Origin of the sequence: Mycolicibacter heraklionensis (assembly GCF_001021505.1) — a bacterium.
Taxonomy (GTDB): domain Bacteria; phylum Actinomycetota; class Actinomycetes; order Mycobacteriales; family Mycobacteriaceae; genus Mycobacterium; species Mycobacterium heraklionense.
Genome location: NZ_LDPO01000001.1, coordinates 452628 through 680460, shown reverse-complemented (window position 1 = coordinate 680460; position 227833 = coordinate 452628). Strand labels below are relative to the sequence as shown.

The 227833-nt window shown below is 67.7% G+C and carries 211 protein-coding genes, 5 tRNA genes, 4 pseudogenes and 1 riboswitch (1 of these 221 running past the window's edge); of the genes and pseudogenes, 144 read left to right on the top strand and 76 right to left on the bottom strand.

Annotated features, from left to right (window positions below):
• Positions 1-166: 166 nt before the first annotated feature.
• The 5 genes from ABW16_RS03365 to ABW16_RS03345 all read right to left on the bottom strand — a co-directional run bounded on the left by ABW16_RS03365 (position 167) and on the right by ABW16_RS03345 (position 5204).
• Positions 167-1057 carry a cyclopropane mycolic acid synthase family methyltransferase gene (locus ABW16_RS03365; RefSeq protein WP_047317753.1) on the bottom strand — a complete coding sequence of 297 codons (891 nt, stop codon included), beginning with the start codon at positions 1055-1057 and terminating at the stop codon, positions 167-169.
• Between the two features lie 157 nt (positions 1058-1214).
• Positions 1215-2078: a cyclopropane mycolic acid synthase family methyltransferase gene (locus tag ABW16_RS03360; RefSeq protein ID WP_047317617.1), complete on the bottom strand. Its 864-nt coding sequence runs from the start codon at positions 2076-2078 to the stop codon at positions 1215-1217.
• A gap of 128 nt (positions 2079-2206) precedes the next feature.
• Positions 2207-3115, bottom strand: a complete 909-nt coding sequence (locus tag ABW16_RS03355) for an alpha/beta fold hydrolase (RefSeq protein ID WP_327083210.1) — start codon at positions 3113-3115, stop codon at positions 2207-2209.
• A gap of 2 nt (positions 3116-3117) precedes the next feature.
• Positions 3118-4473, bottom strand: a complete 1356-nt coding sequence (locus ABW16_RS03350; protein ID WP_109519466.1) for an ABC1 kinase family protein — start codon at positions 4471-4473, stop codon at positions 3118-3120.
• 209 nt (positions 4474-4682) lie between these two features.
• Positions 4683-5204 carry a DinB family protein gene (locus tag ABW16_RS03345; RefSeq protein WP_047317750.1) on the bottom strand — a complete coding sequence of 174 codons (522 nt, stop codon included), beginning with the start codon at positions 5202-5204 and terminating at the stop codon, positions 4683-4685.
• A gap of 73 nt (positions 5205-5277) precedes the next feature.
• Here ABW16_RS03345 and ABW16_RS03340 point away from each other — a divergent pair, with 73 nt between their 5' ends.
• Positions 5278-9438: a glycoside hydrolase family 38 N-terminal domain-containing protein gene (locus tag ABW16_RS03340; RefSeq protein WP_047317616.1), complete on the top strand. Its 4161-nt coding sequence runs from the start codon at positions 5278-5280 to the stop codon at positions 9436-9438.
• Positions 9438-10352 (top strand): ROK family protein, encoded by a 915-nt coding sequence (locus ABW16_RS03335; RefSeq protein ID WP_047317749.1) that lies wholly within the window; start codon positions 9438-9440, stop codon positions 10350-10352. The genes ABW16_RS03340 and ABW16_RS03335 overlap by 1 nt, the downstream gene beginning before the upstream one ends.
• A 51-nt stretch (positions 10353-10403) precedes the next feature.
• On the opposite strand, the gene ABW16_RS03330 is transcribed toward ABW16_RS03335, so the two are convergent.
• A complete protein-coding gene (locus ABW16_RS03330; RefSeq protein ID WP_047317748.1) occupies positions 10404-10727 on the bottom strand; it encodes a winged helix-turn-helix transcriptional regulator in 324 nt (107 codons plus the stop codon).
• 71 nt (positions 10728-10798) lie between these two features.
• Between ABW16_RS03330 and ABW16_RS03325 the strand changes: the two genes are divergently transcribed.
• From ABW16_RS03325 to ABW16_RS03260, 15 genes and pseudogenes are all read left to right on the top strand, one after another.
• Complete coding sequence (locus ABW16_RS03325) at positions 10799-11239, top strand: DUF1772 domain-containing protein (protein ID WP_047317615.1); 441 nt, start codon at positions 10799-10801, stop codon at positions 11237-11239.
• Between the two features lie 257 nt (positions 11240-11496).
• Entirely contained in the window at positions 11497-12105 is a 609-nt protein-coding gene (gene rplJ, locus ABW16_RS03320) for a 50S ribosomal protein L10 (RefSeq protein WP_047317614.1), read from the top strand.
• Between the two features lie 54 nt (positions 12106-12159).
• Positions 12160-12549, top strand: a complete 390-nt coding sequence (gene rplL, locus ABW16_RS03315) for a 50S ribosomal protein L7/L12 (protein ID WP_047317613.1) — start codon at positions 12160-12162, stop codon at positions 12547-12549.
• Positions 12550-12647: 98 nt separating this feature from the next.
• Positions 12648-12803: pseudogene (locus ABW16_RS25235) on the top strand (carotenoid oxygenase family protein); the annotation flags it as partial.
• A gap of 95 nt (positions 12804-12898) precedes the next feature.
• Positions 12899-13951: an ABC transporter ATP-binding protein gene (locus tag ABW16_RS03310; protein WP_047317612.1), complete on the top strand. Its 1053-nt coding sequence runs from the start codon at positions 12899-12901 to the stop codon at positions 13949-13951.
• Between the two features lie 369 nt (positions 13952-14320).
• Positions 14321-17869: a DNA-directed RNA polymerase subunit beta gene (gene rpoB, locus ABW16_RS03305; protein WP_082133919.1), complete on the top strand. Its 3549-nt coding sequence runs from the start codon at positions 14321-14323 to the stop codon at positions 17867-17869.
• Positions 17870-17907: 38 nt separating this feature from the next.
• Entirely contained in the window at positions 17908-21858 is a 3951-nt protein-coding gene (locus ABW16_RS03300) for a DNA-directed RNA polymerase subunit beta' (RefSeq protein ID WP_047317610.1), read from the top strand.
• 182 nt (positions 21859-22040) lie between these two features.
• Positions 22041-22481: pseudogene (locus tag ABW16_RS03295) on the top strand (type IV toxin-antitoxin system AbiEi family antitoxin domain-containing protein); the annotation flags it as partial.
• A gap of 240 nt (positions 22482-22721) precedes the next feature.
• Complete coding sequence (locus ABW16_RS03290) at positions 22722-24215, top strand: glutamate--cysteine ligase family protein (RefSeq protein ID WP_047317609.1); 1494 nt, start codon at positions 22722-22724, stop codon at positions 24213-24215.
• Between the two features lie 10 nt (positions 24216-24225).
• Entirely contained in the window at positions 24226-24984 is a 759-nt protein-coding gene (locus ABW16_RS03285; protein ID WP_047317608.1) for a deoxyribonuclease IV, read from the top strand.
• A gap of 1 nt (position 24985) precedes the next feature.
• Positions 24986-25819, top strand: a complete 834-nt coding sequence (locus ABW16_RS03280) for a CE1 family esterase (protein WP_047317607.1) — start codon at positions 24986-24988, stop codon at positions 25817-25819.
• Between the two features lie 309 nt (positions 25820-26128).
• Positions 26129-27775 carry an acyl-CoA dehydrogenase family protein gene (locus tag ABW16_RS03275; protein WP_047317606.1) on the top strand — a complete coding sequence of 549 codons (1647 nt, stop codon included), beginning with the start codon at positions 26129-26131 and terminating at the stop codon, positions 27773-27775.
• Between the two features lie 12 nt (positions 27776-27787).
• Complete coding sequence (locus ABW16_RS03270; RefSeq protein WP_047317605.1) at positions 27788-28723, top strand: crotonase/enoyl-CoA hydratase family protein; 936 nt, start codon at positions 27788-27790, stop codon at positions 28721-28723.
• Between the two features lie 11 nt (positions 28724-28734).
• On the top strand, positions 28735-29469 hold the full coding sequence (locus ABW16_RS03265; RefSeq protein WP_047317604.1) for a PaaX family transcriptional regulator C-terminal domain-containing protein: 735 nt from the start codon (positions 28735-28737) through the stop codon (positions 29467-29469).
• On the top strand, positions 29466-30230 hold the full coding sequence (locus ABW16_RS03260) for a crotonase/enoyl-CoA hydratase family protein (protein WP_047317603.1): 765 nt from the start codon (positions 29466-29468) through the stop codon (positions 30228-30230). The genes ABW16_RS03265 and ABW16_RS03260 overlap by 4 nt, the downstream gene beginning before the upstream one ends.
• A 62-nt stretch (positions 30231-30292) precedes the next feature.
• Here the strand turns inward: ABW16_RS03260 and ABW16_RS03255 are convergent, their stop codons facing one another.
• A complete protein-coding gene (locus ABW16_RS03255) occupies positions 30293-30703 on the bottom strand; it encodes a DUF3060 domain-containing protein (RefSeq protein ID WP_233424680.1) in 411 nt (136 codons plus the stop codon).
• On the bottom strand, positions 30700-31065 hold the full coding sequence (locus ABW16_RS03250; RefSeq protein ID WP_047317602.1) for a DUF3060 domain-containing protein: 366 nt from the start codon (positions 31063-31065) through the stop codon (positions 30700-30702). The genes ABW16_RS03255 and ABW16_RS03250 overlap by 4 nt, the downstream gene beginning before the upstream one ends.
• A 140-nt stretch (positions 31066-31205) precedes the next feature.
• Here ABW16_RS03250 and ABW16_RS03245 point away from each other — a divergent pair, with 140 nt between their 5' ends.
• The 13 genes from ABW16_RS03245 (at position 31206) to ABW16_RS03185 (ending at position 44261) form a co-directional block, all read left to right on the top strand.
• Positions 31206-31835 (top strand): TetR/AcrR family transcriptional regulator, encoded by a 630-nt coding sequence (locus tag ABW16_RS03245; RefSeq protein WP_047317745.1) that lies wholly within the window; start codon positions 31206-31208, stop codon positions 31833-31835.
• A 265-nt stretch (positions 31836-32100) separates the two neighbouring features.
• The gene (gene rpsL, locus ABW16_RS03240) at positions 32101-32475 is read left to right on the top strand and encodes a 30S ribosomal protein S12 (RefSeq protein ID WP_007767794.1); all 375 of its coding nucleotides are present in this window, start codon (positions 32101-32103) and stop codon (positions 32473-32475) included.
• Positions 32475-32945, top strand: a complete 471-nt coding sequence (gene rpsG, locus ABW16_RS03235; protein ID WP_024441009.1) for a 30S ribosomal protein S7 — start codon at positions 32475-32477, stop codon at positions 32943-32945. The genes rpsL and rpsG overlap by 1 nt, the downstream gene beginning before the upstream one ends.
• A gap of 74 nt (positions 32946-33019) precedes the next feature.
• Positions 33020-35122 carry an elongation factor G gene (gene fusA / locus ABW16_RS03230; RefSeq protein WP_047317601.1) on the top strand — a complete coding sequence of 701 codons (2103 nt, stop codon included), beginning with the start codon at positions 33020-33022 and terminating at the stop codon, positions 35120-35122.
• Positions 35123-35219: 97 nt separating this feature from the next.
• Positions 35220-36410: an elongation factor Tu gene (tuf, locus tag ABW16_RS03225; protein ID WP_047317600.1), complete on the top strand. Its 1191-nt coding sequence runs from the start codon at positions 35220-35222 to the stop codon at positions 36408-36410.
• A gap of 93 nt (positions 36411-36503) precedes the next feature.
• Complete coding sequence (locus ABW16_RS03220; protein ID WP_047317744.1) at positions 36504-37316, top strand: SHOCT domain-containing protein; 813 nt, start codon at positions 36504-36506, stop codon at positions 37314-37316.
• Positions 37317-37363: 47 nt separating this feature from the next.
• The gene (locus ABW16_RS03215) at positions 37364-38194 is read left to right on the top strand and encodes a mycofactocin-coupled SDR family oxidoreductase (protein ID WP_082133918.1); all 831 of its coding nucleotides are present in this window, start codon (positions 37364-37366) and stop codon (positions 38192-38194) included.
• A gap of 30 nt (positions 38195-38224) precedes the next feature.
• The gene (locus ABW16_RS03210; RefSeq protein WP_109519446.1) at positions 38225-39406 is read left to right on the top strand and encodes an NAD(P)/FAD-dependent oxidoreductase; all 1182 of its coding nucleotides are present in this window, start codon (positions 38225-38227) and stop codon (positions 39404-39406) included.
• A 168-nt stretch (positions 39407-39574) separates the two neighbouring features.
• On the top strand, positions 39575-40612 hold the full coding sequence (locus ABW16_RS03205; protein WP_047317742.1) for a phosphotransferase family protein: 1038 nt from the start codon (positions 39575-39577) through the stop codon (positions 40610-40612).
• Position 40613: 1 nt separating this feature from the next.
• Positions 40614-41375, top strand: a complete 762-nt coding sequence (locus tag ABW16_RS03200) for an SDR family NAD(P)-dependent oxidoreductase (protein ID WP_047317598.1) — start codon at positions 40614-40616, stop codon at positions 41373-41375.
• A gap of 23 nt (positions 41376-41398) precedes the next feature.
• Positions 41399-42697, top strand: a complete 1299-nt coding sequence (locus ABW16_RS03195) for an acyl-CoA dehydrogenase family protein (protein WP_047317597.1) — start codon at positions 41399-41401, stop codon at positions 42695-42697.
• A complete protein-coding gene (locus ABW16_RS03190) occupies positions 42694-43293 on the top strand; it encodes a TetR/AcrR family transcriptional regulator (RefSeq protein WP_047317596.1) in 600 nt (199 codons plus the stop codon). Before ABW16_RS03195 ends, ABW16_RS03190 begins: the two co-directional genes overlap by 4 nt.
• Positions 43293-44261 (top strand): NADPH:quinone oxidoreductase family protein, encoded by a 969-nt coding sequence (locus ABW16_RS03185; RefSeq protein WP_047317595.1) that lies wholly within the window; start codon positions 43293-43295, stop codon positions 44259-44261. Before ABW16_RS03190 ends, ABW16_RS03185 begins: the two co-directional genes overlap by 1 nt.
• Here ABW16_RS03185 and ABW16_RS03180 read toward each other — a convergent pair.
• Positions 44248-44694: a lipocalin-like domain-containing protein gene (locus ABW16_RS03180; RefSeq protein WP_047317594.1), complete on the bottom strand. Its 447-nt coding sequence runs from the start codon at positions 44692-44694 to the stop codon at positions 44248-44250. The genes ABW16_RS03185 and ABW16_RS03180 overlap by 14 nt on opposite strands.
• Positions 44694-46190 carry an acyl-CoA carboxylase subunit beta gene (locus tag ABW16_RS03175; protein WP_047317593.1) on the bottom strand — a complete coding sequence of 499 codons (1497 nt, stop codon included), beginning with the start codon at positions 46188-46190 and terminating at the stop codon, positions 44694-44696. Before ABW16_RS03175 ends, ABW16_RS03180 begins: the two co-directional genes overlap by 1 nt.
• Positions 46191-46310: 120 nt before the next feature.
• On the opposite strand from ABW16_RS03175, the gene ABW16_RS03170 reads away from it, so the two are divergent.
• The 8 genes from ABW16_RS03170 to ABW16_RS03135 all read left to right on the top strand — a co-directional run bounded on the left by ABW16_RS03170 (position 46311) and on the right by ABW16_RS03135 (position 54099).
• Entirely contained in the window at positions 46311-47399 is a 1089-nt protein-coding gene (locus ABW16_RS03170) for a phosphotransferase family protein (RefSeq protein WP_047317592.1), read from the top strand.
• 38 nt (positions 47400-47437) lie between these two features.
• The gene (locus tag ABW16_RS03165; RefSeq protein ID WP_047317591.1) at positions 47438-48262 is read left to right on the top strand and encodes an enoyl-CoA hydratase/isomerase family protein; all 825 of its coding nucleotides are present in this window, start codon (positions 47438-47440) and stop codon (positions 48260-48262) included.
• A 130-nt stretch (positions 48263-48392) separates the two neighbouring features.
• A complete protein-coding gene (locus tag ABW16_RS03160; RefSeq protein ID WP_047317590.1) occupies positions 48393-49193 on the top strand; it encodes an MlaE family ABC transporter permease in 801 nt (266 codons plus the stop codon).
• A 72-nt stretch (positions 49194-49265) separates the two neighbouring features.
• Complete coding sequence (locus ABW16_RS03155) at positions 49266-50051, top strand: ABC transporter permease (protein ID WP_174549759.1); 786 nt, start codon at positions 49266-49268, stop codon at positions 50049-50051.
• Between the two features lie 70 nt (positions 50052-50121).
• A complete protein-coding gene (locus tag ABW16_RS03150) occupies positions 50122-51699 on the top strand; it encodes a methylmalonyl-CoA mutase family protein (protein ID WP_047317588.1) in 1578 nt (525 codons plus the stop codon).
• Positions 51699-52118, top strand: a complete 420-nt coding sequence (locus tag ABW16_RS03145) for a cobalamin B12-binding domain-containing protein (RefSeq protein ID WP_047317587.1) — start codon at positions 51699-51701, stop codon at positions 52116-52118. The genes ABW16_RS03150 and ABW16_RS03145 overlap by 1 nt, the downstream gene beginning before the upstream one ends.
• A 1-nt stretch (position 52119) precedes the next feature.
• Entirely contained in the window at positions 52120-53073 is a 954-nt protein-coding gene (locus ABW16_RS03140; protein WP_047317586.1) for an LLM class F420-dependent oxidoreductase, read from the top strand.
• A complete protein-coding gene (locus ABW16_RS03135; protein ID WP_082133916.1) occupies positions 53074-54099 on the top strand; it encodes a CaiB/BaiF CoA transferase family protein in 1026 nt (341 codons plus the stop codon).
• A gap of 53 nt (positions 54100-54152) precedes the next feature.
• Here ABW16_RS03135 and ABW16_RS03130 read toward each other — a convergent pair whose 3' ends face one another.
• The 5 genes from ABW16_RS03130 to ABW16_RS03110 form a co-directional block, all read right to left on the bottom strand.
• Complete coding sequence (locus tag ABW16_RS03130) at positions 54153-54560, bottom strand: type II toxin-antitoxin system VapC family toxin (RefSeq protein ID WP_047317585.1); 408 nt, start codon at positions 54558-54560, stop codon at positions 54153-54155.
• A 10-nt stretch (positions 54561-54570) separates the two neighbouring features.
• On the bottom strand, positions 54571-54801 hold the full coding sequence (locus ABW16_RS03125) for a FitA-like ribbon-helix-helix domain-containing protein (protein WP_047317740.1): 231 nt from the start codon (positions 54799-54801) through the stop codon (positions 54571-54573).
• A gap of 65 nt (positions 54802-54866) precedes the next feature.
• Positions 54867-56021 (bottom strand): thiolase family protein, encoded by a 1155-nt coding sequence (locus ABW16_RS03120; protein ID WP_047317584.1) that lies wholly within the window; start codon positions 56019-56021, stop codon positions 54867-54869.
• Between the two features lie 13 nt (positions 56022-56034).
• On the bottom strand, positions 56035-56451 hold the full coding sequence (locus ABW16_RS03115; protein WP_047317739.1) for a Zn-ribbon domain-containing OB-fold protein: 417 nt from the start codon (positions 56449-56451) through the stop codon (positions 56035-56037).
• A 215-nt stretch (positions 56452-56666) separates the two neighbouring features.
• Positions 56667-57317 (bottom strand): TetR/AcrR family transcriptional regulator, encoded by a 651-nt coding sequence (locus tag ABW16_RS03110; protein ID WP_233424679.1) that lies wholly within the window; start codon positions 57315-57317, stop codon positions 56667-56669.
• Positions 57318-57549: 232 nt separating this feature from the next.
• Between ABW16_RS03110 and ABW16_RS03105 the strand changes: the two genes are divergently transcribed.
• Positions 57550-58332 (top strand): enoyl-CoA hydratase, encoded by a 783-nt coding sequence (locus ABW16_RS03105; protein ID WP_047317583.1) that lies wholly within the window; start codon positions 57550-57552, stop codon positions 58330-58332.
• Positions 58333-58457: 125 nt separating this feature from the next.
• Entirely contained in the window at positions 58458-59822 is a 1365-nt protein-coding gene (locus ABW16_RS03100) for a cytochrome P450 (protein ID WP_047317582.1), read from the top strand.
• On the opposite strand, the gene ABW16_RS03095 is transcribed toward ABW16_RS03100, so the two are convergent.
• The 5 genes from ABW16_RS03095 to ABW16_RS03075 are packed head-to-tail and all read right to left on the bottom strand — an operon-like array spanning position 59791 to position 65930.
• A complete protein-coding gene (locus ABW16_RS03095; protein WP_047317581.1) occupies positions 59791-61257 on the bottom strand; it encodes an AMP-binding protein in 1467 nt (488 codons plus the stop codon). The two genes, ABW16_RS03100 and ABW16_RS03095, sit on opposite strands and share 32 nt — an antisense overlap.
• The gene (locus ABW16_RS03090) at positions 61254-62039 is read right to left on the bottom strand and encodes an SDR family NAD(P)-dependent oxidoreductase (RefSeq protein WP_047317580.1); all 786 of its coding nucleotides are present in this window, start codon (positions 62037-62039) and stop codon (positions 61254-61256) included. The genes ABW16_RS03095 and ABW16_RS03090 overlap by 4 nt, the downstream gene beginning before the upstream one ends.
• 2 nt (positions 62040-62041) lie before the next feature.
• A complete protein-coding gene (locus tag ABW16_RS03085; protein ID WP_047317737.1) occupies positions 62042-63574 on the bottom strand; it encodes an AMP-binding protein in 1533 nt (510 codons plus the stop codon).
• A complete protein-coding gene (locus ABW16_RS03080; RefSeq protein ID WP_047317579.1) occupies positions 63574-64311 on the bottom strand; it encodes a GntR family transcriptional regulator in 738 nt (245 codons plus the stop codon). The genes ABW16_RS03085 and ABW16_RS03080 overlap by 1 nt, the downstream gene beginning before the upstream one ends.
• Entirely contained in the window at positions 64308-65930 is a 1623-nt protein-coding gene (locus tag ABW16_RS03075; protein ID WP_047317578.1) for an SMP-30/gluconolactonase/LRE family protein, read from the bottom strand. Before ABW16_RS03075 ends, ABW16_RS03080 begins: the two co-directional genes overlap by 4 nt.
• A gap of 185 nt (positions 65931-66115) precedes the next feature.
• Here ABW16_RS03075 and ABW16_RS03070 point away from each other — a divergent pair, with 185 nt between their 5' ends.
• The 16 genes from ABW16_RS03070 to ABW16_RS02995 all read left to right on the top strand — a co-directional run bounded on the left by ABW16_RS03070 (position 66116) and on the right by ABW16_RS02995 (position 82297).
• A complete protein-coding gene (locus ABW16_RS03070) occupies positions 66116-67252 on the top strand; it encodes a CaiB/BaiF CoA transferase family protein (RefSeq protein ID WP_047317736.1) in 1137 nt (378 codons plus the stop codon).
• Positions 67249-68418, top strand: a complete 1170-nt coding sequence (locus ABW16_RS03065) for an acyl-CoA dehydrogenase family protein (RefSeq protein ID WP_047317577.1) — start codon at positions 67249-67251, stop codon at positions 68416-68418. Before ABW16_RS03070 ends, ABW16_RS03065 begins: the two co-directional genes overlap by 4 nt.
• The gene (locus ABW16_RS03060) at positions 68415-69332 is read left to right on the top strand and encodes an acyl-CoA dehydrogenase family protein (RefSeq protein ID WP_047317576.1); all 918 of its coding nucleotides are present in this window, start codon (positions 68415-68417) and stop codon (positions 69330-69332) included. Before ABW16_RS03065 ends, ABW16_RS03060 begins: the two co-directional genes overlap by 4 nt.
• Positions 69329-70111, top strand: a complete 783-nt coding sequence (locus tag ABW16_RS03055; protein ID WP_047317575.1) for an enoyl-CoA hydratase/isomerase family protein — start codon at positions 69329-69331, stop codon at positions 70109-70111. Before ABW16_RS03060 ends, ABW16_RS03055 begins: the two co-directional genes overlap by 4 nt.
• Complete coding sequence (locus tag ABW16_RS03050; RefSeq protein WP_047317574.1) at positions 70108-71265, top strand: acyl-CoA dehydrogenase family protein; 1158 nt, start codon at positions 70108-70110, stop codon at positions 71263-71265. Before ABW16_RS03055 ends, ABW16_RS03050 begins: the two co-directional genes overlap by 4 nt.
• Complete coding sequence (locus ABW16_RS03045) at positions 71262-72269, top strand: acyl-CoA dehydrogenase family protein (protein ID WP_047317573.1); 1008 nt, start codon at positions 71262-71264, stop codon at positions 72267-72269. Before ABW16_RS03050 ends, ABW16_RS03045 begins: the two co-directional genes overlap by 4 nt.
• Before the next feature lie 25 nt (positions 72270-72294).
• A complete protein-coding gene (locus ABW16_RS03040) occupies positions 72295-74001 on the top strand; it encodes a thiamine pyrophosphate-binding protein (protein ID WP_047317572.1) in 1707 nt (568 codons plus the stop codon).
• A gap of 62 nt (positions 74002-74063) precedes the next feature.
• Positions 74064-75266 (top strand): acyl-CoA dehydrogenase family protein, encoded by a 1203-nt coding sequence (locus tag ABW16_RS03035; RefSeq protein ID WP_047317571.1) that lies wholly within the window; start codon positions 74064-74066, stop codon positions 75264-75266.
• On the top strand, positions 75266-76024 hold the full coding sequence (locus ABW16_RS03030; protein WP_047317570.1) for an SDR family NAD(P)-dependent oxidoreductase: 759 nt from the start codon (positions 75266-75268) through the stop codon (positions 76022-76024). Before ABW16_RS03035 ends, ABW16_RS03030 begins: the two co-directional genes overlap by 1 nt.
• Positions 76024-77247 carry a CaiB/BaiF CoA transferase family protein gene (locus tag ABW16_RS03025; RefSeq protein ID WP_047317569.1) on the top strand — a complete coding sequence of 408 codons (1224 nt, stop codon included), beginning with the start codon at positions 76024-76026 and terminating at the stop codon, positions 77245-77247. Before ABW16_RS03030 ends, ABW16_RS03025 begins: the two co-directional genes overlap by 1 nt.
• Positions 77247-78053 (top strand): enoyl-CoA hydratase/isomerase family protein, encoded by an 807-nt coding sequence (locus ABW16_RS03020; protein WP_047317568.1) that lies wholly within the window; start codon positions 77247-77249, stop codon positions 78051-78053. The genes ABW16_RS03025 and ABW16_RS03020 overlap by 1 nt, the downstream gene beginning before the upstream one ends.
• Positions 78054-78057: 4 nt before the next feature.
• Positions 78058-79203 (top strand): thiolase family protein, encoded by a 1146-nt coding sequence (locus tag ABW16_RS03015; RefSeq protein ID WP_047317567.1) that lies wholly within the window; start codon positions 78058-78060, stop codon positions 79201-79203.
• A 12-nt stretch (positions 79204-79215) separates the two neighbouring features.
• Positions 79216-80364, top strand: a complete 1149-nt coding sequence (locus ABW16_RS03010; protein ID WP_047317566.1) for an acyl-CoA dehydrogenase family protein — start codon at positions 79216-79218, stop codon at positions 80362-80364.
• 94 nt (positions 80365-80458) lie between these two features.
• Positions 80459-81073, top strand: a complete 615-nt coding sequence (locus ABW16_RS03005) for a TetR/AcrR family transcriptional regulator (RefSeq protein WP_047317565.1) — start codon at positions 80459-80461, stop codon at positions 81071-81073.
• A gap of 20 nt (positions 81074-81093) precedes the next feature.
• Positions 81094-81618, top strand: coding sequence for a hypothetical protein (locus tag ABW16_RS03000; RefSeq protein WP_047317735.1), 525 nt, complete (start codon positions 81094-81096; stop codon positions 81616-81618).
• Positions 81619-81646: 28 nt separating this feature from the next.
• Entirely contained in the window at positions 81647-82297 is a 651-nt protein-coding gene (locus ABW16_RS02995; protein WP_047317734.1) for a hypothetical protein, read from the top strand.
• A 4-nt stretch (positions 82298-82301) separates the two neighbouring features.
• Here the strand turns inward: ABW16_RS02995 and ABW16_RS02990 are convergent, their stop codons facing one another.
• Both ABW16_RS02990 and ABW16_RS02985 read right to left on the bottom strand, forming a co-directional pair.
• Positions 82302-82604 carry a hypothetical protein gene (locus ABW16_RS02990; protein WP_047317564.1) on the bottom strand — a complete coding sequence of 101 codons (303 nt, stop codon included), beginning with the start codon at positions 82602-82604 and terminating at the stop codon, positions 82302-82304.
• The gene (locus tag ABW16_RS02985; RefSeq protein ID WP_047317563.1) at positions 82601-84112 is read right to left on the bottom strand and encodes a class I adenylate-forming enzyme family protein; all 1512 of its coding nucleotides are present in this window, start codon (positions 84110-84112) and stop codon (positions 82601-82603) included. The genes ABW16_RS02990 and ABW16_RS02985 overlap by 4 nt, the downstream gene beginning before the upstream one ends.
• Before the next feature lie 105 nt (positions 84113-84217).
• On the opposite strand from ABW16_RS02985, the gene ABW16_RS02980 reads away from it, so the two are divergent.
• The 4 genes from ABW16_RS02980 to ABW16_RS02965 are packed head-to-tail and all read left to right on the top strand — an operon-like array spanning position 84218 to position 88606.
• Entirely contained in the window at positions 84218-85162 is a 945-nt protein-coding gene (locus ABW16_RS02980) for an enoyl-CoA hydratase/isomerase family protein (RefSeq protein WP_047317562.1), read from the top strand.
• Positions 85159-86337, top strand: a complete 1179-nt coding sequence (locus ABW16_RS02975) for a CoA transferase (protein ID WP_109519445.1) — start codon at positions 85159-85161, stop codon at positions 86335-86337. Before ABW16_RS02980 ends, ABW16_RS02975 begins: the two co-directional genes overlap by 4 nt.
• Positions 86331-87662 (top strand): amidohydrolase family protein, encoded by a 1332-nt coding sequence (locus tag ABW16_RS02970; RefSeq protein WP_047317561.1) that lies wholly within the window; start codon positions 86331-86333, stop codon positions 87660-87662. The genes ABW16_RS02975 and ABW16_RS02970 overlap by 7 nt, the downstream gene beginning before the upstream one ends.
• A 38-nt stretch (positions 87663-87700) precedes the next feature.
• Positions 87701-88606, top strand: coding sequence for a class I SAM-dependent methyltransferase (locus ABW16_RS02965; RefSeq protein ID WP_047317560.1), 906 nt, complete (start codon positions 87701-87703; stop codon positions 88604-88606).
• A 17-nt stretch (positions 88607-88623) separates the two neighbouring features.
• On the opposite strand, the gene gjpA is transcribed toward ABW16_RS02965, so the two are convergent.
• Both gjpA and ABW16_RS02955 read right to left on the bottom strand, forming a co-directional pair.
• Positions 88624-89610, bottom strand: a complete 987-nt coding sequence (gene gjpA, locus ABW16_RS02960; RefSeq protein WP_047317559.1) for an outer membrane porin GjpA — start codon at positions 89608-89610, stop codon at positions 88624-88626.
• A 254-nt stretch (positions 89611-89864) separates the two neighbouring features.
• Positions 89865-89940 (bottom strand) — tRNA-Lys (locus ABW16_RS02955).
• 134 nt (positions 89941-90074) lie between these two features.
• Here ABW16_RS02955 and ABW16_RS02950 point away from each other — a divergent pair.
• The 3 genes from ABW16_RS02950 to ABW16_RS02940 all read left to right on the top strand — a co-directional run bounded on the left by ABW16_RS02950 (position 90075) and on the right by ABW16_RS02940 (position 90366).
• Positions 90075-90147, top strand: a tRNA-Glu gene (locus ABW16_RS02950).
• 42 nt (positions 90148-90189) lie between these two features.
• A tRNA-Asp gene (locus ABW16_RS02945) sits at positions 90190-90263 on the top strand.
• A 29-nt stretch (positions 90264-90292) separates the two neighbouring features.
• Positions 90293-90366, top strand: a tRNA-Phe gene (locus ABW16_RS02940).
• A gap of 69 nt (positions 90367-90435) precedes the next feature.
• On the opposite strand, the gene ABW16_RS02935 is transcribed toward ABW16_RS02940, so the two are convergent.
• Positions 90436-90870, bottom strand: coding sequence for a DUF5994 family protein (locus ABW16_RS02935; protein WP_052956777.1), 435 nt, complete (start codon positions 90868-90870; stop codon positions 90436-90438).
• 411 nt (positions 90871-91281) lie between these two features.
• Between ABW16_RS02935 and ABW16_RS02930 the strand changes: the two genes are divergently transcribed.
• Positions 91282-91956, top strand: coding sequence for a chymotrypsin family serine protease (locus tag ABW16_RS02930; protein WP_047317557.1), 675 nt, complete (start codon positions 91282-91284; stop codon positions 91954-91956).
• 41 nt (positions 91957-91997) lie between these two features.
• On the opposite strand, the gene ABW16_RS02925 is transcribed toward ABW16_RS02930, so the two are convergent.
• Positions 91998-92474, bottom strand: a complete 477-nt coding sequence (locus ABW16_RS02925) for a DUF5078 domain-containing protein (RefSeq protein ID WP_082133914.1) — start codon at positions 92472-92474, stop codon at positions 91998-92000.
• Between the two features lie 95 nt (positions 92475-92569).
• Positions 92570-92902 carry a DUF732 domain-containing protein gene (locus ABW16_RS02920; RefSeq protein WP_233424678.1) on the bottom strand — a complete coding sequence of 111 codons (333 nt, stop codon included), beginning with the start codon at positions 92900-92902 and terminating at the stop codon, positions 92570-92572.
• 94 nt (positions 92903-92996) lie between these two features.
• Between ABW16_RS02920 and ABW16_RS02915 the strand changes: the two genes are divergently transcribed.
• Together ABW16_RS02915 and ABW16_RS02910 are read left to right on the top strand one after the other, a co-directional pair.
• Positions 92997-93440, top strand: a complete 444-nt coding sequence (locus tag ABW16_RS02915; protein ID WP_047317554.1) for an SRPBCC family protein — start codon at positions 92997-92999, stop codon at positions 93438-93440.
• 54 nt (positions 93441-93494) lie between these two features.
• Positions 93495-93947, top strand: a complete 453-nt coding sequence (locus tag ABW16_RS02910) for an SRPBCC family protein (protein ID WP_047317553.1) — start codon at positions 93495-93497, stop codon at positions 93945-93947.
• Here the strand turns inward: ABW16_RS02910 and ABW16_RS02905 are convergent.
• Positions 93934-95124 (bottom strand): pyridoxal phosphate-dependent aminotransferase, encoded by a 1191-nt coding sequence (locus ABW16_RS02905; RefSeq protein WP_047317732.1) that lies wholly within the window; start codon positions 95122-95124, stop codon positions 93934-93936. The two genes, ABW16_RS02910 and ABW16_RS02905, sit on opposite strands and share 14 nt — an antisense overlap.
• Before the next feature lie 190 nt (positions 95125-95314).
• Between ABW16_RS02905 and ABW16_RS02900 the strand changes: the two genes are divergently transcribed.
• The 3 genes from ABW16_RS02900 to ABW16_RS02890 are packed head-to-tail and all read left to right on the top strand — an operon-like array spanning position 95315 to position 98985.
• Positions 95315-96526, top strand: coding sequence for an acetyl-CoA C-acetyltransferase (locus ABW16_RS02900; protein WP_047317552.1), 1212 nt, complete (start codon positions 95315-95317; stop codon positions 96524-96526).
• Between the two features lie 14 nt (positions 96527-96540).
• Entirely contained in the window at positions 96541-98688 is a 2148-nt protein-coding gene (locus ABW16_RS02895; protein WP_047317551.1) for a 3-hydroxyacyl-CoA dehydrogenase NAD-binding domain-containing protein, read from the top strand.
• Between the two features lie 12 nt (positions 98689-98700).
• Positions 98701-98985 carry a hypothetical protein gene (locus ABW16_RS02890; RefSeq protein WP_052956765.1) on the top strand — a complete coding sequence of 95 codons (285 nt, stop codon included), beginning with the start codon at positions 98701-98703 and terminating at the stop codon, positions 98983-98985.
• Between the two features lie 15 nt (positions 98986-99000).
• Here the strand turns inward: ABW16_RS02890 and ABW16_RS02885 are convergent, their stop codons facing one another.
• From ABW16_RS02885 to ABW16_RS02870, 4 genes are all read right to left on the bottom strand, one after another.
• Positions 99001-99426, bottom strand: a complete 426-nt coding sequence (locus ABW16_RS02885; protein WP_047317550.1) for a pyridoxamine 5'-phosphate oxidase family protein — start codon at positions 99424-99426, stop codon at positions 99001-99003.
• Positions 99427-99512: 86 nt separating this feature from the next.
• A complete protein-coding gene (locus ABW16_RS02880; RefSeq protein WP_047317549.1) occupies positions 99513-100715 on the bottom strand; it encodes an FAD-dependent monooxygenase in 1203 nt (400 codons plus the stop codon).
• A 57-nt stretch (positions 100716-100772) separates the two neighbouring features.
• On the bottom strand, positions 100773-102425 hold the full coding sequence (locus ABW16_RS02875) for a DNA repair helicase XPB (RefSeq protein ID WP_047317548.1): 1653 nt from the start codon (positions 102423-102425) through the stop codon (positions 100773-100775).
• A gap of 34 nt (positions 102426-102459) precedes the next feature.
• The gene (locus tag ABW16_RS02870) at positions 102460-104778 is read right to left on the bottom strand and encodes a helicase-associated domain-containing protein (protein WP_047317547.1); all 2319 of its coding nucleotides are present in this window, start codon (positions 104776-104778) and stop codon (positions 102460-102462) included.
• Between the two features lie 62 nt (positions 104779-104840).
• Here ABW16_RS02870 and ABW16_RS02865 point away from each other — a divergent pair, with 62 nt between their 5' ends.
• From ABW16_RS02865 to ABW16_RS02850, 4 genes are read left to right on the top strand one after another with little or no spacing between them, the layout of a single operon-like run.
• Complete coding sequence (locus ABW16_RS02865) at positions 104841-105029, top strand: hypothetical protein (protein WP_047317546.1); 189 nt, start codon at positions 104841-104843, stop codon at positions 105027-105029.
• A gap of 11 nt (positions 105030-105040) precedes the next feature.
• Positions 105041-105514: a cyclic pyranopterin monophosphate synthase MoaC gene (moaC, locus tag ABW16_RS02860; RefSeq protein WP_047317545.1), complete on the top strand. Its 474-nt coding sequence runs from the start codon at positions 105041-105043 to the stop codon at positions 105512-105514.
• Positions 105511-105990 (top strand): MogA/MoaB family molybdenum cofactor biosynthesis protein, encoded by a 480-nt coding sequence (locus tag ABW16_RS02855; protein WP_047317544.1) that lies wholly within the window; start codon positions 105511-105513, stop codon positions 105988-105990. Before moaC ends, ABW16_RS02855 begins: the two co-directional genes overlap by 4 nt.
• A complete protein-coding gene (locus tag ABW16_RS02850; RefSeq protein ID WP_047317543.1) occupies positions 105987-106424 on the top strand; it encodes a molybdenum cofactor biosynthesis protein MoaE in 438 nt (145 codons plus the stop codon). Before ABW16_RS02855 ends, ABW16_RS02850 begins: the two co-directional genes overlap by 4 nt.
• 62 nt (positions 106425-106486) lie before the next feature.
• Here the strand turns inward: ABW16_RS02850 and ABW16_RS02845 are convergent, their stop codons facing one another.
• The 3 genes from ABW16_RS02845 to moaA form a co-directional block, all read right to left on the bottom strand.
• Positions 106487-107332 (bottom strand): transglycosylase family protein, encoded by an 846-nt coding sequence (locus tag ABW16_RS02845; protein WP_047317542.1) that lies wholly within the window; start codon positions 107330-107332, stop codon positions 106487-106489.
• A gap of 9 nt (positions 107333-107341) precedes the next feature.
• Positions 107342-107518, bottom strand: a riboswitch (cyclic di-AMP (ydaO/yuaA leader).
• A gap of 302 nt (positions 107519-107820) precedes the next feature.
• Entirely contained in the window at positions 107821-108102 is a 282-nt protein-coding gene (locus tag ABW16_RS02840) for a MoaD/ThiS family protein (protein ID WP_047317541.1), read from the bottom strand.
• 3 nt (positions 108103-108105) lie between these two features.
• A complete protein-coding gene (gene moaA, locus ABW16_RS02835) occupies positions 108106-109119 on the bottom strand; it encodes a GTP 3',8-cyclase MoaA (protein WP_233424694.1) in 1014 nt (337 codons plus the stop codon).
• A gap of 339 nt (positions 109120-109458) precedes the next feature.
• Here moaA and ABW16_RS02830 point away from each other — a divergent pair, with 339 nt between their 5' ends.
• The 5 genes from ABW16_RS02830 (at position 109459) to ABW16_RS02810 (ending at position 114464) form a co-directional block, all read left to right on the top strand.
• On the top strand, positions 109459-109872 hold the full coding sequence (locus ABW16_RS02830; RefSeq protein WP_046188082.1) for a cold-shock protein: 414 nt from the start codon (positions 109459-109461) through the stop codon (positions 109870-109872).
• A 140-nt stretch (positions 109873-110012) separates the two neighbouring features.
• Positions 110013-110735, top strand: coding sequence for a FadR/GntR family transcriptional regulator (locus tag ABW16_RS02825; protein ID WP_047317540.1), 723 nt, complete (start codon positions 110013-110015; stop codon positions 110733-110735).
• Positions 110732-111385 carry a sterol desaturase family protein gene (locus ABW16_RS02820; protein WP_047317539.1) on the top strand — a complete coding sequence of 218 codons (654 nt, stop codon included), beginning with the start codon at positions 110732-110734 and terminating at the stop codon, positions 111383-111385. Before ABW16_RS02825 ends, ABW16_RS02820 begins: the two co-directional genes overlap by 4 nt.
• Before the next feature lie 101 nt (positions 111386-111486).
• Positions 111487-113454 carry an acyl-CoA dehydrogenase family protein gene (locus tag ABW16_RS02815; RefSeq protein WP_047317538.1) on the top strand — a complete coding sequence of 656 codons (1968 nt, stop codon included), beginning with the start codon at positions 111487-111489 and terminating at the stop codon, positions 113452-113454.
• 2 nt (positions 113455-113456) lie between these two features.
• Complete coding sequence (locus ABW16_RS02810; protein ID WP_047317537.1) at positions 113457-114464, top strand: glutathione S-transferase family protein; 1008 nt, start codon at positions 113457-113459, stop codon at positions 114462-114464.
• A gap of 16 nt (positions 114465-114480) precedes the next feature.
• Here the strand turns inward: ABW16_RS02810 and ABW16_RS02805 are convergent, their stop codons facing one another.
• Both ABW16_RS02805 and ABW16_RS02800 read right to left on the bottom strand, forming a co-directional pair.
• Positions 114481-114993, bottom strand: a complete 513-nt coding sequence (locus ABW16_RS02805; RefSeq protein WP_047317536.1) for a DUF2771 domain-containing protein — start codon at positions 114991-114993, stop codon at positions 114481-114483.
• A 7-nt stretch (positions 114994-115000) separates the two neighbouring features.
• Complete coding sequence (locus tag ABW16_RS02800) at positions 115001-116587, bottom strand: MFS transporter (protein WP_047317535.1); 1587 nt, start codon at positions 116585-116587, stop codon at positions 115001-115003.
• A 223-nt stretch (positions 116588-116810) separates the two neighbouring features.
• On the opposite strand from ABW16_RS02800, the gene ABW16_RS02795 reads away from it, so the two are divergent.
• On the top strand, positions 116811-117794 hold the full coding sequence (locus ABW16_RS02795) for a DUF3027 domain-containing protein (protein WP_047317534.1): 984 nt from the start codon (positions 116811-116813) through the stop codon (positions 117792-117794).
• 33 nt (positions 117795-117827) lie between these two features.
• On the opposite strand, the gene ABW16_RS02790 is transcribed toward ABW16_RS02795, so the two are convergent.
• Positions 117828-118280 (bottom strand): hypothetical protein, encoded by a 453-nt coding sequence (locus ABW16_RS02790; protein WP_047317533.1) that lies wholly within the window; start codon positions 118278-118280, stop codon positions 117828-117830.
• Positions 118270-119442, bottom strand: a complete 1173-nt coding sequence (locus tag ABW16_RS24150) for a hemerythrin domain-containing protein (protein WP_082133912.1) — start codon at positions 119440-119442, stop codon at positions 118270-118272. Before ABW16_RS24150 ends, ABW16_RS02790 begins: the two co-directional genes overlap by 11 nt.
• Before the next feature lie 162 nt (positions 119443-119604).
• On the opposite strand from ABW16_RS24150, the gene ABW16_RS02775 reads away from it, so the two are divergent.
• On the top strand, positions 119605-120255 hold the full coding sequence (locus ABW16_RS02775; RefSeq protein ID WP_052956764.1) for a TetR/AcrR family transcriptional regulator: 651 nt from the start codon (positions 119605-119607) through the stop codon (positions 120253-120255).
• Between the two features lie 25 nt (positions 120256-120280).
• Here ABW16_RS02775 and ABW16_RS02770 read toward each other — a convergent pair whose 3' ends face one another.
• From ABW16_RS02770 to ABW16_RS02760, 3 genes are read right to left on the bottom strand one after another with little or no spacing between them, the layout of a single operon-like run.
• The gene (locus ABW16_RS02770) at positions 120281-120856 is read right to left on the bottom strand and encodes a hypothetical protein (protein ID WP_047317532.1); all 576 of its coding nucleotides are present in this window, start codon (positions 120854-120856) and stop codon (positions 120281-120283) included.
• A 58-nt stretch (positions 120857-120914) separates the two neighbouring features.
• Positions 120915-121373, bottom strand: coding sequence for an SRPBCC family protein (locus ABW16_RS02765; protein ID WP_047317531.1), 459 nt, complete (start codon positions 121371-121373; stop codon positions 120915-120917).
• Between the two features lie 32 nt (positions 121374-121405).
• The gene (locus tag ABW16_RS02760; protein ID WP_047317530.1) at positions 121406-121675 is read right to left on the bottom strand and encodes a DUF2530 domain-containing protein; all 270 of its coding nucleotides are present in this window, start codon (positions 121673-121675) and stop codon (positions 121406-121408) included.
• A 39-nt stretch (positions 121676-121714) separates the two neighbouring features.
• Between ABW16_RS02760 and ABW16_RS02755 the strand changes: the two genes are divergently transcribed.
• The gene (locus ABW16_RS02755; RefSeq protein ID WP_047317529.1) at positions 121715-122548 is read left to right on the top strand and encodes a TrmH family RNA methyltransferase; all 834 of its coding nucleotides are present in this window, start codon (positions 121715-121717) and stop codon (positions 122546-122548) included.
• A complete protein-coding gene (locus ABW16_RS02750) occupies positions 122545-122820 on the top strand; it encodes a DUF2537 domain-containing protein (RefSeq protein ID WP_047317528.1) in 276 nt (91 codons plus the stop codon). The genes ABW16_RS02755 and ABW16_RS02750 overlap by 4 nt, the downstream gene beginning before the upstream one ends.
• On the opposite strand, the gene sepH is transcribed toward ABW16_RS02750, so the two are convergent.
• On the bottom strand, positions 122811-123587 hold the full coding sequence (gene sepH / locus ABW16_RS02745; protein WP_047317527.1) for a septation protein SepH: 777 nt from the start codon (positions 123585-123587) through the stop codon (positions 122811-122813). The genes ABW16_RS02750 and sepH overlap by 10 nt on opposite strands.
• Before the next feature lie 148 nt (positions 123588-123735).
• On the bottom strand, positions 123736-124854 hold the full coding sequence (gene serC / locus ABW16_RS02740; RefSeq protein WP_047317526.1) for a phosphoserine transaminase: 1119 nt from the start codon (positions 124852-124854) through the stop codon (positions 123736-123738).
• A 186-nt stretch (positions 124855-125040) separates the two neighbouring features.
• Between serC and ABW16_RS02735 the strand changes: the two genes are divergently transcribed.
• Both ABW16_RS02735 and ABW16_RS02730 read left to right on the top strand, forming a co-directional pair.
• Complete coding sequence (locus ABW16_RS02735) at positions 125041-126081, top strand: AurF N-oxygenase family protein (RefSeq protein WP_047317726.1); 1041 nt, start codon at positions 125041-125043, stop codon at positions 126079-126081.
• Between the two features lie 14 nt (positions 126082-126095).
• Positions 126096-127787 carry an FAD-dependent oxidoreductase gene (locus tag ABW16_RS02730; protein WP_047317525.1) on the top strand — a complete coding sequence of 564 codons (1692 nt, stop codon included), beginning with the start codon at positions 126096-126098 and terminating at the stop codon, positions 127785-127787.
• A gap of 97 nt (positions 127788-127884) precedes the next feature.
• Here ABW16_RS02730 and ABW16_RS02725 read toward each other — a convergent pair whose 3' ends face one another.
• Positions 127885-129000, bottom strand: coding sequence for a citrate synthase 2 (locus tag ABW16_RS02725; RefSeq protein ID WP_047317524.1), 1116 nt, complete (start codon positions 128998-129000; stop codon positions 127885-127887).
• A gap of 85 nt (positions 129001-129085) precedes the next feature.
• Here ABW16_RS02725 and pdxH point away from each other — a divergent pair, with 85 nt between their 5' ends.
• The 12 genes from pdxH (at position 129086) to ABW16_RS02660 (ending at position 139064) form a co-directional block, all read left to right on the top strand.
• Positions 129086-129745 carry a pyridoxamine 5'-phosphate oxidase gene (gene pdxH, locus ABW16_RS02720; protein ID WP_267878345.1) on the top strand — a complete coding sequence of 220 codons (660 nt, stop codon included), beginning with the start codon at positions 129086-129088 and terminating at the stop codon, positions 129743-129745.
• 16 nt (positions 129746-129761) lie between these two features.
• Positions 129762-131054 carry an MFS transporter gene (locus ABW16_RS02715; RefSeq protein WP_047317523.1) on the top strand — a complete coding sequence of 431 codons (1293 nt, stop codon included), beginning with the start codon at positions 129762-129764 and terminating at the stop codon, positions 131052-131054.
• A 108-nt stretch (positions 131055-131162) separates the two neighbouring features.
• Positions 131163-132461 (top strand): citrate synthase, encoded by a 1299-nt coding sequence (locus ABW16_RS02710; RefSeq protein ID WP_047317522.1) that lies wholly within the window; start codon positions 131163-131165, stop codon positions 132459-132461.
• Positions 132462-132466: 5 nt separating this feature from the next.
• Positions 132467-132835, top strand: coding sequence for an FKBP-type peptidyl-prolyl cis-trans isomerase (locus ABW16_RS02705; RefSeq protein WP_047317521.1), 369 nt, complete (start codon positions 132467-132469; stop codon positions 132833-132835).
• The gene (arfA, locus tag ABW16_RS02700) at positions 132836-133342 is read left to right on the top strand and encodes a channel-forming protein ArfA/OmpATb (protein WP_047317520.1); all 507 of its coding nucleotides are present in this window, start codon (positions 132836-132838) and stop codon (positions 133340-133342) included.
• An 81-nt stretch (positions 133343-133423) separates the two neighbouring features.
• Positions 133424-134503 (top strand): channel-forming protein ArfA/OmpATb, encoded by a 1080-nt coding sequence (gene arfA, locus ABW16_RS02695; RefSeq protein ID WP_047317519.1) that lies wholly within the window; start codon positions 133424-133426, stop codon positions 134501-134503.
• Positions 134504-134515: 12 nt separating this feature from the next.
• Positions 134516-134668 (top strand): channel accessory protein ArfB, encoded by a 153-nt coding sequence (gene arfB / locus ABW16_RS26715; protein ID WP_047317518.1) that lies wholly within the window; start codon positions 134516-134518, stop codon positions 134666-134668.
• Positions 134668-135387, top strand: a complete 720-nt coding sequence (gene arfC / locus ABW16_RS27075) for a channel accessory protein ArfC, sunset domain variant (protein ID WP_230987402.1) — start codon at positions 134668-134670, stop codon at positions 135385-135387. Before arfB ends, arfC begins: the two co-directional genes overlap by 1 nt.
• A 207-nt stretch (positions 135388-135594) precedes the next feature.
• On the top strand, positions 135595-136491 hold the full coding sequence (locus ABW16_RS02675) for a metal-dependent hydrolase (protein ID WP_047317517.1): 897 nt from the start codon (positions 135595-135597) through the stop codon (positions 136489-136491).
• 31 nt (positions 136492-136522) lie between these two features.
• Positions 136523-137419: a metal-dependent hydrolase gene (locus tag ABW16_RS02670; protein ID WP_047317516.1), complete on the top strand. Its 897-nt coding sequence runs from the start codon at positions 136523-136525 to the stop codon at positions 137417-137419.
• A complete protein-coding gene (locus tag ABW16_RS02665) occupies positions 137416-138321 on the top strand; it encodes an SDR family NAD(P)-dependent oxidoreductase (protein ID WP_047317515.1) in 906 nt (301 codons plus the stop codon). The genes ABW16_RS02670 and ABW16_RS02665 overlap by 4 nt, the downstream gene beginning before the upstream one ends.
• 44 nt (positions 138322-138365) lie before the next feature.
• Positions 138366-139064, top strand: coding sequence for a TetR/AcrR family transcriptional regulator (locus ABW16_RS02660; RefSeq protein ID WP_082133935.1), 699 nt, complete (start codon positions 138366-138368; stop codon positions 139062-139064).
• On the opposite strand, the gene ABW16_RS02655 is transcribed toward ABW16_RS02660, so the two are convergent.
• Positions 139061-140395: a sensor histidine kinase gene (locus ABW16_RS02655; protein ID WP_047317721.1), complete on the bottom strand. Its 1335-nt coding sequence runs from the start codon at positions 140393-140395 to the stop codon at positions 139061-139063. The two genes, ABW16_RS02660 and ABW16_RS02655, sit on opposite strands and share 4 nt — an antisense overlap.
• 17 nt (positions 140396-140412) lie before the next feature.
• Positions 140413-141114 carry a response regulator transcription factor gene (locus tag ABW16_RS02650; RefSeq protein WP_109413587.1) on the bottom strand — a complete coding sequence of 234 codons (702 nt, stop codon included), beginning with the start codon at positions 141112-141114 and terminating at the stop codon, positions 140413-140415.
• A 147-nt stretch (positions 141115-141261) separates the two neighbouring features.
• On the opposite strand from ABW16_RS02650, the gene ABW16_RS02645 reads away from it, so the two are divergent.
• The 3 genes from ABW16_RS02645 to ABW16_RS02635 all read left to right on the top strand — a co-directional run bounded on the left by ABW16_RS02645 (position 141262) and on the right by ABW16_RS02635 (position 145786).
• Positions 141262-142977: an ABC transporter ATP-binding protein gene (locus ABW16_RS02645; RefSeq protein ID WP_233424693.1), complete on the top strand. Its 1716-nt coding sequence runs from the start codon at positions 141262-141264 to the stop codon at positions 142975-142977.
• Complete coding sequence (locus tag ABW16_RS02640; RefSeq protein WP_233424676.1) at positions 142974-144743, top strand: ABC transporter ATP-binding protein; 1770 nt, start codon at positions 142974-142976, stop codon at positions 144741-144743. The genes ABW16_RS02645 and ABW16_RS02640 overlap by 4 nt, the downstream gene beginning before the upstream one ends.
• Before the next feature lie 188 nt (positions 144744-144931).
• Positions 144932-145786, top strand: coding sequence for a DMT family transporter (locus tag ABW16_RS02635; protein WP_047317511.1), 855 nt, complete (start codon positions 144932-144934; stop codon positions 145784-145786).
• 155 nt (positions 145787-145941) lie between these two features.
• Here ABW16_RS02635 and ABW16_RS02630 read toward each other — a convergent pair whose 3' ends face one another.
• Positions 145942-147420: a carboxyl transferase domain-containing protein gene (locus tag ABW16_RS02630; RefSeq protein ID WP_047317720.1), complete on the bottom strand. Its 1479-nt coding sequence runs from the start codon at positions 147418-147420 to the stop codon at positions 145942-145944.
• A 28-nt stretch (positions 147421-147448) separates the two neighbouring features.
• Here ABW16_RS02630 and ABW16_RS02625 point away from each other — a divergent pair, with 28 nt between their 5' ends.
• The 6 genes from ABW16_RS02625 (at position 147449) to ABW16_RS02600 (ending at position 154532) form a co-directional block, all read left to right on the top strand.
• Positions 147449-148180 (top strand): enoyl-CoA hydratase, encoded by a 732-nt coding sequence (locus ABW16_RS02625; RefSeq protein ID WP_047317510.1) that lies wholly within the window; start codon positions 147449-147451, stop codon positions 148178-148180.
• Between the two features lie 67 nt (positions 148181-148247).
• Positions 148248-149360, top strand: a complete 1113-nt coding sequence (locus tag ABW16_RS02620; protein ID WP_047317509.1) for an MBL fold metallo-hydrolase — start codon at positions 148248-148250, stop codon at positions 149358-149360.
• 93 nt (positions 149361-149453) lie between these two features.
• Positions 149454-151868, top strand: coding sequence for a cation-translocating P-type ATPase (locus ABW16_RS02615; protein ID WP_047317508.1), 2415 nt, complete (start codon positions 149454-149456; stop codon positions 151866-151868).
• Between the two features lie 26 nt (positions 151869-151894).
• Entirely contained in the window at positions 151895-152332 is a 438-nt protein-coding gene (locus ABW16_RS02610) for a type II toxin-antitoxin system Rv0910 family toxin (protein ID WP_047317507.1), read from the top strand.
• A 187-nt stretch (positions 152333-152519) separates the two neighbouring features.
• A complete protein-coding gene (locus ABW16_RS02605) occupies positions 152520-154106 on the top strand; it encodes an ABC-F family ATP-binding cassette domain-containing protein (protein WP_047317506.1) in 1587 nt (528 codons plus the stop codon).
• Positions 154107-154115: 9 nt separating this feature from the next.
• The gene (locus ABW16_RS02600; protein WP_047317505.1) at positions 154116-154532 is read left to right on the top strand and encodes a hypothetical protein; all 417 of its coding nucleotides are present in this window, start codon (positions 154116-154118) and stop codon (positions 154530-154532) included.
• On the opposite strand, the gene ABW16_RS02595 is transcribed toward ABW16_RS02600, so the two are convergent.
• Both ABW16_RS02595 and ABW16_RS02590 read right to left on the bottom strand, forming a co-directional pair.
• Positions 154513-155331, bottom strand: a complete 819-nt coding sequence (locus tag ABW16_RS02595; protein WP_047317504.1) for an LLM class F420-dependent oxidoreductase — start codon at positions 155329-155331, stop codon at positions 154513-154515. The genes ABW16_RS02600 and ABW16_RS02595 overlap by 20 nt on opposite strands.
• Positions 155332-155374: 43 nt before the next feature.
• Positions 155375-156397, bottom strand: a complete 1023-nt coding sequence (locus ABW16_RS02590; protein ID WP_047317719.1) for a DUF1214 domain-containing protein — start codon at positions 156395-156397, stop codon at positions 155375-155377.
• A gap of 285 nt (positions 156398-156682) precedes the next feature.
• Between ABW16_RS02590 and ABW16_RS02585 the strand changes: the two genes are divergently transcribed.
• Together ABW16_RS02585 and ABW16_RS02580 are read left to right on the top strand one after the other, a co-directional pair.
• On the top strand, positions 156683-158698 hold the full coding sequence (locus tag ABW16_RS02585) for a hypothetical protein (protein WP_233424675.1): 2016 nt from the start codon (positions 156683-156685) through the stop codon (positions 158696-158698).
• A 100-nt stretch (positions 158699-158798) separates the two neighbouring features.
• Complete coding sequence (locus ABW16_RS02580) at positions 158799-160589, top strand: alkaline phosphatase family protein (protein WP_082133911.1); 1791 nt, start codon at positions 158799-158801, stop codon at positions 160587-160589.
• Positions 160590-160694: 105 nt separating this feature from the next.
• Here the strand turns inward: ABW16_RS02580 and ABW16_RS02575 are convergent, their stop codons facing one another.
• Positions 160695-161891, bottom strand: coding sequence for an IS481 family transposase (locus ABW16_RS02575; RefSeq protein WP_047317503.1), 1197 nt, complete (start codon positions 161889-161891; stop codon positions 160695-160697).
• A gap of 111 nt (positions 161892-162002) precedes the next feature.
• A tRNA-Arg gene (locus ABW16_RS02570) sits at positions 162003-162078 on the bottom strand.
• Positions 162079-162241: 163 nt separating this feature from the next.
• Between ABW16_RS02570 and ABW16_RS02565 the strand changes: the two genes are divergently transcribed.
• From ABW16_RS02565 to ABW16_RS02550, 4 genes are read left to right on the top strand one after another with little or no spacing between them, the layout of a single operon-like run.
• Positions 162242-162994, top strand: a complete 753-nt coding sequence (locus tag ABW16_RS02565) for an SDR family oxidoreductase (protein ID WP_047317502.1) — start codon at positions 162242-162244, stop codon at positions 162992-162994.
• A gap of 44 nt (positions 162995-163038) precedes the next feature.
• Positions 163039-163446, top strand: coding sequence for a hypothetical protein (locus ABW16_RS02560; RefSeq protein WP_082133910.1), 408 nt, complete (start codon positions 163039-163041; stop codon positions 163444-163446).
• A gap of 55 nt (positions 163447-163501) precedes the next feature.
• A complete protein-coding gene (locus ABW16_RS02555; RefSeq protein WP_047317500.1) occupies positions 163502-165178 on the top strand; it encodes a GMC oxidoreductase in 1677 nt (558 codons plus the stop codon).
• Positions 165179-165196: 18 nt separating this feature from the next.
• Positions 165197-166540, top strand: a complete 1344-nt coding sequence (locus ABW16_RS02550; protein WP_047317499.1) for a cryptochrome/photolyase family protein — start codon at positions 165197-165199, stop codon at positions 166538-166540.
• Here the strand turns inward: ABW16_RS02550 and ABW16_RS02545 are convergent.
• Genes ABW16_RS02545 through ABW16_RS02535 form a run of 3 tightly spaced genes read right to left on the bottom strand, consistent with a single transcriptional unit; the run spans position 166530 to position 170230 of the window.
• Positions 166530-167897 carry a TIGR01777 family oxidoreductase gene (locus ABW16_RS02545; RefSeq protein WP_047317498.1) on the bottom strand — a complete coding sequence of 456 codons (1368 nt, stop codon included), beginning with the start codon at positions 167895-167897 and terminating at the stop codon, positions 166530-166532. The two genes, ABW16_RS02550 and ABW16_RS02545, sit on opposite strands and share 11 nt — an antisense overlap.
• A gap of 39 nt (positions 167898-167936) precedes the next feature.
• The gene (gene fadD5 / locus ABW16_RS02540; RefSeq protein ID WP_047317497.1) at positions 167937-169457 is read right to left on the bottom strand and encodes a fatty-acid--CoA ligase FadD5; all 1521 of its coding nucleotides are present in this window, start codon (positions 169455-169457) and stop codon (positions 167937-167939) included.
• Positions 169454-170230, bottom strand: coding sequence for an enoyl-CoA hydratase (locus ABW16_RS02535; protein ID WP_047317496.1), 777 nt, complete (start codon positions 170228-170230; stop codon positions 169454-169456). Before ABW16_RS02535 ends, fadD5 begins: the two co-directional genes overlap by 4 nt.
• A 129-nt stretch (positions 170231-170359) precedes the next feature.
• Between ABW16_RS02535 and ABW16_RS02530 the strand changes: the two genes are divergently transcribed.
• Genes ABW16_RS02530 through ABW16_RS02515 form a run of 4 tightly spaced genes read left to right on the top strand, consistent with a single transcriptional unit; the run spans position 170360 to position 174010 of the window.
• Complete coding sequence (locus ABW16_RS02530) at positions 170360-171559, top strand: TetR/AcrR family transcriptional regulator (protein WP_233424674.1); 1200 nt, start codon at positions 170360-170362, stop codon at positions 171557-171559.
• 32 nt (positions 171560-171591) lie between these two features.
• A complete protein-coding gene (locus ABW16_RS02525) occupies positions 171592-171978 on the top strand; it encodes a DoxX family protein (protein WP_047317494.1) in 387 nt (128 codons plus the stop codon).
• 28 nt (positions 171979-172006) lie between these two features.
• Complete coding sequence (locus tag ABW16_RS02520) at positions 172007-172630, top strand: TetR/AcrR family transcriptional regulator (RefSeq protein WP_047317493.1); 624 nt, start codon at positions 172007-172009, stop codon at positions 172628-172630.
• Positions 172631-172669: 39 nt separating this feature from the next.
• Entirely contained in the window at positions 172670-174010 is a 1341-nt protein-coding gene (locus ABW16_RS02515) for a flavin monoamine oxidase family protein (protein ID WP_109519443.1), read from the top strand.
• Positions 174011-174028: 18 nt separating this feature from the next.
• Here ABW16_RS02515 and ABW16_RS02510 read toward each other — a convergent pair whose 3' ends face one another.
• Together ABW16_RS02510 and mrf are read right to left on the bottom strand one after the other, a co-directional pair.
• Positions 174029-174283, bottom strand: a complete 255-nt coding sequence (locus tag ABW16_RS02510; RefSeq protein ID WP_047317492.1) for a type B 50S ribosomal protein L31 — start codon at positions 174281-174283, stop codon at positions 174029-174031.
• Entirely contained in the window at positions 174280-175470 is a 1191-nt protein-coding gene (mrf, locus tag ABW16_RS02505; protein WP_047317491.1) for a ribosome hibernation factor-recruiting GTPase MRF, read from the bottom strand. Before mrf ends, ABW16_RS02510 begins: the two co-directional genes overlap by 4 nt.
• A 104-nt stretch (positions 175471-175574) precedes the next feature.
• On the opposite strand from mrf, the gene rpmB reads away from it, so the two are divergent.
• Genes rpmB through rpsR form a run of 4 tightly spaced genes read left to right on the top strand, consistent with a single transcriptional unit; the run spans position 175575 to position 176548 of the window.
• On the top strand, positions 175575-175811 hold the full coding sequence (gene rpmB, locus ABW16_RS02500; RefSeq protein ID WP_047317490.1) for a 50S ribosomal protein L28: 237 nt from the start codon (positions 175575-175577) through the stop codon (positions 175809-175811).
• Complete coding sequence (rpmG, locus tag ABW16_RS02495; RefSeq protein WP_024441797.1) at positions 175811-175975, top strand: 50S ribosomal protein L33; 165 nt, start codon at positions 175811-175813, stop codon at positions 175973-175975. The genes rpmB and rpmG overlap by 1 nt, the downstream gene beginning before the upstream one ends.
• A gap of 3 nt (positions 175976-175978) precedes the next feature.
• A complete protein-coding gene (gene rpsN / locus ABW16_RS02490; protein ID WP_047317489.1) occupies positions 175979-176284 on the top strand; it encodes a 30S ribosomal protein S14 in 306 nt (101 codons plus the stop codon).
• Positions 176285-176548 carry a 30S ribosomal protein S18 gene (gene rpsR / locus ABW16_RS02485; protein WP_047317488.1) on the top strand — a complete coding sequence of 88 codons (264 nt, stop codon included), beginning with the start codon at positions 176285-176287 and terminating at the stop codon, positions 176546-176548.
• A gap of 250 nt (positions 176549-176798) precedes the next feature.
• On the opposite strand, the gene ABW16_RS02480 is transcribed toward rpsR, so the two are convergent.
• Complete coding sequence (locus ABW16_RS02480) at positions 176799-177245, bottom strand: ArsR/SmtB family transcription factor (protein WP_233424672.1); 447 nt, start codon at positions 177243-177245, stop codon at positions 176799-176801.
• Positions 177246-177333: 88 nt separating this feature from the next.
• On the opposite strand from ABW16_RS02480, the gene ABW16_RS02475 reads away from it, so the two are divergent.
• The 6 genes from ABW16_RS02475 to ABW16_RS02450 all read left to right on the top strand — a co-directional run bounded on the left by ABW16_RS02475 (position 177334) and on the right by ABW16_RS02450 (position 184546).
• Positions 177334-181656: an HAD-IC family P-type ATPase gene (locus ABW16_RS02475; RefSeq protein ID WP_233424671.1), complete on the top strand. Its 4323-nt coding sequence runs from the start codon at positions 177334-177336 to the stop codon at positions 181654-181656.
• A 16-nt stretch (positions 181657-181672) separates the two neighbouring features.
• A complete protein-coding gene (locus tag ABW16_RS02470) occupies positions 181673-182089 on the top strand; it encodes a nuclear transport factor 2 family protein (protein WP_047317487.1) in 417 nt (138 codons plus the stop codon).
• 25 nt (positions 182090-182114) lie between these two features.
• Positions 182115-182516: a fluoride efflux transporter CrcB gene (gene crcB / locus ABW16_RS02465; RefSeq protein WP_047317486.1), complete on the top strand. Its 402-nt coding sequence runs from the start codon at positions 182115-182117 to the stop codon at positions 182514-182516.
• Positions 182513-182863 carry a DUF190 domain-containing protein gene (locus tag ABW16_RS02460; protein ID WP_047317485.1) on the top strand — a complete coding sequence of 117 codons (351 nt, stop codon included), beginning with the start codon at positions 182513-182515 and terminating at the stop codon, positions 182861-182863. The genes crcB (ABW16_RS02465) and ABW16_RS02460 overlap by 4 nt, the downstream gene beginning before the upstream one ends.
• The gene (crcB, locus tag ABW16_RS02455; protein ID WP_047317484.1) at positions 182860-183228 is read left to right on the top strand and encodes a fluoride efflux transporter CrcB; all 369 of its coding nucleotides are present in this window, start codon (positions 182860-182862) and stop codon (positions 183226-183228) included. The genes ABW16_RS02460 and crcB (ABW16_RS02455) overlap by 4 nt, the downstream gene beginning before the upstream one ends.
• A 106-nt stretch (positions 183229-183334) precedes the next feature.
• On the top strand, positions 183335-184546 hold the full coding sequence (locus tag ABW16_RS02450) for an acyl-CoA dehydrogenase family protein (protein WP_047317483.1): 1212 nt from the start codon (positions 183335-183337) through the stop codon (positions 184544-184546).
• A gap of 47 nt (positions 184547-184593) precedes the next feature.
• On the opposite strand, the gene ABW16_RS02445 is transcribed toward ABW16_RS02450, so the two are convergent.
• Entirely contained in the window at positions 184594-185100 is a 507-nt protein-coding gene (locus ABW16_RS02445) for a pyridoxamine 5'-phosphate oxidase family protein (protein WP_047317482.1), read from the bottom strand.
• A gap of 54 nt (positions 185101-185154) precedes the next feature.
• Positions 185155-185895: an SDR family NAD(P)-dependent oxidoreductase gene (locus ABW16_RS02440; RefSeq protein WP_047317481.1), complete on the bottom strand. Its 741-nt coding sequence runs from the start codon at positions 185893-185895 to the stop codon at positions 185155-185157.
• 60 nt (positions 185896-185955) lie between these two features.
• On the opposite strand from ABW16_RS02440, the gene ABW16_RS02435 reads away from it, so the two are divergent.
• From ABW16_RS02435 to ABW16_RS02425, 3 genes are all read left to right on the top strand, one after another.
• Positions 185956-186795 carry an SDR family oxidoreductase gene (locus tag ABW16_RS02435; RefSeq protein WP_047317480.1) on the top strand — a complete coding sequence of 280 codons (840 nt, stop codon included), beginning with the start codon at positions 185956-185958 and terminating at the stop codon, positions 186793-186795.
• Between the two features lie 27 nt (positions 186796-186822).
• Complete coding sequence (locus ABW16_RS02430; protein ID WP_047317479.1) at positions 186823-187248, top strand: SRPBCC family protein; 426 nt, start codon at positions 186823-186825, stop codon at positions 187246-187248.
• Positions 187249-187424: 176 nt separating this feature from the next.
• On the top strand, positions 187425-188342 hold the full coding sequence (locus ABW16_RS02425; RefSeq protein WP_047317478.1) for an acyl-ACP desaturase: 918 nt from the start codon (positions 187425-187427) through the stop codon (positions 188340-188342).
• A gap of 4 nt (positions 188343-188346) precedes the next feature.
• Here the strand turns inward: ABW16_RS02425 and ABW16_RS02420 are convergent, their stop codons facing one another.
• From ABW16_RS02420 to ABW16_RS02400, 5 genes are all read right to left on the bottom strand, one after another.
• Positions 188347-189276, bottom strand: coding sequence for a class I SAM-dependent methyltransferase (locus ABW16_RS02420; protein ID WP_047317477.1), 930 nt, complete (start codon positions 189274-189276; stop codon positions 188347-188349).
• A gap of 70 nt (positions 189277-189346) precedes the next feature.
• A complete protein-coding gene (locus tag ABW16_RS02415) occupies positions 189347-190708 on the bottom strand; it encodes a PPE family protein (protein ID WP_047317476.1) in 1362 nt (453 codons plus the stop codon).
• A 123-nt stretch (positions 190709-190831) separates the two neighbouring features.
• Entirely contained in the window at positions 190832-192070 is a 1239-nt protein-coding gene (locus tag ABW16_RS02410; RefSeq protein ID WP_047317475.1) for an Nramp family divalent metal transporter, read from the bottom strand.
• A 72-nt stretch (positions 192071-192142) separates the two neighbouring features.
• The gene (locus tag ABW16_RS02405) at positions 192143-193219 is read right to left on the bottom strand and encodes an NAD(P)H-dependent amine dehydrogenase family protein (RefSeq protein WP_047317474.1); all 1077 of its coding nucleotides are present in this window, start codon (positions 193217-193219) and stop codon (positions 192143-192145) included.
• 14 nt (positions 193220-193233) lie between these two features.
• Positions 193234-194025, bottom strand: a complete 792-nt coding sequence (locus ABW16_RS02400) for an SDR family oxidoreductase (RefSeq protein WP_047317473.1) — start codon at positions 194023-194025, stop codon at positions 193234-193236.
• 102 nt (positions 194026-194127) lie between these two features.
• Between ABW16_RS02400 and ABW16_RS02395 the strand changes: the two genes are divergently transcribed.
• The 5 genes and pseudogenes from ABW16_RS02395 to ABW16_RS02375 all read left to right on the top strand — a co-directional run bounded on the left by ABW16_RS02395 (position 194128) and on the right by ABW16_RS02375 (position 198794).
• On the top strand, positions 194128-194733 hold the full coding sequence (locus ABW16_RS02395) for a TetR/AcrR family transcriptional regulator (protein WP_047317472.1): 606 nt from the start codon (positions 194128-194130) through the stop codon (positions 194731-194733).
• Positions 194734-194877: 144 nt separating this feature from the next.
• Complete coding sequence (locus ABW16_RS02390) at positions 194878-195282, top strand: MmpS family transport accessory protein (RefSeq protein ID WP_047317471.1); 405 nt, start codon at positions 194878-194880, stop codon at positions 195280-195282.
• Positions 195279-198101, top strand: a pseudogene (locus tag ABW16_RS02385) (MMPL/RND family transporter). Before ABW16_RS02390 ends, ABW16_RS02385 begins: the two are co-directional and overlap by 4 nt.
• A gap of 46 nt (positions 198102-198147) precedes the next feature.
• Positions 198148-198393, top strand: coding sequence for an AbrB/MazE/SpoVT family DNA-binding domain-containing protein (locus ABW16_RS02380; protein WP_047317470.1), 246 nt, complete (start codon positions 198148-198150; stop codon positions 198391-198393).
• On the top strand, positions 198390-198794 hold the full coding sequence (locus ABW16_RS02375; protein ID WP_047317469.1) for a type II toxin-antitoxin system VapC family toxin: 405 nt from the start codon (positions 198390-198392) through the stop codon (positions 198792-198794). Before ABW16_RS02380 ends, ABW16_RS02375 begins: the two co-directional genes overlap by 4 nt.
• Here ABW16_RS02375 and ABW16_RS28080 read toward each other — a convergent pair whose 3' ends face one another.
• Positions 198795-199013, bottom strand: a complete 219-nt coding sequence (locus ABW16_RS28080; protein WP_047317468.1) for an alpha/beta fold hydrolase — start codon at positions 199011-199013, stop codon at positions 198795-198797.
• A 113-nt stretch (positions 199014-199126) separates the two neighbouring features.
• On the bottom strand, positions 199127-200002 hold the full coding sequence (gene ku / locus ABW16_RS02365; RefSeq protein WP_047317467.1) for a non-homologous end joining protein Ku: 876 nt from the start codon (positions 200000-200002) through the stop codon (positions 199127-199129).
• A 62-nt stretch (positions 200003-200064) separates the two neighbouring features.
• On the opposite strand from ku, the gene ABW16_RS02360 reads away from it, so the two are divergent.
• Together ABW16_RS02360 and ABW16_RS02355 are read left to right on the top strand one after the other, a co-directional pair.
• The gene (locus ABW16_RS02360; RefSeq protein WP_047317466.1) at positions 200065-202347 is read left to right on the top strand and encodes an ATP-dependent DNA ligase; all 2283 of its coding nucleotides are present in this window, start codon (positions 200065-200067) and stop codon (positions 202345-202347) included.
• A 3-nt stretch (positions 202348-202350) separates the two neighbouring features.
• Positions 202351-203298: pseudogene (locus ABW16_RS02355) on the top strand (fumarylacetoacetate hydrolase family protein); the annotation flags it as partial.
• A gap of 19 nt (positions 203299-203317) precedes the next feature.
• Here ABW16_RS02355 and ABW16_RS02350 read toward each other — a convergent pair.
• The 5 genes from ABW16_RS02350 to ABW16_RS02330 all read right to left on the bottom strand — a co-directional run bounded on the left by ABW16_RS02350 (position 203318) and on the right by ABW16_RS02330 (position 210797).
• Complete coding sequence (locus tag ABW16_RS02350) at positions 203318-205441, bottom strand: cellulase family glycosylhydrolase (protein ID WP_233424668.1); 2124 nt, start codon at positions 205439-205441, stop codon at positions 203318-203320.
• A gap of 112 nt (positions 205442-205553) precedes the next feature.
• Positions 205554-207674, bottom strand: a complete 2121-nt coding sequence (locus ABW16_RS02345; protein ID WP_233424667.1) for a cellulase family glycosylhydrolase — start codon at positions 207672-207674, stop codon at positions 205554-205556.
• A 550-nt stretch (positions 207675-208224) separates the two neighbouring features.
• Complete coding sequence (locus tag ABW16_RS02340) at positions 208225-209097, bottom strand: TIGR03619 family F420-dependent LLM class oxidoreductase (RefSeq protein ID WP_047317462.1); 873 nt, start codon at positions 209095-209097, stop codon at positions 208225-208227.
• Positions 209098-209181: 84 nt separating this feature from the next.
• Positions 209182-209898, bottom strand: coding sequence for a DUF4873 domain-containing protein (locus tag ABW16_RS02335; protein WP_047317713.1), 717 nt, complete (start codon positions 209896-209898; stop codon positions 209182-209184).
• Positions 209895-210797 carry an AurF N-oxygenase family protein gene (locus tag ABW16_RS02330; protein WP_047317461.1) on the bottom strand — a complete coding sequence of 301 codons (903 nt, stop codon included), beginning with the start codon at positions 210795-210797 and terminating at the stop codon, positions 209895-209897. The genes ABW16_RS02335 and ABW16_RS02330 overlap by 4 nt, the downstream gene beginning before the upstream one ends.
• A gap of 151 nt (positions 210798-210948) precedes the next feature.
• On the opposite strand from ABW16_RS02330, the gene ABW16_RS02325 reads away from it, so the two are divergent.
• From ABW16_RS02325 to ABW16_RS02305, 5 genes are all read left to right on the top strand, one after another.
• A complete protein-coding gene (locus tag ABW16_RS02325; RefSeq protein WP_082133909.1) occupies positions 210949-213693 on the top strand; it encodes a helix-turn-helix transcriptional regulator in 2745 nt (914 codons plus the stop codon).
• Between the two features lie 90 nt (positions 213694-213783).
• Complete coding sequence (locus ABW16_RS02320; protein ID WP_052956758.1) at positions 213784-216522, top strand: AAA family ATPase; 2739 nt, start codon at positions 213784-213786, stop codon at positions 216520-216522.
• Positions 216523-216576: 54 nt separating this feature from the next.
• Positions 216577-216858: a hypothetical protein gene (locus ABW16_RS02315; protein ID WP_047317459.1), complete on the top strand. Its 282-nt coding sequence runs from the start codon at positions 216577-216579 to the stop codon at positions 216856-216858.
• Positions 216859-217073: 215 nt separating this feature from the next.
• A complete protein-coding gene (locus tag ABW16_RS02310; RefSeq protein ID WP_047317458.1) occupies positions 217074-217460 on the top strand; it encodes a hypothetical protein in 387 nt (128 codons plus the stop codon).
• Positions 217461-217485: 25 nt separating this feature from the next.
• Positions 217486-217887: a phage holin family protein gene (locus ABW16_RS02305; RefSeq protein WP_047317457.1), complete on the top strand. Its 402-nt coding sequence runs from the start codon at positions 217486-217488 to the stop codon at positions 217885-217887.
• A gap of 1 nt (position 217888) precedes the next feature.
• On the opposite strand, the gene ABW16_RS02300 is transcribed toward ABW16_RS02305, so the two are convergent.
• Complete coding sequence (locus tag ABW16_RS02300; RefSeq protein ID WP_047317456.1) at positions 217889-220666, bottom strand: ATP-binding protein; 2778 nt, start codon at positions 220664-220666, stop codon at positions 217889-217891.
• A gap of 110 nt (positions 220667-220776) precedes the next feature.
• Between ABW16_RS02300 and ABW16_RS23780 the strand changes: the two genes are divergently transcribed.
• The 3 genes from ABW16_RS23780 (at position 220777) to ABW16_RS02285 (ending at position 224800) form a co-directional block, all read left to right on the top strand.
• Positions 220777-223074: a cellulase family glycosylhydrolase gene (locus ABW16_RS23780; protein WP_233424666.1), complete on the top strand. Its 2298-nt coding sequence runs from the start codon at positions 220777-220779 to the stop codon at positions 223072-223074.
• Positions 223075-223138: 64 nt separating this feature from the next.
• Positions 223139-224002 carry an Fpg/Nei family DNA glycosylase gene (locus tag ABW16_RS27970; RefSeq protein ID WP_047317455.1) on the top strand — a complete coding sequence of 288 codons (864 nt, stop codon included), beginning with the start codon at positions 223139-223141 and terminating at the stop codon, positions 224000-224002.
• 48 nt (positions 224003-224050) lie between these two features.
• A complete protein-coding gene (locus ABW16_RS02285) occupies positions 224051-224800 on the top strand; it encodes an SDR family oxidoreductase (RefSeq protein WP_047317454.1) in 750 nt (249 codons plus the stop codon).
• A gap of 17 nt (positions 224801-224817) precedes the next feature.
• Here ABW16_RS02285 and cysW read toward each other — a convergent pair whose 3' ends face one another.
• Entirely contained in the window at positions 224818-225648 is an 831-nt protein-coding gene (cysW, locus tag ABW16_RS02280) for a sulfate ABC transporter permease subunit CysW (protein ID WP_047317453.1), read from the bottom strand.
• On the bottom strand, positions 225645-226529 hold the full coding sequence (gene cysT / locus ABW16_RS02275; RefSeq protein WP_082133932.1) for a sulfate ABC transporter permease subunit CysT: 885 nt from the start codon (positions 226527-226529) through the stop codon (positions 225645-225647). Before cysT ends, cysW begins: the two co-directional genes overlap by 4 nt.
• Positions 226530-226620: 91 nt before the next feature.
• Between cysT and ABW16_RS27710 the strand changes: the two genes are divergently transcribed.
• The gene (locus tag ABW16_RS27710; RefSeq protein WP_268768016.1) at positions 226621-226743 is read left to right on the top strand and encodes a hypothetical protein; all 123 of its coding nucleotides are present in this window, start codon (positions 226621-226623) and stop codon (positions 226741-226743) included.
• Positions 226744-227153: 410 nt separating this feature from the next.
• Here ABW16_RS27710 and pgi read toward each other — a convergent pair whose 3' ends face one another.
• On the bottom strand, positions 227154-227833 hold the end of the coding sequence (pgi, locus tag ABW16_RS02270; RefSeq protein ID WP_047317451.1) for a glucose-6-phosphate isomerase. The gene runs 985 nt beyond the window's last position; the window shows 680 of its 1665 coding nt (coding positions 986-1665); the start codon falls outside the window, past its right edge — the gene reads right to left on this strand; the stop codon is at positions 227154-227156.

Genomic DNA, 227833 nt, shown 5'->3' with positions numbered 1-227833 from the left:
TTCACCGGCACCCCAGCGTCAACCAGCCTCGCCAGCTGATCACCGAACCGAGCACAGTCCTCCGAAAACGACATGGTCGTCGCAACCTCTCAATCGAGAGTGTTGCGACGACCATGTGAACCCGCCTAGCGCGTGACGGGGGCTTTTCTGTGGCCGTGGCCTTGGGTCAGGCGGCTTGCTTGACGTAGGTGACCAGACTGACGTCCAGGCTCTCGTCGGTGAAGTAGTACTCGCAGCCGCGCAGGTACTTCATGTAACGCTCGTAGACCTCCTCGGACTGGATCGCGACGGCCTCGTCGTGGTGAGCTTCCAGGGCGTCGCCCCAGATCTTGAGGGTCTTGATGTAGTGCGGCCGCAGCGAAAGCGCTTCGGGCACAGTGAAACCGGCCTTCTCACCGTGGTCGACCATCATCTGGGTGGTCGGCAGTCGGCCGCCCGGGAAGATCTCGGTGAGGATGAACTTGATGAACCGCGCGGTCTCGAACGTCAGCTTCTTGCCGCGCGCGTTGAGCTCATAGGGGTGGAAGCTGACGCTGCTCTGGATGGCCATCCGGCCGTCGGCCGGCATGATCTCGTAGCAGTTCTTGAAGAAGTCGTCGTAGTTCTCGAAGCCGAAGTGCTCGAAAGCCTCGATCGAGACGATCCGGTCCACCGGCTCGTGAAACTCTTCCCAGCCCTGCAGCAGGACCCGCCGTGACCGGTCGGTGTCGATGGCATCCAGCAGCTCCTGGGAGTAGGCGTGCTGGTTCTTCGACAAGGTCAGGCCGATCACGTTCACGTCGTACTTCTCAACGGCGCGCTTCATGGTCGCGCCCCAGCCGCAACCGATGTCCAGCAGAGTCATCCCCGGCCGCAGGTCCAGCTTGTCCAGGTTCAGGTCGAGCTTGGCGACCTGGGCCTCCTCCAGACTGATGTCCGGCGGCTCGAAGTACGCACAGCTGTACGTCCGGCTGGGGTCCTGGAACAGTGCGAAGAAGTCATCGGACAGGTCGTAGTGGGCCTGGATATTCTCGAATTTCGGACGCATCCCCGAGGTGCGTGTCGCTTTGTCCACCATCTGTGACTGATTGCCTTCCTGATGAAACCCGCTGCGACCGGACATGTGGTCTGGGGCGTCGCACGTGCCGGTCAACTGTTGCAGCTTAGCGGGTCGGGGGTGAATCGGTTGACGTGAAATGTAGCCAAGCCGGAACCCGCGGCAGGCCCGTTCTCCACTATTTCTGCAGCGTGTACTGGTGAACGCTGGTGTTGCCGTTGCGGAACAGCTCCACGCAGCCGTTGAGGTACTTGTCGAAACGGTCGTATGCCTCTTGGCCCTGCACCTCGATCGCCCGCTCCTTATTGGCCGCCAACATCGCCGCCCAGTCCTGAAGGGTGCGTGCGTAGTGCGGCCCGATCTCGTCGTCGCGGGTCACGGTGAAACCGGCGTCGGCGGCGTACTTGCGGGGCAACCACGCCGAGGGAAGCTGCCCGCCGGGGAAGATCTCCCGCATGATGAACAGCGTGAACTTGGCCAGCGACATCGTCATCGGAATGCCCTTGGCCTGCGCCTCGTCCTGCCCGCTGATCGCGGTGATGGTGTGCAGCAGCATCCGACCGTCGTCGGGCAGTGCGTTGTAGGTGATGTCGAAGAAGTCCGCCCAGCGGTCGCGGCCGAAGTGCTCGAACGCGCCGATCGACACGATCCGGTCCACCTTGTCGGTGAACTCCTCCCACCCCTGCAGCCGCACCTCGACGTTGCGGTTGGTGTCCACCTTCGACAGCTTGTCGATGGCGTACTGGCGCTGCTCACCACTGAGGGTGAGCCCGATGACGTTGACGTCGTACTTCTCCAGCGCGCGCTGCATGCAGGCACCCCAACCGCAGCCGATGTCCAGCAGCGTCATGCCGGGCTCCAGGCCCAGCTTGCCCAGCGCCAAGTCGAACTTGGCGATCTGCGCCTCGTCGCAGGTGGTGTCCTTGTCCGGGTAGAACCCGCAGGTGTAGCCCATTGTCGGACCTAGGAACAGCTCGTAGAACTCGTTGGAGATGTCGTAGATCGACTGCAGTTCCTCGTACTTCGGTTCCAGCTTGGGCATGGCTCAGTTCACTCGCGATCTTCTCTAAATTGGGGGGAGAGTGTGCACAGACTACCGTTGCCGGTCTGTTATGAGCACTTCGGTGTGGCTTAGGCCACCGAGCGGCCCCGACCGGCCAGCGCGAGTGGTTATCTCGCGGCGGCAAACGTCGTGGTCAGCTCGCTGATCACCGGGTCCCACAGCTCTTCGGGCAGGTCGTGGCCCATACCTTCGAACAGCACCAGGCGGGCGCGATCGATGGCATCGGCCACCGCCCGTCCCCCTGAGGGGCGCATCAGCTTGTCGGCCAAGCCGTGGATGACCACGGTCGGTGCGGTGATCAGCCGGTTGTATTCGGCCAGGCTGCCGCTGGCCAGGATGGCGCCGAACTGCCGGGCGATGCCCCAGGGGTAGTAGCTGCGCTCGTAGGCCTCGACGATGTTGGCCCGTAGCTGGTCTTCCGGCGCCGGGTAGCGGGGGCTGCCGATGATCCGGCTGGCCCGCACCGCGTTGTCGATGATCACCTCGCGCGGGGAGTCCGGTGACGGTCCGGTCAGCAGCGCCATCAGCGCCCGCGGGGCCGGCGGCGGAAGGAAACGCCGGTTGTTGCTGGAGAAGATGACGCCCAGCGAACGGGTCCGAGCCGCGAACCGCGCGGCGAACACCTGCGCGATCATGCCGCCCATCGAAGCGCCGACCACGTGCGCCTGCTCGATTCCCAGGTGATCCAGCAGGGCGGCAGCGTCGTCGGCCATGTCCTCCAGGGTGTAGACGGCCGGGCTGGGCTTACCCAGCCAGAACCGCGCCATGCGCGGGACCAGGGCGCCGCGGGAGTGGTCGCGGCCCAGCTTGCTGGACAAGCCGACGTCCCGGTTGTCGTACCGGATCACCCGCAGGCCCTGAGCGACCAGCTTCTCGCAGAACCCGGTGCGCCACAGCAGCAGCTGGGCGCCCAGTCCCATCACCAGCAGCACCGGGGGATCCTCGGGACTTCCCAGGTCTTCGTAGAAGATCTCCAGGTCGCCCGAGCGGGCGGTGCCACTGCGTATCTCCACCACGGTCATACTCCCGGGTTGTCGTCGTTGTCTTTGTGCTCGCGGCTGACGTCGACCATGAAGTTGGCGAAGTAGCCGGTCAGCTGCGGATCGGACATCATCTGCCAGCGCGGTGCCAGCAGTTTCATGTAGCGCTCCACGTAGAGGAACTGCTTGCCGATGAGCACCAGCTCGCGCGGCAGCTTGACGTCATAGGCATCGGCCAGCGCCCCGAGCTGCTTGCCGATCTCGGCATACGACATGTCGCCCAGCGACTTCATGGTCAGCGGGGTGGCGAAAGCCTCGAGGTCCATGGCGGCCTGGCCCTCGGGTTTGACGGTGCCCACCGCACCCATCAGCACCACGATCTTGCCGGCCGCGGCGTGGTCCTTCTTGACCAGCAGCGCGTAGACCAGCTCGCGCAGCAGCCAACGGGTGCGCGGGTCGATGCGGCCCATGATGCCGAAGTCCAGGAACACCACCCGGCCCTCGTCGTCCACCAGCAGATTGCCGGCGTGCAGGTCGCCGTGGAACAACCCGTGCCGCAGTCCGCCCTCGAAGGTGGAGAACAGCAACGCCTTGACCAGCTCCACGCCGTCGAAACCGGCTTTGCGGATGGCGGGGGCGTCGTCGATGCGAATGCCGGACACGCGCTCCATCGTCAGCACCCGCTCGCTGGTGAAGTCCCAGTGCACGTCGGGCACCTTGATGTTGCGGCCCAGCGGCGAGGCGTGCAGGTGTGACACCCAGGTCTGCATCGACTGGCCCTCGATGCGGAAGTCCAGCTCCTCGGCGAGGTTGTCGGCGAAGTCGGCGACCACGTCGCCGGCCGACAGCCGGCGGCCCAGCTTGGCCAGCTCGACGAGCTGCGCGAACCGTTTGAGGATCTGCAGGTCGGCCGCGACCCGGCGGCGGATGCCCGGCCGCTGGATCTTGACCACGACCTCCTCGCCGCTGTGCAGGGTGGCGAAGTGCACCTGGGCGATCGAAGCGGACGCGATGGGGGTCTCGTCGAACTTCGCGAACAGCTCCTGCGGTGCGGCGCCCAGTTCCTCGACGAACAGTTCGTGCACGGCGTCCGGGTCGGCCGGCGGGACGGAGTCGAGCAGGCCGCGGAATTCCCGGGACAGCGGTTCGCCGAACGCGCCGGGGCTCGAGGCGATGATCTGGCCGAATTTGACGTAGGTGGGGCCCAGGTCGGCGAACGTCTGCGGCAGCTCGCGGATCACCTTCTGCTGGATCGGCCCCGGCCCGAGCAGCCGGGTGAAGACTCGGGTGGCGGCGCGGGTGAGCTGCCAGCCGGTCGCGCCGACGCGGGCCGCCTCAACCGGCAACGGCACCCGGTCCAGCTGGGCCACCTGGCGGGGTGGGGTCGAACTCATTGCTGCAGTCTGCCAAATCAGCGGCGGAAGTTCTCCGTCAGCGCCTCGGTAGCCGGCGTCGACCAGCAGGGCGCAGAACCCGTCCGGCCACATCGGCAGCTGCGCCCCCAGCCCCATGATCAGCAAGACGGCCGGGTCGTCGGGGCTTCCCAAATCCTCGTAGAAGATCTGCACGCCGCCGGCGTCGGCACGCCCCGTTCGGGTCTGCCCTAGGCCGGGCCGGCTTGGTGGGCGTACAGGTCGCGGATACAGCCGATTTCGGCTCCGTGGTGAATGGCTTCGCGGTTGATGTGCAGGATGAGCTCGGCCATGGTGTGCTCGGCCCACGGACCCTCGGCCGGTCCGATCGGCCGGGCCAGAGCAGCGTCGTCCAGGCCGCGCACCCCGGCGATCCAGCGCGTATAGGCATCGTCGAGTTGGCGCAGCGCGGTGGCGGCGTCCAGGGCGTACGGCCAGCTCTGGTAGTCGGCCGGCGGCCCGCCGAAGTGGTGCTGGTTGCGCATCGCGAACACGCCGACGATGACGTGCGTCATCCGCCAGGCGATGGTGGTGAACGGCGCCGGCTCCGGCGCCGGAAACGCGAAGTCGATTCCGTCCCGGCGCACGCTCCAGCAGTCCGGCACCGGCTCCCACAGGTACTCGTCGTCGCTCAGACCGTCCAGCCGTGGCCGCAGCAGGTGCTGCCAATGCCAGTCGAGTTGGTCGGCCAGTACCTCACTGGAGACGGGCATGACCCGAGCCTGCCAGGCACGGCCGGTCGCCGAAAGGCTCCGCGCGGCGGGCGCGCATCCGTAGGTTTGTGCCATGCGGATCCTCGACGTCGAATCGACCGAGAAGTTCGTCGGGCCGGCCGACGCGCCCCTGCAGCTGGTTCGGGTCGACTACCGTGACGCCGACGTGGCGACACTGCTGCGTATCGACGGCGATGGTCTGGCCGGGGAAGCCGTCGCCGAGCCCGGCGCCGGCGTCGTCGAGGTGCCGGTGACCGTCGAGAACCCGGTGCCGGGCCAGCAGTGGGCCGCGCGGGTCAACGGCACCGGCTTCACGTTCACCGTGGCCGAACCCGGCTGGACCATGTTCATGGTCGGCCACTTCCACTACGACCCGGTGTGGTGGAACACCCAGGCCAACTACACCAGCGCCTGGACCGAGCACCCGCTCGGCGCGTGCCGGCAGACCAACGGCTTCGATCTGGTGCGCGGTCACCTGGACTGGGCCCGCGAGCACCCCGAGTACAAGTTCGTCTTGGCCGAGGTGGACTACCTCAAGCCGTATTGGGACACCCACCCGCAGGACCGTGCCGAGCTCCGGCGGCTGATGGCGCAGGGCCGGGTGGAGGTGATGGGCGGCACCTACAACGAGCCGTCGACCAACCTCACCGATGCGGAGACCACGATCCGCAACCTGGTGGCCGGCATGGGCTTTCAGCGCGACATCATGGGTGCTGACCCGGCGACAGCCTGGCAGCTCGACGTTTTCGGGCATGACCCGCAGTTCCCTGGGCTGGTCGCCGACGCCGGGCTGTCCTCCAGCGCCTGGGCCCGCGGGCCGTTTCACCAGTGGGGCCCGATGGCCGATAGCGGCGATCCGCGCCGGATGCAGTTCCCATCCGAGTTCGAATGGATCGCGCCGTCCGGGCGCGGTCTGCTGACCCATTACATGCCGGCGCACTACGCGGCCGGCTGGTGGATGGACGCGAATGCGACCCTGGGCGCCGCCGAAGACGACGTCTACCGGTTGTTCACCGAGATGAAGAAGGTCGCCGCCACCCGCAACGTGCTGCTGCCGGTGGGCACCGACTTCACCCCGCCGAACCGCTGGATCACCGAGATCCACCGGGACTGGAACACCCGCTACACCTGGCCGAAGTTCGTCTGCGCGCTGCCGAGTGAGTTCTTCGCCGCGGTGCGCGCCGAACTCGAGCAGCGCGGTGCGGCTCCCTCCCCGCAGACCCGCGATATGAACCCGATCTACACCGGCTGCCACGTCTCCTATATCGACACCAAGCAGGCCAACCGGGCCGCCGAACAGGCGATCCTGGGCGCGGAGCGCTTTGCGGTGTTCGCCGCGGCGCTGACCGGGGTGGACTACCCGGAGGCGGCGCTGACCAAAGCGTGGGCGCAACTGTCCTACGGCGCCCACCATGACGCCATCACCGGCTCGGAGGCCGACCAGGTGTACCTGGACCTGCTGACCGGCTGGCGCGACGCCTGGCAGCTGGGCACCGACGCCCGCGACACCGCGCTGGCGGTGCTGTCGGGCTTGGTGGGAGCCGACGAAGGTGCCGTGGTGTGGAACCCGGTGGCCACCGATCGCACCGACGTCGTCACGCTGCGGCTGGAGACGCCGCTGGCCGGCGGCGCGCGCGTGATCGACACCGACGGCGCCGAGCTGCCCGCACATGTCGAGCACGGCGGCTCCACGGTCAGCTGGCTGGCCCGCGGCGTACCGTCGCTGGGCTGGCGGGCCTACCGGCTGATTCCCACCGCGGACGTCCACGACTGGCAACCGCTGGCCGGTACCCGGATCAGCAACGAGCACCACCAGCTGACCGCGGACCCGGACCGCGGCGGCGGCATCACCTCGTGGCTCCACCACGGCCGCGAAATGATCATCGAGGGAGGCCTGGGCAACCAGCTCGCCGTCTACGACGAGTACCCCAAACACCCGCAATCCGGTGAGGGCCCATGGCATTTGGTGCCCAGCGGCAACCTGTTCACCTCCGCGGTGGCCCGTGACGTCACGGTGCAGGCCTACCGCGGACCGCTGGGGGAGCGGCTGGTGGTCTCCGGGCGGATCCGCACGGTGCTGGCCTACACCCAGACACTGACGCTGTGGCACGGCGTGGACCGGGTGGACTGCTCCACCACCATCGAGGGGTTCACCGGCACCGACCACCTGCTGCGACTGCGCTGGCCCTGCCCGGTTCCCGGCGCCCTGCCGGTCGCCGAGGTGGCCGACGCCGTGATCGGCCGCGGCTTCGGCCTGCTGCACGAGCCCAGCGGACGCTCGGTGGACACCGCGCAGTACCCCCGGACGCTCGACACCCCCGCCAACCGCTGGTTCGGGCTGTCCGCGACGGCCCGGGTCAGCGTCGGCGACGGCAGCCGGGCGGTGTCGGTGGCCGAAGTAGTCACCGATGGCTCGCCGGTCCGGGAGTTGATGGTCGCGCTGGTGCGCGCCGGGGTCACCGCCACCTGTTCGGACGCCGACGGGCCCCGCTACGGCAACCTCGACGTCGACTCCAACCTGCCGGACACCCGTATCGCGTTGGGCGGGCCGGACCGCAACGCCTTCACCCGGGCCGTGCTGGACGCCGCCCACCCGGCCTACGCCGCCGAGCTGCAGCGCCAGCTCGACCGGCGCGGCCGGGCGCGGGTGTGGGTGCCGGCGGCCAAACCGCTCACCGAGGTCTGGGTTCCCGGCGCCGACCTGACCGGTCCGCGCGCCCTGCCGGTGCTGGTGATCGCCGGTCGCGACGACGACGGCTTGGAGGCCGAGATCGCGCGGGTGGCCGACGACCTGTCCGACGCCGAGATCGTGGTGGACCAGGACGTCGACGCGGAGATGGAGCCCTTCGAGGCGCGCACCGTCGCGCTGATCAACCGCGGGGTGCCCAGTTTCGCCGTGGATTCCGCGGGAACCTTGCACACCGCGCTGCTGCGCTCCTGCAGCAGCTGGCCGTCGGCCGCCTGGACCGACGATCCGCGTCGCACCGCCCCGGACGGCAGCGCCTTCCAACTGCAGCACTGGACGCACACCTTCGACTACGCGCTGGTGGCCGGCGACGGCGACTGGCGCCGGGCGGCGATCCCCGAGCGCAGCGCGGAATTCGCCGACCCGCTGCGGGCCGTGGCGGTGACCGGGGGTGACGGTCCGCTGCCGTCACACGGCTCGCTGCTGCGGATCGACCCAGCCGGCGGTGTGGGCCTAGGGGCGCTCAAGGCGGCGGGCAACCCGATGGCGCGCGGCAGCGCACAGCCCGTCGACTCGAACACCGTCACGCTGCGGTTGGTGGAGACCCACGGGACCGACGCCGCCGTCACGCTGCGCAGCGACCTGGCCCCGGTGACCGTGGTGGGCCGCGCCGATCTGCTGGAACAGCCCCGCGAGCACCCGGACCCGGACCGGCTGCACGGCTACGAGATCGCCACCGTCACCGCCCGGCTCGGCATCGAGCGGGTGGGCGCCGGTAGTCCCTTGGCGCCCGACGCGGAGGCGGCGCAACCGCTCTACGCCCGCTACTGGCTGCACAATCGCGGCCCGGCACCCCTCGGCGGCCTGCCGGCGATCCCGGCGGTGCATCCGCACCGGGCCGAGGCGGATCCGGGCGCACGCCTGACGCTGGATCTGACCGTGGCCAGCGACTGCGTCGACGCGACCTTGGCCGGTGCGGTGACGTGGCAGTGCCCGGCCGGCTGGGCGATCACGCCGGCCGAACAACCGGTGCGATTAGCGGCCGGGGAACACACACGTATCCCGGTGGCGGTGACGGTTCCGGCCGCTGCCGCCCCGGGGCTTTATCCGCTGCGGGCCCGGCTCGACCTGTCCGGCGACGTGCCGACGGCATGGCGTCAACCGGTCGAAGACGTCACGGTGGTGCGCGTCGGCGATCCCGGTTCCGACCGGCTGCTCTATGTAGACGACCCGTCCGCGGTTGAGGTCACCGCCGGACGCTCCGCCCGGCTGACCGTCACGGTCGGCACCGACGCACACGCCGACTTGGCGGTCGAGGCGCATCTGATCAGCCCCTGGGGTACCTGGGACTGGGCCGGGCCGCCGGCGGTGGGTGCGGTCGTGCCGGCGCGTGGCCAGCGGGAGCTGAGCTTCGACATCGCCCCGCCGGTATGGGCGCGGCCGGGCACCTGGTGGGCGCTGGTCCGGGTCGGCGGGGCGGGTGCGCTGGCCTATTCGACGGCGGTGCGAATGGCGGTGCTGGCGCCCGTCACGGTGGGGGTGGACTGATGGCGGCCATCCTCGCGCTGGATGTCGGCGGCACCAAGATCGCCGTCGGGCTGGCCGACGCCGACGGATCCCTGACCTACACCGCCACTCTGCCGACCCGGGCCGATCAGGGCACCGAGGTGGTGTGGTCGGTGGTGGCCGAGCTGATCGACGGCGCCCTGGAACGGGCGGGTGGACAGGTGGACGCGGTCGGCATCGGCTCGGCCGGGCCCATCGACGTCAACGCCGGAACCGTCAGCCCGGTCAACATTGCGGGCTGGCGCGGGTTCGCCCTACGTGACCGGGTGGCCGCCGCAGTGCCCGGGGTTCCGGTCCGCTTGAGCGGCGACGGCGTCTGCATGGCGCTCGGCGAATACCGGCACGGCGCCGGGCGCGGCACCCGGTCCATGCTGGGCATGGTGGTCTCGACCGGCGTGGGAGGCGGACTGGTGGTCGATGGCGCGCCGTTGCACGGCCGGACCGGCAACGCGGGCCACGTCGGGCACGTGGTCGTCGACCCCGATGGGGAGCGGTGCCGCTGCGGTGGCCGGGGCTGCGTGGAGACCATCGCCTCCGGGCCGGCGATGGTGCGCTGGGCGCTCGCCAACGGATGGACACCGGAAGCGTCTTTGGCCGATGCCAAGGCGCTCGCCTCGGCCGCCGAAGCCGGTGACCCGGTGGCGCTGCGGGCTTTTCGGCGCGGCACCGACGCGCTGGCGGTGATGCTCACCTCGGTGGGAGCGGTGTGCGACCTGGATCTGGTGGTGATCGGCGGGGGAGTGGCCCGCTCCGGTGCCTTGTTGTTCGGCCCGCTGCGGACCGCCCTGGCCGAGCGTGCCGGGCTGGACTTCCTGGTCGGTCTGCGGGTGGTGCCCGCCGAACTCGGCGGCGACGCCGGATTGGTGGGGGCGGCCGTGCTGGCCACCTTGCGTTGACTCTGCGCTGGTGGCGACAAAGTGCGAGAAGACCCCGCCCTGGGCGCAGAGTCAACGCGAAAGGTGCAGACGGCCCCAATCGCACAGCTGAGCCAGCACCGGGGTCAGCGTCCTCCCGTACTCGGAGATCGAATAGTGCACGCACGGCGGCACCGTCCCGGCGTCGTGGCGGTCGATGATGCCGTCGGCCACGAGCTCGTGCAGATGACGGATGAGCATCCGTTCGGTGATGCCCGGGATGCTGCGCCGCAGCTCGGCGGTGCGCATCGGCCCGTCGGCCAGGCGCCACAAGATGGTGCCCTTCCAGCGACCGCTGATGACCGACAGTGCGGCGTCGATCGGGCAGTCGGTGACACCGTTTTTCGATGCCGCCACCACACCTCCTCATACTGACTAATTTGTCAGTACCTTGTTTTTTGTCAGCATAGCGTTCATAGTCGACTGCCGTGAAGCAATGTGTGGAGATTCTCGCGATATTGGTGGTCGGGACCCTGGTGGGCGCGGAGTTCGCGGTGGCCGCGTTCGTGCGCCCGATCCTCGGGCGACTGTCCGACGACGCGTTCTGGGCCGCCCGAGCTGATGGCGCCCGGCTCCTCGGGCGGGTGATGCCGTTCTGGTACCTGACCTCGTTCGCGCTGCTGGTGGGGGCCGCCGCCGTAGCGGGTGCGCAGCGGTGGCTCATCGGTGCCGGGGCGGGCCTGATGGTGGTCGTCGTGCTGATGTCGGTGCTGGTATTGGTGCCGATCAACAACCGCATCGCGGCCTGGCGCGGCACCGAGGAGGTGTCCCGCGAGCTGGCGGCCCGCTGGGACGGGCTGCACTGGGTGCGGGTGGCGCTGCTGGCGGTGACCTTCGCGGTGCTGGTGACCGGCGTGCTGAACGCCTGAGCGGCGGACGCCGTTTTGGCTGATCGGCCCTCGTCACGCTATGGTGTGTGGCGATCCACCGAAGACCGTCGGTCACCGAGCAATCGGTTGAAGGTCCGGGAACATCCCGGCGGCCCACGCAGGAGGACGAGGCACCGGCCCCGCCGGCACACACTGTGACGCCCCGACCGCATCCTGCGTCGGGGCGTTCGTTATTTCCCGGGTGGGTCACCGAGACAAGTACGAGAACAAGTACAAGCGACACCGAGGAGGTATGCATGGCGCGGGCTGACAAGACCGCCGCCGTCGCGGACATCGTCGAGCAGTTCAACGACTCGACCGCCACCGTGATCACCGAGTACCGCGGTCTGACGGTTGCGAACCTGGCGGAGCTGCGGCGTTCGCTCAGCGGCTCGGCCACCTACACGGTGGCGAAGAACACGCTGGTCAAGCTGGCCGCGGCCGAGGCCGGAGTCGAGGGGCTCGACGAGCTCTTCGCGGGCCCGACGGCCATCGCGTTCGTCCAGGGCGAGCCGGTCGACGCCGCCAAGGCCATCAAGAAGTTCGCCAAGGACCACAAGGCGCTGGTCATCAAGGGCGGCTACATGGACGGTCGCGCGCTGACCGTCGCCGAGGTGGAGCGCATCGCCGACCTGGAGTCGCGCGAGGTGCTGCTGGCCAAGATGGCTGGCGCCATGAAGGCCAACCTGTCCAAGGCCGCCGGCCTGTTCGCCGCCCCGGCTTCGCAGATGGCCCGCCTGGCAGCCGCACTGCAGGAGAAGAAGCCCGCCGAGGCAGCACCTGCTGCCGCGGCCCCGGCCGAGGCTCCCGCGGAGGCCGAGGCTGCGGCCGAGACCGCCGAGGCTCCGGCCGAAGCCGCCGAATAACTAGGCACAACCCCAACCCAACTTCCCTAACCGGAATCAGAAAGGACCGAAATCATGGCCAAAATTTCCACCGAAGAGCTGCTCGACGTCTTCAAAGAGATGACCCTGCTCGAGCTGTCTGAGTTCGTGAAGCAGTTCGAGGAGACCTTCGACGTCACCGCTGCGGCTCCGGTCGCCGTGGCCGCCGCCGCGGGTGCTGCCCCCGCCGCCGCTGAGGCCGGCGAGGAGCAGAGCGAGTTCGACGTCATCCTGGAGTCGGCTGGCGAGAAGAAGATCGGCGTCATCAAGGTGGTCCGCGAGGTCGTGTCCGGCCTGGGCCTCAAGGAAGCCAAGGACCTGGTCGACAGCGCTCCCAAGCCGCTGCTGGAGAAGGTCGCCAAGGAGGCTGCCGAGGACGCCAAGGCCAAGCTCGAGGCGGCTGGCGCCACCGTCACCGTCAAGTAGTTCGTTCTACGGTCGAAGCCCCCGGGACCCGCGAGGTCCCGGGGGCTTCTGCTGTTTCAGGGCCGGGCAGCCGCCGTACTCGTGGGGCTGCCGACGAGGACGGCCGCAGTCTGATCGGAATGGGCCGCCATCACGGCGAAAACGGGGGACAATGGGTGATAATCGACGCCGCGACCGGTGCGTCGGTGGCCACCGTGCACCTGCCCCAACGGGTCCCGACGGGCTTCCATGGCAATTGGACACCTGTCGACTGAGGCGGACCGCCGATAAGGGTCGCACCTGTGCGCTACAGTGGCCCAAGCCACAAGCCAGTCGTGGCACGAACAGACGTTGCGGAAGGACCTCACTAATGGGTGTCGCCATCGAGGTACAAGGGCTTACCAAGTCCTTCGGATCGGCCCGGATTTGGGAAGACGTCTCCATGACGATTCCCGAGGGAGAGGTCAGCGTCCTGCTCGGGCCCTCCGGCACCGGCAAGTCCGTGTTCTTGAAGTCGCTGATCGGCCTGTTGCGCCCCGAGCGCGGTTCGATCGTCATCGACGGCACCGACATCCTGCAGTGTTCCGCCAAGGAGCTCTACGAGATCCGCACGCTGTTCGGCGTGCTGTTCCAGGACGGCGCGCTGTTCGGGTCGATGAACATCTACGACAACACCGCCTTCCCGCTGCGGGAGCACACCAAGAAATCCGAGAAGGAAATCCGTGACATCGTCATGGAGAAGCTCGAGATGGTCGGTATGCCCAACGACGGCTACAAGTTCCCGGGTGAGATCTCCGGTGGTATGCGCAAGCGTGCCGGCCTGGCCCGCGCCCTGGTGCTCGACCCGCAGATCATCCTCTGCGACGAGCCGGACTCCGGCCTGGACCCGGTCCGCACGGCGTACCTGAGCCAACTGCTGATCGACATCAACGCCCAGATCGACGCCACCATCCTGATCGTTACGCACAACATCAACATCGCGCGCACCGTGCCGGACAACATCGGGATGCTGTTCCGCAAGGAGCTGGTGATGTTCGGCCCCCGCGAGGTGCTGTTGACCTCCGACGAGCCGGTGGTGCGCCAGTTCCTCAACGGCCGCCGGATCGGTCCGATCGGCATGTCCGAGGAGAAAGACCAGGCGACCGCCGCAGCCGAGGAAGCGATGATCGCGGCCGGGCAGAGTGACGGCGGCGTCGAGGAAATCGAGGGCGTGCCGCCGCAGCTGAGCGCGACCCCCGGCCTGCCGGACCGCAAGGGTGTGGCGCGGCGCCAGGCCCGGGTGCGCGAGATCCTGCACACCCTTCCGCCCAACGCTCAGGCGGCCATCCGGGACGAGCTCGAGGGCACCCACAAGTACGCCGTACACGAGTTCCCGGCAGACGAAGAGGCTCCCACGGCGTCGATCCCGACCCCGCCGGGCTGAGACTCTGCAGGCTCACGCCGTGTCAGCTCTTGACGGACGGACCTAAACGGTCCAATCTTGTCACCAGCACACGTGCGGGGAGCCCGGCGGAGGTCAGCCAGCACCGATAGGGTCCCGGAGCATCGCAGTTGAGGATTGCGTCAGCCTGCGCTATTGTTGGACGTTGCGCTGGCTTCCTCCTGCCCATCCCTTACCCGCACCCGAACACCGCAGTACCAGCCTGAGTCAGGTGTATTGACTCGTTTCAGGCCTGTTACCTCGTGGTTTGGCTGTGCGTGAGACCGGACAGAACGTTCGCCAGCCGAACCAACGGTCGATATTCGCAGCGAACGGGGTCCGGTGAGAACCGGGATCCGCTGGCCGCATTAGGTGCTGGAAGGACGCATCTTGGCAGTCTCCCGCCAGAGCAAGAAGAACGCTTCAGGTACTACCACCCAGAATTCTCCCAATAGTTCCGTGCCCGGGGCCCCGAACCGGGTCTCCTTCGCCAAGCTGCGCGAACCCCTCGAGGTTCCGGGTCTGCTCGACGTGCAGACCGACTCGTTCCAGTGGCTGATCGGGGCGTCGGAGTGGCGCGAGAAGATGGCCCAGCAGACCGGTGCCGCGCCCAAGGGTGGCCTCGAAGAGGTTCTCGAAGAGCTGTCCCCGATTGAGGACTTCTCCGGCTCGATGTCTCTGTCGTTCTCCGACCCGCGGTTCGACGAGGTCAAGGCCCCCGTCGAGGAATGCCGCGACAAGGACATGACGTATGCGGCCCCGCTGTTCGTCACCGCGGAGTTCATCAACAACAACACCGGCGAGATCAAGAGCCAGACGGTGTTCATGGGTGACTTCCCGATGATGACCGAGAAGGGCACCTTCATCATCAACGGCACCGAGCGTGTCGTCGTCTCCCAGCTGGTGCGTTCGCCGGGCGTGTACTTCGACGCCAACATCGACAAGTCCACCGAGAAGACGCTGCACTCGGTGAAGGTGATCCCGGGCCGCGGCGCCTGGCTGGAGTTCGACGTCGACAAGCGCGACCTGGTCGGCGTTCGTATCGACCGCAAGCGCCGCCAGCCGGTCACCGTGCTGCTCAAGGCGCTGGGCTGGACTTCTGAGCAGATCCGCGAGCGCTTCGGCTTCTCCGAGATCATGATGTCGACGCTGGAGAAGGACAACGCCGCCAACTCCGACGAGGCGCTGCTGGACATCTACCGCAAGCTGCGTCCGGGCGAGCCCCCCACCAAGGAGTCCGCGCAGACTCTGCTGGAGAACCTGTTCTTCAAGGAGAAGCGCTACGACCTGGCGCGGGTGGGTCGCTACAAGATCAACAAGAAGCTGGGCCTGACCGCCAACCCGGGCGAGTCGCAGCCGACCACGCTGACCGAAGAGGACATCGTGGCCACCATCGAGTACCTGGTGCGCCTGCACCAGGCCGCTCAGGAAGGCGTGTCCGCCACCATGACGGTGCCGGGCGGCGTGGAGGTTCCCGTCGAGGTCGACGACATCGACCACTTCGGCAACCGGCGGCTGCGCACCGTGGGTGAGCTGATCCAGAACCAGATCCGGGTCGGGCTGTCCCGGATGGAGCGCGTGGTCCGCGAGCGGATGACCACCCAGGACGTCGAGGCCATCACGCCGCAGACCCTGATCAACATCCGCCCGGTGGTCGCCGCGATCAAGGAGTTCTTCGGCACCAGCCAGCTCTCCCAGTTCATGGACCAGAACAACCCGCTGTCGGGTCTGACCCACAAGCGCCGCCTGTCGGCGCTGGGGCCGGGTGGTCTGTCGCGTGAGCGGGCCGGCCTGGAAGTTCGTGACGTGCACCCGTCCCACTACGGCCGGATGTGCCCGATCGAGACCCCGGAAGGCCCGAACATCGGTCTGATCGGATCGCTGTCGGTGTACGCGCGGGTCAACCCGTTCGGCTTCATCGAGACCCCGTACCGCAAGGTTGTGGACGGCGTCGTCACCGACGAGATCCACTACCTGACCGCCGACGAGGAGGACCGCCACGTTGTGGCGCAGGCCAACTCGCCGCTGGAGGACGACGGCCGCTTCGCCGAGGACCGTATTCTGGTCCGCCGTAAGGGTGGCGAGGTCGAGTACGTGTCGTCGGCCGAGGTCGACTACATGGACGTCTCGCCGCGCCAGATGGTGTCGGTGGCCACGGCCATGATCCCGTTCCTCGAGCACGACGACGCCAACCGTGCCCTGATGGGTGCCAACATGCAGCGCCAGGCGGTTCCGCTGGTGCGCAGCGAGGCCCCGCTGGTGGGCACCGGCATGGAGCTGCGGGCCGCGATCGACGCCGGCGACGTGATCGTCGCCGACAAGACCGGTGTCATCGAGGAGGTGTCCGCCGACTACGTCACGGTGATGGCCGATGACGGCACCCGGCAGACCTACCGGATGCGCAAGTTCAACCGGTCCAACCACGGCACCTGCGCCAACCAGCGTCCGATCGTCGACGCCGGCCAGCGTGTCGAGGCCGGCCAGGTGATTGCGGACGGTCCCTGCACCGACAACGGCGAGATGGCCCTGGGCAAGAACCTGCTCGTGGCGATCATGCCGTGGGAGGGGCACAACTACGAGGACGCGATCATCCTGTCCAACAGGCTGGTCGAGGAGGACACGCTGACCTCGATCCACATCGAGGAGCACGAGATCGACGCCCGCGACACCAAGCTGGGCGCCGAGGAGATCACCCGGGACATCCCGAACGTCTCCGACGAGGTGCTGGCTGACCTCGACGAGCGCGGCATCGTCCGCATCGGCGCCGAGGTCCGCGACGGCGACATCCTGGTCGGCAAGGTCACCCCCAAGGGTGAGACCGAGCTGACGCCCGAGGAGCGGCTGCTGCGTGCGATCTTCGGCGAGAAGGCCCGCGAGGTCCGCGACACCTCGCTGAAGGTGCCGCACGGCGAGTCCGGCAAGGTCATCGGAATCCGGGTGTTCTCCCGCGAGGACGACGACGAGCTGCCCGCCGGGGTCAACGAGCTGGTGCGCGTCTACGTCGCGCAGAAGCGCAAGATCTCCGACGGTGACAAGCTGGCCGGTCGCCACGGCAACAAGGGCGTCATCGGCAAGATCCTGCCGGCCGAGGACATGCCGTTCCTGCCGGACGGCACCCCGGTCGACATCATCTTGAACACCCACGGTGTGCCGCGACGGATGAACATCGGTCAGATCCTGGAGACCCACCTGGGCTGGATTGCCAAGACCGGCTGGAACATCGATGTGGCGGCCGGCGTGCCGGACTGGGCGGACAAGCTCCCCGAGGAGCTGTACTCCGCCGGCCCGGACACCCGCACCGCGACCCCGGTGTTCGACGGTGCGCAGGAAGCCGAGCTGCAGGGCCTGCTGTCCTCGACCCTGGCCAACCGCGACGGCGAGGTCATGGTCAACGGTGACGGTAAGGCGATGCTGTTCGACGGCCGCTCCGGTGAGCCGTTCCCGTACCCGGTGACCGTCGGCTACATGTACATCATGAAGCTGCACCACCTGGTGGACGACAAGATCCACGCGCGTTCCACGGGTCCGTACTCGATGATCACCCAGCAGCCGCTGGGCGGTAAGGCGCAGTTCGGTGGCCAGCGGTTCGGTGAGATGGAGTGCTGGGCCATGCAGGCCTACGGTGCGGCGTACACGCTGCAGGAGCTGCTGACGATCAAGTCCGACGACACCGTCGGCCGCGTCAAGGTCTACGAGGCGATCGTCAAGGGCGAGAACATCCCCGAGCCGGGCATCCCGGAGTCCTTCAAGGTGCTGCTCAAAGAGCTGCAGTCGCTGTGCCTCAACGTTGAGGTGCTGGCGAAGGACGGTGCGGCGATCGAGCTGCGCGAAGGCGAGGACGAGGACCTGGAGCGGGCAGCCGCCAACCTGGGAATCAACCTGTCCCGCAACGAATCCGCCTCGGTTGAGGACCTGGCTTAATTACTCGCTACTAAACCCGCAAGGGGAAAGGGAGTTACGTGCTCGACGTCAACTTCTTCGATGAGCTCCGCATCGGCCTGGCGACCGCGGAGGACATCCGGCAATGGTCCTACGGTGAGGTCAAGAAGCCGGAAACGATCAACTACCGCACCCTCAAGCCCGAGAAGGACGGCCTGTTCTGCGAGAAGATCTTCGGACCGACTCGCGACTGGGAGTGCTACTGCGGCAAGTACAAGCGGGTGCGCTTCAAGGGCATCATCTGTGAGCGCTGTGGCGTTGAGGTGACTCGCGCCAAGGTGCGTCGTGAGCGGATGGGCCACATCGAACTGGCCGCCCCGGTCACCCACATCTGGTACTTCAAGGGCGTGCCGTCGCGCTTGGGCTACCTGCTGGACCTGGCGCCCAAGGATCTCGAAAAGATCATCTACTTCGCGGCCTACGTCATCACCAGCGTCGACACCGAGATGCGCCACAACGAGCTGTCCACTTTGGAAGCCGAGATGGTCGTCGAGAAGAAGGCCGTCGAAGACCAGCGCGACGCCGACCTGGAGGCCCGCGCCCAGAAGCTGGAGGCCGACCTGGCCGAGCTGGAGGCCGAGGGCGCGAAAGCCGATGTGCGCCGCAAGGTTCGCGACGGCGGCGAGCGCGAGATGCGTCAGCTGCGCGACCGTGCCCAGCGTGAGCTGGACCGCCTCGATAACATCTGGGACACCTTCGTCAAGCTGGCTCCCAAGCAGCTGATCGTCGACGAGACCGTCTACCGCGAGCTGGTGGACCGCTACGGCGAGTACTTCACCGGTGCGATGGGTGCCGAGTCGATCCAGAAGCTGATCGAGACCTTCGACATCGACGCCGAGGCCGAGCTGCTGCGCGACATCATCAAGAACGGCAAGGGGCAGAAGAAGCTTCGTGCTCTCAAGCGCCTCAAGGTGGTCGCCGCATTCCAGCAGTCGGGTAACTCCCCGATGGGCATGGTGCTCGACGCGGTGCCGGTGATCCCGCCGGAGCTGCGTCCGATGGTGCAGCTCGACGGTGGCCGGTTCGCCACCAGCGACCTCAACGACCTGTACCGCCGGGTCATCAACCGCAACAACCGCCTCAAGCGACTGATCGACCTCGGCGCGCCCGAGATCATCGTCAACAACGAGAAGCGGATGCTGCAGGAGTCCGTCGACGCGCTGTTCGACAACGGCCGTCGCGGCCGCCCGGTCACCGGACCGGGCAACCGTCCGCTGAAGTCGTTGAGCGACCTGCTCAAGGGCAAGCAGGGCCGGTTCCGTCAGAACCTGCTCGGTAAGCGTGTCGACTACTCGGGCCGTTCGGTGATCGTGGTCGGTCCGCAGCTCAAGCTGCACCAGTGTGGTCTGCCCAAGCTGATGGCACTCGAGCTGTTCAAGCCGTTCGTGATGAAGCGACTGGTCGACCTGAACCACGCGCAGAACATCAAGAGCGCCAAGCGAATGGTGGAGCGGCAGCGCCCCCAGGTGTGGGACGTCCTGGAAGAGGTCATCGCCGAGCACCCGGTGCTGCTCAACCGTGCACCCACGCTGCACCGCCTGGGCATCCAGGCCTTCGAGCCGCAGCTGGTGGAGGGCAAGGCCATTCAGCTGCACCCGCTGGTGTGTGAGGCCTTCAACGCCGACTTCGACGGTGACCAGATGGCCGTGCACCTGCCGCTGAGTGCCGAGGCGCAGGCCGAGGCCCGCATCCTGATGCTGTCGAGCAACAACATCCTGTCGCCGGCCTCGGGTCGTCCGCTGGCCATGCCGCGACTGGACATGGTTACCGGGTTGTACTACCTGACCACCGAGATCGAGGGTGAGACAGGCGAATACACCCCGGCTGCCAAGGACCGTCCGGAGGCCGGCGTGTACTCCTCGCCGGCCGAGGCGATCATGGCCGTCGACCGTGGTGCGTTGAGCGTGCGGGCCAAGATCAAGGTGCGTCTGGACCAGCTGCGGCCGCCGGCCGAAGTGGAGACCGAGCTGTTCGGCGAGAACGGCTGGCGTCCGGGCGGTGCGTGGATCGCCGAGACCACGCTGGGCCGGGTGCTGTTCAACGAGCTGCTGCCGACCGGATACCCGTTCGTGAACAAGCAGATGCACAAGAAGGTCCAGGCCGTCATCATCAACGACCTGGCCGAGCGCTACCCGATGATCGTGGTCGCCCAGACCGTCGACAAGCTCAAGGACGCCGGCTTCTACTGGGCCACGCGTTCGGGGGTCACGGTCTCGATGGCCGACGTGCTGGTGCCGCCGCGCAAGAAGGAGATCCTCGACTCCTACGAAGCGCGTGCCGACAAGGTCGAAAAGCAGTTCCAGCGTGGTGCTCTCAACCACGACGAGCGCAACGAGGCGCTGGTGGAGATCTGGAAGGAAGCCACCGAGGAAGTGGGTCAGGCGCTGCGTGACCACTACCCGGCCGACAACCCGATCATCACGATCGTCGACTCCGGTGCGACGGGTAACTTCACCCAGACCCGGACGCTGGCCGGCATGAAGGGTCTGGTGACCAACCCCAAGGGTGAGTTCATCCCGCGGCCGATCAAGTCCTCCTTCCGTGAGGGACTGACGGTGCTGGAGTACTTCATCAACACCCACGGCGCCCGAAAGGGCTTGGCGGACACCGCGTTGCGTACCGCTGACTCGGGTTACCTGACTCGCCGTCTGGTGGACGTGTCCCAGGACGTGATCGTGCGCGAGCACGACTGCGGCACCGAGCGCGGCATCATCGTCGACTTGGCCGAGCCTCAGGCGGACGGGTCGCTGATCCGCAACCCGTTCATCGAGACCTCGGCGTACGCCCGCACCTTGGCCATGGACGCTGCCGACAGCAACGGCAACGTCGTTGTCGAGCGGGGCCACGACCTGGGCGACCCGTCGATCGAGGCGCTGCTGGCGGCCGGTATCTCGCAGGTGAAGGTCCGCTCGGTCTTGACCTGCACCACCGGAACCGGGGTGTGTGCCACCTGCTACGGCCGGTCCATGGCCACCGGCAAGCTGGTCGACATCGGTGAGGCGGTCGGCATCGTCGCTGCTCAGTCCATCGGTGAGCCCGGTACTCAGCTGACCATGCGTACCTTCCACCAGGGTGGTGTCGGTGAGGACATCACCGGTGGTCTGCCGCGTGTGCAGGAGCTGTTCGAGGCCCGGATCCCGCGTGGCAAGGCGCCCATCGCCGATGTCGCCGGACGGGTGCAGCTCGAAGAGGGCGAGAAGTTCTACAAGATCACGATCGTGCCGGACGACGGTGGCGAGGAAGTGGTCTACGACAAGCTGCCCAAGCGTCAGCGGCTGCGCGTGTTCAAGCACGAGGACGGCTCGGAGCGGTTGCTGTCCGACGGCGACCACGTCGAGGTCGGCCAGCAGCTCATGGAGGGCTCGGCCGACCCGCACGAGGTGCTGCGGGTGCAGGGCCCCCGTGAGGTGCAGATCCACCTGGTCAACGAGGTCCAGCAGGTCTACCGGGCCCAGGGTGTGTCGATCCACGACAAGCACATCGAGGTGATCGTCCGGCAGATGCTGCGCCGCGTCACCATCATCGACTCGGGCGCCACGGAGTTCCTGCCCGGTTCGCTGACCGAGCGGGCCGAGTTCGAGACCGAGAACCGTCGCGTGGTGGCCGAGGGCGGCGAGCCCGCGGCTGGGCGTCCGGTGCTGATGGGTATCACCAAGGCGTCGCTGGCCACCGACTCGTGGCTGTCGGCGGCCTCCTTCCAGGAGACCACCCGCGTGCTGACCGATGCGGCGATCAACTGCCGCAGCGACAAGCTGCAGGGCCTGAAGGAGAACGTGATCATCGGCAAGCTGATCCCGGCCGGCACCGGCATCAACCGGTACCGCAACATCACCGTGCAGCCCACCGAAGAGGCCCGGGCCGCTGCGTACACGATCCCGTCCTACGAGGATCAGTACTACAGCCCGGACTTCGGCGCCGCCACCGGTGCCGCGGTTCCGCTGGACGACTACGGGTACAGCGACTACCGGTAGATCCTTCTTCTGCGCGAGCAGTCCCCCGCAAGCGGGAGGTGCCCCCAGCGAAAGCCCCCATTTCGGGTTCGAAATGGGGGCTTTCGCGTCTGCTCGCGGGTGGGCGACCAGTTGTCCACAGGGGTGACTTTCCCGCCGGACAGGTCTGCGCGAACCCCGGCCGATGTCGCCCGACGAGATTTTTCGCCGCCAACGGTGGGTTGGCCACCACACGGCAACTCCTTGACGTGATCAGCCGGAAGGCTCTCGCGTGTCACGTGCGCGCGGGTCGGGTGGTGCGGTTGCGCCGCGGTGTTTATGCCGCTGTCCAACCTGACGTGTTAGGTCAGCTCGCGGCGCTGGACCTTGCTGCGGGCGTGCGGATCGTCGCCTGTCTGGGCACCGCAGCAGCCCTCTACGGCTTTGACACCGAAGCGGATTCCCGGTTGCACGTCCTGGGCCCCGGCATTCGCCTGCGTCCCTCGGACGATCTCATGGTCCATCAGCGCCTTGGTGCGCCGCTGCGCAGGGTTGCGGGGCGGCTCGTCACCGCGCCGGCGTGGACAGCGGTCGAGGTGGCCCGCACGCTATGGCGGCCGCGCGCTCTCGCGACGCTCGACACCGCGGTCCGCATCGGCGCATGCAAGGAGTGCGGCTGACTATCGGTTCCGATGACGGTGAGCGACGTTCGCGGCGATTCGCCCGGACTGGTCGCGCGTATCAAAATGCACTTCGATCAGCGTCTGACCGGGTGATCCCTTCGACCGAGCAGACATGAAGGCCCCTTTTCGTAGCCGGAATCGGGGACTTTCATGTCTGCTCGCGGGTTTGGGGCGGGGCCTGCCAGGTTGCGGCCCGCCAGCAGACCGGGTTGCATCGTTGAGATGGGGGACGAAGTCAACCGCACCGCCTACTCCCGCGTCCAGCGCCGGCAGTACCGGCACAAGATTCAGCAGTGCCTGGATGTTTTCGAGACGATGCTGGCACAGTCCAGCTTCGAATGTGAACCGCCGCTGACCGGCATGGAGATCGAGGGCAACCTGATCGGTGAGGACTATCGGCCGGCCATGTCGAACGCCGGCGTGTTGTCGTCGATCGACGATCCGGCGTTTCAACGCGAATTGGGTTCCTACAACATCGAATTCAACGTGCCGCCCCGTCAGCTCACGGCGCTGTCGGCGCTTGATCTGGAAGCCGAGGTACGCGCCAGTCTCAATGCCGCCCAGGCCAAAGCCCGTGCACACGACGCGGGCATCGTCATGATCGGCATCTTGCCGACCCTGATGCCTGAGCACCTGGCCGGTGACTGGATGAGTGACTCGGCACGGTATGCGGCACTCAACGACTCGATCTTCGCCGCGCGCGGTGAGGACATCGGCATCGACATCGATGGCCCGGAACCGCTGAGCCTGCATGTCGAGGACATCGCGCCGGAATCGGCGTGCACCAGCATGCAGTTGCACCTGCAGGTCTCGCCGGCCCACTTCGCCAACCACTGGAACGCCGCCCAGGTGCTGGCCGGACCACAACTGGCGATCGGCGCCAACTCGCCCTACTTCTTCGGCCACCGACTGTGGGCGGAGACCCGGGTCGAGCTGTTCGCCCAGTCCACCGACACCCGCCCCGATGAGCTGAAAAACCAGGGGGTGCGGCCCAGGGTGTGGTTCGGCGAGCGGTGGATCACGTCGATCTTCGACCTCTTCGAGGAGAACGTGCGGTACTTCCCGTCGCTGCTGCCCGAGGTCTCCGAGGAGGACCCGGCCGGCGAACTCGCGCAGGGACGTACCCCGCAACTGGCGGAGCTACGCCTGCACAACGGCACCGTGTACCGCTGGAATCGCCCGGTTTACGACGTCGTCGACGGAAGACCGCACCTACGGGTGGAGAACCGGGTCCTGCCCTCGGGCCCGACGGTCGCCGACATGGTGGCCAATGCGGTCTTCTACTACGGCCTGCTGCGCAGACTGGCCCGCGAGCAGCGTCCGCTGTGGACGCAGATGAGTTTTGCGGTGGCGCACGACAACTTCCGCCGGGCCGCGCGTCACGGCATGGAGGCCCGGCTGTTCTGGCCGGAGCTGGGTGAGGTGAGCGTGGCGGAACTGACGCGGCGCGAGCTGCTGCCGCTGGCCCGCCAGGGCCTGGACGAGTGGGGGGTGGCCGCCGAGGTGAGCGACCGGTTCCTCGGCATCATCGCCGATCGGGTGGCAACGGGGCGCAACGGCGCCACCTGGCAGGTGTCGACGGTCCGCGCGTTGCAGGCCCAGGGCTTGAGCCGGCCGGCCGCGCTGGCCGAGATGCTGCGCCGCTACTGCACGCACATGCATACCAACCAGCCGGTGCACACCTGGCCGATCGAATCCGCATCGTCGCCGGACTAAGCTGGCCGCCGTGTTGATCGGATCCCATGTGCGCCCACAGAATCCGTTGGCCGCCGCCGAAGCCGAGGGCGCCGAGGTGGTGCAGATCTTCCTCGGCAACCCGCAGAGCTGGAAGCCGCCCAAACCCCGCGAGGACGCGGCGCAACTTCGCGCGGCGGCGCTGCCGATCTATGTGCACGCGCCGTACCTGATCAACGTCGCCTCGCCGAACAACCGGGTGCGCATCCCGTCGCGCACCATCCTGCAGCAGACCTGCGACGCTGCCGCCGATATCGGCGGGGCCGCGGTGATCGTGCACGGTGGCCACGTGACCGCCGATGACGACGACCCGCAAGCCGGGTTCGCTCGCTGGCGCAAGGCGCTGGACCGCCTGGAGACGACGGTCCCGGTGTACCTGGAGAACACCGCCGGCGGTGACCACGCGATGACCCGGCGCTTCGACACCATCGCCAAGCTGTGGGACCACATCGGCGACACCGGCGTCGGATTCTGCCTGGACACCTGCCACACCTGGGCGGCCGGGGAATCCCTGCCCGATGCCGTGGAGCGCATCAAGGCCATCACCGGACGCATCGATCTGGTGCACTGCAACGACTCCAAGGACGCGGCCGGCTCCGGGCGGGACCGGCACGCCAACGTCGGTGCCGGCCAGATCGACCCCGACCTGTTGGTCGCAGTGGTCAAGGCCGCCGGCGCCCCGGTGATCTGCGAGACCGCGGAGGAGGGCCGCAAGGCCGACATAGCGTTCCTGCGGGATCGGCTGAGCTGACATGCGGCGCTGGGTGGTGCTGCTCGGCGCCGCGCTGATCATCAGCGGCTGTGTCGCGCCTGGGGTGGCGCAGCCGGCGCCCGACGGCACCAGCGTGCACACCCTGACAGTCGGCGGGCTGCAGCGCTCCTACCGGGTGTATCGGCCGGCCGGTCTGCCGGCGGCGGCGCCGCTGGTGGTCATGCTGCACGGTGGCTTCGGTAGCGCGGCCAACGCTGAACGGCGTTACGGCTGGGACGAATTGGCCGATACGGCGAAATTTGTGGTCGCCTATCCCGACGGTGTGTCGCGGGCGTGGAACACCGGCGGCAACTGCTGCGGGCGTGCTGCCGCCGAGGGCGTCGATGACGTCGGCTTCATCGCAGCGGTGGTGGGCGACGTCGGCCGTGCCGTGGCCATCGACCCGGCGCGGGTCTACGTCACCGGCATGAGCAACGGCGGCATCATGGCCTACACGCTGGCCTGCGCCACCGGGCTGTTCGCCGCTATCGGACCGGTCGCGGCCACCCAGCTCGGGCCCTGCCCGTCCCCGCACCCCACCTCGGTGTTGCACATCCATGGCGCCGCGGACCCCAATATCCGCTACGACGGCGGCCCCGGCGCCGGGGTAGCGCAGATCGACGGTCCGTCGGTCCCGGAGGTGGACGCGTTCTGGCGCACCGTCGATGACTGTGCACCGCCCGTGAGCACCACCGATGGTGCGGTTACCTCCGCGATTGCCGACTGCCCGTCGGGCCGTAGCGTGCAGCTGACCACGATCGCCGGCGGCGGCCACCAGTGGCCGGACTCGGCGACGGCCACCTTGTGGCAGTTCTTCACCGCGCACCCCCGCTGACAAAAAACATCCGTTTTGACTGATTAATCCCCTAGAGGGCGACATCTGGTCGGTTCTGTGCTACAACTTTGCTCAGGCGCCGTGACCACGGCAGCTGCGCACACATCTCAGGACTGGAGGGGGTCCAAATGCCTGAGCGGCACCAGCACGGTGCGGGGGGAGTGCGCAGCGCCTAGTCCGGCGCCCCAAAACGACGGCGGTCACAGCCCGGAACCTCCCGACCCCGGGCTGTGACCGCCGTTTTGTTTGCCGAGCACCAATTTGATTACAGCCCATTGTGCATGCGTGCAAAAACTGTAATATTCGGCTATGGCCGACACGCATATCGTCACCAACCAGGTCCTTCCGCTGGAGGGCTACAACCCGGCGTCGTCCCCGGTCCTCATCGAGGCCCTGATCCGCGAGGGCGGCCAATGGGGCGTCGACGAGGTCACCGACCTGGGGGCGCTGTCCGGGTCCAAACAGGTGCAACGCTGGGGCGAGCTGGCTGACCGCCACCGGCCGGTGCTGCACACCCACGACGTCGTCGGCAACCGGATCGACGAAGTGGAATACGACCCGGCCTACCACGAGTTGATGCGCACTGCGATCGCGCACGGCCTGCACGCTGCGCCGTGGGCCGACCCCCGACCCGGCGCGCACGTCGTCCGCGCCGCCCAAACCGGGGTCTGGACCTCCGAGCCCGGCCACATGTGCCCGATCTCGATGACGTACGCGATCGTGCCCGCGCTGCGAAACAACGCCGAACTCGCCAAGACCTACGAGCCCCTGCTGACCAGCCGGGTCTACGACCCCGAACTGAAGGTGCCGGCCACCAAGGCCGGTATCACCGCGGGCATGTCGATGACCGAAAAGCAGGGCGGCTCCGACGTGCGCGCCGGAACCACCCAGGCGGTGCCGAACGCCGACGGCAGCTACACCCTGACCGGGCACAAGTGGTTCACCTCCGCGCCGATGTGCGACGTGTTCCTGGTGCTCGCGCAGGCGCCCGGAGGCCTGAGCTGCTTCTTCCTGCCCCGGATCCTGCCGGACGGCACCCGCAACCGGATGCGGCTGCAGCGGCTCAAGGACAAGCTCGGCAACCACGCCAACGCCTCCAGTGAGGTCGAGTACGACGGCGCCACCGCCTGGCTGGTGGGTGAGGAGGGCCGCGGGGTCTCGGTCATCATCGAGATGGTCAACCTCACCCGGCTGGACTGTGCGCTGGGCAGCGCCACCAGCATGCGGATGGGACTGGCCCGTGCCACCTACCACGCTCAGCACCGTAAGGCGTTCGGCGCCTACCTGATCGACCAACCGCTGATGCGCAACGTGCTGGCCGATCTGGCCGTCGAGGCCGAGGCCGCGACCATGGTGGCGATGCGGATGGCCGGTGCTACGGACAAGGCGGTCCGCGGCGACGAACGAGAGGGGCTGCTGCGCAGGATCGGGCTGGCGGCCACCAAGTACTGGGTATGCAAGCGCGCCACCCCGCATGCGGCCGAGGCGATGGAGTGCCTGGGCGGCAACGGCTACATCGAGGACACCCTGATGCCGCGGCTGTACCGGGAGGCGCCGCTGATGGGCATCTGGGAGGGGTCGGGCAACGTCAGCGCACTGGACACGCTGCGCGCCCTGGCCACCCAGCCCCAGTCGGCGGCCGTGCTCTTCGACGAGCTGGCCGGCACCACCGGGCAGGACCGCCGGCTTGACGCCCACATCGAGGCGCTGAAGGCCCAATTGGCCAGCCTCACCGACGGCCGCGATCTTGACGCCGCTCAGCACCAGGCCCGCAAGATCGCCGAGGACATCTGCCTGGCGCTGCAGGGTTCGCTGCTGGTGCGCCACGGACACCCGGCTGTGGCCGAGGCGTTCTTGGCGACCCGACTCGACGGGCAGTGGGGCGGGGCGTTCGGTACCCTTCCGGCGAGCCTGGACCTGGGGCCGATCATCGAGCGTGCCTTGGTCAAAGGCTGAGGCCGGCTGTCCATGCGGCACCACATCGCCCCGGTTGAATTCGACAACCTGCGGACGATGACCTACGAGGTCACCGACCGCATCGCCCGGATCACCTTCAACCGCCCGGAGCACGGCAACGCGATCACCGCTGACACCCCGCTGGAACTGTCGGCGCTGGTGGAGCGGGCCGATCTGGATCCGAACGTGCACGTGATCCTCGTGTCGGGACGCGGCGAGGGATTCTGCGCCGGTTTCGACCTCGGTGCCTACGCCGAGGGTTCGTCGTCGGCGGGCGGCGAAAACTACCGGGGCAGTGTGCTCGACGGCAAGACGCAGGCGACCAACCATCGCCCGGATCAGCCGTGGGACCCGATGATCGACTATCAGATGATGAGCCGTTTCGTCCGCGGGTTCGCCTCGCTGATGCACGCCGACAAACCCACTGTGGTCAAGATCCACGGCTACTGCGTAGCCGGCGGCACCGATATCGCACTGCATGCCGACCAAGTGATCGCAGCATCCGACGCCAAGATCGGTTACCCCCCGATGCGGGTATGGGGGGTGCCGGCGGCCGGGCTGTGGGCGCACCGGCTCGGCGACCAGCGCGCCAAGCGACTGCTGCTGACTGGAGACTGCATCACCGGAGCGCAGGCCGCCGAGTGGGGTCTGGCGATCGAGGCCCCCGACCCAGCCGATCTCGACGAGCGCACCGAACGCCTGGTGGCCCGTATCGCCGCGATGCCGGTCAACCAGCTGATCATGGCCAAGCTCGCGCTCAACACCGCACTGCTGCAGCAGGGTGTGGCCACCAGCCGGATGGTCAGCACCGTGTTCGACGGGGTGGCGCGGCACACCCCGGAGGGGCACGCATTCGTGGCCGACGCGGTGGCGCACGGGTTCCGCGACGCGGTCCGGCACCGCGACGAGCCGTTCGGGGACTACGGCCGAAAGGCCTCCGGGGTCTAGGGTGGCACACGATGCCCACCACGCCAGCACGGATGACGGCGCGCTCCGTGGTGCTGTCGGTGCTGTTGGGGGCCCACCCCGCTTCGGCGACCCCGGCTGAATTGCTCAGATTCACCGCGGATTTCGGTATCAAGGAAACCGCCATGCGGGTGGCGCTGACCCGACTGGTCGCTGCGGGGGACCTGGTCCGCTCCGTCGACGGCTACGGGCTGTCCGAGCGGCTGTTGGAGCGGCAGCGTAGGCAGGACGCGGCGCTTGATCCGCAGACCAAGCGCTGGAGCGGGGACTGGCTGGCAGTGGTGATCACGAGCATCGGCTGCGACGCGCGGACCAGGGCCGCCCTGCGTGCTGGGCTGTCCGACCGGAGGTTCGCCGAACTGCGCGAAGGGTTTTGGATGCGCCCGGACAACCTCGATGTCGAGTTGGGCGATCGCCTCAGCAGCTACACCAGGCTGCTCATCGCACGCGACGAGCAGCCGGCCGAGCTGGCTGCCAAGCTGTGGGATCTGGACGGTTGGGCGCGCACCGGACACGAGTTGCTCACGGCGATGGCCGACGCCGAAGACGTACCCGCCCGCTTCGTCGTTGCCGCGGCCATGGTCCGCCACCTTCGCGGCGACCCGGTGTTGCCGCCGGAACTGCTTCCGCCGGACTGGCCGGGGGCACGGATCCGCAGTCGCTACGCGGAGTTTGCCCAAGAACTGGCTTCACGACGTGACGCAGGCCAACGAGCGGAGGTGCTATGAGTAACGCAGTGCGGGTGGAGCGCAGCGGCCCCGTCACCACGGTGATCCTGGACCGGCCGCATGCGCGCAACGCCGTCGACGGCCCGACCGCCGCCGCGCTGTATCAGGCCTTCGACGAATTCGACCGCGACCAGACCGCGTCGGTGGCCGTGCTGTGGGGAGACCACGGAACCTTTTGCGCGGGAGCCGACCTCAAAGCCTTGGGTACGCCGAACGCCAATCAGACCCATCGCAGCGGGCCGGGGCCGATGGGTCCGACCCGAATGATGTTGTCCAAACCGGTGATTGCGGCGGTCAGCGGTTACGCGGTGGCCGGTGGCCTGGAGTTGGCGCTGTGGTGCGACATGCGGGTGGTGGAGGCCGACGCGACTTTCGGCGTCTTCTGCCGGCGCTGGGGGGTGCCGCTCATCGACGGCGGCACCGTGCGGCTGCCCAGACTGATCGGCCACAGTCGCGCCATGGACATGATCCTCACCGGCCGTGCGGTGAACGCCGAGGAGGCGCTGGCGATCGGGTTGGCCAATCGGGTTGTCCCCACCGGCGAGGCTCGTTCGGCAGCCGAGCAGCTGGCCCTCGAACTGGCCGAGCTGCCGCAGGGCTGCCTGCGCTCGGACCGGTTGTCGGCGCTGCGGCAGTGGGGCATGGCCGAGTCCCATGCGATGGATCAGGAATTCGAGAGCATCGAGCGGGTGGCCGACGAGGCGCTGCGCGGGGCGGGCCGGTTCGCCGGCGGGGCCGGCCGCCACGGCGCTAAAGCCTGACGCCGGTGGCCCGCTTCGCCCGGCTCCGCCGCGCTTGCGACCACCGGGAAGCCTGACGCCGCTCAGCGCTTGTCGGCGATGGTGTTACCCGACCCGCGGTTGTCGACCTTCGGATCGCCCCCGCGGTAGGTGATGGAATTGTTGAGCCCGGTGATCGTCAGCGTCTTGTCGATGCGCTCGATGGTGATGCGGTTGTCGGCGCCGGCTACGTTCACCACCTCGCAGCGGCCCCGGACCGTCAGCTTGTTGTTCGAACCGGCCACATTCAGCGATTTGCCGTCGGCGCAGTCCACCGCCGATGTGGCGCCGAACGACTCATAGCTGATCGTGTTGGAGAACCGCCCGTCGTAGTTCTTGGTGATCCGAGCGGACCTGGGCGGCGCCTCCGACTCGCAGCCGGTGAGCGCGACCGCAAGCAGCGCCAGTGCGCCGGCCAGCAGCGAGCAGGGGTTGATGCGGAGAACGTGGGTCACGCCGGTACGCGTTGGAGCCGGTTCGTCATCCCCAGCTCGCGTCCGCGGTCGAACAGCAGCGGGTCGCCGTTGTGGTAGTACACGGTCGTGTCGTTGCCGTAGACGGTGACGTCGTTGACGATGGTGTCGGCGATCACGGTGTTCTGTGAGCCCTGTGTGGTCACCGCCCAGCAGGTTCCCATCGCGTGGATGGTGAGGTTGACGCCGTTGATGAACAGCGTCCCGCCGTTGCAGTCCAGGGTGTGGGTCTCGTGCACACCGTAGATGTGGATGTCGCCGGGCACGGCTTGCGCGCCCGCGGCACCCCCCAGTGAACCGGCGGCCAGACCCAGCAGCGCACCAGCCAGCGCGGTCCATTTCATCTCCGAGCCCCTCTCGCCGGACGCAATCTCGGCAAAGCTTACGTCGCACCAGCTGGCGCGTACTCGGGTTCCCCTACTAATCGGTCGATTAGAGTTCTGTGCTGATCTCCTCCTTCCGCACGATCCGAAGGGCCTACGCCATGTCAGCTCGACCAGACCCGCCCACAGCGGGGGGTCGCTCGCGCGCCAACGGCAAATCGGGGGCGCGCCCGGTCAAGCTGAGCCGCGACGTCATCGTCAACGCCGCCCTGAACTTCCTGGACCGTGAGGGCTGGGACGCGCTGACCATCAACGCGTTGGCCACCCAGCTGGGCACCAAGGGTCCGTCGCTGTACAACCACGTGCACAGCCTCAATGACCTGCGCCGCGCCATGCGCATGCGGGTCATCGACGACATTCTGGAGATGCTGACCCAGGTCGGCCAGGGTCGCGCCCGCGACGACGCGGTGCTGGTGATGGCCGGGGCCTACCGCAGCTATGCCCACCATCACCCGGGCCGGTATTCGGCGTTCACCCGGATGCCCCTGGGCGGCGACGACCCGGAGTACACCGCCGCGGCCACCCGGGCCGCCGCCCCGGTCATCGAGGTGTTGGCGTCCTACGGACTCGAAGGGGACCGGGCGTTTCACGCGGCGCTGGAGTTCTGGGCGGCGATGCACGGATTTGTCCTGTTGGAGATGACCGGCGTGATGGATGACGTGGACACCGACGCCGTCTTCGCCGACATGGTGCGCAGGCTGGCTTCGGCGATGGACAGCCGCACCGAGTAGCCGCTGAGCGGGACTAGTGGGGTCAGAGGGGCCGGTTGGTCGCGCTTTGACCTGCCGGAGTGCTGCCGGGTATTGTGGTAGCTCGTGCCTGGCCACCGAGGCGCGTTTGGTGACATAACGCGCGCGCCTGGCCCAATTCGCATGTCCATTATGCAGCGGAGGAATCCGCAGCGGCCCATGCGACACGCCCGACCGCGGGGTAGCGGTGGGGCACAGACCTGCAGGATTTACGACAGTTTTGAACAGCGATATAGGAAGCCGGTAGATGCCAACCATTCAGCAGCTGGTCCGTAAGGGTCGCCGCGACAAGGTCGCCAAGGTGAAGACCGCGGCCCTCAAGGGCAGCCCGCAGCGTCGAGGCGTGTGCACCCGCGTGTACACCACCACCCCGAAGAAGCCGAACTCGGCGCTTCGCAAGGTGGCGCGCGTGAAGCTGACCAGCCAGGTGGAGGTGACCGCCTACATCCCGGGTGAGGGCCACAACCTGCAGGAGCACTCGATGGTGCTGGTGCGTGGTGGTCGTGTGAAGGACCTGCCGGGTGTGCGCTACAAGATCATCCGCGGCTCGCTGGACACCCAGGGAGTCAAGAACCGCAAGCAGGCCCGCAGCCGCTACGGCGCGAAGAAGGAGAAGAGCTGATGCCGCGCAAGGGCCCCGCACCCAAGCGTCCGCTGGTCAACGACCCCGTCTACGGGTCCCAGCTGGTCACCCAGCTGGTCAACAAGGTGCTGCTGGACGGCAAGAAGTCGCTGGCTGAGCGCATCGTCTACGGCGCTCTCGAGCAGGCTCGGGACAAGACCGGCACCGACCCGGTCGTGACGCTCAAGCGCGCGATGGACAACGTCAAGCCGGCCCTTGAGGTTCGCAGCCGCCGCGTCGGTGGTGCCACCTACCAGGTTCCGGTCGAGGTGCGCGCCGAGCGCTCCACCACGCTGGCGCTGCGCTGGCTGGTGAGCTTCTCGCGGGCTCGCCGGGAGAAGACCATGATCGAGCGCCTGGCCAACGAGATCCTCGACGCCAGCAACGGCCTGGGTGCTGCCGTCAAGCGGCGTGAAGACACCCACAAGATGGCCGAGGCCAACCGGGCGTTCGCGCACTACCGCTGGTGATCACGTCGGCCTCAGCGGCCGACGCACCTGCGACAACAAGCAATTGAAGTAACCGAAAGAGTGGGAAGACTGCTGTGGCACAGGATGTGCTGACTGACCTGAACAAGGTCCGCAATATCGGCATCATGGCGCACATCGATGCGGGTAAGACGACGACGACCGAGCGGATCCTGTACTACACCGGCGTCAACTACAAGATCGGTGAGACGCACGACGGCGCCTCCACGACCGACTGGATGGAGCAGGAGCAGGAGCGCGGCATCACCATCACCTCCGCCGCGGTGACCTGCTTCTGGAACAAGAACCAGATCAACATCATCGACACCCCGGGCCACGTCGACTTCACCGTCGAGGTGGAGCGGTCCCTGCGTGTCCTTGATGGCGCCGTTGCCGTGTTCGACGGCAAGGAGGGCGTGGAGCCGCAGTCCGAGCAGGTGTGGCGGCAGGCCGACAAGTACGACGTGCCCCGGATCTGCTTCGTCAACAAGATGGACAAGCTCGGTGCGGACTTCTACTTCACCGTGCGCACCATCGAGGAGCGCCTCGGTGCCCGTCCGCTGGTGATCCAGCTGCCGATCGGCGCGGAGAACGACTTCGAGGGCATCGTCGACCTGGTCGAGATGAACGCCAAGGTGTGGCGCGGCGAGACCAAGCTCGGTGAGACCTACGAGACCATCGAGATCCCGGCCGACCTGGCCGACAAGGCCGAGGAGTACCGCACTGCGCTGATCGAGGCGGTCGCCGAGACCGACGAGGCGCTGCTGGAGAAGTACCTCGGCGGCGAGGAGCTCTCGATCGAGGAGATCAAGGGCGGCATCCGCAAGCTGACGGTCTCTTCGGAGCTGTACCCGGTGCTGTGCGGCAGCGCGTTCAAGAACAAGGGTGTCCAGCCGATGCTGGACGCGGTGATCGACTACCTGCCGTCACCGCTGGACGTCGAGTCGGTGCAGGGCCACGTGCCCGGCAAGGAAGACGAGATCATCAGCCGCAAGCCCAGCATCGACGAGCCGTTCTCGGCGCTGGCGTTCAAGATCGCGGTGCACCCGTTCTTCGGCAAGCTCACCTACGTCCGGGTGTACTCGGGCAAGGTGGAGTCCGGCGCTCAGGTGGTCAACTCGACCAAGGGCAAGAAGGAGCGGCTGGGCAAGCTGTTCCAGATGCACTCCAACAAGGAGAACCCGGTCGAATCGGTTTCTGCCGGCCACATCTACGCGGTGATCGGCCTCAAGGACACCACCACCGGCGACACGCTCTGCGACCCGGCCAACCAGATCGTGCTGGAGTCGATGACGTTCCCGGCTCCGGTCATCGAGGTGGCCATCGAGCCCAAGACCAAGAGCGACCAGGAGAAGCTGAGCCTGGCGATCCAGAAGCTGGCCGAAGAGGACCCGACCTTCAAGGTGCACCTCGACCAGGAGACCGGCCAGACCGTGATCGGCGGCATGGGCGAACTGCACCTGGACATCCTGGTGGACCGCATGCGCCGCGAGTTCAAGGTCGAGGCCAACGTCGGCAAGCCGCAGGTGGCCTACAAGGAGACCATCCGCCGCAAGGTCGAGAAGGTCGAATACACCCACAAGAAGCAGACGGGTGGTTCGGGCCAGTTCGCGAAGGTCCTCATCGACGTCGAGCCCTTCACCGGCGAAGACGGCGCGACCTACGAGTTCGAGAACAAGGTCACCGGCGGGCGCGTGCCTCGCGAGTACATCCCCGCGGTGGACGCCGGGGCCCAGGACGCCATGCAGTACGGCGTGCTGGCCGGCTACCCGCTGGTCAACATCAAGGTCACCCTGATCGACGGTCAGTACCACGACGTCGATTCCTCCGAGATGGCCTTCAAGGTGGCCGGCTCGCAGGCGCTGAAGAAGGCTGCCGCTGCCGCGCAGCCGGTGATCCTGGAACCGATCATGGCCGTTGAGGTCACCACGCCCGAGGACTACATGGGCGACGTGATCGGCGACCTGAACTCCCGCCGTGGCCAGATCCAGGCCATGGAGGAGCGCAGCGGTGCGCGCGTCGTCAAGGCGCAGGTGCCGCTGTCAGAGATGTTCGGCTACGTCGGAGACCTGCGGTCGAAGACCCAGGGCCGGGCGAACTACTCCATGGTTTTCGACTCCTACGCTGAAGTGCCGGCGCAGGTGGCGAAGGAGATCATCGCGAAGGCAACGGGCGAGTAAGTAGCTGCCCGCCCGTGCCGCTACGGTGGCACAAACACAAACCCAAAAAGTTCAATCCTGCTGTAACCCAGCACCAACAAGTCCAGGAGGACAAGAAGTGGCGAAGGCGAAGTTCGAGCGGACGAAGCCGCACGTCAACATCGGGACCATCGGTCACGTTGACCACGGCAAGACCACGCTGACCGCGGCTATCACCAAGGTTCTGCACGACAAGTACCCGGACCTGAACGAGTCGCGTGCGTTCGACCAGATCGACAACGCTCCCGAAGAGCGTCAGCGCGGTATCACGATCAACATCTCCCACGTGGAGTACCAGACCGAGAAGCGGCACTACGCCCACGTCGACGCGCCGGGCCACGCCGACTACATCAAGAACATGATCACCGGTGCCGCCCAGATGGACGGCGCGATCCTGGTGGTCGCGGCCACCGACGGCCCGATGCCGCAGACCCGCGAGCACGTGCTGCTGGCCCGTCAGGTCGGTGTGCCCTACATCCTGGTGGCGCTGAACAAGTCCGACATGGTCGACGACGAGGAGCTCCTCGAGCTCGTCGAGATGGAGGTCCGCGAGCTGCTGGGTGCCCAGGAGTTCGACGAGGAGGCCCCGGTGGTTCGGGTGTCGGCTCTGAAGGCGCTCGAGGGCGACGCGAAGTGGGTCAAGTCCGTCGAGGATCTGATGGACGCCGTCGACGAGTCCATCCCGGACCCGGTCCGCGAGACCGACAAGCCGTTCCTGATGCCGGTTGAGGACGTGTTCACGATCACCGGTCGTGGCACCGTGGTCACCGGTCGTGTCGAGCGTGGCGTGATCAACGTGAACGAGGAAGTCGAGATCGTCGGCATCCGTCCGGACACCACCAAGACCACCGTCACCGGTGTGGAGATGTTCCGCAAGCTGCTGGACCAGGGTCAGGCTGGTGACAACGTCGGTCTGCTGATCCGTGGTATCAAGCGTGAGGACGTCGAGCGTGGCCAGGTTGTGGTCAAGCCCGGCACCACCACCCCGCACACCGAGTTCGAGGGTCAGGCCTACATCCTGTCCAAGGACGAGGGTGGTCGCCACACGCCGTTCTTCAACAACTACCGTCCGCAGTTCTACTTCCGCACCACCGACGTGACCGGTGTGGTGAGCCTGCCGGAGGGTACCGAGATGGTGATGCCCGGTGACAACACCGAGATGACCGTCAAGCTGATCCAGCCCGTCGCCATGGACGAGGGTCTGCGGTTCGCCATCCGTGAGGGTGGTCGTACCGTCGGCGCCGGCCGGGTCACCAAGATCATCAAGTAGTTCCTGCACGACCAGACGCAAAATCCCCCTTTTCCTCCGAGGAAAAGGGGGATTTTGCGTCTGCTCGGCACGCGAGTGTTGGACGCTGGTCACGTGTTGTGGCGATACGTGAAGGCACAGTTGCTCGTGCTGTTGTGCGGAGGCATGGTCGGGCCCATCTTCCTGATCGCCTACTACGCCCTCGGCGAATACGAGATGACGCGGTGGATGTACTACAGCGGTATCGCGATCACGGTGGCCGATGTGCTGGTGGCCATTGCGCTGGCGTATTTCGGGGCGAGATCGGCGAGCAATGCCGCCCTGCTGGAACGCGACGGGGTGTTGGCGCTCGCGCAGATCAACGGCATCACCGAGACCGGCACCCGGATCAACGACCAGCCGCTGGTCAAGTTGCAGTTGCACATCGCCGGGCCGGGTCTGACGCCGATGGACACCGAGGACCGGGTCATCGCCAGCGTCAGCCGATTGGGGAACATCACCGCCCGCAAGCTGGTGGTCCAGGTCGACCCGGTCAGCGGCAAGCACCTGATCGACTGGGAACGCAGCGCTGTGGTCAATGGGCTGGTGCCTGCGCAGTTCACCGTCGCCGAAGACGGCCAGACCTACGACTTGAGCGGGCAGTCCGGTCCGCTGATGGAGATCCTGCAGCTGCTCAAGTCCCACGGCGTGGGTCTGAACCAGATGGTCGACGTGCGGACGAACCCCGCACTGCGACAGCAGATCAGCGCGGTGGTGCGCCGAGCGGTCGCTCAGCAGTCGGCGGCCGGCGAGCCCGCAGCTGCGCCGGTCGTCGAGCAGGCGTCCGTCGGCGAGCGGTTGCAGGAGCTGTCGGCACTGCACGCGGCGGGAACGGTGACCGATGAAGAGTACGCACAGAAACGGGCCCAGATCATCGCCGACCTCTGAGGCACCGAATTAGAACACGTTCCATAAACAGCTGCTAGCCTCGTCGGGTGAGCGAGAGCCAGAACCACAATCTGCAGGGCAAGGTGGCCTTTGTTACCGGCGCGGCGCGCGGCCAAGGTCGTTCGCACGCGGTCCGGCTGGCGGCCGCCGGTGCCGACATCATCGCCGCCGACATCTGCGCCCCGGCGTCGGACTGCATCACCTACCCGGCGGCCACGCCCGAGGAATTCGCCGAGATGGTCAGCGCGGTCGAGGCCCAGGGCCGCAAGGTGCTGGCCCGCCCGGTCGACGTCCGCGACGACGAAGCGCTGCGCAACTTGGTCAACGACGGAGTCGAGCAGTTCGGCCGCCTCGACGTGGTGGTGGCCAACGCCGGTGTGCTGAGCTGGGGCCGGCTGTGGGAGCTCACCGACGAGCAGTGGAACACCGTCATCGACGTGAACCTGACCGGCACCTGGCGCACCATCCGGGCGGCGGTGCCGGCGATGATCGAGGCCGGCAACGGCGGTTCGATCGTGATCGTCAGCTCGTCGGCCGGGCTGAAGGCCACGCCCGGCAACGGCCACTACGCGGCGAGCAAGCACGCCCTGGTGGCTCTCACCAACACGCTGGCCCTCGAGGTAGGGGCGTACCGGATCCGGGTCAACTCGATTCACCCCTACTCGGTGGACACCCCGATGATCGAGCCGCAGGTAATGGCCGAGATCTTCCGCGAACGCCCCGACTACCTCCACGCCTTCCCCCCGATGCCGCTGCACCCGCCATCGTTCATGACCTCTGACCAGGTCTCCGACGTGGTGGTTTGGTTGGCCGGTGATGGCTCTGGAATCCTGACGGGAGTCCAGATCCCGGTCGACAAGGGCGCGCTCAAGTACTGATCGCCCCGGGCCGGAAGAAACAGGGGGATCGTGGTGCCCGACAACGGGATCGTTATCGTCGGCGGCGGCCTGGCGGCCGTTCGCACGGCCGAGGAATTGCGGCGCGAAGAATACGCGGGGCCGATCACCATCGTCTCCGATGAGACTCGCCCGCCCTATGACCGGCCGCCGCTGACCAAGGAGGTGCTGCGCGGCGAGCGCGACGACACCACGCTGGAGTCGCCGGAGTTCTACGCCTCCCGCGACATCGGCCTGCGGCTGGGCTGCGGTGCGCGCAGCGTGGACACCGCGGCGCAATCGGTGACGCTGGCCGACGGCACCGTGCTGGGCTACGACCAACTCGTGATCGCCACCGGTCTGGTGCCGCGGCGTATCCCGAGCTTCGGCGACCTGGACGGCATCCGGGTGGTCCGGTCTTTCGAGGACAGTCTGGCGCTGCGCGACGACGCGGCCGGCGCCAGCCGGGCGGTGGTGATCGGCGCGGGATTCATCGGCTGTGAGGCGGCGGCCAGCCTGCGTAAGCTGGGCGTGGACGTGGTGCTGGTCGAGCCGCAGCCCACCCCGCTGGCGGCCGTGCTCGGTGAGCAGATCGGCGAACTGGTGGCGCGGCTGCACCGGACCAACGGCGTCGACGTCCGCGGCGGCGTCGGCGTCGCCGAGGTTCGCGGCACGGGCCGCGTCGAGACCGTCGTGCTCACCGACGGCACCGAACTGGCTGCCGACGTGGTGGTGCTCGGCGTCGGTTCGCGGCCGGCGACCCAGTGGCTGGACGGCTGCGGGATCGACCTCGACAACGGGGTGGTGTGCGACGCGACCGGGCGCACCAGTGTGCCGAACGTGTGGGCCGTCGGCGATGTGGCGTTCTGGCGGGGCCGCGACGGGCATCAGGTGCGCGTCGAGCACTGGAGCAATGTCGTCACCCAGGTGCGGGTGATGGTCCCGACCATGCTGGGCCGGGAGTCGCTGCACGACGTGGCGGTGCCCGCGTACTTCTGGAGCGACCAGTACGACGTGAAGATCCAGTGCCTGGGTGAGCCGGAGGCCACCGACACCGTGCACCTGGTCGAGGACGACGGCCACAAGTTCCTGGCCTACTACGAGCGCAACGGTGTGTTGTCCGGTGTGGTCGGCGCGGGCCGGCCCGGCAAGGTGATGGGTGCGCGGGCCAAGATCGCCGCGGGCGCCCCGATCTCCGAGGTGCTCAGCGCGTAGCGATCTTTACTTGGCGCGAGCGCCATTTGCGCGAGCGGGCGTGTTTGCTCGGCGACACGCGGTGTTGGGCGTACAAGCATGCACTCTCGCGGACCAGAAAATCCACAAAGCCCTTCCCTTTTCGCCGGAGAACGATATTCTCCATACGGAGATCGGGAGGTGCAGGCGATGGCTGAATCACAGCTCGATGCTGCGGCGTTGGGGCGATGGCTCGACGCTCATGGCGCCCCCGGGGACGGCGAACCGACCGTCCTGGAACCGCTGACCGGCGGCTCGCAGAACACCCTCTACCGGCTCCGCCGGGGCGAGGCCACGATGGTGCTGCGAATGCCGGGCGCCCGGGCGGACGCCGCCCGCATCGACGGGTTGCGGCGCGAGATCCGACTGGTGCGGGCGCTGTCGGGCACTGATGTCCCGCATGCGGAGTTGGTCGCCGCCGACGACACCGGCGACCTGCTGGGCGCACCGTTCTACGTGATGGCCGAGGTGCGCGGCTGGAACTCCACCGGAAACGCCTGGCCGGCGCCGTTCGACACCGACCTGACCGCCCGCCGCGGGCTGGCCTTCGAGCTGGTCGAGGGCGCCGCCCGCCTCGGCCGAGTGGACTGGCGGGCGCAGGGCCTCGAGGGATTCGGACGCCCGGACGGATTCCACGAACGCCAGGTCGATCGCTGGCTGGCGTTCCTGGACAGCTACCGGGTGCGCGACCTGCCGGGCCTGGACGAGGCCGCGGACTGGCTGCGCCGCAACCGGCCGGCGCACTACACGCCGGGAATCATGCACGGCGACTATCAGTTCGCCAATGTGATGTACGCCCACGGCGCGCCCGCGAAACTGGTCGCGATCATCGACTGGGAGATGACGACCATCGGCGACCCACTGCTGGACCTGGCCTGGGCTCTACTCGGCTACGACGGCGAAAACCCGCGCACCCAAGGGTATTACGCCGACCTGGCCGGAATGCCGACCCGCAGTGAGCTGCTGGCTCATTATGAGAGGGTGAGCGGGTTGTCGACGGAGAACATCGACTACTACCTGGTGCTGGCCAACTGGAAGCTGGGCATCGTGCTGGAGAAGACCTACGCCGCCTCGGTCACCGGTGACCGGGTGGACCCGAAGATCGCCGCCGCCATGGGGCCGATGATCCCGCAGTTGATCTCCAAGGCGGCCGAACTGGCCGCTTCGCTGCCCGCAAGGCGTGCCTGACATGGGTTATGCGGATTCGCTCTTCGACCTGACCGGTCGGGTGGTGCTGGTCACCGGCGGCAGCCGCGGTCTGGGGCGCGAGATGGCGCTGGCGGCCGCCCGCTGCGGCGCCGACGTGCTGATCGCCAGCCGCAAACTCGAGGCGTGCCAGGCCACCGCCGCCGAGATCGAGGCCGAGACGGGGCGCACCGCAATGCCGTATGCGGTGCACGTCGGGCGCTGGGATCAGCTCGACGGCTTGGTCGACGCGGCCTATGAGCGGTTCGGCCGGGTCGATGTGCTGGTCAACAACGCGGGTATGTCACCGGTCTACGACAAGCAGACCGACGTCACCGAGAAGATGTTCGACGCCGTGGTCAACCTGAATCTCAAAGGGCCGTTTCGGTTGTCGGCGTTGATCGGTGAACGGATGGTGGCCGCGGGCCGGGGATCGATCATCAACGTCAGCACCCACGGATCGATTCGCCCACACCCGTCGTTCATCCCCTACGCCGCGTCCAAGGCCGGGCTCAACGTCATGACCGAAGCGCTGGCCCAGGCGTTCGGCCCCACGGTCCGGGTCAACACCTTGATGCCCGGCCCGTTTCTGACCGACATCTCCAAGGCGTGGAATTTCGGGGAAGCCGATAACCCGTTTGGCGCCGCCGCATTGCAGCGCGCCGGGAATCCGCCCGAGATCGTCGGCGCAGCACTGTTTTTGATGTCGGACGCCTCCAGCTTCACCACCGGCTCGATCGTGCGGGCCGACGGCGGCAGTGTCTGATTCACCCCTGATAAGGAGCAAAGATGGCGTGGGATTTCTCCACCGAACCGGAGTTCGAGGCGAAGCTCGACTGGATCCGGACCTTCGTGCACGACGAGGTGGAACCACTCGAGGTGCTGTTTCCGGGCTGCGAATACCTGCCGCTGACCGAGGAACGCCGCCGGATCGTCGACCCACTCAAGGACCGAGTGCGTGAACAAGGCCTATGGGCTCCGCATCTGGGCCCGGAACTGGGCGGCCAGGGGTTCGGCGCGGTCAAGCTGACCCTGATCAACGAGATCCTGGGCCGGTCCAGCTGGGCGCCGATCGTGTTCGGCACCCAGGCCCCCGACACCGGCAACGCCGAAATCCTGGCCCGGTTCGGCACCCAAGAGCAAAAGGACAGCTATCTGGCCGGGCTGCTGTCGGGGGAGATCTTCTCCTGCTTCTCCATGACCGAACCGCAGGGCGGCGCGGACCCGCGGGTGTTCACCACCCGAGCCGTTCGCGACGGCGATGATTGGGTGATCACCGGGCGAAAGTACTTCTCCTCCAACGCCTCGGTGGCGTCGTTCTTCATCGTGGTGGCGATCACCGACCCGGACGTTCCGGTGCACCGCGGCGCGTCGACCTTTCTGATCCCCGCCGGAACCCCGGGGCTGGTCATCGAAGCCACCCACCACCTGGTGGGATCGCATCCGCACGAGGCCGGGCATTCCCTGGTGCGCTACGACAATGTGCGGGTCCCGGCCGACGCCATCCTGGGGGAGCCCGGTCAAGGCTTTCTGATCCTGCAGAGTCGGCTGGCCGGCGGACGGCTGCACCACGCCATGCGCTCGATCGGAGTGGCCCAGCGTGCCATCGACATGATGGCCCGCCGCGCCAAAAGCCGCTTCACTCAGGGCAGTTCGTTGGCCGACAAGCAGCTGGTGCAGGCGTTCATCGCCGACTCCTACGCCGAGCTGATCCCGTTTCGGCTGACGGTGCTGCACGCGGCCTGGCTGATCGACTCCGGTGACGAGAAGGCGGCCCGTGCCGAGATCGGAGTCTGCAAGATCCTGGCGTCGCAGGTACTCAAGTCGATCGGATTGCGCGCGATTCAGGTGCACGGCGCGATGGGCCTGACCGAGCAGTTGCCGCTGACCAATGTGCTGTTGGGCGGGGTGGCGCTGGGCCTGGCCGACGGGCCCACCGAGGCGCACAAGGTCAACCTGGCAAGGCTGCTGCTCAAGGACTACGACGCCGAAGATCCGGAGTGGCCCAGCGAATTCCTGGACAACCGTATCGAGGCCGCCCGCGCGAAGTACGGGGATCTGGTCGACCGGATTCCAGCGGTGCCATGAGCAGAGTCGACGCCGCCGTCCACCGGGCGCTCGATGACCGCCAGCAGCAGGCCACCGCCGAGGTGGAGCGCATCCTCGCGGCGGCCGTCACGGTGCTGGAACGGGTCGCGCCCGAGGAGCCTCGGGTCAGCGACATCGTCGCCGAAGCCGGCTCATCGAATAAGGCGTTCTACCGTTATTTCGCCGGTAAGGAGGAACTTTTCCAGGCGGTGATGGAACGCGGCGTCGCGATCGTCGTGTCGTATCTGCGCCACCAGTTGGCCAAGGAGTCGACGCCCGCCGGCCAGGTGGCTGCCTGGATACGAGGTACGGTGGCGCAGGTGTCCGATCCCCACCTGTTGAGCCTGAGCCGCGCGGCCAGCACCCAACTGACGGCCGCCGGGGTCTCCGACGACGAGATCCTGCGGCCACTGCGCGATTTGCTTATCCAACCTGTCGCGGCGCTCGGCGGCCGTAACCCTCGCCGGGACGCCGACATGGTCTTCACCTGCACGCTGGCCACCATGCGCTGCTACTTGGGCGGCACCGCCCAGCCCAAGCGCGCCGATGTGGATCACCTGGTGTCGTTCTGTCTTCGTGGGCTGGGGGCGGCCTGATGCGCGCGATCGTCTGTGAGCACTACGGCCCGCCGGAAGATCTGGTGCTCAAGGAGCTGCCTGACCCCACGCCCAGCCCCGGCACGATGGTGGTGCGCGTGCGGGCCGCGGCGGTCAACTTCCCCGACGTGCTGTTGATCGACGGCAAGTATCAGCTCAAGATCCCGGCACCGTTCACGCCCGGCAGCGAGCTGGCCGGTGATGTGATCGCGGTCGGTGACGGGGTGCCGTTCGCGGTCGGGGACCGGGTGGCCGGCGCGTCGTTCGTCGGCGGGTTCGCTGAGCAGGCGCTGGTGCCCGCCGCGGCGGTGAGTGCCATTCCCGACGGCATCGATTACGCGGCCGCGGCCGGATTCGGCGTCACCTATCGCACGGCGTATCACGCACTGCGCTCGGTTGCCCAAGTGGCAGAAGGCGATTGGGTGGTGGTGCTGGGCGCCGCCGGCGGGGTCGGGCTGGCCGCCGTCGACCTGGCCGTGGCGATGGGCGCGAAAGTGCTTGCCGCGGCTTCCAGCCCGGAGAAGCTAGAGGTGTGTCGCCAGCGCGGTGCGGCCGCGACGGTCGACTACGACCGGGAGGACCTGAAGACGCGGATCCGCGAGATCACCGGCGACGGCGCGCAGGCCGTGCTCGACCCGGTCGGCGGTTCCTACGCCGAGCCGGCGTTGCGCAGCCTGGCCCGCGGCGGGCGGTTCATCACCTTGGGCTACGCCGCCGGTTCGATTCCGGCGATTCCGCTGAATCTGGTGATGCTCAAGGGCATCACGGTGCAGGGCATGGAGATCCGGACGTTCGCCACCGACTTTCCGGCGGAGAACGAGCGCGACCTCGCCGAACTGAACCGGCTGTTCGCCGAGGGAAAGGTCAGCCCCTACATCGGCGCCCGCTTCCCGCTCGCCGAGACCGCAACCGGGCTGCGCTACGTCGCCGACCGCAAAGCGATCGGCAAGGTCATCATCGACGTCTGACCCAGACCAAGGTGTTGAGCGTCGTCACACCGTCGTTGGTGGTCGTCGCCGACAGCGTCAGCCGGTCGCCGTCCACGCGTGCCTGCCGCAGCTGCGGCGCCACCAGCAGCTCCGGCAGCATCGAGACGGTCACTTCGTGATGCACGGTCGCGGTGTCCTCGTCGACGCGGAATCGGCCACCGTAGGCGATGTAGGCCGGTAGCGCCGCGTCGCCGCTGCCGGTCAGTTGCGCCGACATATACCCGTCGGCGGTGTAGAGGATCAGACCCCGCGGCGCCGTGCCCAACGGGTGTGACACCGTGCCGGTGCCGGCGTCGACGGGCTCATGCCGCGGTCCCAGCTTCGCCTCTCCTGCGTCGAGCCTCGCTGAACCGCGGGACTCGAACGACGACAGCTCCCAGCCGCCCAGCAGCGCGTCACGCAAAGTGCCCATCAGGGCATGATGACGGTTCGGCTCACCGGCTCCGCAGCGGCCTGGCGGCTGCGCAACCCGCGCTGCAGGGCCCCCAGCAGCGCGTCGCGGGTCTCCCGGGGGTCAATCAGCTCGTCGAACCCGAGCTGCTGCGCGGAGTGATACGACGCCTGCAGTTCGGTGTCACGCAGCTTGGCGGCCAGATCCTCCCCGGCGTGCGAGGCCGCGCTGAGCGCGGCCGCACTCATCGCCCCCATCGTCGCCCCGGGGTAGGCGAACGTCGCCACCTGGGAGTCGAACCCCAGCAGCGACATCACCATCGAGCCGAAGCCGTAGGCCTTGCGCAGCGTCAGGTGCAGCTTCACCGTGGTGGCCGCGGTCTGGGCGGCGAACATCCGGGCGCCGGCGCGCAACACCCCGGCACGCTCGGAGCGGCTACCGGGCAGCATGCCGGGGTTGTCGGCCAAAAACACGATCGGCAGGTGGAACGAATCGGCAACCATGATGAAGTGCGCCGCCTTGTCCGCGGCGTCGGTGTCGATCGAGCCGGCCAGCACCTGCGGCTGGTTGGCCACCACCGCGACCGGGTGGCCACCCAGATGGGCCAGCGCGCAGATGATCGCCCGACCGAACCGCGGCTGCACTTCGAACCAGTCGGGCCGGTCGAAGACGACGTCGAGCACCGAGCGCATGTCGTAGACCCGGCGGTTGTCCCGCGACACGATGTCGAGCAGCTCGGGAGTGGGCCGCGACTGTGCGGCCGGGTCCGGCGGCAGCGCCGTGGGGTAAGACCATGCGCTGGACGGGAAGTAGGACAGATACCGGCGGATGTCGTCGAGCACCGTCTCGTCGTCGGCGCCGAAGTTGTGCACCACACCGCTGTTCAACGCGACCTCGGGACCGCCCAGGTCCTCCTTGGAGATGTCTTCGCCGGTGGACTCTTTGACCACCGGGGGGCCGGCGGTGAAGATCGCGCCGTGCGGGCTCATGATCCGGAAGTCGCAGACCGGGCCGACCAGGGCGCCGTGTCCGGCCGAGGGGCCCATTACCGCGGCGACGGTCGGTACCTTGCCCGAGCACTGTGCCTGGGCCAGCAGGTCGGTCGGGGTACGCCCGTAATGCTCACCGGTGGGACGGAATCCGGCGCCCTCCAGCAGCATCACCAGCGGGATCTTGTCGCGTAGCGCCAGCTCGGCGATCCGGTAGCGCTTGGCGTTGCCGCCGGGCCCGATGCTGCCGGCCAGCGTGGTGAAATCCTCCGCACCCACCATCACCGGGGAGCCGTTGATCAGACCCGAGCCGACCACGATGCCGTCGGCGGCGATCTGCCCGCCGACCATGGTGCCCAGTTCGCGGAAGCTGCCCGGGTCCAGCAGGTGCCCGATTCGGGCTCGCGCATCGAGCTTGCCCTTGCCACGGTGTTTGGCCACCCGCTCGGTGCCGCCCATGGCCCACGTGTGCTGCCGCCGCCGGTCCAGATCCTCCAGCGTCTCCTGCCAGTCCTGGGCGTTCGTCATCTGCGGGGTCCTCTTTCGTTGACCATACTGAAATTCTTACTGTAGCGTCTTCCAGCATGGCTGGAAGCCGCTGCCCGTGCGGGTTTTGAGTATGAGTTCCCTTGCGCCGGAGTGCGACCGATGACTTCCGTGCGACAGATACCGCGTCACCCGCACGACGTGACCAGCCAGTGGCTGTCGGCGGTGTTGAGCGCCCGGGGCGAACCGGTCGAGGTGGCCTCGGTCGACGTCGTCCCGGTCGGCACCGGCCAGACCGGGGCCACGTATCGGGTGGCGGCCCGCTACGCCGACAACCCGGCCGACCTGCCGGCCAGCTTCGTGATCAAGCTGCCGGCCGGCGACGACGCCGTCCGCGATCGCGTCGTCCTGGGCTATCGCAGTGAGTGCGCCTTCTATCGCGACGTCGCCGACGGCGTCAAGATTCCGATACCGCAGTGCTTCCACTGCGAAATCACTGATGACGCAACCGAGTACGCACTGCTGCTCTCCGATCGGGCGCCCGCGGTCCAGGGTGATCAGATCGCGGGTTGCGGTGAACGCCAGGCCCGGTTGGCGGTGACCGCACTGGCCGGGCTGCACGCGCCCACCTGGTGCGACCAACGATGGCTGACCTTTCCCGGCCTGGCCATGACCCAGCTGGACGAGGCCGGCGCCAAGGGCATGGGTGACATCGCCCGGATGTGCGCCGGGGCATGCGTTGAGCGTCTCGGCGCCCAACTCGGTGACGCGGACTGCGCGACGTTGACCGCTGCGCTGGACCTCATCACCCCGTGGGTGTCGGCGCCGCTGGGCCGGTTCGCGTTGATCCATGGCGACTACCGGCTGGACAACATGCTGTTCAGTCCCGACGGGGACCAGATCTGGGTGGTCGACTGGCAGACGCTGGGTGTTGGGCTGCCGGCCCGGGACCTGGCGTTCTTCACCGGCACCAGCTTGGCGTCCGAGCTGCGCAGAGAGATCGAAGCTGACCTGGTCACCGACTATCACCGCGCGCTGCTGGGCCACGGCGTCACCGATTACGACCGGGAAACCTGTTGGCAGGACTACCGGTTCGGCGCGCTGCAGGTACCGCTGATCTGCGCGCTCGGGCTGGTGTTCGCGACCGACACGGACCGCGGCGACGACATGTTCGTCACGATGCTGCAGCGCGGCTGCCAGGCCATCCGCGATCTGGGCACGCTGGAGCTGGTGGGCGAGCTGGCCGGCTGAGCCCGCGTACACGCCGAAGAAGGAGAGGTCGGGGTCTGATGGATGCTCAATCGCAGGGGCCGCGCCCGCCCGAGGGGGACTGGCTGGGAACGCCGTACCTGTCGTTTCGGCGGGAGGGACCGATCGCGGTCTGCACCCTGGATCGCCCCGAAGCCCGCAATGCGATGACGCCGGCCATGTACTTCGGCCTGCGGTATGCGGTGGGCCGGGTCAATCAGGATCCGGAGCTGGCCGGGCTGTTGATCACCGGCACCGCAGACGTATTCGCCCCCGGCGGGGACATGGGCGGTGGCGGGGCGGACGACTGGCTCACGTTCGGGGCCGCGCTGGGCATGGACATCACCCCGTTCGACACCCTGCGCAGTTCGGTCAAGCCGGTGGTCTCCGCGGTCAACGGGCTGTGCCAGGGCGGTGGGCTGCAGATCGCGCTCTGCAGTGACATGGCCGTGGTCAGCGACCGCGCTACCTTCCGGGTGCCCGAGCTGTTCCGCGGCATCGCCGACACCTACTACAGCCAGATGCTGGCGCGAGTGATCGGACCGGTCCGAACCCGCGACCTGATGTTCACCGGACGCACCTTCGGTGCGCAGGAAGCCCTCGACTGGGGCATGGTGGCACGTGTGGTGCCGCACGAGGAACTGGCCGACGCCGCACGCGACGTGCTGGCGCAGTGCTGCCGCACCGCGCCGGCCGCGCGTGCCGTGGTGAAGGCCAGCCTGGACTCCTACCTCGGCCTGTTCGACCGGATCGGGATGAACACGAGTTTGGGTGCGCCGGAGGCCGTCGAAGGGTTCCGTGCCTTCAAAGAGCGCAGGTCACCGGCGTGGGTGCATCCCGACCTGCGGGTCGACGGCCGGCTTTGAAGACGGCACTTTGGGGCGTTTGCGCCAGATGAGAATGAGTGTGCACAAAAATCAGAATCGAGTATCGCAGAATCCACGAATCGGATAGGATTCACGCGCACTGTCTCGGGAGGAGCCTGTCTTTATGGGGATGAAGGACCTGATCCGCTGGTCCCCGGAATCGGCGAGGGTTCGTCTGGCGGGGCCGATGGAGGCGGTCGGCGGGCTTTTCGCCATGTCGGTGGACGCCGTCAGGTTCTTGTTCAAACGTCCGTTCCAGGCCCGGGAATTCATCGAACAGTCCTGGTTCGTCGCGCGCGTCTCGCTCGCGCCGACGTTGCTGGTGGCCATTCCGTTCACGGTCCTGGTCAGCTTCATCCTCAACATCCTGCTGCGCGAGCTCGGTGCGGCGGACCTGTCCGGTGCCGGCGCGGCGTTCGGCGCGGTCACCCAGGTCGGCCCGATGGTGACGGTGTTGATCGTGGCGGGGGCCGGTGCCACCGCGATGTGTGCTGACTTGGGGTCACGCACGATTCGCGAAGAGATCGACGCCATGGAGGTCTTGGGCATCAACCCGGTGCAACGGCTGGTGACACCGCGGATGCTCGCCGCCGGGCTGGTGGCGCTGCTGCTCAACAGCCTCGTGGTGATCATCGGCATCCTTGGCGGCTACGTCTTCTCGGTCTTCGTGCAAGACGTCAACCCGGGCGCGTTCGCGGCCGGGATCACCCTGCTGACCGGAGTTCCCGAGCTGGTCATCTCCTGCGTCAAGGCAGCGCTGTTCGGGCTGATCGCCGGAATGGTCGCCTGCTACCGCGGCCTGACGATCTCCGGCGGCGGCGCCAAAGCCGTCGGCAACGCGGTGAACGAAACCGTGGTGTACGCCTTCATGTCCCTGTTCGTGGTCAACGTGGTGGTCACCGCGATCGGCATCAAGATGACGGCGCGCTGAGCCGTGGCGCTTCGTGCTCTGGCGGCCGTCTATCCCGGTGTCACCCGGCAGCTCCGGCGACCGATCGCCGCGATGGGTCGCATCGGCGACCACACGCTGTTCTACGGCAAGGCGATCGCCACCACACCGTTCGCGTTCGCCCACTACCGTCGCGAGGTCATCCGGCTGATCGCCGAAATCAGCATGGGCACCGGCACCCTGGCGATGATCGGCGGCACGGTGGTGATCGTCGGCTTCCTGACCCTGGCGGCCGGCGGCACCCTGGCGGTGCAGGGCTACAGCTCGCTGGGCAACATCGGCATCGAGGCCCTGACCGGATTCCTGGCGGCATTCATCAACGTGCGCATCTCGGCCCCGGTGGTCGCGGGGATCGGCCTGGCCGCCACCTTCGGCGCCGGGGTCACCGCGCAACTGGGGGCCATGCGGATCAACGAGGAGATCGACGCGCTGGAATCGATGGCCATCCGCCCGATCGCCTACCTGGTCAGCACCCGCATCGTCGCCGGGCTGGTCGCGATCGTTCCGCTGTACGCCATCGCGGTGATCCTGTCGTTCGTGGCCAGTCGCTTCACCACGGTGTTCTTGTTCGGGCAGTCGGCCGGCCTCTACGACCACTATTTCCGCACGTTCCTCAACCCCATCGACCTGTTGTGGTCGTTCCTGCAGGCCTTCTTGATGGCGATCACCATCTTGTTGATCCATACCTATTTCGGCTATTTCGCCGCCGGTGGTCCGGCCGGCGTCGGCGTCGCGGTGGGCAACGCGGTGCGGACCTCGCTGATCGTCGTCGTCTCGGTGACGCTGTTGGTCTCGCTGTCGGTCTACGGGGCCAGCGGCAACTTCAACCTGGCCGGATAGCTACCGGCATTCGCGCACGTCGCGGTAGTGGTATTGGCATTCTCATTTTTTGCAAGTACCGTATCCATCGATGAGCGACCCAGTGCAGACCTCCTCAGGGATTCCGCTGAAACCGGTATACGGCCCGGACGACCGGCGCGAAGAGCCGCCGGCTCCCGGGACGTATCCCTTCACTCGCGGAAACTTCGAGTCCGGCTACCGCGGACGGCTGTGGACGTTTCGTCAGTACTCCGGCTTCGGCACCGCCGAGGAGTCCAACCGGCGCTACCAATACCTACTGAGCCAGGGCGGAACCGGGCTGTCGGTGGCCCTGGACCTACCCACCCAGTGCGGGTACGACTCCGACGACCCGGAGGTCGGTGAAGAAGTCGGCCGGGTTGGGGTGGCGGTAGACACCCTGGCCGACGCCGAGATCCTGTTCGACTCCATCCCGCTGGACAAGATCAGCACCAGCTTCACCATCAACGGCACCGCCGCCATCCTGCTGGCCTTCTACGTGGCCGCCGCCGAGCGGTCCGGGGTGCCACGCGCCAAGCTCACCGGCACCATCCAGAACGACATCCTCAAGGAGTACGCGTCGCGCGGCACCTGGATCTGGCCGCCCGAACCGTCGCTGCGGCTGATCGCCGACACCATCGAGTTCTGCGCGGCCGAAGTACCGCGGTTCAACGCGATCTCGGTGGCCGGCGCGCACTTCCGCGACGCGGGCGCCAACGCCGTGCAGGAAATGGCATTCACCCTCGCCGACGGCGTCACCTACTGCGACACCGTCGTGGAGCGCGGCCGGATGAGCATCGAGCAGTTCGCCCCCCAGGTCTCGTTCTTCTTCTACACCCACGGCGACTTCTTCGAGGAGGTCGCCAAATACCGGGCCGGCCGGCGGCGGTGGGCCACGATCGTGCGGGAACGTTACGGTGCGTCCAGCGACAAGGCGTCGATGTTCCGGTTCGGCTGCGTGGCCGGCGGCGCGTCGCTGTTCGCGCCGCAGGCCCAGAACAACCTGGTGCGGGTGGCGTACGAGGCGATGGCGGCGGTGCTCGGCGGGGTTCAGTCGATGTTCACCGCGGCCTGGGATGAGCCGTTCGCGCTGCCCAGCGAGGAGTCCGCGACCCTGGCGCTGCGCACTCAGCAGATCCTGGCGTATGAGACCGGGGTGACCCGGGTGGCCGATCCGCTCGGCGGCTCCTATTTCGTCGAGGCGCTCACCGACGCCACCGAAGAGCGCATCATCGAGATCATGGCCGACCTGGAGAACCACGGCGGCATGGTCCGCGCCATCGAGGACGGCTACCTGCAGGGTCTCATCGCCGACGAGGCGTTCAAGATCCATCACGAGATCGAGTCGGGCACAAGGCCCGTCGTCGGCGTCAACAAGTTCACGTCCGACGAGCCACCACCGGAGATCGCCACCTACGAACTGGACGCCGAAGGCCGCGACGTTCAGCTCAAGCGGCTGGCGCGGGTCAAGGCCGAACGCAACGCCGACGACGTCGCCGCCAAACTCGCGGCGTTGTCACGCGCGGCCGAGGGCGACGCCAACCTCATGCATCCCCTGATCGACTGCGCCAACGCCTACTGCACGGTGGGCGAGATGGTCTCGGCGCTCAAGGCGGTCTGGGGCGAGTTCCAGCAACCGGTGGTGTACTGATGACTTCTCCATTGACTTCCCCCGTACGGGTCCTGGTTGCCAAGCCCGGTCTGGACGGCCACGATCGGGGGGCCAAGATCGTCGCCCGCACCCTGCGGGACGCCGGGTTCGAGGTCATCTACACCGGCATCCGGCAACGCGTCGAGGACATCGTCGCGACCGCTCTGCAGGAGGACGTGGCGGTGGTGGGCTTGAGCATTCTCTCCGGTGCGCATGTGGCACTGACCGGTCGCATCGTCGAGGCGCTGCGAGCCGCCGACGGTGGCGACATCGCGGTCGTTGTCGGCGGCACCATCCCGCAGGGCGATGTGCCCAAACTGCTGGCCGCCGGGGCTACGGCGGTCTTTCCCACCGGAACCACACTGGACGATCTGGTGACCGGGGTCCGGCAGGTGGTCGAGAAGGCGGGGGCACACTGACATGCGCCTTGGCGTGATGATCGGAGCCGAGCGCGGTGACATGTCGCGCAAGGTCAAGAAACTGATCTCCGATATCGAATGGGCCGACTCGGCGGGCCTGTCCACCGCGTGGATGCCGCAGGTGCCCGACGACTTCGATCTGTTGACCATGGTGGCGCTGATGGCCTCGCACAGCACCCGGATCGAGCTCGGGACCGCCGTGGTGCCGCTGCAGGCCCAGCACCCGATTGCACTTGCCCGCCAAGCGCTTTCGGTGCACGCCATTTCGGGTGGGCGACTGGCGCTGGGCGTCGGGCCGTCGCACCACTGGATCATCCGGGACATGCTCGGCCTGCCCTACGACAAACCCGCCGCCTACACCCGGGACTACCTGCAGGTGCTCAACGCCGCACTGTCGGGACCCGGCCCTGTTGACGTGGAGAACGACCACTTCACCGTGCACAACCCGACCGCGCTCAGCGCCGAGACCAAGATGCCGGTGCTGGTGGCCGCGCTCGGCCCGGTGATGCTGCAGATCGCCGGCGAGCACGCCGACGGCACGTCGCTGTGGATGGCGGACGAGAAGGCCATCGCCGAGCACATCGCGCCCAAGATCAACAAGGCCGCGGCGCAAGCGGGCAGGCCCGCACCGCGCATCGTCGCCGGTATCCCGGTCACACTGTGCGCCAACTCCGAGATCGAAGCCGCCAAGGAACGCGCCAACCGGATCTTGGCCGAGGCCGAGACCTCGCCCAACTATCAGCGGCTCCTCGACCGTGGTGAGGCCCGTAGTGTCGGCGACCTGTGCGCGGCCGGCGACGAAGAGTCGATCCTGAAGCGGTTCAAGCAGTTCGCCGACGCCGGGGTGACCGACCTGTCAGTTCGGCTGCTGCCGATCGGCGACACCCGCGACGAACTGGTCGCCTCCAAGTACCGCACCCGAGAGGTGATCGCCGAACTCGCCAAGGCCGTCTAGGTGAGCGGACCGCTCGCCGGGATCCGCATCCTCGAAGTGGGGGTGATGCTGGCCGGCCCGTACGCCACCATGCTGCTGGCCGACCTCGGTGCCGAGGTCATCAAGATCGAACCGCCGGGCGGCGAGATCTCCCGCCAGGTGGGCCCGAGCTACTTCGCCAGCCTCAACCGCAACAAGCGCAGCATCCAGTTGGATCTGACGTCGGAGGCCGGGCAGGCCGCACTGGGCGAGCTGGTTGCCGAATCCCATGCGCTGCTGGTGAATATGAAGCCGTCGGTGATCCGCCGGCTGGGACTGACGTATGAGTCGTTGCGGCGGTTCAATCCGCGGATCGTCTGCGTCGCGCTGACCGGGTTCGGCCTGGACGGCGGCGATCAACCGGCCTTCGACTACGTGATCCAGGCCGCCACCGGGATCGCCGCGATGACCGGGGACCCGGACGCGCCGCCGACCCTGCCGGGATACTCCTCGGCGGACAACTCCACCGGCCTGACGGCGGCGTTGGGCCTACTGGCGCAGATCGTCAGCGGCCGCGGCGGGCAGGTGGAAGTGTCGCTGCTGGATGTGATGCTCTCGCAACTGAACTACCGCGCGGCGGCCTACCTCAACGACGGCATCGAACCCCAACGGCACCCACACGGAGCGCATTCGTATTACGTTCCCGCGCAGCTCTTCCCGACCGCCGAGGGATATCTGGCGTTGTTCGTCACCCATGACGGGTTCTGGAAGACGTTCGCCGCGGAGGCCGGCGTAGATGGCTTCGCGACGATGGCTGAGCGCGCGGCCCGCCGCGATGAGGTGCTTGCGGTGGTCGCCGCCGCGCTGGCCTCTGACACCGCGGCCGGCTGGGAGGCGCGACTGCGTCCTCTGGGCATCCCGGCGGCGGCGGTGCGCACGCTGCCCGAAGCCCTCAAGGAGCATCCGGAAATAGTCGTCACCGCAGGCGATTTCCGGCTGGTGGGCAGCCCGATCCGGATCGCCGGGTATGAACCGGACTACCGGCCACCGCCGACGCTGGACGACTGACGGGGGCGGCTACACCTTGAACGCAGCTCGGCGCGGCACGATCTGCTGCTGCGCTATTGGAGCAGGTTGATTGCGACGGGGATACCGAGCTGGTCAGCAGCATCGGCCAAGCGGCTGTCGACAGTGACTACGGCGGCGGAACGTTCCACCGCGACAGCGACATACAGGCCATCGTAGATCGAGATGTTGTGCCGCCAGGACCAGGCGGTGCGCAGAAGCAGTGCATCAGGAAGCACGTATTCGATAGCCAGTGCGGTAGCCGTCTCGGCAGCGGCCTCGGCGTCCTCGAACTCCAATTGCTTGCGCAGCACGGCTTTGTGCAGGGTGCGTAGCACCTCGCCCGGCATGTGTGCCGGTGCAAGCCAGGCGTCATCGCCGTTCAGGGCTGTGCGTGCCGCGTTGCCTTGCGGAGTGCCGCTCGTGAGCGCCAACACCAGGACACCAGCGTCCACCACGATCATCGGCGGAAACTCATCCGTCGCGGTCGGCGCGGATGACGGCCGTCACTTCCTCGGCTGTCATGCTAAGGCTGCGATGACCGGCCAAGGTCTCCAAGAGCTGCCGGTTGCGCCCCGCCTGGTACTCCCGTTCCAACAGCGATCGCAGGTACGTCTGCGTGGACTGGCCGCGCGCTTCGGCGCGGGCGGCCAGCGCGTCGCGAACTTCTTCAGGGACATCTTTGATCTGAATCGCAACCGCCATCCTCACAACATAGCACATGCGCATGGCATGCGCATGCAGTTAGTGAGTGCTTTCGTTTCAGACGCTCAGACCATGACGATCGATGCCGACGCCGTACCCGGCGCGCCGTAGACCTGGGCGAACCCCACCTTCGGGCCTCCGGGCACTTGGCGGTCACCGGCCTGGCCACGCAGCTGGAGCACCAGCTCGTGGATCTGGCGCAGTCCCGACGCGCCGATCGGCTCGCCGTTGGCGATCAGCCCGCCGTCGGTGTTGACCGGCAGCGACCCGCTGATCTCGGTCGCCCCGTCGGCGAGCAGCTTCTCCTGGTCACCGTCGGCGCAAAAGCCGCACTCGGCCATGTGGATGATCTCGGCGCCGGCGTCGGTGTCCTGCAACTGGACCACATCGACGTCTTCCGGTGTCACGCCAGCCTTCTCAAAGGCGGCGCGTGCGGCATAGACCGTGGGCGCCACGTCCTCTTCGATCGGGGCGGAGGTGGCGTGCACTTCGTAGGCGCCGTAGCGGCGGGTGCGGATCTCGGTGGCCTGCAGGTAGACCGGCTTACCGCTGAAGCGGTGCGCGATGTCGGCGCGGCACATGATCACCGCCGCCGCGCCTTCATCGGGCGCGCAGAACATGTACTGGGTCAGCGGGTAGTTCAGCACCGTCGAGTCGAGGATGGCATCTTCAGACATCGGCTTGCGCCGAAATGCGTTGGGGTTCAATGCTCCGTTGCGGAAGTTCTTGGCGGCGACCTTGGCCAGTGTCCGCTGGGAGATGCCGTGATCGTGCAGGTAACGGTTGGCCTTCATACCGAAGAACTTGGTGGTGACAAACTGCCCGTTCTCGGCATACCAGGCCGGCAGGGCCAGCTTGGCCGGGTCATCGGTGAACGCGCCGCGGGGGTGCTTGTCCATCCCGATCGCGATGCCGATGTCGTACTTACCCGACCGGATGTTGTCGGCGCAGACCTGGGTGGCCGTGGCCGCGGTGGCGCAGGCGTTGAACACGTTGGTGAACGGGATGCCGGTGAGACCGACCAGCCGCGTCACCGCGTCCGGGTTGGAGATCTCATAGCTGCCGCCCACCCCGAACTGGATGTCCTTCCATTGCGCCCCGGCGTCGGCCAGGGCGAGGTGGATGGCCTCGGCGCCCATCTGCATCGCGGACTTGTCGAACCGGCCGAACGGGTGCAGTCCGACACCGATGATCGCCACATCGTTGTTCGCTATCGTCATTTTCCAGGTCTCCTTAGACGGGCTGGAATGCCCAGGTGAGAATCTCGGTCCCGTCGTCGTCGACGTAGAACGGCACCATGGTCAGTTCGACGTCCATGCCGAATTTCAGCTTGGCGGGATCGGATTCGGTCAGGCGAGCCTCGACCTGGACCACGTCGCCGAGTCGGACCAGCCCGACCCCGTACGGGGTGAAGCCCTCGGCGGTCTCGCCGCCGGCGTAGGGCAGCTTCGGGACGAAGCCCTGGGTGGTCCAGGCCTCCAAAGTGCCTTGGCGGGGCAGCAGCAGGTCCTGCATCTGCGGGCCGCTGCATCGCGGGCAGTGATCCTGGCGGGGCCACACCGTGGCTTGGCAATCGGCGCATTGGCTGCCGATCAGGGCCACGTTCTCGTCGGGCCAGTTGGTGACGTCCGGGTCGAGGGGTTTACGCATCGGCGCCACCGGTCTTCCAGGCAGGCACGCAGAAAGTGGAAATCACATTCTCGATTAGAGCATACGTGCCTACGGCTGGGGAAGCCCGGACGACCGGTCCGGGATATGGGACGGCGGCGCTACGCGGGCGAGGGTGCGCAGAATGCCAATTTCGCGCGGCGTGTCGCGTGCAGACGCGCACGCTCGCGCAAGAAAGCCAAGAAAGCAGGGGAGGGCTACTTGGCGAGCCCGTGGGCGCAGAAGTCCCACAGCTCGTCGGCGGTGATGGGGTGGGCCGCCGGATCGTCGGACTCGGCACTGGACTGCGCGACGAACATGACGGTCTGCATGACCATGGCCGCCATGCGCCGGGCGTTGACGCCCTTGCGTAGCTCGCCGGCCGCGTCGGCGGCTTCCATCAGTTCGGTGAGCAGCGCCAACAGCGGGGTGAAGGCAACCCGCACTTCCGTGGGGTGCGAGACCAGCAGGCGCGGCGCGAAGTCGGTGAACAGCGGCCGTTTCGCTGAGGGGTCGGGTCGAGAGAGCTCGAAGAGCAGCTCGATCGCCACTTTCAGCCGCTCCAGCGGCTTGGTCTGGCCGTCGGTTGCGGCACGGATCTGGTCGGACGTGCGCACCAGCGCGTCTTCGAACAGTGCCAGCAGCAACTCGTGCTTGCCGTTGAACTGCAGGTAGAAGCTGCGCAGCGACTGTCGGGAGCGCTCGACGACCTCTTGGACGGTGAAGTCGGTGCTGCCCTTTTCGATGATGATGGCTTGGGCTGCGTCCAAGAAGCGCTGTACGCGCTGGGCGGCCCGCAACCGTGCGGTCTTGATCGACCGCTCGACCGCCCGCTGCTTCCAGACGGGCTCTTCTTCCGGGTTACTCACCACCGGCTCCAACGGTTGCCTTTTTGGGAGAACACGAATGCACCCTACCGGAGAACAGCCTCGGATCGGCGCCAGGCTGTCGCGACGCTGCCATCCCAGTCGCGAAGATGGTAACTTTCCTGTGATGAGAAGGCCCTTCTCCGCGATGTGTCGGCACGGCCGCAGACCGTGGCGCCCGGGAGTCCGCTCGGCCTGATCCGCCGCTGATTCCCGCAACTGATTAAGGACGCGCATGTACATCGACTACGAGGTCGCCGAGAAGATCGCAACGATCACCCTGAACCGGCCCGACGCCGCCAACGCTCAGAACACCGAGCTGCTCGACGAGCTCGACGCGGCTTGGACACGCGCCGCCGACGACGATGACGTCGCCGTCATCGTGTTGCGCGCCAACGGCAAACACTTCTCGGCCGGCCACGACATCAAGGGCGGCAGCCCGGTGCCGGACAAGGTCACCCTGGAGTTCATCTACAAACACGAATGTAAGCGCTACCTGGAGTACACGCTGCGGTGGCGCAACGTGCCCAAGCCGTCGATCGCCGCGGTGCAGGGGCGCTGCATCTCCGGTGGGCTGATGCTGTGCTGGCCGTGCGATCTGATCATCGCCGCCGACGACGCTCAGTTCTCTGACCCGGTGGTGTTGATGGGCATCGGTGGCGTCGAATACCACGGGCACACTTGGGAATTGGGTCCGCGCAAGGCCAAAGAGATGCTGTTCACCGGCCGCGCCATGACCGCGCAGGAAGCCGCGCAGACCGGCATGGTCAATCGGGTGGTTCCCCGTGAGCAGCTGGACTCCGAGACCCGCCAACTCGCCGAGCACATCGCCACCATGCCGTCGTTCGCGCTGCGCCAGGCCAAACGTGCGGTCAACCAGACCCTCGACGTGCAGGGCTTCCATTCGGCGATCCAGTCCGCGTTCGACATCCACGAGACCGGTCACGGCAACGCGCTGTCGGTGTGCGGATGGCCGATTCTGGTGAACCTTGACGAGATGAAGTCTCAGGTCAAATAGCTACTCAGCCGCGACCGCCGCATGAGCCTGGCGGTTCGGTTCTCGGGGAATCTAACGATTGAGGTGAGCGGCTCACTCATGGCACCGTGGTACCCACATGTACCGACTGTTGGGAAGGTGTTGGAGTGGCTGAGAAGACGACCGATCCGGTGCGGCTCCCGCCGGTAGCGCCGATTCCGAAGCCGCTGGCGGCCCTGCTGTTTCTGACCGCTCGCAAGACCGCGATGCGGGCATTGGGGAAACGCTACGGCGGCGCGTTTTCGCTGCGGCTGCCGATCGTCGGTCATGCGGTGGTGCTCAGCGATCCGGTGTTGGTCAAGAACCTGTTCACGACCCATAGCGACCTGGTGGGCCGGCCCGGCAATCTGGGCGCGGTCTTGGGGCCGGGTTCGACGTTCAGCCTGAACGGCAACCCGCATCTTCGCCGTCGCAAACTGTTGGTGCCGCCGTTCCACGGCAAGCGGATGAGCGGATATGAATCCATCGTCGAAGCGGAGGTGCTGCGCGAGATCGCGACGTGGCCCGAAGGCCGCGAGTTCGCCACCCAGCCGTCGATGATGCGCATCACGCTCAACGTGATCTTGCGCGCCGTATTCGGTGCTCAAGGAGCCGAATTCGATGAACTGCGCGAGGTGTTGCCAACACTGGTGGCGTCGGGGTCCCGGCTGGCGGTGCTGCCACCGCGGGCGCGACGCGACTTCGGCCGACTGAGCCCGGGCGGGCGCTTCCACGACTATCGGCGACGCTACGACGCCTTGATTGCGAAACTGATCGACACTGCGCGCAACTCACCCGACTTTGCCGAACGAACCGACGTCCTGGCTTTGCTGCTGACGGCCCGCTACGACGACGGGCAGCCGATCAGTGACGTGCACATCGCCGATGAGCTGCTGACGTTGTTGGCTGCCGGTCACGAGACGACGGCGACCACGCTGGCGTGGGCGGTCGAACGGCTTCGTCGCCACCCGGATCTGTTGCACCGCTTGGTCGACGAAGTCGATGCCGGTGGATCGGAACTGCTACAGGCGGTGATATGGGAAGTGCAGCGGACCCGATCTGTTGTCGAAGGGACCGGCCGCATCACTCGTACGCGGATCAAATTGGGTCCGTGGGTTATTCCGGAGAACCACGCGGTGGTGGTTGCCTTCCGGTTGATGCACTTCTCCGAGGACAACTTCGCCGACCCCGACGTCTTCGACCCGGATCGCTTCGTGGGCAATCCGCCCGATACGGCACTGTGGGTGCCTTACGGCGGCGGGGTGAACCGTTGCGTGGGGGCCGCGTTCGCCAACATGGAAATGCTGGTCACCCTGCGTACGCTGTTGCGCCACTACGAACTGGTTCCGACCACGGCCAAGGGCGAGCGTCACCATTCCCGAGGTGTCACTACAGCCGCGGGACGCGGCGGCCTGGCGGTGGTGCACCGGCGCGAAACCGGCCGGCCGGCGGCCGCCGACCTCACCGCAGCTGGGAACGCAGCTGGCGTTTGAGCACCTTGCCGTAGCTGTTCTTGGGCAGCGCGTCGACGAACTCGTAGCGCTTGGGGCGCTTGAACCGCGCGATGCGTTCCAGCAGATGACTGTCCAACTGGGCAACTGAGGCGTCGCCCACGATGAAGGCGACCACGATCTCGCCCCACTCGGCGTCGGGTGCGCCCACCACTGAAGCCTCGATGACGCCGGGATGACTCACCAGTGCCTCTTCGACTTCGCGGGGATAGATGTTGCTGCCCCCGCTGATCACCACGTCCTTCGAGCGGTCGCGCAGGGTGAGAAATCCGCGGGTGTCGAACGATCCCTTGTCGCCGGTGAACAGCCAGCCGTCCCGGACGGCCTCGGCGGTGGCGTCCGGGTTGTTCCAGTAGCCGGCCATGACGACGTCGCCGCGGCAGACGATCTCGCCGACTTCGCCGGCGGGCGCTCGGGTGCCGTCGTCGCGCAGCACAGCGACCTCGACGCCGGTCCGCGGCCAGCCGACCGAGCCCAGGACTGGGTCGTCGGCCAGGTGGTCGGCGCGGCTGAGGCCGGTGATCGTCATGGGGGCTTCGCCCTGGCCGTAGAGCTGGGCGAACACCGGCCCGAACGCGGTCATCGCCCGCTTCAAGTCCCCGAGATACATCGGACCGCCGCCGTAGACGATGGTACGTAGGTTGGCCGGGCGCCCGCGGCCGGTGGCTACCAGTCGGCCCACCATCGTCGGCGCCAAAAAGGCGGTGGCGCCCGGGTGATGCCCACACAGGTCGAGGAATTCGGTCGCGTCGAACGAGCCCGATGCCGGTACCACCTGACGGGCTCCGCGCAGGACGTAGGGCGCGATGTAGAGCCCCGATCCGTGCGACATCGGTGCGCCGTGGATCAGGCTGCAGTCGGCGTCGGGGTCATCGAGGTCGGCCAGATGTGCCAGCGTCATCGCCATCAGGTTGCGGTGGGTCAGCATGGCGCCCTTCGAGCGCCCGGTGGTTCCGCTGGTGTAGAACAGCCATGCCAGTCGGGACGGATCCGGGTTGACCTCGTCAATGGGAGGGCAGGCGAACCGGGCCAGATACGCTGTGCCGCCAATGGTCTCGATGGGCGCATCGACGTGGTCGATCAACTCCGGTGCCAGCTTCGGGGACGCGAAGACCAGCGCCGCACCGGCGTCGCGGATGATCTGCGCCATCTCCCGCGGGTGCAGCTTGTAATTGAGTGGAACGACGGCGCATTCGGCCGCCCAGGTGGCGAACATCAGCTCGATGATCTCCGGACGGTTCTCGCTGGCGATCGCGATCCGTGCGCCGGCTCCCGCCGCCCGGCTCAGCGACGTCGCCAGTCGTCGTGCGCGATCGGCCAGCTCGCTCCAGGTGTGCAGCCGCCGCTCGCCCTGATACACTGCACCCCGCTCGCCGAACCGGGCCGCCGCCTGGTCCAGCAAGGTGAACAGATTCACGGCTGCACCCAGTCGGAGTCGAGGCCGAAGTCGGACAGATACTTGGTCGAACTCCAGCCGCCGTCGACGACGATGGTCTGGCCGTTGATGAAGGAGCCGGACTCCGAGCACAGGAATGCCACGGTGCCCGCGATGTCGTCCACCCGGCCCAGTCGCGGATATGGCGTCATCTCGGCATTGAGCTTGCGGAACCGGTTGTCGGACAGGCGTTGTTCGACCATCGGGGTCACGGTGACACCGGGGGCCACCGCATTGCAGCGGATGCCCTGGGCGCCGTACTGGCAGGCGATGTGGGTGGTCAGTGCGGTCAGCCCGCCCTTGGCGGCTGAGTACGCCCCGCCGCGCAGTCCGCCCACCACGGCGAAGGTGGAGGTGATGTTGATGATCGCCGATCCGGGCCGCAGGTGCGGCAGTACGTCGCGTGCCAGCCGAAACGGTGCCCGCAGCATCAGGCTCAGGAAATGGTCCAAGGTCTCGTCATCGGTTTCGTGCAGCGGCTTGGGGCTGCCGACACCGGCGTTGTTGATCAGATAGTCCACCCGGCCCCACCGGGACAGGGCGGCATCGAGGATCTGCTGTGGCGCCTGCGCAGTGGTCAGGTCGACCGCCACGGTGGCGATCCGGTCGGGATCGATTCCGGACTCCTGTAGCGTCGCCGCCAAACCTGCCAAGCGTCCGGCGTCGCGGCCGGTTGCCAGCACCGCCATCCCGGCCTCGGCAAGCTTTGCCGCGCAGCCGAACCCGATTCCGCTGCTGGCCCCGGTCACGATCGCCACCTGCATGGTCATTTACCTCCGATCAGAGCCGCCCGTATCTGCTGCTTGACAACCTTGCCGGCGTCGTTCTTGGGAAGTTCATCCCAGATCGCCACCTGCTCAGGGGCTTTGAACAGCGCGACACCGTGGGCGGTCAGCATCGCCCGCAGATCCGCGACGTCGGGAGCGTCGTCGCCGGCCGGCACGATCACCGCGCAGGCGCGCTCGCCGGTGCGGACATCGGGGATCCCGACCACGGCGACCTCGGAGATGCCGGGATGGCCGATCAAGATGTCCTCCACCTCGCGCGCGGAGATGTTCTCGCCGTTGCGGATGATCACGTCCTTGAGTCGTCCGGTGACGAGGAGATAGTGCTCGTCGACCCACCGGCCGAGATCGCCGGTAGCGAAGTAGCCCTGGTCGTCGAAGCAGTCGCGCTCGTCCTCGGGGCGCAGGTAGCCGAGCAGCATCTGGGGGCCGCGGACATAGATCTCGCCTTCGCCGGGTGAACCGCCGGGGCGGGCCACCAGCTTGATGTCGGCGATCCCGGCCCGGCCATCGGTGTCCGCGGCGTGAGAAAGTTCGTGGGGGCCTATCGATCCGACCGTGGTCACCGGAACCTCGCTGGACCCGTACACCCGGGTGACGACGGCGCTACCGAAGTAGCCGGCCGCCTCGCGGATCAACGATGACGGGACGGACGCGCCGCCGCAGACGAAGAGCTTGAGATCAGGTAGGCGGGTGCCGGCCTCACGGGCGGCGGCGAGCAACTGCGCCAGAAACGGCGTTGCCCCTGCCACGTGGGTGCAGTGTTCGGAAAGCATGAGCGCTATCGCGGTATCGGGGTTCCAGGTGTCCATCAGCACGGCGGTGGTGCCGAGCATCAGCGGCGCCTCGAACGCATAGACCGATCCCCCGATGTGGGCGATGGGGGACGGGACCAGGAACCGGTCACCGGGTTCGATCATCCAGTGCCGGACCAGCTGGTGAATCAGGGCATTAATCGAATTATGACTATGCAGAACACCTTTCGGATTGCCAGTGGTACCGGAGGTGTACAGCAGTAGCCGGACCGCGTCGGGATCCAACGTCGGCAGCGCGGCTTCGGGGGATCCGCCGAGCAGGGCTGCGTAGCCGGCCGAGCGACCGCGCACCAGCGCCACCTCGGGCGGGTCGGCGAGGGCACCGGTGACGCGGGTCAGCATCGCCGCGTAGTCGTGACCACGGAACTGCTCTGGCGCGAACAGCATTCGGGTTCCCGAGTCGGCCAGGATGAACGTCAGCTCCGCGTCACGCAGCGACGGCAGGATCGGGTTCACCACCATCCCGGCCAGCGTCGCGGCCAGATAGACCACGGCGGCCTCGTGCCAGTTCGGCAACATGAACGACACCACGCTGCCCGTCGGCATCTTCTCCAACATCGCCCCGGCCAGTGCGGTCGCCTGGTTGTGCAGCTCTCGGCAGGTCAGCCGGGTGGCGCCGTCGACCAGTAGGACCCGCTGCGGGGTCTGCGCGGCGGCGTCGGCCAGAGCGTGGGCCAGTGTGCCGGCAAAGCGGGCCATCACAGTGCGCCCGGTCCGGGTACCCGGTGCAGCGTCATCGAGTAGCGATAGTCGTCGCCGGCATGGGTGTTCACCGTCACCTGGGCGATCTCACCCTCGGAGGTGATGTAGCTACGCTGCATCTGCAGCCCGGCGGTGCCAGGCTCCACGGCCAGCGCAGTCGCGAGCTCGGGGGTGATGATCACCGCGCGGATGTGTTGGCGGACTTCGACGATGCTGACTCCGAACACATCCTCGATCAGCGGGAAGATCGGGCCGGAGTGCCGCTGCAGCAGCCGGCCGACTCCGGCGAACGCACGGTTGATGTAGTACTCGGTCCGGCAGATCGGCGCGGTTTGACCCTCCCTCCGGCGGTTGCCGCGCACCGCCAGCCATTCGGTGCCCACCGGCAGACCGGTGCGCGCGGCGGCATCCGCGTCGAGGGTGACCATGGCGTTGGAGTCGATCTCGAACTCGGCGCCGGCCGCGAACGCCACCAGGTCATCGATCGACACCACGTCTTGGGCGTAGCAGTTGGTCGCGGCGCGGGGGATCACCACGGTGCCCGCGCGGGGACGGGAGACGACGAGGTTGTCCTCCCGCAGTCGTCGCAGCGCCTCGCGGACCGTGTAGCGGCTGACGTTGAACCGTTCGCACAGTTCGTGTTCGGTGGGCAGCTGCGAGCCGATCGGATAGACGCCGTCGGCGATCTCCTTGCGCAGCGTCCGGGCGACCTTCAGGTAGCGGTGGTCGGTCACGGGCCGACCGGGTGCAGTGCCAGCACGCTGCCGTCGCCGTCGGCCGAGACGAACAGGGTGCCGTCGCGGCCGCGCGCGATACCGGCGAACGGACCTTGGGGACCGGAGAACGGCGGCATTCCGTTGAGCGGTTTGGGGGTCACCCCCGGCGGCGGCCCGATCGGCAGCCCGTCGGCGATCACCTGCCGCGCCCGGGTGTCGAGGTCGACGGCGAGCACCTGCCGGGTTCCGGCGTCGACGACGTACAGCGTGCGGTCCGCCAGCGTAATCCCCTGCGGCCGAACGAGTCCGTCGACCACCGTCTGGATCCCCGAGCCGCTGACTCGCACCACCCGCCCCGCGCCGGATTCGGCCACCAGGTAGGTCCCTTGATCGGTGTGGCCGGCGACCTCGACCTCAATCCCGACCGGACCCGCCAGGTCGCGGGCCAGCACCTCCACCGAGCCGGCGCGCACCCCCAGCACCCGGCCGGTACCGAACTCGGTGACCGCGACACCGGCGGGCCCTACCGCCACCCCGTAGAGCTGGTCGAAGCCGTCGGCGAGCACCTCGCTGGACGACTGCGCCGGCACGTAGCGCGCGACCTGCCCGCCGGAGGTGGTGACGACGAACTCGCCGGGCCCGACGGCGACCACGCCCCGTACGAAGCCGGGATAACCGGGGCTGAACAGCATGCCGAGGGTTTCCAGCCGGCCGCCCTCGCCAACGGCGTAGAAGTAGGTGCCGTCGGCGACGTAGAGCCTGCCGGAGCCGTCCACGGTGAGATCCAGCGGCCAGTTCAGACCGCCCGGCAGTACCGTCGATGTCTGGCCCCCGCCGGCGATTTCGGTGATCTCGCCGGTGAAGTTGGAGACGAAAAGCCGCCCGTCGACGAAGGTGCAGTTGTCCAGTCCGGGATGCAGTTGCGCCAGTACGGTGGCCTCGCCGGTGCGCGGATCGATGCGCAGCACCTGTCCGCTGGCGGCCTGGGTGGAGACGATGCACCCGTCGGCGTCGAACTTCACCGAGTCCGGTACGCCCAGATCGCCGGCGACCCGCTGCGGGATGGCATCGGTGGCGAAGGGATCGATTCGCCAGATCTCGTTGGCGGTCATCACCGGGAAGTACAGCAGCCCGTCGGGCCCCACCTCCATGGCGTTGGGCGACGGCAGGTTCTCGGCCAGGATGCGCCTGCCGCCGGTGGCCCGGTCGAGTTCCATCAGGCGTCCGCCCTCGCGGCATTCGCCGACGAACAGCCGGCCTTGGTGCACGGTGATGCCGTTGGCGCAGGGCAGATCGTCGCGCAGTACCCGGCTGCGGCCGGAGGCATCGAGCGCACTGACCCGGGCATCCATCACCTCGGTGGCGTACAAGGTGCCGCGCTCGTCGAAGGCGACATCGTCGGGAGCGACGACGTCGCCGCCGCGCGCGCTCACGACTGCCAACTCGCCGGTGGTCACATCCAGTGCACTGATCTGGCTGCCGGTCACCTGCGCGATGTATACCCGGCCGTCCGGGCCGGTTCGCAGCCCGTTGGCGCCGAACAGTCGGCTCGGTTCGGTGACCCGCTCCAGCCGCCAGCCCGGCGCCGCGGAGGGGGCACCGGCCAGCTCGCGAGGGAGTGGCGGGGAGGCAGTCATGACTCCGGACGTTATCAAGCCCAGTTAGTCCAGACAATAGTCCGCGGCGACCGGGCAACCCGGCCTTGACGCACGAATAACCGCTGCGGAATAGTGTTCTGCATTACGCAGAACGGAGTATTTTGTCCGAACAAATAACGGCTGGCGCCAACGGGGCGGATGGCGAGTCGCCGGCGCACGGGCCGCTGAGCGGCGTGCGAGTGGTGGATCTGACGACCATGGTGATGGGGCCGTACTGCACGCAGATCATGGCCGACATGGGTGCCGACGTCATCAAAGTCGAGCCCCCGGAGGGCGACGCCACCCGCTACATTTCGGCTGGCCCCGCACCCGACATGAGCGGGGTGTTCGTCAACGTCAACCGGGGCAAACGCAGCGTCGTGCTGGATCTGCGCACCGAGGCCGGACGGACCGCGATTGCCGCACTGATCGGCCGGGCCGACGTGTTCATTCACTCGATGCGGGCCAAGGCGATGGCCAAGCTGGGCCTGGGTTATGCCGAAGTGGCCGTGCTCAACCCGGCGATCGTCTACACCAACTGCTACGGCTACGGGCGCCGCGGCCCGGCCGCCGACCGCCCGGCCTACGACGACACCATTCAGGCCGAATGCGGGCTGCCCGCGGTGCAAGAGCAACTCACCGGGCGGGCCGACTACGTGGGCACCATCATGGCCGACAAGATCGCCGGACTGACCGCCCTCTACGCCACGATGATGGCGTTGTTCCACCGCGAACGAACCGGGCAGGGGCAGGAAGTCGAAGTCGCCATGTTCGAGACCATGGCCTCGTTCATGCTCGTCGAGCACGCCAACGGTGCGATGTTCGACCCGCCGCTGGGTCCGGCCGTCTACCCGCGCACGGTGGCGCCCAACCGGCGGCCCTATGCCACCAGCGACGGCCAGATCGCCGCGCTGATCTACAACGACAAGCACTGGAACGCCTTCATCGGTGCGGTGCAGCCGCCGTGGGCTTGCGAGCGGTACGCCACCCTGGCGCAGCGGGCCCGACAGATCGACACCATCTATGGGTTGGTGGCGCAGACCATGAAAGAGCGCACCACCGCCCAGTGGCTGGCGCTGTTCGAGGAGCTGGAAATCCCAGCGGCCCCGCTGAACTCGCCCGGGGCGCTGTTCGACGATGCGCACCTCAACGCGGTGGGGCTGTTCGAGACCGTGGACACCCCGAACGGCCCGGTTCGCTTCCCCGGGGTGCCCACCTGGCTGTCGCGGACCCCCGGACGGGTTGCCGGCGCGGCGCCGGAACTCGGCGCGCACACCGCGGCGGTCTTCGCCGAACTCGGACTCGAGCGGGGCACCGCATGACGCTGGACTTCGACTTGGGGACGCGCGCCGGCGAACTACGGGCCCAGTTGCGTGACCTGATCGAACGGGAGCTGCCCGACCGGTTCCCGGGTGCGTTCACCGAAGACCCCGCTGATTTTGCTGCAGCACAACGGTTCTGCCGGGTGCTGGCGGAGCAGGATCTGCTGTGTCTGTCCTGGCCGGAGGAGTTCGGCGGGGCGGGCGCCTCGGTGTGGGAGCAGACCGTGGTGCGCGAGGAGATGTGGGCGCATCATGAGCCGCGCGGGGCGCAGTACATGGGGGTGAACTGGGTCGGTCCGATCATCATGCGGCACGGCACTCCCGAGCAGCAGCGCCGCCACCTGCCGCCGATCGCGTCCGGTGAGGTGATCTGGTGCCAGGGCTTCTCCGAACCCGAAGCCGGCTCAGACTTGGCTTCGCTGCGCACTCACGCCCGCCGCGATGGTGACGGTTGGCTGATCAACGGCCAGAAGATCTGGACCTCGTATGCGACCATGGCGCAGTGGTGCTTCCTGTTGGTGCGCACCACCCGGGTCGGTGAAGGGGCAGTCACCAAGAAGCAGCAGGGCCTGACGGTGTTCCTGGTCCCGATGGACGACCCCACCATCACCGTCCGACCGCTGGGCACCATGATGGGTCCGCACCATCTCAACGAGGTGTTCTTCGACGACCTGCGCGTCACCGACGCCGACGTTCTCGGCGAAATCGACGCGGGTTGGTCGATCGTGGCCGACGTGATGGCTTTTGAGCGAGTGGGCATCGCCCGCTACGCGCGCTGCGAACGGCTGCTCGCCGCGGCGCCGCACGCACTCGGGGAGCGATGGGAGACCCTGCCCGGCGAGCTGATCGCCCGATGGGTGCGCATGCTCACGCACTGCCGGCGTGCCCGGCTGATGGCCTACCGGGTGGTGTCGTTGCAGGCCAGTGGCCGCATAGCGCCCGGTGACGCAGCTGCCTACCGGATCGCGGTCACCCGGCTGGACCAGGAGAGCGCGGAGGTGCTGATGGAGATCGCCGCCGAAGCGCCCGACAACCCGCAGGCTCAGTGGTATCGCCAGGAGGTCGAAGACCACTGGCGCTACTCGCAAGCGGCCACGGTGTCCTCGGGCAGCATCGAGATGCAGCGCATCCTGCTGTCGCGCGCGCTGCTGGCGGAGGCGCGATGAAGCTCGAACTCGGCGCGGATGCACAACAATTCGGGCGCGCGGCGCGCAGCGCCTTCGAAGCGGCCGGCGGCGACGACCTGGTGGTGCGCGCTGACGCCGACCCGGGTTCCCGCGAGCAAGTGGTCGGGCCGATCCTGCGGGGGCTGGGAGCCAACGAGCTGAAGCCCCGCGCCGACGCCGACGAACTCGAGGCCGCCGCCGCGCTGTGCCGCGCTGCCGGGTACTGGGCGCTGCCGTACCCGGTGGCCGAATGCCTGTCCGCGCCGGACGATCTCGATGTCGACGGGCTGATCGTGGTCGCCGGCCATGCCCCCGCCGGTGGGGTGGCGGGACTGTCGAAGCGCTGGGCCGCGGTCACGCTGGCAGGGATGCGCAGCACCGTGGTGGGGCAGTCGGAGGCCGGGCCGGCTCTGGTGGCGGAGCTGAGCCTGGCGCGGCTTGACGACGCCGGCGTCGGGGATGTCGCGCTGGCGCTGATGCTGCCCTGCTGGACGCTGCTGGGGATGCTCGACCGGGCAATGGATCTGACGATCGCCCACGTGCGGCTGCGCGAACAGTTCGGCCAGGCGCTGTCGGCGTTTCAGGGCGTGCAGTTCCAGCTCACCGACGCCGAGGTCGAGCGCGCCGGGGTGGACATGCTGGCCAAATACGCGCTGTGGAGCATCGCGACCGGGCGACCCGAAGCCACCGATGACGCGCTGGCGCTGCGATCGGCGGCGCTGGAAGCCGCCGAAGTGGTGTTCCGCGTCTGCCACCAACTGCACGGCGCCGTCGGGTTCTGCGATGAGACCGCCCTGTCGTGGCTGTCGCGCTACAGCCAGCCGCTGCGCCGCCTGCCGTGGGGGTTGTCGGCCACCCGCGACCGGCTGGCCCGCCGTACCCAGCACACCGGACTGACGGGACTCTACGCATGAAATACGATCTGCCCCAAGAAATCACCGTGACCGGCGACGGCCCGGTCCGCACCGTCACGATCAACCGGCCCGACGAGCTGAACAGTGTCAACGCCAACCTGCACTGGGGCCTGGCCAACGTGTGGCGCCAACTGGCCGCCGACAAGGCGGTCCGGGTCGTGGTGCTGACCGGCGCCGGGCGGGCGTTCTCCGCGGGCGGCGATCTGAACTGGATCACCACCTTCCTCGACGACGAAGCCGCCCGGGACGAGAGCATCCGCGAAGGAGCGCAGATCGTCGAAGAGATGCTGCGGTTCCCGCTGCCGATCATCGCGGCCGTCAACGGCCCCGCCGTCGGACTGGGCTGCAGCGTGGCGGTGCTCTGCGACATCGTGTTGATCTCACAGAGCGCCTACCTCGCTGATCCGCACGTGGCGGTCGGGTTGGTCGCCGGTGACGGGGGAGCGGCCCTGTGGCCGCTGATCACCCCGATCCTGCGGTCCCGCGAATACCTCTACACCGGCGATCGGATCGACGCCGCCACCGCCGTCGAGCTCGGACTGGCCAGCCGCACCGTGGCGCACGAAGAGCTGCTGCCGCAAGCACATCAGCTGGCCGACCGCCTGGCGGCGCAGCCACCCGAGGCGCTGCAGGGCACCAAGCGAGTGGTCAACATGTACCTGTCGCAGATGCTGGCCGGGCCGCTGCAAGCCGGGTTCGCCGCCGAGGTGACGACCATGAAGTCCGACGAACACCGGCAGCGTTTGCTGGCCTTCGCAGAGCGGGCGAGCAGGCGATGATCCCCGATTTCCGTGCGCGCGTGGGCCAGTGGTGCCGCGACAACATCCCCGCGGACTGGCGCCGCGCCCAGACCGGGGTGAGTCAGCAGGAGTTCGTCGACTTCCAACGCAGCTGGTTCGCCACTCTGCACAGCGCCGGGTTCGCGGTCCCGCACTGGCCACGCGAGTGGGGCGGCGGGATGTCCGTGGCCGATCAGGCCGTGCTGTACCAGGAGCTCGCCGCCCACGACGCGCCCCGGCTGGTGCTGGCCTTCGTCGGCATCCATCACGCCGCGGCGACCCTGTTGGCCGCCGGCACCGAGGAACAGCGGCGCCGACATCTGCCGGCGATCCTCGACGGCGAGATCTGGGTGCAGGGCTTCTCCGAACCGGAGGCCGGCTCGGATCTGGCATCGCTGCGCACCACCGCGCGTCGGGTGGGCGATGACTATGTGGTGAACGGCCAGAAGTTGTGGGCCAGCGGCGCCAGCCACGCGCAGTGGTGTCTGCTGCTGGCGCGCACCGACCCGGGCGCCCCCAAACGCAAAGGCATCTCGTACTTCCTGCTGGACATGGCCACCCCCGGCGTACAGGTGCGGCCGATCCGCAATGCCGTCGGCGACCAGCACTTCTGCGAGATCTTCCTCGACGACGTGGTCATCCCGGCGACCAATCTGATCGGCGCGGAGAACACCGGCTGGCAGGTGGCGCAGGCGACCCTGGGCGCCGAGCGCGGGATGACCATGCTCGAGCTCGCCGAACGACTGGGCTGCGCCGGATTTCGCTGGCTGGTGCAGGCCGCCCCCACCGATGACCCGGTGGTGGCCGACCGGCTGGCGCAATTGGAAACCGAGATCGCCGGGCTGCGCGGCATGTGCCGCCAACTGGTGCACGACGCCGAAGCCGGCACCGCCGGACCGGCCGACGCCTCGATCGTGAAGCTCTTCTACAGCGAGGTGCTGCAGCGGCTCACCGACTTCGGCGCCGATATCGGTGGGCTGGACGCTCACACGGTGCTGGGCAAACCGCTGTCCAGCGGCTGGGAATCGGGGTCGTGGGTGCTGGACTTCATCGGCTCCTGGGAATGGACCATCCCCGGCGGCTCCAGCGAGATTCAGCGCACCATCATCGGCGAACGCGGCCTCGGCCTGCCGAGAGAACCGAGCATGCCGTGACCACAACCGATTTCGCCGAACTTCATGACGAACTGCGCGCGGTCGCCGCCGACGTGCTGGCCCGCGGCCGTGTCGTCGACTGGTCCACGATGGTCGCCGCCGGTTGGGTCGGGCTGGAGATCCCCGATGGATTCGGCGGGGCCGGCGCGACGTTCGCCGAAACCGCGGTGATCTGCCAGCAACTGGGCCGCGCCGCTGCGGCAACGCACTATCTGGGCAGTGTGGTGCTGACGGTCAGCCTGCTGAACAGCCTGCAGGACAGCGAGGTTCGTGACACGCTGCTGGCCGACGTCGCTGCCGGACGGACCCGGGTTGCCGCGGTGATCGGGGGATCGTTCGCTCTCGATGCCGAGCGGCGGTTGACCGGCCGTGCCGACTTCGTGCCGGACGCCCACGGTGCCGACCGGCTGCTGGTGGTGGCAACCGATGCGTCCGGGGCGGACGTCGTGGCAACCGTCGAGGGTCTGACCGTCACCGGCCAGCCGGTGCTCGACGAAACCCGCCACGTCGCCACCGTCACCGCCGACGGGGTCGAGGTGCCCGAGCCTTTGCCGCTCGCCGGGAGCGCGCAGTCCGTCCTCAATCGGGCGGCGGTCGCCGTGGCGTGCGACAGCCTCGGTCTGGCCGAGGCCATGCTCGACGCCACGGTGTCCTACGCACGGACCCGCGAGCAGTTCGGGCGCCCCATCGGCTCCTTCCAGGCCGTCAAACATGCGTGCGCCGACATGCTGGTGAAAATCTCGGCGGCCCGGAGCTTAGTGCGCGAGGCCGTCGACACCCTGGTGGCCAACGAAACCCACGAACCCGACGTGGCGGCGGCCATGGCGAAGTCCTACACCTGTGCTGCCGCCGTCGAGGTGGTCGGCAAGGCGCTGCAACTGCACGGCGGCATCGGCTACACGTGGGAGAGCGGCATCCACGTCTACCTGAAACGCGCCACGTTCAACCGGTCGCTGTTCGGATCCCCGGCAGCGCACCGTCGTTGTCTCGCTCAACGGTATTAACAAGTCAAGCAAGGAGTTTCGAGAAGTGGGTGTGCCCGTCTATCGCCGGATCCTGGAACTGTTCGAGGCCGAAGGCGTCAACACGCTGTTCGGCATTCCCGACCCCAACTTCGTGCACATGTTCGTCGAGGCCGAACAACGCGGCTGGTCCGTGGTGGCGCCGCACCACGAGGAGAGCGCCGGATTCATGGCCGAGGCGGCCTCGCGGATGACCGGCCGGCCTGGCCTGTGCATCGGCACCCTGGGGCCGGGGGTGGCGAACATCGCCGGCGCCATGATGTGCGCGCGGGTGGAGAACTCCCCGGTGGTGTTCCTCGGCGGCCAGCGTGCTCGCATCACCGAGCGCCGGGTGCGGCGTGGTCGTATCCAATTCGTGCGCCAGGAAGAGCTTTTCACGCCATCGGTGAAGTACAGCGCGTCGATCGAATACGCCGATCAGACCGACGAGATCGTGCACGAGGCCATCCGCCGCGCCATGTCCGGCACCCCCGGACCGGCCTATATCGAATACCCGTCGCACGTCATCCTCGAAGAGCTCGACGTCGCCGATCCACCCGAGCCGCACCGCTACCGGCTGGTGAACCAGCGGGCCGGAGCGCCCGAGGTCGCGCAAGCCGCCGAGATCATCCGTAACGCGTCCAGCCCCATCCTGCTGGTGGGACACGGGGTACACACCTCGCGCAGTGCGGCCGCAGTCCGCGACCTGGCCGAGCTGATGGCCTGCCCGGTGATCCAGACGTCCGGCGGCACGGCGTTCATCCCGGGCTTGGAAGAACGCACCTTCCCCTACGGTTTCTCCACCGCGGCCGTCGAGGCCGTCGCCGGGTCGGACGTCTGCGTGGCGCTGGGCACCGAGCTGGGGGAGCCGGTGCACTACGGCACCACCCGGCACTGGGCCGACAAGAACGGCGAGCGCAAGTGGATCTACGTCGAACAGGACCCGCTGGCGATCGGGGTGAACCGGCCGGTGGACGTGGCGCTGGTGGGTGATCTGCGGGGCATCGTTCCGCAGTTGGTCGAGGAGTTCAAGGGCAATCCCCGCGTCCCTTCCGCGGATCTGGACCGGTGGATCAAACAGGACGCCAACCAGCTCGCCGAACTGGCCGAAACCGCTCCGGCTGGTCGTTCCCCGGTGCATCCGGCGCGCTTCGTGGTCGAGGCCACCAAAGCATTCCCGGCCGAGGGCATCATGGTCCGCGACGGCGGCGCCACGGTCATCTTCCAATGGACCTATTCGCAGGCCAAGCCGCACGACGTGATGTGGAATCAGAACTTCGGGCACCTGGGCACTGGGTTGCCCTATGCCGTGGGCGCCTCGGTCGCTGAGGGCGGCAAGCGACCGGTGATGCTGTTGACCAGCGACTCGGCCTTCTTGTTCCACATCGCCGAGCTGGAGACCGCGGCCCGGCTGGGCCTGCCGCTGGTCTGCGTCGTGGGTGTGGACCACCAATGGGGCCTGGAAGTCGGCGTCTACAAGCGCACTTTCACCCAGCCCTCGCCGCAGCCTGGCGTGCACTGGGGCAAGAACGTCCGGTTCGACACGATCGCGCAGGGAATGGGTGCTCGCGGGGAGTTCGTCGACGACGAAACGCAGATCGGGCCGGCCATCGAGCGTGCCTTCGCCGCCGGCGGGACCGCGGTGATCCACGTCTGCATCGACCCCAAGGCCAACTCCGAAGAGATGCCCAACTACGCCGAGTTCCGTACCTGGTACGCCGAAGGAACCCAGTAAGCGAGAATGCTATTCTCGTTTCCGGCTAACAACGTGCACGCGCTGATGGGCTGGAGGAAACCATGTCCGGCGGAATGAGCTTCGAACTGACCGAGGATCAGCAGCTGATCCGGCAGTCGGTCGCCGAACTCGCGGCGAAGTTCGACGACCACTACTGGATGACCAAGGACCAGGCGCACGAATTCCCGCAGGAGTTCTACGACGCCATCGCCGGCGGCGGCTGGCTGGGCATGACCATCCCCGAGGAATACGGTGGCCACGGTCTGGGCATCACCGAGGCCACCATCCTGGCCGAGGAAGTGGCGCGTTCCGGCGGTGGGATGAACGCCGCCAGCGCGATCCACCTATCGATCTTCGGCATGCAGCCGGTCGTGGTCTTCGGCTCGGATGAGATGAAGGCCGAAACCCTGCCCCGCATCGCCCACGGCGACCTGCACGTGTGCTTCGGCGTCACCGAACCGACCGCGGGCCTCGACACGTCGCGTATCACCACCTTCGCCAAGCGCGGGCGGGACGCCTATGGCGAACACTACCGAGTCAACGGCCGCAAGGTGTGGATCTCCAAAGCCCTTGAGTCCGAAAAGATCCTGTTGCTGACCCGCACCGAGTCCCGCGACGACGTAGAAAAGCGAGGGGGCAAACCCACCGACGGTCTCACGCTGTTCCTCACCGACATCGACCGCGACCACGTCGACATCCGGCCCATCACCAAAATGGGCCGCAACGCGGTGTCGTCCAACGAGGTGTTCATCGACGACCTGCGAATCCCGGCCGCACACCGGATCGGCGAAGAGGGCAAAGGCTTTTCCTACATCCTGCATGGGCTCAACCCGGAGCGGATGCTGATCGCCGCCGAGGCCCTGGGCATCGGCCGAGTCGCGCTGGACCGTGCAGTCAAGTACGCCAACGAACGCGTGGTGTTCGACCGGCCGATCGGCATGAACCAGGGCATCCAGTTCCCGCTCGCCGACTCACTGGCCCGCCTGGACGCCGCCGAATTGATCCTGCGCAAGGCCACCTGGCTCTACGACAACGGCAAGTCCTGCGGCCGTGAGGCGAACATGGCCAAATATCTCTGTGCCGATGCCGGTTTCGCGGCCGCTGACCGCGCTTTGCAGACCCACGGCGGGATGGGCTACTCGGAGGAATACAACATCTCCCGGTTCTTCCGGGAGTCCCGTCTGATGAAGATCGCCCCGGTCAGCCAGGAGATGATCCTGAACTTCCTCGGTTCGCACGTGCTCGGCCTGCCGAGGAGCTACTGATGGCCGGCTACTTCGACCTGACCGGCCGAAGCGCGGTGGTCACCGGGGCGGCCGGCGGCATCGGCTCGGCGGTCGCGGCCGCACTGGCGCAGGCCGGGGCCGCGGTGCTGGTCACCGACGTCGATGGGGACGCGGCAGCCGCGGTGGCCGAACAGATTTCGGCATCGGGTGGCCGGGCCGACTCCGCGGCGCTCGACGTCACGGACCGCGACTCGGCCGACGCGGCCGCCGCCAAGGCCGCTGCACTGGCCGACGGAAAGATCCACATCCTGATCAACAACGCCGGGGTGACCCGCCCGGCGATGTTCGACAAACTCACCGCCGAGTCGATGCGACTGCTGCTCGACGTGCACACCGTCGGCGCCTTCAACTGCACCCAGGCGGTGCTGCCCTACATTCCCACCGACGGCACCGGTCGCATCGTCAACGTGACGTCGGCGGCGGGCCTGACCGGCACCCTCGGGCAGGTCAACTACTCGGCCGCCAAGGCGGCGCTGATCGGCTTCACCAAGTCGCTGGCCCGGGAACTGGCCACCAGGAGGATCTGCGTCAACGCGCTGGCGCCGCTGGCGGCGACCCCGATGACCGAAACCATCCGCACCAATGAGAAGTTTGCGGCCAACATGATGAACCGCATCCCGATGAAGCGCTGGGCCGAGCCCAGCGAGGTCGCCGGCGCGTTCGTTTTCATGGCTTCTGATGCCGCCTCCTACGTCACCGGGCAGGTATTGCCGGTCGACGGCGGCATGGTGATGTGATGCCGGAGCCGTCAAATGCACCGCTCGCCGGCATCACCGTGGTGGCGCTGGAACAGGCGGTGTCGGCGCCGATGTGCACCCGCGCCCTGGCCGACTTCGGCGCGCGGGTCATCAAGGTGGAAAACCCCGACGGCGGCGATTTCGCCCGCTACTACGACGACGTCGTCAACGGCCAGGCGGCGCACTTCGTCTGGGTCAACCGGGGCAAAGAGTCTTTGACCCTGGACCTGAAAAGCGAAGCGGGACGCGATGTCCTGCACCGGCTGTTGGACCGCGCCGACGTGCTGGTGTCCAACCTCGCGCCGGGCGCCACCGCACGGCTGGGTCTGTCGCCCGAGCAGATGGCGCAGCGGCACCCCAACGTGATCGCCGTCGAGATCGACGGCTACGGCACCGGCGGACCGCTGTCGCACAAGCGGGCCTACGACCTGCTGGTGCAGGCCGAGTCCGGAGTCTGCTCGGTGACCGGCAACCCGGGCGCCCCGGCCAAACCGGGCCCGCCGGTCGCCGACGTCACCACCGGCCTGTACGCGGCGCTGTCGATCATGGCCCTGCTGGTCGGCCGCAAAGGAGCAGTCGCCCAACCTGATTCGCCGGCGCCGTCGGTCAGCGTGAGCCTGTTCGACACCATGGCCGAGATGATGGGCTACCACCTGACCTACGCGCGGCACTCCGGGATCGACCAGCAGCCACTGGGTATGAGCTCACCGGCCGTGGCGCCCTACGGCGCGTACCCGACCGCCGACGGGCACACCGTGGTGCTGGGCACCACCAACGACCGAGAATGGCAGCGCCTGGCCCGGGAACTGCTGGGCCGCAACGACCTCGCCGATGACCCGCGCTTTGCCGGCAACGCCGACCGGGTCGCAAACCGCGCAGTCCTGGACGAGGCGATCGCCGCGTGGTGCGCTGCGAACACGTTGGCGCACATCCAGGACGCTGCCGATGCCGCCGGGATCGGCAACGCCCGCTACAACGCGCCCAGCGACGTGCTGGCGCACCCGCAACTGGCCGAACGCGACCGCTGGCACACCATCGACACCCCGGCCGGCCCGATCCCGTCGCTGCTGCCGCCGCCGGTGATCGCCGGCTACCGCCCGCCGATGGGGGCGGTGCCGGGACTGGGCGAACACACCGGCGCCGTGCTGGACGAGCTGGGTCTGACCGGCGAGGAGATCGCCGCTCTACGCGCCCACGGTGCGATAGGGCAGGCTGGGCGCTGATGGCTTCCGACACTGCGCCCGTACTGCTGCGCGCCGACCGCGACGGCGTGCGGACCCTGACCCTGAACCGGCCCGCCCGCAAGAACGCGATCAACCCGGAGCTGTGGCGTGCGCTGCGCGACGCGCTGCGCGACGCCGCCGACGACCCCGACCTGCGTGCCCTGGTGATCACCGGCGCCGGTGGCGCGTTCTGCTCGGGCGCCGACATCGGCACCCCCGACGACGCCCACCCGGTGGAGAAGCTGCGCCGGCTGTCCGACGTCGCACTGGCCTTGCACGAGCTCACGATCCCCACGATCGCGAAAGTGACCGGCGTAGCGGTCGGGGCCGGCTGGAACCTGGCCCTAGGCTGCGACCTGGTGGTGGCGACACCGGAATCGACGTTCTGCCAGATCTTCTCGAAGCGCGGGCTCTCGATCGATCTGGGCGGATCGTGGCTGCTGCCCAAGATCGTCGGCCTGCAACAGGCCAAGCGGCTGGCGCTGCTGGCCGAGACCATCGACGCCGGCGAGGCGCAGGCGTTGAACCTGGTGACCTGGGTGGTGGGTGCCGGCGAGATCGACGACTTCGTGGACGACCTCGCCGACCGACTGGCCGCCGGCCCGCCGCGGGCGCTGGCCCAGACCAAGGCTCTGCTCAAGCAGGGCGCCGACGCCACCCTGCCCGAGGCCCTGGCCAATGAGGCGCGGGCCCAGATCGTGAACTTCGCGGGCACCGATGCCGCGGAAGCCTATGCGGCGTTCGCCGAGAAACGTCCGCCGCGCTTCACCGGCGGGTGGCCGCCGAAGTCAACGAGATCGGAGTAGTCAGATGCGACCCACGGTGATCGTCGGAGCGGTACGCACCCCCGTCGGAAAGCGCAACGGCGGGCTGGCCGGCACTCATGCCGCGGACCTGTCCGCGATCGTGCTGGGCGAACTGATGGAGCGCACCGGAACCGACCCCGGCACCGTCGACGACGTGGTGTGGGGCTGCGTGTCGCAGGTGGGCGACCAGTCCTCCAACATCGGCCGGTACGCGGTGCTGGCCGCGGGCTGGCCCGAACACGTCCCGGCAACCACCGTCAACCGGGCCTGCGGCTCCAGCCAGCAGGCGCTGGACTTCGCCGTGCAGGCCGTGATGTCGGGCCAACAGGACATCGTGGTCGCCGGCGGCGTCGAGGTGATGAGTCGGGTCCCACTCGGCGCCGCCCGTGCCACCGGCGAACCCTTCGGCCCGAAAGCGCTTGCCCGCTATGACGGATTTCAGTTCAACCAGGGCATCGGCGCCGAGATGATCTGCCAGAAGTGGGGCTTTGACCGCGCCCAGGTCGATGAATATTCGGCGCGCTCACACGAGTTGGCCGCCGCCGCGCAGGACACCGGTGCGTTCCGCGACCAGATCGTCCCGGTCGCGACCGACAGCGGCGTGGTGGACGCCGATGAGGGCATCCGCCGCGGCACCACCGCCGAAAAGCTGGCCGGACTCAAGCCCGCCTTCCGCGAAGACGGATTGATCCACGCCGGCAACTCGTCGCAGATCTCCGACGGCGCCGCAGCGCTTTTGGTGATGAGCGAGCAAGAGGCCGCTCGGCGCGGGCTGACCCCGCTGGTGCGCTACACCGCCGGCGCGGTGACCGGAGCCGACCCGGTACTGATGCTCACCGGTCCCATCCCCGCCACCGCGAAGGTGCTCAAGAGGGCCGGACTGGGCATCGACGAGATCGGCGTATTCGAAGTCAACGAGGCCTTCGCCCCGGTGCCCATGGCATGGCTGGCCGACACCGGCGCCGACGCCACGCGCCTCAACCCGGTGGGCGGGGCGATCGCCCTCGGCCACCCGCTCGGGGCATCCGGCGCCGTCTTGATGACCCGGATGATTCACCACATGCGCGACAACGGGATTCGCTACGGCCTGCAGACCATGTGCGAAGGCGGCGGCACCGCCAACGCCACCATCGTCGAGCTGGTCGGTTAGGGAGAGACATTCATGCGGCGCGACCTGTTCACCCAAGACCACGAGGCGTTCCGGGCGCTGGCCCGCGACTTCGTCGAAAAGCACGTCGTGCCGGAATACCCCAACTGGGAGAAGGCCGGCCGGATGCCCCGCGAGGTGTTCGAACACCTGGGCTCGCTGGGGATGCTCGGCGTGGCCATCCCTGAGGAGTACGGCGGCGCGGGCATCGACGACTACCGCTACAACGTGGTGCTGCAAGAGGAAGCGGCGCGCGCCCTGGTCACGCTGTCCACGGTGCGCACCCAACTCGAGGTGATCCTGCCCTACTTCCTGCACTACACGAACGACGAACAGCGGGCCCGCTGGTTCCCCGGGATGGCGGCCGGCAAGCTGCTCACCGCGATCGCGATGACCGAGCCGGGCACCGGGTCGGACCTGGCCGGAATGCGCACCACCGCCGTGCGAGACGGCGAGGACTACATCCTCAACGGAGCCAAGACCTTCATCACCGGCGGCATCCAGGCCGACCTGGTGATCGTGGTGGCCCGGACCTCCACCGATCCCGACAACCGTCGCGCAGGCCTGACCCTGCTGGTGGTCGAGGACGGCATGCCGGGCTTCGAGCGGGGCCGCGAACTGGACAAGATGGGCTGCAAGGTCCAAGACACCGCCGAGCTGTCCTTCACCGACGTACGGGTTCCGGCGGCCAACCGGCTGGGGGCCGACGGCGAGGCCTTCGGCTACCTGGGCCACAACCTCGCCCAGGAGCGGCTCACCGTGGCGGTCGGTTCGGTCGCGCAGGCCCGCTCCGCGCTGGCCGCGACCATCGACTACGTCCAGAACCGCAACGTATTCGGCTCCCCGGTCGCGTCGTTCCAGAACACCAAGTTCGAACTGGCCGCGGTCTCCACCGAGATCGAGGCCGCCCAGTGCATGCTCGACCGGGCGGTCGCCGACCACGTCGAGGGTGTCCTGTCGGGCGCCGACGCCGCGCGCACCAAACTGTTCTGCACCGAGGTGCAGGCCCGGGTCATCGACCGCTGCCTGCAGCTGTTCGGCGGCTACGGCTACATGATGGAGTACCCGATCGCCCGGCTCTACACCGATGCGCGGGTGGCCCGGATCTATGCCGGGACCAGCGAGGTGATGAAGATGATCGTCGCCAAGTCGCTGGGGTTGTGAACTCCTAGCCAAAATTTCTTCGATGAGACCCTTGTCACAACCGCCCTAACCAACCTACTGTGTGTTCACTTGGTTGGTTGATCGAAGGAGACCGGTGACGTCACCCCGGCCGTACGCCACACTTCTCGCCAAAGGCGAGGACCGCAGGCAGCGGATTCTGTTGGCGGCCGAACACCTGCTGGCGCGCAACGGCTGGCGCAACACCTCGCTGGCGCAGATCGCCCGCAACGCCGGCGTCAGCGCGGCCGGCCTGTTGCACCACTTCGCGTCCAAAGAACAGCTGCTGCACGCGGTGCTCGACGCCCGCGACGCCGACGACGATTCGCACGCCGACCGAACCGGAGACCTGATCGAGGAGATCCAGCGGGTGGCCGAGCGATTCACCCGGGCGCCCGAACTGGTCGGCACCTTCACCGTGCTGCTCGCCGAAAACGTCCTGCCGGAGGCGCCGCTGCACGACCGGATGCTGCACCGCTACCGCAGCGCGCTGGAGATCGTCGCCGAGCTGATCCAGCGCGGCATGGACGACGGCCGCTACCGCACAGACCTCAACGCGACCGCCAAGGCCGCGGAGATTATCGCCTTTATCAACGGAATGGAGATGTCATGGCTGCTGGATCCATCAATACCCCTGACCGAGGTGTTCACGGGGTACGCGGAAACGCTGGCCCGCGATTTCGCTCCGCAGGAAAAGGGCGCCCAGCTGTGACCGGGGCCGGTGACCCGGACATGCGCTACCGCTTCGACATCGTGGGCCGCAGCGTCGTCGACGTCGTCATGGCTGCCGGCGGCTGGCTGTATGACCGCGCGACGGCCGGCTGGGACGTCACGGTAATGATCCTGGACGCCCCCGAAAACACTGACACCCGCCCGCTGCAGATTCTCGGGGCCAAGGTGCTGGACTTGGCGTCGGTGCTCACCCAGTGGGAGCACTGGCCGCACCCGCAGACCATCGCGGTGTGCGCCGAGATGTTCGACGGACACGCCCGGGTGCGGCAGGGTGTGATCGACGCCCTGGAGCACAGCAGCACCGAGGTGACGCTGTGGGGAGATGTGCCGGCCGAGTTGGACAGCGACGTCGACGCCCGCCAGCACCGGCTCAGCGCGGCGGCTCGCGCTTTCAAGGCGCAGGCGCTGCGCGCGGCCGGGATCGACCCGGCGGCTTCGGCGGCCTGGGACGCCCACATCGAGACGTTCCGCTGCGGGCCGGCAGCGTGTACCTCGGTCGCGGCGGACCTGAGCCCAGCCAGTTGAGGGGCGCGGGCGGCGCGCGACCGACATGATGCCTGACCCACTGGCACGCTCCCTGGTGCTGGTGACGGACTATCGGGTGCCCGATCCGGCCAAGGTCTGGCCGCTGATGCAGCGACACCGCGACAACCTCGCCCACTTAGGCGCCCATCACGTGCTCGTCTACACCTCGGCGGTGGATCCAGGCCGGGTGCTGGCGGTGATGGCGCTCCACGCCGCGCAGCCGGTAGTCGACCTGCTGCGTGATGAGGCCTTCATGGCCTGGTTCGACGCCGTCGGCGTCAGCGACATCCCGGCGGTGTTCGCCGGATCATTGGTGGAGCGCATCGACCTCACCGACCCGCAGCTCGAACCGCCGGGTGTAGTGGTTGCTGCCGTCGCCGAAGTCGGCGACACCCAGGCGTTGATCTCCCACGTTCATGCCACCGAAAAGCACTTCACCGCGGCCGGTATCCGAAAGATCTTGATATTCCAGGCCTTCGACAACCCGCGCGAGATCTTCATGCTGCAGGAAGCAGACGACGAGCTCGGTGCCGGCCAATGGATCGACGAACCGGAGTTCGCCTCCGAGTGGATCACCCGAGCCGGCGTCGGGATCTATCCGCCGGTGTTCGTCGGCCGCCTGGCGCACCTGATGCGCGTCGGCGACGAATCCGAAACGGCCGACGAGCCGGCCAGCTGAGCGCTTAGTCGCTGGCCGGCAGCGGCTTGGCTTCCTTGATGCTCAGCGGCACGGTACCGATGCTCAAGGTTCCGGCGCCGGCTTTGGTCACCAGCACCTCGGCGCCGGCCTCGTCGACATAGCGCTTGCCCATCACCGCACCGCCGGAGAAGTCCGGATCCAGTGCTGCCGCACCGGAAGCGGTGTCATCCAGCGGCACCATCGGGGCGCCGCCGGCGCGCAGGTCATCGAGACTGTCGGCGGTCTTGACGACGATGACCTGGGTGTCGCAGACCTGACTCTTCAGGCGGGTACCGGACTTGATCATTGCGCCCCTTCGGCATTGGCGTGCAGTGCTTCGATTTCAGCGACGAGTTCCCGGCGCAACACCTTGCCGGTCGGGGTGGTCGGCAACTCCGACCGGAAGACGATCCGGTCCGGGGTGCGGGATCCTCGCAGCTGCAATCGAACATACTCGCGCAGTGCATCGGGATCCGGTGACGTACCCGGCGCCGGCACCACGCACGCGACGATGATCTGTCCCCACTCCGGGTCGGGCGCACCGACCACCGCGACGTCGCGGACCTCGGGATGCTCGACCAGTACGTCCTCGATCTCGGCGGGCGCGATGTTCTCCCCGCCCCGGATTATGGTGTCGTCGGAGCGCCCGACGATGAACAGATAGCCGTCCTCGTCGAGCACGGCCAGGTCGCGGGTGGGGAACCAGCCCTCGGCGTCGAGCACCGATCCGATACCGGTGTATTTGCCCGAAACCTGTTCGCCACGCACGTACAGCTCGCCGGGCTGTCCGGGTTGCAGCACCCGGCCCTCGTCGTCGCGGATGACGGCCTCGATCCCGGGCACCGCGCGGCCGACCGATCCCAACCGCTTGCGGACGGCTTCCTCGGTGGACCTGTAGGCAGTCCGGTGGTCTTCGGGGGTCAGCACCGCGACCGTCGAACTGGTCTCGGTCAGGCCGTACGCGTTGACGAAGCCCACTTCGGGCAGCAAATCCAGTGCCCGGCGCACCAGCGGCAGGGCCACCTTGGAGCCGCCATAGGCGAGGTTGCGCAGGGTGGCCAAGGGGGTGGGGCGGGCTTCCAGCTCGGAGACGATGCGCTCCAACATGGTCGGGACCACGGTCGCGGTGGTCACCGCCTCGGTGTTGACCAGCCGGATCCACTCCGACGCGCTGAACCGGCGCAGATAGACCGCTTTGCGGCCGGCGTAGAGGTTGCTCAGCGCCGCGCCGACGCCGGCGATGTGGTACGGCGGAACGCAGATCAGCGCGGCATCGCGCGCGTCCGCGGAGCCGAACTCCACCGTGCCGGTCACGTAGCTGGTCAGGTTGTTGTGCGTCAGCTCAACGGCTTTGGGCTTCGAGGTAGTCCCCGAGGTGAACAGCACCACCGCCACGTCGTCCGGGTCGGGCCACTGCACCGTGGGCGTGGCGGTCTCGGCGCGGGCGCAAAAGGTGGCTGAATCCATGACCGCGACACCGACATCGCCGATGATGTCGCGGTATTCCTTGTCGACCACGACCAGTGGCTGTGGCAGTCGCTCGATCAGCTCCCGCAGCGCCTGGCCGCTGAGCCGGTAGTTCAGCGGCGCAAAGGGCCGCCCGGAGCGCGCCGCGGAGAACAGCAGCAGCGGCAGCATGTCGCCACCCATCCCGACGTAAGCCACGCTGCCGGCACCGGTCTCCTCGATCACTCCCGCACCCGCGTCGGCGAGGGCGTTGAGCTCTGCGGTGGTGTAGCGGGCGGTCTCGGAGACGACGGCAATCCGGTCCGGCTCGGCCGACACCGCCATCTCCAGGAGCAGCGAAATGCTCACCGTTCGGCCCTCGTTACCGCCATGAGAACGACATTATCATTTTTCGGCAGTTTCGAAATCACGCGAGATCCAGCCACAACGAGGCTCGGTACGCTGACGTGCGACATGATCCGCACGGTCGATCTCGACGCCCCTGTGCCCGACGCTGTTCCCGGCGCCGGGATCATCATCGCTACGGGCTCCCGATTCGACACCGCGCACGCCGAACACTGGCTGCAGCACGCCACCTGCACCCTCTCGGAGACCGAGACGGCGGATCGGCGGGTGATCAGAGTCGCCTCGGTGCCCGAGGCGCTTGCCGAGATCACCGACCGCTGCGCGCGCTGGCCGCAAGCCGCGGCGATCTGCGACGACGTGCTGCGCGCGGTGGACCCGGCGGCACCCGCCCTGTCCGGCCTGATCACCGAATCGCTGGCCTACTCGGTGCTGCAGGCCGGCCCGGAGTTCGCCGACTGGCTGGCGGCGCGCGGCCCGGCCACCGTGCCCGACACCGCCGACCCCATGCTGCTCGACCGCGACGGCGACACCTTGCGGCTGCGCTTCAACCGGCCGCAACGCCACAACGCCTTCGACAACGCGACGCGCGCCGTCCTGCTCGACGGGCTGGCCGTCGCCGCCGCCGACCCCGCGATCGACGAGGTGGTGCTCAGCGGCGTCGGGCCGTCGTTCTGCAGCGGAGGCGACCTCGCCGAGTTCGGCGGGTTCACCGATGTGCCCAGCGCCCACCTGGCGCGCACCCGGCACAGCCCGGCGCTGGCGCTGGACGAGCTGACCGCTCGGCTGGGCGCGCGCTGCCGCGCCGAGATCCACGGCCAAGTTCTGGGCAGCGGTCTGGAGATGGCCGCCTTCTGCGGCTGGGTGCAGGCGCACCCCGACGCGGTGCTGGGCCTACCGGAGTTGCGCCTGGGGCTGATTCCGGGCGCCGGCGGCACGGTCAGCGTGACCCGCCGCATCGGTCGGTGGCGCACCGCCTATCTGATCTTGTCCGGCCGCACCATCGACGTGGCGACCGCGCTGAGCTGGGGCCTGGTCGACGGGATCGCGTCGTGACCGCCGAGGAAGACTGGGGTGCGTCGGGGCTGGCCTGGCTGACCGGAGCGCCTGACGGTCAGGGTGACTTCTCCCGTGCGGCCGTGCTTGAGCGCGCCACGCAGGCGCTGGGCCGCTTCACCGCCGCGACCGGTGTCGAGGCCGATGCCGCGGAGCTGCTGGCCGGCCGGGCCGCGCTGCTGGGCTGGACGCGTGCCGGGCGGATCTCGGCCGGGGGAGCCTCACGGCTGCTGGCCGCCGCGGACGGGTGGTGGGCGCTCACGCTCTCCCGTGCCGACGACCTCGAGGCGGTGCCCGCCCTGATCGAATCCGAATGCCGCGAGCCGTGGGCGGCGATCGCCGGATGGGCGGCCGAGCGCCCGGTCACCGCGGTGGTCGAGCGGGCGCGGCTGTTGGATCTGCCCGCCGCCGTACTGGGCGAGACCGCCCCCGCGGCGCCGGTGGTTCGCCGAGTCGGTCCGACGGGCCCGGGCTGCGGCCTGCGTGGCGCCCTCGTGGTCGACTTGACCTCACTGTGGGCCGGACCGCTGTGCGGGCGCCTGCTTGCGCAAGCCGGAGCAACGGTGATCAAGGTGGAAAGTCCGTCGCGCCCGGACGGCACCCGCGCCGGATCCACCGCGTTCTTCGACTGGATGAACGGCGGAAAGCTTTCCTGCGCACTGCGGTTCGACCACGATGCCGCGGTCCTGGCCCAACTGCTGGCCGCCGCCGACGTGGTATTGGAAAGCTCGCGTCCAGCGGCGCTGGCCCGCCGTGGCCTGGGCCCATTCGACGTGGCCGGCCGGCCCGGGCGAGTGTGGCTGCAGATCACCGCGCACGGCACCGAGAGCGGCTACGCCGGATTCGGCGACGACGCCGCGGTCGCCGGGGGACTGGTGGGTTGTGACGGCAATGCTGGTCCGGTGTTCTGCGCCGACGCCATCGCCGACCCGCTGACCGGCATCGAAGCCGCTGCGGCCGTGGCCGATTCGTTGGCCCGCGGCGGCGGTGAGGTAATCACCTTCTCGCTGGCCGCGGTCGCCGCCGGCTACGCCGCCCTGCCCAACTGTGTTCCGGTCGGCGAGGTTCCCGCGCTGCCGCCACAGTCACCGTGGATCGAGGCTGCCGGGCCGGCGCTGGGAGCCGACAACGGCCGGATCGGCGAACTCCTCGCGCGGGCGGGGGCGCGGTGCTGATCCAGCGAGCGGCGCTGCTGGACGGGTCGAGGGTCGATATCCGGCTCGACGACACCATCGAACGGGTCGCACCGGCGTTGACCGCGCAGCGCGGCGAAGATGTCTTCGACGCGCGCCACGCCACGGTGATTCCCGGGCTGCACGACCACCACGTGCACCTTCGGTCGGCCGCGGCGGCGCTGGAATCGGTGTGCCTGGGCCCACCGCAGGTGCGCACCCTCGACGAGCTGGCCGCCGCACTACGGGCCGCTCCAGCCGATTCCGACGGCTGGGTGCGCGGCTACGGCTACCACGAGTCGGTCGCCGGAGAACTCAACGCCGCACTCCTGGACAGCATCTCGCCGCGGCTGCCGGTACGGGTGGCGCACCGCAGCGGCGCCCTATGGGTGCTGAACTCCGCCGGCCTCGCCCGTGCCGCGATTACCGAGCACCCCGATGGGCGGCTGCTGCGCGCTCACGCCGATCCCGCACCCCGGCTCCCGCACCGCGAACCCTCGCTGGCCCGGTTGAGCAGGGCGCTGGCGGCCTACGGCGTCACCGGGATCACCGACGCCACTCCGGGACATCGCGACGCCGACATCGCCGTGTTCGCCGCGGCTCGCAGCGCCGGCGAGCTGCTGCAGCGGCTGCACTGCCTGGCGCCCGCCGAGACCGGCGCGGCGCCGGGGATCACCCTCGGCCCAACCAAGATCATCCTCGACGACGACCGCCTGAATCTGGATGCGCTGATAAAGACGTTGTCGGACAACCACGCTCGGGGCCACGGTGTGGCGCTGCACTGCGTCACCGACGCCCAGCTGACCGTCGCGATCGCCGCATGGCAGGCCGTCGGTACACATGCCGAGGATCGCATCGAACACGCGGCGGTCGTGCCCGAAGACCGGCTGGCCGACCTCGCCGCGCTTGGGATCACCGTCGTCACCCAGCCCAACTTCGTCGCCGAACGCGGGGACGACTACCTGGCCGAAATCGAACCCGAGCGTCACCACGAGCTGTGGCGGGTCGCGTCGTTGCAGCGCAACGGAATTCCGGTGGCGCTCTCCACCGACACGCCCTTCGGTGACGGCGACCCCTGGGGGGCCATGCGCGCCGCTGTCCACCGGGTTACACCCAGCGGCGCCGTGTTGGGGACGGGGGAGCGGATCTCGGCCCGCGCCGCCCTGCAGGGTTTCGCCGGCCGGGCCGATCAGCCCGCCACACCGCGTCGAATCGCCGTGGGTGAACCCGGTGACCTGTGCGTGCTGGGCGGTGATCCGGATGCCCTCGACGCCGGCTTGGTCGAGGCGACGATCGTCGCCGGTGTCGTGGTGCACGATATTCGGTAGCCTGGCTAGGTAGTTTGAGGAATCGGAGAGGCATCGCGATGGCGCGTACGGACAGTGACAGCTGGGACTTGGCTACCAGTGTGGGGGCGACCGCGACCATGGTGGCGGCGCAGCGCGCCCTGGCCACCTCGGGACCGGACCAACTGATCAACGACCCGTGGGCGGCACCGCTGGTGCGGGCGGTGGGCATCGACTTCTTTACCCGGCTGGTGGACGGTGAGGTGGTGTTTCCCGAAAGCGCCGAGTTCGACCCGGTCCGGATGGGACACGGCATGGGCGTGCGGACCCGATTCTTCGACGAGCACTTTCTGTCGGCGACGCGCAGCGGCATCCGTCAGGCGGTGATCCTCGCCGCCGGACTGGACTCCCGCGCCTACCGGTTGGACTGGCCGGCCGGCACCGTGGTCTATGAGGTCGACCTGCCAGAGGTGATCGACTTCAAGACCACGACCCTGGCCGACCTGGGCGCCGAACCCACCGCCGAGCGCCGCACCGTCGCCATCGACCTGCGCGACGACTGGCCGGCCGCGCTACGTGCCGCCGGGTTCGACCCGCAGGCCCCCACTGTGTGGAGCGCCGAGGGTCTACTGGTCTACCTGCAGCCCGACGCTCAGGATGCCCTGTTCGACACCATCAAGTCTTTGAGCGCACCGGGCAGCCGACTGGCCTGTGAGTTCATCGGCGACACCTCGGTGTTCGCCAGCCCGGCCTGGCGTGAGCACCGGGAGAAGATGTCGGCGCTGGGCTTGGAAGTGGAGATCGGGGACCTGATCTACCACGGCGAACGCAATCACATCGTCGAGTACCTGACCGGTGCCGGCTGGACGGTGACGGGCAGCCGGGTCCGAGACCTCTACGCCCAGTGCGGCCTGGAGTACGGGGACGACGAGCTGGCGGTGGCGTTCGACGACATGACCTACTTGAGTGCGGTTCTGCCGGAGTAATCGCCCGGCGCAAGGGCTCAGAGGCCCAAGACAGCCCAGGCATCGGCGGAGCCGCTCGCATCCGTCACGTCGTTGAGCAGCGCGTCGATCGGGTTGCCCGTACCGTCCCAGCCCAGTGCCTGCGCGATGGTGTGGGATATCTCGATCAGCGAACCCAACGGCCCCGAGCCGAGTCCGGTGATCGGGAACGGCGGGACCGAGACGCAACCCACTATCGGCAACGTCGTGCAGACGTCCGCACCGATGTTGCCGAACAGTGGCCCGCCGGGACTGAGCAGCCCGCCCAGGTCGATGCTCACCGACCGGATCGTGCCGACCGGCAAGTCGGGCAGCAACGGAACGAGCAGGTCCGTGAGGTCGACAGTGCCATACCCGTTGAGCCCGCCGTCGATCATGTGGGCCGGAATGTCGATCAGGTCGTTCCATGCTCCCGACCAGTCACGGTCGCCGATCGCGCCGATCATCGAGCTGATGCTGTCGCGCAGCTCCAGCCACGGGCTGACGAGGGTCCCCAGCGCGCCGGCGAGCAAGCCGCTCACCGGCCACGCGGAGAAGTCCACCAGCCAGGCCGCTAGCTTGTCGTCCGGCGAGAGAAGGCTCGAAAGAGTCGCGAACACGACCCGGTGGGCAGGGTCGAGAAGGTTGGGGTCGGCTTCGAATGGGGCGGTGACGCCGGCGACCAGGTTGGACCACATCTGGCCGACGATGTTGAAGATGTCGCCCGGGTTGTCGAGGAAGTCCTGCAGGAAGCCGACCTGGTTCGCCACCACCTGCTGCACGATCGGCAGCGGCGGCGTCACCCATTCGGTGCCGAGTGCGGTGATATTGGTGAACGCGCGGTCCAGGACGTCGGCCCACAGCGTGAAGAAGTCGGTGTCGGCGACGAGCTGCACGGCGGGCGACTGGCTGTCCGGCAGCGTCGGGGCTGGCGGGGCGGTGGTGATCAGACCGGCTCCGATCGCCGCGACTCCGGCGGCGATGAGCGGACGAGTGGTGAGTTCCATGGCTCCCCCTAACCGGATGCAACATCCTGTGATGGACGTCACGAATTAGTGAATCTTAGCTGGGAGGGGGCCTAGAGAACGATGATTTCGCTGGTCCCGCTGCAAGCTTTATGTTGTGGCGGCAGCGGTTGATCGCCGACGAGGCGACGTGGTGGTCCGCGATGGAAGTGATTCGCATCACGCGCTCGGCGGCGCCCCGGCCCGTCGGGCAGCGCCGTACGCGATGGATAACCGGTTCGGCCTGACGGCCGTTGTGGTGCCCCCAGCAGGGCTCGAACCTGCGACCTGCGGATTAAAAGTCCGTAGCTCTACCAACTGAGCTATAGGGGCCGTGCCGCATCAGAATACTGCCCGCCCGATTGCGCTCCGCTTCGGACCGGTTTGAGGATTGGGGCCACCGTGCCCTAAGCTAGCGAAGCTCCCAGCGTGAAACGTTGTGAGTGCCTCGGAGAGATTCGGTTCTGGCCCCCATCGTCTAGTGGCCTAGGACGCCGCCCTTTCACGGCGGTAGCACGGGTTCGAATCCCGTTGGGGGTACTCGCAAACGGCGGAAACGCCGGGGGTGAGCAGTACAAGCAAGGCCCTGTGGCGCAGTTGGTTAGCGCGCCGCCCTGTCACGGCGGAGGTCGCGGGTTCAAGTCCCGTCAGGGTCGCTTTACGCGGCGAGGCACATGTGCCTTCCGGCCAGGTAGCTCAGTTGGTACGAGCGTCCGCCTGAAAAGCGGAAGGTCGCCGGTTCGATCCCGGCCCTGGCCACTCAGTCTGATCCGCGCCGATGCGTGGGCCCACCCAATGGCGGCCGGCTCCCGATCTCAGCCCCGCCTATTAACCGCAAACAGAGTCACGTTGTCGTCGGGCGTACCGCAGGATCGAGCCCGCGGTCAGGCATGCGGGTTTGTCACGGTCGGCTGCCTCGATGGGCAGGTTCGCGGCGCAGCGCATCACCATCAAAGCGAGTGCGCTGCGGGTCGCATACGAGATGACCAGCAGATTGGCGTGAGCCAGCCTGCCGCTGAGGGACATGACGTGTTGGCGTTTGCCCTCCCACCCCGGCCAGTTGAGGTCGGGTGGTCGTTGGAGCGGTGACCAATTGACGTTGATGGTGGTGATGTCGCCGAGCAGGGGAGTCAGCATCGAGACCAGGTCCGGCAATTCAGCGGTGATGTGGTCTGCACGCGGCCACCACGCGCCGTCGATGCCGTGGCCCAGCTCGCGGGCTACCGAAAGCCGGATAGGGCGGGCGCGGCGGATGCTTCCCATCGGAGCGATCATCGCAGCTGCTCCCGCGGATGCTGAGATGGTCCGCTGATCGCGGTGCCAGGTTTGCGATGTCGAAACGTCGAACTCGGTATGTCTAAGTGTCGCATCATATTTCACAATCCACTGCAGTTCCCTCACGGTCGGATTCGTCTGGCCCGCGGTTGCGGCTAGGCGGAGGAATCACAATTGCCCGTGGGGGGCCGCCCTAGGGATGAGAGTGGGTGGACCACCGCTGACAATGAAGCGGCTCACATCCGACCGTACGCCGTCGGCATCGTTTCGGGGACAGTTCGGTAAAAGCCTGATGTGCGAGGTGTTATCCGGGTTGCGGTGCCGATCCTGTCCCTAGACTGAGCCGCTGTGCACCCTGCCTCGACTCGGCGAGCTTCAGCCCTCGTCGTCGCAGCCCTGATGGCCTCTGTCGGGCTGCCGGCCGCCGCCGCGGCTGACGACAAGATTCTGCTGGGGGGCGGCGCTGCGATCGTGCTGCACGACGACGCGCTGTGCACGCTGACCACCATCGGCCGTGACGGTGAAGGCAAGCTGGTCGGCTTCACGGCCGCGCACTGTGGCGGGCCGGGCTCGCCCGTACTGGTTGAGGGTGCCGAAGACCACGGCACCGTGGGCACGGTGGTGGCCGCTGACGAAGGCCTGGACTACGCGGTGATCGAGTTCGACCCGGTCAAGGTGGCCTCCATCGCCGACTACGAAGGCTTCGGGATCTACGGCATCGGCTCGGCCGATCCCGCCGAACCTGCCGCCACCGAACCCGACAGTCCAGAACCACCGGGCGACGTGGAGCACGTCACCGTGCGCCACGCCTGCAAACTTGGTCGCGGCACCGGCCTCAACTGCTTCGACATCGGGCCCGCCGGAGTGGATCTCGCCGGCGAAGAGTGGTGGCAACCGGGCGATGACGGGGCGCCCGTCACTGTCGATGACCTCCTGGTCGGCATGGTCCGCGATGGCACCGTCCCGGGCGGTCCGCTCACCCAGCCGGGACCCGGGATCGTGCTATTCCAAGCGATCCTCGACGACGTGGACGCCAAGGGCGGCCCGGGCGCGGGGTTCGGCCGCCGCTCCTAGCCTCGGCTTCGAGCGAAATCGCCTGACCGGCCGACCCCGGTTCAGGTAGCGGCCGGAACCGCCTCGTCTTGTGCGGGAGCGGACTGCTCGGTCGAAGGCTTCCACACCGAGGGGTCGTTTGCCGGCAGGGTGCTGCACTGTTGGGCAATGCCTTCGGCGGCGGACTCCTGCGTCCGGAAAAGGGCCGCGTAATGGGGGAACAGGACTCCGAACTGATCCACCTCGGTCTGCCGGCTGGCGGGATCCTTGGCGAGCAGGTTGTTCATCCGCGAGATGATCTGCTCCTGCATCCACGGCGGCTCTTGGTTGTACTTCGTCACAAGCGCGTCGTAGGCCGCCGGGTCAACGACCTTGGTCGCGCCCATCAACTGGTCGACCGAACACTGCGTGGTCAGTATGGGCTCGGGAACCGCGTTCGGGTCCTCGGCGGCGGCCACGCCCGCGCCGGAGGCCAGAAGGGCCGCACCAACTGCTACCAGCCCGGCGGCACGCACCGGCCAACTCACCGTAGATGTCATGCGGCCGGACGTTACCAGTTTCGGATTTGTGGAAAGCCGCTTTCGGTCCAACGCTTGACCGGCGAAGGCGCGCTGCCCAAGACGGACCGAGAGAGCTAGGGGCGCAACGTCTCCGGGCACAGTTCCGCCTGCGCCGCCTGAATCTGGACGTCGGCGGCTTCGGGGCTGTAGTAGAAGGTGTTGGTCAGCTGGCGCACCAGGTCACCCGGCGAGATGCCGGAGCGGTAAGTCCCGGTGTGGCCGTACATCCGCAACTCAGCGCAGATGTAGTGCCCCGAGGTCACTTTGACGTGATCGGCGACCGGGATCGCCACCGGGGCGGCGTTGACCCGCGCCAGATAGCTGGCGTCATCGGCGTGGGCGGCCGGGGCGGCGGTCAGTGCCGCGGCGACCAGCAGGGGTGCGGCAATCCGGACGGTCACATGCATGACCTCCATGGTGCCACCGCCACCTGGTCGATGGGGCGACTCTCGGGCGGCCAAATCCCCACACATCACCGCGCGCCTGGTTAGGGTGCCAGCCATGGCAGTCAAGGATTCCCGCGAGGTGGTTATCGAAGCGAGCGCGGAGGAGATCTTCGACGTCCTCGCCGACGTCGAGTCTGTTCCGTCCTGGTCGCCGCAGTACCAGAGCGCTGAGGTGCTCGACACTTACGACAACGGCCGGCCGCGCCGGGTGCGGATGAAGATCAAGGCCGCGGGCCTGACCGACGAGCAGGTGGTCGAGTACAGCTGGACCGACGACAGTGTCGGCTGGACCCTGGTGTCGGCCGGCCAACTCAAGGCCCAGGACGCCAAGTACACGCTGACCCCCCAGGGCGACAAAACCAAGGTCCGATTCGACATGGACGTCGACCCGTCGATCCCGATCCCGGGGTTCCTACTCAAGAGCACCCTCAAGGGCGGCATGAAGACCGCCACCGACGGCCTGCGCACCCAGGTGCTCAAGATCAAGAAGGGGGGCTGATTTCGGTGCGATGAAATCCCGCCGCCGGCAGGGCTCGGCGCTAGGCTCGAACCAGTGGCTGTTCGAGCATCGCGGGAAATTGTGATTGACGCGCCGCCGGAGACAATCCTCGACGCGCTCGCCGATGTGTCCGACTTGGCATCGTGGTCGCCGGTGCACAAGCGGATCGAAGTCCTCGACGAATATGAGGACGGCCGCCCCCACCACGTACTGGCCACCATCAAGATTCTGGGCTTGGTGGACAAGGAGATCCTGGAATACCACTGGGGTCCGGACTGGATGGTCTGGGATGCCAAGGCGACGGCCCAGCAGCGCGCCCAGCACGTCGAATACACCCTGACCCGCGAAGGTCCCGACAGCACCCGGGTGCGCTTCGACATCACCGTCGAACCATCCGGGCCGATCCCGGAGTTCATCGTCCGGCGCGCCAGCAAGCTGGTGCTGAGCATCGCCACCGAACGGCTGCGTCAGCGAATCACGGGCGAAGACACCGCTACCGAGCGGTAGCGGGCCCGTCGCGTAGCGTCTCCAGTCGCCGGATCGCCTCGTCGATGGTGTCCTCACGCTTGACGAAAGTGAACCGCACCAAGTGATTCCAGACATCGGGGGCGGTCGCTTCCGCGCCGGGCACGCAGAACGCCGACAGCGGGATGGCCGCGACCCCGGCCCGGTGTGGCAGCTCGGCGCAGAACGCCGTGCTGTCGTCGTAACCCAGCGGGCGGGGATCGGCGCAGAGAAAATAGGTGCCGAAACTGTCGTGCACCTCAAAGCCGACGCCTCGCAGGCCGTCGGTCAACCGGTCCCGGCGGGCTTGCATGGTCGCGCACAGCGCCGCCACCCAGGTGTCCTCGGTGTTCAACGCCAGCGCCACCGCCGGTTGAAACGGCGCCCCGCCGACATAGGTCAGGTACTGCTTGGCGGCCCGCACCCCGGCCAAGAGTTCCGCCGGTCCGCACGCCCAACCGATCTTCCAGCCGGTGCAGTTGAACATCTTCGCCGCACTCGAGATGGTGACGGTGCGCTGCGCCATCCCCTCGAAGCCGGCCAGCGGGCGATGAGTCCGTCCGGCGAAGACCAGGTGTTCGTAGACCTCGTCGGCGATCACCAGCAGATCGGCCTCCACGGCGATGCGGGCGATCTCGGCCAGCTCGGACTCGGTGAACACCGTTCCGGTCGGGTTGTGCGGAGAGTTGACGATCAGCGCCCGGGTCGCCGGGGTGATGGCCCGCCGTAGAGCGTCGGCGTCCAAGGCGAACCCGTGTCCGTCGGGCACCAGCGACACGCTGACCCGTCGCGCCCCGGCCATGGCGACCATCGGCGAGTACGAGTCGTAGAACGGCTCGAGCAGCAGCACCTCTGCGCCCGGCTCCACCAGGCCGAGCACCGCCGCCGCGATGGCTTCGGTAGCCCCTACCGTCACCAGGACTTCGGTGTCGGGGTCGTAGTCGATCCCGAACTTCCGCGCGCGCTGCCCGGCGATGGCTTCCCGCAGGGCGGGGATGCCGGGCCCAGGCGGGTATTGGTTGACGCCGTCGGTGATGGCGGCCCGGGCCGCCTCGAGCATGGCCGACGGTCCGTCCTCGTCGGGGAAGCCCTGGCCGAGGTTGACCGCGCCGATTCGTGCGGCCAGCGCCGACATCTCGGCGAAGATCGTGGTGGCATAGGGCTCCAGCCGTGAGACCATCCGCGCCGTCATGGGATCCGAGCCTAAAGCGCAGGCGACGAGGCCGAAGGAGCGGCCGGGAGCGGGCGCCCAGACGGCCCAACCATCCGGTTGATAGGCCACCCTGTTAGGGTTGAAATCCGGGGACTACGCTCCGACCCAGACGCAATCGAAGAATCCGCATCGAACACCCATTGAAGAGGAATCAGCCATGTCCGAAGAAGCCTTCATCTACGAGGCCATTCGCACCCCGCGCGGCAAGCAGCGCAACGGGGCGCTGAACGAGGTCAAGCCGATCAGCCTGGTTGTCGGCCTGATCGAGGAACTGCGCACCCGCCACCCCGACCTGGACGAGAGCCTGATCAGCGACGTCGTCCTGGGCTGCGTCTCGCCCGTGGGCGACCAGGGCGGCGACATCGCCCGCACCGCGGTGCTGGCCGCGGGCCTGCCCGACACCGTCGGCGGCGTGCAGCTCAACCGCTTCTGCGCCTCCGGGCTCGAGGCCGTCAACGTCGCCTCGCAGAAGGTGCGCTCCGGCTGGGACGACCTGGTGCTGGCCGGTGGTGTGGAGTCGATGAGCCGGGTGCCGATGGGCTCCGACGGCGGCGCGATGTTCTCCGACGTGCCCTTCACCTACGACAACTACATCGCCCCGCAGGGCATCGGTGCCGACCTGATCGCCACCATCGAGGGCTTCTCCCGCGAGGACGTCGACAACTACGCGCTGCAGAGCCAGCAGCGGGCGGCCGCAGCCTGGTCGGGCGGCTACTTCGCCAAGTCCGTCATCCCGGTGCGCGACCAGAACGGTCTGCTCATCCTGGACCACGACGAGCACATGCGTCCCGACACCACCCTGGAGGGCTTGGGCAAGCTGCGCACGGCGTTCGACGGGATCGGCGCGATGGGCGGCTTCGACGACGTGGCCCTGCAGAAGTACCACTGGGTCGAGGGCATCAACCACGTCCACACCGGCGGTAACAGCTCCGGGATCGTCGACGGCGCCGCGCTGCTGCTGATCGGCAGCGAGAAGGCGGGCGCGTCGCAGGGTCTGACCCCGCGGGCCCGGGTTGTGGCCACCGCCACCACCGGCGCCGACGCGACCATCATGCTCACCGGCCCCACCCCGGCCACCGTCAAGGCACTCGACCGGGCCGGGCTGACCGTCGATGACATCGACCTGTTCGAGCTCAACGAGGCATTCGCCTCGGTGGTGCTGAAGTTCCAGAAGGACCTCAACATCCCCAACGAGAAGCTCAACGTCAACGGTGGCGCCATCGCGATGGGTCACCCGCTGGGCGCCACCGGCGCCATGATCACCGGAACCATGGTCGACGAACTCGAGCGTCGCGGTGCCAAGCGTGCGCTGATCACGCTGTGCATCGGCGGCGGCATGGGCGTGGCCACCATCATCGAGCGCGTCTGAGAGGGCTTGTAAAAATGGCAGAGAACACCATCAAGTGGGACAAGGATGCCGACGGCATCGTCACGCTGACCCTGGATGACCCGACCGGGTCGGCCAACGTGATGAACGACCACTACCGCGAGTCGATGCACAACGCGGTGCAGCGCCTGACCGAGGAGAAGGATTCGGTCACCGGTGTCGTCATCACCAGCGCGAAGAAGACCTTCTTCGCCGGCGGTGACCTCAAGGCGATGATCCACGTCGGACCCGACGACGCCCAGGCCGTCTTCGAGCAGTGCGAGGGCATCAAGGCCGACCTGCGCGCCCTGGAGACCCTGGGCAAGCCGGTCGTGGCCGCCATCAACGGCGCCGCTCTCGGCGGTGGCCTGGAGATCGCGCTGGCCTGTCACAGGAGGATCGCCGCCGACGTCAAGGGCAGCCAGCTCGGCCTGCCCGAGGTCACCCTGGGCCTGCTGCCCGGCGGTGGCGGTGTCGCCCGCACGGTGCGCATGCTCGGCATCCAGAACGCGTTCATGAACGTGCTGGCCCAGGGCACCCGCTTCAGCCCGGCCAAGGCCAAGGCCGCGGGCCTGGTCGACGAGGTGCTGCCGACTGTCGAGGAACTGGTGCCGAGGGCGAAGGCTTGGATTAAAGAGGAGCTCAAGGCCAACCCGGACGGTGCTGCCGTCCAGCCGTGGGATGCCAAGGGGTACAAGATGCCCGGAGGCACCCCCTCCAGCCCGGCGCTGGCGGCCATCCTGCCGTCGTTCCCGGCCCTGCTGCGCAAGCAGGTCAAGGGGGCTAACATGCCCGCGCCGCGGGCCATCCTGGCCGCCGCGATCGAGGGTGCGCAGGTGGACTTCGACACCGCCACCCGCATCGAGAGCCGGTACTTCGTCTCGCTGGTCACCGGCAACGTCGCCAAGAACATGATCCAGGCGTTCTTCTTCGACCTGCAGCACATCAACGGCGGCGGCAGCCGGCCCGAGGGCATCGCGAAGACCCCGATCCGCAAGATCGGTGTGCTCGGTGCCGGGATGATGGGCGCCGGTATCGCCTACGTGTCGGCCAAGGCCGGCTACGACGTGGTGCTCAAGGACGTCTCCCTCGAGGCGGCCCAGCGCGGCAAGGGCTACTCGGAGAAGCTGGAAGCCAAGGCGCTGGAGCGCGGTCGCACCACCGCCGAGAAGTCGCAGGCGCTGCTGGACAAGATCACCCCGACTGCTGACCCGCAGGACCTGGCCGGCGTCGACTTCGTGATCGAGGCCGTGTTCGAGAGCCAGGACCTCAAGCACAAGGTCTTCCAGGAGATCGAGGACATCGTCGAGCCCAACGCGCTGCTGGGGTCGAACACCTCCACGCTGCCGATCACCGGTCTGGCGACCGGTGTGAAGCGCCAGGAGGACTTCATCGGGATCCACTTCTTCTCGCCGGTCGACAAGATGCCGCTGGTGGAGATCATCAAGGGCGAGAAGACCTCCGACGAGGCGCTGGCCCGGGTGTTCGACTACGTGCTGGCCATCAAGAAGACCCCGATCGTGGTCAACGACAGCCGCGGCTTCTACACCTCCCGGGTCATCGGCACCTTCGTCAACGAGGCGCTGATGATGCTGGGCGAGGGTGTGGAACCGGCCAGCATCGAGCAGGCCGGTCTGCAGGCCGGCTACCCGGCGGCTCCGCTGCAGCTCTGCGACGAGCTCAACCTGGAGCTGATGCAGAAGATCGCCACCGCCACCCGCGAGGGTGTCGAGGCGGCCGGCGGCACGCTGCCGAAGCAGCTGAACGAAGAGGTCGTCGACAAGATGATCGAGCTCGGTCGCCCGTCGCGTCTGAAGGGCGCGGGCTTCTACGAGTACGTCGACGGCAAGCGCACCGGCCTGTGGCCGGGCCTGCGTGAGACGTTCAAGTCCGGCAGCTCCACCCCGCCGCTGCAGGACATGATCGACCGGATGCTGTTCGCCGAGGTGCTGGAAACCCAGAAGTGCTTCGACGAGGGCGTGCTGACCTCGACCGCCGACGCCAACATCGGCGCGATCATGGGCATCGGGTTCCCGCCGTGGACCGGCGGCACCGCGCAGTTCATCACCGGCTACCCGGGCGGCAAGGCCGCCTTCGTGGCGCGGTCCAAGGAACTGGCCGCCAAGTACGGCGACCGGTTCAACCCGCCGCAGTCGCTGCTGTAGTTAGGTGTAGACGTGGAATCCCCCGAAGCCTCGTGGTTTCGGGGGATTCTGCGTTTTCTCGACCGCCAGGTGAGCGTCGGGGCACTGATCGAGGCGGCGCTGTGGTTCGGCCTTGCCTACGTGATCGCCGGAGTGGTGTGGCTGTTCCTGCACCCCGACGGTGTCGAACGGCTCCAAGCTCAGGCCGAGCGGCAGTACGGCATACCCCCGGCGAGTGTCTACGAGGTGGCGACGGTGACCTCGGTGGCGCTGTGGCCGGTGATGCTGCTGCTGCCCGCCGACGTTTGCGTGCGCTGAGGCGCGCGGTCAGGCCTAGACCGCCCCCAGGTCCGCTGAAAGCCAGTGCTGGGGACGCAGGTAGATGACTACCTGCTCGCCCAGTTCGGCCAGTGCGAACTGAAGGAACTTCTCGGCCCGTTCGGGGGGTAGGTAACGGTGGGCCAGCTCGGCGTGGAGGTCTTCGGTGCCGGGCTCGATGCGGCTGACGGTGCCGTCCACGGCGACGTAACGCAGCGTCGGCTCCGTGCGCTCCACCATCAGTGAGAAGCTCCCGGCCGCCTCGATGAGCTTCGCTTTGCGCGACCCGGCCCCGGTCAGCACCCAGGGCTCGCCGCCGGGTGCGTACTGGTACCAGATCGGCACCGTCAGGGGACCGCGGCCGGGGCCGGCGTTCACCGACAGCGCCGCGATGTGCGGTTCGGCCAGAAACTGCTCACGTTCGTCCTTGGACAGGGCCATGTTTCAAGGCTAACCGCGATGCGATTGCCGTGCTGGCGGGTCGCCCGATTAAGAGACGGTCTACGCGTCGCGCCTGCTCGGGGCTCTCACGGCAGTCCGGCGTAATCGGGTACGGGTATCGAGTCATGCAAGCGCACGCCGCGGGTGTTCAGCTTCGCCGCTGCGCGAGTGATCGACGCGGGCAACAATGACACCAGCTGCGCACCTCGGGTCAGCGCCCAGACCGCGGTCCGAGAGCCGGGCACAATGGTTTTCGCCGCGCCACGGGCGAACGCGCGGCTGCGACGCACCGGCTCGCGCATCTGTTGCTCGTAGGCAGCGAACGCGCGGCTCGGCTCGCCGTGTGCCCGTGCCAACTCCCCGGCCAACACATAGGCACCCACCACCGCCAGGCTGGTGCTGCCACCCACCGCGGGCCCGGGACAATATCCGGCGTCGCCGACCAGACTCACTCGGCCGCGCGACCAGGTATCGAGTTGAAGCTGGGTGATGGAGTCGAAATAAAATGTCGGCGCCTCGTCGAGCTGTCCGAGCCAACGGTCCACCCGCGAATCCATCCCGGTGAACGTCCGGCGCACTATGTCCTTCTGCTGCAGCGTATCCCGATGGTTGTAGGACAGTTCGGAGCTGCGAAACAAGAACACCAGGCGCGCATCGTCCAGGTGCTGGGCGGTATAGAGCGCCGTGCCCCGCCCGATCCCGACGTGGCATATCATTTCCCGCTCCAGGGAAATCGTTTTCGGCACCGACGCCACGGCCAGGTATGCGCCGAGAAACCGGGTGAACTGCTTCTCGTCGCCGAAGATCAACCGGCGAACGTTGGAATGCAGCCCGTCAGCCCCTACCACTGCGTCGAACCGGCGTGCTGCACCGTGTTCGAACCCGACTTCGCCGTCGGGGGAGATGCTCGTTATCGAGTCGCCGAACAGGTACTCGACGTCGTCTCGAGCGGCTTCGTAGTAGATCTCACTGAGGTCGTCACGCATGATCTCGACGTGCCGGTCCGAGGAAGCTTGGTAGATCTTGCCGAGATCAACGCGGATAGGCCGTTGGTGGCCTTCGCGGGAGATGATCAGCCGGGTGGTTCCGGTGGCGAGCGCCTCGATCTGGGGCAGCACACCCATCCGAGCCGAGATCTCCATAGCCGGCCTGAACAAGTCGACGGCGTGGCCACCGGTTTTGCGCAGGGCGGCTGCTCGTTCGACGATGGTGACCTCAAAGCCGTAGCGGGACAGCCAGTATGCCAGGACGGGCCCGGCGATGCTGGCGCCGGAGACGAGGACTCGCATGACGCTTCTCTCCTTACCCGCCTTCAGTTCCCCCGATGGCAGCGCTGGGGGCGGCGCCTAGATCGCCGGGCCGAGTAGGTCGTCGGCGTCGCGGATGATGTAGCCGTAGCCCTGCTCGGCCAAAAACCGCTGCCGGTGTGCGGCGTACTCGGCGTCCAGGCTGTCGCGGGCGACCACCGAGTAGAAAACCGCGCCGCCGCCGTCGGCCTTGGGGCGCAACAGCCGGCCCAGCCGCTGGGCCTCCTCCTGCCGGGAGCCGAAGGTGCCCGAGACCTGCACGGCCACCGATGCTTCCGGCAAGTCGATGGAGAAGTTGGCGACCTTGGACACCACCAGAGTGGAGATCTCGCCCCGGCGGAACGCGTCGAACAGCTTCTCGCGCTCGGCGGTCCGCGTCGACCCCTGGATTACCGGGGCGTTCAATTGCTCACCCAGTTCGTCCAGTTGGTCGAGATAGGCGCCGATCACCAGGGTCTGCTCGCCGGGATGCTGTTCGAGGATCGAGCGCACCACCGCGATCTTGGAGTGCACCGTCGAGCACAACTTGTAGCGCTCCTCGGGTTCGGCGACGGCGTAGGACATCCGTTCGCTCTCGGTCATGGTGACCCGCACCTCGATGCACTCGGCCGGCGCGATCCAGCCTTGGGCCTCGATGTCCTTCCACGGTGCGTCGTAACGCTTGGGCCCGATCAGGGAGAACACGTCACCCTCGCGGCCGTCTTCGCGGATCAGCGTGGCGGTCAGCCCGAGGCGACGGCGCGACTGTAGATCGGCCGTCATCCGGAACACCGGCGCGGGCAGCAGATGTACCTCGTCGTAGATGATCAGCCCCCAGTCGCGGCTGTCGAACAGCTCCAGGTGCCGGTACTCACCCTTGGTGCGGCGGGTGATCACCTGATAGGTGGCGATGGTGACCGGCCGGATCTCCTTGCGCTCCCCGGAGTACTCGCCGATCTCCTCCTCGGTCAGTGAGGTGCGGGCGATCAGTTCGCGTTTCCACTGTCGGCCCGCGACGGTGTTGGTGACCAGAATCAGCGTGGTGGCCTTCGCCTTGGCCATCGCCGCGGCGCCGACCAGCGTCTTGCCGGCACCGCACGGCAACACCACCACCCCGGAGCCACCCGACCAGAACGACTCCGCGGCCATCTCCTGATAGTCGCGTAGCTGCCAGCCGTCCTGGGCCAGCTCAATCGGATGGGCCTCGCCGTCGACGTAACCCGCCAGATCCTCGGCGGGCCAACCGATTTTGAGCAGCATCTGTTTGACCCGGCCGCGCTCACTGGGATGCACCACGACGGTGTCGTCGTCGATGCGGGCACCGAGCATCGGAGCGATCTTCTTGTTGCGCAGCACCTCCTCGAGCACCGCACGATCCAGGCTGACCAGGGTCAGGCCGTGGACCGGGCTCTTCACCAGCTGCAGGCGCCCGTAGCGCGCCATGGTGTCGACGATGTCGACCAGCAGCGGCTGCGGCACCGCGTACCGGGAGTGGCTGACCAGCGCGTCGACCACCTGCTCGGCGTCGTGGCCCGCCGCTCGGGCGTTCCACAACGCCAGTGGGGTGATGCGGTAGGTGTGGATGTGCTCCGGGGCGCGCTCGAGCTCGGCGAACGGCGCGATGGCGGCGCGCGCCGAACCGGCCTGTTCGTGATCGACCTCGAGCAGCACGGTCTTGTCGGATTGGACGATCAACGGCCCATCGGTGCTCATGGGCCCATTATCCGGGCTGCCCCGACATGCGTCGCTAGTGCGCGGAATCCTCGGCGGCTGACGACACCGACGTGATGCGGTGGATCGCGAAATCTCGCATCTGTCCCGACGTCGAATCGAACGCCACCAGCCGACCGCCCAGAACCTGGGTGGGGGCCACCTCGCGTTGGGTGGCCACGCCGGCAGCATCGACGTAGCCGATCAGCACCGTCGCCCGCTCCAGCGCCGCGCGCTTGAGCACGATCATCGCGGTCACCGGATCCAGCCGGATGTTGTCGAAGGGCGCCGACGTCACCGTGCGCAGCACCCGGACCAGCGCAGTCAGGCTGTCGTCACCGGGACCGGAGTGCGGCCGGTGCCCGCGACGCTCCGCGGGGGTGTGCACCCGCATCCCGCGGGGCCGGATATCGACGATCGTTCCGGTGGCATCCTCGGCGGCCGGGGCGAAACCCGCGCCGCGCAGCGCGGCGAGCACGTCGGCGAGCGGAGCCTGCGCCACCGCCACGGTCGGGGCCAGCATCCGCAGGCCCAGCGCCTCGGCAGCCGGAACGGCGACCGCCTGGGCCAGCAGTGCGGGGTCCTCGCAGCGCACGAAGGAGGCCGCCAACCCGATCCGCAACTGCCCGTGCCGACGCGCGACATCGTCGATCAGATAGCTGAGCCCTTGCGGCACCGGGGTTTTCGAGTGCTTCTCGAAGAACGCACGCACCCCCGCGCCGGTACGGCCGACGTCCAGTGCGGTCCGGATGGTCTGTTCAGAGACCCGGTAGACCATCGCCGCGCCTGCCGACTCCACGGTGGCGACGACGGCCAACTCCTCGGCGAGTTCCCGTTTCAGCGGCCCCGGCACCACCACCGTCAGATCGGCCTGCACCAGGAAGTGGTCGATCGGCTCGGGCAACGCCTTGGCCATCGCGGCCACCGCGGCGGCGCCGTCGGCGTCGGTGGCAGCGCCGTCGGCGCCGTCGGCCAGCAGAATCCGTCCCGGGGAGCTGAGCGCGCCGCGGCCCAGCACGCCCAGGGCGTGCGCCTCGTCGAGCAGTTCGCCCACCGGACCGGGCTGTAGCCGGTTGGCCCAGCGTGGCCGGCGCCAGACCAGCGCCTGCGATGCGGTCACGGCGTCGACCCCGGCACCGACGGGCAGCTCGGCGAGCATGCCCAGTAACAGCCGGCGATCCAGCGGGGCGGCGGTGGAGAACAGCGGCGTGGACAGCGCCGCCCGGGGTTTGCCGTCGGCGCCGCGGCTGCCGATCAGACCCGGCCGGGCGGCCAGATCCAGCCAGGTAGCGGCCAGCAGGTGCCAGCGCTCGGCGGTGGGTTGCTCGGCGAACCGGTCCGCGAGCACCGTCGGCGCCCAGTACGGGCTGTCGGCGTCGGGCCAGTCCCGTTGATCGACGGTCGCCGGGTCGGGAAAATCGGCCGCGATCAGCCGGGCGGTCGCCGCGACCTCGAGCAGCAGGCCCAGCCGGGTCTCGTCGACACCGGTGGTCTTGGCCAGTCGCTTGACCTCGCGCACGCCCAGGCCGCCGCTGCGCAGCTCCGGTACTGGCGTTTCGGCCAGACTGGCCAGGATCACGTCGAGTTCGCGCAGCACGTCGATCACCGCGCCGGCGGCGGCCGCGTCGACATCGGCCGCGGTGGTCTGCGACACCACCGGGTCGGGCGCGTGCAACGCGATCGGGCCCGGCTGCTCGCCCCGCAGCACCTGCCCGACAAGCCGCGGCAGGATCACCGTCTCATCGTCGATGCGGCGCAGCAGTGCCGCCGCCAGCAGCGTGGGGACCGGACGCTCCGGGGGTGCGTCGGGGGCGGCATCGCGGGTCCGTCCGATCGGGGAGCCGGTCAGCAGCTTGTCCAACAGGTCACGCTGCGGTGCGTCGAGATCGGCGATGGCGGCGATGATCCGTTCGGCGCCCAGTGCTGAATCCTCCCGGGTGACCTGGCCCGGATGCCACGGCAGGCCGGCACCGGCCTCGGCGACGATCCGCAGCACTCCGTTCGGTTCTGTCGAGCCCCAACACAACGCCCGCTCGATCAGGTCGGTCAACGCTTCGGTCACCGCGTCGGGGGGGACGCGCTCGCCGAGCAGGGCCAGCAGATCGGCGACCGGCACACCGGTGGAGTCGGCATGCAATTCCAGCAGGGCGTCCAGGACGGCGAGCCGCAAGAAGTCCAGCTCGTCGGTGGCGGCCCGGACCGACTGGCGGGCCTGGGCCCGCGCCGCCAGGGCGGCGATGCTGCCCGGCGGTGGCTGGGCGAGGTCGGGCCGTAGCTTCAGTAGCCGGATCAGATCCTCATCGGGCAGGTCGGCCAGCCACGACCCCAGTGGGACACCCCGGGCGCGTTCGGTCATCGACGACCAGCGTAAGGCCCAACCGGTGAACGCCGCCGATCGCGACCTGTCAGAATGGATCCGTGGCTGGAAACCAGGACAACAAGAACCGGTACGTCGACAACGGTTGGCCGCAGACCGACGGCGAACCCGCTGTCAGCGAGCTGCGCACCGATCGGACTGGCGCACTGTCGCCGTTCGGGGACCTCGTGTTCCCGCTACCGTCCGACGAGCTGCCCTACCTGCATCCGGTCACCGTCGTCAACCGGTAGGCGATGACGCCATGACCGGGCCGCTCTCACACCTCGACGAACGGGGTGCGGCCCACATGGTCGACGTCAGCGCAAAGGCGACCACCAAGCGTGTTGCGGTCGCCGGCGGTGTGCTGCACACCACCGCCGAAGTGGTACAGCTGATCTCGGCCGGCGGCCTGCCCAAGGGTGACGCGCTGGCCACCGCCCGGGTGGCCGGCATCATGGCCGCCAAACGCACCAGCGATCTGATCCCGCTCTGCCACCAACTGGCTCTTACCGGCGTCGACGTGGACTTCACCATCGGCGAATCCCAGATCGACATCACCGCCTCCGTCCGCACCACTGACCGCACCGGGGTCGAGATGGAGGCGCTGACCGCGGTCAGCGTGGCGGCCCTGACCCTCTACGACATGATCAAGGCCGTCGACCGCGCCGCGGTCATCGACAACATCCGGGTGCTGAGCAAGGACGGTGGCCGTACCGGGGCCTGGGAGCGCTCGTGAGCGCCAGGACCGCCCGCGTCATCATCGCGTCCACCCGAGCCTCGTCCGGGGTGTACACCGACCGCACCGGGCCGATCATCGCCGACTGGCTGGCCCAGCGCGGCTTCGCTCCGGTGCAGCCGGACGTCGTGCCCGACGGCGAGCCGGTCGGCGCCGCCCTACGCGCCGCGGTGGCTGCCGGGCCGGAGCTGATCATCACCTCCGGCGGAACCGGTATCTCGCCGACCGACGACACCCCGGCCCAGACGCTCACGGTGCTCGACTACCAGATCCCCGGCCTGGCCGATGCCATCCGCCGGTCCGGCCTGCCGAAGGTGCCGACCTCGGTGCTGTCGCGTGGGGTGTGCGGGGTCGCCGGCCGCAGCCTGGTCGTCAACCTGCCCGGGTCGTCCGGCGGGGTGCGCGACGGGCTGGGCGTGCTTGCCGACGTCCTCGATCACGCCTTGGACCAACTCGCCGGCGGAGACCACCAGTGACGGCCCCCGGGACGCTGGTACTGCGGGCCGCGATCACCGAGCAGCCCATCGTGCTGGCCGAACACGAGGAGCTGGTCGGCCACCGGGCGGCGGGGGCGATTGTGGGATTCGTCGGCATGATCCGCGACCACGACCACGGCAGACGGGTGACCCGATTGGAGTACTCCGCGCACCCGTCGGCACCGCAGGTGATGGCCGACGTGCTGTCCGAGGTTGCCGAGCAGGCCGTCGGGGTCCGCGCGCTGGCGGCCAGCCACCGGATTGGGGTGCTGCACATCGGTGACGCCGCGTTGGTGGCGGCCGTGGCGGCCGATCACCGCCGGGAGGCCTTCGAAGCCTGCGCGCTGCTCGTCGACACCATCAAGGCGCGGCTGCCGGTGTGGAAGCACCAGTTCTTCGCCGACGACACCGAGGAGTGGGTCGGCTCGGCGTAGCGGAGCCGACATCAATAAAAAAGCGGGGCCGGCAAGAAGCCGGCCCCGCTTTTTTGGGCTGTCTACATAACCCGGCTGGGCTGCAGCGCGAACGCGTCCAGCGCGTCGTTGCCGCTGATGTTCTCCGACCGGACGGCCTGCCACAGCTGCTGGTGGAAGCCGACCGAGACCGCTTCCTGCCGGTTGCCGTCCTGAGCGGGAGCCGGAGCCGGAGCCACCTCGTCGCCGGGCGCCGGGGCCTCGGGTGCCGGAGCCTCCGGGTTCCACCAAGGCGCGGGGGCCTCGGGGGCCGGCGGCGGGACATCCTCGGCGATCGGGGCCGGGGCCTCGGGAGCCGGAGCCTCGGGGAACCAGCCGGCGGGAGCCGCCGGTGCGGCGCCTTCGGCGGGAGCCGGGCCCTCGGGGGCCGGGGGAGCCCACCAGGGTGCGGGCTCGGGCGCGGGCGGGGGAGCCATCGGGTTGTCCATGGCCACGGTCTCGCCGTTGACGTCCGGGTTGTCGATCGGGGCGTCGGCCGGCGGCGTCGCCGGAACCTCACGGTGCGATGCGCTGGACAGCCCGCGGCCGCAGACCGGCCAGGCGCCACGGCCTTGGGTTGCCAGCACGTGCTCAGCGATCGCGATCTGCTGCTCGCGGCTGGCCAGGTGTGCCGACGGGGCGTACTTGCCGCCACCGTGCGCGCTCCAGGTGCTCGGCGAGAACTGCAGCCCGCCCTGGTAGCCGTTACCGGTGTTGATGCCCCAGTTGTTGCCGGACTCGCACCGGGCTACGTGGTCCCATTCGTCATCGGTAGCCGCGGCTGCGGTTCCGGCGAGGGCCAGGCTGCCGCCACCGATCACAGCTCCGGTGAAAGCGATTTTGGCGATGTTGACGTTCGATTGGGTGGGCTTGCGATGCCGTCCACTCATACGGTGGTGAGTTCCTCTCTGTCTACGCCTGCGAGGTCAGCGTCGGGTTCGGACAGGGGGGACTGTCCGGCCTTGATGCACACGGTGCGTCGTCGGCTTCACCCCGAGAGACCGGTCATGGCCTCAGGGCCGCTCTCGGCGGACCCGGTGGGTCCCCCGCCTCCATCCATCAGGTATTTGTGGTTTTCCTCGCCCGTTGGATGGAGCTCGGCGCTACGGGTGAGGAAAGGCGGATCGAACGGAAAATTTTTCGATACACCCGGAGATGTACCGTAACCGGTCTTACCCGCCGCGTCACCCTTCACGCTCCCGGGTGTTTTCATCGCTGGTTCTTCTCAAACCACCAGGAACCGCCAGCATTTGCGCAGCTCAGAGGCCACTCCACCAAGCTGTTGTCGGCCCGTGATCAATTCGTTATGTGACGTAGATCATGCTATCCGCCGGGTCTGATTCGGCGGTCCAGCTTCGTCTCTCCTTCGTCGAGCCAGCTAACCGCCGGCGAACGGAGGCAGGATGTCGACCGTTTCGCCGGGCTGCAAAGGCGCCTCGTGGTCGCGCACCGCGACACCGTCGCGAAGGTAGGAGCATCGGCCCAGCACCGCCGCCAGCCGCTCATTGCGGCTGGCGAGGGTCTGCGCCAAGGCGGCCACTCCCGCCCCGCGCGGCACGCTGACGTTCTCTGATTCGGTCCCCGCCGCCGCCCGTGCCGCGGCGAAATAGCGGACCGCCACTGCGACGCTGTCATCAGTGCCGCCGGTCTGATGGGTCATGGATCAGCCGCCGATCGCGCTCATCGGACGGTCCGGCTGGATGAAATCCGGATCGTTGATGCCATGGCCGGCCTTCTTGGTCCACATCGCGGCCCGCCACGCCTGCTCGATGGCGTCGTCATCGGAACCGTCTCGCAGTAGGGCGCGCAGGTCGTACTCCGCGGTGGCGAACAAGCAGTTGCGGATCTGACCGTCGGCGGTGAGTCGAGTCCGGTCGCAGTCTCCGCAGAACGGCCGCGATACCGAAGCGATGATCCCGAACGTGCCTGCCGGGTGGTCCGGGCCCTCGTCCACCAGCCACACTTCGGCCGGCGCGGATCCGCGCGGCTTCGGATCGGGCCGCAGGGTGAACTGTGCCTGGACCGTCTCCAGCAGTTGTTCGACGCTGAGCCCGGCGTCGCGGTTCCAGTTGTGGTCGGCGTCCAACGGCATCATCTCGATCACCCGCAGGTGGTAGCCCTGGAGTAGGCAGAAGCGCAGCAGGTTGATGATGTCGTCGCCGGTGATCTTGGGATCGAGCACGGCATTGACCTTGATCGGCCGCATCCCGGCCTTAGCGGCCGCGTCGAGGCCGGCGAGCACGTCGGGTAGTCGGTCGCGCCGGGTGATCTCGGCGAAGTGGGCGCGGTCGACGGTGTCCAGCGAGACGTTGATGCGGTCCAGCCCGGCGGCCACCAGGGCGCCGGCCCGGCGTGCCAGCCCCAGGCCGTTGGTGGTCAAGGCGATCTCGGGGCGAGGGCGCAGGGCTGCGGCTCCGGACACCACGCTTTCGAGATGGCGGGCCAGCAGCGGCTCACCGCCGGTGAACCGGATGTCGGTGATGCCCAGCCGGGTGACGCCGATCCGCATCAGCCGGACCAGCTCGTCGTCGCTCAGCAGGTGCTGGCTGGGAAGCCAGTCCAGTCCCTCTGCCGGCATGCAATAGGTGCAGCGCAGGTTGCAGCGGTCGGTCAGGGAGATCCGCAGATCGGTGTGGACCCGCCCAAAGGTGTCCACCAGCGGCCCGCTGGTCGGCATCTGCGCGGCGACGGCCCGCTCCACGGCTTCGTGGAAGGCGGCCTTCCGGGCGGCCTCCCGGTGGTCCGCGTCGGCAGCATCCGCGTGCGTTGGCGGTGTGCGCAGACCCGCTTGCCTCAACGTCATGTCCGTATCCGATTCGGTCGGCCGGGGAGCGACCGAATCGATTTCGGTGTCCGGTCCAGATCTCCTCCAGCGGCTTGTCCAGCCTACCGAGGAAACCTGGGTGTTTTGTGGGTCTGTCTCCGAGTAAGATCTGCTGCTGACGCGTCCTGCGCAGGCGGGACGCTTCCTTTATGTCCTCGAGTACGTGATCAGCGAGACGAGCAGGTGAGACCAGTGCCGACCGGCAAGGTGAAGTGGTACGACGCCGCGAAGGGCTTCGGCTTCCTGTCCCAGGAAGAAGGTGAGGACGTCTACGTCCGCGCCTCGGCCCTGCCGGACGGTGTGGAGGGTCTCAAGGCAGGCCAGCGGGTCGAGTTCGGCGTCGCCGCCGGACGTCGCGGGCCGCAGGCGTTGACGGTGAAGTTGATCGACCCGCCGCCGAGCTTGTCGCGGACCCGCCGCGAGGCGGCGCCGGCTGTCGAGCACCGGCACACTCCCGATGAGCTGCACGGCATGGTCGAGGACATGATCACGCTGCTGGAAGGTACTGTGCAGCCGGAGCTGCGCAAGGGGCGTTACCCGGACCGCAAGACCGCTCGGCAGATCTCCGAGGTGGTCAAGGCCGTGGCGCGCGAGCTCGACGCCTGAGCCCAGCCAGTGCTGGCGATCCCACTGCGAGTGGCGATCGTCGCTGACTGACTACTGAAATGACAGCTTCGGTCCCGTGCGACTGTGGCACTGGTCTGACCACCAGACCTCCGGCCATTTTTCGTGCTAGGGTTCCGATCATGACCCTGCGCCCGATCACTCGTCAGTCGATACCCGACGAGATCTTCGCCCAGCTCGCCGGCCAGGTGCTCTCGGGTGACCGGACGCCCGGCGACACCCTGCCGAGCGAGCGAACCCTGTCCGAGGCCCTCGGGGTGTCGCGTGCCGCTGTCCGGGAGGCGCTGGGCCGGCTGGACCGTGCCCGCCTCATTCAGATCCGCCAGGGCGGGTCCACGGTGGTCCGCGACTTCCGTGCCGAGGCCGGGTTCGACGTGTTGCCGCTGCTGCTCGTGCACGGCGGCGACGTCGACGGCGCCACGTTGGCCAGCGTGATCGAGGCCCGCGCCATCATCGGGCCACAGGTGGCCGCACTGGCGGCGGCCCGCGCCAACGACGACGCCCGCGCTCGACTGCGTGCCATGGTGGACGAACTGGAAGCCGAATCTGAACCCGTGCAACGGATGTGGCGTGCCCTGGGGTTTTGGGAACTCATCGTGGACACTGCCGAGTCCATCGCGTTTCGGCTGCTGTTCAACACGCTGAACCAGGCATACGTGCCCGTCCTCGACGCGCTCGTCAACGTGATGGCTGCCGAGGTCAACGACATCGAGCACTATCGGTCGCTTGCCGAAGCCATCACCGCCGGGGATGAGGATTCCGCCCGGCTGGCCGCAGCGGAGCTGCTCGAACTGGGCAGCGCCGCCTTCGCCGCGCTCGCCAACCAGTTGGAGGGTCTGCAATGAGCCGTAAACAGCAGACGCTGCGTGGGGCGTTCGCCGAATTCATCCGACACCCCAGTCCCTGGATGCTCGTCACGTGGGTGGGCGCGCTGTGGGCGGCACGCTTGGCGGTGGGTGGCTGGTCAATCGGTGACGCAGTGATCGCGGTTGCGCTCGTGGGCTTTTCGCCCCTGGGTGAGTGGTTGATCCATACCGGCATCCTGCATTGGCGACCGCGCACCGTGGCGGGCGTCACGATCGACTCACGCCTGGCCCGTGATCATCGTCTCCATCACCGCGACCCGCGCGACATTCCGCTGATCTTCATCCCGTGGCCCAGCCTGATCGTGATCATCCTCGGCCTGACGCCCTTGGCGCCGCTCGCCTTCCGTGGCATCGGAAAAGGGCTGACGTTCGTGCTCACCATCGCGACATTCCTGGTGTTCTACGAATGGATTCACTACCTCGTCCACACCGATTACAAACCCCGCCATGCGATCTACCGCGCAGTGTGGCGCAACCACCGGTATCACCACTTCAAGAACGAGAAGTACTGGTTCACCGTGACCAGCTCCGGTACCGCCGACCGACTCCTGGGTACCTACCCGGATCCACGCACGGTGGAATCGTCGCGGACGGTGCGAAACCTGCACGCGCCCACACCAACCGGTTGACCCACCGCGGCCGCGGCGTCATGACGGCGTTTGGTTTGACACCAACTGGTTAATCCCCGAAGCAGCGGTTCTTCGGCGGAGGCTGGTTCAGGAGGTGTCCGATGACGCAGCAGATGCAGGTCAGCGAGGAGCAAGCACGAGCCGTTGCCGAGGAGTCTCGCGAAAGCGGCTGGGAAAAACCTTCTTTCGCCAAGGGGCTGTTCCTCGGGCGGTTTCCCTTACCGCTCATCCACCCGTTTCCGCGGCCGTCCGATGACCCGGATGGTCAAGCCGCGCGCACCGAGGATTTTCTGGGCAGGCTGCGGGAGTTTCTGGAGACCGTCGACGGCACGGTTATCGAGCGTGACGCGCAAATCCCCGACGAGTACCTCAAAGGGCTGGCCGAGCTCGGCTGTTTTGGGCTGAAGGTCCCGGCCGAGTATGGCGGGCTGGGCATGTCGCAGGTCGCCTATAACCGGGCCCTGATGCTGGTGTCGAGCGTGCATCCCAGCCTCGGGGCGCTGCTGAGCGCGCATCAGTCGATCGGGGTGCCCGAACCGCTCAAGCTGGCCGGCACCGACCAACAGAAGCAGATGTTCCTGCCACGCTGCGCGGCCGGGGCGATCTCGGCATTTCTGCTGACCGAGCCCGATGTGGGCTCAGATCCCGCTCGGCTGGCGTCGACCGCGAGACCGATCGAGGACGGTGCGGCCTACGAGCTGGACGGGGTGAAACTGTGGACCACCAACGGCGTGGTGGCGCAGCTGCTGGTGGTGATGGCGCGGGTGCCCAAAGGCGACGGACACCGGGGAGGGATCAGTGCCTTCGTCGTGGAAGCCGATACGGCCGGGATCACCGTCGAACGCCGAAACAAGTTCATGGGGCTGCGCGGCATCGAGAACGGCGTGACCCGCCTGCACAAGGTTCGGGTGCCCGCGCAGAACCTGGTAGGGCGCGAGGGCGACGGCCTGAAGATCGCGCTGACTACTCTCAACGCCGGTCGCTTGGCCATTCCGGCAATGGCGACCGGATCGGCGAAATGGTCATTGAAGATCGCCCGGGAATGGTCCCGGGAGCGGGTCCAGTGGGGCCGGCCGGTCGGCGAGCACGAGGCCGTCGCCAAGAAGATCGCGTTCATCGCCGCCACCACTTACGCGCTGGAAGCGGTCCTGGAGCTGTCCGGTCAGATGGCCGACGAGGGCCGCAACGACATCCGGATCGAAGCGGCGCTCGCCAAATTGTGGTCCAGCGAGATGGGGTGCGTCATCGCCGATGAGCTGTTGCAGATTCGCGGTGGCCGCGGCTACGAGACCGCCGAGTCGCTTGCGGCGCGCGGAGAGCGTGCGGTGCCGGTGGAGCAACTGGTTCGGGATCTGCGAATCAACCGGATCTTCGAAGGCTCCAGCGAGATCATGCGGCTGCTGATCGCGCGGGAGGCGGTGGATGCCCACTTGGGCGCTGCGGGAGACCTCGCCAATCCCAAGGCTGGGCTCGGTCAGAAGGCCAAGTCCGCCGCCGGGGCCAGCGGGTTCTACGCAAAGTGGTTGCCGCAACTGGTATTCGGGGAAGGTCAACGCCCCACGGCCTATCGCGAGTTCGGCAGGTTGGCAATGCATCTGCGGTTCGTCGAACGCCATTCACGCAAGCTGGCGCGCAACACGTTCTACGGGATGGCCCGGTGGCAGGCCGGCCTGGAGAAAAGGCAGGGGTTCCTGGGGCGCGTGGTGGATATCGGGGCGGAGCTGTTCGCGATGGCCGCGGTGTGCGTGCACGCTGAATCGCAGCGAGTGGCCGACGGAACCGAAGGTCAGCAGGCCTACCAGCTGGCCGACGCGTTCTGCGAGCAGTCGCGGCTGCGGGTCGGGGCGTTGTTCGCCGCGTTGTGGACCAACAGCGACCGCACCGACACTCAGTTGGCCCACGCGGTGCTGCAGGACGGCTGCGTCTGGCTGGAGGACGGCGTCCTCGATCCGTCCGAGGCCACCGGTCCATGGATTGCCCACTGGGAGCCGGGGGCCTCGACCGAACCCGATCTGGCTCGGCGCTTCGTTGCCGATCGCCCGAAGTCGGCCGGTGGTGCACCCTGGTAGTCATGGCAAGCTACCGCGCGGGGGGCGACTACAAGCGCGACACCAACTACATCTCCACCCGGATCACCGCCGATGGCCGAGACGGTTATCCCGTCGAACCGGGCCGGTACCGGCTGGTCGTCGCGCGGGCCTGCCCGTGGGCCAATCGCGCGATCATCGTGCGGCGGCTGCTCGGGCTGGAAAAGGTTATCTCCATAGGCTTTTGCGGTCCCACCCACGATCAGCGCAGCTGGACCTTTGACCTGGACCCCGGTGGCGTCGACCCGGTGCTGCAGATCCCGCGGCTGCAAGACGCCTACTTCAAGCGCATTCCGGACTATCCCAAGGGCATCACCGTTCCGGCGATGGTCGATGTGCCCACCGGTGCGGTGGTCACCAACGACTTCGCCCAGATGACCCTGGACTTCTCCACCGAGTGGACGGCCTATCACCGCGACGGGGCTCCGCAGCTGTATCCCGAGCAGCTGCGCGACGAGATCGACGAGGTGGCCCGGCGCATCTACACCGAGATCAACAACGGGGTGTACCGGTGTGGCTTCGCCGGCACCCAGCAGGCCTACGACGCTGCCTACGACCGGTTGTTCACCGCGCTGGACTGGGTCAGCGAGCGCCTCGCCGATCAGCGATACCTGGTGGGGGACAGCATCACCGAGGCCGACGTCCGACTGTTCACCACCCTGGCCCGGTTCGACCCGGTCTATCACGGACATTTCAAATGCAACCGGCAGAAGCTGTCCGAGATGCCGGTGCTGTGGGCCTACGCTCGGGATCTGTTCCAGACACCCGGATTCGGTGACACGGTGGATTTCGTACAGATCAAACAGCACTACTACATCGTGCACGCCGACATCAATCCGTCCCAGATCGTTCCCGACGGCCCGGATCTGACGAATTGGCTTTCACCGCACGGACGAGAAGCGCTGGGCGGCAAGCCGTTCGGGGACGGCACCCCGCCGGGGCCGGTGCCGGCCGGCGAGCGGGTGCCGGCGGGCCATGGAGCTCAGTCCTAGCCGCGGGCCGCTGCCATCAGCCCGCAGTCACCTGACGGCCCCAGCGCATGCCCACCGCCCACTCGGCGTGCGGTACCGCGAACTGCTCGCCGGTGCTGGTGTCGACGACCAGGGTGAGCAGCTGCACCACCAGCCCGCGCAGCTGACCGCGTTGCGGGTCCACGGTGGGGACGGTGACCGCCAGGGTGCTGCCCGGCGGATAGATCTTGCCGGTGGAATCGGCGGGGTCGTCGTAAAGCCGCAGTAGTCGCCACGGCGCTTGACCAATGGTGTTGTCCACCGCCAGCTGCACCGGATGACGCGCGTCGACCGCCAGCGTGCCGCGCGCTTCGGTGAGCAGGCATTCATCGAGGTCGAGCACGCTGCAGTACAGATACGGCCCGGCGTGGGTGAGGTGCCCGTTGGAGTACACGCTGATCTGCGGCGGCGTCGGCTCCTCGGTTCGGCTGAACCACCAGGTGCCGAATCCGGCGAACGCCGCGGTCACCACCGCCAGCACCGCCACCAGCGCGGCCGTCGAGCGTTTCACCTACACATCACCCCTGTCTTGCCGGATCGAGGCGGGCGCCGTCCTGCTCGATCAGCACCGGCCGGTTGCCACCCAGGCCGGGAATCAACGAGTCGCCGTGGAACGACAGGATGGTCTGGGCCAGACCCGGGATCAGCAGAGCGGTGATCGCGGTGAAGCCCACCCACAGGTCGGTGTATACCAGCACCCCCAGCGCACCTCCCAATACCCAGGCCAGTTGCAGGGTGGACTCGGTGCGTCCGAACGCCGACGCCCGCGACTCCTCGGGAAGGTCGTCTTGCAGGGCGGCGTCCAGCGATGCTTTCGAGATCGCACTGGCCCCCGATGTCACCAGCGCGGCGATCGCCGCCATCACCAGGGTGCCGGCCACCGCCGCCGCCAGCGCGACGGCGGTCACCGCCATGGTGCAGCGCACCACCAGCACCGCGGGGCGGCCCAGTTGCAGCCGGGCAGCCGTGAAGTTGCCGGCGAAATTGCCCAACCCGGCGGCCGCCCCGATCAGGCCGAGAATGCCCAGCTGCACCCACCCGCCGGCGTCGTGCTGCTTGGCCACGAACGCCGGGTACAGGAACAAGAACCCGACCATGGCCTTGATGGTGCAATTGCCCCACAGTGCGGCGATGATGTTGCGGCCCAGCGGTTGCCGCAGAGGTTGGCTCAGTGCCCCGCCGGCCCGCCGAACCTGCTCGGGCCAGCTGCGGCGCCGTTCGTTGAAGCGGTAGCTCAGGGTGGTCGGAATCTCGCCGGTGGTCACTTCCACCCATCGCGGGATCCGCATCGACAGGACCGCGCCGGCCACCGAGACCGCGACGAGCACCAGCAGTGCTCCCGGTAACTGCAGCAGCCGGGTGAAGACGTACTCGGCCCCCGCGGCGACCCCGCCGCCGACGATCGTTCCGCCGAGCAGGCCGAACATCGTCAGGCGGGAATTGACCCGCACCAGATCGATCGACGGCGGCATGACCCGTGGCGTCACCGCGCTGCGCAACACCGTGAAGGACTTCGACAGCGCCATCATCGCCAACGCGCACGGGTAGAGCACCCAGGAGCCGAAGGTGCCCGCGACACCGTCGTAATTGGCGATCAGCACCAGGGCCAGTCCGGTGCGCAGCGAGAACGACATGGCCAGCGCGGCGCGCCGGCCGTGCTGGAGGCGGTCCAGGGCGGGGCCGATCAGCGGTGCGACCACCGCGAACGGCGCGATGGTCACCAGCAGATACAGCGCCACTCGGCCCTTGCTCTCCCCGGCGGCCGCGGCGAAGAACAAGGTGTTGGCCAGCGCCACGGCCATCGCCGCGTCCACCGCGAAGTTGGCCACCACCGGCCAGGTCAATGCGGTGAGTCCGGATTTGTCGGCGCCGTCGGCGGTGGCGGCCCGTTGCACCAGCCCGTACATCCGGGAGCCCATTTCGCGACTGCGCGCCGCGGCGGCTCGGGTGACCGTGACACGGTCGCTGGCTCCCGAACCGCCCGGAGGCTCGGGGCGGCGAGGGGTGTCGGTGTGTTCGCGTAGCGGGGGCAGGTACCGGTTGTTGCTGGGCATGGGCTTGCGCTGCCGCTGGTCACCCGCGTTGTTGCTGGGGTAGCTGGCCATGCCGGGATGTTGTCCGGCCGAGCCGTTACGCGCACCGCGGCCGGTGGCCGGAGGCGGACGGCGGCGCCGGCCCGGTTCGGGGAGATCGCGACGCCGTGCAGACACACCGCGATTCTTCCCTATGTCCGCCGTACGACCGCGTAGGCCGTGATCGTGCCTGCATGTGGCTGACAGAGCCGCGCTGCGGCAGTATGAGGGACGTCATTGAACGGAAGGGACCCGCGTGACCGGACCCAGCGCAGAATCAGCCACTGCGACCATCGCCGTGCCCACGGTGCTGGCCGCAGCCGTCGAGCAGGCCCGCTCGGCCGTCGCCGAGTTCAGCGGTGCCGAGACTGTCGGCGAGCACCTGGGAGTCGACTACGAGGACCCGACCGCCGCCACTCACCGGTTCGGTGCGTTGCTGCCCGGTTATCAGGGCTGGCAGTGGGCTGTCGTCGTCGCTGCCGTCCCGGGCGCCACGGAGCCCACGGTCAGCGAGGTCGTGCTGGTGCCCGGCCCCACTGCCCTGTTGGCTCCGGAGTGGGTGCCGTGGGATCAGCGGGTCCGGCCCGGCGACCTGGGGCCGGGGGACCTGCTGGCGCCACCCGCCGACGATCCGCGCCTGGTACCCGGGTACACCTCGAGCGGCGACCCGCAGCTTGACGAGGTAGCCGGTGAGATCGGCCTGGGACGACGCTGGCTGATGAGTCCGGTGGGCCGCGCCGAGGCGGCGCAGCGCTGGCACGACGGCGAGTACGGCCCGGATTCGGCGATGGCGCGGTCCACCAAGCGGGTCTGCCGCGACTGCGGCTTCTATTTGCCGCTCGCCGGTGAACTGGGCACGGTATTCGGCGTCTGCGGCAACGAAATGTCCGCCGACGGGCACGTGGTCGACAACCGCTACGGCTGCGGCGCGCACAGTGACACTCCGGTGCCCGCGGGCACCGGTTCCCCGGTATACGAGCCCTACGACGACGGCGTGCTGGAGATCGTCGATGTCACGACGGTTCCCGCAGCCCCACCGGTTGACGAGGTCAGCGAGCCGGTTGACGAGCCGGCTGGGCCGGTGGCTGATGAGGCGACCGAAGCGACCATGGAGACCGAGGCGGCGCCGGAATCGATGGTGGAGCCCGAACCACCCGAACCAGTAGCAACAGAGTCAGATGCCGCCGGTGAAACGGTCGCCGATATCCCCGCCGAGCCGGGGGACCCGGAGGCAACCTGACGTGCACCGCGGTTTTCGGGGTCGGCTCTACCGTCAGCGCTGCTGCCCGAGTCGTGCGCGACGGTGAATCGCCTTGACTTCGGTCCAATTCACCTGCGGCCGAACGAGTCCCCGCCTGGCCAAGTAGCGGTTTCCCGCCGCGCGGTTACTTCTGGCGGCGCGCCACAACACCACTGCCATGCGTGCCGGTGGCGTGAACGCGGAACCGACGAAGATCCAATCGCCCCCGCGGCGCTCCAGGCTTCCCTGGATGCGCAGGGCTTTCAGGTGCCAGAGCTTTTCGTCATGCGAGTGGCAGAGTAGGTTGGCCGGGCCCTCGACGACGTCGAGGCCTTTCGGCCACACAACGACCATCTCGCCCGTGGCGGCGTCCAAGGGTAGGGAGGTCTGTCGGACGCTGACCGGATATCCGTAGGAATCGGCCGCCGTCACAACGCCGCCGATTTCCGAGAACGCCGCCAGCGCCCTGGCCGCGTCAGTCCACATGACTGAGCTCTTCGAAGTCGAATCGACGCGGGTTTTGGCTGAAATCTCTGGTAGGCCAATGCAATATCCGGTATGGCGTCACCTGTATCGCGAGGCGTACGTAGTAGAAGGGAAACAGTCGCCGACCGAGCCAACTGCTCATGAAGGCACTTGCCGGCTGTCGTGCGCAGACCTGCTCGAACAACCGGCGCAAGTCGCGATTCTCCCTGAGATCGGCGATGATGCGATCCTCGGCGATGGCGTCGCCCTGGACCAGGACGGCGCCTGGATTATCGAAGCCTGAGCCGGTGGGCTCGGAAAACAGCATGCTCACCTTCGGGTTGCGACGGATGTTGAATGCCTTCTGGGGCAAGCCGATGCTGGTACAGATCAGGAAGCGTCCATCGGGGAGCAAAAGCGGACAGATCGGCCAGGTCTGTGGCGAGCCGTCTCGAGACATCGTGGTCAACTCACAAGTGCGGAAGTTCTCGATGATCTGGAGGGCAGAGGGTTCCGGGCTCATCGCGGCAGTTCGTGAGCCCTCGAGAGCGGCGCGGTACCTCATCAGGGTGCGTCGCGCGAATACCCGGATCAGGATGCGTTGCAGTCGCGGGATGTGGCTCAGCAGTCGTCGGGCCTCATCCGCCGATGATGCGTCGAAAGTCAAGCCGCCCAACATAAGACCGAGTCGGAAGTTCTTCCGCGAGATGAATTCGGAGCCGCGGGCGGCGCATTGCTGCCATTCCTCGGCGGTGATGTGTTGGTTGATGAGCGGGACGATGTTGCGCTCTTCATCGGCAAGGTGCTCGTCCACCCGAGCTGACAGATCCGCCACGGCCGAGAGGAGTTGCGCAGCGAGCCGGGCATCGGCGGTGCGTGCCCAGGACGGCAGAACTGACTTGACCTTGGCGTCAGCGACGGCGATCGCGCGGTGAGCTTGTTCCATACGCGTGACGGCCTCGGCGAATTCGGGTGCTCGGCAGTGCAGTTTCGGCCAGATCAACTCGTCTTCAGCTGCATGGTGGTGGTGTAGTGCGGCCATGATCAGCTCGATGTGAGAGCCGACGACAGCAGATCGCGCGGTGTCGCCGGCCGTGACGCCCCGAATCAAGGCGGGAACGTCGTGCAATTCGCTGCGGAACACTTTGTGAACGATTGCCATGTCGAACGCGTCCGTCGGCATGAGGGCCTCCTTCGCCGTCTCGGGCCGTGGGAAGGCCTTTGTGTCGGCGTAGAACCCGTGTCGCGCGCAGCTTGTGCGACGCGATCACGAGATGATGGACTGCCAGGATGGATATATTTAGTTGAGGTGGTCATGTAATGAATACAGTGGAACTGTACTAAAATGGCTGAGGAAGTCAAGCCTCGACGGCAATATCGCTCCGCTGCGCGCACCCGGCAGCGTGAGGCGACACGTGCAGCGGTAGTCGACGCCGCGACAGCCGGGTTCATCGAGAACGGCTACGCGACCACCACGATCGCGCAGATCGCTGCGCGGGCACAGGTATCGCCGGAGACCGTGTACGCCGTGTTCGGAACCAAGCGAGACGTACTGCGCGCCGTGGTCGAACAGGCTTCGGCCGGAGCGCCCAGCACCGACGCCTGGCGTACCGGGGACTGGCTTACCCGGGTGAAGGCGGAGCCCGACCAGCGGCGCCGCCTCGAGCTGATCACCGATGCGACCCGCGATGTTCTGCGCCGGGTGGCTCCGATCGACGAGATCGTGCGCTCAGTGGCAGCCTCCGACCCGGAGATCGCCGAGCTGCAGAGCGAACTCGAACGCCGTCGTCGTAACGATCTTCGCGGGCTGGTGCAACTGCTTGCCGAGGCCGGGCCGCTGCGGGTATCAGTCGACCATGCGGTGGACCTGTGGTGGGCGCTGGGCCACAGCACCGGTCCCTACCGCTCGCTCACCGTTGACCGGGGTTGGAGCCACCGACGGGCTCGGGCCGCGATCATCGATGTCGTGGCCCGCGCTCTGCTCGCCGATGCCTAAGTCGACATCGGTCGCCACGCAGTGCCTAACCGAAGTTGAACAGGTACTCGCCCGGGAGCACGAAGATCATGTTGAAGGCGGTGTTGACCACCGCTCCCGGTAGGCCGAGCACATAGTTGACGATGTCCAGCGGGATGGTGGCCGCCTGGCTGAAGGCCATCCCGAAGTCGAGGTTGATCAGGCTGGTGACCACGTTCGAGATGTCGTCGTACAACGTAAACGGCAGGCTGATAAAGCGGTTGAACAGTCCTACCGCGGCCGCCACTTCCGCGTTGAACAGGCCGACGATGTCGAATGCAGCGGCGGCGCCGGGCACGTCCAACGCGTCGGCGGCGCCGGGCAGGACGTCGAACACGTCGGCGGTGCCGGGGACGTTGAGTTCCTCGGCGATGCTGGACATGTCGAAAGGCGCGAGCCCGGCGAGGGTGTCGAAGCTGTCGACGACCGCGCTGGCGGCCAGCGCCACCTCCGCCGACACCGCGGCCACGGCGCGCGTGCTGATTTCGGGTGACGCCGCCACCGGGGCCAGGCCGGCGGCCACCAGCGCGGTCGCTGCGACGGCGACGATCGGCAGTCGCACTGCGGATTTCGCGGTTTCCATGGATTCCTCCCAGTATCCTGCCCGTTTCAGGGGACGTTACTCCGCCGCCACAGGGGCGTCAGGCGTTCTCTGCGGCGGCCTTGATCTTGCTCAGCGAAGCGTTCATGCCCTCGACCAGCTCGCGTTCGAAGGTGGGCGTCCCGCCCATGAACTTGCCCACCAGAAACGCCGAGACCGCCGTGGTGTTGCCGTTTTCGACGTGCCGACTCTCGATGACCCGAGTGCCGGTGGCGGTCGGCTCGAGCTCATAGCTCCACACGCTGTGGTTCTCGGTGACGCGGAACGCGAGCTTGCGCTCCGGGATGTATTCGGTGATGACGGAGCTGGTGGGCCAGAACATCCGGCCGCGCCGGTTGACGTTGATCGTGCGGGTGCCCTGACGCACCGCACCCAGCGGCTTCATCCACCGGCACTGCGGGCTCCACTCGGGCATCCGCCGGAAGTCGGAGACCAGCGCCCACACCTTGGCCACCGGTGCGTTGATGTCGATCTGTGCCGTCAACAGCGGGGCTGCCATGGCGTTCCTCCTCGAATCGTCGGTTCGTAACTCTATTCGTTTTCGAGCCCGGTTTGGGCTCCGCGCGCGCCGCGTCGTGCCGCCCTGCGTTGCACCAGAAAGATAGTGGTGCCCACCATCCCGACGCCGAGCCCCGCCACGCTTACCGGCCGCCACCCCTCCAGCGCGGGCACCGTGAACGCGGCGATGGTCGCGCAGCAGAAGCCGGCGACCCCGGCGCGGATTACCGGCCAGACCCGCAGCAGGGCGGTCGGCAGCGGTGGCGGCTCGGGGGCGTGCTCCGGGGAGTGCTGAGGGGTCATCGCCGTTGACGTTAGCGCCTCGCCGGTAAAGTTCCCGCAGTGGCCAGGGTCGTCGATGTCGTCGATATCGATGACCCCCGCGATTCCCGGCTGGATGATTTCCGCGACCTGAACAGCATCGACCGTCGCCCAGACCTGCCCACCGGAAAAGGATTGGTGATCGCCGAAGGGGTGCTGGTGGTGCAGCGGATGCTGGCATCGCGGTTCACCCCGCGGGCGCTGCTGGGCACCGATCGGCGGCTGACCGAGTTGACGCCCGACCTGACCGCACCTGACGCCCCCGACGTCCCGTATTACCGGGTCTCCGCGGAGGTGATGGCCGACGTGGTGGGGTTTCACCTCAACCGAGGCGTGCTGGCCGCCGCGTCGCGGGTGCCCGAGCCGCCGGTGGCCGACCTGGTCGCCGGGGCCCGCACGATCGCGGTGCTCGAGGGCGTCAACGACCACGAAAACCTGGGTTCGATCTTTCGCAACGGTGCCGGGTTGGGCGTGGACGCGGTGGTGTTCGGCAGCGGCTGCGCCGACCCGCTCTACCGGCGCTCGGTGCGGGTCTCGATGGGGCACGCACTGCTGGTGCCGTTCGCCCGTTCGGCGGACTGGCCCGGCGATCTGGCGATGCTGCGCGAGCAGGGCTTTCGGCTGCTGGCGATGACTCCGGACCCGCGGGCCGAGGTGTTGTCGAGTGCGATGGCGAAGGTGCGCGACGAACCGGTGGCGGTGCTGGTCGGCGCGGAGGGGCCGGGCCTGTCGGAGAAGGCGATGCGCGCCAGTGACATTCGGGTCCGCATCCCGATGTCGCGGGGAACGGACTCGCTCAACGTCGCCACCGCAGCCGCGCTGGCGTTCTACGAGCGCATTAGGCTGCCGGAATGACCTCCACCCCCCGTACGCCGTGGGGGACGGGTTTGACGGTGGCGGGGTTCGTCGCGGCGGTGACGGGGACCGCGATCACGGTGTTGAGCCTGGGGCTGCTGCGCGTGCATCCCGCGGTGGCGGTGGTGCTCAATCTGATTGCGGTGGGAGGGCTGGCTCCCACGGTATGGGGCTGGCGGCGCACTCCGGTGCTGCGATGGTTGGCCTTGGGCGCCGGGATCGGCGTGGCGGGCGCGTGGCTGGTGCTGCTGGCGCTGGCCGCTCAGCGCTGACCGGTCGAACGCACCCCGAGCAGGACGTCCTCCCACCCCGGGACTTCCGGCTTGCTGCGGCGGGCGCGGCTCCCCGCGCGCTGCTGCACCGGCACCTCTTCGACCACCGCGGGGGCGGCCGGAGCCTCGAAGTCCAACTCGGCCACCGCGGCAACCGGCCGCAGCGGACGGCCGAAGCCGGGGTCGATCAGCTCCATGGCCGCGTCGTCGACCGCGGTCACCGTCCCGCCGTGCGCGCCCGGAGCGAACCGGAAGTGGGCGACGTTGTCCGAACGCCCGGCCTTCCAGGCCAGCTGCACCGTCCAGCGCCCGTCGTCGTTGCGCCACGCGTCCCAGCTGCTGCTGTCGGAGCTCAAGCCCCGCGACACCAGCGCGGAGGTGACGACCTCCAGCAGGGTTGGCACCGCTGGGCCGTCGGCCAGCACCGGGTGGGCGGCGGTCGCCAGCTCCGCGGCCCGGGACCGCTCCAGCAGCACCGGGTGGGCGAAGCGTTCCACCCGGGCGACGTCCACACCGGCTGCCGCGGCCACCTGTTCGACCGACGCCCCGGCGCGGATGCGCGCTTGGATGTCCTTGGGGCGCAGCATGCTGCTGCCCGCGTCGGCCGGATTCTGACCTACGCGGTGGCCCTCGCCGCGGACTGCGCCGCGCAGCCGGTCGTCGATGCGCACCCGAAACATCTCGGTGTGGTCTTCGCCGTCGCCGGTGCTCTCGCAGATGATGTGTTTGCCGTCGACGTCGAGGCCTATGGCCCTCAGTTCCCGCATGACTTCTCCTTGCGAACGCCCGGTTACCTGCGGACTCTAGTCCAGTCGACAGCCCGCCCCGTCGTGACACGCGGGCGTTATAACGATCCGATTACGGGCGCTGGGACCAAGCAAGCCCGCTGAGCTCAAAGCCCTGGCAGAGCCGCGCTCAGAGCCGTTCTACCACCCAGTCCACGCACTGGGTCAGAGCGCTCACGTCGTCGGGCTCCACCGCCGGGAACATCGCGACCCGCAGCTGGTTGCGGCCCAGCTTGCGGTAGGGCTCGGTGTCGACGATGCCGTTGGCCCGAAGCACCTTGGCCACCGCGGCCGCGTCCACTTCGTCGACGAAGTCGATGGTGCCCACCACCTGCGAGCGTAACGCCGGGTCGGCGACGAACGGCGTGGTGAAAGGCCGCTCCTCGGCCCATGAGTACAGCCGGTGCGACGAGTCCGCGGTGCGCTTGACCGCCCAGTCCAGCCCGCCGTTGCCCAGCATCCAGTCCAGCTGCTCGGCCAGCAGCACCAGGGTGGCGATCGCCGGAGTGTTGTAGGTCTGGTTCTTGGTGCTGTTGTCCACCGCGATCGGCAGCGACAGGAACTCCGGCACCCACCGGCCGGACGCAGCGATCGCCTCGATGCGGGCCAGCGCGGCCGGGCTCATGATGGACAGCCACAGCCCACCGTCGGAGGCGAAGTTCTTCTGCGGGGCGAAGTAGTAGGCATCGACCTCGGTGATGTCGACCGGCAGTCCGCCGGCGCCGGACGTCGCGTCGATCACGACCAGGGCGTCACCCGAGCCGCTGGGCCGGCACACCGGCACCGCCACCCCGGTCGAGGTCTCGTTGTGCGCCCAGGCGATCACATCGACCGACGGGTCGGACTGCGGCTCGGGGGCGCTGCCCGCGTCGGCCTTGATGACGATCGGGTCGCCGACGAAGGGGTTCTTGGCCACCGCGGAGGCGAACTTCGCGCTGAACTCGCCGTAGGTCAGGTGCAGCGACCGCTTGTCGACCAGCCCGAACGCCGCGGCGTCCCAGAACGCCGTGGAGCCGCCGTTGCCCAGGACCACTTCGTAGCCGTCGGGCACCGAGAACAGTTCGCGCAACCCGGAGCGGACGCGGCCGACCAAGTCTTTGACCGGCGCCTGACGGTGGGAGGTGCCGAACAGCGGCGCCGCCGTGGTGACTAGCGCGTTCAACTGCTCAGGGCGGACCTTCGACGGCCCACAGCCGAACCGTCCGTCAGCGGGCTTGATGGTGTCCGGGATCGTGAGCTGCTCAGCCATGGCCTCTAGCGTAGACAGCGGCCGGCGGGCGTCCGCAGGCCAGGTTTATTGTGATGTGGATCACCCGGAGCGCTCGACACCTGTCACGCCCACAGTGTTGATCCGGAGTCTGGACGGGTACCCAGTACCTGCGGTACCGTTGTACATAAGCCTGGTAAATGTAAACGACTGGTGGAGGTGTCTCCGATGGCTCAGAAAGCCGCTCGAACCCGCATCGTGCGCCGGTGGCGAGCCAACATGGAAGTGACCGACGACGCGAACTACGTCGAGATCCTCAACACCTTGTCGGAAGGTTCGGTGCGCCGGAACTTCAATCCGTACACCGACATCGACTGGGACACCCCCGAGTTCAAGGTCACCGAAAACGACCCGTGCTGGATCCTGCCGGGCACCGACCCGATCGGCCGGCACTGGTGGTACCAGTCGCAGCCCGAGGACGTCCAGATCAAGATCGGCATGTGGCGCCAGGCCAACGTCGCCAAGGTCGGGCTGCACTTCGAGTCCATCCTGATCCGAGGCCTCATGGAGTACGCGTTCTGGGTGCCCAACGGCTCACCGGAGTACCGCTACTGCCTGCACGAGGCGGTGGAAGAGTGCAACCACACCATGATGTTCCAAGAGATGGTGAACCACATCGGCGCCGACGTGCCCGGCATGCCGCGGTTGCTGAAGTGGGTGCAGCCGTTCATCCCGCTGGTCGCCGGACCGCTGCCGATCCCGTTCTGGTTCGGCATCCTGGCCGGCGAGGAGCCCATCGACCACATCCAGAAGGCCATCCTTCGGGAGGGCAAGACCCTGCACCCGATCATGGAGCGGGTGATGGCCATTCACGTGGCCGAGGAAGCGCGGCACATCTCGTTCGCGCACGAATACCTGCACAAGCGCATTCCGAACCTGCCGCGTCGCAAGCGGTTCTGGCTGTCGCTGTACGTTCCGATCGTCATGCGGATCCTGTGTTCGGCGATCGTGGTGCCGCCCAAGGCGTTCTGGACCGAGTTCGACATTCCCCACGAGGTCCGCAAGGACATCTTCTTCCGCTCGGCAGAAGCTCGTCAGATGCTGCAGGACATGTTCGGTGACGTCCGGATGCTGTGCCACGACACCGGTTTGATGAACCCGGTCGCCAAGCTGGTGTGGCGGATCTGCCGGATCCACGGCGCTCCGTCCCGGTTCCGCAGCCAGCCGCAGCGCGCGCACCTCACGCCCGTTGCCGCTTCGGTCGCGTAGCGCGCGCTCAAGTCATGCCGCACGTTATCACCCAGGCGTGTTGTAACGACGCCTCGTGTGTGTTCGCCTGCCCGGTCAACTGCATTCACCCCACGCCGGACGAGCCCGACTTCGCCACGTCGGAGATGCTCTACATCGACCCCGACGCGTGTGTGGACTGCGGTGCCTGCGTGCGGGCCTGCCCGGTCGACGCGATCGTCCCGCATACCAAGGCGCTGGCCGAACAGTTGCCGTTCGTGGAGATCAACAGGTCGTTCTACCCGGAACGACCTGAAGGGGTGAAGCTGCCGCCGACCTCCAAGCTGGCGCCCATCCTGCCGGCCGCCGAGCTGCACCAGCGCGGCAAATATCCGCTGACCGTGGCTATCGTCGGCTCCGGCCCGGCGGCCATGTACGCGGCCGACGAGCTGCTGACTCAGCAGGGCGTGCTGGTGAATATGTTCGAGAAGCTGCCCACCCCTTACGGTTTGGTGCGTGCCGGCGTCGCCCCGGATCACCAGCGCACCAAGCTGGCCACCCGGCTGTTCGATGAGATCTCCTGGCGCCGTGGTTTCCAGTTCTTCCTCAACGTGGAGGTGGGCAAGCACCTGAGCCACGCGGACCTACTGCAGCACCACCACGCCGTGCTCTACGCCTCGGGTGCGCTGCACGACCGGCGGCTCGAGATCGACGGCATGGGTTTGCCCGGAACGGGCACGGCCACCGAGATCGTCGGCTGGTACAACGGCCATCCCGAGTTCACCGACCTGCCAGTCGATCTCAGCCACGAGCGGGTGGTGATCGTGGGCAACGGCAACGTGGCCCTCGATGTGGCGCGCATCCTCACCGCCGACCCGGATCGGCTGGCCCACACCGACATCGCCGACTACGCACTGGCAGCGCTGCGTGACTCGGCGGTCCAGGAAGTGGTGATCGTCGCCCGGCGCGGTCCCATTTCGTCTGCGTTCACGCTGCCCGAATTGGTGGGGCTCACGCAGACCGCCGAGGTGGTACTCGACGCCGAAGACCATGTCCGGGTACGCGATGACCTGGCGACCGTCCAGGACAACTTGACCCGGCAGAAACTGGAGATACTGACCAAGTTGGGGGACGCCTCGGCGCCGATCACCCGCCCGCGGATCCGATTCGCCTACGAGTTGACCCCGGGTCGAGTCCTCGGTGAGGACCGTTGCAGCGCAGTGGAATTCACTGTCACCGGGACCGACCAGGTGCGACGTATCGACGCCGGAATGGTGCTGTCTTCGATCGGCTACCACGGAACGCCCATCGCCGACCTGCCGTTCGACGACGCTGCCGGCGTCGTCCCCAACGAGGGCGGTCGCGTCATTGACCCGGCGACCGGCGAGCGAGTTCCGGGAGCCTACGTGTCGGGCTGGATCAAGCGCGGTACCAACGGTTTCATCGGCTCCAACAAGTCCGACTCGCTCAAGACGATCCAAACGCTGGCCGCTGACTACAACGCAGGCCTGCTGACCGAGCCGATAGCCGGACCGCGTGCGATCGCCCGAATGGTGCACGCCCACCAACCCGACGTCATCGACGCCGCCGGCTGGAAGGCGATCGACAAAGCAGAGATCGCCCGTGGCGAAGCGCAAGACCGGCCGCGGGTGAAGTTCACTCGCGTTCCGGACATGCTTGACGTGGTCAAAGACCACTCGGACCTGCCGCTGCTGCAGAACCTGCTCGGCGCACTGAAACGGCACTGACCCGCCGAACCCCACCGGCCCCGCCGAGCGTGTACTCCGTGCGAAAAATCGCGCAGAATCTCGCGCTGGTTACACGTTCGGCGCAAGGACAGCCGGGTCAGCTTTTGGTGACGTGCTCCCAGCCCGCAACGGATTCCGCGCTGCGCGGCCCCGGGCCCACGTAGATCGCCGATGGGCGCACCAGCTTGCCCAGCCGCTTCTGCTCCATGATGTGGGCGCACCAGCCCGCGGTGCGGCCACAGGTGAACATCGCCGGCATCATCGCCGCGGGCACCTCGGCGAAGTCGAGGATCACCGCCGCCCAGAACTCCACGTTGGTCTCGATGGCCCGGTCCGGGCGACGCTCCCGCAGCTCGGCCAGCGCCGCCTGTTCCAGCGCCGCGGCCACCTCGAAACGCGGGGCCGCCAGTCGCTTGGCGGTGGCCCGCAGCACTCGGGCGCGCGGGTCCTCGGCGCGGTATACCCGGTGGCCGAAGCCCATCAGCTTCTCGCGCCGGTCCAGGATGCCCTTGACCACCGCGCGCGCGTCACCGGTGCGCTCTGCCTCGGCGATCATCGGTACCACCCGCGCCGGGGCGCCGCCGTGCAGCGGGCCGCTCATGGCGCCGATCGCGCCGGACAGCGCTGCGCCGACGTCGGCGCCGGTGGAGGCGATCACCCGGGCGGTGAAGGTCGAAGCGTTCATTCCGTGCTCGGCCGCTGACACCCAGTAGGCGTCGATCGCCTCGGTGTGACGCGGGTCGGGCTCACCGCGCCAGCGGGTCATGAACCGCTCTGTGATGGTGGTGCACCTGTCGATCGCCTGCTGCGACACCGCAGACGCCTGCCCACGGGCCGACTGTGCGACGTAGGACAGCACCATCACCGACGCGCGGGCCAGCTGGTCGCGGGCGGTGGCGTCGTCGGTGTCCAGCAACGGCTTAAAGCCCCACTGCGGGGCCAGCATCGCCACCCCGGCCTGGGCGTCGACCCGGACGTCGCCGGTGCGTATCGGCAGCTCCAGCGGTTCGGCGGGCGCCAGCGGACGGTTGAAGTCGCCGTCGACCAGCAGGGCCCACACGTCGCCGAAGCCGACCTTGCCGGCCAGGTCCTCGACGTCGACGCCGCGGTAGCGGAGCGCCCCGCCGTCCTTGTCCGGTTCAGCGATTTCGGTAGTGAAGGCCACCGTGCCTTCCAAGCCGGCGACAAAGTTCTCCGGGACCGCAGCAGTCATACACCGGATTCTTCCACCCCGGTGCCGAGCCGTTGCTACCGGCCGGTAACGAGGGCTGGTCTGCGGCGAGGCGTAGCGTTGGGCGGTGCACAGGACGGGCCCAGACAACGAGCACCTGGCGGCGATGCGAGTGGAATACCAGGAGAAGGACAACAGCGGCGACCTCGACGCGGACTGGCTCGAGGCGGGCTGGGAGGTTTTGCTGCGCAACTGGATCGGCGATGCCGAGCGCGCCGGGATAGCCGAACCCAACGCCATGGTGCTGGCGACGGTCGAGGGCGGCCGCCCGGTCAGCCGCTCGGTGCTGTGCAAGAACCTCGACGAGAACGGCGTGACGTTCTTCACCGACTCCGACTCCGCCAAGGCCGCTGAGCTGGCCGCGACGCCCTACGCATCGGCGACGTTTCCCTGGTATCAGCTGGGCCGCCAAGTCCACATTCGCGGACCGGTCACCCAGCTCGCCGAATCGGTCAGCGCCGAGTACTGGGCGCACCGACCGCGGGCGTCCCAGTTGGGTTTCTGCGCGTCGCAGCAGTCGCAGCCGATCGCGTCGCGGGCCGCACTGCTGGCGCAGTTGGACGCGGTGACGGCCCAATTCTCCGGGGCCGAGTCGATCCCCGCGCCGCCGAACTGGCGCGGCTATCGGATCGCTCCCGAGGTGGTGGAGTTCTGGCAGGGCCGGGAAGGCCGGTTGCACAACCGGATTCGGGTGACCGGCGGGCGGGTGGAGCGGCTCCAGCCGTGAGTCCGGTGCCGCCGCGGTGAGGATCTTCGCCGACACCACCCCGCTGCGCAGCCCCGACTTTCGGCGGTTGTGGCTGGCCGGCATCCCGACCGTCATCGGGGCGAACCTGACCATCTTCGCGGTGCCGGTGCAGATCTATGCGCTGACCCGAAGCTCGGCCTACGTCGGGTTGTCCGGACTTTTCGCGTTGGTGCCGTTGGTCGTCTTCGGTCTGCTCGGCGGCGCGTGGGCCGACGCCATGGACCGCCGCAAGCTGCTGATCATCGCCTCCTGCGGGCTGGCGGTGGCGTCGCTGCTGTTGTGGGTGCAGGCCGCGGCTGCTTTCGACAACGTGTGGGTCGTGCTCGGACTGCTGGGCGTGCAGCAGGGGTTCTATGCGGTCAATTCCCCGACCCGGTCCGCGGCGATTCCGCGGCTGGTGGCCGGCCACGATCTGCCCGCCGCCAATTCGCTGAACATGACCGTCATGCAGTTCGGGGCGATCGTCGGCCCGCTGCTGGCCGGGCTGCTGCTCGGCTGGGTGGATCTGTCCACTCTGTACCTGATCGACACCGTGACCTGCATCTTCCCGATCTGGGCGACATTCCGGCTGGCTGCCATGCCACCGGTCGACTCGGCCGGCCCGTCCAGTTTCGGGATCGCGGCCGTGCTGGACGGATTCCGTTACCTGGCCGGCAACACCGTGGTGCTGATGTCGTTCGTCGTGGACCTGATCGCGATGATCCTCGGCATGCCCAGGGCGCTGTTCCCGCAGATCGCGAGCGCGGACTTCGGCGGGCCGGTCGAGGGCGGCACCGCCATGGCCCTGCTGGCCGCGGCGATGTCGGGCGGGGCGGTGCTGGGCGGGGTGTTCTCGGGGTGGCTGCCGCGGATCACCCGTCAGGGCCTGGCCGTGGTGGCTGCGATCGTGGTCTGGGGCGTTGCCATGATCGGCTTCGGGCTCGCGGTCGGCCACGGCGGAGGACATGCCGGCCGAGCGCTGTGGGTGGCGCTGGTGTTCCTGGCAGTCGGCGGCGCCGCGGACATGGTTTCGGCGGCCTTCCGATCGACGATGCTGCAGCAGGCCGCATCCGACGAGATCCGCGGCCGGCTGCAGGGGGTGTTCACCGTGATCGTCGCCGGCGGCCCCCGGCTCGCCGATGCCGTGCACGGTGCCGCCGGCGCAGTGGTGGGGACGGCCGCGGCGTCCGCCGGTGGCGGGGCCCTGGTGGTGGTGGGCGTGGTGCTTGCGGCCCTGGCAGCGCCCGCATTCCTGCGCTATCACCGGCCCGGTGATGTACGCCGGCCACCGTCACCGGAACGCCGATAGGAGATACCCCGGCCCCGGGCGGGCGCGCCGGCCCGGAACCGACTACCTTTTCCTATACACGTCCTATACGCCCAATCTGGTCAGCCGAATAGCGCAAAGGGGTTCCTTGTGGCCGCAACCGATGACACCGCCACTCTCCGGTATCCGGGCGGCGAGCTAGAACTGCCGATCGTCAAGGCGACCGAGGGGTCCGACGCGCTCGCCATTGGTTCGCTGCTCGCCAAGACCGGCTACACCACGTTCGACAATGGCTATGCCAACACCTCGCCGGTCAAGAGCGCCATCACCTACATCGACGGTGACGCCGGCATCCTGCGTTACCGCGGCTACCCGATCGAGCAGCTGGCCGAGAAGTCGACCTTTATCGAGGTCAGCTACCTGCTGATCTACGGCGAGCTGCCCACGTCCGAACAGTTGGCCGCGTTCACCGGCCGGATTCAGCGGCACACCATGCTGCACGAGGACCTGAAGCGGTTCTTCGACGGCTTCCCCCGCAACGCCCACCCGATGCCGGTGCTCTCCAGCGTGGTCAACGCGCTGAGCGCCTACTACCAGGACTCACTGGACCCGTCGGACAACGACCAGGTTGAGCTGTCGACCATCCGGCTGCTGGGCAAGCTGCCCACCATCGCCGCCTATGCCTACAAAAAGTCGGCCGGCCAGCCGTTCCTGTACCCGGACAACTCGCTGAGCCTGGTGGAGAACTTCCTGCGGATGACGTTCGGCCTGCCTGCCGAGCCCTACGAGGCCGACCCCGAGGTGGTCCGCGCCCTGGACATGTTGTTCATCCTGCACGCCGACCACGAGCAGAACTGCTCGACGTCGACGGTGCGGCTGGTGGGTTCCTCGCGGGCCAACCTGTTCACCTCGATCTCCGGTGGCATCAACGCGCTGTGGGGCCCGCTGCACGGCGGCGCCAACCAGGCGGTGCTGGAGATGCTGGAGCAGATCCGCGACGAGCAGAACGGCAACGTCACCGACTTCGTGCGCAAGGTCAAGAACCGCGAAGACGGCGTCAAGCTGATGGGCTTCGGTCACCGGGTCTACAAGAACTACGACCCGCGGGCGCGCATCGTCAAGGAGCAGGCCGACAAGATCCTCGGCAAGCTCGGCGGTGACGACGAGCTGCTCAACATCGCCAAGGACCTCGAAGAGGCCGCGTTGACCGATGACTACTTCGTCGAGCGCAAGCTCTACCCGAACGTCGACTTCTACACCGGCCTGATCTACCGGGCGATCGGTTTCCCGGCCCAGATGTTCACGGTGCTGTTCGCCCTGGGCCGGCTGCCCGGCTGGATCGCGCACTGGCGCGAGATGCACGACGAGGGCGACAGCAAGATCGGCCGGCCCCGTCAGATCTACACCGGCTACACCGAGCGCGACTACGTCGGCATCGGCGGACGATAACCACCATGACGAATCCGGCCAAGCCGCAGATCACCGTTCCGACCGGCCCGGCACCCGCCGAACTGGTCATCGAGGACATCGTCGTCGGGGAGGGCCCCGCGGCCGTACCCGGTGGGGTCGTCAACGTGCACTACCTCGGTGTCGACTACGACAGCGGCGCGGAGTTCGACAGTTCGTGGAACCGCGGCGAATCGCTGGAATTTCCGCTGGACGGGCTCATTGCCGGCTGGCAGGACGGCATCCCGGGAATGAAGGTGGGCGGCCGCCGTCAGCTGGTGATCCCGCCGGAGCTGGCCTACGGGCCGGACGGAACCGGGCACCCGCTGGCCGGCAAGACTCTGGTTTTTGTGATCGACCTGCTCGGCACCCGCTGAGTGCGTGCCCGGCTGATCGGCGCGGCGCTGGTAACGGTGCTGCTCGCTGCGATCGGTTACGGCCTGCTCGAACGCGCGCACCAACCCATCGGGGTCCCACAGCCCGCCGCTGGGCCGACAGCGTCGGTCCCGGTGTCAGTGATCCGTCGCGGCAGTGAGATCACCCTGGCCGGTGACGTGGCCGATCCTGCGGCCAAACGAGAGCTGTTGGACGCGGTGATCACCGCCAGCGACGACGTCACCGTCGTCGACCAACTCGGTGTGGCACCCGGAGCGGCGGCCGTGGACTTCTCCGTCGCGGCACCGGTGTTCGAGGCGGCCGCGGGTATCGGCGATTTCACCTTGGGGATCAACGGCGACACCGTCACGCTGGGCGGGACCGCGGCGAAGGCGGACGAGGCGGCGGCCGTTCAGACCGCGGCCGAGGACGCCTGGCCGCGGGCCCATATCGTCAACGAGCTCGTGACCAGCTCTCCGGGCGGGGGGAAGTCCACCAATAACGACTAATTGCCTCCATTGACAAATCGAAACTCCTACACTCGCGGTGTCCTGGACTCGCGGGTGTTTTTCGGTCTTCAAGGAGGATCCATGCCGGGCTCAGAAAATCGCACTGTGACTGGCTGGCGAAAGGTCTCGCGGTTCTACCGCCGGCCTCCCGGCTTCGGCTGGCTCTTGGCCCTGGTGACAATTCCGTTGCTACTGGCGCTGATCGGCTACGGAATAACCGATCGCTCCAAACTCGACATCAACGCGCCGAATATCAATGCGCCGAATGTCGCCGCGCCGTCGGTACCGAGTGTGAGCCTGCCGGCGTTGTCCTTCGCCCCGCTGGCGATTCTGCGCAACGGCAACGTCGTCACTCTCAACGGAGACGTGCCTGATATCGCCACGCGAACCGGACTGCTCGACATGCTCAAGGGCGTGTTCGGCAGCGGGATCGAACTCGTCGACAACCTGAACATCAAACCCGGCGTCAAGGTGCCCGACGTGGCCGCGCTCGGATCGTTGTTCAAAGCCGCGCTGACCATGCCGGACTTCAAATTCAAGATCGACGGCGACACCGTCACGCTGATCGGCACCGCGGCGTCCGAGGCGGTCAAGTCCGCCGTGACGGCGGCTGCGAAGGCGGCGTGGCCGAACCTCAACCTACTCAACAACATTCAGGTCTCGACTGAGGAGGTCCAGGCGGCCCCCAGCGCACCTGAGAGCCCGGCACCCACGCCGACACCGACGCCGACCCCGGCGCCGGCGCCCGCGCCATCGGGTAGCGCACCGGCGCAGACGCCGGCTCCGAGCCCGGCCGGTGACTGCGGCAACCTGCAGGCCGACATCACCGCGTTGATGAGCACGCCGGTCAGGTTCGTCACCAACGGCTACACGCTGGCGGTGGGCACCCAGCAGCAATTGAGCCGGGTGGCGGAGAAGTTGAAGGGATGCCACAACGCCCGCGTAGCGGTCAACGGCTACACCGACAACACCGGCAATGACGGCATCAACGTGCCGTTGAGCACCGCGCGCGCCAAGTCCGTCGCTGACTTCCTGGTGTCGCAGGGTGTCCCCGCCGACAGCGTCACGTCGAAGGGGTTCGGATCGGCCGACCCGGTCGCCAGCAACGCGACACCGGACGGCCGTGCCCAAAACCGTCGCGTCGCGATCACCGTTAGCTAAGGAGAATCTGCAATGGATTTCGTCATTCACTGGCTGTGGTATCTGCTGGCATTCGCGGTGGGCTCGGCGGTCGCCTGGTTGCTCACCATCGTCTCGATTCGCCGCACCAGCAAGGAAGAAGCCCTCGCGGCGCTTCCCGGCTCGCGTGAGATAGGAGCCCACTGATGCACGGCGTCAATTGCTGGTTGATGGGACTGTCATTTCTGCTGGGTCTGTTGTTGACCTTCGCTTTCACCATCCGGCGGGTCAAACGCGAGGTACCGGTGTCGGCGACCCTGGGTGCCGCCGGCGCCGCGGCCGGCGCACCCACAGCCCCCATCCCGTCCGCCGGTGCGGGCACCGGCGCGGGCTCGACGGCCAAGCTCACCGGCGGCACGCTTCCCTCGGAAGCCGAGACCACCACGATGGCGGTCGGCGGAGCGCCCTACGGCGTGGGCTCGGCACGCGCGGGTGCCGGCGGGGTCGGCCCGACCGGCTGGACGATCAAGGGCAACGAGGACTCGATGCTCTACCACACCACGGACAGCCCCTGGTATGACCAGACGATCGCCGAGGTGTGGTTCGCGGAGGAGAGGGCCGCCGAGGCAGCCGGATTCACCCGCTGGGACAAGGGCAGGGCGAAAGGCGGCGGTGCGGCCAAGCTGGTCGGCGGGGTCGAGGAGGTGCCGCCCGGGCCCTACGGTCCCGGGTCGACCAAGGCCGGCCCCGGCGGCAGCGGTCCGATCGGCTGGACGGTCAAGGGCAACGAGGACTCGATGCTCTACCACGGTCCGGCGAGCCCGGCCTACGACGCGACGGTCGCCGAAGTGTGGTTCAAGGACGAGGAGACGGCCGCAGCGGCCGGCTTCGCCCGTTGGGACAGTTGGCGCAAGAAGAAGAAGTAACGCCGCCGGTGAGGTCTGCTGACAGTTGAAACCTCACCGGTGTGCCCACCATGTCCCCGTGCTGTGACCAGCAGGGTTGAGTCGCCGCTGCGCTAACCCGGGGCCGCCGGGCCGAATTCCCTTAGGTCTTGTGCGGCCGGTTCCGCGGGCGTACCGTACCTAGTACTTACAGTACTAGGTACTGAACGTCTGACTAAGGCGGTCATCATGGCGAACGGGCATTCGGGCAAAGCCGCGGTCGCGGCCGCCCCGGCAGGCGCCAAGCCCAGCTACCCCAAGACTCGGCGGCTCCGCTTCAACTTCGGGGAAGGTGCTGCGTCCGGCAAATACTTCGTCGACGACGACATCGTGTTCAGTCACTTCGTGGCTGGGCTCTCGGGTGGTTTCCCGCCGGGGGAGGAAGGTTTCATCCGATCGGTGCGGCATTTCACCGATCAGATCTCGGATCCGGTGTTGAAGAAGCGGGTGGCCGGATTCATCGGCCAGGAATCCACGCATGGGCAGGAGCATCGTCGGCTGAACGACAAACTTGTCGCCATGGGATATCCCATCGCGTGGTGGGATTCGGAGCCGATGGAGAAAAGACTGCTCTGGCTCGAACGCCGGCTGGGCCGTTATGGGCATCTGGCGCTGACCGCGGCCGCGGAGCATTACACCGCCGTTCTTGCACAACGCATCCTCTCCAGCGACGAACTGCAGGAGATTCCGGGCGACGCGGAAGTATGGAACCTGCTGAACTGGCATGCGCTGGAAGAACTTGAACACAAATCGGTGGCGTTCGACGTCTATCGCGCGATGGGCGGTTCGGAGCGTGTCCGTATCGAGGTGATGGCGGTACTGGGCGTCGTCGCGCTCCCGATCGTCGTGACGGCCTTGGCGGTATCGCTGGCCCGCGACCCGAACGCCCGACGACAGCCGCTGCGGCTGGTCCGCGAAGCCCATGCACTGTTCCGCGGGCCGATATTCAAGGGTGCCGCACGTGAACTGGCGAAGTACCTGCGGCCGGGATTCCACCCGGATGACATCGATACCGGCCGGATCCTCGACCAGTGGCGGCGCGAGCTTTTCGGCGCCGATGGCGTTTTGGTGGATCACCTGAAATAACCCGTCCAGCGCGGCCCAAGGAGAGGGATACATGGTTGCCAACCGGCTAACGACAGTCACCCAAGCTGCAGCGCCTGCGCCCCCGTACCCCAAGGTACGGCGGATCAAGTTCCATTTCGGGGAACCGCAACCGATGAATCACCACTTCGTCGAGGGTGACATCGTGTTCAGCCACCTGGTGGCAATGCTGTCGGCGGTGTTTCCGCCCGGGGAGGAGTCCTTCATCCGGTCGGTTCGCAGGTTTGCCGATCGGGTCACCGATCCCACGTTGAAGAAGCGGGTGGCGGCGTTCATCGGCCAGGAGTCGGTCCACGGCCAGCAGCATCGGGCGCTCAACGAGAAGCTCATCGCGATGGGATATCCGTTGGTGCGACTCTTCACGTTCCCGCATGACAGCAGGCGTCAGCGAATGATCCTGCGATTCGAGAACCGGACACCGGGGCTGGTCCATCTGGCGATGACCGCCGCCGCGGAGCACTACACGGCGACGCTGGCCGACCGGGTGCTGTCGCGCAAGGAGATTCAGGCCATCCCCGGTGATCCCGAAGTGTGGAACCTGCTCAACTGGCATGCGACCGAGGAACTGGAACACAAGTCGGTGGCGTTCGACGTGTATCGGACGGTCGGCGGCCCGGAGTGGATCCGGATCGGGGTGATGGCCGTGATGTACGAGGTGACCATTCCCATCACCACGGCGCTGGTGATGATGTCCATCCTGACCGATCGGCGTGGCTGGCGTCCGATCAAAGTGCTGCGCCAGACCTACGGCGTGTTCCGCGGCCCGCTGGTCAAGGGGCTGATGGCAGACCTGCGCGTCTACATGAGACCCGGCTTCCATCCCGACGACGTCGACACCGATCAGCTGGTTGCGCAGTGGCGAGACGATCTGTTCGGCGCCCAGGGCGCCCTGGTGGATCACCTCAAGTGAAGATCAACGGATTCCGGCCGCGGCTGGCGGTGGTCACCGGCGCCGGCAGCGGTATCGGACGCGCCACGGCGATCAAACTCGGCAAGCTGGGCGCCCATGTGGTGGTGTCCGACATCGACGTGGAGGCGGCGTCGGCCACCGCGGCGACCATCCGCGGCAACCGGCACAGTGCCTCGGCAGCACAACTCGACGTCACCGACGCTGACGCATGGGAGGTGTTCGCCCTTGACGTGCTCGCCGAACACGGGTGCGCCGATCTGCTGGTCAACAATGCCGGCATGCTGGTGGCCGGCCCGTTTCTGGAGCTCAGCCCGGAAGACTGGGACCGCCAGCTGAAAGTCAACCTGATGGGAGTGGTTCACGGCTGCCGGGTTTTCGGTGCGCAGATGGTCGAGCGGGGCAGCGGCCACATCGTCAACATCGCCTCGGCGGCGGCATTCACCCCGACTTCGGTGATGGCCCCGTACTCGGTGTCCAAGGCGGGGGTCAAGATGCTGACCGAATGCCTGCGGCTAGAGCTCGGGCCAAAAGGTGTCGGGGTCAGCGCCATCTGTCCGGGCGTGATCAACACCAGCATCGGCGAAAACTCGGTGACCGTCGGCGTCGACGAAGAACTGAAGGAGCGCGGTATCGCGGCCCAACGGAAGTTGCAAGAACTCGCCGAAAGCCTTCCGTTCGCTCCGATGAGTCCTGATCTCGTTGCCCGGGCCGTGGTGCGGGCCGCGCGGTTCGATCTCGCGATCGTGCCGGTGCGCACCGAGGCCTGGCTGGGCTACTTCATGCTGCGTATCGCACCCGGTGTCAATCGACGCATGGCTCAGCCGTTCTCGGTGGAGACGCTGGAGAAACTCGGCGCGCGGTTCTTGGATCGACTGGGAAAGCGAATACCACAATTGCGGTAAGGCATGAGCGAGGTAGCGGGTTCATGCGGATTACCATGGCAGTCATGTCGACGGATGCGGCTTCTGGCCGCGGGCGGCTGCCCGCATTGACGGGAGACGCTCGGAGCGATCGTTGGCGTGAGCACCGGGCCGCGGTGCAGGCTGACTTGATCGAAGCCACCCTTCGCGCAATCGAAAAGTACGGTCCGGACCTGTCTATCGACGATGTCGTCAAGACCGCCGAAGTGCCCCGCCCGAAGCTGTATCGATTCTTTGGGGACAAGGACACCCTTTTCCGGGCAGCGGCTGCACGGGTGCAGGAACTGGTTATCGAGCACGTGGTGCCGCGCTTCGACTTTGCCGGCACCGCGCAGCAGATGGTCCGCTCGGCATTGACCGCCTATGTCGACTTGGTGGATGAGCGGCCCAACCTCTTTCGATTTCTGGTCGGCTCCCATTTCCGCGACGGGCGTTCTGCGACCGATCTGATCGACGGAGGCCGACCGCTGTCGGACGCGACGGTTGGCGTCTGGGCGCAGATCATCGGCGCCCGCAGCGGCGACAGTACGAACCTGGAATACGTTGTCGACGCCGCTCTCGGGGCGGTGGCGCTGGGCGTGCTGCGTTGGCTGAACACCCCGACAATCAGCAAAGCCGTGCTGGTGGAACAGCTCAGCACTTTCCTCTGGGGCGCGCTGTCCGCGACCGCAGCCGCACGGGGGGTTGTCTTCGATCCCGGCGAGAAGCTGCTGAGGACGAATTAGCGCGGCGGCGGCAGCCGCAGCAGCAGGCGCACCCCGCCGAGCGGACTGTCTTCCAAAGACGCTGTGCCGCCGTGTAATTCGGCCTGCTGAGCCACCAGCGCCAACCCGAGACCGGACCCCGAGTGTGACGCCGTCGATCCCCGGGAGAACCGCTCGAAGACGACGCGGCGCTCTTCCTCGGGGACCCCGCCGCCGTTGTCGTCGATGGCGATCTCGACGCCTTCGCGTGAGGTGACCGCCGACAACTGCACCTGGGTCGCACCGCCGTGCTTGACCGCGTTGGCGATCGCGTTGTCCACGGCCAGCCGCAGGCCCGCCGGCAACCCGACGATGATGCAGGTCGGCGACGGCACCAACGAGACATTCAGGTCGGGGAAGACCCGCATCGCGTCGTGGGCCGCCCGGTCGAGCAGATCGGTGATGTCCACCGGCACGTGATCGTCGGAGGTGGACAATTCGCCCTGCGCGAGGCGCTCCAGGGCCGACAGCGTCGCCTCGATCCGCGTCTGGGTCCGCACCACGTCGTTGAGAACTTCCTTGCGCTGGTCGTCGGGCAGATCCAAGGTGGTCAGCACCTCGAGGTTGGTGCGCATCGCGGTCAGCGGGGTGCGCAGCTCATGGGAGGAGACCGCGGCGAAGTCGCGTGCGGAGGCCAGCGCCTCCTTGGTCCGGTCCTGCTCGGTCCAGATCCGCTGCAGCATGCCGCGCATCGCCTCGGCGATCTCGACCGCCTCGGTGGCGCCGCGCACCTCGATGTCGGGTCGTTCGTCGCCGGCGTCGATCGATCGGGCCTGCTGCGCCAGCCGCCGCAGGGGGCGCACCGCGAACGCCGTCAGCAGCCAGCCCAACAGCGCGGCCGCGCCGATCGCGGCCGTACAGAGCAGGATCACCCGGCGGTGCAGGTTGTTGGTGTCGGCGAGGGTGGCGTCGTAGGTGGCGCCGACGGCCAGCGACCGCGGCCCCGGGCCGGGGATGTCGACGGTGCGCACCCGGTAGCGCACGCCGTCGATCTCGGTGTCGGCGTAGCCCGGCTCCAGTTCCGGCAACACCACCGCGGAGTTCGACGTCACTTCATTGGCCCGCCGCAGCGTGATGACCGCGTCGCTGGCACCGGCCGATCGGGGCAGTTCACCCAAGCCGATCAGCGGGACGGTCAGGCCGGCCGCCTCGTCGAGCCGCCGGTCCAGCCAATACTTACGGTCATTGGTGATACCGACCCACACGATGGCGCCGATGATGACCGTCACGATCGCGGTGCCGATCGCCGTCGCCAGCATCACCCGGGTCCGCAGTGACGGTGTCCTGGCGAAGATGCGCCGCAGCAGCTTCATGGCGTTCATGGTGGTCCTCACTGCGTTCGCAGGACGAAGCCGACCCCGCGCACGGTGTGCAGCAGCCGCGGAGCGCCACCGGCCTCCAGCTTGCGTCGCAGATAGCCGATGAACACGTCGACGACGTTGGTGTCGGCGGCGAAGTCGTAGCCCCAGACCAGCTCGAGCAGCTGCGCCCGCGACAACACCGCGGTCTTGTGTTCGGCGAGCACGGCCAACAGGTCGAACTCCCGCTTGGTCAGGTCCACGTCGACACCCTTGACCCGGGCGCGGCGGCCCGGGATGTCGACCTCCAGCGGGCCCACCGTGATGGTCTCCGAGGAGGAACTGGCCGCCGACCCGCGCCGCCGCAGCATCGCCCGCACCCGGGCCACCAGCTCGGCGAGCACGAACGGCTTGACCAGGTAGTCGTCGGCTCCGGCCTCCAGCCCGGCGACCCGGTCGTCGACCGAACTGCGGGCGGACAACACGCAGACCGGCACGTCGTCGCCCATTGCCCGCAACGCCGTCACCACACTGACGCCGTCGAGAACCGGCATGTTGATGTCGAGCACGATGGCGTCGGGACGAGCCTCCTTGGCGCTGCGCAACGCCTCGGCGCCGTCGGCCGCCGTCGCCACCTCGAAACCGGACAGTCGCAGTCCGCGTTCCAGCGAGGCGAGCACATCGGAGTCGTCGTCGACGACCAAGACTCGGGGTGAGGCAGCGGCGTTGTCCATGACCGCCATTTTGCCTGAACGTGGCCGTTAAGCGCGGGACGTGCCGCGGGTCGCCGCCATCGATCTAGGGTCGAGTCCGTGACCTCGGCTTCGGCGCTGCGCAGCCTGCTGCCCTACCTGCGGCCCTACCGGGTGCGGTGGATCACCATGGTGACGGTGGCCGTGCTCTGCCTGGCCGCCGCTGTGATCATCCCGCTGATGACCAAGGCCGTCATCGACGGCCCGGTGCTGCACCATGACCAGCCCGGCCTGTGGATGCTGGGCACGGCGGCAACCGCGCTGGGGGTCATCGAGGCGCTGCTGTGGTTCGTGCGGCGCTGGCTGATCGCGCACGGCACCATGGGCGTGGAAGCCGACATCCGCAAGGACCTGTATGGCCGGCTGCAGATTCTGCCGCTGAGCTTTCATGGCCGTTGGCAGTCCGGCCAGCTGCTGTCGCGGATCATGAACGACCTTTCCGCCGTGCGCCGCTTCCTGTCGTTCGTGGTGGTGTTCCTGGTCCTCAATACGGTGCAGATCATCGTGGTGACGACGATTCTGCTGGTGCTGTACTGGCCGCTGGGCGTGGTGGTATCCGCGTCGCTCGTGCCGGTGATGCTGGCCATCCAGCACTTCCGCCGCCAGTACACCCGGCTGACCCGCCAAGCGCAGGACCAGGCCGGCCAGGTGGCCACCGTCGTCGAGGAGTCCGCGGTGGGCCTGCGCACCATCAAGGCGTTCGGACGTGAGGACTACGTGTTCGCGCGCTTCGATGCCCAAGCCGCACGGCTGCGCGACCTGGGCGTCGACAAGGTGGTGGTGTCGTCGAAGTTCTGGACGCTGCTGGAGGTGATCCCCAACTTCACACTGATCTCGGTGGTCGCGGTCGGCGCGTACGCCGCCGGGCACCACCTGGTCACCATGGGCACGCTGGTCGCGTTCATCACGCTGATGTTGTCGCTGATCTGGCCGCTGTCGGCGCTGGGCTTCCTGCTGTCGGCCACCCACGAGGCGATGACCGCCGCCGATCGGATCACCGAGATATTCCGGGCGCCCCCGGAGATCACCGACGGCGACGACCCGGTGCCACCGTCGGGCCGGCTGGAGTTGCGCGGCGTCGGATTCCGGTTTGCCGCTGAAAAAGACACCGCCGGCCCGTGGGTGCTGCGCGGGGTCGATCTCACCGTCGAACCCGGCGAGACCGTCGCCCTGGTGGGCGCCACCGGCTCCGGGAAGTCGGTGCTGGCGATGCTGCTGTCCCGGCTCTATGACGTAGATGAGGGACAGATCCTCATCGGCGGCCGGGACATCCGGACGCTGACGCTGGCGGCGTTGCGCTCGGCGGTGGTCACGGCCTTCGACGACCCCACCCTGTTCTCGATGTCGGTGGCCGAGAACCTGCGGCTGGGGCGGCCCGATGCCGACGACGCGGAACTGGCCCGGGCCCTGGCCGTGGCGTCGGCAGATTTTGTCTATGACCTGCCGTCCGGTCTGGACACCCGGATCGGGGAGCAGGGCATGAGCCTGTCGGGTGGGCAGCGCCAACGGCTGTCGCTGGCGAGGGCCCTGGTGGCGGCGCCGACGATCCTGGTGCTCGACGACACGCTGTCTGCCCTGGATGTGCACACCGAGGCCGCCGTGACCGACGCGCTGCGCCGGGTGCTGCGAACCGGACCGCGCCCGATCACCGCGCTGGTGGTGGCCAACCGGGCGTCCACCGTGGCACTGGCCGATCGGGTGGCGTTGGTCGAGGACGGGACCATCACCGCGGTCGGCACTCACGCCGAGCTGCTGGCCGAGGTGCCGCGATACCGCTACCTGCTGGCGGCCGACGACGAGCTCGACGACGGCGCCGAACACCTCGTCGACTGGGCGCGGCGGTGACGGCCGACCCGGGCCGGGCCGCGGCGCGGGCCCTGCTGTGGTCGCTGCTGCGCCCCTACCGCGGCGCGGCGCTGCTGCTGGCGCTGGCCATCGTGGTGGAAAACGCTGCCCGGCTGGCGGTTCCGCTGCTCGCGCAGCGCGGCATCGACCGCGGTATCCCGCCGATCGCCGAGGACGGCTCGACCCGGCAGCTGAGCGTGATCGTGGCTGCGCTCGCGGTCGTCGTACTCACCCAAGCCGGCACCCGGATGGTCTTCCTGCAGTGGTCGGGCAAGATCGGGCAGCAGGTGCTGCTGGAATTGCGGCGACGGGTATTCCGTCACTTCCAGCACCTGGACGTGGGGTTTCACGAGCGCTACACCTCCGGCCGGGTGGTCAGCCGGCTGACCAACGACGTCGACGCGATCCAAGAGATGCTGCAGTCCGGACTCGACGGACTGGTCAGCGCCGCACTCACGATGGCAGGCACCGCGGTGCTGCTCATCATGTTGGACTGGCGGCTCGGCCTGATGTGTCTGACCGCCTTCCCGGTGCTGGTGGTGCTACTGCGGTGGTTCCAGGACGAGTCCGCCAAGACCTACACCGCGGTCCGCGAGCATGCGGCGCGGGTGATCGTGCAGTTCACCGAGACCATGACCGGAATCAAGGCGGTACAGGCCTATCGCCGTGAGGCCCGCAATCAGCAGATCTTCACGGAAGTCGCCGACCGCTACCGTGCGGTGAACGAGAGGGCGTTCAAACTGGTCGCGATCTTCTCGCCCGGCATCAAACTGGTCGGCAACCTCACTACCGGTGTGGTGCTCCTCTACGGGGGCTGGCGAGTTCTGCACGGGCACATGACGATCGGGACATTCACCGCGTTCCTGCTCTATCTGCGGATGTTCTTCGACCCGATGCAGGACATCAGCCAGTTCCTCAACATCTTCTCCTCGGCGACCGCGGCGCTGCAGAAACTGGCCGGGGTGCTGGCTGAAACGCCCGCCGTCACCGACCCGCCCGGCCCGCAGACCGCGGACGTAGCCGATCAGGTGCGCGGTGAGATCGCCTTGCGCGACGTGCATTTCGGCTACCGGGATGGACAGTCGGTGCTGGACGGGTTATCGCTGAACATCCCGGCCGGCCAGACCGTCGCGCTGGTCGGCAGCACCGGCGCCGGCAAGTCCACCATCGCCAAGCTGATTGCCCGGTTCTACGACCCGGTGTCGGGAGCGGTGACCCTTGACGGCGTCGACCTGCGTGCGTTTACCCAGGCGGCGCTGCGTCGCCACGTGGTGATGGTCACCCAGGAAAACTTCCTGTTCACCGGGACGGTCGCCGACAACATCCGCTTCGGCCGCCCAGGCGCGACCGACGCCGAGGTGGTTGCCGCGGCGACGAGCGTGGGCGCCGACACGTTCATCACCGCCCTGCCGGATGGCTACGACACCGACGTCGCCAAGCGGGGTGGGCGGCTCTCGGCCGGTCAGCGCCAGCTGGTCGCGTTCGCGCGGGCCTTCCTGGCCGACCCGGCGGTACTGATCCTCGACGAGGCGACGTCGTCGCTGGACATCCCCGGCGAGCGGATGGTGCAGAAGGCGCTGCGCAGCGTACTGGCCCAGCGGACCGCGCTGGTGATCGCCCACCGGCTCTCCACGGTCGAGATCGCCGACCGGGTTCTGGTGATCGAGGGCGGGCGCATCGTCGAGGACGGCCCACCGGCCGAGCTGATCCGCGCTGAGGGGCACTACGCCGCCCTGCATGGCGCGTGGCTGCGCTCGTTGGCCTGAGCGGCCCGTGCTGCCTGCGCGGCTGGGTTAAATGCAGGTGAATTTTAAAGCACTGACCTGCGAACATGGGGACGTGGGCCGCAAAGATCCCGCAAACGCAGGAGTTTCCAAGCAAACTGCCCACTTAGGCTTTCCGCCGTGATCGTCACATCCAACGTTAAGGCCACCATCGCCGCCAAGGCAGCTGCGTGATCGGTTCACCCACCGCGCAGGGACTGGCGTTGGCGTCGGCCACCAGTTTCGGGATCAGCGACTTCGTGGGCGGTGTCGCGTCGCGGCGGGTCGCCGCGCTGCGGGTGGTGTTGGTGTCCACCCCGGTCTCCATGGTGATGCTCGGAATGCTCGCCATGATCGGCGGCGGGCACATCACGACCAGCACCGTCGTCTTGGGCATGTTCGGTGGGCTCAGCCAGGCCCTGGGCATCTGGTGGTTCTACGCCGCCATGGCCGCCGGCCCGATCTCGGTGGTGTCGCCGCTGGCCGCGGTGGTGGATGCCAGCGTGCCGGTATGCGTCGGGCGGATCCTGGGGGAGCGGCCCGGCCTGCTTGCCAGCGCAGGTATCGCGGTGGCATTGGGCGCGGTGGTGTTGATCAGCTGGCATGCCGGCGACGACGGCGTCCATCGGCCGGGACTCACCCACCGCGTGCTCTGGTTGACCGTTGCCTCAGGGGTGGCCCTGGGGCTGAACTTCGTCTTTCTGGATCGCACGCCGTCGGATTCCGGGCTGTGGCCGCTGTTGTTCGCGCGTGGCGCGGCCACCGTCCTGGTGATCGTCGTCGCGGCGGCCAGCCGCAATCTCCGGGTCCCGTCGGGGACACCGCTGCGGCTGGCGTTCCTGATCGCGCTGCTCGACACCGCCGCCAACGTCACCATGCTGTTCGCCTTGAAGCATGCGCTGCTGTCACTGGCCAGTGTGCTGATCTCGCTGTACCCGGCCGCCACCGTGATCTTGGCGGTCGTCTTGCTGGGGGAGCGGGTGCGTCTCCGGCAGGTGATGGGGATGGTGCTGGCGGGAGTGGCCGTCGCAATGATCACCGGGTAGCCGGCCGCTAGCGCCCGGCTGGGGGAACAGCAGAGTTGCCCGCCTTTGCGCGACAACTGCGGCTGCCCGGCGGGTCCCACTGCCACTTGTCGCGCAAAGCCGGGCAACTATCCCTATGAGTCCAGCCGGGACGCACTACGAAGTCCAGCTGGACCTCAACCTGGGAGCCCGATCCGGCGGTAGCGCTCCAACCGGGCCGCCATCCGCTGCTCGGTGGGCACCCCGCGCAGCGCGGCCAGCTCGACGGCGATGGCCTGCGACATTCGCTTGGCGAAGTCGATCGGCTCCTCGGCGGCGTCCGGGTGCTCGCCCACGACCACATCCACGATCCCGTGGGCCCGCAGATCCGCCGAACGGATGCCCTGCGCGGCGGAGAGTTCCGGGGCGTGCCGGGTATCGCGGAACACGATGGCGCTGGCCCCCTCGGGCGGCAGCGGCGCCAGCCAGCCGTGCAACGCCGCCAGCACCCGATCCGCCGGCACCATCGCCAGCGCCGGACCGCCGCTGCCCTGGCCCAGCAGCACCGACACCGTCGGCACCTCAAGCGTGACCAGCTCAGCCAGGCACGCCGCGATCTGGGCCGCCAATCCGCCCTGCTCGGCCTCCACCGACAGCGCGGGCCCCGGGGTGTCGATAGCCAGCACCAGCGGCAGCCGCAGGCCCGCGGCCAGCGCCATGCCGCGGCGAGCGTCGCGCAGCGCAACCGGGTCGGTCAGCCGATCGGCCCCGCGCAGCTGTCCCAACACCACGGCGGGCTGGCCGCCGAAGCGCGCCAACGCCAGCAGGATCGTGGCACCGCGTTCGGTGCTGCCGGTGCCCGACAGGAAGACCCGCTCGGTGGCGCCGTGCCGCAGCAGAAACCCCACGCCCGGCCGGTCCGGACGCCGCGACGCGCGCACGGAGTCCCACGCCGGGATGTCGGGAATCGGCTCGGCGGCCGGCGTCGGGGGCGCAGGACCGGGATCGTCGAGCATCACCTTCAGCGCCCGCGCGCAGATGCGCCGCAGCCACTTCAGCGGGATGACCCCGTCGATCACGCCGTATGCCTGCAGGTTCTCGGCGGTCTGGACGCCCGGCGGGAACGGGGCACCGTAAAGCTGTTCGTAGACCCGCGGCCCCAGGAAGCCCACCAACGCCCCCGGCTCGGCCAGTGTGACGTGCCCCAGCGAACCCCAGGAGGCAAACACTCCGCCGGTGGTGGGGTGGCGCAGGTACACCAGGTAGGGCAGGTGGGCACGTTTGTGCAGCTCGACAGCGGCGGCGATCTTCACCATCTGCAGGAATGCGACGGTGCCTTCCTGCATCCGGGTGCCGCCCGAGCTCGGCGACGCCAGCAGCGGCAGTCGCTCTGCGGTGGCCCATTGGACGGCGGCGGTGATCCGCTCGGCGGCCGCCACCCCGATGGAACCGGCCAGGAAGTCGAAGTCGCTGGCGATCACCGCAACCCGGCGGCCGTTGATCCGCCCCTCCCCGGTAAGGACCGCCTCGTCGCGGCCGGTGGCAGCCCGCGCCGCGGCCAGCTCGGCGGCATAACTGTCGCTGATCGGCACGGCCAGCGGCGCGGCTTCCCAACTGAGGAAAGAGTCGCGGTCCAGCACCGCGTCGCGCAGTTCGTCGGCCCCGATCCGGCTCACACCGAAAGCGTAATTAGGCTGGTTCGCCATGATCGGTGTTACCCGCGATGAAGCCGTCACGACTATCGAGTTGCAGCGCCCCGAGCGGCGCAACGCATTGAACTCCCAGCTCGTCACCGAGTTGCGGGAGGCGGTCCTGGATGCCGCCACCCACGACGTCCGGGCGATCGTGCTGACCGGGCAGGGCACGGTGTTCTGTGCCGGCGCGGATCTGTCCGGTGACGCGTTCGCCGCCGACTACCCCGACAAGCTGGTCGCCCTGCACCAGAGCATCGCCGACGTCCCGGTGCCGGTGATCGGCGCCATCAACGGCGCCGCGATCGGCGCCGGTCTGCAATTGGCGATGGTCTGCGACCTGCGGGTGGTGGCCCCCGAGGCGTTCTTCCAGTTCCCGGTCGCCAAGTACGGCCTGGCGCTGGACAACTGGAGCATCCGGCGGCTGACCTCGCTGGTCGGGTATGGCCGGGCCCGGGCGATGATGCTGACCGCGGAGCAGCTGCCGGCCGACGCGGCGCTGTTGACCGGCATGGCCAACCGGATCGGAACCCTTGCCGACGCGCAGGCCTGGGCGCACGAGATCGCCGGGCTGGCGCCGCTGGCGCTGCAGCACGCCAAGCGGGTGCTCAACGACGACGGCGCCTACGAGGAGCAGCAGCCGGTGCACAAGGAGCTGTTCGACAAGGCATGGAGCAGCCAAGACGTCATCGAGGCCCAGGTGGCTCGCGTCCAGAAGCGCCCGCCGAAGTTCCAGGGCGCCTAACGACGATGACCGCGCGGTGACCGCAAACGCGGGGGAGCCCCCGGGTCGCCCCCATAGACTCGTCGTCATGCTGCGCGGGGGACTTCGTCTGGCGGGGGCTACAGCGTCCCTGGCAGCCGGCGGCTGGACCCTTCGTGCGCTGCGCGGCACACCCGCCGCGTTGGGCGCGGCGCCCAGCGCTATCGATGCGGTGGCCACCCGGTCGAGGAACTACCGCGACGGGATCTTTCACAACGTCGAACGCGCCGCGATGGTCAATATGGACCGCGAACAACAGCGGCTGATGTTGCGCGAGTTGTTCGCCGACCGCATCGGGCGACGGCCCTCGGTGCCGATCCCGCTGGAGGTGCCCGATTTCAGCGTGGACGTCGAGCCGCTGGCGATCACCTGGCTGGGACATGCGACGGCACTCGTGGAGATCGACGGCTACCGCGTTCTGACCGACCCGGTGTGGAGCGAACGCTGCTCGCCGTCGGACGCCGTCGGGCCCCGACGGCTGCACCCGCCGCCGGTGGGGCTCGGTGCGCTGCCCGCGGTCGACGCGATCGTCGTCAGCCATGACCACTACGACCACCTCGACATCGACACGGTCATCGCGCTCGCCCGCAGCCAGCGGGCGCCCTTCGTCGTCCCGCTGGGCGTGGGGGCGCACCTGCGGACGTGGGGCATCCCCTCGGAACGGGTGATCGAGCTCGACTGGGACGAGAACACCACGCTGGGCGAACTCACCGTCACCTGCACTCCGGCGCGGCATTTCTCCGGACGGTTCCTGACCCGCAACCAAACCCTGTGGGCGTCATGGGTGATCGCCGGACCCGACCACCGGGTCTACTTCGGCGGGGACAGCGGATACACCGCCAGCTTCGGCACGATCGGTGCCCAGCATGGCCCGTTCGACGTCACGCTGTTGCCGATCGGGGCGTACAACACCGCCTGGCCCGACGTCCACATGAACCCGGAGGAGGCGGTCCAGGCTCATCTCGACTTGAATGCCTCGCCGTCGGGCTTGCTGGTGCCGATTCACTGGGGCACGTTCCGGTTGGCGCCACACCGGTGGGCCGAGCCGGTGGAACGGCTGCTGGCCGCCGCCGACACCGCGGGGATATCGACGGCGGTGCCCAAACCCGGTGGTTCAGTGCGGCTCGACGCCGCCGCGCCAACAGCGTGGTGGAGGCTGTAGCACCATGACGAGGTGGGCGGCTACGGCCGGGGCCACTGTGCTGGCCGGTGGTTTGGCGTACGTCGATCACGACAAGCTGGGAAGGTTCACCCGTTGACCACAGCGCGAACCGCAGGCCTCACCGACGCGCAAGTCGCCCAGCGGGTCGCGCAGGGCCAGACCAACGACATCCCTGCCCGAGCCGCGCGCAGCATCCCCGAGATCATCCGGGCCAACGTCTTCACCCGGATCAACGCGATCCTCGGAGTGCTGTTGGTCATCGTGCTCGCCACCGGCTCACTGATCAACGGGCTGTTCGGGTTACTCATCGTCTTCAACAGCGTCATCGGAATGGTGCAGGAGATCCGGGCCAAACAGACGTTGGACAAGCTGGCTATCGTCGGCCAAGCGAAACCGTTGGTGCGCAGGCAGTCCGGGACGCAGCAGCTCCCGCCGGCCGAGGTGGTGCTCGACGACGTCATCGAGCTGGGTCCCGGCGACCAGATCGTCGTCGACGGCGAGGTCATCGAGTCATCCGACCTGGAGGTCGACGAGTCCCTGCTCACCGGTGAAGCCGACCCGATCGGCAAAGATCTTGGCGACCAGGTGATGTCGGGCAGCTTCGTGATCTCCGGCAGCGGTGCCTACCGGGCCACCCGGGTTGGTCGCGAGGCGTACGCCGCCAAACTGGCCGAGGAGGCCAGCAAGTTCACGCTGGTGAAATCCGAACTGCGCAGCGGTATCAACCAGATCCTGAAATTCATCACCTACCTGTTGATTCCGGCCGGCCTGTTGATCATCTACACGCAGCTGTTCACCACCGACGTGGGCTGGCGAGCGTCGGTGCTGGCGATGGTGGGCGCCCTGGTGCCGATGGTTCCCGAAGGCCTGGTGCTGATGACCTCGCTGGCGTTCGCGGTCGGTGTGGTGCGGCTTGGGCAACGGCAGTGCCTGGTGCAGGAACTGCCCGCGATCGAAGGACTGGCCCGCGTCGACGTCGTCTGCGCCGACAAGACCGGCACCCTCACCGAGAACGGGATGCGGGTGTCGGAGGTCACCGAACTCGATGGCGGCGAAGGCCTTCCGGTACGCCAAGCGCTGGCCGCGCTGGCCGCCGACGATGCCCGCCCCAACGCCAGCATCCAGGCCATCGCCGAGGCGTTCCCCACCTCGCCGGGCTGGACGTCCAGCGCCTGCGCCCCGTTCAAGTCGGCGACCAAATGGAGCGGTGTCTCGTACGGGGAGCACGGCAACTGGGTGATCGGTGCTCCCGACGTGCTGCTCGAACCGTCATCGGCGGCCGCTGAGCAGGCCGAACGGATCGGGGCGCGCGGCCTGCGGGTGCTGCTGCTGGGCGTCTGCGACCAGCCCGTCGACCATCCCGACGCCCCGGGACGGGTGACCCCGGCGGCGCTGGTGGTGCTGGAACAGCGGATCCGACCCGACGCCCGGGACACCCTGGATTACTTTGCCGCGCAGGAAGTCTCGGTGAAGGTCATTTCCGGCGACAACGCGGTCTCGGTGGGTGCGGTGGCCGCCGAGCTGGGGCTGTCCGGGGACGCGATAGATGCCCGCAAACTGCCGTCCGAACCGGACCAACTGGCCGGCGCAGTGGAGGAACACACCGTGTTCGGCCGGGTGCGCCCGGATCAGAAGCGGGCCATGGTGCACGCCTTGCAGGCGCACGACCACACGGTGGCGATGACCGGCGACGGCGTCAACGATGTGCTGGCGCTCAAGGATGCCGACATCGGTGTCGCCATGGGGGCGGGGAGCTCGGCGGCGCGCTCGGTGGCACAGATCGTGTTGCTGGACAACAAATTCGCCACCCTGCCCTACGTGGTGGGCGAGGGTCGCCGGGTGATCGGCAACATCGAGCGGGTGGCGAACCTGTTCTTGACCAAAACGGTGTATTCCGTGCTGCTGGCACTGCTGGTCGGGTTGGTCGGGTTGGCGTCGGCACTGTTCGGCACCAAACCATTGCTGTATCCGTTCCAGCCGATCCACGTCACGGTCGCTGCGTGGTTCACCATCGGCATCCCGGCGTTCATCCTGTCGCTCGCGCCGAACAACGAGCGGGCGCACCCCGGATTCGTACGGCGGGTGATGAGCGGGGCGCTGCCGGCCGGCGTGGTGGTGGGCGTCGCCACATTCGCCTCCTACCTGGTGGCCTACCGCGGCAGCGAAGCCACGTCGGTCCAGCAGATCCAGGCGTCCACCAGTGCGTTGATCACGTTGCTGACCACGGCGGGATGGGTGCTGGCGGTGGTGGCGCGGCCCTATCAATGGTGGCGGCTGCTGTTGGTGATCTGCTGCGGGTTGGCCTATGTGGCGATCTTCGCGATGCCGCTGACCCGGGAGAAGTTCTTGCTGGACCCCTCCAACGTGGCCCTGACGCTGCTGGCGCTCGGTATCGGCGCGCTCGGTGCGGCCGCCATCGAGGCGATGTGGTGGGCCCGGGGCGGCATGCTCGGTGAGCGGCCGAAGTTGTGGCGGGAATCGGCAACGACCACAATGTCCCAGCGATAATCCGTGACACAAGGGGAAAGAACGACATGGCCAAGCTCTCCGGATCCATCGACGTCCCGCTGCCTCCCGAACAGGCCTGGACGCACGCCTCGGATCTGTCCCGCTACAAAGAGTGGCTGACCATTCACCGGGTGTGGCGCAGTGTGCTGCCCGAGACCCTCGACAAGGGCACGACGCTGGAGTCGATCGTCGAGGTCAAGGGCATGCTCAACAAGGTCAGGTGGACGATCGTGAACTACAAGCCGCCCACCGGGATGACGCTCAACGGCGACGGTAAGGGCGGGGTCAAGATCAAGCTGCTCGCCAAGGTCTCGCCGGAGGGCGACGGCTCCAAGGTCAGTTTCGACGTGCACCTGGGCGGTCCGGCGTTGTTCGGCCCGATCGGCATGCTGGTGGCCGCCGCGCTCAAGAGCGACATCAACGAGTCGTTGCGCAAGTTCGTCACCGTGTTCGCGTCGGGTTAATCGGTTGCACGTGCAGTCCTCCCGCAGCTAGGGTGGCGGGCGTCCCCGTATGGGACGTCCCTGCACAGGAGGTCATGGAATGACAGGCATCGCCGGTCTCACGCCGCTGTACGCGCGCTGATCACCGACGAGTTGCCGTAGTCCGGTCCCGGTTGTCAGCGCTCCCGCTGACCTTCCCGGAGACCTCATGTCCCTACCTTCTTTTGACTCCCATGCTGTCGTCACCCTGACCGATGTCGGCCTCACCTGGCCCGACGGCAGTACCGCGCTGGCCGGCGTCACCGGTTCGTTCGGCACCGGCCGGACCGGTCTGGTGGGGGCCAACGGCGCTGGCAAATCCACCCTGCTTCGGCTCATCGCCGGAGAACTCAGGGCGACAACCGGGCGCATCACGACGGCCGGCCGGGTGGCCTATCTGCCGCAGCTGCTCACGCTGGACGCCGGGGCTTCGGTCGCCGAGCTGCTCGGCGTTGCCGATCGACTCGCCGCACTGCGGGCGATCGAAAGCGGCGATGCCGCCGAGAAGCATTTCGAGCTGGTCGGCGACGACTGGGACATCGAATTCCGCGCCGATGCGGCCTTGCGCGACATCGGGTTTTCCTCGGGCGACCTCGATCGCCGGGTTGCCGAACTGTCCGGCGGGGAGGCCATGCTGGTGGCGTTGACCGGGCTGCGCCTGGCGGCCGCCCCGATCACCCTGCTCGACGAGCCGACCAACAACCTCGACCGTGCCGCGCGGTCCGCGCTGGCGCGGCTGGTGGACGCCTGGCCGGGGGCGCTGATCGTGGCCAGCCATGACACCGCGCTGTTGGAGCAGATGGACGGCACCGCGGAGCTTTACGACGGGCGGCTCACCACCTTCGGCGGCCCCTACAGCGCCTGGCGGGTGCACCTGGATGCTGAGCAGGCCGCCGCCCGAACAGCTGCCCGCACCGCAGAGCAGGTCGTCAGGGTGGAGAAGCGTCAACGCGTGGAAGCCGAGACCAAACTCGCCCGACGCAACCGGGCGGCCCAGGTCGCCCGCCAGAACAAGCGCGCCGCGAAGATTGTGATGAACCAGAACGCTGCCAATGCCCAGGTTTCGGCGGGCAAGCTGCGCGGGCACCTTGACGGGCGGGTCCGTGATGCCCAGGCCGACTTGGACGTCGCGTCCGCACGGGTCCGCCACGACGAACACATTCGCGTCGACCTGCCGGACCCGGAGGTGCCCAACAGCCGCCGGCTGGCCGAACTGCCGGGCGTCGACGGGCCGATCGTCGTGCAAGGGCCAGAACGCATCGCCCTCGACGGCCCGAACGGGGTGGGCAAGACGTCGCTGCTGGACGCACTGCTGGCGGGCGCGACCGGGCGCCTGCTCACCGACCGGGTCGGATACCTTCCGCAGCGCCTGGACCATCTGAACGACACCGTGTCCGCGTTCGATGCCGTGTCGGCGGTCTCGGACAGCGAGCCGCGGGCGGTGCGGGCCCAACTGGCCCGGTTCCTGCTGGACGCCGACTGTGTGGCCCGGCCGGTCGGCACGCTGTCCGGTGGTGAACGATTCCGCGTCGCGCTGGCCCAACTGCTGCTCGCCGATCCACCGGCGCAGCTGTTGCTGCTCGATGAACCGACCAACAACCTCGACCTGGCCAGCGTCGGTCAGCTCGTCGACGCGCTCGCGGGCTATCGCGGAGCCTTCATCGTGGTGAGTCACGACGACGAATTCCTGGCGCGGCTCGGCCTGACCAGAACATTGACGATGCCGCGCCGCGGCGTGCTGGTTGATGCGGGCTAGTGTCACAACATGACTCGCTGGCGACCCGGTTGGCTGATTGCGCTGTGCGCGACCCTGCTGTCGGGTAGTGCGTGGCTGCCATGGCTCATCACGTCGGCCAACGGCGGCGGGCATGCCAGTGCGATCGGCGGCAGTGCCGGTGCCATCGCGCTGCCGCCCCGCTTCGGTGTCGGCCAGCTGATCGTGCTGCTGGCCGCCGTCCTGCTGGTGGCCGGCGCGATGGTGGCCCGGGAACTCTTCACCCGGCTGGCCGCGATTGTCGCAGTGCTGGACTCTGCGGTCATCGCTGCGCTGGGCATTTGGTATTACCGGCTGAACGTCGTCGCGCCGATCACCGCCGGTTACGGGCTCTACATCGGCGCCGTCGCGGTGGCGGGGGCACTGGGTTGTTCGGTGTGGGCGCTGGTCACCGCAGTGCGGCGATGACCTCGGCGAAGGCTTCGGCGTGTTCCTGCTGGACGGTGAAGTAGCTGATCCCGTAGCGACGGCGGAGCTCACGCAGCGTGTCGGCCATGTCGTGAACGGATCCCGACAACACGGCCGGTGAAGCCAGCAGTTCCTCATCCGACAGGCTCGGCGCGAATCGGCGGGTAAGCGACAGATTGGGCACCCCGGAGCCGTCGGTCGGCACCGCGGTGATGGCCAGGTTGAGTTCGAGGGCGTCGAACCGGTTGCCGGCGGCCGCGCGGACGAAGCCGATCCGCTCGGCCAGGGGATCGGCGGCACCGTCCACCCGCGCCCCGGTCAATCCGATGATGTCGGCGTGGCGAGCTGCCACGGTGAGCAGCCGATCACCACTGCCGGCGATCAGGATGGGCACGCGCGGCTGATGCGCCGCTACGTATTTCGTCACGTGCTCGAGGTACTCGATGCGACGACCGGCGCTCGGAAAGGGCAGCTCGGCGGCCTCGAACTCCGCGCGGACGTAGCCGGCGCCCAGGCCCACCTCCAGCCGTCCACCCGACAGCACATCGGTGTCGGCGATGTCGCGGGTCAGCAGCGCCGGCTTGTAGAAGCAGGCGTTGAGCACGTAGGTGCCCACCCGGATCGTCGAGGTGGCCGCCGCGGCGGCCACCAGCACCGGGAAGGGGGCCGGGGCGCCAAGATGGTCGGGCACGTGCAGGACATCGAATCCGAAACCCTCCAGCCGCCGTGCGGTCTCGGCGAGTTCGGTCGCCGACCGGATCGGGTTCAGGCCCACGCCGAAGCGAAACTGCTTGTCCACCAACTACCTCCTCAACCGGCTTTGCCGAGTGCGTGCCCTGCCCTCAGCGTGCCGGCCGCGACGGCGGGGGCGCGGGGCTGGGCGCCGGAGTGGGCGTCGACGCCGGAGACCGGGTCTCGCCGCTCGCCGACTCTTCGGGTTGCGCCGCCGGGAAGACCCACTTGCCCGACAGGATCTCCTTCTCCGGCTGGTAGAGCCGGACCAGGTAGTTCCATCCCGGTGTGGTGGGCAGGCAGTTGGGGACGTCGTCCGAACAGCCGCCGAACTGCACGGTCACCGATCCGTCCGCTGCTTTGTCCGCGGTGATGTCGTTGACCGAGTACGCCTGCTGCGGATTCTCCGTGAAGTAGCCGTTCTTGTTGTAGACGGTGACCGACCAGAAGGCTTTCACCGGAACATCTTTGACGGTCAGGCGGTACACCGTGTTGCCATCGTTGCGGGCCGGGGTGACATTGAGGTACAGCGCCTCCTGCTCGGAGTTGCCGCCCCACGCCGCGGCCGCCCCGATCAAATGCCGCACCGGGTCGGTGTCGGCCTCGGTGCCGAACATGCCCCGGGTGTCGGGGATGGTCTGGGCCAGCTCCAACAACGCGTCGTTGACCTTCTTCTGGCTGACCGGGTCCCACCGGGGGACATCGAAGCTGCCCGTGTCGTCTTGACTCGCCGTGATCGCGTCCTGCAATCGGTGTGCCGCGGCCAGGTCGGCGGGATCGTTGGGGTTGGCCAGGATGCGTACGGCGACGGCCACATAGCGGGTTCCGACATGCTTCTGATCCAGGGTGTGCTCGCCGCCGCCGTAGAACATGTCCGTGACGTATTCGTCCTGGCTGATGACTTGTGCCGACATGTACCGCTGACCAGGGTCGGGCAGCGTCAGCGTTACCGGACTGGCCTGCAGGTCGAAGACCGCCGCCGAGTACAAGGTGTCCCGGTTGGAGCGCACCACCAGCTGCCGGTCGACCGGGGTGACGTCGCGCATGTGGAAGAAGCGGCCGAAGCCGTTCTCGTTGACGATATTGGTGAATTCCTGGTCCGTGACAGCCCGCACGAAGTTGTCCGGCGACACCAGCACCATGCCGTTGGGAGTGCTGCGTGGGGCCAGGTTCGCCACCGGGTCGGTGCCGGTCTTCGTCACCGTCAGCCCGCATCCGCTCAGGACCAGGGCCGCCGTCACCGCACCGAACGTGCAAAGCCATCGCGTGGACATGCAGCGCAACCTACCTGGCGGTACCGGCCGATGTGGGCAACCGGTTTCGCGACACGGCCGCTGGGGTGTGCGGCGACTATTGCACCTCCTGCGGACCCGACGTAGGGTCGGAAAATAAAAATTCACCGTGAGTAAAACGAGAAAATGGTTAACGAGATCGGGGGCGTAGTGACCGTGGACATGACGGGCAGCACGGAAGCGCAAGGTCCTTCGGGGGTCTCCCGGTTCCTGTCGTCGGTCCACGGGACGCGGCTGGGGATCGCCGCCGCGGCGGTCGGCAGCGCGCTGTCGATGGTGGTGGGCACCCCGTTGGTCACTGCCGGCAACGTCGCACCCGCGGTCACGTTGACCGCGGGATATCAGCAGGCCCTCGATGACCTGCTTGCGGCTATGAGGCAGGCGCAGGCCAACGACCTGGCGCTGCCGTATGCCTCGCCCGGCGACGCGGACACGCTGATGACGATGCTGCGCAACACCAACTACCAACTGATCACCACCGGATTGTCGCGCGTCACCGAGTTGTTCAACGGGGTGTTCTTCCAATCACCGGAAGTGGTCGCCGGGAACGTCGCCGACTCGCGTCAATACTTCGACTACTTCACCCCCGACATCAACTACCACGTCACCGCGGGGCTGGCTCCCGGTGCGACCTACGTACTCACCGGAACCCTCGGTGGGGCGACCGAGCACATGTCGATCAGCACTATGGCCGTCACCGGTGCCACGGCCCACACCATTGAGGACCTGGAACTCAACCACGGGCTGGTGGTCGACGCCAACGGCAACTTCACCATCTACATCGGACCGGAAGCGCCGGCGGGTGCGGTCAACTTCTTGGACTCAACCGACGCCACCGTCGGGGGTGCGGCGTCCCTGCTGATCCGCGACATGACGGGCGACTGGGCCAAGGGCCCGGCCAGCCTCAGCCTGCAATGTGTGGCCGACTGCCCGCCGTTCTTCTCCATTCCAGCCGGCGGATTCTTCCCCACCGAGGGAGGCGGAACCGACGTGCCGACCGAGCCGGCCAAGATCGGCTCGGTCGATGACGTGTTGAACATGCTGTTCAACGCCTTCGCCCAGATCGTCGTCCCGTTCAACCAGCGCAGCATCGAAGGTGGGGCATCGGTGGGTATGGAGGTGCCCGCCAACACGATGATGACGCTGGCACCGGAGACCAGCTACGGAGTCGGTCTGGAGTCCGCGGTCGTCACCGGCGGCAACTGGGATCTGGATCCCGGTGAGGCGCTGATCCTGAAGGTGCCGAACGTGGAGGCGGCCTACAGCGGCATCGAGTTGATGAACGTCTACGGCGGTGCGCTGCCCTACGTCATGGCCCAGACCACCCTCAACCACACCACCACCTTCCACGCCGACGACGGCTACACCTATTACGTTGTGAGCGCGACGAATCCGGGTGTGGCCAACTGGCTCGACACCGGCGGACTCACCACGGGTGAGATCTTCGCGCGCTTCGAGAACGTCGACGACCGTGACGCCGCGATCGGCCTGGGGGTGACGGCGCAGGTGGTGCCGGTCGGCGATATCGCCCAGTACCTGCCCAGCGACACTCCGACCGTCAGCCCGGAGGAGTTCGCCGCCGACATGGCCCGGCGGGTGATGTCGTATGACTACGCGCTGGACGTGTCCCGGATCCATGCCCAGCCTGCCTGGGTGCTGCAGCATCTGGAGCTCAACGCGCTGTCGGCGCTGATGGGCAGCGATAACTTCGAGTCGGTGTTCGGCAGCCAGCCCTCCACCCCGATCGAGCTGCGGTTCACCGACGCGCTCAGCCCCGACTGGGATGCCGTCATGCGCAGCATCATGGACCACCCGATGGAGAGCCTGACCTCGGTGTGGAACGCGCTGCCGGTGCTGACCAGCGACATCACTCTGCCGATCACGCTGGCGCTGGCCCAGACCGCTATGTCGGTACTGATGCCGCAGATGTTCATCACGGCCATCGACGACGCGCTGTTCAACCCGAACACCAGCATCCTGGCCGGGCTGCTCAACGCCCGTGACGACTTCGCGACGGTGATCCTGAGCGGCAACGACGACTGGCCGACCGAACTGAGTGCCCAGGCAGCCCAGCAGTGGGCGAACATGTCGGATCTGATCGCCTCGACGCCGAGCTTCAGCCTGGCGGATCTGTTCAGCTGAACCCTGACGTTGCGGTTGAGTCTGCGGGCTTGCTGTGGCTTTGAATCGTGTTAGCTGAAGCTTCTTGACAGCCTAGTGCCGCCTGAGGATCGTCAGCCCCATGGCTGTTCAGCGTCTCAGAATCGGGATGGCGGGCGCGATCGGAGCGTTTGCCGTGCTGGGACTGGGGCAGCTGACGTCTGCGCCCGACGCCCATGCCGACGATTTCGACATGCTCATCGACCAGGTCCTCAATGCGATGACGAGTTTCCTGGAGATGGGCTCGGTCAACACGGTGTTGGGGTCGCAGACGGACACCGAGCTCGTCAGCTGGCTCAACAGCCTTGACCCGGTTGGCGCGGCCAGCGCCGATGCGCAAGCGATGAGTCAGAACTTGCTGGTCAATCCCAGTTTTGAGACAGCAGATCCGTCCGGGTCGGGCTACAGCGGGGTGACCATCCCGGGCTGGACCGAGACCGGCACCCCGACCGTGATCGCCTACGGCACCCCGATGGGTTATCCGTCGCCGGTGTCGGCTCCCATCCCGGCATGGTCGAGCTTTCCGCAGAGCGCGCCGTCGGGCGCCGGTGACAATTTCGCCGGTGGCGGACCGGTGGGCACGTCGAGCATCAGCCAGACCGTCGATGTCACCGGTGCGGCCGGAACGCCGTATGCGCTGAGCGCGGATCTCGGTGGACAGGGCTGGGATCCGTCCTCGGCCGCGGTGCAGGTCACCTTCTACGACGCCAACGGAGCCGTGGTGGGCACCGGCGCGCTCGCACCGGTCTCGGTGTGGGATCGCCTGGGCTTCACCGGACTAGAGGACGGTTCCATCACCGGTACGGTCCCCGAGGGCGCCGTCTCCGCGCAGGTGACCACCACCTTCACCGACCGGGACTGGGTCCTGGGCAATTACAACGGCGCCTACGCCGACAACGAGTCGTTCACGGTCGGCGATCCCAGCCTCAGCGCCGCACCGCTGGTCGCACCGGTGTCCGACGTCGGCCAACTGGACCACGTGTTCGTCATCTACATGGAGAACAAAGGTGCCGCCGATATCGTCGGCAGCCCCAATGCGCCGTACATGAACAGCCTGATCAACACCTACGGCTATGACGACAACTACTACGCGCTGGGCCATCCCAGCGACCCCAACTACTTCCGGATCCTGGGAGGCTCGGACTTCGGCATCGATTACAACTCCGCTTTGAACTCCATCGACGCCCCGAACCTCATGCAGGAGATGGACCAGGCGGGCATTTCGTGGGCCGGCTATGCGCAGAGCATGCCGACCGCCGGTGACCTCGTATCATCCGGTGACTACTCCGCTGACGAACTGCCGTTCGCGCAATTCGGCTATGTCTACGGCAACACCCCTGACTACCTGCAGGACCACCTGCTTCCGCTGACGCAGTTGTCCACCGACCTCAATGACCCCAGCACCTTCCCCGGATTCACCTGGATCGCCGCCAACGAGGACAACAACGGGGAGGGCCCGGTCGACTCGCTTAGTGGCATTCTCCAGTTCATTGCCACCCAGGTTGGAGACCATCAGTACAACGTCGCGGCCGCCGACCAGTTCGTCCAGCAGGAGGTCTCTACCATCGAGAACTCGAAGACGTGGACTGACCCGAACGAGCGGGACGTCATCATCGTCACCACGGACGAGGACAACAACAACCTCTCACTGGGCTTCGGCAACCAAGGCAATAACGTTCCGATGATCGTCATCCCGAGCGCGGGTGCGGTGGCCGGCGGGATGCAGTCCGGCAACTTCACCACCGACGACTACTACAACGAGTACAGCCTGATGGCCACGATTGAAGACGCGCTGCGTACCTCGCCGGGAACCCTGGCTCCGCTCACTGACAACGACATGTACGCCCAGCCCATGAACGCCTTCTGGAAGTAATAGTCGCGCCCCGTCATGCAGCGCACTTTGGTGCCCATTTGGTGCACTTTGCTGTTCAACCTCGGTTGATGCTTGACGGATCTTCTTCGGTTGATCGTTGACACTCTAGGTTAGTGATTGGGCCTGTTCGCGGGTGCGGAAGGCCCGTTTGTTTCTTACCTCGCCGCGGCTGGTTCGTGCGGCGGTCTTGACCAGATCGTCGCCGATGTAAAACCGCAGTAGATCCCCGTCGACGTGGATGTCGCAGCGTGAGCCGGCGTGGTGGGCGCCGACGCTGACTTGCTGCCAGGCGACACTGACGACCCCGTTGGTGGTGACCCGACGCGACACCCAGTCATCACCGCTGCGATCGGTGCGGTTGATCGGTGGGCTCACCGCCGTGCCGGTCACGCCCGGGGTGAATCGTTGGGCCGGGGTGAGCATGTCGATTCCTTGGTGCGGGCGGGCGGTGTTGTAATAGTCGACCCACTCATTCAACGCCAGCTGCGCGGCCCTGAGATTGCTGAAAGGCTTTTGGGTGCTCAGGAATTCAGCACGCAAGCTGCGGTGGAAACGCTCAATCTTGCCCGTCGTCGTGGGACTGCGGGGTTGGGTCAACAGATGTTCGATGCCGCTGTGGCGGCAGATCGCATCGAAGAGCACCTCCACCGGTGGGTGATTGAATCGCCCGGTGAACACCTTGCCGTTGTCGGTCAGGATCTGCTCGGGAGCCCCATAACGCGCCAGCGCCGCCCGTAACCCCTCGCAGACCGCCCGGGTCCGTTCCCGGCTCATCAGGTGCGCACAGACGCACATCCGGGAATGATCATCGACACCGGTCAGTGCCTTGGCACTGGTGCCATCGGCCAGCGGGAACCCGCCGACGACGTCCATCTGCCACAGTTGCATCGCCGCGCCGCGTTCCCAACGTTTCCACTTACGCGAACGCCGATCACGCACGCCCGGGTCGATCATGGCTGCCCGCACCAACGCCCGATAGGCCGCCGACTCCGAAGGCACCGGCCTAACACCACGCTTGGCCAACTCGAACACCAACCGGCGCGGCCCCCAATACGGCCGCGACCGACGCAACTCCAACAACTGCGCCTCGACATGGGCATCCATCTGATGCGGACAGCCCCGCGGCCGATGCGAACGATCCTTGAGCCCGTCGAGGCCCTCGGCCTCATACCGGGCCAACCAGGCATGCAGCGTCTGCCGCGACACCCCCACCTTCTCGGCCACCTGCGAGATCGACAACCCATCACCGATCACCGCCATCACGGCCTGATACCTCTGCTCAACCACGCTCAACTCCCTCATCCAGGGAGTGTCAAGGATCAACCGAAACAGCTGACAAGCATCAACCGAAACACCGTCAAGAATCAGCCGAAGCCGAAACGTCAAGCATCACCCGACGTAATACATGCACTTTGGTGCCCCCGGCAGGATTCGAACCTGCGACACCGGCTTTAGGAGAGCCGTGCTCTATCCCCTGAGCTACGGGGGCGGGGGACCTGTCAGAACAGGTGCACAGAACTCTAGTGGATCGCCAGGGGGTGCGCGGTGGGCGGTCGGAGCGCCGTGTCGCCTGAGACGACGAAGCGGCGCCCGCACGGCGCCCCATCGATCACAATGGCGTTGATCGCCGCTTACCAGGAAAGAAGCAGCTCATGAAGATCGCGGTTGCCGGAGGTACCGGCAAGACCGGCCGCAAAGTGGTCGAGCATCTCCACAGCCAGGGGCACCAGCCGGTGATCCTTGCCCGCGCGCACGGGGTTGACCTGATCCAGAACACCGGAATCGACGCCGCGCTCGACGGCGTCGAGGTCGTTATCGACGTCTCCGACTTCGCGACCATGAACGCCAAGAAGGCACGGGGCTCCTTCGGCGCAGCGACCACCAATCTGCTGGCCGCCGGACAGCGCAACGGGGTTCGCCATCACGTCGCGCTGTCGATCATCGGCATCGACCGGGTGCACACCGGCTACTACCAAGGCAAGCTGCACCAAGAGGAAGTGGTGAAGGCCGGCAACGTGCCGTGGACGATTCTGCGGGCCGCCCAATTCCACGAGTTCGCCGACCAAGTCCTGGCGCAGGTGCCCGGCCCGATCGCGCTGGTCCCGAAGATGCAATCGCAGCCCATCGCGGTCAGCGAGGTCGCCGCCCACCTGTGCGGCTTGGCCACCGGCGAGCCCCAGCAGATGGCGCCCGAACTCGCCGGCCCGCGCGTGGAGTCGGTCGTCGACATGGTTCGGCAGTTGGTCCGGCGGCGCGGCCAGCACCGGCCGGTCATCGGACTGCGGATCCCCGGGGCGGCCGGAAAGGGTATGGCCAATGGCGCCTTGCTGCCCACCGACCCCGGGCCGAGGGGTCGGCAAACCTACGCCGAGTGGCTGGCTGCGCTGACACCGGACAGCGTCTGAGCGCCACGATGTCACAAACTCGCTCGCTGCGCCGTCTACCGGGCGTGAACCTCATCGTGCATCGCGGGTGCCTGCTCGTTTTGACCATCGTCGGCCTCAGTCTCGGACTGTGGGCATACTTCGCCCCGCTGCACTGGTACAGCACGTTTCCCGGTATGGGCATGAGGTGGTTGCCGGTGCTCGGCCCGTACAACGAGCACTTCGTGAAGGATGTCGGCGCCATGTTTCTCGCGCTCGGGGCGCTCAGCGCCGTGGCGGTGTACTACCTGCGCAACCGCGCTGTCGTGGTGATCACGGCGATCAGCTGGTCGGTTTTCAATGCGCTGCACCTGATCTATCACCTCGGCATGCTGCATATGTACGGCCCGCGTGACGCGGTGCTCAACGCTGTCGGTCTCAGCCTGCTCCTGGCGGCATCGCTGATCTTGCTCGTACCCGCACGCGCAACGTGATTCACTACGCCATACGATCGCGCCCGCCGCGGGCGAACGCACCAGGAGCCTCCAATTGACATATGACTACGACGTCGTGGTGATCGGTTCGGGATTCGGCGGCAGTGTCGCGGCGCTGCGCCTGACCGAGAAGGGTTACCGCGTAGGCGTGTTGGACATGGGACGTCGCTGGGCCCCCACCGATTTCCCGCCCAACAACTGGCATGTCCGCAAAGCGATGTGGGCACCGAAGCTGGGTTGCTTCGGCCCGCAGCGGCTGACCGTGCTGGGCAAGACGTTCATCGCCAGCGCCGTCGGGGTCGGCGGCGGCTCGTTGATCTACGGCAACACCCTCTACGAACCATTGGAACGGTTCTACACCGACCCACAGTGGGCGCACATCACCGACTGGAAGGCCGAGCTTGCGCCGTATTACGAACAGGCTCGCCGGATGCTCGGGGTGACACCCACCCCGCACACCACCCCGGCCGATGAGGTGTTGTTGGCGGTGGCCCGGGATCTGGGGGTTGAGGACACCTACCACCCGACCAACGTCGGAGTCTTCTTCGGTGATGAGCCCGGCATGACCGTCGCGGACCCGTTCTTCGGCGGGGCAGGCCCGGACCGTGCGGGCTGCATCGGCTGCGCGCAGTGCTTCACCGGTTGTCCGCACAACGCGAAGAACACCACCGAGACCAATTACCTGTATCTGGCCGAGCACGCCGGCGCCCAGATCCATCCGATGACGATGGTCACCGATGTGCGGCCGGACGGCGACGGCTATGTGGTCAGCACGGTGCGCACCGGACGCTGGGTGCGCAAGCACAAGCGGGACTTCACCGCGGGCCAGGTGGTGTTCGCGGCGGCCTCGCTGGGCACCCAGCGGCTGCTGCACAAGCTGCGCGACACCGGATCACTGCCACATCTGTCGCCACGCCTGGGTGAGCTGACCCGCACCAATTCCGAAGAGGTGCCGGTGGTGTTCGCGCCCGATCGTGACGACTTCGCCCAAGGGGTGGCGATCACCTCGTCGATCCACCCGGAAGCCAACACCCATGTCGAGGTGTGCCGCTACGGCAAGGGCTCCAACCTGCTGTCGATGATGGGCACCCACCTGATCGACGGCGGACCCTGGCGATTCGCCCGGTTGATGCTGACCATCGCACGCCACCCGGCGATGATGCTGCACAGCATGTTTCCCCGCAACGCCTCGGCGCACTCGATCATCGTGCTGGTGATGCAGTCCCTGGACAACTCGCTGACCACTTACCGCAAGCGTGGTCTGTTCGGCACCCGAATGACCGCGAAACAGGGTGTGGGCGAACCCAATCCGGACTGGATCCCGACCGCCCACGAGGTGGCGCGCCGGATGGCCGAAAAGGTCGGCGGGATGGCCGGCGGCACCTACCTCGACGCGCTCAACATCCCGTTGACGGCGCACTTCATCGGCGGCTGTCCGATCGGTGAATCCGCGGATACTGGGGTCATCGACCCCTACCAGCGCGCGTACGGACATCCCGGCGTCCACGTGGTCGACGGTTCGGCGATCACCGCCAATCTGGGCGTCAACCCGTCGTTCACCATTACGGCGCAGGCCGAACGGGCGATGGCGTTCTGGCCCAACAACGGTGAGCCAGACTCGCGGCCGCCGCTGGGCCATCCGTACCGGCGCATCCCGCCGGTGGCGCCACAACGCCCGACCGTTCCCGAGGATGCGCCGGGTGCGCTGCGGCTGCCGCTGTCGCCGGCCTGAGGACGAAGGCATAGCCGAATGGCGGTCCTGCTGTGGTATCGCCGCGATCTGCGAGTAGGTGATCTGCCGGCCCTGTCGGCTGCTGTCGCCGAGGACTCCGAAGTGCTGTGTTGTTTCGTGCTGGACCCACGGCTGGAGGCCTCCTCGGGGCAGCGCCGACTGCAGTTCCTCGGTGACTGCCTACGTCATCTACGCGACGAATTCGGTGGCCGGCTTCTGATTACCCGCGGGCTCCCGCAGCGGCGGATCCCGCAACTCGCCGCCGAGATCTCGGCGACGGCCGTGCATGTCTCGCAAGATTTCGCACCGTTTGGGCGCCGTCGTGACGAGCAGGTGCAAGCCGCGCTCGGCGGCATCCCGCTGGTGTCGACCGGATCGCCCTACCTGGTCTCGCCGGGCCGGGTCGTCAAAGACGACGGCACCCCCTATCGGGTCTTCACGCCGTTCTTTCGGCGGTGGCGCGAACACGGCTGGCGCCGTCCGGCGCTGTCACGGACCGAATCGGCGCACTGGATCGACCCCGCGGCGTTGTCCGGCAAGACCACGCAACCGGTGGAGATCCCCGACTTCGGCGGGCAGGTCGACATCCCGGCTGGGGAAGCTGCCGCGCGTGAGCACTGGAATGCGTTTGTGGCCAGCGGGTTGGACCGCTACGACCAGGATCGCGACCTCCTCGGCCGCGACGGGGCAAGCCGGATGTCGGCGTACCTCAAATTCGGCAACATCCACCCGCGCACCATGGTCGCCGACCTCGACCACAGCCCAGGAGCGTCAGCGTATTTGCGGCAGTTGGCTTTCCGGGACTTCTACGCCGCGGTGCTGCACCACTGGCCACGCAGTGCCTGGGAGAACTGGAACAACGAGTTCGACTCGATCCAGACCGATACCGATGCCGAGGCACAACGGCGCTTCGAGCGCTGGAAGGCCGGGACCACCGGATTTCCCCTGGTCGACGCGGGCATGCGGGAACTGCTCGCCACTGGATTCATGCACAACCGCGCACGAATGATTGTGGCCTCTTTCCTGGTCAAGGACCTGCATCTGCCTTGGCAGTGGGGTGCTCGCTGGTTTCTCGATCAGTTGGTCGACGGCGATCTGGCCAACAATCAGCATGGCTGGCAATGGTGCGCTGGGACCGGTACCGATGCGTCGCCGTACTTCCGGGTTTTCAACCCGACGCTGCAGGGCCGAAAGTTCGACCCCGACGGGTCCTACGTGCGTCGCTGGGTTCCCGAGTTGGCCGATGTCACCGATGCCCACCTAGTGCGGCGCGGGCGTCCGCCGGATTACCCGGAGCCGATCGTCGACCATAGTCACGAGCGGGCCGAGGCGCTACGCCGGTATCAGCGGATCAGTACGTAGCGCGACTGGCACGCCCCAACAGATGCCGCAGGAGCGGTTCGAGTTCGGGGGCACGGAACCGGTGTTCGGCCTGGCTCAGGCGCTCCGGCAGTACTCGCTGGCTCGCGCAGGCGAGTTCACGCGCGCCTTGGGCGCCGAGCAGCAATCGTGGCCCCAAGCCCGGTACCGGAAGGATCGTGGGCCGGCGCAGCACTCGTCCCAACGTCTTGGTGTATTCGCCGTTTCGTACCGGATTCGGAGCGACGGCATTGACCGGTCCGGAAAGTCCGGTGTCCCAGAGGGCTCGGTGATAGATGTCGACCAAGTCGTCTATCCCGATCCACGGCAGCCACTGTCGGCCGCTGCCCAGCCGCCCGCCGAGTCCCGCTGCGAACAGCGGCCGCATCAGACGCAGCGTTCCGCCCCGCGGGGACTGCACAATGCCGGTGCGAATACGGACAACGCGAGTACCGGATTGCTCTGCCGGAGCGAGGGCACCCTCCCAGGCGGCGACGACGTCGGCCAGATAACCGTCGCCGCGTTCGCTGTCCTCGGTGAGGACATCGTCGCCGCGGTCGTAGCCGTAATAGCCGACCGCCGAGGCGCAGACCAGAGCGGTCGGTCCATCGGTGGTCTGGGCGATCAACTCGGCTAGTTTCCGAGTCGGCCCGATCCTGCTGTCGCGGATAGCGCGGCGATGCTTGTCGGTGAAGCGTCCTGCGATCGAAGCGCCGGCCAGATGGATCACCGCATCGACCCCGGTCAACAGGTCACGATCCGGATCGTCGGGATTCCACTGCCGCTCAACGGGATTGGCCGCGGCACGCCGCACCAGCCGGATCACCCGATGGCCCCCGGTGCTCAAGAACGCGGTCAGCGCCGAACCCACCAGCCCGGATGCACCGCTGACTGCCACCGTAAGGGGCTGTAGGTCATGGGCTTTGGCGCGCCGGTGTGCTGCGAGGTCATCGGCAAGCTGGCGATGCCGATAGACGAACATCGGCCGCAGCAGCGCCCCGGGCACCGGGGTGTCGACCCGGTCGGTCATCAGCGTCCGGCCGTCACCGAGATCGTCGAACTCGTGAATGTGCCGCCACTTCATCACCAACCTTGCCGGCAGTGACGCCAGGCCGCGGCTGCTGAGTTCGTCGGCGAATTGCCGAGGCGGGTCATAGCCGCCCGCCTGGTGTTCGGCGACCCAACGAAGCCCGCCCGGCAGCGTCAGCTCGGCGATGCCGTCGCGCAACGAGTCTGCTTCGCTACGCAGGTGCATCGGCTGCCACGGCGGGCTCAACCGGGTGAAGGCCCCCGGCCTGGCATGCCAGGCGAAGACCTCGTCACGCGGCGCCTCGATCTCGCTGGAATAGACCAGACCCATGTCCCGACGCTACCGGAACCGCGCAGATCGTCGGCCGCGCTAACCGTACTGCTTGCGCAGCTGCGGCTTGACCACCTTGCCGCTGGCATTGCGGGGCAATGCGTCGATCAGCACCAGTTCCTTCGGGTGCTTGTAGCGGGCGAGGCGCTCGTTGAGGAAGGGTTCGAGGTCTTCCAGCGTCAGCGATGCCTCGGTGGCGACTATGGCCACCGGCACCTCGCCCCACTTGTCGTGGGCGCGCCCGATCACGGCTGCCTCCCGAATCATCGGGTGCTCGAACAGCACGTTCTCCACCTCGGCGCAGTAGATGTTCTCGCCGCCGGAGATGATCATGTCCTTCTTGCGGTCGACGACGTAGACGAAGCCTTCGTCGTCGACGCGCACCAGATCGCCGGAGTGGAACCAGTCGCCGGCGAACGCCTCGGCGGTCGCCTCGGGCTTGTTCCAGTAGCCCTGCATCATGGTCGGCCCGCGGTAGACGATCTCGCCGATCTCGCCGGGCGCTACGTCGTTCATGTTCTCGTCGACGACCCGTGCCGCGATGGTAGGGATCACCTTGCCCACCGAGCCAAGCTTGCGGATCGCGTCCTTGCCCTGGAGCACGCAAGTGATGGGCGACATCTCGGTCTGGCCGAACACCGCGACGTTCAGCGCGTCCGGGAACGTCTCCGCCATGGCCCGCAGTACGGTGTCCGACGCCGGCGCCGCGCCCCAGCTGATCACCTCCAACGCCAGGTCCCGTTGCCGCACAGTCGGATCCGCGCAGATAATCTGCCACTGCGCCGGCACCAGGAACACCGAGGTGGCGCGCTCGCGCTCCCAGGCGTCCAGGGTGTCGGTGGCGTTGAACGCACCGAGCGGGTGGATCACCGTCTTGGTGCCCAGCATGAGGTTGGGTGCGATGCTGCCCAGACCGGCGATGTGGAACATCGGGGCGGCGCAGAAGTACACGCTGTCCGGGCTGATCTGCAGCGCCTGGATGCAGGTCAGTGACTGGGCCAGCAGGTTCGAGTGGGACAGGATGGCGCCCTTGGGACTTCCGGTGGTTCCCGAGGTGTACATGATCAGCGCCGGGGTGTCTTCGGGGACATCGGCTCCCGGGTGCGGGTCGCCGGGCTCGACGATCAGCGATTCGTAGTCATCGCCGAGCACCACGGCCACATCGAGTCCGGTGGTGTTCTTGCGGACCGCCTCGATCAGCGGCGCGAGCAGCTCGTCGGTGATGACGCCCTTGGCGCCGCTGTCGGAGACGATGTAGCTGATCTCGGGATCGGTGAGACGGAAATTGACTGGGACGGCGATGGCTCCCAGGGCGTTGATCGCCAGGACCGACTCGACGTATTCGGTGTGATTGAGCATCACGATCAGGACGCGGTCACCGAAGGAGATGCCGCGCCGGAACAGTGCTGCCGCAAGGCGTTCCGAGCGTTCGTGCAGCTGTCGCCAGGTGGTGTCGTTGCCACGGCAGCGAAAGGCGACGGCGTCGGGACGCATCTCGGCGTGGTTCGCCACCTGATTCATCCAGTGGTTGCGGCGAGACCGCAGCGGCTGAGCAATCATTCGCCGAACACCGCCTTGCGCTTCTGCAGCATCGCGGCGGCGCCTTCGAAGAAGTCGGGGGAGCCCAGCAGCTCCACCTGGCCGGCTTTCTCGCGAGCCAGGGCGGCGTCCAACGATGCGAGGTTAGTGGCGTTGAGCGCGCGTTTGGTCAGTTCGATGGCGCGACGCGGTCCGTGGGCCAGTTTCTCGGCGGCCTCGTTGACCCGGGCGTCCAGCTCCGCCTCGCCGAGCACCGCGTTGATCAGGCCGGCATCGCGGGCGGCGGTCGCCGACAGGCGCTCACCGAGCAGCGCCATTTCGTTGGCCACGGCCCGTCCGGCGGCGGCCGCGACCAGGGCGGTGGTGCCGCCGTCGGGCATCAGGCCGATGTTGGTGAATGACAGCAGGAAGTAGGCGCTCTCGGCGGCGTAGATCAGATCCGCGGCCAGCGCCAGACCCACGCCGACGCCGGCGGCCGGCCCGTTGATCCGTGCGATCACCGGCACCGGAGTCTGGGCGACCGAGGTGACCAGCCGGGAGGCGCAGTCCATGACCTCCTCGGGGCTGACGCCACCGGCCGTGGCCGACAAGTCGGCGCCGGTGCAGAAAGCTTTGCCTTCGCCGGTGATGACGATGGCCCGCACGCCGGGGTCGTCGGCCGCGCCGGCGATGACGTCACCGAGGCCCGCCATGGTGGCGTAGTCGATCGCGTTGAGCCGGGCGGGGTTGGTGATCGTCACCCGCAGCACCCGACCGTCGCGGGTCGCGGTGAGTTTGGCGGCGTTCTCGGACACGGTCAGACCCGCCCTTCGATGAACCGGGATTGCAACACGAAACTTCCTCCGTGGATGAAAACGTAAATTGTGGTTAACGTATGGGTGGCGAGTCCAACAGTCAACACGGGGGTGAAAATGGTTGCGGCCATGGCGGCGGGATCGCCGACTGCGGTGCAGCGCCGCCGCAAGGACCGCAAGGCTCAGATCGTCCGCGCCGCAGCCCGCGCGTTCAGCGATCGCGGCTACCACGCGGTCGGGGTCGACGAGATCGCCGCCGAGGTGGGTATCTCTGGACCGGCGCTGTACCGGCACTTCGCCAACAAGTACGCGCTACTGGTCGCGACCGCCGAGTACACGGCGGGGGCGCTGGTGAGCGCCGCGCGATCCGCCGACGACCCGAGCCGGCCGGTGCAGGAGCGGTTGCGCGCGATCACCGCCGCGCTGATCGAGACCACGATCGGGACGCGACGCGAGGGCGCGTTCTATCGGTGGGAACGGCGCTACTTGCAGCCGCCGGAGCGCAAGGACATTCGGGCCAGCTACGACGCGCTCAACGCCGCGATCGCCGAACCACTGGCGTTGCTGCGCCCGGGACTTCCCGACGCCGACGTGGCGATCCTGGCTGCGGCGGCGCTGAGCGTGATCGGCAGCATCTCCGCGCACCGAACACGGCTGCCGGCCACCGCACTGCAGGAACTGCTCGGTGAGCTGTGCTGGTCGGTGCTCAACGCGGAGCTGCCGGCGGCACCTTCGGGGCCTGCGCCCCGACGACCGGAGCAGGGCCTGCCGAGCACGTCCAAACGCGAACGGCTACTCGCCGAGGCCATCCGCATGTTCGGCCAGCGGGGTTTCTACGAAGTCAGCATCGAGGAGATCGGCACCGCCGCCGGCTTGAACGGCTCCAGCGCCTACCGCTACTACCCGAGTAAGGCGGCCTTGCTGGCCGCCGCCTTCCACCGGGCCAGCGCCCGAGTGCTGATGGCCATCACCGACGCCCTGGCCGAGTCGACCAGTCCGCGGCAGGCGGCCCTGCGCATCGCCGAGCGCTACACCACGCTGGCGTTCGCCGCTCCCGAGCTGATCAACATCTACTTCGCCGAGTTCGCCAACCTGCCCGAACCCGACCGGGTCGAATTGCGCGGCCTACAGCGGCAGAACGTCGACGAATGGGCCCACCTGGTGGGGCAGGTTGGCGTCGGCGAGACCGAAGCGGTGTTCCGCGTCCACGCGGCACTTGCCCTAGTCGTCGATTTGGGACGCCTGGTTAACTTCGATGATCGCGACGAACAGCGGTCGCGGATTCACGCCCTGATGGCCGCCGTGCTTTTCGGCGGCGGCAGCCGATGACTCCAGCGCGCCGCGCTGGCTACGATCGAACGATGACTGCCGCACCGTCAGAACAGCAAGGCGCCGTGAACATTGCGCGCGGGCTGGCCGGAATGCTGCTGGGCATGGGTGCCGCGCATTTTGTCGTGCCGAAGCCGTTCGACGCAATCGTTCCGGCCGAGTTGCCGGGCGGTCCGCGCCTTTACACGCATGTCTCCGGAATCGCCGAGGTTGCGACGGGTGCGTTGTTGTTATGGCCGCGGACCCGCCGTACGGCAGGCCTCGTCGCGGTCGCGCTGTTCCTCGCGGTGTTCCCGGCCAACGTCAACTGTGTCCGGTTGTTCTGGACCAAGCCGTGGTTGAGGGCTGCGATGATCGCGCGGTTGCCGCTGCAGATTCCGATGATCGCCGCCGCGTTGCGGGTATGGCGCGCCGGTTAGTGCTGGCTTCATGAATGCGGTGGCCTAGATGGCCTACGTCAAGGCATCCGAGCGTGAGGGACAGATCGTCGCGGCCGCGATGCGAGTGCTCAGTGAAGTCGGTGTCGCGGGTACGACGTTGCGCGGGGTTGCCGCTGAAGCCGGGATCCCCCTGGGGACGTTGCACTACGTGTTTCCGTCCAAGGACCAACTGCTGCGTGCGGTCATTGCCACGGTCATCGACGACGTCGTGGACACCGTGCGCGCCGATCTGCAGCTCGACCGGGGAGTGGCCCATGCGCTTCGGCAGGGCGTGACGAACTTCTGGAGCACATTGGTCGAAAGCGACGCCGGCCTGCAGATCATCCAATACGAGCTGGCCATGTACTCGGTACGAAGCGAAGGTTCCGGCGGGCTGGCCCAGCTGCAGTATGAGCGCTACACCGCGCTGGTCACCGAGTTCTGCGCGCAGGCCGCGCAGGCGGCGGGGGAGCGCTGCGCCGTTGATTTCGACAGCCTCGGGCGGCTCGCGCTCGCCCTGGTGGACGGCTTGATCGTGCAGTACGTGACAAGCCCGGACCCCGAGCGGGCGAGGCGCGATCTCGGACGTGCCGTCGACATGGTCGTGCAATTCGCCGATCCGCAGCCCGCCGGCAAACGCCTGCGCCGCTGATTCCACGCAGCTGATGCGTCGGACGGTCGGCGGCGGCCCTTGACTCGGTCGGTTGACCGACTTAAATTTGTGGCCGTGGAGCGACAGGATGCGGCGGTGGCCGTCGTGGGCGCGGGGCTGTCCGGACTGACGGCCGCCCGTGAACTGCACCGGGCCGGCGTCGATGTGCTCGTTCTCGAGGCCGCCGACCGGCTCGGCGGACGGGCCATGACCGAGACCAGTGCCTTGGGGTCGCGAGTGGACCTCGGCGGTCAGTGGATCGGCCACGACCACCACCGGATCAAGGCGCTGGCTTCCGAATTGGGCGCCACGCAGTTCCAGATGCACACCCGGCCGTTGCCCGTCGTGGTCGACGGATCGCGCAGGTTACGTGCGGCGGGGCCGTCGATGCTGGTGGCCCTTCTCGTTCTCGTCGGCGTCGAACTCTGGTCTCGGGTGGCCAACACGCAACGCTGGAATACCACCACCGTCGAAGCGTGGCTGCGTCACCTGCCGAGGCGCACTCGACGGCTGCTCGAAGTGCTGGGGTTCATCTCGTGGACGGCTGACCTGGATCGCTTCTCTGTTCATGCGATGGCGCAGAGCATCCGCCAGCAGGGCGGGCTGCGGACCATGCTGGCGACGGCCGGGGGTGCTCAGGAGTCCTTGGTCGCCGAAGGGATCGGCACGCTGATCGATGGCCTTGCCGCCGAGCTCGGTGCGCGAGTGCGCCCGGGGCATTGGGTCACGGCGATCATTTGTCGCGGCGATGGCCTCACCATCCACACGACCGCGGGCGAAATCCGTGTCGCGAAAGTCATTGTGACGGTTCCGCCACCGATCGCCGGGCGAATCACATACGACCCACCGCTCCCGCCGAGTCGCGCCGCATTGGCGTCCGACACCTATATGGGCTCGGTGTACAAGGGTGTGGCGGTATTTCCGCGCCCGTTCTGGAGAGACCGAACAGGCGGTGAGTTTCTGGTTCTGGACAAGCCCGGCAGGGCAGTGTTCGACACCGGTGCGCCGGGCGGGCCAGGCCATCTGTGCGTGCTCGTGGGCGGACCAGAGGCGCGCGAGCTTGACCGACTCGATGCTGTCGATCGGCGTCGTTCGGTGCTCGGTGCGCTGGTCCGCTATGTCGGGCCTGACGTTCTCGAACCGGTGAGCTGGCATGAAAAGTCATGGCACCTCGATGAATACGTCGGTGGCGGCTACGTCGCGCTGGCCCAGCCCGGGACCACTGCCGGCATCCCGCCGATCGCGTGCACCCCGATCGGCGACATTCATTGGGCGGGCGCCGAGACGGCCCGCGACCACGCGGGCTACCTCGAGGGCGCCATCGAATCGGGGACCCGCGTGGCGCGCGAAGTGATCGAGGCGCTCGTCAGTTCCCAGTGACGTTGCGTGGGAACAGTTCTACCGTTGTCCATAGCGGCGGCGGAACTTCTCGACTTGCCCGGCGGTGTCAACGATTCGGCTGTTGCCGGTCCAAAACGGGTGCGACGCCGAGCTGATCTCCACGATCACCAGCGGGTGGCTGCGCGTGCCCGTCGGCGTGGGCCAGTCGATGGTGCGGTCGCTGGTGACGGTGGAGCGGGTCAGGAACGTCTGGCCGGTGGTGGCGTCCTGGAAGACGACGGGGTGGTAGTCGGGATGGATGCCGGGTTTCATCGCTGGTCTCCGTCTCGGGTGTGGTAATGGGAAATATTTACTGTGGCCGTTGAGGTTTCGTCGCACGGCTCCTGGTGGTGGTCGCCGAATGGGTCGGGATAGCCGGACCACTGGTTCGGCAGGCGAAACTCGTGGTCGGTGAGCAATGCCTGCGACAGGGCCTCGCGGATCTTCTCGGGGCGGGCTCCGCAGGCCAGGACCACCAGCGACGTGTGCCGATCGCCGTAGCGATGGTCCCAGATCAGGTCGGCGAAGGCATGCCGTTCCGGGCTGACCCGGGCGGCCTCCGCGGCCGTCATCGCGGCCAGCCACTTACCGGCCGACGAGGTGTGCAGCCCGCCGCCCGCCGACTCCAGCCAGATCGCTCGCTCACCCCGGTTGGCCAACCACAGCCGGCCGCGCGCACGGATCACTCCGTCGAGCAGGACATCGAGGGCCGCGTGCAGGCGTTGCGGGTGAAACGGTCGCCGGGAATGAAATTCGATCATCTCGACCGGCCCCTCCGCCCGCAGCGGCGGTTGACCGGCCAACAGCGGGGCGTGCGGATCATCGCCGCGACCTCGGCGGGCGCCGTCGTCGAGATGGGTCAGTGCCTGTTCCAGGCGGTCGGTGCCGGCGGTGATGCGTGCCAGCGGAGCCAACCGGCGCAGCACCGCCAACGCGGTCGGGTCCGGGTCGAAAACCACCAGCGCATCAGCGGATTCGGCCTGTCCCACCACTACCTGCGCGATGGTGCGGCCGTCGTCGAGTTCGTCGTCGCCGAGAGCTTGCGGCAGCCACGCCGTGGCGTCGAGGCACGTGACCACCGCGGCGACGGTGACATCGCGGCCGGCCGGGCCGTCGATGTACCCCGGTCCGACTCGGACCCGAACGTTGCGGATCGCCCAGCAGATGGGCTGCGGTTCCAGCCAGTCGGGCAACTGGACGGCGATGCGCTCAACCCCAGCACGCCGGTGAAGCCGGCGCAACAGCACCAGCAGGTCGTTGCGCAGCGTGCAGGATACACAGCCATGCGCCAACTCCAGGGCCGAAGTCGTGGTAGCCGCTGTCCCACTGGCGATTTCCCGAACCACCACATGACCGTCCAGGCCGTAGGAGACGGTCACCGTACCCGTCTTGGCCTGCAAGGCTCTGGCCGCTGCTTCGGTGCCGTACTGTCCGGCCACCAGGATCACCGGAGTCCGCATCACCCTCCTATTGGAAATCATTGTCATTAAGGCCGTCTCTACGGTAGCCTCCAGCGCATCGCTTGTCGACAATCATTTTCAATAAGCTTTGGAGGAGGGTTCTGGTGTCTGCACGCTGCCAAGTCACCGGCCGGGCTCCCGGATTCGGGAACGCGGTGTCGCACTCGCATCGCCGCACCCGACGCCGCTGGTCGCCCAATATTCAGGTCAGGACCTATTACCTGCCGTCGCAAGATCGCCGGGTCACCCTGCGGGTCAGCGCGAAGGGCATCAAGGTCATCGACCGTGACGGTATCGAGGCTGTGGTGGCCCGGCTGCGTCGCGAAGGGGAGCGGATCTGATGGCGCGAACCGATATTCGCCCCATCGTCAAACTGCGCTCCACCGCGGGGACCGGCTACACCTACGTCACCCGTAAGAACCGGCGCAACGACCCGGACCGGCTGGTGCTGCGTAAATACGACCCCGTGGTCCGGCGCCATGTCGATTTTCGGGAGGAGCGCTGAGCCGTGGCCAAGAAGTCCAAGATCGTCAAGAACGAGCAGCGCCGTGCGCTGGTGGCCCGCTACGGCGAGCGGCGCACTGAACTCAAGCAGATCATCCGGTCACCGTCGAGCAGTGCGGAGCAACGGTTGGCAGCCCAGCGTGAACTGGCCCGCCAGCCGCGCGATGCCAGCCCGGTGCGGCTGCGCAACCGCGACTGCGCCGACGGGCGTCCCCGCGGCTACCTGCGCAAGTTCGGGCTGTCGCGGGTGCGCGTGCGTCAGCTGGCACACGACGGTCACCTGCCCGGCGTCCGGAAGGCGAGTTGGTAGATGGCAGCCAAACCCAAAGGCGCTCGGCGTGTTCCGCAGACTGCGGCACGTGCTGCCAAGGCCAACCCGCTGACCCGACTCGGCCTCGCCGCGGTCGACTACAAGGACACCGCGACGCTGCGGCTCTTTATCTCCCCGCGCGGCAAGATCCGCTCCCGGCAGGCCACCGGACTGACCGTCCGTCAACAGCGCCAGGTCGCCGGCGCCATCAAGAACGCCCGGGAAATGGCGCTGCTGCCCTATCCGGGCGTCTTTCCCGAATGATCCGGTCGACGGCTCAACGGCTCAACCGAGGTGGAACACGACCTCTAGTGTCAGGAACCCGAAGACGAGCAGCCCGAGGATTCCCGCTATCACCGGAAGAACAAGCACTGGGTCTTTCATGGCTGCAGACGTTATACAGCCCTTGGTTGTAAAAATTTGAAACGTGGTGTCGATCACGCGATCTCGGGACTTTGGTCTGTGATCGGCATCACGATCGTCTTCCGTGCCGGACCGCGCTCGCCGCGCGGTTTCACGACCCTCTCGGCGGGTCCGGTGCGAGGCCGCCGTCCGGGGCGATGTGCGCGAAGATCTGCTGGAGCAGGGTCAGGATGTGCGGGTCGTCGACGGTGTAGATGTGGTGGCGCCCGTCGCGCCGTGCGTTGATCAGCCCGGCCAGCCGCAGCTTGGTCAAGTGCTGGCTCATGGTGGCGACGTTGACGCCGGTCCGTCTCGCCAGGGTTGTCACGTCGTAGGCGTCCTGGGCGGCCAGCCACATCACGTGCAGGCGCGCCGGACTGCTGAGCAGCGCGAACGTGCTCGCGGCGGATGCCAGTTGGGGTTGGGTCGGTTCGTCGGTCCGGTTGACTGAACTGATTTCTTCGGACAGCCGTTCTTCATCTTTTGCCATGGCGGCATTCATTTTGTCCCAACTCCCATGGCGGGATTCGCCGAACGACACATTCGCATAGTTGCGCAATCGCCAAAGTGTCGCCAGAATTGGGCAGTTCCGGCGGCGCCTTGGCCGCCCGGCGGGTACGGCCCAGGCCCGCCGTCAGACCACAGGATTGGTTACTGCCGAATTGATTCCGACATCGTTGCTGCTGCGACCGGCCACCCTGGGAATCCGTGCGGCGTCAGCCGTCGTCGGCGCGGCGGCCCGCAGTGCGTCGGCCACCACCGAGGCGGTGGGGGCCATCACCTCGGCCGGCCTGCAGGTCGCCGCGCTGCCGATTCGCGAGGCCACTCGGATGCTGTCCGGCGAATCCACCACGGCGACGCTGACCCGCAGGTGCTGGCGCGGGGAAGGCCGCGCCTGGATCGAGGTACGTGGCTTGACTGAATCCCCCGAACTCGGGCAGCGGGTGCTTGACACGCTCGTCGCCGAACCCGGCGTGGTGTCGGCGCGGCTGAACCGCCCGTTGTCTCGGGTCGTGGTGGAACTGGCGGTCGAAGGTGCGCAGGTAACGCTGAATGACCTGTGCCGCCTGATCGCCGAGACCGAACGCAGCTACCGCCACTCCGACGGCACGGCAGCTCCGATCGGGGCAGCGCCGGCCACCGTCCTGCCCGGCGACGGGTTGCTGCTGATGGCCCGCGGCGTGATGGTCGGCGTCAACGCCGCCGGGTCGGCCATCGCGGTCGCCGGGCGCGCGCTGCGGCTGCCGCAGGCGCCGATCACCGTCGACGCCGTCGCGGCGCTGGCCAACTACCAGCCGTGGTTGCGCCGGCAACTCGCCGACCGAATCGGCAGGGGACCTGCCGACACGGTGCTGTCGCTGATCTCCACCGGAGCGCGTATCGCCACCCTGTCGCCGGCCACGCTGGCAGTGGACTTGGCGTTGCAAGGTGTCAAAGCCGCCGAGTCTGCGGCCGCGGCGCAGGCCTGGAACCGCCACGAGCCGTACCTGGCCCGGCACGCCGACCAGGCTCAGGTGCACGTGCCGTCGCGGCCGGTGCCGCTACCGGAGGGGGCGGTCGACCGCCACGGCAGGCGGGTGGGCTACGTCCAGTTGTTCGGGGCCGGCCTGGTGGGAGTGCTCACCCGCAACGTCACCACAGCCGCGACCGCGGCCGTGGTCGCCTCCCCGAAAGCCATGCGCACCACCACTGAATCGTTCGCGGCCACGCTGAGCCGGTCATTGGTCGAGCAGCACGCCGCGCTGCCGTTGCGCCCGGAGGGCCTGCGCCGACTCGACCGCGTCGACGCCGTCCTCATCGATCCCCGGCTGCTTTGCACCGCCACCGCACGCCACCCGCTGGCTGCGGCGATGCTGGCCGAGGCTCGGGCATCGGGCGCGGAACTGGTCACCCTCGACGTCGAAGCCCTGGGTGAACTGCGTCCCGCGTTCGACGAACTGGCGCCGGTCGATACCGCCGCCGACGACGAACAACTCGACGAGGCGCTGGCTGCCGCATTGACGGCACGCCAGCAAGACGGCCGCACCGTTGCGGTGCTCACGTCGAGCGGTGCGCAGGCACTCGCCTGCGCCGACGTGGGCCTGGGGATCCTGCCCGGCGACTCGGAGACGCCACCGCCATGGGAGGCGGATCTGCTGCTGGCCGACTTGGCCGGCGCCTGGCGGGTGCTGCACGCGATACCGGCGGCGCGCGCGGCCGCCCAGCGCGGCATCTCCCTGTCCACCGGCGCATCGACACTCGGTGCACTGCTGATGGTTCCCGGGGTGCGGGGCGGTCGCGGTCCCGGGCCGGTCACCGCCGGGGCAGCCACCGGACTGCTCTCGGGATACCTGCTGGCTCGCCAGGTGGCTCGGACGCAGCCGCCGCGGCCCGCGCCGGCCTACGAATGGCATGCGATGTCACTGGACGAGATCCGCGCGATTCTGCCGGTCCCCGACCTCGCCTGTGCCGCCGCCGAACTCGACGCCGCGCCACCGCACATGGCCTGGCAGTTCATCAGGGCGGTGCGTGCCGAACTGTCGGATCCGCTGATGCCGGTGCTGGCACTGAGCTCGGCGGCCACCGCAATGCTGGGTTCGCCGGTGGATGCGTTGATGGTCAGCACGGTGCTGATCGGCAACTGCATGCTCGCGGCAGCCCAGCAGCTGCAGGCCGAGAACCGGCTGAACCGGCTGCTGGCCCAACAGACCCCGCCCGCCCGCACCGTCGCGCCGGGCACCAATACCTACACCGAGATCGTCGCGGACCGCCTGATACCCGGCACCGTGATCGAGGTCCGCAGCAACGAGGTGGTGCCCGCCGACGCGCGGCTGATCGAGGCCACCGACCTCGAAGTCGACGAATCATCGCTCACCGGCGAATCACTGTCGGTCGACAAGCAGACCGCGGCGACACCGGGCGCCGAACTCGCCGAGCGGCGCTGCATGCTCTACGCCGGCACGACAGTTGTCGCCGGCACCGCACGGGCCGTGGTCACCGCCGTCGGCGCCGACACTCAGGCCCGTCGTGCCGCCGAGCTGGCCGCCGGGGATCTGCCGGTGGTCGGCCTGCAGCACCAGCTGAGTCAGCTGATGAGTCGCGCGTTCCCGGCCAGTGCCGGCGGCGGGCTGATGGTGGGTCTGTTGGGGATGCTGCGCGGCGGTGGCCTGCGTCTGGCCCTGGGCAACGCTATCGCGGTCGCCGTGGCGGCGGTGCCCGAGGGCATGCCGCTGATGGCGACCCTGGCCCAGCATGCCTCAGCCCAACGCCTGACCGATTCCGGTGCGCTGGTGCGCATTCCCCGCTCGGTGGAGGCCCTGGGCCGGGTTGAGGTGGTCTGCTTCGACAAGACCGGAACACTGAGCGAGAACCGGCTACGGGTCACCCGGGTGTACCCCGTCGCCGGCCACGCCGAGGACGACGTGCTGCGATGCGCGGCCAACGCCGCGCCGGCGCCCGAGGGCGACCCCCACACGCACGCCACCGACCAGGCCGTCACCGAGGCCGCCGCCGGTATCGGCAGCCTCTGGACCACCCCGGACGCCCACCTGCCGTTCCGCTCCGGCCGGGCGTTCTCGGCGTCGGTGGTCGGTCGGGAACTGATGATCAAGGGGGCACCCGAAGTGGTGCTGGCCGCCTGCACCGACCTCGGCCCGGACAGTGACGCGCCGGTCGCCGAACTCGCTGCCGGCGGGCTGCGGGTGATCGCGGTGGCGCAGCGCCGCCTCAGCGCCGCACAGGTGAAGTCGCTGGCCGATGACCCGGACGCTCTCGCCGGACTGTGCGGCGAGGGACTGACGCTCACCGGGTTCCTCGGCATCTCCGACACCCCCCGAGCCGAAGCGCCGCAACTGCTCGCCGACCTGGCGGAGCGGGGCGTCGGCATCCGGCTGATCACCGGCGATCACCCCGTCACCGCCACCGCGATCGCCGCGGAACTGGGGGTGCCGGTCACCGCCGAGCAGGTCATCACCGGCGCGGAGTGGAACGCGTTGTCGCGCAAGGGCCAGGAACGTGCGGTGGCGCAGCGGGCGATCTTCGCCCGGATGTCCCCGGAGAACAAGGTGCAGGTGGTGCAGACCCTCGAACGCAGTGGCCGGGTCTGTGCCATGGTCGGTGACGGCGCCAACGATGCGGCGGCGATCCGGGCCGCCAGCGTGGGTCTCGGCGTCGTGGCGCGCGGCAGCGACTCGGCGCACCTCACGGCCGACATCGTGTTGACCGACGGGCGCATCGGCGCACTGGTGGATGCCATCGACGAGGGCCAGCGACTGTGGCGCGGGGTGCAGCTGGCGGTGACGGGCCTGCTCGGCGGCAACGTCGGCGAGGTGATCTTCGGTGTCGTCGGCACCGCGCTGTCGGGGACCTCGCCGCTGAACAACCGCCAACTGCTGCTGATGAACATGTTGACCGACGCGCTGCCGGCCACCGCGGTCGCGGTCAGCACCCCGGCCGGCTCCTCGCATCGAGTCGTGCACGGCATCGACGAACGCAGCCTGATGCGCGCCGTCGCGGTCCGCGGAGCGATCACCGGGGCCGCGGCCAGCGCGGCATGGGGGATGGCTCGCCTTTCTGTTGTACCGGGCGCCCGGCAACGCGCCGCCACGGTCGCGCTGATCACGCTGGTCACCACCGAGCTGGCCCAGACGCTGGTCGACTCCCACGCGCCGTTGGTATTGCTCACCGCCGCTGGTTCATTCGCAGCGTTCGCGGCGATGATCAGCCTGCCCGGAATCAGCCAGCTCCTGGGTTGCGTACCGGTGGGACCGCTGGGCTGGTCGGAGGCCCTGGGAGCCACCGGCGCCGCAGTGCTCGCGATCGCCGCGGCGCCGCACGTGCTGCCGGCCCGGGGGCGCGAGGCACCGGAGACCGGCACCGAGATCGAGTCAGGCCCGATGGCCACCGTGGCTGTGCTGCGGCCGGCAGGCGACCAGGCCTCCTCGGCCGCGGCCGCTGGTGGGTCTACCGTGATGGTCAGTCGTACCAACTGACCAGCGGAGGCGTGGCATGCACCCATTCCGGCAAGCCGTCGAGGCCCGTGACGCCGCGGCCATCGAGGCGCTGTTGTCCGACGATGTCGTGTTCACCAGTCCGGTGGCGTTCAAGCCCTACCCGGGCAAGCCGGTCACCGCGGCGATCCTGCGCGCCGTGATGCGTGTCTTTGAAGACTTCCGCTACGTGCGAGAGATCGCTGACGCCTCCGGGCGTGACCATGCCCTGATATTCGAAGCGTCGGTCGACGGTAAACGGCTCAGCGGATGCGACTTCCTGCATATGGACGACGACGGCAAGATCGACGACTTCGTCGTGATGGTCCGGCCGCTGTCGGCGGCTACCGCGCTGGCCGAAGCCATGGCGCAGCAGTTCGAGCAGATCACCCGTGAGGCCGCCGCGCCGCATGGACATGGCGACGGCTCTGCCTAGCCGGAACCGATAGCGGGGCTCCGCGGTGCATGAGCAGACGCCGGTAGTCGCGGCCGTGGCCGTCGGCGGCGCGATCGGTGCCTGCGCGCGCTACGCCGTCGCGCTGGCATTGCCCACCCCGGTCGGTGGGTTCCCTTGGGCCACAATGGTAATCAACGTGAGCGGGTGTGCGCTGATGGGGGTGCTGATGGTGGCGATCACCGAACTGTGGGTCGGACATCGACTGCTGCGTCCGCTGCTGGGCACCGGCGTGCTCGGCGGCTACACCACGTTTTCCACCTTCTCCGGCGACGTCGACACCCTGATCGCCGCCGGACAGCCGGTCCCGGCTTTGGTCTACCTGCTCACCACGCCGGTGGCAGTGTTGATCGCGACCTGGACCGCTGCCAGCCTCACCCGCCGTCTGGTCATCAGGAGGACAGCATGAGCGAGCTCACCGGACGCGCGTTGCGCCTGACGGTATTCCTCGGAGAGAGCGACACCTGGCATCACAGGCCGGTGTACAGCGAGATCGTGCACCGAGCGCATCGGGCCGGCCTGGCCGGCGCGTCGGTGTTCCGCGGCATCGAGGGCTACGGAGCGTCCTCGGCCATCCACACCACCCGGCTGCTGTCGATGTCTGAGGACCTGCCGGTCTCGGTCATCATCGTCGACGCCGCCGAGCGGATCCGTGCCTTCCTGCCGGAGCTGGACGAGTTGGTCACCGAGGGCCTGATCCTGCTGGATGAAGTCGAGGTCATCCGCCACGTCGGGCGACGCCCCGCCGGCCAGTGACCTGGCTGCTGGTCATCGCCGGCGCCGCGGTGGGGGCGCCGTTGCGCTACCTGACCGACCGATTCGTCCAGGCCCGCCACGACACCACCTTCCCGTGGGGCACGTTCACCGCCAATGTGCTGGGCAGCCTGGTCCTGGGTGTGCTCATGGGCGCCGCGAGCCCCGGCGACCAAGGGCTGCACCTGTTGGTCGGCACCGGTCTGTGCGGCGCGCTGACCACATACTCGACCTTTTCCTACGAGACCCTGCAGCTGGCCGGCGTCGGTGCGCGGCTGTACGCGCTGGCCAACCTGGTGCTCACCTTGACCTGCGGGCTGGGCGCCTATTACGTCGGCAATGTCGCGGCACAAGCGATTTGGGCCTGACCGATCCGCGGGTTAGGTGACGCTGCGCAATTGCTTCCAGCATGAGGTGCCACAATCGAGCCCGACAGTGTCCCGTGGCGTCCGCCCAGTCCTTCCAGGAGTAGCAATGTCGTTCTCGGTAGAGCTCAGCGATGACGTGATCGAGGTGCGGGACTGGGTCCATCAGTTCGCCGCCGAGATCGTCCGCCCGGCGGCCGCCGAATGGGATGAGCGGGAAGAGACGCCGTGGCCGATCATCCAGGAGGCCGCCAAGATCGGCCTGTACTCGCCCGAGTTGTTCGCCACCCAGGCCGCCGAGCCCAGCGGGATCGGCATGCTCACGGTGTTCGAGGAACTGTTCTGGGGTGACGCCGGGATCGCCTTGTCGATTCTCGGCACCGGGTTGGCGGCGGCGGCCCTGGCGGGCAACGGAACTCCCGAACAGCTGGGCCGGTGGCTGCCCGAGATGTTCGGTACCGCCGATGACCCCAAACTCGGGGCCTTCTGCTCCTCGGAACCCGATGCCGGCTCGGATGTCGGCGCGATCCGGACTCGCGCCCGCTTCGACGAAGCAACACGTGAATGGGTGCTCAACGGCACCAAGACCTGGGCCACCAACGGCGGTATCGCCAACGTGCACATCGTGGTCGCCTCGGTCTACCCCGAACTCGGCTCACGCGGCCAGGCCACGTTCGTCATCGGGCCCGACACCAAGGGGCTGGCCCAGGGCCAGAAGTTCAAGAAGCACGGCATCCGGGCCTCGCACACCGCCGAGATCGTATTGGACAACGTCCGTTTGCCCGAGGACATGATCCTCGGTGGGCGAGAGAAGTTCGAGGAGCGCGTCGCCCGGGTCAAATCCGGTGCATCCGCCCGCGGTCAGGCCGCCATGAAGACCTTCGAGCGCACTCGTCCGACCGTCGGGGCGATGGCGGTCGGGGTGGCGCGCGCCGCGTACGAATACGCCCTCGAATACGCCTGCCAGCGTGAGCAGTTCGGCCGCAAGATCGGTGAGTTCCAGGCCGTAGCCTTCAAACTGGCGGACATGAAGAGCCGGATCGACGCGGCACGGCTGATGGTCTGGCGGGCCGGCTGGATGGCGCGCAACAACAAGGCCTTCGACAACGCCGAGGGCTCGATGGCCAAGCTGTTCGCCAGCGAGACCGCGGTCTACGTCACCGACGAGGCGATCCAGATCCTCGGCGGCAACGGCTACACCCGCGACTACCCGGTCGAGCGGATGCACCGCGATGCCAAGATCTTCACCATCTTCGAAGGCACCAGCGAGATCCAGCGGCTGGTCATCGCCCGGGCGATCACCGGCCTGGCGCTGCGCTGATCAGCCCGGTCGGCTACTGCGCGATCGTTGCGCGCAGTGGCCTAGGGTCAGAAGGCGAACCGGGTGCAGTCGGTTGGGAACGCGAACCAGGCCAGGGCCCGCCGGGGGATGATCATCCGCAGTCCGCCGCCGTCCTGGCCCGCCCAGGCATCGGGGCCGGGAGCGTACTGCGGGTGGTATTTCTCGAACGCGGTCGCCAATCGGGCTCCGAGGTCGTTGGGGTTTGCTGAGGTCGCTGTGGAGATTCCCTCGACGATCACCACTTGCGTACCGCTTTCCAGTGTCAGGGTGCACGCCGGGTTGTCCTGGAGGTTGCGCGCGTGGCGTGTGGTGGGTGCGCCGTCGTAATAGAAGCGGCCGTCGAGCCACACGCCCCAACGCGGTACGGAGTGCGGGGTGCCGTCCGGGCGCACCGTGGTCAGCCAATAGTGCTGGGACGCGGTCAATCGCTGTTCAACTTCTGACCAGCTCAACAAGCCTTCCGCCGAACTCGGCAATCCGTAGCCCTCTGGCAGGACGGGACGTGTCGCGGTAGGGCCCGGTTTCGGTTCCATGGCCCACACGCTAGCTCTGACGTCCGACAGGGATACCGCTCTGCCGGATGCGTCCTAGCCGGCCGTCTTCCCGTTGTCGGTCAGGTAGACCGCGCCGTGCACCGCGGCGGCGGCATCGCTGGCCAAAAAGGCGATCACCTCGGCGACATCGGCCGGGGCGCTCATCCCGCGCGGTGAGGCCACCCGCATGATCAGGTTGACGTCGGCGCCCTCGGGAAGCTGGAAGTTGGTCACCTGCGGGGTCAGCATCCCACCCGGGCACACCGCGTTGACCCGCAGCTTCTCCGCGGCGAACTCCACGGCCAACGCCCGGGTCAGCCCGACGAGCCCGTGCTTGGCCGCGCAGTAGCCCGCCGAGTACGCCTGCCCTTCCACCCCGGCGATCGAGGCGACGTTGACGATATTGCCGCCCGCCTCCAGCAGGTGCGGCAGCGCGGCGCGGCACAGGAAGAACGGCCCGTTGAGGTTGACCGCCAGATCGTGGGCCCACTCGTCGTCGGTGACGGCCGGCGTGTGGCGCATCTGGTGGGCGCCGGCGACGTTGACCAGCACGTCGAGCCGCCCGAACTGGGCGACACACTGCTCGACGGCCGCCGCGCAGGCCGCCGCGGTGCTGATGTCGGTGGGGGCGTACTGCCCGCCGGGCACGTCGGCGAACACCATGGCGAGCCGCTCGGCATCGCGCGCCAGCCCGAACACCGTCGCGCCGCGCCGGGCGAACAGTTGGGCCGTCGCCGCGCCCAGGCCCGACGAGGCTCCGGTCACCAGCGCCACTTTGCCTGACAGATCAGCCATTTCGACTCTCCGCATCACCCAGTCGACCGGCACCGGGGCGCAGCCGTCTACCGTCCAGTTATGGCTTCAGTATCAGTGATCACCGGCGGCGCGGGCGGCATGGGTCTGGCGACGGCCAAGATCCTGGGCCGAGACCACACCGTGGTGTTGTGCGATGTTCGGCAGGAGCGGCTCCACTCGGCGCAGGTCGCGCTCTCCGAGCTCGGCATCGCCGCGACCGCTGTCAACTGCGATGTCACCGATCGTGACGCGGTCACCCGGCTGTTCGACACCGCGACCGGTCTCGGGACGCTGGCGTCGGTGGTCCACACCGCGGGGGTCAGCCCGAGCATGGGTGACGCCGAATTCGTCATGCGCACCAACGCCTTCGGCACCCTCGTCGTCAACGAGGTGTTCTACGACGTCGCCGGCGACGGCGCGGTGATCGTCAACGTGGCTTCGATGGCCGCGCAGCTGCTGCCCGACAAGGCATACCCCACCAAGCAGTTCCCGCTGGCGCTCAGCGACGGCGACGCCTTCGTGGCCGCGATGACGGCGTACTGCAACAACGCACCCGAGCAGATGCGCTCGGGCTTCTCGTACACGGTCAGCAAGGCCTTCGTGAAGTGGTACTGCGCCGCGCAGGGCGAGCGATTCGGCGGCCGCGGGCTGCGCATCGTCTCGGTGTCGCCGGGCAACATCGACACCGAGATGGGGCGGCGCGAAGAGAAGGCCGGGGTGGGCATGATGATGCCCGACGCGCTGATCCCGCGGTGGGGCACGCCCGAGGAGATGGCCGAGCTGTTCGCCTTCTGCGCCGGAAACAAGTGCGCCTATCTCACCGGCGCCGACATCCTCGCCGACGGGGGAGTGGTCGCCTCGATGCGGGAACGCGCCCGGGTGGCCGCCGAACTTGGGTAGCGTGCCGTTGAGGGGAAGGGAGCGCCGATGCACTACACCCGCACCGATCCCATCGCGGCCCGTCCCAGCGACGTCTGGGCTGTCCTGACCGATGTCGAGCATTGGCCGGACTGGACCGCATCGATGCGTGAGATCACCCGGCTCGACTCCGGTCCGCTGCGAGTCGGCAGCACCGCCCGAGTCCGGCAGCCCACCGGGCGGCCGATGGTGTGGACGGTCACCGACCTGGTCGACGAGCGGTCCTTCACCTGGTCGGCGTCGATGGCCGGAATCCGGTTCACCGGCTTCCACGAGCTGACGCCGACCGGCTCAGGGGTGCGGGCCGTCCTGACTTTTACGCTGACCGGTCCGATGGCCTGGCTGGCCGGCCTGCTCGCCGGCGGCCGGATACGTCGCTACGTCGACATGGAGGCCGAGGGGCTCAAGCGGCAGTCGGAAGGCCGGGCGCGGTAGCTGGGGTAGCTGAGCTGGTCGGTGGATTCGAGGTGCGGAATGCGCCGAAGCAGCTAAGTTAACGGTTGACACGCGGCGGGGTGGGTGCTTACCGTGGAGCAAACCTACGGGACCGTAGGTTTGGCTGGGGGGCCAAGCGACAGCCCACCTGTCGATCAGGGAGGGGACCAAAAACTATGGTGAACGTCCAGACGGCACTGCTTCACGAGCTGGAGCCGATTGTCGAACAGAACCTCAATCGCCACCTCAAGGCCGCCAAGCCGTGGTTGCCGCACGACTACGTGCCGTGGAGCAGGGGACGCGACTTCGCGTTCCTCGGCGGCGAGGACTGGGTTCCCGAAGACTCCCCGCTGGACCCGGTCGCCAAGTCCGCCCTGCTGGTCAACCTGCTGACCGAGGACAACCTGCCGTCGTACCACCGCGAGATCGCCACCACCTTCAGCCGGGACGGCGCCTGGGGCACCTGGGTCGGCCAATGGACCGCCGAAGAGGGCCGCCACAGCATCGCCCTGCGCGACTACCTCATCGTCACCCGCGGCATTGACCCGGTGAACCTCGAGAACATGCGGATGCAGCACACCATCGCCGGCTATGACGCCGGCGGCAAGTCAGCGCTGCAGGTACTGGCCTACGTGTCGTTCCAGGAACTCGCCACCCGGGTCTCGCACCGCAACACCGGCAAGGCCTCCGGATGCCCGATCGCCGACCAGTTGCTGGCCCGGGTCGCTCTCGACGAGAACCTGCACATGGTCTTCTACCGCAACCTCATGCAGGCGGCGCTGGACATCGCGCCGGACGAGGCCATGTGCGCCATCCGCGACGAGGTGATCGGCTTCTCGATGCCCGGGATGAACATGCCCGGCTTCCAGGAGAACGCCATCCTGATCGCCAAGGCCGGCATCTACGACCTGCGCATCCACCACGATGAGGTCATCCAGCCCGTGCTGCGGTTCTGGAAGGTCTTCGAGCGCAATGACTTCGGCGCGGCGGGCGAGGAGGCCCGCGAGCAGATCGCGGGCTTCATGAAGATGGTCGACGAGCGGGCCACCTACTACGAAGAGAAGGCCAAGGCGCGCGAGAGCGTCTCCGCCTAGCCGCCTAGCCCTTGATCGACGTGTAGTAGATCGTGTCGGCCATCGACACCGAGTCGGCGGCGCGCGCGGGCGCGGGACGCCCGTGCTGCGTCAGCAGCTCGGTCATGGTCACGCCCGTTGAGGCCCAGCCCAAGGGGTCGAGGTAGGCGGCGACGTCGTTGCGGTCACCTTCGTACCCGAGTTCGGAGAACTCCAGGTCGAAGCCGTGCGCCCGCCATTTCTCGGTGGCGCTGCGCATCATTTCCCGGGCCTGATCGTGCTGGTCCGCGGAGATGTTCGGAATGGCCTCGGTGGCCAGCCGGCTGCCGTCGGCGCTCAGTGCGGCGATGTTGTCCAGCAGCCGGTCCTGCGCGTCCGGCGGGAGGTAGCCGAGCAGTCCCTCGGCGATCCAGGCAGTGGGCTGGGTGCGGTCGAACCCCGCCTCGATCAGCGCGGCCGGCCAGTCGTCGCGCAGATCGACGGCGACGCCGCGGCGATCGGCGGTCGGCTCGGCGCCCAAGTCGGTCAGTGCCGCGGCCTTGAATGCCAAGACCTGTGGCTGGTCGATCTCGAAGATCGTCATGCCGGAGGGCCACGTCAGTCGGTAGGCGCGCGCATCCAGGCCCGATGCCAGGATCACCGCCTGGCGAATCCCGGACCGGGTGGCGTCGGCAAAGAACGTGTCGAAGAAGCGAGTGCGGACGGCCATCGCGTCGGGCATCTGGCCGAGCTTCCACCCGGAGTCGTGGTCGTCGAAGTCGGTGCCCGCCAGGTCGCTGGCGGCCCACTTGGTCAGGAAGTCGACGCCGACGGCCCGGACCAGCGGCTCGGCGAAGCGGTCGTCGATCAGGGGATTGTCGGCCTTGGTGGCGAGGGCCCGGGCGGCAGCCACCATCGTCGCGGTGGCTCCCACGCTGGTGGCCAGGTCCCAGGTGTCGTGGTCGGTGCGTGCCATGAGCGCTCCTCGAAGTAGTAGGCAATGCAACTTACTTAGCCTAGCAAGTATTTAGTACAGTTAATAAACGTTAGGGGTCGGGCGGTTGTTCCCGACCCGGGGCCCAGGTGGTGGGCAGCATCGGTGTCGTCGCGGCGTTGCCGAAGGCGTCTTCGTCTAACGTGGTCAACCCGGTTGCGTGTTTCCCGCTGACTCGAGGGTGGGTTCCGCCCAGGCCCAAGGCGCCTGCGTTGCGGTCGGACGCCGTCGCCGGCGGCGTCGCGGTGGGAGGCGGTGGTGTGTCGGGTACCACCGGATCGGAGCCCATGCTCACGGTGCTGCCGGGCTCCTTGGCCGCCGTGCGGCGCCGGCGACGCGCCGGGCTCGCGGCCGCCTTCCGGCTGCGAGCCCCCGCCGCGGGCGCGGCCTCCCGGTCGTTGAGCGTGGGGCCGAATCCTCTGTCGGGGCCGTTGCCGGCCCGGGCCGCCGCGCGGACCGCCGGGGCGACGGCTACCGGTGTCGCGATCAGGGGAGGGGCGGCGGGAGTCGGGGTGGTAGCTGTGACCGAAGTGGCGGGAGTCGGCGAGCCCGGGGCGAACCCGGCCGCGGGCACGTCATCGGGGGGCGGCGCCATGAACACTGCCGGTACCCTCGCGGCGACCACGGTGACGGGCTTCGCCACGCCCGCGATCACCGGCGCCAGGGGCGGCACGCTCGCGACCGGGGATGCCGCGGCATTGATGGCCTCGATGATGCGGTTCACGATCTCCACGATGATCGCGATGATCGGGCCGTCCAAGATGTCGGCGATCTCGAGGAAGATCGCCAGCGTTTCGTAGAGGGCCGTGAGGACGTCGGCCGGGTTGCCGCCGTCATCGTCGCCGCCGCCGTCGTTCTCGAACGCCAGGATCGACGGCGGCGACGGTGTGCGGGGCACCGAAGCCAAGGCCGTGTCCGACAGCGTTTGATAGGTCGCCATTGTGGTGGCGGCCTGGATCCACATCCGGACGTAGTCGGCTTCGGTGATCGCGATCGGAATGGTGTTGATGCCGAAGAAGTTCGTCGCAACCAGGACCGCGTGCGTGGCGTGATTGGCCGCCAGCTCGGCCATGGTCGGCATGGTGGCCAAGGCGCTGGCGTAGGCGGCTGCGGCGATCTCATGCTGGGCGGCGGCGCGCGCGCTGTCGGTGCTGGCCTGTGTCAGCCAGGCCGAATACGGTTGGTGGGCAGCAATATAACGCTCCGCGCTTGGTCCCAGCCAAGTCCCAGCCTGCACGGCGCTCAAGGTGGTGTTCAATTCTGCTGCTGCCGAAGCATATTCAGAGCTCAACGACGACCACGCGAATGCGGCGGCCATCAGTGCCCCCGGGCCCGGTCCGCTGCTCAACAGTGCTGAATGGACCTCGGGCGGCGAAGCCAGCCACGTCGGCGCAACCGCATGCAACTCGCCCATCAACTCCTTCGACGACGAACGCGCAACCTCACGCTAGGGGCGTCTGTCGACGAGGTCGGGACGGGCGGGCGGCGTAGGAGTTAACGTCGGAAGAACGCTCAGCAGGAAATGTGGAGGCGTTGCCTAGCGCAGGGTCAGGTAGATCAGCGCCGCATTGAGCACGCCGATCACCACGGTGACGGCCCAGCCGAGTGCCGAGGTCAGCGCCCCGTTGGCATCGGCGCCCATCAGTTCCCGGTCGCCGGTCACCCGGATCAGCGGTACCAGCGCGAACGGGATCCCGAAGGACAAGACCACCTGCGAGATCACCAATGCCCGAGTGGGCTCGATCCCGAGTACCAGGATCGCCAGCGCCGGGCCCAGCGTGATCAGCCGGCGCCACAGCAGCGGAACCGACACTCGTAGCAGGCCCTGCATGATCATCGCGCCGGCATAGGCGCCCACCGAGGTCGAGGCCAGTCCGGAAGCCAGCAGTCCGATCGCGAAGAACAGTGCGACCGTCGGGCCCAGCGTGTTGCCGACCGCGGCATGCGCCCCCTCGATGGAACCGGCATCGTCCAGGCCGCGCAGGTTGTTGGCGGCCACCAGCAACATGGCCAGGTTCAGCGTGCCGGCCGCCAGCATCGCCAGGCCGACATCCCAGCGAGTCACCCGCAGCAGTCGCCGTCGCGCCGGGCCGGGCGCGGGCTGGCCGTGCCGGTCGCGGGCCAGCCCCGAGTGCAGGTACACCGCGTGTGGCATCACCGTCGCGCCGAGGATCGCGGTGGCCAGCAGCACGCTTTCGGTGCCGTCGAAACGGGGCAGCAGGCCGGCGGCGACGTCGGCGGGCGCCGGTGGGGAGACCACCAGGCTGGCCAGGAACCCGATGGCGATGATGATCAGCAGCCCGCTGGTCACCTGCTCGAAGATCCGCGGACCGCGCCGGTCGCCGACTGCCAGCAGCGCCATCGACACCACTCCGGTGATGAGGCCGCCGAGCAGCAGCGGTAAGCCGAAGATCAGGTTCAACGCGATCGCGCCGCCCACGACTTCGGCGAGATCTGTTGCCATGGCCACCAATTCGGCCTGCAGCCAGTACGCGATCCGGACCGGCGTACGACTGTGGGCGCCGATCACCTCCGGCAGCGAGTGCCCGGTCACCAGTCCGAGCTTGGCGGACAGATACTGCACCAGCCCGGCCATCACGTTGGCCGCGACGATGACCCAGACCAGCAGGAAGCCGAATTTCGCCCCCGCGCTGACGTTGGCGGCGACGTTACCCGGGTCGACGTAGGCGATCGCAGCGACGAAAGCCGGGCCGAGCAACGCCCAGCCCGGCTTCAGTCGAACCGCGGTGCCTGCAGTCACCGACACCCTTTCCATCCGGATTAACGAACAGGAAAGTCAGGGTAGCCGGAAATTCGCCGATGCTCCGCGGTCACGCCGGCGTGGTGGTCAGCCGGCGCTGTAGAGGCCGCGGCCGGTGACCAGTGGCAGATCCAGCGTGGTCCGGATTCCCGGCTCGGCGGCGACCACCGCAGGAATCGCGTTGACGACCCGCATCGCGGTGGCCACCAGGCCGGCGTGGTTGTGGTCGCCATTGGGGCTGGACAGGCACAGGTCCAGCGCGTACGACGGCTCGCCGGTCACCTCGACGCGGTACGAGCCGCCTTCCTGGGCCGGCTGCGGCCACTCCGGGCACAGGTCTTCGCGCAGCCGGGTGACGTGCTCGAGGACCACGGCGGCCTTACCGTCAACCATGCCGCGCACCTCGAACCGCAACGCCGCGGCGGTGCCTTTCGCGATGTCACCCGAGGAAATCGAGAAGTCCTCCGGCGCGGGCACCCGGATGTGGGACTGCTCGACCGAGTCGAGTTCCAGGCCCAGGCCGGCCGCGAGCTGGCGCACCACCGAACCCCACGCCAGGCTCAGCACACCCGGCTGCAGCAGCATCGGGGTTTCGTCCATCGGCCTGCCGAAGCCCATCACGTCGAACATGACGGCCGCGCTGTCGTAGGTGGCGTAGTCGACGATCTCCATGCAGCGGATCTGCTGGATGCTCTGGCAGGTGCCGGCCAGCGCCAGCGGCAGCAGGTCGTTGGCGAATCCCGGGTCGATGCCGTTGATGAACAAGCTCGAACCGCCCTGCCGCGCAGCGTCTTCGATGGGGGTCAGCATCTCTGCGGGGATGACGTTCCACGGGTACTGCAGGAACACCGCGCTGCTGCCGACGACGTTGATGCCGGCGTTCAGGATGCGCTTGAAGTCCTCCAGCGCCTCGACGAGCCGGTTGTCGGCCAGCGCGGTGTAGACCACGCAGTCGGGCTTGGCGTCGAGCACCTGCTGCAGGTCGGTGGTCGCGATCACGCCGGTCGGCGTGTCCACCCCGGCCAGTTCCGCGGCGTCTTTGCCGGCCTTGGCGTCCGAGGACACCCACACTCCGGTCAAGTCGAACTCGGGGTTGGTGATCAGTGCTTTCAGCGCGTGGACACCGACATTGCCGGTGCCGATCTGCGCGACGCGAATAGTCATAGGTCAGTGGTTCCTCACAGATCGGGGACGGGCAGGTCAAGGTTCGGGAAGGTGATGCCGCCGTCGACTTCGAGCACCTTGCCGGTCAGGTAGGCGCCGGCCGGAGAAGCCAGATACAGGGCGGCGGCCGCGATCTCCTCGGGCTCACCGAGTCGACGCAGCGGCGTGGCCTTCTCCATCGGGGTCCGCAGCTCCTCGTTGGAAGCCACCACGTTCAGCGCCGAGGTCATGATCGATCCCGGTGCGATGGCGTTGACGCGGATCTTGGGGCACAGGTCCAGCGCGGCCAATCGGGTGTAGTGGGCCAGCGCGGCCTTGGCCGTGCCGTAGGCGGCGAACCCTCGCCCGGGCACCCGCCCCATGGTGGAGGTGATGTTGATGAACGACCCGCCGCCGGAGTGCTCCAGCATCAGCGGCACCGCCGCGATGGTCAGTGCGTGCGCCGTCGCGACGTTGAACGTGAACGCGTCTTTGAGGTCTTTGGTCGACGTGGTCAGCAGGGTGTTGGGCATCGTTCCGCCGACGTTGTTGACGACGATGTCGAGCTTGCCGAACGCCTCGACAGCTTCGGCGGCCAGCTTCGCCGTCTCCTCGGGATGGGCGAGGTCGGCGACCACGATGTGGGCACGACGACCCGCCGCGCGGACCTGTTCGGCGACGGCCTCTAGTTCGGATTGGGTGCGTGAGGCGATCACCACGTCGGCGCCGGCCTCGGCGAACGCGACGGCGATGGCGGCGCCCAGGCCCCGGCCAGCACCGGTGACTACGGCTGTTTGATTATCGATTCGGAATTTGTCGAGTATCACGGCGCCACGCTAACAAGGAATGAGCGTGAGCTGAACCCTTTTTTGAAACACGTTCTAATTCGATGTTTGGTGACTGTCCGCGGGTTTTGGCGGCGGCATTCTATGGTTGATGCCGTGACTTCGAACCTCGATCTTTCCGGCGCCTCCACCTGGTCGCCGCGTGAAGCCGAGTTGTTGGACGTCACCTTGGCGCTGCTGCAGGAGAACGGCTACGACCGATTGACGGTTGACGCGGTCGCGGCCACGGCACGAGCGAGTAAGGCCACGGTCTACCGACGCTGGCCGTCGAAGGCCGAATTGGTACTGGCCGCGTTCACCGAGGGCATCCGTCAGGTCGCGGTTCCGCCCGACACCGGCACGCTGCGGGGTGATCTGCTGCGCTTGGGCGAGCTGGTCTGCCAACAGACCGCCCAACACGCCGGCACGCTGCGGGCGGTACTGGTGGAGGTGTCGCGCAATCCCGCGCTGAACGAGGCGATGCAGCGCCAGTTCATCGATCAGCGCAAGGCGCTGATGCAGCACATTCTGCGACTGGCGGTCGGCCGGGGGGAGATCGATGCCGCCGCCATCGATGATGACCTGTGGGACGTGTTGCCGGGGTATCTCGTCTTCCGGTCCCTGGTCTCGGGCCGGGCGCCCACCGCGCGCACCGTGGCGAGTCTGGTCGACGGCGTGATCCTGCCGGCTCTCACCCGCCGCGTCGACTGATCTCGCCGGCAGGAATCGCGGTGCCGCACTATTGAACCGTACGGTTCCGTACCGTACGCTTAATTTTCATTCGACCTGCCCACGGATACCGAAAGGCTTCCCGTGAAGAGACCGTCGTTTTCCAGCCTGGTCAGGCAGGGGTGGATGGTCCTTGTGGCCGTGGCTGTCGTCGGCATCGCCGCGTTCGCCGTCTACCGGCTGCACGGCATCTTCGGATCGGGTGACACCACATCGACGAAGAGCGACAAGGCCGATGAAATCGTGCCCTTCAATCCCAAGGACGTCGTTTACGAGGTCTTCGGCGCGCCGGGAGCGGTCGCCACCATCAACTACCTCGACGTCAACGCCGCGCCTCAGCAGATCATCGACGCTCCGCTGCCGTGGCGGTACCAGGCGACGACGACCGAACCGGCCGTCATCGCCGACCTGCGGGCGCAGGGCAACGGCGACACATTGGGCTGCCGCATCGTGATCGACGGCGAGCTCAAAGACGAAAGGACCGTCAACGCAGTGAGTGCTTACACCTTCTGCTTGGACAAGTCCGGATGAGCGCGCCGCCCGAGTCCCGGCCGTTCTGGCCGCGCACCATCCGGCGTTTCGCGGTGCCGATCGTGCTGTTCTGGGTGGCTCTGGCCGCGGTGACCAACAGTCTGGTTCCGCAGTTGGAGGTGGTCGCCGAGGCCCACAACGTGGGGATGAGTTCCCCGGACGCGCCGTCGTATCAGGCGGCGAAACGCATCGGAAAAGTGTTCCAGCAGTACGACACCGACAGCGCGGCGATGATCGTCATCGAAGGCGAGCAGCCGCTCGGTGACGACGCGCACCGGTTCTACGACGCCCTAATCGCGAAGCTGGAGCGCGACACCGACCACGTTCAGCACATCCAGAACTTCTGGGGCGACCCGCTGACCGCCGCCGGTTCGCAGAGCAACGACGGCAAAGCGGCACTGGCGCAAGTGTTTCTGGCCGGAAGCCAAGGCGAGACGCTGGCCAACGAGTCGGTGGCCGCCGTGCGCCGCATCGTCGAGGACACGCCCGCGCCGCCCGGCGTGCGCGCCTATGTGACGGGTGCGGCACCGCTGGTCGCCGACCAGTTCTCGGTCGGCAGCGAGGGCACCAACAAGGTCACCGCGATCACCTTCCTGGTGATTGCGCTGATGCTGTTCGCCGTCTACCGCTCGGTCGCCACCACCGTGCTTGCGCTGCTCACCGTGGCCATCGAAATGGCCGCCGCGCGTGGCTTCGTCGCGTTTCTCGGCTACCACGAGATCATCGGATTATCCACGTACTCAACGAATCTGCTGACGCTGCTGGCGATCGCCGCGGGAACCGATTATGCGATCTTCATCATCAGCCGCTACCAGGAGGCGCGCGCGGCCGGCGAGGATCCCGAGACAGCGTTCTACACCATGTACCGCGGCACCGCGCATGTCGTGATCGGTTCGGGCCTGACCATTTCCGGTGCCGTGTACTGCCTGACCTTCACCCGCCTGCCGTACTTCCACACGCTGGGCCTGCCCGCCGCCATCGGCATCTTCGTGGCGCTGGTCGCCGCGCTCACCCTGACCTCGGCCGTGCTCACCCTGGGCAGTCGATTCGGCCGCTTCGAACCCACCCGGGCGATGCGGATCCGCGGGTGGCGCAGGATCGGTACCGCTATCGTTCGCTGGCCCGGGCCCATTCTCGTGGTGGCCTGCGGGGTCGCCCTGGTCGGTCTGCTCGCCCTGCCGGGCTACAAGACCAGCTACGACGCCCGCGTCTACATGCCGGACCACGCCCCGGCCAACATCGGCTACGCCGCCGCCGAACGGCACTTCTCCCAAGCCCGGCTGAACCCGGAACTGCTGATGATCGAGTCAGACCACGATCTGCGCAACCCAGCGTCCTTCCTGGTGTTGGAACGGGTCGCCAAAGCCGTGTTCCATACGCCGGGCATCGCCAAGGTCCAGTCGATAACGCGGCCGTTGGGGACGCCGCTGAAACACACCTCGATACCGTTTTCGGTGGGCCAGGGAAGCGTCGCCCAAACCCAGAATCTGCGGTACCAGATGGACCGGGCGGCCGATCTGCTCAAGCAGGCGGCGGAAGCCGAGAAGTCGATCCACACGCTGGAACAGCAATATGCGTTGCAGCAGCAGCTCGCCGACGCCACCCACGCCGAGACCCAGAGCTTTCACGACACCATCGACCTGATGAACGACTTGCGTGACAAGCTCGCGAACTTCGATGACTTCTTCCGCCCCATCCGCAGTTACTTCTACTGGGAACCGCACTGCTTCGACATTCCCGCGTGCTGGGCGCTGCGTTCGGTGTTCGACATACAAGACGGCGTCGATGCGCTCAGCGAGAAATTCGAACAACTCACGGCGACCTTGGACCAGCTCGATGCGTTACAACCATAATTGGTGGGGCTGATTCCTTCCCAGATCGAAAGCCAGCAGGTCAACCGCGACCTCGCGCTGAACAACTACGCCACCAACTCCGGGATCAGCGATCAGTCGGCGGCCGCGAACGACAACCCGGCCGCCATGGGCCAGGCGTTCGACGAAGCCAAGAACGACGACTCCTTCTACCTGCCCCCGGAAGCGTTCAACAATGCCGAGTTCAAGCGCGGGATGAAGCTGTTCCTGTCGCCCGACGGCAAAGCCGCGCAGCTGATCATCACCCACGAGGGCGACCCCGCCACCCCCGAGGGCATCTCGCACATCGACAAGATCCGTGACGCCGCCAAGGAAGCCGTCAAGGGCACCCCGCTGCAGGGCTCCCACATCTACCTCGCCGGAACCGCCTCGACCTACAAGGACATCGCCGACGCCGCCAAGTACGACCTGCTGATCGCCGGGATCGCCGCGTTGAGCCTGATCCTGCTGATCATGATGATCATCACCCGAAGCCTGGTCGCCGCGATCGTCATCGTGGGCACCGTCGCACTGTCGCTGGGCGCCTCATTCGGGCTGTCGGTGCTGGTGTGGCAGTACCTGTTCGGCATCCACCTGTACTGGATCGTGCTGGCCCTGGCGGTCATCCTGTTGCTGGCGGTGGGCTCGGACTACAACCTGCTGCTGATTTCGCGGTTCAAGGAGGAGATCGGCGCGGGCTTGAACACCGGCATCATCCGGGCGATCGGCGGGACCGGCTCGGTGGTGACCGCCGCCGGACTGGTGTTCGCCGCCACCATGGCCTCGTTCATCTTCAGTGACCTGCGGATTCTCGGTCAGATCGGCACCACCATCGCGCTCGGCCTGCTGTTCGACACATTGATCGTGCGGTCGTTCATGACACCGTCCATCGCGGCGCTGCTCGGGCGCTGGTTCTGGTGGCCGCAGCGGGTGCGCCAGCGGCCCGCGGTGGCGGCCGAAAGCGGTTGACGGCGGCTGAGCTCAGCCTGGCCGTGTCGATGGTAGTTTTTTTACCATGCGCACAACCATCGACCCCGCGGGGCGTTTGGTGATTCCAAAGCGGATTCGCGATCGCCTTGGCTTGCACGGAAACGATCAGGTGGAGATCACGGAGCGCGATGGACGGATCGAGATTGAACCTGCGTTCACCGACGTCGAATTGGTCCGGGAAGGTTCGGTCCTTGTCGCACGGCCAGACCGTGAGCTGCCCCCGTTGACCGACGAAATCGTTCGCGAGACGTTGGACCGGGTACGAAGGTGATCACGCCCGACACCAGTGTTCTTGTTGCCGGATTCGCAACCTGGCACGAAGCGCACCAACCCGCCGCGCGTGCCCTTGGCCGGGGAGTTCATCTGGTCGCACACACGGCGGTGGAAACCTATTCCGTTCTGACGCGACTACCGCCGCCGCATCGCGTAGCGCCAGCGGCAGTCCACGCGTACCTGGCCGACGTCACATCCGCCGATTACCTCACGCTGGACGCACGAAGGCATCGCGAGCTGATCAACTATCTCGCGGCACACAATGTCACCGGTGGAGCAACCTATGACGCGCTGGTTGGATCGACGGCGATGGCTGCTGGAGCAACGCTGTTGACCCGCGACCGGCGAGCGGTCAGGACCTACGAGCTGCTGCAAGTGGAATACGAACTGGTGACATGATCACCGGCGTCTCCAGTCATCGATGAGGCCCATGGTCACCGGTAGTGCCTCACCGGAGAAGACCAGATGGTCTGAGCCGGAGACCTGGACGTAGGTTCCCTGCTGGTACCGGGCTGCAGTTTTGGGTGCTATCTGCGGCGGCACGACCCGATCGCATTCGCCCCGGATCACGAGCACCGGGCTGGTGGGCGGGGCCCCCAACTGCCACCGCGGGCCCATGCGCCATGGATCAGAACGACGTCCTTGATATCGGACATAAGGCCCAGGGTTACACCCGCCACGTCAAACAATGCCCGTAACGAGTGAAATACCGTGGCTTGCCCGTGTGCGGATCAGGACTTTTTGGCCGGTGCTTTCTTTGCGGGTGCCTTCTTGACCGGTGTCTTCTTCGCGGGAGCTTTCTTCGCCGGCGCCTTCGCCGAGCGCGCTTTCACACTGGCTTCCAGCTTGGCCAGCAGGTCGGAGACATCCTCGGTGGCATCCAGTTCGGCGGGCCGCTCCTCGGGGGTGAACGCCTCGTCGCCCTCGAGCTTGGCCGCGATCAACTCGTGCAGTTGCTCCTGATAGGTGTCGTGATAGCGGTCGGGGTCGAAATCGTCGGCCATCGACTCGACCACCTGCCCGGCCATCTTCAGCTCGGCCGGCTTGATCTCGACCTTGGTGTCCAATGCGGGGAAGTCCGGGTCGCGGATCTCGTCGGGCCACAGCAGGGTGTGCACCATCATCACGTCGCGCTTGGAGAAGTCCTTGACCCGCAGCGCCGCCAGCCGGGTCTTGTTGCGGAGTGTGAAATGAACGATCGCCACCCGGTCGGTTTCGGCCAGCGTCTTGGCCAGCAGCACATAGGATTTGATCGACTTCGATGCCGGCTCCAGAAAGTAGCTGCGGTCGTAGAGCATCGGGTCCAGGTCGCCGGCCGGCACGAACTCGAGAACGGCGATCTCATGATCGCGCTCCTCGGGGAGGTTCGCGATGTCGTCGTCGGTGATCACCACCATCCGGCCGTCGTCGGACTCATACGCCCGCGCGATGTCGGCGTAGTCGACGACTTCGCCGCACTCCTCGCAGACTCGGCGATAGCGGATCCGTCCGTGGTCCTTGGCGTGCACCTGACGGAACTTGATGTCATGGTCCTCGGTGGCGCTATAGACCTTCACCGGCACGTTGACCAGACCGAATGCGATCGAACCCTTCCAGATGGAACGCATGTGGCCAGTATGCCCACCTCGATCTGCCCATAACCGGCTTTGGTGCGACGTAGGTTGGCGACATGGCCGCTGAGCCGCTCCAGACCCGGGTGAAGCTGACCAACGCCGACAAGGTGCTCTACCCCGCCACGGGCACCACCAAGGCCGAGGTCTTCGACTACTACACCCGCATCGCCGAGGTGATGCTGCCGCACATCGCGGGACGACCGGCGACCCGCAAGCGCTGGCCCAACGGCGTCGAGCAGGGATCCTTCTTCGAAAAACAGCTGGCCACCTCGGCGCCGGGCTGGTTGGCCCGCGCCGACATTCAGCATCGCTCCGGCATCACCACTTACCCGATCATCGAGGACCTCGACGGCCTGGCCTGGATCGCCCAGCAGGCGGCGCTGGAAGTGCACGTGCCGCAGTGGCGTTTCGAGGCGGAATGGACCCACGGCGGGAAGGTGCTCAAGCCCGGACTGGCGACGCGTCTGGTGTTCGACCTCGACCCCGGCGAGGGCGTGACGATGAGCCAACTCGCCGAGGTGGCGCGCGCCATCCGGGATCTGATGTCCGAGCTTGGCCTGGAGACGTTCCCGGTCACCAGCGGCAGCAAGGGCGTGCACGTCTACGCCGCCCTTGATCGCCCGGTGAGCAGCCCGGGCGCGGCGACGGTGGCCAAACGGGTTGCGCAGCAACTCGAAAGCACACTGCCGAAGCTGGTGACCGCGACCATGGCCAAGAAACTTCGGGCCGGGAAGGTCTTCGTCGACTGGAGTCAGAACAACGCGTCGAAGACCACCATTGCGCCCTATTCGCTGCGGGGCCGTGCCCATCCGATGGTTGCCGCGCCACGCACCTGGGCGGAGCTGGACGACCCGGACCTGCGGCAGCTGCGCTACGACGAGGTGCTGGACCGCGTCGCTCGCGACAGCGATCTGTTGGCCGAGCTGGACCGGCCCTTGGCCCGACACGATCGACTGGCCGTATACCGGTCCAAGCGTGACGCGGGCCGAACTCCCGAACCGGTGCCGGACGCGACGCCGTCGCCGGGGGAGGGCAACAGTTTCGTCATCCAGGAGCACCACGCCCGCCGGCTGCACTACGACTTCCGGCTGGAGCGCGACGGTGTGCTGGTGAGCTGGGCGGTGCCCAAGAATCTGCCGGACACGCCGTCGGTCAACCATCTCGCGGTGCGCACCGAGGACCACCCGCTGGAGTACGGCAGCTTCGAAGGCACCATCCCCAAGGGCGAGTACGGCGCCGGCACGGTGCGCATCTGGGATTCGGGCAGCTATGTCACCGAGAAGTTCGAGGACACCGTCGAGAAGGGGGAGGTGATCGTGGTGCTGGCCGGCAGCCGGATCTCCGGGCGATACGCGCTGATCCGCACCGGCGGCGACCAGTGGCTGGCGCACCGGATGAAGGACCAGAAGGCGTTTACCTTCAACGAGCTGGCCCCGATGCTGGCCACCGAGGGTTCGGTGACCCGGCTCGACCCGAGCCAGTGGGCCTTCGAGGGCAAGTGGGACGGATACCGGCTGCTGGTGGAAGCCGACCGCGGCCGGATTCGACTGCGCGCTCGCAGTGGGCGCGACGTTACCCGCGAATACCCCCACCTGCCGTTCCCGGCCGCCGATCTGGCCGAGCATCACGTGGTGCTCGACGGCGAGCTCGTCGCGCTCGATGACAGCGGTGTCCCCAGCTTCGCCGAGATGCAGAACAACGCCCGCTCTCCTCGTCTGGAGTTCTGGGCCTTCGACCTGCTCTATCTCGACGGTCGCCCACTGCTGCGCGCGGCCTACCGGGATCGCCGTCGCCTGCTGGAAACCCTCGCGCGAGGAACCGATTTGGTGGTCAAAGACCTGCTGACAGCCGACGGTGAGCAGGCGCTCGAACAGTCCCACCGGCTCGGCTGGGAGGGCGTTGTCGCCAAGAAGTGGGACTCGCCCTACCACCCGGGGCGCCGGTCGCCGGCGTGGGTCAAGGCCAAGCGCTGGCGAACCCAGGAAGTGGTGATCGGCGGTTGGCGAGCCGGTGAAGGTGGCCGCAGCGGCGGGATCGGGTCCCTGCTGATGGGTATTCCCGAGGGTGACGGCCTGCGTTTCGTCGGTCGGGTCGGCACCGGGTTCACCGACCGTAACCTCACCGCCCTGAAGAAGATGTTGATGCCGCTGCGCACCGACGAATCACCTTTTCTGGCACCGCTTTCCCGGCTGGACGCCAAGGGTGTCACGTTTGTGCAACCAACCGTGGTGGGGGAGGTGCGCTTCAGTGAACGGACGACGGATGGTCGGCTGCGCCAACCCAGTTGGCGCGGACTGCGGCCTGACAAGACCCCCGAGGAGGTCGTGAGTGAGGATTGACCCGTGCGGTGGGTGACCTATCGAAGCGACGACGGGGAGCGTGCGGGGGTGCTAGACGGCGACGTGATCCATGCGCTGCCGCCCGGTGTGACACTGCTGGAGCTGATCCGGTTGGGTCCCGATGGTCTGCGCGACGCCGGCGAACGGGCGTTGGCCGCCCCAACGGCGACGGTGCGGGCCGACCAGGTGGCGCTGATGGCGCCGATCCCGCGTCCGCCGTCGATCCGCGACAGCCTGTGCTTTCTGGACCATATGCGCAACTGCCTTGCCGCGACCGGCCGCAGCCGCGACCTCGATGACACCTGGTATCGGATTCCGGCGTTCTATTTTGCCTGCCCAGCAACGGTTCTGGGGCCCTACGACGATGCGCCCATGGCACCCGGCAGTGCTTGCCAGGACTTCGAGTTGGAAGTCGCGGCGATCATCGGCACGTCCGGCGCGAATCTGTCGGTGGAACAAGCCGAGCAGGCCATCATCGGCTACACCATTTTCAATGACTGGTCGGCACGGGACCTGCAAGCCCAGGAGGGCGTGCTGGCGATCGGGCAGGCCAAGGGCAAGGACAGCGGGGTCACCCTGGGGCCCTACCTGGTCACCCCCGACGAGCTGGAGCCTTACCGCCGCAACGGCAAACTCAGCTTGCACGCCACCGCGATCGTCAACGACGTGATCGTGGGCCTCGGGTCGACCGAGGCCATGGACTGGAGCTTCGGCGAGGTCATCAGCTACGCGTCGCGCGGGGTGCCGCTGCAGCCCGGTGATGTCTTCGGCTCCGGCACGGTACCGACCTGCACCCTGCTTGAGCATCTTGATCCCGCACTGCCGCAACCATTTCCGGGCTGGCTGGGCGACGGTGACGTGGTGACCCTTCAGGTGCAAGGCCTGGGTGAGGTACGTCAGACGGTGCGCGCCAGCGCTCCGCCGATACCGCTGGCGGAGCGCCCGCGCCCGTAGGCCGTGCCTAGCCCGCTCAGCTCGCCGCTGTGACGGTCACCTTGATGGTGGAGGCACCGGAGTCGGACGCGATGATCAGCTCCGAAGCGTTGGGTCCGGAGGTGACGTGTCCGCCGGTCACGGTGACGGTGTAGCCGTTGGGGTACTGGCTGGGTGGCACCGAGATGGTGGTTTGTGAACCGGCGGCGAAGCTGCCGGAGCCGTCGGCCTGGTCGGTGGAGTAGCTGAAGGAGAAGACTCCGCCCGAGAACGACAACGAGCTCGGGATTCCGGAGATCACCTGCGGGTACGGCTGGGACAGGGCATCAAGCTTGTCCCAGTTGACGTTGTCCCCGACCGGCGCCTTGCTCAGGTCGAACACCAGTGCCTGATCGTTCGGCGACGCGCTGGTGATGTCACCGCCGGTGTAAGCCCACTCAGACCAGCCGAAGAGCCACTTGTTCGAGGCATTCAGGCTCGCCCCGATGGCTCCGAGGTTGTTCGTCGCACCGAACTCGCTGAGCCAGCCCGGGATGTTGTGCTCCTGGGTGTATTCCGACGCATACCCGAACACGATGTCGGCGTTCCAGTCGCAGCCGAAGCTCGAGCCGGGGATGAGTGACGTCGTGACGCAGTAGTGGTGGAACGAGAAGGCCGAGTTCTCGTCGTCGACCGTGCCCAGGTGCGTCTGCACCGGCAGGCTGCCGAAGAGGGTGTTCGGCTCGAAGAACACGGTCTTGTTCGGGTCGACGGAGCGGATGGCCGCGTCGATCTGGTTGTAGAACGGGGTCAGCTGCTGGGAGTCGAAGTACGGGTTGCCCAAAATGCTGCCCAACGCCTGGGTGCCCGCCCACGGCTCGTTCATGATGTCGTAGCCGGCTACGTTGGCGTCGCCCTTGAAGTAGTTGGCGACGGCCTGCCACGACAACGCGTAGTGGTTCTGCAGCCCGATGCCGTCCGGCGCTTTGGCGTTGGCCCAGAACGAGTCCCAGGCATAGTTCTGCGCCGGGTTCAGCGGGTAGGTGCCCGGGAAGCCCAGCAGGGGGTTGGGCAGTCCGCCGGTCAAGACGGCCCAGTCCGGAGCGCCCTCGCCGCCGAACTCCTCGTTGTAGAGGTCTTGGTGCATGTCGAGGATGGCAACGATGTTGTAGCGGCCGAGCATCTCGACCGTCTCCTTCACCGAGGCCAGGTAGTCGTAGTCGATGACGCCGGGCTGGGGTTCCACCCCGGCCCAGATGATGCCCAGGCGTACCGAGTTGAAGCCGTTGGCGGCGAGGAAGGCCGCGTCTTCCTCGCTGAAGCCGCCGGCGGACGGCTCGTAAGGCGGAATCTTGTAGACCTGGTTGAGGCCGCGCAGCAGCACGACCTGGCCGTCGGAGTTGGTGAGCCAGCCGTTGGAGACCTCGACCGGTGTGGTGACTGTTCCGGTGATGCCGCCGGGCAGGGTGCCGTAGTGGCCGGCCGCGCCGTGGGTGCCATAGATCAGGCCGGCCACCCCGCCGACGCCACCGAGGGCGGGCAGGCCGCTGAGGGTGTCGCCGTCGCCGGCGTCGCCGCCGTGGCCGCCGTTGCCCATCAGCCAGCCGGCGGCGCCGCCGTCGCCGCCGACAGCTCCGGCCCCGCCGTCGCCGCCTGCGCCGCCGTTGCCGAAGATCCCGACCGCGGAGCCGCCGTGGCCGCCGGCGACCCCGTCGGTGGTGCTGGTCCAGCCGGCGCCGCCGTCACCGAAGAGCCAGCCGCCGTTGCCGCCGTTGGGGTTGGCTTCGGTGCCGTCGGCGCCGTTGCCGATGACGGTGGAGCCGAACAGGGTGTTGATGGCGCCGTTGACCTGGCTGCCCAGTTCGCTGTCGATCCACTTCTCGGCGAGGTCGTGCAGGCCGGTGTAGAAGTCGAAGCCCACGGCGAGACCGGGGTCGGCCGGCTCGGCCAGTGCGGCAAAGGCGGCGTCCCAGTGCGCGGAGGACAAGAAGGTGTCCCAGGCGGTGGTGTCGAACAGGGCTTGGCCGTCAAGGGCACCGTCGGTGGTGGCAAACGGCGTGAACAAGACGTCCATCATGTCGTCGAGGTCGGCGTGTGCCGGCGGGGTCATGGGCGCGATCGCCAAAAACGCGGCGACTCCGACAACCTTGCTGCCCACAACCCTGCTGCGGTGACGAGACATCCCGACAAACCCTTCCCATGGACACACTCGATTTCTTAAGTGTTTCTGAGAAGGTAAACGAGTTACTTACACTGCGCAAGGTTGCGGCGTAGCCGCGTGCCGGGGGCGCCGCCTAGGACGCGGTGACCGTCACGCTGATGGTGGAGGCACCGGAGTCTGACGTGATGATCAGCTCCGAGGCGCCTGGGCTGGAGGTGACGTGTCCGCCGGTGACGGTGACGGTGTAGCCGTTGGGGTACTGGGTGGGTGGCACCGAGATGGTGGTCTGTGAACCGGCGGCGAAGCTGCCGGTGCCGTCGGCCTGGTCGGTGGAGTAGCTGAACGAGAAGACCCCGTTGTTGAACGACCAGGCGGTGGGTGTCCCCGAGATCAGCTGCGGGTAGGGCTGGGAGAGGGCGTCGAGTTTGTCGACGTTGACGTTGTCGCCGACCGGCGGCTTGGTCAGGTCGTAGACCAACGCCTGATCGTTGGGTGAAGTACTGGTGATGTCGTTGCCGGTGTAGGCCCATTCGGTCCAGCCGATCAGATGCTGGTTGGCGGCGTTCATTCCGGCGGTGATGGTCGGGATGTTGTTGGTGGCACCGAACTCGCTGAGCAACGCCGGGATGTTGTGCTCCTGTGCGTAGTCCATCGCGAACCCGAACGAGACGTCGGCATTCCAGTCGCAACCGAAGCTCAGGGTCGAGAACAGCGCGTTCACCATGCAGTAGTGGTGGAACGAGAAGACGGTGTTGGGGTCGTCCACCGTGCCCAGGTGGTTCGGTACCGGCAGGCTGGCCTCGAGGGTGGTGGGACCGACGAACACGGTCTTGTTGGGGTCGACCGAGCGGATGGCCGCGTCGATCTGGTTGTAGAACGGGGTCAGCTGCTGGGCGTCGAAGTAGGGGTTGCCGAGCAGCCCTCCCAGCGTTTGAGTGCCTGCCCAGGGCTCGTTCATGATCTCGTAGCCGGCGACGTTCGGGTCGCCCTTGAAGTAGTTGGCGACGGCCTGCCACATCAGCGCGTAGTGGTTCTGCAGCCCGATCTGGTCGGGTCCGTTGGTGTTGGCCCAGAACGCGTCCCAAGCATGGTTCTGTGCCGGGCTGACGAAGTAGCTGCCCGGGAAGCCGGCCTCGATGTTGGGCAGCCCGCCGGTGATAGTGGCCCAGTCCGGAGCGCCGTCGCCGCCCAGGCTGCCGCTGTAGAGGTCTTGGTGCATGTCGAGGATGGCAACGATGTTGTGGTTGGCCAGGATCTGCACGGTCTGCTGGATCGAGGCCAGGTAGTCGTAGTCGATGACGCCGGGTTGCGGTTCCACCCCGGCCCAGATGACACCGAGGCGGACGGCGTTGAAACCGTTGGCGGCCAGGAACGCGGCGTCGTCGTCGCTGAAGCCGCCGGCAGACGGTTCGTAGGGGGCGATCTTGTAGACCTGGTTGAGGCCGTGCAGCATGACGACCTGGCCGTCGGCGTTGGTGAGCCAGCCGTTGGAGACCTCGACCGGTGCGGTGACTGTGCCGGTGATGCCGCCGGGCAGGGTGCCGTAGTGGCCGGCCGCGCCGTGGGTGCCGTAGATCAGGCCGGCCACGCCGCCGACGCCGCCGAGGGCGGGCAGGCCGCTGAGGGTGTCGCCGTCGCCGGCGTCGCCGCCGTGGCCGCCGTTGCCGAACAGCCAGCCGGCGGCTCCGCCGTCGCCGCCGACGGCCCCGGCCCCGCCGTCGCCGCCTGCCCCGCCGTTGCCGAAGATCCCGACCGCGGAGCCGCCGTGGCCGCCGGCGACCCCGTCGGTGGTGCTGTTCCAGCCGGCGCCGCCGTCACCGAAGAGCCAGCCGCCGTTTCCGCCGTTGGGGTTGGCTTCGGTGCCGTCGGCGCCGTTGCCGATGACGGTGGAGCCGAACAGGGTGTTGATGGCGCCGTTGACCTGGCTGCCCAGTTGGCTGTCGATCCACTTCTCGGCGAGGTCGTGCAGGCCGGTGTAGAAGTCGAAGGCCAGTGCGGGGCTGGGCTCGGCCAGGGCGGCAAAGGCGGCGTCCCAGTGCGCGGAGGACAAGAAGGTGTCCCAGGCGGCCGTGTCGAACAGGGCTTGGCCGTCAAGGGCACCGTCTGCGGTGGCAAACGGCGTGAACAAGACGTCCATCATGTCGTCGAGGTCGGCGTGCGCCGGCGCAAGCGGCACGGCCGCAGAGGTCACAGCCAAAAACGCGGCGACTCCGACAACCTTGCTGCCCACAACCCTGCTGCGGTGACGAGACATCTCGACAAACCCTTCCCATCAACGCCCCTGTCGCGCCTGAGGCCTGTCTGAGAAGCTAAATGAGCTACTTAACAACGCGCAAGGGTGCGGCGGAAAAGGATTGCGATTCGGTCGCCGGCCAAGGCGTCCAGAAGGGTGCTCGGGCAGCGATTACCTGGGTTTATACCTGGTGGACGCGCTGGGGCGCCGTCGTGGGTGAGATCGCGCGATAGTTCGCTACGACAACTATTTCGCCAATCCCGATCAGCACTGCGTCGCGGCGCGAATCCACTGGCGGCGGGCGTCGCTCTGCCCGGCTTCGGATGCTGCGGCGCGAAGCAGGCGAACAACCCGCTGGCGGTCGATGTGACCGGTTCTCGGCTCGGCCGGCAAGTACGTTTGCGTCTTCATGTCACTACTCCCTGCAGGTCACACAATGAGAACTGCAGTACCCGACCGCCACCGGCGGTCAGTGCACGTATTCATTAACGCCAGCGGCGACGGAATGTATCCCGATTTACCCGGGCGAAACAGTGAGTGTGGACACGTCCGGCCGCGGACGTGACGGGGTTCACCCTGCCTTGGCGATGACGTGCTCGGCGAACCGCTCCAGGTTGCGGATCTTGGTGTCCAACGGCTCGGTGTCGTCGCCGACGATGTAGGGCACGCGGAAGCCGACGATGACGTCGGTGACGCCCTTGTCCTCCAGGCGCTTGATGCCGTCGACGGTGAATCCGTCGACCGAGATCACGTGGATTTCGAACGGGTCGTCGGCGCGGCCTTCCTCCTCGCGGAGCTGCTTGAGTCGGGTGATCAGCCCGTCGAGCTCGGCCGGGTCGCCACCGCCGTGCATCCAGCCGTCGTGCCGGGCCGCGCGCCGCAGCGCGGCTTCGGCGTGGCCACCGATCAGGATCGGGATCGGCTGCGACGGCGCCGGGGTCATCTTGGTCTTGGGGATGTCGTAGAACTCGCCGTGGAACTCGAAGTAGTCGCCGGTGGTGAGCCCCTGGATGATCTCGATGCACTCGTCCATCCGCTTGCCGCGGCGGGCGAACGGCACCCCCATCAACTCGTAGTCCTCCGGCCACGGGCTGGTGCCCACGCCCAGGGCCAGCCGGTTGTCGATCATCGCGGCCAGCGAACCGGCCTGCTTGGCGACCAATGCCGGCGGGCGGATCGGCAGCTTGACCACGAACGGGGTGAACCGCAGCGTGCTGGTGACCGCGCCCAGCGCGGCGATCAAGACGAAGGTCTCGATGAAGGCCTTGCCGTCCAAGAATTCCCGATTGCCGTCGGGCGTGTAGGGGTATTTGGAGTCCGATTCGAACGGGTAGGCGATGCTGTCCGGGATCGTCATGCTGTGGTACCCGGCGGCCTCGGCGGCCTTGGCGAGCGGAATGTAATAGCTCGGGTCGGTCATCGCTTCGGCGTAGGTGAACCGCACGTCGTCTCCTCGGTCTTTAGGTGCTGGGGCGCTGTTCTCTGCATAGCAGACTCGCCCGTGTCGACCCGAGTGGGGGAGTGCGAATCACATGCGCGGCGGCATCGCGATCTCGACATCCTCCAACGGGAATGGCGGGTAACCGGCGGCGCCGATCACGGTCAGCGTGCCCCACGGCGTCCGCTCGGCGACGCGCCCCTGCGCGGTGTGCTCGCCAATCCGGATGCTGACCTTGGAGCCGGTGACGCTCCCGCCCGGTAGGTCGGTGAAAAACATTCCCTGCCAATGATATTGGCCATCGATCGGATCGAAGTGGCCAGTCAGGCGGACTCGCGTCGGATACTCCTCACCGTTGTGGGTGAGAACCGCTGGCCCGTCGTAGGTTTCGTCGTCGACGCCCAGCGATCCGGTGAGGTAAAACCGGGAGATCCCCCGGGTCGGCAGCAGTCGATGCACCCGCAGCCGTGGCGAGCGAGACTCGATCCGGCTGGCTCCGCTGCGCCGTAGGGCATCCATCAGCCGGGCCACATACCGGGCCTGCCGGCGGGTGTGCGGGCCGGGGACCTGGAATCGGTTGGGGACGCCATGCCTGGCGACGGCGTCGTCGGTGGAGGCGGCGGTGCCGATCAGGGTGCGGGCGGTGAGCTCTTGCCCGTCGGCGGTGGTCACCGTCCAGGTGTCGGTGCCGCTGTCGAATCGGGTGATCACGTTCGCCGGATCGACGGCGCGGACGCCGTCGATCAACCCGTGCAGGAGCGCCGGGTCGCCCAGCACCACCACGTCGAGGACGCCGTTGCGGCTCACAGGAATCCGGCCCGCCGCCACATCCGCCGGGCCAGCCCGCCCATCAGTCCGACTTCGGTGAAGAACGCGGCCAGCGGCGCGAATGACGAGCGGGAAGCCGCATGGAAGTGCGGGTTGGCCCGCGCCACCCGGCGAGCTTCGCGGCCGTCCAGCCCGACCCGGTTGTAGACCACCGGCAAAGTGAACAGGTGGCGGTAGAACGGTCCGCCGACACCCTGCAGGTTTGCCAACAGCACACGCCGGTAGCGGGGCATCGCCGGGACGCTGCGCCGCAGACCATCGCGGGCGTATTGGATGTGGCGGGCTTCCTCGGTGACATGGATGCGCATCACGCGCCGCACGATCGGCTGCAGGTCCGGGTCGTCGAGAATCTGGCGCTGCAGCGAGTCGAAGATCTCCTCGCCGACCAGCGCCGCCCCCCACAAGATGCTGCCGCGGAACAGGAAGGGCAGCGCGTTGATGACGATGCGCTGATGCAGCCGCGGGCGCACCGGCACGCCGCCGATCCGGTCGATGGTCTTGCCGAACATCAGCATGTGGCGGGTCTCATCGCCCAGTTCGGTCAGCGAATAGTGCGTGGTGCGCGCGGTGGGGTTCTTGTGCATCATGTCGCGCAGCAGCGCCTGGTTGAGGATGTTCTCGAACCAGATGCCGGCGGACAGGACGTTGACCAGCTCTTGGCGGGACATCTCGATCTGCTGTTCGCGGGTCATTGCCTCCCACAGCGGCGTGCCGTAGAGGGTGCACATCCGCGGCGGCAGGAAGAACTTGTCCTCCTCCAGCGGGGCATTCCAATCGATGTCGACGACCGGTGCGTAGGACTTTTTCACCGAGCCCTTCAGCAGACGCTCGGCAAATTCCTCCCGGGTCGGTTCGCTCGGCCGCACCGCTGTGGTCATGACGGAAATCCCTTCTCGCTCGGACTTGTAAAAGCTAGGAGCCACACCAAGGCATGTCAATACCGACGGTACCGGATACTTCCGGTACCTGTGTGACTCCCGTCACCGTTGTCTGGCGCGGGTTGCGGCCGTTCCTGCCAAAATTGTCGGCATGCGTTCTGTGGGGGCGGACCGAAAGGCGGAGACAGCAGTTCTGACCGCCTTTCTTGAGCGCACGCTGTCCGAGCCGGGGGTACTTCTGCTCGAAGGTGAAGCCGGTATCGGGAAGTCCACCCTGCTGTGGGAGACAGCGGAGACCGCAGCCGAGCATGGTTGCGTGGTGCTCTCCGCTTCGGGCGCACCGGCCGAGGTCAGCTACGCCTATGCCGCGGTGGCCGATCTGCTGGCCGCCATCGATGTGCCGGAGGAGTTGCCGGAGGTCCAACGAGCGGCGCTGGGGCAGGTGTTGCTCGGTGGGGGCGACGGGCCGGCAGGCAACGAGCGGATGGTGGCCACCGCGTTTCTGGCGGTGATCCGCGCGTTGGGTTCGGAAGCACCGGTGTTGCTCTGCATCGACGACGTCCAGTGGTTGGACGCCTCCAGTCAGGCGGTGATCGGGTATGCCGCCCGACGGCTGCCCTGGCGGGCCGGACTGCTGCTCGCGGTGCGGACCGACTCGGCGGACACCGTCGACATGAGTTGGCTGAGTGTTGCCCGCCCCGACACGGTGGCACGTCTACCGGTACTTCCGTTGAGTCTGGGCGGTGTGCACACTCTGGTGTCGGCGCGGCTGGGTCACACCTTGCCACGCCCGGCGATCACGCGGATTCACGAAATATCGGGCGGTAACCCGTTTTTCGCCCTGGAACTGGCACGGTTCATCGCCGAGGCGCCGGACCAGGCCGACGTGCAACTGCCCGACAGTCTGGCGGCCCTGGTGCGTGACCGCATAGGGCAGCCCGACGAGGATGTCGCGGCGGTGTTGTTGGCCGCCGCCTGCGCTGCGCGGCCGACCGTGCAGCGAGTGGGCCTGGCCACCGATCTCAACCCAGATCGGGTCGTCGAACTGATCGAATCCACTCAGGCACGACGGGTGGCCCAGATCGACGGCGGCCGGATCCGATTTCACCATCCACTGTTCGCCACGGGTGTCTGTAGTGCGGCCGGGGCGTCGGCGCGCCGCGCCATGCATCGTCGGTACAGCGAATTCGTACACGAGCCCGAGCTCAAGGCGCGGCACATGGCGTTGGCGGCGACCACCCACGATCCGGACGCCGTGGAGGCGCTCGACGTGGCCGTTGAGTTCACCCGAACACGCGGTGCCCCAGCGGTTGCCGCCGAACTGATCGAATTGGCCATCAAACTCGGCGACGACACGCCGTCGCGGCGAATCCGGGCCGCTGAACAACACTTTCGTTCTGGAGCCGTCGCGGCGGCGCGCACCCACCTGCAGTCGATCCTGGACGGGGCAGAGTCTTCGAGCGAGTTGCGCTGTACGGCGTTGATTGCGATAGCCGCCCTCACCGGTTACGAAGGCAGCTTGGTGGTGGCCGCGGATCTGTTGACTCAGGCTATCGACCAAGCTGCCGACAATCCCCTGCTGCAGCTTCAAGCCCGACTGCTGATGGTGCCGGTGGCGAGGGTGATCGGCAACGCCAAGGATGCCGTTGAACTCGCGAATACCGCTGTGGCGCAAGCTGATCAGATCGGCATCGCCGGATTGCGCAGCCAGGCATTGACGATTCAGGCCGTGGTGCGCTTCTGGTTCGGGCAGGGACTGGATCCGGACGCCCTGCGGCTGGCGGTGGATTCCGAGGACCCTGCCGGCGTTCCGGCGGCGATGTACCGCGCCGGCGTCGTCGCGCCGGTAATTCGTTCCTGGGCTGGGGAACTCGACGACGCTCCCGGGCAGATTCGCGCTCTGCGGCAGCGGCTTGCCGAAGGCGGGACCGAGACCGACATCCTCTGGATGGACGACTACGCCGCGATGGTCGAACTGTGGCTGGGTCACTATGCCGAGGCGGGAGTCATTGCTGACGAGGCCGTGCAGCGCGCCGAGCTAATGGGCACCAAGATGGTGCTGGTCTGCGCGTGGGCACGTCAGGCATGGGTGGCCGCCTACGCCGGGCGTGTCGATGACGCCCGCTCGATTGCGCGCGCGGCTATGGACGCGGCCCGCGTCATCGGCGACGCGATGCACACGTCGTCGGCGACGGCGGCGTGCGCGTTTCTCGAGGTGTCGCTCGGCGATCACGCTGCCGCGATCAAACTGCTGGAGCCGCTGCTGGCCTCGTTCGATCCCGAGCACGGCACCGAGATCGTTGTCGGATCCCACCTGCCTGACGCCGTGGAGGCGCTGACCGCGTTCGGGCGGCTGGATGAGGCCGAGCCGCTGGTCGCGGCGCTGGAGCGTAACGGAGCCCGCCTCGATCGACCATGGATGCTGGCAACGGGTGCCCGCGGCCGCAGTCATCTGTTGGCCGCGCGCGGTGAGCTCGATGCCGCGGAACTGGCCGCTGAGCAGGCGATGGTTCACCATGAACGGCTGCCGATGCCGTTCGAGAAGGCGCGGACTCAGCTGTTGTTGGGGCAGGTGCAGCGTCGGCGCCGGCGCCGGCAGGCCTCGGAGGCGACTCTGCGCGCGGCGCTGGAGACCTTCGAGTCGTTGGGGGCGCCGTTATGGGTGCAGCGCGCCCGGGCCGAGTTGGCGCGGCTGATCAGTTCGGCTCCGGGTGGTGGACTGACGCCCGCTGAGCATCGTGTCGCGGAGCTGGCCTCAGCCGGACTGTCCAACAAGCAGATCGCCGCCGAGTTGTTCATCGCGCCCAAGACGGTGGAGACGACTCTGAGCAGCGTGTACCGCAAGCTCGGCATCCGGTCCCGGGGCGGCCTGTTCGCGGCACTCAACCCCGGGTGACAGCCCGCGATGTGAAATACGCAGACTCTCAGCTTTTCGGGATTTACCTGACATAAACCGGGCAAAATACTGGCTGTGGTTTCAGGTTTGGTGGCTCGCAACTCGGAGTCGGCGGCGGTGCGCGACTTCCTGGAGCGTGCGTTGAGCGAACCCACCATCCTGGTGGTCGAGGGTGAAGCGGGTATCGGCAAGTCCACCACACTGTCGGACGCCACCCAGGCCGCATCGGCACGCGGGTTCCGGGTGCTCTCCGCTTCGGGGGCCCCAGCCGAGGTCAGCTATGCCTACGCCGCGGTGGCTGATCTGTTGGCCTTCGTCGACGGCCCGGTGTTGGCTGAACTGCCTGAGGCGCAGCGCGCCGCGCTTGAGCACGTTCTGCTTGGTGGCAGCGACGGGCCCGCCGGCAACGAGCGGATGGTGGCCTCCGCGTTCCTGGCCGTGATCCGCCGGTTGAGTTCGGACAGGCCGGTCTTGCTCTGCATCGACGACACTCAGTGGTTGGACGCCTCCAGTCGGGCGGTGATCGGGTTCGCGGCACGACGGCTCACCGGCTGCACCGGGCTGATTGTCGCCGTTCGGACCGGTGTGGCGGACTCCGTCGACATGAGCTGGCTGAGCGCTTCGCGCCCCGACATGATCACGCATCTACCGGTAGCTCCGCTGCCCCTGGGCGGCGTGCACGCTCTGGTGTCGGCACGGCTGGGTCACGCCTTGCCGCGCCCGGTGATCACTCGGATTTACGAAATATCTGGTGGCAACCCGTTTTTCGCACTCGAGCTGGCGCGGTTCATCGCCGAGGACCCGGCCCGGGCGGCGGGTGGTCTGCCCGACACGCTCGCCGCGCTGGTGCACGACCACATCGCTGACCTCGACGAGGAGGTCGGCGCGGTGCTGCTGGCCGCCGCGTGTGCCGCGTCGCCGACCGTGCAGCGGGTCGGTAAGGCCGTCGGTATCACGCCCGAGCGGGTGGTGGAGGTGGTCGAATCCGGACAGGCCGGCGGGGTGGCCGAGGTCGACGGTGACCGAGTCCGGTTCCGCCATCCGTTGTTCGCCTCCGGTGTCTACAGTTCGGCCGGACCGGCTGCGCGCCGGGTGATACATCGGCGACTGGCTGGCATCGTTGAGGAACCCGAGCTGACGGCCCGGCATCTGGCGTTGGCGGCGACCACCAGTGATCCGGACACCCTGGCAGCCCTTGATGCCGGGGTCGAGGCCACCGTGGCGCGCGGCGCACCGGCGGTGGCTGCCGAGTTGTTGGAGCTGGCCATCAAACTCGGCGACGACACTCCCCTTCGGCGGATGCGGGCCGCCGAACAGCACTTCCGTTCCGGTGCGGTCGCACCGGCACGCGCCCACCTGCAATCGACGTTGGATGCTTTGCCGGAGCCGAGCGGGTTGCGCTGCATGGCGTTGATCGCCCTGGCTGCCGTCACCGGCTACGACAGCAGTTTGTCGACCGCAGCGGATTTGCTGACCCAGGCCGTCGACCAAGCCGCCGATAACCCGGTGCTGCAGCTTCGCGCCAGATTGCTTCTGGTGCCGATCGTTGCGTTGACACGAAATCTGAAGGAATCCGTTGACCAGGCCCGCATCACCGTTGCCCAAGCCGAGCAGCTTGGCATTCCCGCCCTGCACAGCCAGGCGTTGACGACGCAGGCGATTGTCCGCTTCATGCACGGCCTCGGGGTGGACGAGGCAGCTCTGGAGCTGGCGCGGGATCTGGAAGATCCGGCCAGCAGTGCGGCAGTGGGCTACCACGCCAGCGCCGCCGCACCGGTGATTCGCTCCTGGACGGGGGACCTGAACGAGGCGCAGAAGCAGATCGGTGCCGTCCAGCAGCGGGTCCTCGCGACCGGGACCGAGATCGACATCCTCTGGGTCGCCGATCACGCCACCATGAATGAGCTGTGGTTGGGCCGTTACACCGAAGCGAGGGCTATCGCCGATGAGACCGTGCGGCGCGCCGAGCAGATGGGCGCCAAGATGGTGCTGGTGTTCGCGTGGGCCCGTCAGGCTGCCGTGGCCGCCCATACCGGATGCGTCAACGATGCTCGCTCGGCCGCGCATTCGGCGATCGATATGGCCCGTGCCGTCGGAGATGTGATGAACGCGGCTTCGGCGACGGCGACCCTGGGATTTCTTGAGGTGTCATTGGGTGATTTCGCAGCAGCGGTCACGGTGTTGGAGCCGCTGTTGGCCGCGTTCGACCCGGACCATGACACCGAGATCACGATCGGGGGCTATCTTCCCGATGCGATCGAGGCGTTGACCGCGTTGGGGCGCCTCGATCAGGCCGAACCGCTGGTCGCCGCCCTGGAATGTAACGGCGTTCGCCACGACCGGCCGTGGATGTTGGCCGTCGGCGCCCGGGGGCGGGCTCACCTGCTGGCCGCCCGGGGTGAATTGGAGGCCGCTGAGAAGGCCGCCGAGGACGCCCTGGCGCACCATGACCGGGTGCCGATGCCCTTCGAGCTGGCCCGCTCCCAGCTGGTGCTGGGTGCGCTGCAGCGTCGGCGCCGCCGTATGCAGGCCGCCGAGGCGACGCTGCGGGAGGCGCTGGACACCTTCGAACGTATCGGCGCGCCGCTGTGGGCGGATCGGACGCGGGCGGAGGTGGCGCGCCTGGCGGGCCCGGTCGGTGCGGGGGCCGGGCTGACCGCCGCCGAGCGGCGCGTCGCCGAGCTGGCGGCGGTCGGATTGTCGAACAAGCAGATCGCCGCCGAGTTGTTCATTGCCGCCAAGACGGTGGAGATGAATCTGTCCAGCGTGTACCGCAAGCTGGGGATCCGTTCCCGCGCCGGATTGTCCGCCGCGCTCAGCCCAGGGTGAAGTCCAGGGAAAACCCTGGTTCCATTCGGTGCCATTGTCGTTAACGTCGGACGCATGGGCGACAGCGAGTCCACGCGTCAGTGCTTCCTGGTCGAGTGGTATCAACCCGACCTGATGGAATCGGCCGTCGAAGCAGCCATTGACCGGCTGACCGCCCCCGCGACCGCCGCACGGGTGAAGCTGCTGGTGGCGTTGACCGCGCCCAGCGACGAAACCCTGTTCGGGGTGTTCTCCGCGGAGTCCGTGGATTCCGTGGTGACGGTGTGCCGGCAGGCCGGATGGCATATCGACCGGATCACCACCGGGGTGTGGGCCCGCATCGGCGCCACCGGCTAGCCACCTAACCCCTGCCGGCCATATCAGGGACGGTCGGCAATCCCGGTCGCCGCCAACGCGGCGGACAGCCGCGCCGGATGTGCCAACAGGGTGGCCTTGCCAACCCACCCGACACACCAGACATTTTGCGCCCCGATGCCAGGGAAATCCCTGTATCGCTGCGTTCGGCCGGCGGGCTAGCGTCGGCGATGAGACTCGATCAAAGGGGACTGGTCATGCTGAATCGCCGCCGCAAGGCTTCCGTGGTGGCCATCGCGGGCGCCGCCCTGCTGGGCTGGGCGCCGATCGCCGGCGCCGACGACCCGCCCGCCTGTGACGAGAAAGACTTGCAATGCCAGCTGGAGCAGGACCAGGAGCAGGACCAGGGTGCGGGCATAGCCCAGCGCGTCATCGACGAGACGAAGCAGGGCGCGGACCGCGCGAACAAGGCATTGCAAGAGGCGAACCAGGGCAACGATCAGGCTAAGAAGGCCATCGACCTGTCCGACAAGAATTGCTGGGTGGTCAACGGCGTGCCGACCATGTGGTCGCCCGGTCTGGCGACGGGACCGGGGCAACGCGCTGAGCCGTGCTACTACGTCTACGGACTTACCCCGCACTGACGCCGCACCGAGTAGTTTTGCGCCCATGGGACCATTCCTGCTTCGCGCCGCACTGACCGGACTCGCCTTGTGGATCGTCACCCAGATCGTTCCTGGGGTCGAGATCGTCGGCGGCGACACCACGCTGCAACGGGTGGGCATCATCTTCGTCATCGCCTTGATCTTCGGGCTGGTGAACGCCTTCATCAAACCGGTGGTGCAGCTGCTGTCGATACCGCTGTACATCGTCACCCTCGGCCTGTTCCACATCGTGGTCAATGCACTGATGCTGTGGATCACCGCGTGGATCACCGACAAGACCGCCAAGCACTGGGGTCTCTACATCGCCGATTTCTGGTGGGACGCCATCTGGGCCGCGATCGTGCTCTCGCTGGTGGGCTGGGTGTTGTCGCTGGTGCTGCGCGACGCCGGTCGCATCGCCAGGTAAGTCAGTCCGCGTCGCGGGCTGACGCCAAGGCCGCGGACAACCCGGCACGCGAGCGGATGCCCAGTTTGCGGTAGATCCGGCTCAGATTCATTTCGACGGTCTTGGCCGAGATGAACAGCTGCGCGGCGATCTGCTTGTTGGACATGCCGTCCGCCGCGAGCGCCGCCACCCGCTGCTCGGAGGCCGTCAAGGTTGTGCTGTCGCCCTGGGCCTGATCGATGCGGCGCAATTCGGCTTGTGCTCGCGCCGCCCACAACGGGGCGCCGAGCTGTTCAAAAGTCTGCAGCGCCTCACGCAGACTCGCCGTGGCGCCTGGGTGGCGGCGTCGTCGGCGCTGCACCGTGCCCAGCAGCAGCTGGGTGCGGGCCCGCTCGAAGGGCATCGGCAGCCGCGCATGATGCGTCATCGCCCGATCGAGGGCCTCGAGCGCGGCCGGCAACTCGCCGCGGGCCGCTAACACCTGGGCGCGTCCGCGTGCAGCCACGGCGAGCGTCCAAGGCCAATCATGGGCAGTGCCGTGCTCCTCGAGCGTCTCGACCAGGTGCTCGGCGTCGTCGAGGTGGCCCAGAGCGGTCAGCGCTTCGATGGCGTCGGGGAGATATCCGCCACCCTGAATGTCGCAGCTGGGGGCGGTGCGGAATCCGTCGAGCAGGGGCTGCAGCACCGCCAGCGCCGCCGGATAGTTCTTGAGTGAGACCTCGAGGAAGCCCAGGATCAGGCTGGGCTCTTTGGCCAACAGCGGGGCGCCGATCCGACCGGAGGTAGCGATCGCGGCCGCCACCGCGTCGCGCGCTTCGACTTCGCGGCCGGTGTATGCCGCAACCGCGGCCTGGACCGTCCAGGCGGTGACCAACGCCAGCCGCGCGTCCATCTGCTCGGCGCGCTCCACCGCGTCCCGTGCCGCAGCATCGGCCTCCGGATAGCGGCCCGCCCACAGCGCGATCATCGATATCCGAACGGCCGCCCAGAGGATGTCCACCTCGGTGCCGCCAACGCGCAGCTGCTGCTGTAACGCCCGCATCCGAGTCAGCGCGAGGTCGAGGTCACCGCGGTAGGCGGGCATCATCGCCGCCACGCCACTGGCCCGAAACCAGGTGGTGGCGCCACCGTGTGGATCCTCCAGCTCCAGCGCAAGCCGCAGGGCTTCGCGGTCCTCGCCGAGTCCGCGGGCGAACTTGGCGAAAACCAAGATCGACAGCGCCTGGCTCCGCAGGTTCGGCACGCCGAGCTGGTCGGCGAGGGCGACGGCCTCCTGCGCACGCGCGACGGCATCGCCGAGACGGTCGAGCATGGCCAGCGGCAGAATCATCCGCAGCAGGCACAGCAGCCGCAACGCCGCGTTGTCGCCGGCCTCATCGGCCGCCGTGGCCATCGTCTCGGCGGAACCCACTGTGTCGTCGTCGTACCCCCGCACCGCGCCCAACCACATCAACGCCATCGACCGCAGCACCCCCGGGGGCGTGTCCTGCAAGCTCGTCTGCAGATGCCGGCGTGCGGCAACCAGCGATCCCGCGCGGAACTGCAGCTCGCCGGCGCGGATGCGTCGCTGCGGGGTGTCGCCGCCCAATTTGATTGCCAGCTCGATCAATTCGGCGGCGACGGCCGGTGCGCCGCGCGCGGATGTGGATTCGGCGGCCGCGTCGAGCGCCGAGAGGGTGAGCTGGTCGCCACTGGTCGCGGACAGGGCCAGGTGGCGTGCTTTGATCTCGGGCTGATCGATGACGTCGGCGAGCCGGCGGTGCATGGCCCGCCGGCGCGCGGGCGTGGCGCCGGTGTAGACGCCGGTGGCGAACAGCGGATGGGTGAACCGCACCCGGTTGCCGTCAAGACCGACGATGGCGCGGCTTGCCGCGGAGTCCAGCAACTCGACGACGCGGGTCTCGGTCAAGCCGGCGCCCTGGGCGATCAGTTCGACGGTCGGCGCCGCCGTGGACGCCGCTGCCAGCAATACCGTGGACTCCTCGTCGTCGGCGTCGCCGATCCGGCCGCGCACCAACGCCGACAACGTGTCCGGCAGATCGACGATGGCATCGGATTCGCCGGTCGCCGTGCGGGCCGCCAGTTCGAGGGCGAAGAACGGGTTGCCGCCGGAGATGTCATGGATCCGGGTGATCGTCGGGCGCGGCAGGGTATGCCCCAACCGCGCGGCGATCAGCGCGTGCAGACCGCCCAGGGGCAGCGGTCGGATGCGCAGCCGGGTGAGGGCCTCCGGCCGGCGGAACTGCAGCCGCGACTGCATATCGAGCGAGTCCGGCTCCCCGATGCGGACAGTGGCCAGCATTCCGGCTCGTCCGCTGAGTCGGCGGGCGGCATAGCTGATCACCGCCGTGCTGGAGCGATCCAGCCATTGCGCATCATCGATTGCCAGCAAGACGGGCTCCTGGGCGCTGAGGTGCTGGATCACCGACAAGAAGGCCGTTGCGACCACGCGTTCGTCGGTAACCGGGCCGGCGGCGACATCGCCCAGCTGCGCGCGACCCAGGGCCAGGCGGTGTATGTCGGGCAACTGAGCCAACGCCGCGTCGTCGACACCGCTCAACAGGTCAGCCACCGCGGAATACGCATAGCTGACTTCGGCGGGCGAACCGCGCGCCGCCAACACCTGAAACCCTCGTGCCAGAGCTTGGTCGGTGGCGTCAACCAGTAAGGACGTCTTTCCGATGCCCGGCTCACCCTCGAGCAGCAACCCGACTGGGCCGTCTGCAATACGCGCAAGGAAATCCGATATCGCTCGGACCTCGGATTCCCTCCCCGCCAACCCTCCCCACACGATCAACATGGTCGCAACGAACGGCGGCTTGCGGAACCCGTTGACATCGAATGCAACCGGTGTAACGTTCCCCTAAGCTGAATCTAATCTTTTTTTCAGTGGGTGGGGGGCCGTCGGAGATGACTCGCGTTGGCGTGACCGCGGCTGTTGCGGCACTGCTGGACTTGGTCATGATGGCGCCGGCGGTGCACGCCGATGTTGTCGACGAGCTGCTCGATCAGGCGCTGGCGCCGTTGATCGACGCGGCGAGCAACAGTGCCGACTGGGACGCGTTGGCGACGCCCGCGTCCTGGGACGCCTTCTTCGACTCCGCCCATTGGGAAGCGGCCTTCGCGGACCTGGGCTGGCCCGGTAGTGGCGACGCATCCGCATTTGATGCGACCGCGTGGTTCGACCAGAACATCTACACCCCACTGCACACCGGCATCGAGAACTGGATACACAGCGCGACGCTCACCCCGCTGCGTGACGGGCTGAACCAGCTCAGCCAGGCGGTCGGTCTCGGGCCCATGATCGCCGATGGAGCCGACGGCACGGCCCAGCACGTCGACGGTTATGCGGGCGGCTGGCTGTTCGGTGATGGCGGGGCCGGCTATGCCGGCACCAATGCCCAGGCGGCCGGCGGTGCGGGAGGAGCGGCGGGACTGCTCGGCAACGGGGGTGTCGGCGGTGCCGGCGGCGCGGGCGCAGCCGGCGGTGCCGGTGGAGCGGGCGGCGTGTTCATGGGTATCGGCGGGGCCGGCGGCGCCGGTGGTGACGCGTCGGGCGGGACCGGGGGTGTCGGCGGTGCCGGCGGCCACGCGGCCGGGCTGCTGTTCGGGATCGGCGGTGCGGGCGGTGACGGCGGCGGCGGGGCTGACGGCGCCCATGGCGGTGACGGCGGCGACGGCACCGGGCTGCTGGGCAGCGGTGGTCACGGCGGCGACGGTGGCGCTAGCGGAGTCGGCGGGCCCTCCACGGGCTTGCGGGCGTTGGGCGGTGCGGGCGGCAACGGCAGCGCGTTGGGCACTCACGGTGGGGTCGGCCACTTCGGCACCGACCCCACCCGGGACCCGGCGGGCCCGGCAGCCCTGGCCAGCGCCGGAGGCTGGATAACCAACAGTGACGGGCAGGTCGTCATCCTGCACGGCCTCAACGAGGTCTACAAGCTCGCACCGTATGAGCCCTCGGCCATCGGATTCGGCGACGACGATGCGGCCTTCCTCGCCGACAACGGGTTCAACGTGGTGCGCCTGGGCGTCATCTGGGCCGGGGTGGAACCGCAACCCGGCGTCTTCGACGACGCCTACCTCGCCTCGATCGCCCAGACCGTGCAGATCCTGCACAGCCACGGCATCACCGCCATCCTCGACATGCACCAGGACGACTACTCCAGCGTGTTCGCCGGCGAAGGAGCTCCCGACTGGGCGGCACAAGACGGCGGTCTGCCCAACCTCGACTTCGGCTTCCTGCTCAACGGCCTGCTCAACCCCGCGAGCAACCACGCCTGGGATGCGTTCTGGTCCAACTCGCACGCACCCGACCAGGTCGGGTTGCAGAACCATTACGCGCTGATGTGGGAGCACGTGGCCGACTACTTCAAGGGCAACCCCGGAGTCGCCGGCTACGGGGTCATGAACGAACCCGCCGCGGGTTCACAGACCCTGGCGAGCCTGTTCAGCCCGCACTTCGGCACCCAGCAACTGACCCCGTTCTACAACCAGGTGGACGCCGCGATCCGGGCCGTCGACCCGCACACCCCGGTCTTCTTCGAGCCCGCGGTCATCAACGGCTTGGCGTTCCCCATCAGCTTGGGCACGGTCGCCGATCCCAACACCGTCTTCTCGTTTCACAACTACCTCGGCTATGTCGGGCCGCTGGCCGATATACCCGTGCACAACGCCATGGCATACGCGAACGCCCACGGCATCCCGTCGTTCATGAGCGAATTCGGATCCGGCGGCAGCTTGGACACCATCGGCGCCACCATGGGAGCCGCCGACAAGAACTTCATCGGGTGGACCGAGTGGGAGTACAGCGACCGGGGCGACATCACCACCACCGGGGGCGGCCACGGGTGGCTGGTCCACGACCCCGCGGTGGCGCCGACCGGCGACAACGTAGACGCCGCGAAGTTGGCCCTGTTGGCCGAGCCGTACCCGCAGCTGGTTTCCGGTACCCCGACCACCTGGTCAGTTGTCGACGGCGCCCTGCATTTCAGCTATTCCACCGCGATGGCGAACGGGTCGGGCAGCTTTGCCGACGGCTCCATCACCACCATCTCGGTGCCGGCGATCGCCTACCCCGACGGCTACGACGTCGTGGTCAGCGGCGGGCACGTGGTGTCGGCGGCCAATGCCGCCGAACTGGTCATCGCCTCCGACTCCGGCGCCGCCACGGTCTCGGTGGTGGTGAGCCCCGCCGCGGCGACGGGATAACACCTACGCCCTGCGGGGCGAAAGAGTCGGGCGCGTCGCCAGGTAAACAGGCAGACTCGGGGGCATGCCGGAGCTGCCCGAGGTCGAAGCACTCGCCGATCATCTGCGTCGGCACGCCGTCGGTTGCACCATCGGGCGGATCGACGTGGCGGCGCTGTCGGTGCTCAAGACTTTCGACCCGCCGCCGACGGCGTTGCACGGTCGGGAGGTGACCGGCGCGCATCGCTGGGGCAAGTATCTGGGGTTGCAGGCCGGCGAGCTGTTTTTGATCGCGCACCTGTCCAGGGCGGGCTGGCTGCGCTGGTCGGATCAGCTGGCGGCCGCGCCACTGCGACCGGGTAAGGGCCCGATCGCGCTGCGGGTGCACCTGGGCGTCCCGGGGCAGGCCCCCGGCTTCGACCTGACCGAAGCCGGCACCCAGAAACGGCTGGCGGTCTGGTTGGTCGACGACCCGGCGAAGGTGCCGGGCATCGCCACACTGGGGCCGGATGCGCTTTCGATCAGCGCCGATGAGCTGGCCGGACTGCTGGCCGGCAATACCGGTCGCATCAAAAACGTCCTGACCGATCAGAAGGTGATCGCCGGGATCGGCAACGCCTACAGCGACGAGATCCTGCACACCGCGCGATTGTCTCCGTTCGCCACCGCCGGCAAACTGTCGGCAGATCAGCTGACCGCACTGCACGAGGCCATGCACGCCGTGCTGACCGATGCCGTCACCCGCTCGGTCGGCCAGCAGGCCGCCACCTTGAAGGGAGAGAAGCGTTCCGGTCTGCGCGTACACGCCCGAACCGGTCTGCCGTGCCCGGTGTGTGCTGACACTGTTCGGGAAATATCTTTCGCCGATAAGTCATTTCAGTACTGCCCGACCTGCCAGACCGGCGGCAAGGTGCTGGCCGACCGACGGATGTCGCGACTGCTCAAGTAATTCTTCGACGTGTCTTCGACAGCCTGCGACCGCCGTTAAGCTGCCCTGGTGAACCGTCAGAAAATCCTCATCACTGGTGCCAGTTCAGGACTGGGTGCCGGCATGGCCCGCGTTTTCGCTGCACAGGGACGTGACCTGGCCCTGTGCGCCCGCCGGACGGACCGGCTTGATGAACTGAAAGCCGAACTCACAGACAAGTTTCCGGGAATCAAGGTGGCGGTAGCTGCCCTCGACGTGAATGACCACGACGAAATTCCCAAGGTGTTCAACCAGTTCGCCGCCGAACTGGGCGGCATTGACCGGGTGATCGTCAATGCCGGCATCGGCAAGGGCGCTCCGCTCGGATCCGGCAAGCTGTGGGCCAACAAGGCGACCGTTGAAACGAACTTGGTCGCCGCGCTGGTGCAGATCGAGACCGCACTGGAGATGTTCAAATCCGCCGGCAGCGGCCACCTGGTGCTGATCTCGTCGGTATTGGGCAACAAGGGCGTTCCGGGCGTCAAGGCGGCTTACGCCGCCAGCAAGGCCGGGGTGTCGTCGCTGGGCGAGTCGCTGCGCGCGGAGTACTCGCGGGGCCCGATCAAGGTCACGGTGCTGGAGCCGGGCTACATCGAATCGGAGATGACCGCCAAGTCGGCGTCCACCCTGTTGATGGTGGACAACGAATCCGGGGTCAAGGCCATGGTGCGTGCCATCGAACGCGAAACCGGCCGGGCCGTGGTCCCGCCCTGGCCGTGGGCCCCGCTGGTATGGCTGCTGCGCCGCATGCCTCCGCGGTACACCAAACGCTTCGCCTGAGCGGAGTCATGCTCGGCTCAGCGGGTCACCCAATCCAGGGCCTTGGCTCGCTTGCGGTAGATCAGCAGGACCGCCTTGGCGATCAAGAACGCAACGGCTACGCCCATCAGCAGGGTGGACACGGCGTAGGCGCCGTACTCAGCCCCCCGGTGGTAGCGGTCGTTGACCAACAACGTCAGGGTCTGCGACTGGCCCGGCAGGTTCGACGACACCATGATCACCGCACCGAACTCCCCGAGTGTGCGCGCAGTGGTCAAGACGATGCCGTAGGTCAGTCCCCACCGGATCGACGGCAGTGTGACCCGCCAAAGTGTCTGCCACGCATTGGAACCCAGCGTCGCGGCAGCCTGTTCCTGTTCGATTCCGATCTCCACGAGCACCGGCTGGACCTCGCGCACCACGAACGGCAGGGTGACGAAGATGCTGGCCAGCACCATGCCGGGCAGCCCGAAGATGATCTTGAATCCCAGGTTGTTCTCGACGAATCCCAGAGCCCCCGATGATCCCCACAGTGCGATCAGGGCGACGCCGACGATAATGGGTGAGACCGCAAACGGCAGGTCGAGGATCGCCTGAAGCGTTGATCGCCCCCGGAATTTGTTGCGCACCAGCAGGATCGACGTCGAAACACCGAACAATGCGTTGAGCGGCACCACGATGGCCACCAGTAGCAACGACAGTTTCAGCGCAGAGACCGCCGCGGGAGTGCTCACCCAGGCCCAAAAGTGGCCAAACCCAGGCTGAAACGTTCGGTACAGAATCACCGACACCGGAGCGATCAGCATGACGCCGATATAGGTCAAGACGGTGATGCGCAGGAGATGGCGCTTCTCCAACCGCGACGTCACTCGGCCTCCTCCTCGCGCTTGGCCGCACGCCCGCCGACGGTCCGCAAGACCACCAGCACAGCGAACGAGATCGCCAACAACACCATCGAAATCGCCGCCGCGCTGGTGTGGTCATCGTTCTCGACCAGTGCGCGGATCCACTGAGACGACACCTCGGTCTTGCCCGGAACGGCACCACCGATCGTCACGACCGAGCCGAATTCGGCGACGCAACGCGAGAACGCAAGCCCGGCACCGGTCAACAACGCCGGTTGCAGCGACGGCAGCACAACCGTCTTGAAGGTGGTCAGGCGCGTCGCTCCGAGGGCTGCGGCTGCCTCCTCGACCTCCCGGTCGATCTCCAGCAGCACCGGCTGGACGGCGCGGACCACCAGCGGCAACGTGACAAAGGCCAGTGCCATCGCCACCCCGGGCGGAGTGTGCTGCAGATGAATGCCGATCGGACTGGAGTTGCCGTACAGGGCGAGCATCACCAAGCTGGTGACGATGGTCGGCAGCGCGAACGGTAGATCGATCAGCGCATCGATCACGCCTTTTCCGACGAAGTCATCGCGCACCAACACCCAGGCGGTCGCCAGACCGAACACCACGTCGAGCACGGTCACCAGGACCGAGATCGTCAGGGTGACGCGGAACGACTCGAGTGCCGCATGCGAGGTGACGGCCAGCCGGAAACCTTCCCAACCCCTGCCGCCGGCTTGCCAGGCGATGGCAACCAACGGCAGCAGCACGATCACCGACAGCCACAGCGTGGTCACCCCGATCCGAAGCGGGGTGATGACGGATCGGCTCGGAATGGCTGAGAGGGCCGCCGCAGCGTCCCGCACCTCCGTGCCGGGCCGGACTCGCTGAGTCGGCTTCAGTGGAGTCGCGACTGTCATCGGGTGGATCCGAAAGAAGAATGCATGCTGGCCTTCCAATGCCCGAGATGTTCGGCACCGGTCACCGAGAGTGACTACCGAGAATTAGCAAGTGGCGGGGGAGTCAGCGACAACAGTGCAGAACGCCCGCGCCACCGCGGCGGGCGCCGCGGTGGCGGCCGAACGCCGTTGCGGCGCTCTGCCCAACACGGGTTGGCATCTGCATGGCGCGTAGCTTAAGGAAACCTGGACGCCGAAATCTTTGTCGTGCCGCGATAGGTTTCCCGGCCGGAATTCAACGGACGGCCATCGACTTTTCGTTGCGGCCGCCTAAGCCGGTCGGCGGGTCAACCTGGCGCCCCGGGAAGCGGTGGTCCTGGGCTCAGCTGCGCGACTGTTGCGGGGTGGTCGTCGCCTGTGCCGGATTCTGGTGCGAAACCTGTTATGAACAGCGCTGATTCGACTCGGCACGTGCTTCCCGCAGTGCCGGGCCCGGGCCGCTGCGTGCCGCCGTGACGCTCATCGGTGTGATCGCGGTGACGCCGTTGCGGCACGGTGCTGCTGCCGGCCGGTCGCGCTCCTCGGCGAACCGACGGCGGTGGCTGCCGGAAAAAGTCAGGGTGAGAGAAATGCCCCAGCCCGGGTCTAGGTCGCCCGGCCCCGCTCCGCCCGGTAGCGGCGCACCAGCGCGTCGGTGGAGCTGTCGGTCTGGCGCGGCGGGGCGGCGTCCTCGGTGAGCACCGGCAGCAGCGCATTGGCCTGCGTCTTGCCCAGCTCCACGCCCCACTGGTCGAACGAGTCGATCCCCCACACCACGCCCTCGGTGAACACCTGGTGTTCGTAGAGCGCGATCAACTGGCCCAGCGCCGAGGGGGTGAGCTGGGTAGCCAGAATGGAGGTCGTCGGGCGGTTGCCGGGCATGACCTTGTGCGGCACGACATCTGGGGATGTGCCTTCGGCGGCGATCTCCTCGGCGCTCTTGCCGAACGCCAGCACCTGGGTCTGGGCGAAGAAGTTGCTCATCAACAGGTCGTGCATGCTGCCCGTGCCGTCCGCGGTGGCCAAGTCGTCGACCGGCTGGGAGAAGCCGATGAAGTCGGCCGGTATCAGCCGGGTGCCCTGGTGCAGCAGTTGGTAGAACGCGTGCTGGCCGTTGGTTCCCGGCTCGCCCCAATAGATTTCACCGGTGTCGGTGCTGACGGCAGTGCCGTCGACGCGGGTCGACTTGCCGTTGGATTCCATGGTGAGCTGCTGCAGGTAGGCGGCGAAGCGGTCCAGGTCGTTGGAGTAGGGCAGCACCGCGCGGGACTGGGCGCCGAAGAAGT

Coding starts and splice junctions, on each gene's coding strand:
- ABW16_RS03365 (WP_047317753.1), bottom strand. CDS start 1,057: ATGGTGGACAAAGCGACACGCACCTCGGGGATGCGTCCGAAATTCGAG.
- ABW16_RS03360 (WP_047317617.1), bottom strand. CDS start 2,078: ATGCCCAAGCTGGAACCGAAGTACGAGGAACTGCAGTCGATCTACGAC.
- ABW16_RS03350 (WP_109519466.1), bottom strand. CDS start 4,473: ATGAGTTCGACCCCACCCCGCCAGGTGGCCCAGCTGGACCGGGTGCCG.
- ABW16_RS03345 (WP_047317750.1), bottom strand. CDS start 5,204: ATGCCCGTCTCCAGTGAGGTACTGGCCGACCAACTCGACTGGCATTGG.
- ABW16_RS03340 (WP_047317616.1), top strand. CDS start 5,278: ATGCGGATCCTCGACGTCGAATCGACCGAGAAGTTCGTCGGGCCGGCC.
- ABW16_RS03335 (WP_047317749.1), top strand. CDS start 9,438: ATGGCGGCCATCCTCGCGCTGGATGTCGGCGGCACCAAGATCGCCGTC.
- rplJ (WP_047317614.1), top strand. CDS start 11,497: ATGGCGCGGGCTGACAAGACCGCCGCCGTCGCGGACATCGTCGAGCAG.
- rplL (WP_047317613.1), top strand. CDS start 12,160: ATGGCCAAAATTTCCACCGAAGAGCTGCTCGACGTCTTCAAAGAGATG.
- ABW16_RS03310 (WP_047317612.1), top strand. CDS start 12,899: ATGGGTGTCGCCATCGAGGTACAAGGGCTTACCAAGTCCTTCGGATCG.
- ABW16_RS03290 (WP_047317609.1), top strand. CDS start 22,722: ATGGGGGACGAAGTCAACCGCACCGCCTACTCCCGCGTCCAGCGCCGG.
- ABW16_RS03280 (WP_047317607.1), top strand. CDS start 24,986: ATGCGGCGCTGGGTGGTGCTGCTCGGCGCCGCGCTGATCATCAGCGGC.
- ABW16_RS03275 (WP_047317606.1), top strand. CDS start 26,129: ATGGCCGACACGCATATCGTCACCAACCAGGTCCTTCCGCTGGAGGGC.
- ABW16_RS03270 (WP_047317605.1), top strand. CDS start 27,788: ATGCGGCACCACATCGCCCCGGTTGAATTCGACAACCTGCGGACGATG.
- ABW16_RS03265 (WP_047317604.1), top strand. CDS start 28,735: ATGCCCACCACGCCAGCACGGATGACGGCGCGCTCCGTGGTGCTGTCG.
- ABW16_RS03260 (WP_047317603.1), top strand. CDS start 29,466: ATGAGTAACGCAGTGCGGGTGGAGCGCAGCGGCCCCGTCACCACGGTG.
- ABW16_RS03250 (WP_047317602.1), bottom strand. CDS start 31,065: ATGAAATGGACCGCGCTGGCTGGTGCGCTGCTGGGTCTGGCCGCCGGT.
- ABW16_RS03245 (WP_047317745.1), top strand. CDS start 31,206: ATGTCAGCTCGACCAGACCCGCCCACAGCGGGGGGTCGCTCGCGCGCC.
- rpsL (WP_007767794.1), top strand. CDS start 32,101: ATGCCAACCATTCAGCAGCTGGTCCGTAAGGGTCGCCGCGACAAGGTC.
- rpsG (WP_024441009.1), top strand. CDS start 32,475: ATGCCGCGCAAGGGCCCCGCACCCAAGCGTCCGCTGGTCAACGACCCC.
- ABW16_RS03205 (WP_047317742.1), top strand. CDS start 39,575: ATGGCTGAATCACAGCTCGATGCTGCGGCGTTGGGGCGATGGCTCGAC.
- ABW16_RS03200 (WP_047317598.1), top strand. CDS start 40,614: ATGGGTTATGCGGATTCGCTCTTCGACCTGACCGGTCGGGTGGTGCTG.
- ABW16_RS03195 (WP_047317597.1), top strand. CDS start 41,399: ATGGCGTGGGATTTCTCCACCGAACCGGAGTTCGAGGCGAAGCTCGAC.
- ABW16_RS03190 (WP_047317596.1), top strand. CDS start 42,694: ATGAGCAGAGTCGACGCCGCCGTCCACCGGGCGCTCGATGACCGCCAG.
- ABW16_RS03185 (WP_047317595.1), top strand. CDS start 43,293: ATGCGCGCGATCGTCTGTGAGCACTACGGCCCGCCGGAAGATCTGGTG.
- ABW16_RS03180 (WP_047317594.1), bottom strand. CDS start 44,694: ATGGGCACTTTGCGTGACGCGCTGCTGGGCGGCTGGGAGCTGTCGTCG.
- ABW16_RS03175 (WP_047317593.1), bottom strand. CDS start 46,190: ATGACGAACGCCCAGGACTGGCAGGAGACGCTGGAGGATCTGGACCGG.
- ABW16_RS03170 (WP_047317592.1), top strand. CDS start 46,311: ATGACTTCCGTGCGACAGATACCGCGTCACCCGCACGACGTGACCAGC.
- ABW16_RS03165 (WP_047317591.1), top strand. CDS start 47,438: ATGGATGCTCAATCGCAGGGGCCGCGCCCGCCCGAGGGGGACTGGCTG.
- ABW16_RS03160 (WP_047317590.1), top strand. CDS start 48,393: ATGAAGGACCTGATCCGCTGGTCCCCGGAATCGGCGAGGGTTCGTCTG.
- ABW16_RS03155 (WP_174549759.1), top strand. CDS start 49,266: ATGGGTCGCATCGGCGACCACACGCTGTTCTACGGCAAGGCGATCGCC.
- ABW16_RS03150 (WP_047317588.1), top strand. CDS start 50,122: ATGAGCGACCCAGTGCAGACCTCCTCAGGGATTCCGCTGAAACCGGTA.
- ABW16_RS03145 (WP_047317587.1), top strand. CDS start 51,699: ATGACTTCTCCATTGACTTCCCCCGTACGGGTCCTGGTTGCCAAGCCC.
- ABW16_RS03140 (WP_047317586.1), top strand. CDS start 52,120: ATGCGCCTTGGCGTGATGATCGGAGCCGAGCGCGGTGACATGTCGCGC.
- ABW16_RS03130 (WP_047317585.1), bottom strand. CDS start 54,560: ATGATCGTGGTGGACGCTGGTGTCCTGGTGTTGGCGCTCACGAGCGGC.
- ABW16_RS03125 (WP_047317740.1), bottom strand. CDS start 54,801: ATGGCGGTTGCGATTCAGATCAAAGATGTCCCTGAAGAAGTTCGCGAC.
- ABW16_RS03120 (WP_047317584.1), bottom strand. CDS start 56,021: ATGACGATAGCGAACAACGATGTGGCGATCATCGGTGTCGGACTGCAC.
- ABW16_RS03115 (WP_047317739.1), bottom strand. CDS start 56,451: ATGCGTAAACCCCTCGACCCGGACGTCACCAACTGGCCCGACGAGAAC.
- ABW16_RS03105 (WP_047317583.1), top strand. CDS start 57,550: ATGTACATCGACTACGAGGTCGCCGAGAAGATCGCAACGATCACCCTG.
- ABW16_RS03090 (WP_047317580.1), bottom strand. CDS start 62,039: ATGCAGGTGGCGATCGTGACCGGGGCCAGCAGCGGAATCGGGTTCGGC.
- ABW16_RS03085 (WP_047317737.1), bottom strand. CDS start 63,574: ATGGCCCGCTTTGCCGGCACACTGGCCCACGCTCTGGCCGACGCCGCC.
- ABW16_RS03075 (WP_047317578.1), bottom strand. CDS start 65,930: ATGACTGCCTCCCCGCCACTCCCTCGCGAGCTGGCCGGTGCCCCCTCC.
- ABW16_RS03065 (WP_047317577.1), top strand. CDS start 67,249: ATGACGCTGGACTTCGACTTGGGGACGCGCGCCGGCGAACTACGGGCC.
- ABW16_RS03060 (WP_047317576.1), top strand. CDS start 68,415: ATGAAGCTCGAACTCGGCGCGGATGCACAACAATTCGGGCGCGCGGCG.
- ABW16_RS03055 (WP_047317575.1), top strand. CDS start 69,329: ATGAAATACGATCTGCCCCAAGAAATCACCGTGACCGGCGACGGCCCG.
- ABW16_RS03050 (WP_047317574.1), top strand. CDS start 70,108: ATGATCCCCGATTTCCGTGCGCGCGTGGGCCAGTGGTGCCGCGACAAC.
- ABW16_RS03035 (WP_047317571.1), top strand. CDS start 74,064: ATGTCCGGCGGAATGAGCTTCGAACTGACCGAGGATCAGCAGCTGATC.
- ABW16_RS03030 (WP_047317570.1), top strand. CDS start 75,266: ATGGCCGGCTACTTCGACCTGACCGGCCGAAGCGCGGTGGTCACCGGG.
- ABW16_RS03025 (WP_047317569.1), top strand. CDS start 76,024: ATGCCGGAGCCGTCAAATGCACCGCTCGCCGGCATCACCGTGGTGGCG.
- ABW16_RS03020 (WP_047317568.1), top strand. CDS start 77,247: ATGGCTTCCGACACTGCGCCCGTACTGCTGCGCGCCGACCGCGACGGC.
- ABW16_RS03015 (WP_047317567.1), top strand. CDS start 78,058: ATGCGACCCACGGTGATCGTCGGAGCGGTACGCACCCCCGTCGGAAAG.
- ABW16_RS03010 (WP_047317566.1), top strand. CDS start 79,216: ATGCGGCGCGACCTGTTCACCCAAGACCACGAGGCGTTCCGGGCGCTG.
- ABW16_RS03000 (WP_047317735.1), top strand. CDS start 81,094: ATGCGCTACCGCTTCGACATCGTGGGCCGCAGCGTCGTCGACGTCGTC.
- ABW16_RS02995 (WP_047317734.1), top strand. CDS start 81,647: ATGCCTGACCCACTGGCACGCTCCCTGGTGCTGGTGACGGACTATCGG.
- ABW16_RS02990 (WP_047317564.1), bottom strand. CDS start 82,604: ATGATCAAGTCCGGTACCCGCCTGAAGAGTCAGGTCTGCGACACCCAG.
- ABW16_RS02980 (WP_047317562.1), top strand. CDS start 84,218: ATGATCCGCACGGTCGATCTCGACGCCCCTGTGCCCGACGCTGTTCCC.
- ABW16_RS02965 (WP_047317560.1), top strand. CDS start 87,701: ATGGCGCGTACGGACAGTGACAGCTGGGACTTGGCTACCAGTGTGGGG.
- gjpA (WP_047317559.1), bottom strand. CDS start 89,610: ATGGAACTCACCACTCGTCCGCTCATCGCCGCCGGAGTCGCGGCGATC.
- ABW16_RS02935 (WP_052956777.1), bottom strand. CDS start 90,870: ATGGGAAGCATCCGCCGCGCCCGCCCTATCCGGCTTTCGGTAGCCCGC.
- ABW16_RS02930 (WP_047317557.1), top strand. CDS start 91,282: ATGGCCTCTGTCGGGCTGCCGGCCGCCGCCGCGGCTGACGACAAGATT.
- ABW16_RS02925 (WP_082133914.1), bottom strand. CDS start 92,474: ATGACATCTACGGTGAGTTGGCCGGTGCGTGCCGCCGGGCTGGTAGCA.
- ABW16_RS02920 (WP_233424678.1), bottom strand. CDS start 92,902: ATGCATGTGACCGTCCGGATTGCCGCACCCCTGCTGGTCGCCGCGGCA.
- ABW16_RS02915 (WP_047317554.1), top strand. CDS start 92,997: ATGGCAGTCAAGGATTCCCGCGAGGTGGTTATCGAAGCGAGCGCGGAG.
- ABW16_RS02905 (WP_047317732.1), bottom strand. CDS start 95,124: ATGGTCTCACGGCTGGAGCCCTATGCCACCACGATCTTCGCCGAGATG.
- ABW16_RS02900 (WP_047317552.1), top strand. CDS start 95,315: ATGTCCGAAGAAGCCTTCATCTACGAGGCCATTCGCACCCCGCGCGGC.
- ABW16_RS02895 (WP_047317551.1), top strand. CDS start 96,541: ATGGCAGAGAACACCATCAAGTGGGACAAGGATGCCGACGGCATCGTC.
- ABW16_RS02885 (WP_047317550.1), bottom strand. CDS start 99,426: ATGGCCCTGTCCAAGGACGAACGTGAGCAGTTTCTGGCCGAACCGCAC.
- ABW16_RS02880 (WP_047317549.1), bottom strand. CDS start 100,715: ATGCGAGTCCTCGTCTCCGGCGCCAGCATCGCCGGGCCCGTCCTGGCA.
- ABW16_RS02875 (WP_047317548.1), bottom strand. CDS start 102,425: ATGAGCACCGATGGGCCGTTGATCGTCCAATCCGACAAGACCGTGCTG.
- ABW16_RS02870 (WP_047317547.1), bottom strand. CDS start 104,778: ATGACCGAACGCGCCCGGGGTGTCCCACTGGGGTCGTGGCTGGCCGAC.
- moaC (WP_047317545.1), top strand. CDS start 105,041: ATGACCGGGCCGCTCTCACACCTCGACGAACGGGGTGCGGCCCACATG.
- ABW16_RS02845 (WP_047317542.1), bottom strand. CDS start 107,332: ATGAGTGGACGGCATCGCAAGCCCACCCAATCGAACGTCAACATCGCC.
- ABW16_RS02840 (WP_047317541.1), bottom strand. CDS start 108,102: ATGACCCATCAGACCGGCGGCACTGATGACAGCGTCGCAGTGGCGGTC.
- moaA (WP_233424694.1), bottom strand. CDS start 109,119: ATGCCGACCAGCGGGCCGCTGGTGGACACCTTTGGGCGGGTCCACACC.
- ABW16_RS02825 (WP_047317540.1), top strand. CDS start 110,013: ATGACCCTGCGCCCGATCACTCGTCAGTCGATACCCGACGAGATCTTC.
- ABW16_RS02820 (WP_047317539.1), top strand. CDS start 110,732: ATGAGCCGTAAACAGCAGACGCTGCGTGGGGCGTTCGCCGAATTCATC.
- ABW16_RS02815 (WP_047317538.1), top strand. CDS start 111,487: ATGACGCAGCAGATGCAGGTCAGCGAGGAGCAAGCACGAGCCGTTGCC.
- ABW16_RS02810 (WP_047317537.1), top strand. CDS start 113,457: ATGGCAAGCTACCGCGCGGGGGGCGACTACAAGCGCGACACCAACTAC.
- ABW16_RS02800 (WP_047317535.1), bottom strand. CDS start 116,587: ATGGCCAGCTACCCCAGCAACAACGCGGGTGACCAGCGGCAGCGCAAG.
- ABW16_RS02790 (WP_047317533.1), bottom strand. CDS start 118,280: ATGTGGACTGACGCGGCCAGGGCGCTGGCGGCGTTCTCGGAAATCGGC.
- ABW16_RS24150 (WP_082133912.1), bottom strand. CDS start 119,442: ATGCCGACGGACGCGTTCGACATGGCAATCGTTCACAAAGTGTTCCGC.
- ABW16_RS02775 (WP_052956764.1), top strand. CDS start 119,605: ATGGCTGAGGAAGTCAAGCCTCGACGGCAATATCGCTCCGCTGCGCGC.
- ABW16_RS02770 (WP_047317532.1), bottom strand. CDS start 120,856: ATGGAAACCGCGAAATCCGCAGTGCGACTGCCGATCGTCGCCGTCGCA.
- ABW16_RS02765 (WP_047317531.1), bottom strand. CDS start 121,373: ATGGCAGCCCCGCTGTTGACGGCACAGATCGACATCAACGCACCGGTG.
- ABW16_RS02760 (WP_047317530.1), bottom strand. CDS start 121,675: ATGACCCCTCAGCACTCCCCGGAGCACGCCCCCGAGCCGCCACCGCTG.
- ABW16_RS02750 (WP_047317528.1), top strand. CDS start 122,545: ATGACCTCCACCCCCCGTACGCCGTGGGGGACGGGTTTGACGGTGGCG.
- sepH (WP_047317527.1), bottom strand. CDS start 123,587: ATGCGGGAACTGAGGGCCATAGGCCTCGACGTCGACGGCAAACACATC.
- serC (WP_047317526.1), bottom strand. CDS start 124,854: ATGGCTGAGCAGCTCACGATCCCGGACACCATCAAGCCCGCTGACGGA.
- ABW16_RS02735 (WP_047317726.1), top strand. CDS start 125,041: ATGGCTCAGAAAGCCGCTCGAACCCGCATCGTGCGCCGGTGGCGAGCC.
- ABW16_RS02730 (WP_047317525.1), top strand. CDS start 126,096: ATGCCGCACGTTATCACCCAGGCGTGTTGTAACGACGCCTCGTGTGTG.
- ABW16_RS02725 (WP_047317524.1), bottom strand. CDS start 129,000: ATGACTGCTGCGGTCCCGGAGAACTTTGTCGCCGGCTTGGAAGGCACG.
- ABW16_RS02705 (WP_047317521.1), top strand. CDS start 132,467: ATGACGAATCCGGCCAAGCCGCAGATCACCGTTCCGACCGGCCCGGCA.
- arfA (WP_047317519.1), top strand. CDS start 133,424: ATGCCGGGCTCAGAAAATCGCACTGTGACTGGCTGGCGAAAGGTCTCG.
- arfB (WP_047317518.1), top strand. CDS start 134,516: ATGGATTTCGTCATTCACTGGCTGTGGTATCTGCTGGCATTCGCGGTG.
- arfC (WP_230987402.1), top strand. CDS start 134,668: ATGCACGGCGTCAATTGCTGGTTGATGGGACTGTCATTTCTGCTGGGT.
- ABW16_RS02675 (WP_047317517.1), top strand. CDS start 135,595: ATGGCGAACGGGCATTCGGGCAAAGCCGCGGTCGCGGCCGCCCCGGCA.
- ABW16_RS02670 (WP_047317516.1), top strand. CDS start 136,523: ATGGTTGCCAACCGGCTAACGACAGTCACCCAAGCTGCAGCGCCTGCG.
- ABW16_RS02660 (WP_082133935.1), top strand. CDS start 138,366: ATGTCGACGGATGCGGCTTCTGGCCGCGGGCGGCTGCCCGCATTGACG.
- ABW16_RS02655 (WP_047317721.1), bottom strand. CDS start 140,395: ATGAAGCTGCTGCGGCGCATCTTCGCCAGGACACCGTCACTGCGGACC.
- ABW16_RS02650 (WP_109413587.1), bottom strand. CDS start 141,114: ATGGACAACGCCGCTGCCTCACCCCGAGTCTTGGTCGTCGACGACGAC.
- ABW16_RS02645 (WP_233424693.1), top strand. CDS start 141,262: ATGGTGACGGTGGCCGTGCTCTGCCTGGCCGCCGCTGTGATCATCCCG.
- ABW16_RS02625 (WP_047317510.1), top strand. CDS start 147,449: ATGATCGGTGTTACCCGCGATGAAGCCGTCACGACTATCGAGTTGCAG.
- ABW16_RS02620 (WP_047317509.1), top strand. CDS start 148,248: ATGCTGCGCGGGGGACTTCGTCTGGCGGGGGCTACAGCGTCCCTGGCA.
- ABW16_RS02610 (WP_047317507.1), top strand. CDS start 151,895: ATGGCCAAGCTCTCCGGATCCATCGACGTCCCGCTGCCTCCCGAACAG.
- ABW16_RS02605 (WP_047317506.1), top strand. CDS start 152,520: ATGTCCCTACCTTCTTTTGACTCCCATGCTGTCGTCACCCTGACCGAT.
- ABW16_RS02600 (WP_047317505.1), top strand. CDS start 154,116: ATGACTCGCTGGCGACCCGGTTGGCTGATTGCGCTGTGCGCGACCCTG.
- ABW16_RS02585 (WP_233424675.1), top strand. CDS start 156,683: ATGGTTAACGAGATCGGGGGCGTAGTGACCGTGGACATGACGGGCAGC.
- ABW16_RS02580 (WP_082133911.1), top strand. CDS start 158,799: ATGGCTGTTCAGCGTCTCAGAATCGGGATGGCGGGCGCGATCGGAGCG.
- ABW16_RS02575 (WP_047317503.1), bottom strand. CDS start 161,891: ATGAGGGAGTTGAGCGTGGTTGAGCAGAGGTATCAGGCCGTGATGGCG.
- ABW16_RS02565 (WP_047317502.1), top strand. CDS start 162,242: ATGAAGATCGCGGTTGCCGGAGGTACCGGCAAGACCGGCCGCAAAGTG.
- ABW16_RS02550 (WP_047317499.1), top strand. CDS start 165,197: ATGGCGGTCCTGCTGTGGTATCGCCGCGATCTGCGAGTAGGTGATCTG.
- ABW16_RS02545 (WP_047317498.1), bottom strand. CDS start 167,897: ATGGGTCTGGTCTATTCCAGCGAGATCGAGGCGCCGCGTGACGAGGTC.
- fadD5 (WP_047317497.1), bottom strand. CDS start 169,457: ATGATTGCTCAGCCGCTGCGGTCTCGCCGCAACCACTGGATGAATCAG.
- ABW16_RS02530 (WP_233424674.1), top strand. CDS start 170,360: ATGGCGGCGGGATCGCCGACTGCGGTGCAGCGCCGCCGCAAGGACCGC.
- ABW16_RS02525 (WP_047317494.1), top strand. CDS start 171,592: ATGACTGCCGCACCGTCAGAACAGCAAGGCGCCGTGAACATTGCGCGC.
- ABW16_RS02520 (WP_047317493.1), top strand. CDS start 172,007: ATGGCCTACGTCAAGGCATCCGAGCGTGAGGGACAGATCGTCGCGGCC.
- ABW16_RS02510 (WP_047317492.1), bottom strand. CDS start 174,283: ATGAAACCCGGCATCCATCCCGACTACCACCCCGTCGTCTTCCAGGAC.
- mrf (WP_047317491.1), bottom strand. CDS start 175,470: ATGCGGACTCCGGTGATCCTGGTGGCCGGACAGTACGGCACCGAAGCA.
- rpmG (WP_024441797.1), top strand. CDS start 175,811: ATGGCGCGAACCGATATTCGCCCCATCGTCAAACTGCGCTCCACCGCG.
- rpsR (WP_047317488.1), top strand. CDS start 176,285: ATGGCAGCCAAACCCAAAGGCGCTCGGCGTGTTCCGCAGACTGCGGCA.
- ABW16_RS02470 (WP_047317487.1), top strand. CDS start 181,673: ATGCACCCATTCCGGCAAGCCGTCGAGGCCCGTGACGCCGCGGCCATC.
- ABW16_RS02460 (WP_047317485.1), top strand. CDS start 182,513: ATGAGCGAGCTCACCGGACGCGCGTTGCGCCTGACGGTATTCCTCGGA.
- ABW16_RS02450 (WP_047317483.1), top strand. CDS start 183,335: ATGTCGTTCTCGGTAGAGCTCAGCGATGACGTGATCGAGGTGCGGGAC.
- ABW16_RS02445 (WP_047317482.1), bottom strand. CDS start 185,100: ATGGAACCGAAACCGGGCCCTACCGCGACACGTCCCGTCCTGCCAGAG.
- ABW16_RS02440 (WP_047317481.1), bottom strand. CDS start 185,895: ATGGCTGATCTGTCAGGCAAAGTGGCGCTGGTGACCGGAGCCTCGTCG.
- ABW16_RS02435 (WP_047317480.1), top strand. CDS start 185,956: ATGGCTTCAGTATCAGTGATCACCGGCGGCGCGGGCGGCATGGGTCTG.
- ABW16_RS02430 (WP_047317479.1), top strand. CDS start 186,823: ATGCACTACACCCGCACCGATCCCATCGCGGCCCGTCCCAGCGACGTC.
- ABW16_RS02425 (WP_047317478.1), top strand. CDS start 187,425: ATGGTGAACGTCCAGACGGCACTGCTTCACGAGCTGGAGCCGATTGTC.
- ABW16_RS02420 (WP_047317477.1), bottom strand. CDS start 189,276: ATGGCACGCACCGACCACGACACCTGGGACCTGGCCACCAGCGTGGGA.
- ABW16_RS02415 (WP_047317476.1), bottom strand. CDS start 190,708: ATGGGCGAGTTGCATGCGGTTGCGCCGACGTGGCTGGCTTCGCCGCCC.
- ABW16_RS02410 (WP_047317475.1), bottom strand. CDS start 192,070: ATGGAAAGGGTGTCGGTGACTGCAGGCACCGCGGTTCGACTGAAGCCG.
- ABW16_RS02405 (WP_047317474.1), bottom strand. CDS start 193,219: ATGACTATTCGCGTCGCGCAGATCGGCACCGGCAATGTCGGTGTCCAC.
- ABW16_RS02395 (WP_047317472.1), top strand. CDS start 194,128: ATGGTTGATGCCGTGACTTCGAACCTCGATCTTTCCGGCGCCTCCACC.
- ABW16_RS02390 (WP_047317471.1), top strand. CDS start 194,878: ATGGTCCTTGTGGCCGTGGCTGTCGTCGGCATCGCCGCGTTCGCCGTC.
- ABW16_RS02380 (WP_047317470.1), top strand. CDS start 198,148: ATGCGCACAACCATCGACCCCGCGGGGCGTTTGGTGATTCCAAAGCGG.
- ABW16_RS28080 (WP_047317468.1), bottom strand. CDS start 199,013: ATGGGCCCGCGGTGGCAGTTGGGGGCCCCGCCCACCAGCCCGGTGCTC.
- ku (WP_047317467.1), bottom strand. CDS start 200,002: ATGCGTTCCATCTGGAAGGGTTCGATCGCATTCGGTCTGGTCAACGTG.
- ABW16_RS02360 (WP_047317466.1), top strand. CDS start 200,065: ATGGCCGCTGAGCCGCTCCAGACCCGGGTGAAGCTGACCAACGCCGAC.
- ABW16_RS02350 (WP_233424668.1), bottom strand. CDS start 205,441: ATGTCTCGTCACCGCAGCAGGGTTGTGGGCAGCAAGGTTGTCGGAGTC.
- ABW16_RS02345 (WP_233424667.1), bottom strand. CDS start 207,674: ATGTCTCGTCACCGCAGCAGGGTTGTGGGCAGCAAGGTTGTCGGAGTC.
- ABW16_RS02330 (WP_047317461.1), bottom strand. CDS start 210,797: ATGACCACAGCGGTGCGGCCGAGCGAACCGACCCGGGAGGAATTTGCC.
- ABW16_RS02325 (WP_082133909.1), top strand. CDS start 210,949: ATGCGTTCTGTGGGGGCGGACCGAAAGGCGGAGACAGCAGTTCTGACC.
- ABW16_RS02315 (WP_047317459.1), top strand. CDS start 216,577: ATGGGCGACAGCGAGTCCACGCGTCAGTGCTTCCTGGTCGAGTGGTAT.
- ABW16_RS02310 (WP_047317458.1), top strand. CDS start 217,074: ATGCTGAATCGCCGCCGCAAGGCTTCCGTGGTGGCCATCGCGGGCGCC.
- ABW16_RS02305 (WP_047317457.1), top strand. CDS start 217,486: ATGGGACCATTCCTGCTTCGCGCCGCACTGACCGGACTCGCCTTGTGG.
- ABW16_RS02300 (WP_047317456.1), bottom strand. CDS start 220,666: ATGTTGATCGTGTGGGGAGGGTTGGCGGGGAGGGAATCCGAGGTCCGA.
- ABW16_RS23780 (WP_233424666.1), top strand. CDS start 220,777: ATGACTCGCGTTGGCGTGACCGCGGCTGTTGCGGCACTGCTGGACTTG.
- ABW16_RS27970 (WP_047317455.1), top strand. CDS start 223,139: ATGCCGGAGCTGCCCGAGGTCGAAGCACTCGCCGATCATCTGCGTCGG.
- cysT (WP_082133932.1), bottom strand. CDS start 226,529: ATGACAGTCGCGACTCCACTGAAGCCGACTCAGCGAGTCCGGCCCGGC.